At 43.1% G+C, this 230,686-nt stretch carries 209 protein-coding genes, 1 tRNA gene and 11 pseudogenes (2 of these 221 only partly in view); 129 read left to right on the top strand and 92 right to left on the bottom strand.

Annotated elements, in window-relative coordinates; translation table 11 throughout:
• Both ABEF84_RS10220 and ABEF84_RS10215 read right to left on the bottom strand, forming a co-directional pair.
• Positions 1-2,059, bottom strand: the 5' portion of a protein-coding gene (locus ABEF84_RS10220; protein WP_347455910.1) for a membrane-bound PQQ-dependent dehydrogenase, glucose/quinate/shikimate family. 356 nt of this gene lie to the left of the window's left edge; only the first 2,059 of its 2,415 coding nucleotides appear in the window; it begins with the start codon at positions 2,057-2,059; its stop codon lies beyond the left edge, outside the window.
• A gap of 372 nt (positions 2,060-2,431) precedes the next feature.
• Positions 2,432-3,211: a ferredoxin--NADP reductase gene (locus ABEF84_RS10215; protein WP_034583109.1), complete on the bottom strand. Its 780-nt coding sequence runs from the start codon at positions 3,209-3,211 to the stop codon at positions 2,432-2,434.
• A 105-nt stretch (positions 3,212-3,316) separates the two neighbouring features.
• Here ABEF84_RS10215 and tsaA point away from each other — a divergent pair, with 105 nt between their 5' ends.
• Positions 3,317-4,027, top strand: coding sequence for a tRNA (N6-threonylcarbamoyladenosine(37)-N6)-methyltransferase TrmO (gene tsaA / locus ABEF84_RS10210; RefSeq protein WP_034583107.1), 711 nt, complete (start codon positions 3,317-3,319; stop codon positions 4,025-4,027).
• A gap of 33 nt (positions 4,028-4,060) precedes the next feature.
• Here tsaA and ABEF84_RS10205 read toward each other — a convergent pair whose 3' ends face one another.
• The 3 genes from ABEF84_RS10205 to ABEF84_RS10195 form a co-directional block, all read right to left on the bottom strand.
• Positions 4,061-4,966 (bottom strand): hypothetical protein, encoded by a 906-nt coding sequence (locus ABEF84_RS10205; RefSeq protein ID WP_347473680.1) that lies wholly within the window; start codon positions 4,964-4,966, stop codon positions 4,061-4,063.
• A gap of 104 nt (positions 4,967-5,070) precedes the next feature.
• Positions 5,071-5,893, bottom strand: a protein-coding gene (locus tag ABEF84_RS10200) for an IS5 family transposase (RefSeq protein WP_141667073.1) whose coding sequence is annotated in 2 segments (ribosomal slippage) — positions 5,071-5,511 and positions 5,513-5,893 — 822 coding nt in all. Because the reading frame shifts where the segments join, the coding sequence is not laid out codon by codon here.
• A 114-nt stretch (positions 5,894-6,007) separates the two neighbouring features.
• Entirely contained in the window at positions 6,008-7,258 is a 1,251-nt protein-coding gene (locus ABEF84_RS10195; RefSeq protein WP_347455908.1) for an MgtC/SapB family protein, read from the bottom strand.
• A gap of 212 nt (positions 7,259-7,470) precedes the next feature.
• Between ABEF84_RS10195 and ABEF84_RS10190 the strand changes: the two genes are divergently transcribed.
• The 4 genes from ABEF84_RS10190 to ABEF84_RS10175 all read left to right on the top strand — a co-directional run bounded on the left by ABEF84_RS10190 (position 7,471) and on the right by ABEF84_RS10175 (position 11,816).
• Entirely contained in the window at positions 7,471-9,228 is a 1,758-nt protein-coding gene (locus ABEF84_RS10190; RefSeq protein ID WP_347455907.1) for a GspE/PulE family protein, read from the top strand.
• A 116-nt stretch (positions 9,229-9,344) separates the two neighbouring features.
• Positions 9,345-9,710, top strand: a complete 366-nt coding sequence (locus ABEF84_RS10185) for a NirD/YgiW/YdeI family stress tolerance protein (protein WP_347455219.1) — start codon at positions 9,345-9,347, stop codon at positions 9,708-9,710.
• A 120-nt stretch (positions 9,711-9,830) separates the two neighbouring features.
• Complete coding sequence (locus ABEF84_RS10180; protein ID WP_347455906.1) at positions 9,831-10,496, top strand: response regulator transcription factor; 666 nt, start codon at positions 9,831-9,833, stop codon at positions 10,494-10,496.
• Between the two features lie 6 nt (positions 10,497-10,502).
• Positions 10,503-11,816: an ATP-binding protein gene (locus tag ABEF84_RS10175; RefSeq protein WP_347455905.1), complete on the top strand. Its 1,314-nt coding sequence runs from the start codon at positions 10,503-10,505 to the stop codon at positions 11,814-11,816.
• 78 nt (positions 11,817-11,894) lie between these two features.
• Here the strand turns inward: ABEF84_RS10175 and hemP are convergent, their stop codons facing one another.
• Positions 11,895-12,065 carry a hemin uptake protein HemP gene (gene hemP, locus ABEF84_RS10170; protein WP_034583091.1) on the bottom strand — a complete coding sequence of 57 codons (171 nt, stop codon included), beginning with the start codon at positions 12,063-12,065 and terminating at the stop codon, positions 11,895-11,897.
• Between the two features lie 142 nt (positions 12,066-12,207).
• Between hemP and ABEF84_RS10165 the strand changes: the two genes are divergently transcribed.
• Positions 12,208-13,107 carry an NUDIX domain-containing protein gene (locus ABEF84_RS10165; protein ID WP_347455904.1) on the top strand — a complete coding sequence of 300 codons (900 nt, stop codon included), beginning with the start codon at positions 12,208-12,210 and terminating at the stop codon, positions 13,105-13,107.
• A 25-nt stretch (positions 13,108-13,132) separates the two neighbouring features.
• Here ABEF84_RS10165 and ABEF84_RS10160 read toward each other — a convergent pair whose 3' ends face one another.
• Together ABEF84_RS10160 and mrcB are read right to left on the bottom strand one after the other, a co-directional pair.
• Positions 13,133-13,675 carry a tetratricopeptide repeat protein gene (locus ABEF84_RS10160; protein ID WP_347455903.1) on the bottom strand — a complete coding sequence of 181 codons (543 nt, stop codon included), beginning with the start codon at positions 13,673-13,675 and terminating at the stop codon, positions 13,133-13,135.
• A 13-nt stretch (positions 13,676-13,688) separates the two neighbouring features.
• On the bottom strand, positions 13,689-16,079 hold the full coding sequence (gene mrcB, locus ABEF84_RS10155) for a penicillin-binding protein 1B (protein ID WP_347473679.1): 2,391 nt from the start codon (positions 16,077-16,079) through the stop codon (positions 13,689-13,691).
• A gap of 226 nt (positions 16,080-16,305) precedes the next feature.
• Between mrcB and ABEF84_RS10150 the strand changes: the two genes are divergently transcribed.
• Together ABEF84_RS10150 and ABEF84_RS10145 are read left to right on the top strand one after the other, a co-directional pair.
• Positions 16,306-17,208 carry an NAD(+) kinase gene (locus ABEF84_RS10150; RefSeq protein WP_034583081.1) on the top strand — a complete coding sequence of 301 codons (903 nt, stop codon included), beginning with the start codon at positions 16,306-16,308 and terminating at the stop codon, positions 17,206-17,208.
• A gap of 3 nt (positions 17,209-17,211) precedes the next feature.
• Positions 17,212-17,484, top strand: coding sequence for a YeaC family protein (locus ABEF84_RS10145; RefSeq protein ID WP_034583079.1), 273 nt, complete (start codon positions 17,212-17,214; stop codon positions 17,482-17,484).
• Positions 17,485-17,546: 62 nt separating this feature from the next.
• Here the strand turns inward: ABEF84_RS10145 and ABEF84_RS10140 are convergent, their stop codons facing one another.
• On the bottom strand, positions 17,547-18,548 hold the full coding sequence (locus ABEF84_RS10140) for a glycosyl transferase family protein (RefSeq protein ID WP_347454859.1): 1,002 nt from the start codon (positions 18,546-18,548) through the stop codon (positions 17,547-17,549).
• Between the two features lie 418 nt (positions 18,549-18,966).
• Between ABEF84_RS10140 and ABEF84_RS10135 the strand changes: the two genes are divergently transcribed.
• On the top strand, positions 18,967-20,310 hold the full coding sequence (locus ABEF84_RS10135; protein WP_034583076.1) for a dicarboxylate/amino acid:cation symporter: 1,344 nt from the start codon (positions 18,967-18,969) through the stop codon (positions 20,308-20,310).
• Between the two features lie 170 nt (positions 20,311-20,480).
• A complete protein-coding gene (locus tag ABEF84_RS10130) occupies positions 20,481-21,623 on the top strand; it encodes an acyl-CoA dehydrogenase family protein (RefSeq protein WP_034583074.1) in 1,143 nt (380 codons plus the stop codon).
• Between the two features lie 82 nt (positions 21,624-21,705).
• Here ABEF84_RS10130 and ABEF84_RS10125 read toward each other — a convergent pair whose 3' ends face one another.
• Entirely contained in the window at positions 21,706-22,224 is a 519-nt protein-coding gene (locus ABEF84_RS10125) for a DJ-1/PfpI family protein (protein ID WP_034583071.1), read from the bottom strand.
• 488 nt (positions 22,225-22,712) lie between these two features.
• On the opposite strand from ABEF84_RS10125, the gene pheA reads away from it, so the two are divergent.
• The 6 genes from pheA (at position 22,713) to ABEF84_RS10095 (ending at position 30,095) form a co-directional block, all read left to right on the top strand.
• Positions 22,713-23,822, top strand: a complete 1,110-nt coding sequence (gene pheA / locus ABEF84_RS10120; RefSeq protein WP_034583069.1) for a prephenate dehydratase — start codon at positions 22,713-22,715, stop codon at positions 23,820-23,822.
• A 65-nt stretch (positions 23,823-23,887) separates the two neighbouring features.
• The gene (gene hisC / locus ABEF84_RS10115) at positions 23,888-24,979 is read left to right on the top strand and encodes a histidinol-phosphate transaminase (protein ID WP_034583067.1); all 1,092 of its coding nucleotides are present in this window, start codon (positions 23,888-23,890) and stop codon (positions 24,977-24,979) included.
• A 3-nt stretch (positions 24,980-24,982) separates the two neighbouring features.
• Positions 24,983-27,229 carry a bifunctional prephenate dehydrogenase/3-phosphoshikimate 1-carboxyvinyltransferase gene (locus ABEF84_RS10110; protein ID WP_034583065.1) on the top strand — a complete coding sequence of 749 codons (2,247 nt, stop codon included), beginning with the start codon at positions 24,983-24,985 and terminating at the stop codon, positions 27,227-27,229.
• A 100-nt stretch (positions 27,230-27,329) separates the two neighbouring features.
• Positions 27,330-27,698 carry a hypothetical protein gene (locus ABEF84_RS10105; RefSeq protein ID WP_034583063.1) on the top strand — a complete coding sequence of 123 codons (369 nt, stop codon included), beginning with the start codon at positions 27,330-27,332 and terminating at the stop codon, positions 27,696-27,698.
• A gap of 258 nt (positions 27,699-27,956) precedes the next feature.
• The gene (locus ABEF84_RS10100; protein ID WP_075174500.1) at positions 27,957-28,919 is read left to right on the top strand and encodes an IS30-like element IS18 family transposase; all 963 of its coding nucleotides are present in this window, start codon (positions 27,957-27,959) and stop codon (positions 28,917-28,919) included.
• Positions 28,876-30,095 (top strand): IS3 family transposase gene (locus ABEF84_RS10095; protein WP_347473678.1). Its coding sequence is split into 2 segments (ribosomal slippage): positions 28,876-29,209 and positions 29,209-30,095, totalling 1,221 coding nucleotides; the frame shifts between segments, so codons are not numbered across the junction. The genes ABEF84_RS10100 and ABEF84_RS10095 overlap by 44 nt, the downstream gene beginning before the upstream one ends.
• 56 nt (positions 30,096-30,151) lie before the next feature.
• On the opposite strand, the pseudogene ABEF84_RS10090 reads toward ABEF84_RS10095, so the two are convergent.
• Positions 30,152-30,782 (bottom strand): annotated as a pseudogene (locus ABEF84_RS10090) (alpha/beta hydrolase).
• Between the two features lie 125 nt (positions 30,783-30,907).
• Here ABEF84_RS10090 and yaaA point away from each other — a divergent pair.
• The 6 genes from yaaA to rnhB all read left to right on the top strand — a co-directional run bounded on the left by yaaA (position 30,908) and on the right by rnhB (position 36,802).
• Entirely contained in the window at positions 30,908-31,696 is a 789-nt protein-coding gene (gene yaaA / locus ABEF84_RS10085; protein WP_034584321.1) for a peroxide stress protein YaaA, read from the top strand.
• Positions 31,697-32,824: 1,128 nt separating this feature from the next.
• A complete protein-coding gene (locus ABEF84_RS10080) occupies positions 32,825-34,147 on the top strand; it encodes an NCS2 family permease (protein WP_034584323.1) in 1,323 nt (440 codons plus the stop codon).
• A 77-nt stretch (positions 34,148-34,224) separates the two neighbouring features.
• A complete protein-coding gene (locus tag ABEF84_RS10075; protein ID WP_347473677.1) occupies positions 34,225-35,226 on the top strand; it encodes an adenosine deaminase in 1,002 nt (333 codons plus the stop codon).
• Positions 35,227-35,288: 62 nt separating this feature from the next.
• Positions 35,289-35,636 carry a hypothetical protein gene (locus ABEF84_RS10070; RefSeq protein WP_347454862.1) on the top strand — a complete coding sequence of 116 codons (348 nt, stop codon included), beginning with the start codon at positions 35,289-35,291 and terminating at the stop codon, positions 35,634-35,636.
• A 120-nt stretch (positions 35,637-35,756) separates the two neighbouring features.
• Positions 35,757-36,137: a hypothetical protein gene (locus tag ABEF84_RS10065; protein WP_034584328.1), complete on the top strand. Its 381-nt coding sequence runs from the start codon at positions 35,757-35,759 to the stop codon at positions 36,135-36,137.
• 71 nt (positions 36,138-36,208) lie between these two features.
• The gene (gene rnhB / locus ABEF84_RS10060; protein WP_034584330.1) at positions 36,209-36,802 is read left to right on the top strand and encodes a ribonuclease HII; all 594 of its coding nucleotides are present in this window, start codon (positions 36,209-36,211) and stop codon (positions 36,800-36,802) included.
• 109 nt (positions 36,803-36,911) lie between these two features.
• On the opposite strand, the gene csrA is transcribed toward rnhB, so the two are convergent.
• From csrA to alaS, 3 genes are all read right to left on the bottom strand, one after another.
• Complete coding sequence (gene csrA, locus ABEF84_RS10055) at positions 36,912-37,163, bottom strand: carbon storage regulator CsrA (RefSeq protein WP_034584332.1); 252 nt, start codon at positions 37,161-37,163, stop codon at positions 36,912-36,914.
• Positions 37,164-37,418: 255 nt separating this feature from the next.
• A complete protein-coding gene (locus tag ABEF84_RS10050) occupies positions 37,419-38,699 on the bottom strand; it encodes an aspartate kinase (RefSeq protein ID WP_034584333.1) in 1,281 nt (426 codons plus the stop codon).
• Positions 38,700-38,763: 64 nt separating this feature from the next.
• A complete protein-coding gene (gene alaS / locus ABEF84_RS10045) occupies positions 38,764-41,457 on the bottom strand; it encodes an alanine--tRNA ligase (RefSeq protein WP_171077666.1) in 2,694 nt (897 codons plus the stop codon).
• 408 nt (positions 41,458-41,865) lie between these two features.
• Between alaS and ABEF84_RS10040 the strand changes: the two genes are divergently transcribed.
• Positions 41,866-42,891 carry a type I glyceraldehyde-3-phosphate dehydrogenase gene (locus ABEF84_RS10040; protein WP_034584336.1) on the top strand — a complete coding sequence of 342 codons (1,026 nt, stop codon included), beginning with the start codon at positions 41,866-41,868 and terminating at the stop codon, positions 42,889-42,891.
• Positions 42,892-43,067: 176 nt separating this feature from the next.
• Positions 43,068-43,364: a hypothetical protein gene (locus ABEF84_RS10035; protein WP_034584338.1), complete on the top strand. Its 297-nt coding sequence runs from the start codon at positions 43,068-43,070 to the stop codon at positions 43,362-43,364.
• A gap of 43 nt (positions 43,365-43,407) precedes the next feature.
• Here the strand turns inward: ABEF84_RS10035 and ABEF84_RS10030 are convergent, their stop codons facing one another.
• The 5 genes and pseudogenes from ABEF84_RS10030 to ABEF84_RS10010 form a co-directional block, all read right to left on the bottom strand.
• Positions 43,408-43,707: an AzlD family protein gene (locus tag ABEF84_RS10030; protein WP_034584340.1), complete on the bottom strand. Its 300-nt coding sequence runs from the start codon at positions 43,705-43,707 to the stop codon at positions 43,408-43,410.
• A pseudogene (locus ABEF84_RS10025) lies at positions 43,704-44,447 on the bottom strand (AzlC family ABC transporter permease). The gene ABEF84_RS10030 and the pseudogene ABEF84_RS10025 overlap by 4 nt, the downstream one beginning before the upstream one ends.
• Before the next feature lie 63 nt (positions 44,448-44,510).
• Positions 44,511-44,933, bottom strand: a pseudogene (locus ABEF84_RS10020) (IS982-like element ISAba825 family transposase); the annotation flags it as partial.
• A gap of 21 nt (positions 44,934-44,954) precedes the next feature.
• Complete coding sequence (locus ABEF84_RS10015) at positions 44,955-45,818, bottom strand: IS982 family transposase (protein WP_347473881.1); 864 nt, start codon at positions 45,816-45,818, stop codon at positions 44,955-44,957.
• A gap of 80 nt (positions 45,819-45,898) precedes the next feature.
• Positions 45,899-46,372: pseudogene (locus tag ABEF84_RS10010) on the bottom strand (IS982-like element ISAba825 family transposase); the annotation flags it as partial.
• 522 nt (positions 46,373-46,894) lie between these two features.
• Between ABEF84_RS10010 and ABEF84_RS10005 the strand changes: the two are divergent.
• From ABEF84_RS10005 to ABEF84_RS09990, 4 genes are all read left to right on the top strand, one after another.
• Positions 46,895-48,061, top strand: a complete 1,167-nt coding sequence (locus tag ABEF84_RS10005) for an ATP phosphoribosyltransferase regulatory subunit (RefSeq protein WP_034582053.1) — start codon at positions 46,895-46,897, stop codon at positions 48,059-48,061.
• A 71-nt stretch (positions 48,062-48,132) separates the two neighbouring features.
• Positions 48,133-49,452: an adenylosuccinate synthase gene (locus ABEF84_RS10000; protein WP_034582050.1), complete on the top strand. Its 1,320-nt coding sequence runs from the start codon at positions 48,133-48,135 to the stop codon at positions 49,450-49,452.
• 164 nt (positions 49,453-49,616) lie between these two features.
• The gene (locus tag ABEF84_RS09995) at positions 49,617-49,925 is read left to right on the top strand and encodes a hypothetical protein (protein ID WP_034582048.1); all 309 of its coding nucleotides are present in this window, start codon (positions 49,617-49,619) and stop codon (positions 49,923-49,925) included.
• Between the two features lie 113 nt (positions 49,926-50,038).
• The gene (locus tag ABEF84_RS09990; RefSeq protein WP_034582046.1) at positions 50,039-50,809 is read left to right on the top strand and encodes a M48 family metallopeptidase; all 771 of its coding nucleotides are present in this window, start codon (positions 50,039-50,041) and stop codon (positions 50,807-50,809) included.
• A 116-nt stretch (positions 50,810-50,925) separates the two neighbouring features.
• Here the strand turns inward: ABEF84_RS09990 and slyD are convergent, their stop codons facing one another.
• The 3 genes from slyD to ABEF84_RS09975 form a co-directional block, all read right to left on the bottom strand.
• Positions 50,926-51,408, bottom strand: coding sequence for a peptidylprolyl isomerase (gene slyD / locus ABEF84_RS09985; RefSeq protein ID WP_034582044.1), 483 nt, complete (start codon positions 51,406-51,408; stop codon positions 50,926-50,928).
• Positions 51,409-51,544: 136 nt separating this feature from the next.
• Positions 51,545-52,831, bottom strand: a complete 1,287-nt coding sequence (locus tag ABEF84_RS09980) for an NAD(P)/FAD-dependent oxidoreductase (RefSeq protein ID WP_347454863.1) — start codon at positions 52,829-52,831, stop codon at positions 51,545-51,547.
• 215 nt (positions 52,832-53,046) lie between these two features.
• The gene (locus tag ABEF84_RS09975) at positions 53,047-54,351 is read right to left on the bottom strand and encodes a D-alanyl-D-alanine carboxypeptidase PBP6B (RefSeq protein WP_347454864.1); all 1,305 of its coding nucleotides are present in this window, start codon (positions 54,349-54,351) and stop codon (positions 53,047-53,049) included.
• A 175-nt stretch (positions 54,352-54,526) separates the two neighbouring features.
• Between ABEF84_RS09975 and ABEF84_RS09970 the strand changes: the two genes are divergently transcribed.
• From ABEF84_RS09970 to codA, 4 genes are all read left to right on the top strand, one after another.
• Positions 54,527-56,230, top strand: a complete 1,704-nt coding sequence (locus ABEF84_RS09970) for a M61 family peptidase (RefSeq protein WP_347455889.1) — start codon at positions 54,527-54,529, stop codon at positions 56,228-56,230.
• Positions 56,231-56,453: 223 nt separating this feature from the next.
• Positions 56,454-57,710, top strand: coding sequence for a cytosine permease (gene codB / locus ABEF84_RS09965; RefSeq protein WP_347455888.1), 1,257 nt, complete (start codon positions 56,454-56,456; stop codon positions 57,708-57,710).
• A gap of 4 nt (positions 57,711-57,714) precedes the next feature.
• Positions 57,715-58,950, top strand: coding sequence for a PucR family transcriptional regulator ligand-binding domain-containing protein (locus tag ABEF84_RS09960; RefSeq protein ID WP_347454867.1), 1,236 nt, complete (start codon positions 57,715-57,717; stop codon positions 58,948-58,950).
• A gap of 12 nt (positions 58,951-58,962) precedes the next feature.
• Entirely contained in the window at positions 58,963-60,207 is a 1,245-nt protein-coding gene (gene codA, locus ABEF84_RS09955; protein ID WP_034582029.1) for a cytosine deaminase, read from the top strand.
• Between the two features lie 68 nt (positions 60,208-60,275).
• On the opposite strand, the gene paaI is transcribed toward codA, so the two are convergent.
• Entirely contained in the window at positions 60,276-60,668 is a 393-nt protein-coding gene (gene paaI / locus ABEF84_RS09950; RefSeq protein ID WP_034582027.1) for a hydroxyphenylacetyl-CoA thioesterase PaaI, read from the bottom strand.
• Between the two features lie 168 nt (positions 60,669-60,836).
• On the opposite strand from paaI, the pseudogene ABEF84_RS09945 reads away from it, so the two are divergent.
• The 4 genes and pseudogenes from ABEF84_RS09945 to ABEF84_RS09930 all read left to right on the top strand — a co-directional run.
• Positions 60,837-61,125 (top strand): annotated as a pseudogene (locus ABEF84_RS09945) (hypothetical protein); the annotation flags it as partial.
• 550 nt (positions 61,126-61,675) lie between these two features.
• Positions 61,676-62,059 (top strand): transposase, encoded by a 384-nt coding sequence (locus ABEF84_RS09940; RefSeq protein WP_001055589.1) that lies wholly within the window; start codon positions 61,676-61,678, stop codon positions 62,057-62,059.
• The gene (tnpB, locus tag ABEF84_RS09935) at positions 62,056-62,391 is read left to right on the top strand and encodes an IS66 family insertion sequence element accessory protein TnpB (RefSeq protein ID WP_347473676.1); all 336 of its coding nucleotides are present in this window, start codon (positions 62,056-62,058) and stop codon (positions 62,389-62,391) included. Before ABEF84_RS09940 ends, tnpB (ABEF84_RS09935) begins: the two co-directional genes overlap by 4 nt.
• Positions 62,392-62,465: 74 nt before the next feature.
• The gene (locus tag ABEF84_RS09930) at positions 62,466-64,112 is read left to right on the top strand and encodes an IS66-like element ISAba16 family transposase (RefSeq protein WP_347473675.1); all 1,647 of its coding nucleotides are present in this window, start codon (positions 62,466-62,468) and stop codon (positions 64,110-64,112) included.
• Between the two features lie 142 nt (positions 64,113-64,254).
• Here the strand turns inward: ABEF84_RS09930 and ABEF84_RS09925 are convergent.
• The 5 genes from ABEF84_RS09925 to ABEF84_RS09905 all read right to left on the bottom strand — a co-directional run bounded on the left by ABEF84_RS09925 (position 64,255) and on the right by ABEF84_RS09905 (position 68,117).
• Positions 64,255-65,077 (bottom strand): IS5 family transposase gene (locus ABEF84_RS09925; RefSeq protein WP_141667073.1). Its coding sequence is split into 2 segments (ribosomal slippage): positions 64,255-64,695 and positions 64,697-65,077, totalling 822 coding nucleotides; the frame shifts between segments, so codons are not numbered across the junction.
• A 434-nt stretch (positions 65,078-65,511) separates the two neighbouring features.
• On the bottom strand, positions 65,512-65,907 hold the full coding sequence (locus tag ABEF84_RS09920) for a transposase family protein (RefSeq protein ID WP_081403466.1): 396 nt from the start codon (positions 65,905-65,907) through the stop codon (positions 65,512-65,514).
• A 149-nt stretch (positions 65,908-66,056) separates the two neighbouring features.
• Positions 66,057-66,452: a hydroxyisourate hydrolase gene (gene uraH, locus ABEF84_RS09915; RefSeq protein WP_034583683.1), complete on the bottom strand. Its 396-nt coding sequence runs from the start codon at positions 66,450-66,452 to the stop codon at positions 66,057-66,059.
• A 112-nt stretch (positions 66,453-66,564) separates the two neighbouring features.
• Positions 66,565-67,347: a pseudouridine synthase gene (locus tag ABEF84_RS09910; RefSeq protein ID WP_347454870.1), complete on the bottom strand. Its 783-nt coding sequence runs from the start codon at positions 67,345-67,347 to the stop codon at positions 66,565-66,567.
• 227 nt (positions 67,348-67,574) lie between these two features.
• A complete protein-coding gene (locus ABEF84_RS09905) occupies positions 67,575-68,117 on the bottom strand; it encodes an exonuclease domain-containing protein (protein ID WP_034583688.1) in 543 nt (180 codons plus the stop codon).
• A 161-nt stretch (positions 68,118-68,278) separates the two neighbouring features.
• Between ABEF84_RS09905 and ABEF84_RS09900 the strand changes: the two genes are divergently transcribed.
• From ABEF84_RS09900 to ABEF84_RS09885, 4 genes are all read left to right on the top strand, one after another.
• Positions 68,279-68,872: an outer membrane beta-barrel protein gene (locus ABEF84_RS09900; protein ID WP_034583691.1), complete on the top strand. Its 594-nt coding sequence runs from the start codon at positions 68,279-68,281 to the stop codon at positions 68,870-68,872.
• A gap of 264 nt (positions 68,873-69,136) precedes the next feature.
• The gene (locus tag ABEF84_RS09895) at positions 69,137-69,268 is read left to right on the top strand and encodes a hypothetical protein (RefSeq protein WP_264673516.1); all 132 of its coding nucleotides are present in this window, start codon (positions 69,137-69,139) and stop codon (positions 69,266-69,268) included.
• Between the two features lie 171 nt (positions 69,269-69,439).
• Entirely contained in the window at positions 69,440-69,991 is a 552-nt protein-coding gene (locus ABEF84_RS09890) for a M23 family metallopeptidase (RefSeq protein ID WP_347454871.1), read from the top strand.
• Positions 69,992-70,076: 85 nt separating this feature from the next.
• The gene (locus ABEF84_RS09885; protein ID WP_347473674.1) at positions 70,077-72,062 is read left to right on the top strand and encodes an acyltransferase family protein; all 1,986 of its coding nucleotides are present in this window, start codon (positions 70,077-70,079) and stop codon (positions 72,060-72,062) included.
• Positions 72,063-72,112: 50 nt separating this feature from the next.
• Here the strand turns inward: ABEF84_RS09885 and ABEF84_RS09880 are convergent, their stop codons facing one another.
• Positions 72,113-73,543, bottom strand: coding sequence for a pyridoxal phosphate-dependent aminotransferase (locus tag ABEF84_RS09880; RefSeq protein ID WP_034583700.1), 1,431 nt, complete (start codon positions 73,541-73,543; stop codon positions 72,113-72,115).
• Positions 73,544-73,770: 227 nt separating this feature from the next.
• Here ABEF84_RS09880 and msrB point away from each other — a divergent pair, with 227 nt between their 5' ends.
• From msrB to ABEF84_RS09865, 3 genes are read left to right on the top strand one after another with little or no spacing between them, the layout of a single operon-like run.
• Positions 73,771-74,190, top strand: coding sequence for a peptide-methionine (R)-S-oxide reductase MsrB (gene msrB / locus ABEF84_RS09875; RefSeq protein ID WP_034583702.1), 420 nt, complete (start codon positions 73,771-73,773; stop codon positions 74,188-74,190).
• Positions 74,187-74,663, top strand: a complete 477-nt coding sequence (locus tag ABEF84_RS09870; protein ID WP_347454872.1) for a glutathione peroxidase — start codon at positions 74,187-74,189, stop codon at positions 74,661-74,663. The genes msrB and ABEF84_RS09870 overlap by 4 nt, the downstream gene beginning before the upstream one ends.
• Positions 74,664-74,720: 57 nt before the next feature.
• Entirely contained in the window at positions 74,721-75,185 is a 465-nt protein-coding gene (locus tag ABEF84_RS09865; RefSeq protein ID WP_034583731.1) for an energy transducer TonB, read from the top strand.
• Between the two features lie 33 nt (positions 75,186-75,218).
• Here ABEF84_RS09865 and dapC read toward each other — a convergent pair whose 3' ends face one another.
• The 6 genes from dapC to ABEF84_RS09835 all read right to left on the bottom strand — a co-directional run bounded on the left by dapC (position 75,219) and on the right by ABEF84_RS09835 (position 82,191).
• A complete protein-coding gene (dapC, locus tag ABEF84_RS09860; protein ID WP_034583706.1) occupies positions 75,219-76,388 on the bottom strand; it encodes a succinyldiaminopimelate transaminase in 1,170 nt (389 codons plus the stop codon).
• A gap of 24 nt (positions 76,389-76,412) precedes the next feature.
• Entirely contained in the window at positions 76,413-79,079 is a 2,667-nt protein-coding gene (gene glnD, locus ABEF84_RS09855; protein WP_347454873.1) for a [protein-PII] uridylyltransferase, read from the bottom strand.
• Between the two features lie 29 nt (positions 79,080-79,108).
• Positions 79,109-80,323, bottom strand: coding sequence for a formate-dependent phosphoribosylglycinamide formyltransferase (gene purT, locus ABEF84_RS09850; protein WP_171077660.1), 1,215 nt, complete (start codon positions 80,321-80,323; stop codon positions 79,109-79,111).
• A gap of 126 nt (positions 80,324-80,449) precedes the next feature.
• Positions 80,450-80,896, bottom strand: a complete 447-nt coding sequence (locus tag ABEF84_RS09845; protein WP_171077659.1) for a hypothetical protein — start codon at positions 80,894-80,896, stop codon at positions 80,450-80,452.
• A gap of 198 nt (positions 80,897-81,094) precedes the next feature.
• Positions 81,095-81,442, bottom strand: a complete 348-nt coding sequence (ygaH, locus tag ABEF84_RS09840; RefSeq protein ID WP_034583714.1) for an L-valine transporter subunit YgaH — start codon at positions 81,440-81,442, stop codon at positions 81,095-81,097.
• Positions 81,439-82,191 carry an AzlC family ABC transporter permease gene (locus ABEF84_RS09835; RefSeq protein WP_347473673.1) on the bottom strand — a complete coding sequence of 251 codons (753 nt, stop codon included), beginning with the start codon at positions 82,189-82,191 and terminating at the stop codon, positions 81,439-81,441. Before ABEF84_RS09835 ends, ygaH begins: the two co-directional genes overlap by 4 nt.
• A 105-nt stretch (positions 82,192-82,296) precedes the next feature.
• On the opposite strand from ABEF84_RS09835, the gene ABEF84_RS09830 reads away from it, so the two are divergent.
• Positions 82,297-82,764, top strand: a complete 468-nt coding sequence (locus ABEF84_RS09830; RefSeq protein WP_347454874.1) for a hypothetical protein — start codon at positions 82,297-82,299, stop codon at positions 82,762-82,764.
• Between the two features lie 65 nt (positions 82,765-82,829).
• Here the strand turns inward: ABEF84_RS09830 and ABEF84_RS09825 are convergent, their stop codons facing one another.
• Positions 82,830-83,525, bottom strand: coding sequence for a Crp/Fnr family transcriptional regulator (locus tag ABEF84_RS09825; protein WP_347452882.1), 696 nt, complete (start codon positions 83,523-83,525; stop codon positions 82,830-82,832).
• A gap of 102 nt (positions 83,526-83,627) precedes the next feature.
• On the opposite strand from ABEF84_RS09825, the gene ABEF84_RS09820 reads away from it, so the two are divergent.
• Positions 83,628-84,173 carry a DUF962 domain-containing protein gene (locus ABEF84_RS09820; protein WP_034583724.1) on the top strand — a complete coding sequence of 182 codons (546 nt, stop codon included), beginning with the start codon at positions 83,628-83,630 and terminating at the stop codon, positions 84,171-84,173.
• 54 nt (positions 84,174-84,227) lie between these two features.
• On the opposite strand, the gene ychF is transcribed toward ABEF84_RS09820, so the two are convergent.
• On the bottom strand, positions 84,228-85,319 hold the full coding sequence (gene ychF, locus ABEF84_RS09815; RefSeq protein WP_034583727.1) for a redox-regulated ATPase YchF: 1,092 nt from the start codon (positions 85,317-85,319) through the stop codon (positions 84,228-84,230).
• Positions 85,320-85,622: 303 nt separating this feature from the next.
• Here ychF and ABEF84_RS09810 point away from each other — a divergent pair, with 303 nt between their 5' ends.
• From ABEF84_RS09810 to ABEF84_RS09800, 3 genes and pseudogenes are all read left to right on the top strand, one after another.
• Positions 85,623-86,387: a glutathione S-transferase family protein gene (locus ABEF84_RS09810; RefSeq protein WP_034583729.1), complete on the top strand. Its 765-nt coding sequence runs from the start codon at positions 85,623-85,625 to the stop codon at positions 86,385-86,387.
• A 142-nt stretch (positions 86,388-86,529) separates the two neighbouring features.
• Positions 86,530-87,736: pseudogene (locus tag ABEF84_RS09805) on the top strand (IS3 family transposase).
• Positions 87,737-88,005: 269 nt separating this feature from the next.
• Positions 88,006-88,476, top strand: coding sequence for an Lrp/AsnC family transcriptional regulator (locus ABEF84_RS09800; protein ID WP_034584618.1), 471 nt, complete (start codon positions 88,006-88,008; stop codon positions 88,474-88,476).
• Between the two features lie 86 nt (positions 88,477-88,562).
• On the opposite strand, the gene ABEF84_RS09795 is transcribed toward ABEF84_RS09800, so the two are convergent.
• The 3 genes and pseudogenes from ABEF84_RS09795 to ABEF84_RS09785 form a co-directional block, all read right to left on the bottom strand.
• Positions 88,563-89,312, bottom strand: coding sequence for a YebC/PmpR family DNA-binding transcriptional regulator (locus ABEF84_RS09795; protein WP_034584615.1), 750 nt, complete (start codon positions 89,310-89,312; stop codon positions 88,563-88,565).
• A gap of 231 nt (positions 89,313-89,543) precedes the next feature.
• Positions 89,544-90,104 (bottom strand): 1-acyl-sn-glycerol-3-phosphate acyltransferase, encoded by a 561-nt coding sequence (locus ABEF84_RS09790; RefSeq protein ID WP_347452881.1) that lies wholly within the window; start codon positions 90,102-90,104, stop codon positions 89,544-89,546.
• A 555-nt stretch (positions 90,105-90,659) separates the two neighbouring features.
• Positions 90,660-91,538, bottom strand: a pseudogene (locus ABEF84_RS09785) (IS982-like element ISAba825 family transposase).
• A gap of 326 nt (positions 91,539-91,864) precedes the next feature.
• On the opposite strand from ABEF84_RS09785, the gene ABEF84_RS09780 reads away from it, so the two are divergent.
• Both ABEF84_RS09780 and ABEF84_RS09775 read left to right on the top strand, forming a co-directional pair.
• Positions 91,865-91,941 (top strand) — tRNA-Ile (locus ABEF84_RS09780).
• A 567-nt stretch (positions 91,942-92,508) separates the two neighbouring features.
• Entirely contained in the window at positions 92,509-97,593 is a 5,085-nt protein-coding gene (locus ABEF84_RS09775) for a hypothetical protein (protein ID WP_347473672.1), read from the top strand.
• A 300-nt stretch (positions 97,594-97,893) separates the two neighbouring features.
• Here ABEF84_RS09775 and tnpC (ABEF84_RS09770) read toward each other — a convergent pair whose 3' ends face one another.
• The 4 genes and pseudogenes from tnpC (ABEF84_RS09770) to ABEF84_RS09755 form a co-directional block, all read right to left on the bottom strand.
• The gene (tnpC, locus tag ABEF84_RS09770) at positions 97,894-99,498 is read right to left on the bottom strand and encodes an IS66 family transposase (RefSeq protein WP_347473671.1); all 1,605 of its coding nucleotides are present in this window, start codon (positions 99,496-99,498) and stop codon (positions 97,894-97,896) included.
• A 74-nt stretch (positions 99,499-99,572) separates the two neighbouring features.
• Positions 99,573-99,908: an IS66 family insertion sequence element accessory protein TnpB gene (tnpB, locus tag ABEF84_RS09765; protein WP_000618091.1), complete on the bottom strand. Its 336-nt coding sequence runs from the start codon at positions 99,906-99,908 to the stop codon at positions 99,573-99,575.
• On the bottom strand, positions 99,905-100,288 hold the full coding sequence (locus tag ABEF84_RS09760; protein ID WP_001055585.1) for a transposase: 384 nt from the start codon (positions 100,286-100,288) through the stop codon (positions 99,905-99,907). The genes tnpB (ABEF84_RS09765) and ABEF84_RS09760 overlap by 4 nt, the downstream gene beginning before the upstream one ends.
• An 87-nt stretch (positions 100,289-100,375) precedes the next feature.
• Positions 100,376-100,516, bottom strand: a pseudogene (locus tag ABEF84_RS09755) (IS1595 family transposase); the annotation flags it as partial.
• Between the two features lie 38 nt (positions 100,517-100,554).
• Between ABEF84_RS09755 and ABEF84_RS09750 the strand changes: the two are divergent.
• The 5 genes and pseudogenes from ABEF84_RS09750 to tnpC (ABEF84_RS09730) form a co-directional block, all read left to right on the top strand.
• Positions 100,555-101,244 (top strand): annotated as a pseudogene (locus ABEF84_RS09750) (IS982-like element ISAba825 family transposase); the annotation flags it as partial.
• Between the two features lie 148 nt (positions 101,245-101,392).
• A complete protein-coding gene (locus tag ABEF84_RS09745) occupies positions 101,393-102,565 on the top strand; it encodes an iron-containing alcohol dehydrogenase (protein ID WP_034582942.1) in 1,173 nt (390 codons plus the stop codon).
• Between the two features lie 250 nt (positions 102,566-102,815).
• Positions 102,816-103,199, top strand: coding sequence for an IS66-like element accessory protein TnpA (gene tnpA / locus ABEF84_RS09740; RefSeq protein WP_005404026.1), 384 nt, complete (start codon positions 102,816-102,818; stop codon positions 103,197-103,199).
• On the top strand, positions 103,196-103,531 hold the full coding sequence (tnpB, locus tag ABEF84_RS09735; protein WP_176536922.1) for an IS66 family insertion sequence element accessory protein TnpB: 336 nt from the start codon (positions 103,196-103,198) through the stop codon (positions 103,529-103,531). Before tnpA (ABEF84_RS09740) ends, tnpB (ABEF84_RS09735) begins: the two co-directional genes overlap by 4 nt.
• Before the next feature lie 74 nt (positions 103,532-103,605).
• Positions 103,606-105,231 carry an IS66 family transposase gene (gene tnpC / locus ABEF84_RS09730; protein ID WP_347473660.1) on the top strand — a complete coding sequence of 542 codons (1,626 nt, stop codon included), beginning with the start codon at positions 103,606-103,608 and terminating at the stop codon, positions 105,229-105,231.
• A 324-nt stretch (positions 105,232-105,555) separates the two neighbouring features.
• On the opposite strand, the gene ABEF84_RS09725 is transcribed toward tnpC (ABEF84_RS09730), so the two are convergent.
• Positions 105,556-106,737 carry a transcriptional regulator gene (locus ABEF84_RS09725; protein ID WP_034582940.1) on the bottom strand — a complete coding sequence of 394 codons (1,182 nt, stop codon included), beginning with the start codon at positions 106,735-106,737 and terminating at the stop codon, positions 105,556-105,558.
• Positions 106,738-106,944: 207 nt separating this feature from the next.
• Here ABEF84_RS09725 and ABEF84_RS09720 point away from each other — a divergent pair, with 207 nt between their 5' ends.
• Positions 106,945-108,456: an aldehyde dehydrogenase family protein gene (locus ABEF84_RS09720; protein WP_034582938.1), complete on the top strand. Its 1,512-nt coding sequence runs from the start codon at positions 106,945-106,947 to the stop codon at positions 108,454-108,456.
• 489 nt (positions 108,457-108,945) lie between these two features.
• A complete protein-coding gene (locus ABEF84_RS09715) occupies positions 108,946-109,185 on the top strand; it encodes a hypothetical protein (protein ID WP_034582936.1) in 240 nt (79 codons plus the stop codon).
• A gap of 141 nt (positions 109,186-109,326) precedes the next feature.
• Here ABEF84_RS09715 and ABEF84_RS09710 read toward each other — a convergent pair whose 3' ends face one another.
• A complete protein-coding gene (locus ABEF84_RS09710; protein WP_034582931.1) occupies positions 109,327-109,542 on the bottom strand; it encodes a hypothetical protein in 216 nt (71 codons plus the stop codon).
• Between the two features lie 97 nt (positions 109,543-109,639).
• On the bottom strand, positions 109,640-110,734 hold the full coding sequence (gene queG / locus ABEF84_RS09705) for a tRNA epoxyqueuosine(34) reductase QueG (protein WP_034582925.1): 1,095 nt from the start codon (positions 110,732-110,734) through the stop codon (positions 109,640-109,642).
• A 23-nt stretch (positions 110,735-110,757) separates the two neighbouring features.
• Between queG and ABEF84_RS09700 the strand changes: the two genes are divergently transcribed.
• From ABEF84_RS09700 to ABEF84_RS09690, 3 genes are read left to right on the top strand one after another with little or no spacing between them, the layout of a single operon-like run.
• The gene (locus ABEF84_RS09700) at positions 110,758-112,215 is read left to right on the top strand and encodes a bifunctional ADP-dependent NAD(P)H-hydrate dehydratase/NAD(P)H-hydrate epimerase (protein ID WP_034582923.1); all 1,458 of its coding nucleotides are present in this window, start codon (positions 110,758-110,760) and stop codon (positions 112,213-112,215) included.
• 10 nt (positions 112,216-112,225) lie between these two features.
• A complete protein-coding gene (locus ABEF84_RS09695; RefSeq protein ID WP_375730986.1) occupies positions 112,226-112,501 on the top strand; it encodes an acylphosphatase in 276 nt (91 codons plus the stop codon).
• Positions 112,502-112,515: 14 nt separating this feature from the next.
• A complete protein-coding gene (locus tag ABEF84_RS09690; protein ID WP_227504115.1) occupies positions 112,516-112,869 on the top strand; it encodes a hypothetical protein in 354 nt (117 codons plus the stop codon).
• On the opposite strand, the gene ruvC is transcribed toward ABEF84_RS09690, so the two are convergent.
• Positions 112,870-113,412 (bottom strand): crossover junction endodeoxyribonuclease RuvC, encoded by a 543-nt coding sequence (gene ruvC, locus ABEF84_RS09685; RefSeq protein ID WP_034582920.1) that lies wholly within the window; start codon positions 113,410-113,412, stop codon positions 112,870-112,872.
• 123 nt (positions 113,413-113,535) lie between these two features.
• Here ruvC and ABEF84_RS09680 point away from each other — a divergent pair, with 123 nt between their 5' ends.
• Entirely contained in the window at positions 113,536-114,102 is a 567-nt protein-coding gene (locus ABEF84_RS09680) for an FxsA family protein (protein WP_034582917.1), read from the top strand.
• A gap of 128 nt (positions 114,103-114,230) precedes the next feature.
• Positions 114,231-114,869, top strand: a complete 639-nt coding sequence (locus ABEF84_RS09675) for a LysE family transporter (RefSeq protein WP_034582915.1) — start codon at positions 114,231-114,233, stop codon at positions 114,867-114,869.
• Here ABEF84_RS09675 and ABEF84_RS09670 read toward each other — a convergent pair.
• The 3 genes from ABEF84_RS09670 to ahpF all read right to left on the bottom strand — a co-directional run bounded on the left by ABEF84_RS09670 (position 114,866) and on the right by ahpF (position 117,397).
• On the bottom strand, positions 114,866-115,060 hold the full coding sequence (locus tag ABEF84_RS09670) for a hypothetical protein (protein ID WP_034582912.1): 195 nt from the start codon (positions 115,058-115,060) through the stop codon (positions 114,866-114,868). The two genes, ABEF84_RS09675 and ABEF84_RS09670, sit on opposite strands and share 4 nt — an antisense overlap.
• A 219-nt stretch (positions 115,061-115,279) precedes the next feature.
• Positions 115,280-115,531 (bottom strand): hypothetical protein, encoded by a 252-nt coding sequence (locus ABEF84_RS09665; protein WP_034582910.1) that lies wholly within the window; start codon positions 115,529-115,531, stop codon positions 115,280-115,282.
• Positions 115,532-115,831: 300 nt separating this feature from the next.
• Positions 115,832-117,397: an alkyl hydroperoxide reductase subunit F gene (gene ahpF, locus ABEF84_RS09660; protein WP_347473670.1), complete on the bottom strand. Its 1,566-nt coding sequence runs from the start codon at positions 117,395-117,397 to the stop codon at positions 115,832-115,834.
• Positions 117,398-117,630: 233 nt separating this feature from the next.
• On the opposite strand from ahpF, the gene ABEF84_RS09655 reads away from it, so the two are divergent.
• A complete protein-coding gene (locus ABEF84_RS09655; RefSeq protein WP_034586964.1) occupies positions 117,631-117,849 on the top strand; it encodes a DUF1653 domain-containing protein in 219 nt (72 codons plus the stop codon).
• Between the two features lie 309 nt (positions 117,850-118,158).
• On the opposite strand, the gene ABEF84_RS09650 is transcribed toward ABEF84_RS09655, so the two are convergent.
• The gene (locus tag ABEF84_RS09650) at positions 118,159-118,365 is read right to left on the bottom strand and encodes a KTSC domain-containing protein (protein ID WP_034586966.1); all 207 of its coding nucleotides are present in this window, start codon (positions 118,363-118,365) and stop codon (positions 118,159-118,161) included.
• Between the two features lie 309 nt (positions 118,366-118,674).
• On the opposite strand from ABEF84_RS09650, the gene ABEF84_RS09645 reads away from it, so the two are divergent.
• Positions 118,675-119,766 (top strand): putative zinc-binding peptidase, encoded by a 1,092-nt coding sequence (locus tag ABEF84_RS09645; protein ID WP_347452862.1) that lies wholly within the window; start codon positions 118,675-118,677, stop codon positions 119,764-119,766.
• 78 nt (positions 119,767-119,844) lie between these two features.
• On the opposite strand, the gene ahpC is transcribed toward ABEF84_RS09645, so the two are convergent.
• The gene (gene ahpC / locus ABEF84_RS09640; RefSeq protein ID WP_034586972.1) at positions 119,845-120,408 is read right to left on the bottom strand and encodes an alkyl hydroperoxide reductase subunit C; all 564 of its coding nucleotides are present in this window, start codon (positions 120,406-120,408) and stop codon (positions 119,845-119,847) included.
• Between the two features lie 638 nt (positions 120,409-121,046).
• Here ahpC and hrpA point away from each other — a divergent pair.
• The 5 genes from hrpA (at position 121,047) to ABEF84_RS09615 (ending at position 130,773) form a co-directional block, all read left to right on the top strand.
• On the top strand, positions 121,047-124,868 hold the full coding sequence (gene hrpA / locus ABEF84_RS09635) for an ATP-dependent RNA helicase HrpA (RefSeq protein ID WP_347454969.1): 3,822 nt from the start codon (positions 121,047-121,049) through the stop codon (positions 124,866-124,868).
• Positions 124,869-124,898: 30 nt separating this feature from the next.
• Positions 124,899-126,014, top strand: a complete 1,116-nt coding sequence (locus tag ABEF84_RS09630; protein ID WP_034586977.1) for a beta-ketoacyl-ACP synthase III — start codon at positions 124,899-124,901, stop codon at positions 126,012-126,014.
• Between the two features lie 15 nt (positions 126,015-126,029).
• Positions 126,030-126,800 (top strand): lysophospholipid acyltransferase family protein, encoded by a 771-nt coding sequence (locus ABEF84_RS09625; RefSeq protein WP_034586979.1) that lies wholly within the window; start codon positions 126,030-126,032, stop codon positions 126,798-126,800.
• 158 nt (positions 126,801-126,958) lie between these two features.
• Positions 126,959-129,004: a hypothetical protein gene (locus tag ABEF84_RS09620; RefSeq protein ID WP_034586980.1), complete on the top strand. Its 2,046-nt coding sequence runs from the start codon at positions 126,959-126,961 to the stop codon at positions 129,002-129,004.
• A gap of 53 nt (positions 129,005-129,057) precedes the next feature.
• Entirely contained in the window at positions 129,058-130,773 is a 1,716-nt protein-coding gene (locus tag ABEF84_RS09615; RefSeq protein ID WP_034586983.1) for an AAA family ATPase, read from the top strand.
• 312 nt (positions 130,774-131,085) lie between these two features.
• Here the strand turns inward: ABEF84_RS09615 and ABEF84_RS09610 are convergent, their stop codons facing one another.
• Positions 131,086-131,541, bottom strand: a complete 456-nt coding sequence (locus tag ABEF84_RS09610) for a DUF441 domain-containing protein (RefSeq protein ID WP_347452860.1) — start codon at positions 131,539-131,541, stop codon at positions 131,086-131,088.
• 137 nt (positions 131,542-131,678) lie between these two features.
• On the opposite strand from ABEF84_RS09610, the gene ABEF84_RS09605 reads away from it, so the two are divergent.
• A complete protein-coding gene (locus tag ABEF84_RS09605) occupies positions 131,679-132,386 on the top strand; it encodes a pseudouridine synthase (protein ID WP_347452859.1) in 708 nt (235 codons plus the stop codon).
• A gap of 10 nt (positions 132,387-132,396) precedes the next feature.
• Here ABEF84_RS09605 and ABEF84_RS09600 read toward each other — a convergent pair whose 3' ends face one another.
• From ABEF84_RS09600 to ABEF84_RS09590, 3 genes are all read right to left on the bottom strand, one after another.
• Entirely contained in the window at positions 132,397-132,840 is a 444-nt protein-coding gene (locus tag ABEF84_RS09600) for a GNAT family N-acetyltransferase (RefSeq protein WP_347452858.1), read from the bottom strand.
• A gap of 93 nt (positions 132,841-132,933) precedes the next feature.
• Complete coding sequence (locus ABEF84_RS09595; protein WP_034586993.1) at positions 132,934-133,284, bottom strand: type II toxin-antitoxin system RelB/DinJ family antitoxin; 351 nt, start codon at positions 133,282-133,284, stop codon at positions 132,934-132,936.
• Positions 133,285-133,396: 112 nt separating this feature from the next.
• Positions 133,397-134,299 (bottom strand): pseudouridine synthase, encoded by a 903-nt coding sequence (locus ABEF84_RS09590; RefSeq protein WP_347452857.1) that lies wholly within the window; start codon positions 134,297-134,299, stop codon positions 133,397-133,399.
• Between the two features lie 126 nt (positions 134,300-134,425).
• Between ABEF84_RS09590 and tsaE the strand changes: the two genes are divergently transcribed.
• From tsaE to hfq, 4 genes are all read left to right on the top strand, one after another.
• Entirely contained in the window at positions 134,426-134,905 is a 480-nt protein-coding gene (gene tsaE / locus ABEF84_RS09585; RefSeq protein WP_034586998.1) for a tRNA (adenosine(37)-N6)-threonylcarbamoyltransferase complex ATPase subunit type 1 TsaE, read from the top strand.
• Entirely contained in the window at positions 134,895-136,895 is a 2,001-nt protein-coding gene (mutL, locus tag ABEF84_RS09580) for a DNA mismatch repair endonuclease MutL (protein ID WP_034587000.1), read from the top strand. Before tsaE ends, mutL begins: the two co-directional genes overlap by 11 nt.
• 6 nt (positions 136,896-136,901) lie before the next feature.
• Positions 136,902-137,846, top strand: coding sequence for a tRNA (adenosine(37)-N6)-dimethylallyltransferase MiaA (miaA, locus tag ABEF84_RS09575; RefSeq protein ID WP_034587002.1), 945 nt, complete (start codon positions 136,902-136,904; stop codon positions 137,844-137,846).
• A 92-nt stretch (positions 137,847-137,938) separates the two neighbouring features.
• On the top strand, positions 137,939-138,442 hold the full coding sequence (gene hfq / locus ABEF84_RS09570; protein WP_347473669.1) for an RNA chaperone Hfq: 504 nt from the start codon (positions 137,939-137,941) through the stop codon (positions 138,440-138,442).
• A gap of 109 nt (positions 138,443-138,551) precedes the next feature.
• On the opposite strand, the gene ABEF84_RS09565 is transcribed toward hfq, so the two are convergent.
• Both ABEF84_RS09565 and lptD read right to left on the bottom strand, forming a co-directional pair.
• Positions 138,552-139,856, bottom strand: a complete 1,305-nt coding sequence (locus tag ABEF84_RS09565) for a peptidylprolyl isomerase (protein ID WP_034587622.1) — start codon at positions 139,854-139,856, stop codon at positions 138,552-138,554.
• Entirely contained in the window at positions 139,856-142,309 is a 2,454-nt protein-coding gene (gene lptD / locus ABEF84_RS09560; protein WP_347452854.1) for an LPS assembly protein LptD, read from the bottom strand. Before lptD ends, ABEF84_RS09565 begins: the two co-directional genes overlap by 1 nt.
• Positions 142,310-142,429: 120 nt before the next feature.
• Here lptD and ABEF84_RS09555 point away from each other — a divergent pair, with 120 nt between their 5' ends.
• The 28 genes from ABEF84_RS09555 to pyrF all read left to right on the top strand — a co-directional run bounded on the left by ABEF84_RS09555 (position 142,430) and on the right by pyrF (position 164,519).
• Entirely contained in the window at positions 142,430-143,443 is a 1,014-nt protein-coding gene (locus tag ABEF84_RS09555; protein WP_034587626.1) for an aminoglycoside phosphotransferase family protein, read from the top strand.
• Complete coding sequence (gene murU, locus ABEF84_RS09550; protein WP_034587627.1) at positions 143,444-144,133, top strand: N-acetylmuramate alpha-1-phosphate uridylyltransferase MurU; 690 nt, start codon at positions 143,444-143,446, stop codon at positions 144,131-144,133.
• Positions 144,134-144,218: 85 nt separating this feature from the next.
• Positions 144,219-144,851, top strand: coding sequence for a 16S rRNA (guanine(527)-N(7))-methyltransferase RsmG (rsmG, locus tag ABEF84_RS09545; protein WP_034587628.1), 633 nt, complete (start codon positions 144,219-144,221; stop codon positions 144,849-144,851).
• 25 nt (positions 144,852-144,876) lie between these two features.
• Positions 144,877-145,659: a ParA family protein gene (locus ABEF84_RS09540; RefSeq protein WP_034587631.1), complete on the top strand. Its 783-nt coding sequence runs from the start codon at positions 144,877-144,879 to the stop codon at positions 145,657-145,659.
• Positions 145,656-146,543, top strand: coding sequence for a ParB/RepB/Spo0J family partition protein (locus ABEF84_RS09535; protein WP_034587632.1), 888 nt, complete (start codon positions 145,656-145,658; stop codon positions 146,541-146,543). Before ABEF84_RS09540 ends, ABEF84_RS09535 begins: the two co-directional genes overlap by 4 nt.
• Positions 146,544-146,567: 24 nt before the next feature.
• Positions 146,568-147,200: a MotA/TolQ/ExbB proton channel family protein gene (locus ABEF84_RS09530; protein ID WP_347473668.1), complete on the top strand. Its 633-nt coding sequence runs from the start codon at positions 146,568-146,570 to the stop codon at positions 147,198-147,200.
• An 8-nt stretch (positions 147,201-147,208) separates the two neighbouring features.
• On the top strand, positions 147,209-147,631 hold the full coding sequence (locus ABEF84_RS09525; protein WP_034587636.1) for a biopolymer transporter ExbD: 423 nt from the start codon (positions 147,209-147,211) through the stop codon (positions 147,629-147,631).
• Positions 147,631-149,358, top strand: a complete 1,728-nt coding sequence (gene msbA / locus ABEF84_RS09520; protein ID WP_347455177.1) for a lipid A export permease/ATP-binding protein MsbA — start codon at positions 147,631-147,633, stop codon at positions 149,356-149,358. The genes ABEF84_RS09525 and msbA overlap by 1 nt, the downstream gene beginning before the upstream one ends.
• 2 nt (positions 149,359-149,360) lie before the next feature.
• A complete protein-coding gene (gene lpxK / locus ABEF84_RS09515) occupies positions 149,361-150,365 on the top strand; it encodes a tetraacyldisaccharide 4'-kinase (protein ID WP_347473880.1) in 1,005 nt (334 codons plus the stop codon).
• Positions 150,366-150,377: 12 nt separating this feature from the next.
• Positions 150,378-151,139 carry a 3-deoxy-manno-octulosonate cytidylyltransferase gene (gene kdsB, locus ABEF84_RS09510; RefSeq protein ID WP_347452851.1) on the top strand — a complete coding sequence of 254 codons (762 nt, stop codon included), beginning with the start codon at positions 150,378-150,380 and terminating at the stop codon, positions 151,137-151,139.
• Between the two features lie 14 nt (positions 151,140-151,153).
• Entirely contained in the window at positions 151,154-152,140 is a 987-nt protein-coding gene (locus ABEF84_RS09505; RefSeq protein ID WP_347473667.1) for a DNA polymerase III subunit delta', read from the top strand.
• A 15-nt stretch (positions 152,141-152,155) separates the two neighbouring features.
• Positions 152,156-152,497, top strand: a complete 342-nt coding sequence (locus tag ABEF84_RS09500) for a PilZ domain-containing protein (protein WP_034587646.1) — start codon at positions 152,156-152,158, stop codon at positions 152,495-152,497.
• A 28-nt stretch (positions 152,498-152,525) separates the two neighbouring features.
• On the top strand, positions 152,526-153,299 hold the full coding sequence (locus ABEF84_RS09495; protein ID WP_347452849.1) for a TatD family hydrolase: 774 nt from the start codon (positions 152,526-152,528) through the stop codon (positions 153,297-153,299).
• Between the two features lie 43 nt (positions 153,300-153,342).
• Positions 153,343-153,957 carry a TetR/AcrR family transcriptional regulator gene (locus ABEF84_RS09490; protein WP_034587650.1) on the top strand — a complete coding sequence of 205 codons (615 nt, stop codon included), beginning with the start codon at positions 153,343-153,345 and terminating at the stop codon, positions 153,955-153,957.
• 9 nt (positions 153,958-153,966) lie between these two features.
• Entirely contained in the window at positions 153,967-154,527 is a 561-nt protein-coding gene (locus tag ABEF84_RS09485) for a type II secretion system protein (RefSeq protein ID WP_347452848.1), read from the top strand.
• A 97-nt stretch (positions 154,528-154,624) separates the two neighbouring features.
• Complete coding sequence (gspI, locus tag ABEF84_RS09480) at positions 154,625-155,038, top strand: type II secretion system minor pseudopilin GspI (RefSeq protein WP_347473666.1); 414 nt, start codon at positions 154,625-154,627, stop codon at positions 155,036-155,038.
• A complete protein-coding gene (locus tag ABEF84_RS09475; protein WP_347473665.1) occupies positions 155,035-155,667 on the top strand; it encodes a type II secretion system protein GspJ in 633 nt (210 codons plus the stop codon). Before gspI ends, ABEF84_RS09475 begins: the two co-directional genes overlap by 4 nt.
• A gap of 9 nt (positions 155,668-155,676) precedes the next feature.
• On the top strand, positions 155,677-156,624 hold the full coding sequence (gene gspK / locus ABEF84_RS09470; RefSeq protein WP_034587656.1) for a type II secretion system minor pseudopilin GspK: 948 nt from the start codon (positions 155,677-155,679) through the stop codon (positions 156,622-156,624).
• A gap of 145 nt (positions 156,625-156,769) precedes the next feature.
• Complete coding sequence (locus ABEF84_RS09465) at positions 156,770-157,366, top strand: 6-carboxytetrahydropterin synthase (protein ID WP_034587657.1); 597 nt, start codon at positions 156,770-156,772, stop codon at positions 157,364-157,366.
• Between the two features lie 45 nt (positions 157,367-157,411).
• On the top strand, positions 157,412-158,128 hold the full coding sequence (ung, locus tag ABEF84_RS09460) for a uracil-DNA glycosylase (RefSeq protein WP_034587658.1): 717 nt from the start codon (positions 157,412-157,414) through the stop codon (positions 158,126-158,128).
• The gene (locus tag ABEF84_RS09455; protein WP_347473664.1) at positions 158,125-159,249 is read left to right on the top strand and encodes an enoyl-CoA hydratase/isomerase family protein; all 1,125 of its coding nucleotides are present in this window, start codon (positions 158,125-158,127) and stop codon (positions 159,247-159,249) included. The genes ung and ABEF84_RS09455 overlap by 4 nt, the downstream gene beginning before the upstream one ends.
• A gap of 3 nt (positions 159,250-159,252) precedes the next feature.
• Positions 159,253-159,774 (top strand): tRNA adenosine(34) deaminase TadA, encoded by a 522-nt coding sequence (tadA, locus tag ABEF84_RS09450; RefSeq protein ID WP_034587661.1) that lies wholly within the window; start codon positions 159,253-159,255, stop codon positions 159,772-159,774.
• 51 nt (positions 159,775-159,825) lie between these two features.
• The gene (locus ABEF84_RS09445; protein ID WP_034587663.1) at positions 159,826-160,257 is read left to right on the top strand and encodes an SRPBCC family protein; all 432 of its coding nucleotides are present in this window, start codon (positions 159,826-159,828) and stop codon (positions 160,255-160,257) included.
• Positions 160,258-160,274: 17 nt separating this feature from the next.
• Entirely contained in the window at positions 160,275-160,958 is a 684-nt protein-coding gene (cmk, locus tag ABEF84_RS09440) for a (d)CMP kinase (RefSeq protein ID WP_034587665.1), read from the top strand.
• 105 nt (positions 160,959-161,063) lie between these two features.
• On the top strand, positions 161,064-162,740 hold the full coding sequence (gene rpsA / locus ABEF84_RS09435; RefSeq protein ID WP_034587667.1) for a 30S ribosomal protein S1: 1,677 nt from the start codon (positions 161,064-161,066) through the stop codon (positions 162,738-162,740).
• 162 nt (positions 162,741-162,902) lie between these two features.
• The gene (locus ABEF84_RS09430) at positions 162,903-163,208 is read left to right on the top strand and encodes an integration host factor subunit beta (protein WP_034587669.1); all 306 of its coding nucleotides are present in this window, start codon (positions 162,903-162,905) and stop codon (positions 163,206-163,208) included.
• 16 nt (positions 163,209-163,224) lie between these two features.
• A complete protein-coding gene (locus ABEF84_RS09425) occupies positions 163,225-163,590 on the top strand; it encodes a lipopolysaccharide assembly protein LapA domain-containing protein (RefSeq protein WP_347473663.1) in 366 nt (121 codons plus the stop codon).
• 248 nt (positions 163,591-163,838) lie between these two features.
• Entirely contained in the window at positions 163,839-164,519 is a 681-nt protein-coding gene (pyrF, locus tag ABEF84_RS09420; RefSeq protein ID WP_404798969.1) for an orotidine-5'-phosphate decarboxylase, read from the top strand.
• A 55-nt stretch (positions 164,520-164,574) separates the two neighbouring features.
• Here the strand turns inward: pyrF and ABEF84_RS09415 are convergent.
• Positions 164,575-165,797 (bottom strand): IS3 family transposase gene (locus ABEF84_RS09415; RefSeq protein WP_347473661.1). Its coding sequence is split into 2 segments (ribosomal slippage): positions 164,575-165,461 and positions 165,461-165,797, totalling 1,224 coding nucleotides; the frame shifts between segments, so codons are not numbered across the junction.
• Positions 165,798-165,924: 127 nt separating this feature from the next.
• On the opposite strand from ABEF84_RS09415, the gene ABEF84_RS09410 reads away from it, so the two are divergent.
• Positions 165,925-166,146, top strand: a complete 222-nt coding sequence (locus ABEF84_RS09410) for a hypothetical protein (protein ID WP_034584812.1) — start codon at positions 165,925-165,927, stop codon at positions 166,144-166,146.
• Between the two features lie 101 nt (positions 166,147-166,247).
• Here the strand turns inward: ABEF84_RS09410 and ABEF84_RS09405 are convergent, their stop codons facing one another.
• Positions 166,248-167,156 (bottom strand): lysine exporter LysO family protein, encoded by a 909-nt coding sequence (locus ABEF84_RS09405; protein WP_347473879.1) that lies wholly within the window; start codon positions 167,154-167,156, stop codon positions 166,248-166,250.
• 354 nt (positions 167,157-167,510) lie between these two features.
• On the opposite strand from ABEF84_RS09405, the gene ABEF84_RS09400 reads away from it, so the two are divergent.
• From ABEF84_RS09400 to ABEF84_RS09390, 3 genes are all read left to right on the top strand, one after another.
• Positions 167,511-168,518, top strand: coding sequence for an AraC family transcriptional regulator (locus tag ABEF84_RS09400; RefSeq protein WP_034585211.1), 1,008 nt, complete (start codon positions 167,511-167,513; stop codon positions 168,516-168,518).
• Between the two features lie 85 nt (positions 168,519-168,603).
• Entirely contained in the window at positions 168,604-169,755 is a 1,152-nt protein-coding gene (gene zapE, locus ABEF84_RS09395) for a cell division protein ZapE (RefSeq protein WP_034585215.1), read from the top strand.
• Positions 169,756-170,117: 362 nt separating this feature from the next.
• A complete protein-coding gene (locus ABEF84_RS09390; RefSeq protein WP_034585218.1) occupies positions 170,118-172,283 on the top strand; it encodes a malate synthase G in 2,166 nt (721 codons plus the stop codon).
• Between the two features lie 202 nt (positions 172,284-172,485).
• Here ABEF84_RS09390 and tnpC (ABEF84_RS09385) read toward each other — a convergent pair whose 3' ends face one another.
• The 3 genes from tnpC (ABEF84_RS09385) to tnpA (ABEF84_RS09375) all read right to left on the bottom strand — a co-directional run bounded on the left by tnpC (ABEF84_RS09385) (position 172,486) and on the right by tnpA (ABEF84_RS09375) (position 174,901).
• Positions 172,486-174,111, bottom strand: a complete 1,626-nt coding sequence (gene tnpC / locus ABEF84_RS09385; protein WP_347473660.1) for an IS66 family transposase — start codon at positions 174,109-174,111, stop codon at positions 172,486-172,488.
• A 74-nt stretch (positions 174,112-174,185) separates the two neighbouring features.
• Positions 174,186-174,521, bottom strand: a complete 336-nt coding sequence (gene tnpB, locus ABEF84_RS09380; protein WP_176536922.1) for an IS66 family insertion sequence element accessory protein TnpB — start codon at positions 174,519-174,521, stop codon at positions 174,186-174,188.
• Positions 174,518-174,901 (bottom strand): IS66-like element accessory protein TnpA, encoded by a 384-nt coding sequence (gene tnpA, locus ABEF84_RS09375; protein WP_005404026.1) that lies wholly within the window; start codon positions 174,899-174,901, stop codon positions 174,518-174,520. The genes tnpB (ABEF84_RS09380) and tnpA (ABEF84_RS09375) overlap by 4 nt, the downstream gene beginning before the upstream one ends.
• A 143-nt stretch (positions 174,902-175,044) precedes the next feature.
• Here tnpA (ABEF84_RS09375) and ABEF84_RS09370 point away from each other — a divergent pair, with 143 nt between their 5' ends.
• Both ABEF84_RS09370 and ABEF84_RS09365 read left to right on the top strand, forming a co-directional pair.
• Positions 175,045-176,490 (top strand): aldehyde dehydrogenase family protein, encoded by a 1,446-nt coding sequence (locus ABEF84_RS09370; RefSeq protein WP_347473659.1) that lies wholly within the window; start codon positions 175,045-175,047, stop codon positions 176,488-176,490.
• 79 nt (positions 176,491-176,569) lie between these two features.
• Complete coding sequence (locus tag ABEF84_RS09365; protein WP_034584892.1) at positions 176,570-177,235, top strand: SOS response-associated peptidase family protein; 666 nt, start codon at positions 176,570-176,572, stop codon at positions 177,233-177,235.
• A gap of 83 nt (positions 177,236-177,318) precedes the next feature.
• Here ABEF84_RS09365 and ABEF84_RS09360 read toward each other — a convergent pair whose 3' ends face one another.
• The 4 genes from ABEF84_RS09360 to ABEF84_RS09345 form a co-directional block, all read right to left on the bottom strand.
• The gene (locus ABEF84_RS09360) at positions 177,319-177,783 is read right to left on the bottom strand and encodes a MarR family winged helix-turn-helix transcriptional regulator (RefSeq protein ID WP_034584890.1); all 465 of its coding nucleotides are present in this window, start codon (positions 177,781-177,783) and stop codon (positions 177,319-177,321) included.
• 1,659 nt (positions 177,784-179,442) lie between these two features.
• A complete protein-coding gene (gene thiM, locus ABEF84_RS09355; protein WP_034587115.1) occupies positions 179,443-180,270 on the bottom strand; it encodes a hydroxyethylthiazole kinase in 828 nt (275 codons plus the stop codon).
• Positions 180,271-180,299: 29 nt separating this feature from the next.
• A complete protein-coding gene (locus ABEF84_RS09350) occupies positions 180,300-181,460 on the bottom strand; it encodes a hypothetical protein (protein ID WP_034587112.1) in 1,161 nt (386 codons plus the stop codon).
• A 160-nt stretch (positions 181,461-181,620) separates the two neighbouring features.
• Positions 181,621-181,878: a hypothetical protein gene (locus tag ABEF84_RS09345; RefSeq protein ID WP_034587110.1), complete on the bottom strand. Its 258-nt coding sequence runs from the start codon at positions 181,876-181,878 to the stop codon at positions 181,621-181,623.
• Positions 181,879-182,273: 395 nt separating this feature from the next.
• Between ABEF84_RS09345 and pepN the strand changes: the two genes are divergently transcribed.
• Positions 182,274-184,883 carry an aminopeptidase N gene (pepN, locus tag ABEF84_RS09340; protein WP_034587108.1) on the top strand — a complete coding sequence of 870 codons (2,610 nt, stop codon included), beginning with the start codon at positions 182,274-182,276 and terminating at the stop codon, positions 184,881-184,883.
• 200 nt (positions 184,884-185,083) lie between these two features.
• Entirely contained in the window at positions 185,084-185,293 is a 210-nt protein-coding gene (locus ABEF84_RS09335; protein ID WP_034587119.1) for a hypothetical protein, read from the top strand.
• A gap of 44 nt (positions 185,294-185,337) precedes the next feature.
• On the opposite strand, the gene ABEF84_RS09330 is transcribed toward ABEF84_RS09335, so the two are convergent.
• On the bottom strand, positions 185,338-185,784 hold the full coding sequence (locus ABEF84_RS09330) for a universal stress protein (RefSeq protein WP_034587106.1): 447 nt from the start codon (positions 185,782-185,784) through the stop codon (positions 185,338-185,340).
• Between the two features lie 129 nt (positions 185,785-185,913).
• On the bottom strand, positions 185,914-186,357 hold the full coding sequence (locus tag ABEF84_RS09325; RefSeq protein WP_034587104.1) for a universal stress protein: 444 nt from the start codon (positions 186,355-186,357) through the stop codon (positions 185,914-185,916).
• Positions 186,358-186,620: 263 nt separating this feature from the next.
• Between ABEF84_RS09325 and ABEF84_RS09320 the strand changes: the two genes are divergently transcribed.
• Positions 186,621-187,628, top strand: a complete 1,008-nt coding sequence (locus ABEF84_RS09320) for an alpha/beta hydrolase (protein ID WP_052127907.1) — start codon at positions 186,621-186,623, stop codon at positions 187,626-187,628.
• A 134-nt stretch (positions 187,629-187,762) separates the two neighbouring features.
• On the opposite strand, the gene leuE is transcribed toward ABEF84_RS09320, so the two are convergent.
• From leuE to ABEF84_RS09305, 3 genes are all read right to left on the bottom strand, one after another.
• Positions 187,763-188,413, bottom strand: coding sequence for a leucine efflux protein LeuE (gene leuE / locus ABEF84_RS09315; protein ID WP_034587102.1), 651 nt, complete (start codon positions 188,411-188,413; stop codon positions 187,763-187,765).
• Positions 188,414-188,498: 85 nt separating this feature from the next.
• The gene (gene tal, locus ABEF84_RS09310; protein ID WP_034587100.1) at positions 188,499-189,476 is read right to left on the bottom strand and encodes a transaldolase; all 978 of its coding nucleotides are present in this window, start codon (positions 189,474-189,476) and stop codon (positions 188,499-188,501) included.
• Between the two features lie 68 nt (positions 189,477-189,544).
• Positions 189,545-190,456: a LysR family transcriptional regulator gene (locus tag ABEF84_RS09305; protein ID WP_347473658.1), complete on the bottom strand. Its 912-nt coding sequence runs from the start codon at positions 190,454-190,456 to the stop codon at positions 189,545-189,547.
• A gap of 97 nt (positions 190,457-190,553) precedes the next feature.
• On the opposite strand from ABEF84_RS09305, the gene aceI reads away from it, so the two are divergent.
• Positions 190,554-190,985, top strand: a complete 432-nt coding sequence (gene aceI / locus ABEF84_RS09300) for a chlorhexidine efflux PACE transporter AceI (protein ID WP_034587096.1) — start codon at positions 190,554-190,556, stop codon at positions 190,983-190,985.
• 121 nt (positions 190,986-191,106) lie between these two features.
• A complete protein-coding gene (locus tag ABEF84_RS09295; RefSeq protein WP_347453003.1) occupies positions 191,107-192,411 on the top strand; it encodes an IS4 family transposase in 1,305 nt (434 codons plus the stop codon).
• Positions 192,412-192,461: 50 nt separating this feature from the next.
• On the opposite strand, the gene ABEF84_RS09290 is transcribed toward ABEF84_RS09295, so the two are convergent.
• Positions 192,462-193,979: an acetyl-CoA C-acetyltransferase gene (locus ABEF84_RS09290; protein ID WP_034587094.1), complete on the bottom strand. Its 1,518-nt coding sequence runs from the start codon at positions 193,977-193,979 to the stop codon at positions 192,462-192,464.
• 242 nt (positions 193,980-194,221) lie between these two features.
• Between ABEF84_RS09290 and ABEF84_RS09285 the strand changes: the two genes are divergently transcribed.
• The 3 genes from ABEF84_RS09285 to ABEF84_RS09275 all read left to right on the top strand — a co-directional run bounded on the left by ABEF84_RS09285 (position 194,222) and on the right by ABEF84_RS09275 (position 198,041).
• Positions 194,222-195,613: a 3-oxoacyl-ACP reductase gene (locus ABEF84_RS09285; protein ID WP_034587092.1), complete on the top strand. Its 1,392-nt coding sequence runs from the start codon at positions 194,222-194,224 to the stop codon at positions 195,611-195,613.
• A gap of 224 nt (positions 195,614-195,837) precedes the next feature.
• Positions 195,838-196,692 (top strand): MaoC/PaaZ C-terminal domain-containing protein, encoded by an 855-nt coding sequence (locus ABEF84_RS09280; protein ID WP_034587090.1) that lies wholly within the window; start codon positions 195,838-195,840, stop codon positions 196,690-196,692.
• A gap of 95 nt (positions 196,693-196,787) precedes the next feature.
• Positions 196,788-198,041: a serine hydrolase gene (locus ABEF84_RS09275; RefSeq protein WP_034587089.1), complete on the top strand. Its 1,254-nt coding sequence runs from the start codon at positions 196,788-196,790 to the stop codon at positions 198,039-198,041.
• Between the two features lie 212 nt (positions 198,042-198,253).
• Here ABEF84_RS09275 and ABEF84_RS09265 read toward each other — a convergent pair whose 3' ends face one another.
• Positions 198,254-199,240: an IS5-like element ISAba12 family transposase gene (locus ABEF84_RS09265; protein ID WP_347473657.1), complete on the bottom strand. Its 987-nt coding sequence runs from the start codon at positions 199,238-199,240 to the stop codon at positions 198,254-198,256.
• A gap of 383 nt (positions 199,241-199,623) precedes the next feature.
• On the opposite strand from ABEF84_RS09265, the pseudogene ABEF84_RS09260 reads away from it, so the two are divergent.
• Positions 199,624-200,585, top strand: a pseudogene (locus tag ABEF84_RS09260) (IS30-like element IS18 family transposase).
• A 348-nt stretch (positions 200,586-200,933) separates the two neighbouring features.
• On the opposite strand, the pseudogene ABEF84_RS09255 reads toward ABEF84_RS09260, so the two are convergent.
• A pseudogene (locus tag ABEF84_RS09255) lies at positions 200,934-201,991 on the bottom strand (RNA-guided endonuclease InsQ/TnpB family protein).
• 20 nt (positions 201,992-202,011) lie between these two features.
• On the opposite strand from ABEF84_RS09255, the gene tnpA (ABEF84_RS09250) reads away from it, so the two are divergent.
• The 3 genes from tnpA (ABEF84_RS09250) to dnaX all read left to right on the top strand — a co-directional run bounded on the left by tnpA (ABEF84_RS09250) (position 202,012) and on the right by dnaX (position 204,931).
• Complete coding sequence (gene tnpA, locus ABEF84_RS09250) at positions 202,012-202,425, top strand: IS200/IS605 family transposase (RefSeq protein ID WP_075167884.1); 414 nt, start codon at positions 202,012-202,014, stop codon at positions 202,423-202,425.
• Positions 202,426-202,576: 151 nt separating this feature from the next.
• Positions 202,577-202,747: a hypothetical protein gene (locus ABEF84_RS09245; RefSeq protein ID WP_161788372.1), complete on the top strand. Its 171-nt coding sequence runs from the start codon at positions 202,577-202,579 to the stop codon at positions 202,745-202,747.
• Positions 202,748-202,822: 75 nt separating this feature from the next.
• On the top strand, positions 202,823-204,931 hold the full coding sequence (dnaX, locus tag ABEF84_RS09240) for a DNA polymerase III subunit gamma/tau (RefSeq protein ID WP_034583130.1): 2,109 nt from the start codon (positions 202,823-202,825) through the stop codon (positions 204,929-204,931).
• A 2-nt stretch (positions 204,932-204,933) separates the two neighbouring features.
• Here dnaX and ABEF84_RS09235 read toward each other — a convergent pair whose 3' ends face one another.
• Positions 204,934-205,383: a thioesterase family protein gene (locus tag ABEF84_RS09235; protein ID WP_034583128.1), complete on the bottom strand. Its 450-nt coding sequence runs from the start codon at positions 205,381-205,383 to the stop codon at positions 204,934-204,936.
• 44 nt (positions 205,384-205,427) lie between these two features.
• Complete coding sequence (locus tag ABEF84_RS09230; RefSeq protein ID WP_347452778.1) at positions 205,428-206,588, bottom strand: iron-containing alcohol dehydrogenase; 1,161 nt, start codon at positions 206,586-206,588, stop codon at positions 205,428-205,430.
• A gap of 116 nt (positions 206,589-206,704) precedes the next feature.
• Between ABEF84_RS09230 and ABEF84_RS09225 the strand changes: the two genes are divergently transcribed.
• Genes ABEF84_RS09225 through ABEF84_RS09210 form a run of 4 tightly spaced genes read left to right on the top strand, consistent with a single transcriptional unit; the run spans position 206,705 to position 210,441 of the window.
• Positions 206,705-207,211, top strand: a complete 507-nt coding sequence (locus ABEF84_RS09225) for a low molecular weight protein-tyrosine-phosphatase (protein WP_347452777.1) — start codon at positions 206,705-206,707, stop codon at positions 207,209-207,211.
• Between the two features lie 10 nt (positions 207,212-207,221).
• Positions 207,222-208,256, top strand: a complete 1,035-nt coding sequence (gene murB / locus ABEF84_RS09220; RefSeq protein WP_034589112.1) for a UDP-N-acetylmuramate dehydrogenase — start codon at positions 207,222-207,224, stop codon at positions 208,254-208,256.
• Between the two features lie 11 nt (positions 208,257-208,267).
• Complete coding sequence (locus tag ABEF84_RS09215) at positions 208,268-209,398, top strand: YdcF family protein (protein ID WP_347452776.1); 1,131 nt, start codon at positions 208,268-208,270, stop codon at positions 209,396-209,398.
• On the top strand, positions 209,398-210,441 hold the full coding sequence (locus ABEF84_RS09210) for an alpha/beta hydrolase (protein WP_034589109.1): 1,044 nt from the start codon (positions 209,398-209,400) through the stop codon (positions 210,439-210,441). Before ABEF84_RS09215 ends, ABEF84_RS09210 begins: the two co-directional genes overlap by 1 nt.
• Before the next feature lie 58 nt (positions 210,442-210,499).
• Here the strand turns inward: ABEF84_RS09210 and ABEF84_RS09205 are convergent, their stop codons facing one another.
• Positions 210,500-212,170: an FMN-binding glutamate synthase family protein gene (locus tag ABEF84_RS09205; protein ID WP_347454899.1), complete on the bottom strand. Its 1,671-nt coding sequence runs from the start codon at positions 212,168-212,170 to the stop codon at positions 210,500-210,502.
• A gap of 465 nt (positions 212,171-212,635) precedes the next feature.
• Positions 212,636-213,637, bottom strand: a complete 1,002-nt coding sequence (locus tag ABEF84_RS09200) for a YafY family protein (RefSeq protein ID WP_034589106.1) — start codon at positions 213,635-213,637, stop codon at positions 212,636-212,638.
• A gap of 232 nt (positions 213,638-213,869) precedes the next feature.
• Here ABEF84_RS09200 and ABEF84_RS09195 point away from each other — a divergent pair, with 232 nt between their 5' ends.
• From ABEF84_RS09195 to ABEF84_RS09175, 5 genes are all read left to right on the top strand, one after another.
• Entirely contained in the window at positions 213,870-215,429 is a 1,560-nt protein-coding gene (locus ABEF84_RS09195) for a circularly permuted type 2 ATP-grasp protein (protein ID WP_034589104.1), read from the top strand.
• A gap of 23 nt (positions 215,430-215,452) precedes the next feature.
• Complete coding sequence (locus tag ABEF84_RS09190) at positions 215,453-216,055, top strand: alpha-E domain-containing protein (RefSeq protein WP_034589101.1); 603 nt, start codon at positions 215,453-215,455, stop codon at positions 216,053-216,055.
• Positions 216,052-216,834 carry a transglutaminase family protein gene (locus ABEF84_RS09185; RefSeq protein ID WP_034589099.1) on the top strand — a complete coding sequence of 261 codons (783 nt, stop codon included), beginning with the start codon at positions 216,052-216,054 and terminating at the stop codon, positions 216,832-216,834. The genes ABEF84_RS09190 and ABEF84_RS09185 overlap by 4 nt, the downstream gene beginning before the upstream one ends.
• A 12-nt stretch (positions 216,835-216,846) precedes the next feature.
• The gene (locus ABEF84_RS09180) at positions 216,847-217,581 is read left to right on the top strand and encodes a proteasome-type protease (protein ID WP_034589097.1); all 735 of its coding nucleotides are present in this window, start codon (positions 216,847-216,849) and stop codon (positions 217,579-217,581) included.
• Between the two features lie 72 nt (positions 217,582-217,653).
• Positions 217,654-218,073, top strand: a complete 420-nt coding sequence (locus tag ABEF84_RS09175; protein WP_034589096.1) for a BLUF domain-containing protein — start codon at positions 217,654-217,656, stop codon at positions 218,071-218,073.
• 66 nt (positions 218,074-218,139) lie between these two features.
• On the opposite strand, the gene alr is transcribed toward ABEF84_RS09175, so the two are convergent.
• The 12 genes from alr to ppsA form a co-directional block, all read right to left on the bottom strand.
• On the bottom strand, positions 218,140-219,210 hold the full coding sequence (gene alr / locus ABEF84_RS09170; protein WP_034589091.1) for an alanine racemase: 1,071 nt from the start codon (positions 219,208-219,210) through the stop codon (positions 218,140-218,142).
• 230 nt (positions 219,211-219,440) lie between these two features.
• Positions 219,441-220,883 (bottom strand): replicative DNA helicase, encoded by a 1,443-nt coding sequence (gene dnaB / locus ABEF84_RS09165; RefSeq protein ID WP_347452773.1) that lies wholly within the window; start codon positions 220,881-220,883, stop codon positions 219,441-219,443.
• Between the two features lie 215 nt (positions 220,884-221,098).
• The gene (gene rplI, locus ABEF84_RS09160; RefSeq protein ID WP_034589086.1) at positions 221,099-221,545 is read right to left on the bottom strand and encodes a 50S ribosomal protein L9; all 447 of its coding nucleotides are present in this window, start codon (positions 221,543-221,545) and stop codon (positions 221,099-221,101) included.
• 9 nt (positions 221,546-221,554) lie between these two features.
• Positions 221,555-221,782, bottom strand: a complete 228-nt coding sequence (gene rpsR, locus ABEF84_RS09155; RefSeq protein WP_004719336.1) for a 30S ribosomal protein S18 — start codon at positions 221,780-221,782, stop codon at positions 221,555-221,557.
• A gap of 12 nt (positions 221,783-221,794) precedes the next feature.
• Positions 221,795-222,181, bottom strand: coding sequence for a 30S ribosomal protein S6 (gene rpsF / locus ABEF84_RS09150; protein WP_034589084.1), 387 nt, complete (start codon positions 222,179-222,181; stop codon positions 221,795-221,797).
• Positions 222,182-222,548: 367 nt separating this feature from the next.
• Complete coding sequence (gene cyoE, locus ABEF84_RS09145; RefSeq protein ID WP_347452770.1) at positions 222,549-223,427, bottom strand: heme o synthase; 879 nt, start codon at positions 223,425-223,427, stop codon at positions 222,549-222,551.
• 10 nt (positions 223,428-223,437) lie between these two features.
• The gene (locus ABEF84_RS09140; RefSeq protein WP_034589079.1) at positions 223,438-223,764 is read right to left on the bottom strand and encodes a cytochrome o ubiquinol oxidase subunit IV; all 327 of its coding nucleotides are present in this window, start codon (positions 223,762-223,764) and stop codon (positions 223,438-223,440) included.
• Positions 223,764-224,384: a cytochrome o ubiquinol oxidase subunit III gene (gene cyoC / locus ABEF84_RS09135; protein WP_347452769.1), complete on the bottom strand. Its 621-nt coding sequence runs from the start codon at positions 224,382-224,384 to the stop codon at positions 223,764-223,766. The genes ABEF84_RS09140 and cyoC overlap by 1 nt, the downstream gene beginning before the upstream one ends.
• A gap of 4 nt (positions 224,385-224,388) precedes the next feature.
• Positions 224,389-226,377: a cytochrome o ubiquinol oxidase subunit I gene (gene cyoB, locus ABEF84_RS09130; RefSeq protein WP_347452768.1), complete on the bottom strand. Its 1,989-nt coding sequence runs from the start codon at positions 226,375-226,377 to the stop codon at positions 224,389-224,391.
• Between the two features lie 3 nt (positions 226,378-226,380).
• Complete coding sequence (gene cyoA / locus ABEF84_RS09125; protein WP_347452767.1) at positions 226,381-227,466, bottom strand: ubiquinol oxidase subunit II; 1,086 nt, start codon at positions 227,464-227,466, stop codon at positions 226,381-226,383.
• 298 nt (positions 227,467-227,764) lie between these two features.
• Positions 227,765-228,556, bottom strand: coding sequence for an RDD family protein (locus ABEF84_RS09120; RefSeq protein WP_347452766.1), 792 nt, complete (start codon positions 228,554-228,556; stop codon positions 227,765-227,767).
• Between the two features lie 383 nt (positions 228,557-228,939).
• A protein-coding gene (ppsA, locus tag ABEF84_RS09115; RefSeq protein WP_034589068.1) for a phosphoenolpyruvate synthase crosses the window boundary here: on the bottom strand, positions 228,940-230,686 show its 3' portion. The gene runs 626 nt beyond the window's last position; only the last 1,747 of its 2,373 coding nucleotides appear in the window; its start codon lies beyond the right edge, outside the window — the gene reads right to left on this strand; its stop codon occupies positions 228,940-228,942.

The following is a 230,686-nucleotide window of genomic DNA, read 5'->3' as shown; positions in this document are numbered from 1 at the left end:
ATTTCAAGTCGATGGCAGTCATGGTACCAAACGGTGGTTTGTTACAAGGAACACCCAGTTTAGACTGCATGATGTCAATTTTCACACCCGCATAAGGACCAGCCAATTGTGGACGTACTGTACCCATGAATCCTGGTACTTCGTCAGTTGAGATATGGTATTTGCTCATATCTTCTTTACGAACCAATGACATACGAAGTGGCATACGCATATCGTTGACGTACATCATGCCAGTAGATTCATCAATGGAGATACCGCCCCAGTTGAAGCCACCAAGCAGGCTAGGCCATTCGATATATGGTTTTTCACCTGGTGCAGTGTATAGACCGTTATAGACAGAGTCTTTAAAGTCGATACGACAAGCCAATTGGTCAAAAGTTGAAATACCCCACATATCCTGTTCAGTCAATGTTGCATTACCAATTTGTGGCATGCCAACAGAGAATGGTTGGGTAGGAGAAAGTTTTTCACCTTCAGCACCATTGGTGTCAACTGGACGTTCTTCAACTTTAGTGACTGGTTTACCAGTACGGCGGTCAAGAACGAAGATTTGACCCATTTTGGTAGTTTGAATCAATGCTGGAACTTTTTTGCCATGATCATCAGTCATGTCATAAAGCACAGGTTGTGACGGCAAGTCATAATCCCAGACATCATGGTGAACAGTTTGATAAGTCCAAACAGTTTTACCAGTTAAGGCATTTACCGCAACAATTGCAGAACCAAATTTTTCTTTCGCTGCGTTACGGTCACCACCCCAGTAGTCAGGAGGACCATTACCTGTAGGCAAGTAAACCAGATTCAGGTCTTTGTCATAGGTTGGAATAGTCCACATGTTTGGTGTTTCTAAAGTAAAGCCTTTGCCATCTTTAGGTTCACCAACCAGTTCAGGATTACCAACATCCCAAGCCCATGCCAATTTACCTGTGCGAACGTCATAAGCACGCACGACACCAGAAGGTTCGCCATGTACGATATCACGTACCCAGCCACCTAATACAGCGACATGACCAGCGATCAGCGGAGTAGAAGTTGGGTGGTAGCGTTTACTACTTTCAGTTGGACCCATGTCATGCAGAACATCGACCTGACCGTTAGTACCAAATTCTGGACATAAAGCACCAGTTTTAGCATTCAAGGCAATTAAACGACCATCAACAGTAGAAGTCAGGATACGTTGTGGACAAGCTTTAATACCAGGTGCTTGTAGGTCTGCTGCAGTTAAAGATTTGTCTTTAGTTGCATCATAGTAACCAACACCACGGCAGGTAATATGCTCTGCAGTTTTTGCATGTGGATCGTATTTCCAAAGTGCTTTACCACTGTCACCATCAATTGCTGAAATGATGTTAGTCGGTGTACATGAATATAAAGTACTGCCAATCTGAATTGGTGTATTTTCATCGACACCGGCAGAAGTATCACGACCAGTGTGATAAGTCCAAGCTACTTTCAGATCTTTGACATTTTCAGGGGTAATGTCAGTGTACGGTGCAAAGCGGGTACCGTTACCATTACGACCGAAATATTCCCAGTTGTCAGGGTTTTCTGCATTCGGTTTAGCCAGTGCAGGGTCTTGTACGATATCAACAGGATTAAGGATTTTGCCGTGTGGGAAGAATGCAGCAATCAGGGCTGCGACACAGGCAAAGAAACCGGCAAAGCCAACAAGATTGGCAGCTTTGATTTTTACAGCATCGAGTGCTGGCAGGCTTTTGCTTGCCCACATGCTGAGGACAAACAGAATAGTTGGAACCACCAGACGTGGGATATATTGCCAGAAGCTTAAACCTTGAACTTCAGCAATTGCCCAGAGGAAGGTTGCAATAAAAGTAATAATAGAAAGCCAGAAACCAAGGGCTTTTTTCATCGCATAGAAAATGGCGATTGCAACATAGGCAATCCCTGCGATGAGATAATAACTTGTACCACCGAGGCTGAGTAATTTAGCGCCTTGAATGATCAAGTACAGCGCAACAAGTAAAGTCAGCACGACAACAAAATATCGATAGACTTTAGACCCTGTACGCTCGATAGAGGAGGGTTGTTCAGTGCTCATACCTTGCCTATAAAAAACGGCTTGGTTGCATAAACGGTGAAACAGGAGAATGGGATCTAAACAGATCGAATTAAAAGTTTACAGAGTTTATGTAACTAAGTCTTTAGCGAGGATAAATCCTCAGGAGAAATCAATTACAGTTACATATTCTAACATTTAAGAATGAATTTTTGACTAAAAAATATAATGTGAGTATTGATATTTATCATTTATTTTATAGTTTTAAACAATTGTAGCTCTATAAGTTCGCTAATTATAAGAAATTTTAAGTAGAGAATAGATCGAGGTAATTCTTTTAAATTAAGACTTTCTGGATATAAAAAACGCATGCTTTAAGCATGCGTTTTTAGATCGCAAAAGGTGTTTTGCAGATTATTTTTCTACGAATGCACGTTCAATTACGTAGTCACCCAGAACACCCATACGTGGGGATTCTTTCAGACCGTGTTGATCCAGTAGTGCAGCAACGTCGTCCAGGAATGCAGGAGAACCACACAACATTGCACGGTCAGTTTCAGGGTTGAAACGTGGCAGACCGATTTTCTCGAATAGTGCACCAGTTTCAATTGCAGTCGTTACACGACCTTGAGTGTGGAACTCTTCACGAGTTACTGTTGGGTAGTAAATCAGTTTTTCTTTTGCACCTAACTCACCGAAGAATTCATGATTTGGAATTTCGTTCAGGATCAGGTCTTGATACGCTAGTTCTGAGATGTAACGAGTACCGTGAACGACGATGATTTTCTCAAAGCGTTCATAAGTTTCTGGATCGCGGATCACAGAAAGGAAAGGAGCAAGACCAGTACCAGAAGAAAGCAGGTACAGGTTTTTACCTGGATTTAAGTCATCAAGAACCAGGGTACCTGTCGGTTTTTTAGATACCAGGATTTCGTCGCCGACTTTTACTTTTTGCAGGATAGAAGTAAGCGGACCATCTGGCACTTTAATTGAGAAAAACTCTAATTCTTCTTCGTAGTTTGCACTTGCGATTGAATATGCACGCATTAACGGCTTACCATTGACTTCAAGACCGATCATCACAAACTGACCGTTTTTAAAACGCAGAGCTTGGTCACGAGTCGTTTTAAAAGAGAATAAAGTGTCATTCCAATGGTGGACGTGAGTAATCTTTTCGACGTTAAAAGCAGCCATTAAAGGTCTCAATAAGTTATCAAATTAGAACAGGCTGCTATTCTAAACCAAATTCATTCTCGATAAACTGAATATATTTAATTGAGCTTATCAAAAAAAGTGATTATGCAAGAATTAACCATACCCATAATTGGTATAATGAAATCTCCCTATAAAGAAAAGTTCGGCATCCCACGTCAGCCGAATTTAGTGGATGTCGAGTCCTATATTGAAATGCAGTGGCCGTACAATGACCTGTTGGCTTTTGAAGGGATTGAGGCGTTCAGTCACTTATGGCTGCTGTGGCAGTTTCATGACAATAAGCATCAGGAAAACAGTAAGTTTCGCCCACAAGTCCGTCCACCACGTTTGGGTGGCAACAAGAAAATCGGTGTCTTTGCCACCCGTAGCATGTACCGGCCATCACCAATCGGGCTGTCTGTGGTGCAGCTGAAAGAAGTTAAAAAAGTCGGTAAATCAGTTCGAGTGTATGTGACGGGCAGTGACCTGCTAGACGGCACCCCGATTATCGATATTAAACCTTATATCCAGTATTCTGACTCAGTACCTGAAGCGCAAAGTGGCTACGCGCAAGATGAACCGGTACGCAAATATGTGGTCTGGTCTGAACAGGCAGAACTGGAAAGAAATCAGTTGATTCAAGAAAACAAGCTGTCGGAACATACCATTCGCGAACTTTTGGAAGTACTTGCGCTTGATCCACGTCCCGCGTATCAGGATGATCCGGAACGGGTTTATGGAATGCGTTTTGCCGATTTTAATATCAAATTTAGTGTCAATGACACGTCGGTGTTGATAGAAGAAATTGAGCTATAACAAAGGAGCCAGAAGGCTCCTTTATAATCTTGATTATTTAAATCCACTTAGTACTGCACTTAGTACTGTATCGATAGATTTCTGAGCTTGCTCATTAAAGAGATCGCATTCATGATCTAGAAGTGGATTGGCTTCATACCAATCAAAATTTTTACCAGCTTTATAATAGTCAGCATAGAAAAATTTACCGTCTGCTTCTACTAGAGCGGATTCATCATCTTCGACTAAGGTATCTCCATTTAAATAAACTTTGAATCCTGCAAAGTTCTTTTCTACTGTTGGTCTATCTCCGTAAAAATCTTTTACAGATGAGTAAGCATTCAGATGGTAAAAAGGCGTCATCACATATTCTTCAGAAGCATTTTCGGATTCGACCATTATGCATTCTGCACCTTTATCAAATTTAACGTCTTTAAATAAAGCCATATAATCACTTTGTTTGGCTTTAAAGTATTCGTTATCAATATATTCAGCTAATAGTTTGCCATCGAGCGGAATTGTCTTAACAGTTTGTGTAATAGTTAATAGATTGTGATTTTTAGATGAATAAGGCTTTTGAATCCACTCATTATTTAGACGTTGGAGAGTTCCAATTTCATAGCCATATTGTGTCTTGACATTGGAAATATCGTAATGATGATCTTTAGTTAAATAGTGATATGCGATTTGTGGAGCCCGTAATGTATTTGGTGTGCGATCTGAATACAGTTTTTCTCCAATAAGTGTAAACGTTTCTTTGGCTGCTTGGATTCCAATACCAGGATAGTAATAACTAGCAAATTTCGAAACAGTATTATTTTCATTATTTGGGTTAGTATTACCTGTATTACCTGTATTACCTGTATTACCTGTATTACCTGTATTATTTTCTGTTGTTTCAGTATTGGCTGAACCATTTTTGAGGATTTGTACTATTGGAAGAGTCACTGCTACTTCCACCACCTCCACAAGCAGTCAATAAAAAAGCAGAAAATAGCGATAAAGAAAGTGTTTTAAATTTCATTTTTTATAACTCTATTTGATTAGACCTCTTGCGAAAGTCGTTATTGCAAGTTCATCCGGTTTACCAGTGCAGCGATTAAGTTAATGCGTAAACCGAATCTTTTTCGTCTATTTCGATAGCGTTCACTTAGTATTCTAAATCTTTTCAATTGACTATTAATATGTTCGATTACAACTCGTATTTTTCCAATCATTTTATTGTAATTTTTCTCAGCATCAAATAAGGGGAAATTCTTCTTTTTCTTTATTGGCATCAATAACTTAAAGCCATCTTGCTCTAACCCATAGTACCCTAAATCGGTCATAACATAGTCACAATGTTTGAATTTCTTAACTGTTTTTCTTGCCAATTTAATATCATGCTGACTGCCAGACGATATATCTACTCCTATGATTTGTTTGCTCTTCGGATGATAGATCACTTGGGCTTTTAACGTATGTTTCTTCTTTTTACCACTGTAAAACTTACTCTGATTTTTTTTTCGGGCGTTCTATTGAACATTCTGTCGCATCAATAATTACCCAGTTAAATTGTTCGTCTGCTGTGGTAATGCTTCGTTTTGGCAGGGTAAAACGTCTTGATTTCATTAATGCATCTTCAACCTTTTTAATAGTTCGATTCACATTACTTTCAGCGATATGGTAATTTGCAGCCAATTCCAATTGAGTGCTGTAATTCCGTAAGTAATTGAGTGTTAATAATAATTGATCCTCTATAGCTAAAGTATGAGGACGCCCAGATTTCTTTTTAAGTGATTCTGCTTCTTTTAAAACTTCGACCATTTCACTAAAAACTGGTCGAGGTACACCAACCAAGCGCTTGAATTCAGAATCTGAAAAACGGTTTAATTTCTGATATTTCATGAAATCTATATTGAGGTAGTTTTTACTTTCGCAAGAGGTCTATTTATTTTTTATAAAGAAATTAGACAAAATTAAGATTTGTCGATGATTATTATATGAAAAATTATTTCTTTTCTAAAGCATCCACCATAAAATCCCGATCAAAACTGCCATATGCAGAATCTGGATCGGTGCAAAGTACAGGACATATTTCAAACCACCGGTCAGTCCTGCATTTACCGATTTTGCTATGGCATGTGCAGCTAAACCAATTAATAAAGCTTGAATGAGCCGGACATCGGATGGATCTCCCTGTATCACGACACTGGCCATGGCTGCATGGATCTCAAAAAGCGAAGCTAGCAATGTACCAGCGAGTAACCCTGCATCGCCAAGCCAGAGTTCCAGTCCATAAATCCCCGCCTGAATTAAAGTGAGAGCGGTCGCAATAATAATGGCTTCTTTCAAGCTAAACATCTGGCTATCTTCTTTATTATTATTTTCAGGCGGTTTGGCCTTACGGATCAGTAAAAAGGCACAACCCGCCAGAATTGCCATCGCAATAAAGGAAGGTAATAACAAAATTTTCAGCCAGGCCAAGGACACTCCACCGACCACAATAAATAATAGGACCAAGGTGGAAATACAGGACATCAATGCAGCACCGGCATTGGTGCGAGCATCCATTTCACCTTTACGTACTTGTAGCCCAAGCTGGGCAATGGTCGCGGTACTGGAAACAAAGCCGGAAGCTATCGAAGACAGCATCAGTGCATTTTTAGTGGAGAGTAGCCGTTTGGCGATATGCGCTAGTGCCTGTACCACCAGAATCAGGGTTAACAGCTTTAAAATCAGATAAGGATTGAGGACCTTGCCCCAGAGTGGAGTATCGGGCGTTAGGGGTAAGCCAATCAAAACTAATGCCAGTAACAATAAACCATCCCTGAATTCAGCTTCGGTAATCCATTGTCCGGCAATGCTATGCATGGAATGTTTGGCCCGCAGGATCACGGTAAGGAGAATGGCCAAACCTGCCGCTAAAGGAATATTCCACAGACAGATTGCGCCAATGAAGTAAGTCATAACAAAGGCCAGTTCGGTAGTAATCCCAGGATCATTGGACTGATGTTGAATCGAAAAAATCACCATACCGCCAATGATCAGCGCACCTGCCAGACCAATTGCGGAGCCAAACAGAAAGCATAAGGCACCGAGCAGGGCACAAATGGCAAAAGAACGTAAACCGGCAAAGCTGGCTTGCTGTTCCCGCTGTTCATGGCGTTCCCGCTCCAGACCAATGAGCAGGCCGCAACCTAATGCTGAGGTCAATATGGTCAGCAGCTCATGAAAAGAACTGTCTGTGGTGAGAAGCGAACTCAAATCCATACCTGATCTCGTATTATTCTTATGATTTCAACTATAAGCGACAAACAAAAAAAATGAACAAGAAAAAATAGATTACATCATTAAGGAAAGAGAATTACGCTCAAGGTCCAAGAAAGCTAGCCTGTTGCAGAATCAGGCAGATGACCTAACAGAGCATGCCTAAAGTCTCTAAAAACTTGGTATAGTGGAGGCAAGTTTGGGGACTTATAACAATGAAATTTGACTTCGAAATCGATACCGGCTGGTGTCTGGAACAATTATTTAAAGACGGGAAAATCAGTGAACGTGACCGTATGCTGGTCCAGACCACACATCGTCAGCGCGAACAGCTGAAATGGCATCCTTTGCAATGGATCGCCCATTTTAATCTGGTTGACCGATCTCATCCCCAAAGCACATTAACTTTAAACCGCTTATGCCAATGGCTAGCAGAAAAAACCGGTCTGCCATTTTATATTATTGATCCCTTAAAGGCCGATGTGCAGGCATTAACCTCGGTCATGTCACAGGAATATGCACAGCGTAACCGGATTCTGGCAGTAGAAATTCAGCCGGATAAAGTGCTGATTGCCACCGATCAACCTTATCAAACCGAATGGATGGCCAGCCTGCAGCAAAATATCAGCCCACGAAAAATTGAACGGGTATTGCTCAGTCCAGATCAATTACAACGTTATATTGTTGAATATTATCAGGTCAGCCGTGCCGTCAGTGGTTCGCAGCGTTCCTCAGCTTATGACCGGGAAAATAAAGGCGTGGAAGCCTTATTGCAGCTGGGTGATACCCAGAATCCGGATGCCAATGACCAGCATATTGTCAAGTTGGTGGACTGGGTGCTGCAGTTTGCCTTTGAGCAGGGTGCCAGTGATATTCACATGGAACCACGTAAGGATACTGGCAAGATCCGTTTCCGGATTGATGGCGTACTGCATACTATTTACAACATGCCGGCGAATACACTTACGGCTGTTATCTCACGTATTAAAATCCTCGGCCGGATGAATGTAGCGGAAAAACGAAAACCACAAGATGGTCGTCTGAAAACCCGTACACCTAAAGGGCAGGAAACAGAACTACGTTTATCGACTTTGCCCACAGCCTTTAGTGAAAAGCTGGTCATGCGTATCTTTGACCCAGAAGTTCTGGTCAGAAGTTTCCAACAGCTTGGTTTTGAAGGCCATTTGCTGAATGACTGGAACAAGCTGACCAGCCATAGTCATGGGATTATTCTGGTCACAGGTCCGACTGGTTCCGGTAAAACCACGACCTTATATTCAACTTTAAAGCAGTTGGCGACCGAAGAAGTCAATGTCTGTACCATTGAAGATCCGATTGAAATGCTCGAGCCGAGCTTTAACCAGATGCAGGTCAATACCGGCATTGATCTTGGTTTTGCTGATGGTGTACGTGCGTTAATGCGACAGGATCCGGACATTATCATGGTCGGGGAGATTCGTGATGAAGATACGGCCAATATGGCCATTCAGGCCGCGTTGACCGGTCACCTTGTGCTTTCAACCCTACATACTAACGATGCGCCGTCGAGTCTGACCCGTTTGCATGATCTTGGGGTACAGCCATTCCTGACCGCTGCCACAATTCTAGGTGTGCTGGCGCAGCGTCTGGTGCGTACGCTGTGTCCGCATTGCAAGGAAGAAGGCTTTATGGATGAGCAGGAATGGCAGCACCTGACCGCAGATTATCCATTGCCACGTCCTGAGTTTGTCTTTCATCCGGTCGGTTGTGATGAATGCCGTAATACCGGCTATAAAGGCCGTATCGGGATTTATGAGTTTATGCCGCTCAGCCTGAATACCAAGCAGCTGATTGGCGCGAATGCTAATTTAGACCAACTCCGTGCCCAGGCGAAAAAAGAAGGTATTGAGCCGCTCAGAATTGCGGGTGCACGCAAGATCTTGGAAGGGGTGACCACGCTGGAAGAAGTACTACGCGTTGTGCCGCTGAATTAATGTTGGGTGAATGAATTTTTATTTTTTTATGAAAATGAAGTTTTCTTAAGATTCAATTCATCTTCAGCTGTTTTAATGGCTTCATCGAAACAAGGCAGCGTAAAAAGGTACTGAAAATGAAAACTATGATCAAAGCAATGTTAGCCGTAGTCATGATGGGTTCAACTGCAACTGTCGCAATCGCGCAAGACCAAGTGGTCAATCAACATGCATTTGCTAAAACAGTCACTGTCAAACAGGCGCTGGGTATGAAAGATGACAGCAAAGTGCAGTTAAAAGGTCATGTGGTGAAATCGGTAGGTGATGAGAAATATCAGTTCCGTGATAGCACCGGTACCATCACTGTCGAAATCGATGATGAGTTATGGCAAGGAAAACCGGTGTCTGCCAAAACACCAATTACTATCATTGGTGAGGTAGACGTGGACTACAAACCAGCAAAACGTGTTGAAATCGATGTCGATGAAGTCCGTTTCAACTAAGTTAAGGAATTAGGCAGAAAAAGCCTGGACGAAAAAAGCCATATGCGATATTACAAAAAGCATGTGGCTTTTTTTATTGTCAATTCATCATGATAGCTTAAAACATCAGGACAAAAGTTTATGCGTATATTGCTGGCAGAAGATGATGCTTCACAGGCTGAAAGCATCCAGACCTGGCTGGAAATGGACGGTTATGTGATTGACTGGGTCGAGCGGGGTGATCATGCTATTCTGGCGCTGGAACAGCATCAGTATGACTGTGTGCTGCTGGATCGTGGGCTACCACAAGCCAGTGGCGATGAAATTCTAACGACGTTACGCAAACTGCAAAAAGATACACCGGTAATTTTTATTACTGCCAGAGACACGGTTCATGACCGGGTGGAAGGGCTGGATCTGGGCGCTAATGATTATCTGGTGAAACCGTTTAGCCTGGAAGAACTTTCTGCCCGGATTCGCGCACAGATTCGCCTGCAGCAGAAAAGCCAAGGTAATATCTTGAAATGGGAAGATTTGGAGCTGGATGTGCAAGCGAAAACGCTGACCAAGGCCGGCCAGCCGGTGAATATGACCACCAAGGAATTCCAGATTCTGCATAAACTGATGCAAAAGCCGGAGCATGTAGTGACCCGGGAACAGCTGGAAGAATCCCTGTATGCTTGGGGGGATGAGATAGAAAGCAATGCCATTGAAGTGTTTATCTATCAGCTGCGCAAGAAAATAGGCAGTCAGATGATCAAGACCATCCGTGGGTTGGGTTATCGTATGCATAAGGCTGAAGGATAAATTGAGATGGTTCAGGTGATTTCGCTGCAGCAAAAGCTGATCAAGAATGCCATGTACAGCTCGATTTTGGCCGGCTGTCTGGCTTGGTTGTTGCTGATAGGTGTTTCTGGTTATCAGGCCATGCATCTGCATGATGAACTGATGGAAGAAATTGCTGAATCGCTGTTAGGTGATGTCACTCAAGGCCAGCATGTCGATGAGATCAGTGAAGAATTCGATATCCAGTATCAGCTCTGGCTAGATCAGGAGGTATTAACCACTTCTGAAGCGCAAGATCTGTTGCCACAACAATTACTGATGCATTCGGGACAACATTTTGAATGGGTCGATGGTCAGTTGCTACGAACTCATGTTGAGGAAAATGAAGAACTCAAGGTTCTAGTGGTGCAACCAGTCTCTATTCGGACTGAGCGGATTTTGCATACCGCTTTAGGTTTTGGACTCGTTCTTATTCTCTTGTGGCTGCTGCAATGGCTGCTACTGAAAATATTGGTTAAACGCCAGTTACAGCCTTTAAACCGAATCTCTAAAGAAATTGCTTCCAAATCGGCTCAAGATTTAAGTGCAGTCGTTTCTCCTGAGCCAGAAATTCGTGAACTTCAACCGATCGTCAGTCAACTCAATCATATGTTATTCCGGGTTAAGCAGTCCTTGAGTGCAGAACAGCGCTTTACTGCGGATGCATCTCATGAGCTGCGTTCACCACTCTCCGCAATACAGATGCGTTTACAGGTGTTAAAGCGCAAGTATCAGGATCATGCAACCTTGCCACAGGATCTGGCACAGATTGAAAAGGATGTCAGCCGGGGTACTCAGGTACTGGAAAATCTGTTGCTGCTTGCCCGCCTGGATCCTGAGCAACAACAGAACTTGCCGCGACAACCGCTTCAACTGGTAGACCTTATTCAAGATGGTTTAAAAGCATTGGCGCCGTTTGTACAGGAAAAGCAGTTAAATCTGCAGCTGGATTTAAATCCGGTGGACATCCATGGCAATGCCGAACTGGTGTTTAGTTGTTTCAGAAATTTGATCGACAATGCGATTAAATATACACCGTCTGCGGGTACGGTCGTGATTCAGACGCAGCAGAAAAATGCTCAAGTGGTGGTGACCATTGAAAACTCGGGTGAGGGACTTCCGGAAGAAACCTTACGGCGACTCGGTGAGCGTTTCTATCGAGCTTTGGGAACGAAAACCCAGGGTTCAGGCTTGGGAATTTCTATCTGCCAGAAGATCATGCAATTGCATCAAGGTAAGATCGAGTTTCACCACTCTGATCTGGGCGGCCTGAAGGTGATTGTCACTTTTACCCAAGCTTAAAAAGCGGTTTTGATCAAACAGCAGTATGTAGAGATTCATACTGCCTATGACCACGTTTATTCTTGTCTATTGTAATTATTATTTGGTCAGAATGAGACGGTTGTTACGGGTCAGACGTAAGCGATATTCCTCTCCCGCGTGCATGATACGAATTTCACGGCCGAGCGCAAACAGGTTATTCGAGTGCAGCATCGGTAAAGCGTGCTGATTGTCATGATGACGCTTAAATAAGCTAAAAGGTGCGTTCATTCCTTGGACTCCGTGGTATGTGTTTGGAATGAGTTAAATGATAATCATTATCAAATAAAGCTGTCAACGTTTCATTTTTTCAATTTCTAAAAAAATGGCTTTGACTTACAATTTGTAATATTTCTAGCCATTTAAAATCCTTATGTCCAAGCCAAATATTCATGTCGCGATTGCCTTGTTATTCCATCAAAATCAGGTACTGGTGGGCTGGCGCGAGGCCAAACAGCATCAAGGTAACAAGTATGAGTTTCCTGGGGGCAAAGTCGAGGCTAATGAAACTCCGGTACAAGCCTGCCGTAGAGAAATTCAGGAAGAAGTCGGTATCGACATTGAGCTTTGGCATCCTTTCGACTTTATCCGGCATGAATATGAAGATGTGATTGTGCATCTGTATCTGTTCCATGCCAGTGTGAGCAAAGACCTGCTTGCACAGATTCAGCAGCCGTGGAACTGGTATAGCCGCCAACAGTTGCAAGCCCTGAATTTTCCGAAAGCCAATGATGTGATTCTGGAAAAACTGCTCTGGCCAGAGATGATCAAGATCAGTAGTGATCTGAGTGACCTGGAAAAACCTGAAGACAACCAGTTGCTATATTGGCGTGTGGATGCGACAGCAGAGCAGGCGACAAAACTGATAGATTTATCAGCAGAACAATTAAGCAAATTGATCATCAATCATGAGCTGTATGTGCTGCTGGATGAAAAATTACAGCAAGGCATCCAAACACTACATTTCAAGCAAAGTCAGTTAGAACAATTCCAAAGTACAGATCGTATTTTAGGCAAACGTTATATCGCGGCCTGCCATGATCTGATTTCAGCCCAAAAAGCTGAACAGATCGGCTGTGAAGCGATTTTTCTCAGTCCTGTGTTGCCAACAGCCACACATAGCGAGGTTGAACCGTTAGGTTGGGGTGCATTTGAACAGATCGCCAAACAGATTCAGATTCCAGCTTTTGCACTCGGCGGCATTAAAAAACAAGATTTAAAACTGGCACAGTCCTGTCATGCCTACGGCATCGCAGGCATTCGTGGTGTCTAAGTAAGTCAGTATCTAAGAGAAAGTATTAGCCCAGTGCTTTTAAGGCATTCTGGGCTTTTTTGATGGTCTGCGCATTCTGCTGCTGTTGACCGGCTTTCAGAATCACCTGCCAGAGCTGCTTTTTCATCGGCTTGCTTTGTGCATAAGTGAGACCACGCTGGGCAAAAGCCTGTGCATTAGACGGCTTGTTTTTGCGGTTAGCCAGCATACCCAGGTACAGGTAAGTTTCAGCAGATTGAGGCGCCAGACGTTGCGCCTGTAGCACACTGGCTTCTGTCTGATCAAATTTCTGAGCCTTATAGGCTGCTTTGGTCTGCTGCATCAGCTTCTGGAACGCAGGGAGCTGACGGCCATCATCAAATTTTTGTGCACGAGGCTTTTGATCCGGCACCACGATTTTCTGACGTTTAATCTCCGGATGATCATACGGAGTAATCACCACACCATCAGATTTTTGTACCTGTGGTTTCGGCGGTACAGGTTTTTTAGGTGCCGGGGTGGATTCCTGAACGGTCTGGCAACCCACTAGTGTGATCAAAACGGTACTGATCAGGATTTTCTGAAACATAAGCCTCACTCAATTAGTGTGTATAACTACCGCTCGAGATGATACGTGTATCTTCGTCAGAATCACGTTGGTTTTCCGTATCTGCTTCTTCAATCCAGCCGCCAATACTATCGTTCTGTTCAGCAGGTGCTGTTTCTTCAGAATCGATACTATAAGGCTCTGTTCTATAATGCGATGCACCACAAGCAGTGGCATGATTTGGCAGACTGTGACGAGTCAGCGGGATATACATGGCACCCGGACAGCCTTGTGCAGACAGATGACCGGTTGCGCGATCGACCCATTGCCACAGTACATCACCTGGCTGTGTCAGCATGACTGGTTTATGGCGCAGGTTTTTCATTACGTTAATCCATACCGGCAGGGCACCCGAAGAACCGGTCAGGCCTGTGACTTTGTTATCATCCAGACCGAGCCAGACCACAGTCAGGTAATTACCTGAATAACCGGCAAACCAGGAGTCACGGGTATCATTGGTTGTTCCTGATTTACCTGCCAGGCCGAGATTGCTGGGGAAAGTTGCATAAGCTGCGCGACCGGTACCGCTACTCATGACCTGTTGTAGACCATTATTTAGCAAGTAAGCATAAGATGGTTCAATGGTCGGCTGTACAGTCAGGCCATAACGTTCCAGCAGATGGCCATTGGCATCCACCACCGAACGGATGGCTTTGACTGGATATTTAAAGCCGCCAGTCGCGAAGTTGCCATAGATGCTCATCACTTCCATGGGTGACATATCCACCGCACCCAGATAAATCGATGGGTAATTTGGAATGTCGGAAGTCACACCAAATTTTTTCAGGTGATTGATAAAGGTCGACATGCCAAATTCCTGTGCCAGACGAACGGCCGACAGGTTATAGGAATTCGCTAATGCTTCAGACATTGGCACCACGCCATGCGGACGGCCACTATAGTTGCGAGGCGTCCAAGGCTTGCCATCACTCTGAATGCTGATTTCACTGTCTTCGATCGGGCTACCCCAATGGTAGCGATTGGATTCCAGTGCAGTCAGGTAAATCACTGGTTTCAGCAATGAACCGACCTGACGTTTGGCATCTAGAGCACGGTTAAAGCCGGTAAAGTCCTGAGTCGAGCCTACAGCAGCAACCAGTTCACCATTTTCTGGATGCGTCACAAGTACTGCACCTTGCAGGTCTTTCAGACGTCCCGGATTTGATTTGCTTAAACGTGCAACCGTCGATTTAAAGCTTTCCTGAATACGGGTTTGGGCCAGTGGATCAAGCGTCGTAAAAATACGCAGACCCTGGTTGGTAATGTCCGATTCCTGATATTCAGTCCGTAACTGACGACGCACGATATCCAGGAAATCCGGGAAGCGTGCTGGACCTAAGGTTGGTTTTGTAATGACATTGAGTGGACGAGCTTTCTCTGTTTCATACTGATCCTGAGTCAGATAACCCATCACCAGCATGTTATTCAGTACGATGTCACGGCGACGTTTCGCAGCTTCCGGATTACGCCAAGGATTATACAGGGTAGGACCCTGAACCAGACCGACCAGATAAGCCTGCTGGGCAATATTCAGTTCACGTAATGGCAGACCAAAATAGAACTGCGATGCCAGACCGTAACCATTAATGGAATAGTTGCCGTTTTGGCCCAGATTTACTTCATTTAAATAAGCTTCAAGGATTTCGTCCTTGTCATAGTGCAATTCAACCAAGAGTGCCATTAAGGCTTCATTGACCTTACGCTTGATGGTGCGTTCTGGCGACAGGTAGAAGTTTTTCACCAGCTGTTGGGTCAGGGTTGAGCCACCCTGACGGGTGCCACCAGTGACATTGCTGACCACTGCACGTGCCAGACCACGAATCGACACGCCATGGTGATGGTAGAAATTCCGGTCTTCAGTCGCAATCAGGGCATTAATCAGTGGTTTCGGTACATTACTGAGTTTGATCAGCACACGGTCTTCATTATGTTGTGGGTAAATCCCGCCAATCAGCAAAGGTTCTAAACGCGCAATACCGGAAGATGACGGTTTGGTTGCACTGACATCACCGATCTGATCACCATTGAAGCTGACTTTTAACACCTGTTCAGGTTCAACGCGGTCACCAAAGTCAAAGCCACGAGTATGTACATACATGGTATCGCCAGAGCTGACATAGCTGCCAGACTGAGCATAGTTTTGTGCATTTTTATAGCCAAGAAGTTTAAGCTCTTCTTGAAGGTCCTGCTGGCTGACCGGGGCATTGACATAAATTTCCATCGGTCGGGCAAAGACCTTGGCCGGAATGTCCCAGCGTTGTCCCTCAAACTTGTCACGCACAATATTATCTAAACGAATCAAATAGATACTAAAAGCAACAAAGGCTGAAATGACCAAAACGGAAAAGATTAAGGCAATAAACCCTAAACCACGTTGATACTTCATAAATGATGATAAGAATCTGTGAAATTCTGCTAATCATGCGAAGCTTTTATGGAATTTGCAATATTTAATACGGTCACGTCTGAAAAAATGCAGACAAACAGGTAACTTAGCTGAGCTAATATCTTGTTGATTTGTAATATTGGTGATTTAAAACGCACTGAAAATTGTCATCCAGAACCTGCTTAATGCTATTATAGAAGGGATTCGTAGTGGAGCGACGACACTGGTGCTAATTTCACATAAGACATTTCGAAATATCGGGTTAGTAGGACGTCCTGATAAATCTTCAGTCGTTGAAACTTTATGTCTTATACATGATCATTTGCTGAATTTGGGGCTGCATCCCGTATTTGATACAGATACGGCAGCATTGGTGCCCTATGAAAATACCCAAACCGTCAGCCGTTCCCTGTTGGGCGAAGTCGTTGATCTGGTGATTGTCGTCGGTGGTGATGGTTCACTGCTGCATGCAGCACGCGCGCTGGTTAAATACAATATTCCCGTGGTAGGTGTAAACCGTGGTCGTCTGGGCTTCTTGACTGATATCAAACCTACGGAAGTGATCTTTAAACTGGATCAGGTTTTAAAGGGCGAATTTCAGATTGAACGCCGTTTCCTGCTGGAACTGGAAATTCGCTCTAAAAATGAAATTATCCATGATGCGATTGCCCTGAATGATGTAGTACTGCATTCAGGTAAATCGGTGCACATGATCGATTTCGAATTGAATATTGATGGTCAGTATGTTTACCGCCAGCATAGTGACGGCCTGATTGTGGCAACGCCAACCGGTTCAACCGCGTATGCCTTGTCTGGTGGTGGTCCGATTGTGCATCCAACCATGGATGCGATTGTGCTGGTGCCGATGCATCCACATACCTTGTCTTCCCGTCCGATCGTGGTGGGAGGGCAGAGCGAAATCAAGCTGGTGATCCGGGAAAACCGGGTTCCACCGATGGTCAGTGCAGATGGGCAACACAGCATTGCCCTAAATATTGGTGATACCATCCATATTCGTAAGCACCCATTTAAGCTGCAACTTTTACACCCACCGGGTTATGATTTCTATAATGCCTGTCGTACCAAACTCGGCTGGAACCAAGATTTTGATTATATGAATCGGGATTAAATCATGAATATTGAACAAATGCTTGCCATGCTCAATCCTGAGATTGTAGACCGTCTGCGCACTGCAATTGAAATTGGTAAATGGCCGAATGGTGTGGCACTGACAGATGAACAGCGTCAAACTTGTATGCAGGCCGTTTATGCCTGGGAAATTAAACATCTGCCTGAAACTGAGCGCAGTGGTTATATCGACCGTGGGACCAAAGAAGAAGGCGAACAGTGTGATGATGATCATCACAAGAATGAGCCGGAATTTAAGCCGATCCGTTTCGTTTAATTGCGAAAAAAATAAAAAGACCACAGTTGTGGTCTTTTTTATGTCTGAGATAAATCGCTTACTTAAACTGAAAGTCTGCTGTTCCACAGTTCTTTGGCTTTTTGCATGGCTGCTTCATAGCTGTCACAAACCTGCATGGTATAGAGTGCGATGCCCATGGTTTCAGTCACGGCGATTTCGCCATATTCATGCGAACGTTTGCCTTCCCAGCCCTCTTTAAAGATTGCCAGATCCAGTTCTTCTTCAATCGGGCTACGGTTGTCGGTCAGTTTTGGTAGTTCATGTTCATATAGTTCGCCATCTTTAATCCCACAAATTAAAGTTTTGGCATCCGGATTACGTTCAAATTCGCCACCTTCACCTTTAATTACAGCACTGTTTTGATAGCCAAGTTTAAACGCCGAACGTTGGTGTGAACCACGGTAAGCTGGGTGGAAGATTGCCTGTAAAGTGGCTTTGGCATTAAATGGATTGATCAGACGCGCCAGGGTATGTACCGGGGAGCGCAGACCCATGACATTACGTAGGTTGATGAGATCCGCCAGAATTGGAGAAATAACATCTAATGGCAGGTAGGCAAAATGTTTTTCCTGTAATTGCTGTTCAACTTCAGTATCGCTCTGACAGATTGGATAGCCCAAGTATTCCAGCACCTGTTCCGTATAGACACGGTTAATGGTATGACCTGATGCTCCATGCATCACAATGTTATAGCCATGTTTGGCTAAGGTGAGGGCAGCCAGAATAAACCAAGGGTAGTGCTTGCGCTTGCCAGCATAAGAAGACCAGTCCAGATCAACATTCAAAGGCTTAAACTTAAGCTGGTCGCGAGTGGCCTGAACAAAGCCTGCCAGCTCATCTACCGATTCTTCTTTAACTCGTAACAGCATTAGGAAAGCGCCCAGCTGCACGTCCAGGACTTCCTGATTCAGAATCATGGTCCAGGCTTGATAGGCTTCATCATAAGTTAATGAACGTGCGCCGTTTTTTCCCTTACCGATGATACGGATAAACTGGGCAAAAGGATGTTCGGTATCTTTATAGATATTTCGTTTAGTGGTCATGACAGTCCATCAGTCATTTTCGTTCAATTTCCCTATATATTACGCTGATATTGGTATTTCACTGCCTTATTTTGCAGAAAAATTATAGTTTAATAAGACTATAGTCTTAGAAACATTGTTTACCTTTTGGTCAAAAATAACATTTCCAGTGAAACAAAAAGTAAAAAAGCGGGTAAAATTCGCTCTAGTTATTTGTGTTTGCTTCATCTCCTGATCGATGCAGCCGCTTTTTCATAAAGTGGAATGCTCACGTGATTTCTTGATCACAACATACACATTCGATATTTCCGTATCAGATTTCGATCTCGATACATCGGCGCTTTTTTGTCTCCCGCAAAGAAGCCTAGGGCGTTTATTTATTCTAATAAGCGAAAACTGAATATTACTTCCTTCTGGAAGTAGATCGTGAAGTAATGTCATGGCTAAAAAACCAATTTATAAGTCACTTTATTTTCAAGTGATTATCGCCATTATTGCCGGTATTCTGGTGGGTCACTTCTCGCCAAGCGGTACGCAAATTATCAATGGTGCTGAACAATATGTACCTGGTTTAGGTGAACAACTGAAACCACTTGGGGATGGCTTTATTCGCCTGATTAAAATGATCATTGCACCTGTGATCTTCTGTACAGTGGTCAGCGGTATTGCAGGTATGGAAAGCATGAAATCTGTTGGTAAGACCGGCGGTATTGCTTTGCTGTACTTCGAAATTGTATCGACCATTGCGCTGATTATTGGTCTGTTTGTGATCAATATTGTTAAGCCGGGTGCAGGCATGAACATTGATCCGGCATCGCTGGATACAGCCGGAATTTCTAAATATGTAGAATCCGGTGCATCACAGTCTACCGTTGATTTCTTTATGAATATCATTCCACATACGGTGGTGGGTGCATTCGCTGAAGGTGAAATCCTTCAAGTATTGCTGTTTGCGATCCTGTTTGGTTTTGCACTGCATCAGCTGGGTGATCAAGGTAAGCCAGTTTTGAAATTCATCGATCAGATTTCACACGTGTTCTTCAACATCGTGAATATGATCATGAAACTTGCACCGATTGGTGCGTTCGGTGCCATGGCATTCACCATTGGTAAATACGGTATTGGTACACTGGCGCAACTGGGTCAATTGATCTTGTGCTTCTACATTACCTGTATCTTGTTCATCTTTATTGTTCTGGGTGCAATCGCACGTTTCACGGGTTTCAGCATCGTGAAAATGATCCGTTTGATCCGCGAAGAACTATTGATCGTACTGGGTACTTCTTCTTCTGAATCGGTACTACCACGTATGCTGAAAAAGCTGGAATTGGCGGGTGCGGAAAAATCAGTAGTGGGTCTGGTGATTCCGACAGGTTACTCATTCAACTTGGATGGTACTTCAATCTATCTGACCATGGCTGCTGTATTTATTGCGCAGGCAACCAATACCCAGCTGGATATTTCCCATCAGATTACCTTGCTGCTTGTACTCTTGATTTCATCTAAAGGTGCTGCAGGAGTGACTGGTTCAGGCTTTATTGTAATGGCAGCTACCTTATCTGCAGTAGGTCATATCCCCGTTGCTGGTCTGGCGCTGATTCTTGGTATCGACCGTTTCATGTCTGAAGCACGTGCCTTAACCAATCTGGTAGGTAACTCATTAGCAACACTGGTTGTAGCGAATTGGGTGGGTCAGCTCGACAAAGAAAAACTGGATTATGCGTTGAATAATCCGGCTGAAATTGATGAACAGATGCAGCAAGAAGGCGTAAAAACCCACTAATTCGAATCAGCATCAAACTAAAAGGAAGCTTCGGCTTCCTTTTTTATTGCCTGTAAAAAAGTAATTGACCTTGCAGTTTGCAATAAACTGGGATCGGCCCATGACAGGAAATCTAAAACTCGCTAGTCTGTAGTGGCAACAACAATGATAAATACAACAAGGAAAGAACCATGCTGGCATATGATGCTGATCTAGAATTATTCCGCGATAACTTTAAACGCTTTATGAGCGAACAGATTGCTCCACATTATGAGCAATGGGAACAAGAGGGCAAGATTCCACGTTCGGTCTGGCATGCCTTGGGCGAAAATGGCTTTCTTTGTGTGGATATTCCAGAAGAATATGGCGGCTATGGCGTTCCAACCCATTATTCTTTAATGCTGCTGGAAGAATCAGCACGTGCCGGTTTTAGTGCTTTGTCTATTGGGTTGTCCTGCCACTCGGATATTGCGGCACCGTATATCCTGCATATCGGCACCGAAGAACAGAAAAAATACTGGCTGCCTAAAATGGTGTCGGGGGAAGTGGTCGGTGCTATTGGCATGACTGAGCCAGGTGCGGGTTCAGATTTACAAGCCATTCGTACCAGTGCGATTTTGCAGGATGATCATTACCTGTTGAATGGTTCGAAAACCTTTATTTCTAATGGTCAGCATGCCGATCTGGTGGTGCTAGCTGTAAAAACAGATCCACAGGCGCGTGCTAAAGGGGTGTCGCTGTTATTGGTAGATACTCATCTGGGAGGTTTCAAGAAGGGCACCAATCTGGACAAGATCGGCCTGCATTCACAGGATACCTCTGAACTGTTCTTTGATAATGTTAAAGTACCTAAAGATCAGTTACTCGGTCAGCCGGGACAAGGCTTTGCCTACCTGATGCAGGAGTTGCCACGTGAACGTACCGCGATTGCTGCAACCGCTTTGGGCGCGATTCGCGGTTCGATCGACATCACCACGGCTTATGTGAAAGAGCGTCAGGCTTTTGGTCAGCAAATTGGCCAGTTCCAGAATACCCGTTTTGTCCTGGCACAAGCCAAGATTGATGAGCTGGCAACCGCTGCCTTCTATAACCAGAATGTCGAACTGTATATGCAGGGCAAACTGAATGTAGAAACTGCTGCTGCGTTAAAGAGCTTCTCAACCGATATGCAGATGAAAGTCGCAGATAACCTACTGCAACTATTTGGGGGCTATGGCTATATGACAGAATACCCAATTTCCCGTTTCTTTGTCGATGCGCGTATTCAACGCATTTATGGCGGAACCAACGAGATTATGAAAGAGATTGTGGCGCGTAGCTTGCTGGGTCGCTAAGTCATTCCCGTCATAGATGCTGAAATCAAAAAAGAGCCGATTAAGGCTCTTTTTTGTTGGGGAAGCAGAATATAGCGTTACATCATGAGCGGAGTACTTCCAGACATTCAAAAATAAACACAGGTAAATCATCGGGTGCACGGGCCGAGATCAGCTGGTTATTGTCATTGGCGACCTCAGCATCATAATAACGACCACCAGCGTTTTGTAGCCATGGGGCATGGTCACGAATGCTGGTAATAATCCGGTCTTTCAGGATATCGGCTGCGCCTAACAATAGTGAGCCATCACAAATACTAAAAATGCTTTTCTTGGCGGCATTGAATTCCTGAATCAGCTGGATCACTTTCAAATCTGAACTAAAGGTTAGTGGCGATTCTCCACCCGGGATCAGCAAGGCATCAAAATCATTAACACTGATATGGTCGATGCTTTGATCTATAGTCACCGCTGCTTTGCATTGTTTTCCATAAATCACTTTGCCAGCTTCATGTTCAATATTGCAGACGCTGTGTCGTGCAGCCCGAAAGGCTTCCACGGGTTCAAAGTATTCTTCATCATCAAAGTTGTGTGTCACGAGGACAGCAATTCTTTTAGGCATGTGTATGTGCTCCCACCCAAGTTTTCAAACAGGCTAGCTGGAGTTGGTTGAAAAATCGTCTCTGCTTTGTAACAAATATGAGTTTTCTGTAAAAATCTCTGTTAAAACAAGTAAAAAGGTCTACGGCAATCAGATTTTAATCCACATGTTTATATGAATTTTGAATAAAGAATAACCAATACTTTATAAAATTTATTCATTCAGGTTAATGATTTTTCTTATGGTTAAAATCGTTATACAGATTAAGAAATAGTGATATTTCATCTATAGCAAAATCAGTTAAGATGGGGCAGCAAAGTTTACAATTTAGTAATGTAATTTTTGTGCAAAGTACCGAAGAAAATGTTACCAGACGTTGCAAAGACGATGAACGGTTCGGTAGTGCATAAATAACTGACTTTTAAAGCATCAAAGTCATATTGCGTAACATTTGAAAGCTTACTATTGTTATACTGAAACAGTTACGGTTTATGAAGAGCGACATAACAATGATCAACGACGATCAAAACACTACGACTTCTCTTGATTTAGCCAAAATTCGTGAAGAAATCGATTCGGTTGATCAGCAAATTCAGCAACTTATTAGTCGCCGAGCGCGTCTGGCAGAAGCGGTAGCCAAAGCCAAGTTTGCTTCAGAAGAGAATCCACTGTTTTACCGTCCTGAACGTGAAGCACAAGTGTTGCGTAATGTTATGGAACGAAATGAAGGTCCATTGTCTGATACGACGATGGCGCGTCTGTTCCGTGAAATTATGTCTGCGTGCCTGGCGCTTGAAGCACCACAAAGTATTGCTTTCCTTGGTCCTGTCGGCACTTATACTCATTCAGCAGTCCTGAAACATTTTGGTCATGACGCTGTGGTCCGTCCATTGCCAACCATTGATGAAGTGTTCCGTGAAGTGGAAGCAGGCAGTGCACATTATGGTCTAGTGCCAGTTGAGAACTCCTCTGAAGGTGTGGTGAACCATACCTTGGACTGTTTTAAGACTTCTCACCTGAATGTGATTGGTGAAGTGGAACTGCCAATTCACCATCAGTTCCTGGTATCTGAAAATACTCGTAAAGACAGCATTAAACAGATCTACGCCCATCAGCAAACACTGGCACAATGCCGTAAATGGCTAGATGCACATTATCCAGGTGTAGAACGTGTTGCACTCAGCTCCAATGCCGAAGCAGCGCGCCGTATTCAAAATGAATGGCACTCTGCTGCGATTGCTTCTGAAATTGCTGCAAATATCTATAATCTTGAGATTATGCACAGCAATATCGAAGACAATCCAGAGAACACGACACGCTTCCTGGTGATTGGTCGTGAGAAGGTTCCACCAAGTGGTAATGACAAGACTTCATTACTGGTGTCTGCACATGACCGTGCTGGTGCACTGTTGGAAATCCTGGCACCATTTGCGAAGCACAACATTAGTCTAACAAGTATTGAAACCCGTCCAGCACTTCCTGAAAAATGGGCTTATGTGTTCTTTATCGATCTGGAAGGTCATATCGATCAAGATCATGTGAAAGCTGCGATTGAAGAAATTCGCCCATTGGTGAAAGAAGTTCGCGTACTCGGTTCATATCCTCAAGCTGTACTCTAAAATCAGCTCCTGTGGTCGGTGCGAGGGTGCTGACCACTGTTTTACACGTAAATCGGAAGTATAAAATGTCGTTCGTGCCAGCCAATCAAGGCATCTCCAAATTAAAACCGTACCAACCAGGTAAGCCTATCAGTGAACTTGAACGTGAGTTAGGTATCACTGATATCGTGAAACTTGCATCAAATGAGAACCCGCTGGGCTGTTCAGAAAAAGTCAAAGCAGCGGTTGCTGCTGAGCTGAATGAAATTGGCCGTTATCCTGATGGTGGCGGTTTTATTCTGAAAGATCAGATCAAGGCACAATTCGGTTTTGATCATGATCAGATTACCTTGGGTAATGGTTCAAACGACCTGCTGGAAATTTTTGCACGCACTTTTGTCTCTGAAAAAGATTCTGTGATTTATAGCCAGCACGCTTTTGCAGTGTATGCACTGGTCACTCAGGCGATCAATGCTGAAGCGATTGAAGTGCCAGCCAAAGGTTTCTCACATGACCTTGAAGCGATGGCGGCTGCAGTAAAAGACAACACCAAGCTGATTTTCATTGCGAACCCGAACAACCCGACAGGCACTTGGTTCGAAGAAGCTGAATTTGAAGCTTTCATGCAGAAAGTGCCTGCAAACGTGATCGTGGTACTGGACGAAGCTTATGTGGAATATTTCCCAGAGAACTTCAACAGCTTGAAATTCCTGAAACAGTATCCAAACCTGATCGTCAGCCGTACGCTGTCTAAGTGCTATGGTTTGGCTGCACTGCGTGTTGGTTTTGCCTTGGCTTCTGTTGAAGTGACTGATTATCTGAACCGTATCCGTCAGCCATTTAACGTGAACCACTTGGCGATGGTGGCTGCTGTGGCTGCACTGAAAGATGAAGATTTCATCGAGAAATCTCGTGAAGTGAACAAGGCAGGTATGGCTCAGCTTGAAGTAGGCTTCAAAGCTTTAGGTCTGAACTATGTACCTTCACGCGCTAACTTCATCTTGGTGGATGTACAGGCTGATCCAGCTGAAACATTTAACCAGTTACTGAAAGAAGGTGTGATTGTACGCCCAGTGGGTATTCCAAACCACCTGCGCGTATCGATTGGTACTGAAGCTGAAAATGCCAAATTCCTGACTGCACTGGCAAAAGTGCTGGGCTTAGAGGCAAAAGCTTAAGTTATGTCGCAGCCACTGTTTGAAAAAGTTGCCTTTATCGGACTTGGACTGATTGGTTCAAGTCTGGCGCGTGTCATCAAGGCCGAGCATTTAGCCAATGACATCGTGGCATCGACCCGCTCACAAAAAACCTTGGAAGATGCCAAGGCACTTGGGCTGATTTCCCACGGCTATGCAGATCCTGTAGAAGCCGTCAAAGGGGCAGATCTGGTTGTGCTGGCGCTTCCTGTCCGTGCTACCCAGAAAGTGCTGGAAACGATCAAGCCCTATCTGTCTGAAAATGTCATCCTGACTGATGTCGGTAGTACCAAAGGCAATGTGGTAGATGCAGCCAAAGCGGTGTTTGGTGAAAAACTGCTGGCTGGCTTTGTTCCGGGGCATCCGATTGCGGGTGCTGAACATACTGGAGTGCATGCGGGTAAGGTTGATCTGTTTGCCAATCACAAGGTGATTTTGACGCCGTTACCTAGCAGCGCTCCGTGGGCGGTCGAGAAACTGATTCAACTGTGGCAGGCGGCTAAAGCGGAAGTAATTTGTATGGATGTGGAAAAGCACGATGAAGTGCTGGCTCATACTAGTCATCTTCCGCATTTGATGGCCTTCAACCTGGTCGAACAACTGGCCAATCGTGAAGACAATCTGGATATTTTTCGTTATGCTGCCGGTGGCTTTCGCGACTTCTCGCGTATTGCGGCCAGCGATCCACAAATGTGGCATGACATCTTTTTTGCCAATAAAAAGGCGATTCTCAATGCCGTGGACGGCTTTGAAGCTCAACTCGCGATTATCCGCAAGCTGATTGAAGATGAAGATTCACAAGCTTTAATGGGCTTATTGGGGCATGCGCAAGCCGCGCGTCAGCACTTCAATCATATGCTCGCCAAGAAACCTCTCATGGAGAAAAATAAAGTGACACAACAATTTACCATTCAACCAGGTGCCAAGACGTTCCAGGGTAAATTTACCGTGCCAGGTGACAAATCTGTGTCACATCGTTCCATCATGTTTGGTGCCATCGCTGAAGGCACAACGCATGTGACTGGTTTCCTTGAGGGTGAAGATGCGCTTGCGACGCTGCAAGCCTTCCGTGATATGGGGGTGAGCATTGAAGGGCCGAAAAATGGTGAAGTGACCATTCATGGCGTGGGTATGCACGGCTTGAAAGCTCCGAAGTCTGCACTGTATATGGGTAACTCAGGTACTTCGATGCGTCTGCTGTCTGGCATGCTGTCAGCACAGAAATTTGATTCTGTCATGACTGGTGATGCATCCCTGTCTAAGCGTCCAATGGAACGTATTGCCAAGCCATTACGCTTGATGGGTGCACAAATTCAAACTACTGGTGAACGTGGTACACCACCAGTATCCATTACTGGTAACCAGCAGCTCAAAGGCATTCACTATGACCTGCCAATGGCATCGGCTCAGGTGAAATCAGGCATTCTGCTGGCGGGTCTGTGGGCAGAGGGTGAAACTTCGGTGACCGAACCAGAACCAACCCGTGACCATACTGAACGTATGCTGCGTGCTTTTGCTTATGAGGTGAAAACTGAAGGCAACCGTATTTCACTACAAGGTGGTGGTAAGCTGGTTGGTACCAATATTCAGGTACCATCGGATATTTCATCTGCAGCCTTTTTTATGGTGGGTGCAGCCATTACTGAAAATGCCGATGTGACTTTAGAAGCTGTGGGTATTAACCCGACCCGTACCGGTGTGATCGAAATCCTGAAACAGATGGGTGCGGACATCACTGTTGAAAATGAACGTATTGCCGGCGGTGAACCGATTGCAGATATTCGTATTCGCGGTACACGTACCTTAAAAGGCATTCATATTCCTGAAGATCAGGTGCCACTGGCGATTGATGAATTCCCGGCACTGTTCATTGCTGCTGCTTGTGCGGAAGGTCAAACCGTATTGACTGGTGCTGCTGAACTGCGTGTCAAAGAATCTGACCGTATCCAGGTGATGGCCGATGGCTTGAAAATCATGGGTATCGACTGCACACCAACTGACGATGGCATCATCATTGAAGGTAAGGGTAAGGCAGGTGACTGGTCGCCAATCTTTACCGGTGGTGAAATCGAATCGCATCATGACCACCGTATTGCCATGAGTTTCTCGATTGCAGGTCTGCGTAATTCAGGCGTGATTAAGATTGTAGGTACAGAAACCGTTGCAACTAGCTTCCCGACATTCACTGAATTGAGTGCTCAAGCGGGTCTGGCGATTGAAGTGACAGAATAATTCTAAAATTTACATGAAACAGCCAAGCTTTTGCTTGGCTGTTTTGTTTATATTGGCTTATGCTAAAACCATATAAGAACTAAGCCATTTGGATGTAGCTATGCGTAAATTACAATTCAGAGCCAATACTCAAAAAAGCCAAGAACAGTTAAACAATAGTCGAGAGACTCAGGAGTATATTGCTCACTTTCTGGCAAACGAGCTAGGAAAATATGGCTTTCAAACCCTGCCACAAAGTGGTGGTACCGTTGCGATCAGTGTGGAAGAACATGAACTGCCACTGTCTGTAAGTTGTGCGACTCAGGATGAAGAAGGACATTGCCTCTGTGAAATTAGTTCCTACCCAGCCGAGGAACAGGACTGGCTGGAACGGATTACGGAAACCAGTTTATTAAACCAGTTGGCTCAGGCCGTAGAAGCTTCTTTAAAAGAGCAGGAAGCATTAAGTGAATTTGAGTGGAAGAAATAAACCAGATCCACAATAAAAAAGCGGCTAAATAGCCACTTTTTTATTGGATAGATTTGTCCCGTCCTGAAATAAGTTTACACCTTAAGAGACTTATTTTATGGAACATAAACGAGAACAACGAGTTAAACGTACACAACGTGACTATAGCTTTGCCCGCAGATTCAAATCCCAAGTGCGACACATTTGTAGTTAGTTGAAAAAGTTAGGTGTATTCATAGAATCATTAGACTTTTTCAACTCGCAATTGGAAAGCACACAATGAAGAAATACACCCAACTTTCTCAAGATGAAAGATACGAAATTTATGCTACTTTGAAAAGTAAAAGCTCAATCGCTAACCTTGCTCGGGAGTTAGGGCGTTCACGATCAACCATCTACCGTGAATTAAAAAGAAATACTGGGCAACGTGGATATAGGGCTCAACAGGCAGCGAAATTTGCAAGTCAAAGACGGTACCGTCCTTCCTCATCAATGACAGCATTTGCCTTCGCCTATATTGATTATTTAATTGGCTTGGACTGGTCACCAGAACAAATTTCAGGTGCTTTAACACAACGCGGTTGGCTGGATGTACCTTCACATGAGTGGATTTACCAGTACATTTATCAAGATAAATCAAAAGGCGGTAAACTCCATCTACACTTAAGGCATCAGAAGAAATATCGAAAACGAGGTTACAAAAACACGGATCGTAGGGGGCAAATCATTGATAAAACAAGTATTCACTGTCGAGACCAGGTCATTGATCAACGACAACGTTTAGGAGATTTCGAAGGTGACACGGTGATTGGTAAACATCATAAAGGTGCTTTATTAACCCTTGTTGATCGAAAGAGCCTGTATGTACATATTGTTCATTTAGGATCAACGAGAGCATCCTCTCAAACGATTACTTGTGCGTTAGATCGTTTACGAATGAGCCATGCTTATAGTGTGACATTTGATAATGGTAAAGAATTTTCCGAACACAAAAGAATTACTGATGCCGGGATAGAGACGTATTTTGCTGATCCTTACAAGTCTATTCAGCGAGCTAGAAATGAAAATACGAATGGTTTAATCCGTCAATATCTGCCAAAATCATCATCGTTTGATGACGTGTCAAACGAACAAATAGAGCAGATAGAATTTGCACTCAACCATCGTCCTAGAAAAACGCTAGGTTGGTATACACCGAGTGAAGTTATGGCTGGTTTTTATACTGTTGCACTTGCCGCTTGAATCCGCCGCCTTTAAAATGATGGTGGTACATGAAGTAGAAAAAGGGCAAATTACTTATAAGCAAGCTCAGGCAAAATATGGTATTCAAGGAAGATCAACTGTGCTGGTATGGTTACGCAAGCACGGACAACAGGACTGGACTTCGAATATGCCGACTTCTTCTAAACGCCAATTGACACCCCAACAACGAATCCGCCAATTAGAAAAGCAGTTAGCCGCAGAAAAGCTTAAAACTGAATTTATTCAGGATGTGATTTATCACATTGATAAAGAATGTGGGACTGATCTTGGAAAAAAGTATACCGAGCACGTTTCAAAGATTGGCAAAGCCAAAGAAGACTAAGCGTTTCACGTTATTGTCAGTGGTTGGGAATCACCCGACAAGCTTATTATCAAGCAGAAAAACGTGCTCAAATGACTGCACAAGCAACTGAACAAATACTTGAGTTGGTTATGGAATATCGCTGTCTCATGCCAAGTATCGGAACACGTAAGCTGTATTGGCTTATTAAAGGCAAATTGTTGCAACGTGGTTTAAAGTGTGGACGGGATCAGTTATTTAAAATATTGAAAGAAAATAACTTATTGATTCGCCCTAAGCGTCGCTATACAAAAACTACGGATAGCAAGCATTGGATGAAGAAGCATCCAAATTTATTAAAGGATTATGCAGCAGTGCAAGCCAATGAAGTCTTTGTTAGTGATATTACCTATGTTGAGAGTGCTGAAGGTGTGCATTATTTATCCTTGGTGACAGATGCTTATACCCGACAGATTAAAGGTTATAAGTTATCGAATGATATGCGTGCGGAGAATATTGTGCAGGCTCTACATATGGCGATGCAGCAAGCGACAGATCGAGCGACTAGGATGATTCATCATTCAGATAGAGGTGCTCAATATTGCTCTGAGCTATATCAATCGGCATTGCGCCATTATGGGATATGTCCTTCCATGACAGATGGCAAGGACTGTTATCAGAATGCATTAGCAGAGCGAATTAATGGAATATTAAAGCAGGAGTTTTTAACCACGCGATGTCAAACCATGAAGGAGTTAGATCACTTAATTGCGGAATCTATCATGATTTACAATTGTTATAGACCGCATTTAAGTTTAAATATGAACACCCCGAATCAGATGTATGAGCAAACAAAAACCGAGCTAATTGCTTAACTCGGTTTGAAGTGGAATACTGTCAATCTATTTCAGGACAAGACAATTTACTGTGCTTATAGAGTCAAAAATCGTGAAATCGCGATTCGCATCTGTTTAAGATAACCGGTAAAGAAGTGATTTGCACCGGGCAGGATGGTAAGCAAATGGTGCTGTGGTTTAGCCCATTCAATCAGATCTGACAATAAGGTAATGTCATCGGCTTCACCATGCAGGAACAGTATGTCACCTTTAATATGTGGGGTCACATAATGGCGTAAACCGGCAACCGTTGCAGTTGGCAGGCCACATAGAATCATCTGCTTTGGTTGTAATTCCAAAGGTAAAGCTGCATAGCATTTTGCAATAACATGCGCGCCAAAGCTGAACCCCCCCGGCAAAAAATGGTAGGCCGACATGCTGGGCACGCGCAAATTTGATCACCTCAAGGGTGTCATCCGTTTCGCCATAGCCTTCGTCGTGTACACCGGCACTTTGACCAGAACCACGGAAACTTGGACGATACACTACGCAGCCACGTTCCTGAAACATTTTTGCCAGTAACACGGGAACTTTGTGTTGGGGTGTACCACCCTGCAATGGATGAGGGTGGCAAACAATCGCGAATCCTTTCACTTCACCCTGTGGATAATCCACAAAAACTTCAATTTGTCCTGCAGGGCCCTGAAGAAAAATTTGTTCGGACATAGGGAAATCGATCAATAAGGGAGAGAAAGTTATATTTTACCGATTGTGTTCAGTAAAAACATGAATTGGAATTAAAATATCTGGACTGATATAGTTTGACTCATCATTTTTTAACCAGGTTGGCCATGCTTGCACTTATTTCACCCGCAAAAACACTCGATTACGAAACCGCTTTACCTATAGATCAGCATACCCAAGCCAGATTGTTGCAACATTCCCAGGAATTGATTGAAGTTGCCCGCAAGTTGTCTGCAACAGAAATTGCCAGTCTGATGTCGGTCAGTGAAAAAATTGCCAAGTTAAATGTCGAGCGTTTTCGTGACTGGCAGCCAGAATTTGATTTGTCCAATGCTCGTCAGGCGATTTTTGCCTTTAAAGGGGATGTCTATACCGGTCTGGATGCCTACAACCTCAAAGCACAGGATATTGACTATGCACAGCAGCATTTGCGTATGCTGTCGGGGTTGTATGGTCTGTTGCGTCCCCTGGACCTGATGATGCCATACCGTCTGGAAATGGGCACTAAGCTGGCGAACCCGCGTGGTCATAACCTGTATGACTTCTGGGGAACGATTATAACTGACTTGATCAATAAAGATCTGGCGGAAGTACAATCTGAGCTCTTAGTGAATATTGCCTCAGACGAATACTATAAATCAGTCAAAGAAAACAAAATCAAGGCAGAGATCATCAAGCCGGTGTTCCTGGATCAGAAAAATGGCAAATATAAAGTCATTAGTTTCTATGCCAAAAAAGCCCGTGGCTTGATGGCACGCTTTATCATTGAAAACAAGATTGAGCGTATAGAAGACCTGAAAGCATTTAATACAGATGGCTATTACTTTGATGCTGATAGCTCATTAAAAGGTGAACTGGTCTTTAAACGTGATGAACAAGAACAGGCTGCTGCTTAATTTTCATTAGTAGACTTAAAAGACCACCTCCGGGTGGTTTTTTATTGCTTTATAGATGTGTTAAATCAGTGCAAATATTAAGAACTAAATGTGTTCAGTAGAAACTGACTGCGATAAAAAGAGTCATTGGGCTAAAGCTTAACTAACTAGAGCGTTTGAAAAAAATCGGTTCAATAGGAGTAGGAAAGTGATGGCTAAGCAACTGTTTTTAAGTTGTTTATTTTATAACTTGTTGAAAATACATGAGACTGCAATTTTTCGCTATAGCAAAAAATCAAGACAATAAATACTTATACGTTGAAGAATTTTTAGGTTGATAAAATAAAATTTTAAATAAAAACAATAAATTAAATCTAATTTTTAAGTTTTCTACTATTTGCGCTTTATCTTGTAGTTTGTGAACATATTATGAAGAATGGCAAAAAGAATGAAAATGCACCAAAAGTATGCAAATATATTTACAAATAAATAAAATAATTAACAATTCACATAAATAATTGAATACCTCATCACATAAATCTTGATTTATGGTATTAGCACAATTTTAAAATGTATAAGAATGCATATATTTATGAAAAGTTATGTAATTCCAGTTTGTGCATTATTAGTGGGTGTTAGCGCTTTCTATATTTATAAACAAAGTGAACATAGACGCCAGCAGGAAATCATTCGGGTCATTGAAGAAGCCAATCATTCCTTACAGCGAATCGAAGCCAGACATGCGCAACATTAAGCCACTCGGTCAGTTGGCACTATTTCTAAATATATAAAACGCATCACTTTTATTTGTTGTTCCCAGCAGGTAAAAAGTGATCGGACGAATTAACGCTAATTTTTAGAAACAATAAAAAATCAATGTGTTATAATTCCAAAAACGAAATATTGGGTCAGCAGGATGTTCTTGTAACTTACTGATTCAATTCATGTGTTCATGGGCTGCATCTGGTTATGCAGCTTTTTTGTTGCTGCTTCCGGCTAAAGTTTTTACCGGTAAGTCAGAATATTTGACCCGTCGAATCGCTATGCTGGCATATTCGTTGCTAAGACATTCCGCAAATGATTTATGGTTAAGTCTGTGAATTTAGTGGAATGCATAAAGCATAAAGTTTACTCAATAGGGGCTAGGTCATGACGACTCCTAATCCGTCTTCCGAAAACGTGCTTGAACGTCTGTTCAAACTGAGTGAAAACAAAACCAGTTTCCGAACAGAGGTGCTTGCAGGTGTAACCACGTTCCTGACGATGTGTTACATCATTATTGTCAATCCGATGATTTTATCCGAAACAGGGATGGATCATGGGGCTGTCTTTGTTGCAACCTGTCTTGCCGCTGCAATTGGCTGTTTTGTAATGGGTCTTATTGCAAACTATCCAATTGCACTTGCACCAGGTATGGGGCTGAATGCCTTCTTTACATACTCGGTATGTTTGGGTATGGGAGTGCCTTGGCAAACCGCATTAGGCGCTGTGTTTGTCTCAGGCCTGATCTTTATTGCCATCAGCATGTTCAAGATCCGTGAAGCCATCGTGAACGCCATTCCAATGTCACTGAAGTTCTCGATTGGTGGTGGTATTGGTCTGTTCCTGGCATTAATTGCGCTGAAAAATGCCGGTATCATTGTCGATAATCCAGCGACATTGGTGGGCTTGGGTGACTTAAAACAGCCATCTGTATTACTGGCATTACTGGGCTTTCTGCTGGTTGTGGTAATGCATCACTTTAAAGTCCGTGGTGCCATTATTATCAGTATTCTGGTGATTACTGCGATTTCAACCGCATTAGGTTATAACCAGTTCCAAGGCGTTGTTGGTGAGATTCCTTCACTGGCTCCGACTTTCCTGCAAATGGACTTTGGCAATCTGTTTACAGCCAGCCTGATCGGTGTGATCTTTGTGTTCTTCCTGGTGGATCTGTTTGACTCAACCGGTACACTGGTCGGTGTTTCACACCGTGCCGGTCTATTAAAAGATGGCAAATTGCCACGCCTGAAAAAAGCACTATTTGCCGATTCTTCTGCAATTGTTGCCGGTGCAGCACTGGGTACATCTTCAACTACACCATACATCGAGTCTTCTGCCGGTGTTGCAGCAGGTGGCCGTACTGGTCTGACTGCAGTTGTTGTGGGTCTGCTTTTTATTGCCTGCCTGTTTCTGGCACCATTGGCACAATCAGTTCCAGGTTTTGCCACTGCACCCGCACTGCTGTTTGTGGGTGTGTTGATGATTCAAGGGATTGTGCACATTGACTGGGAAGATATTACTGAAGCGGTACCATCATTCCTGACCATCGTGTTCATGCCATTTACTTACTCAATTGCAGATGGTATTGCGATGGGCTTTATCAGCTATGCATTGATTAAGTTGCTGACAGGTAAAGCGAAATCTGTACCGTATATGGTCTGGATTGTAGCAGTACTGTGGGCATTAAAATTTGCGTTATTTGGTGGTTAAATCATCAAATTCAGCTAAGGGGGTGTAAACTTAGTTTACACCCTTTTTATTTCTCTCAGGTTTAATCAGGAGTAACAATGAACCGTCTTGAGTTGATTCAGGCTCTGCCAAAAGCCGAGCTGCATGTGCATATCGAAGGTACTTTTGAACCTGAGTTAATGTTTGCGATTGCACAGCGCAATGAAATTAGCATTCCATATAAATCGGTCGAAGAAGTCAAGCAGGCTTATAATTTCCATAATCTGCAATCTTTTCTGGACATCTATTATGCCGGTGCCAATGTCCTGATTCATGAACAGGATTTTTATGATCTGGCTTGGGCTTATTTTGAAAAATGTGCCGAAGATAATGTCGTGCACACCGAAATGTTCTTTGATCCGCAAACCCATACTGATCGTGGAATTGCCTTTGAAACCGTAATCAATGGCTTAAAACGTGCCTGTATTGATGCAGAAAACAAGCTGGGGATTACTTCACATCTGATCATGTGTTTCCTGCGCCATCTTAGTGAAGATGCCGCATTTGAAACTTTGGAACAAGCATTACTTTATAAAGACCAGATTATCGGGGTAGGGCTGGATTCCAGTGAAGTCGGCCATCCGCCATCCAAATTCGAACGCGTGTTTGCCAAAGCGCGTGAAGCAGGTTTCTTGATCGTGGCACATGCCGGTGAAGAAGGCCCAGCAGAATACGTCTGGGAAGCCCTGGATCTGCTCAAAGTAAACCGTATTGACCATGGTGTGCGTTCTGAAGAAGATCCTGCTTTAATGCAGCGCTTGATAGCCGAAAAAATGCCGTTGACCGTTTGCCCACTATCAAATTTGAAGCTGTGTGTGGTCGATGATATGAAGCAGCATAATATTCATCGTCTGTTGCAGCAGGGCGTGCACGTGACTGTTAATTCAGATGACCCGGCTTATTTTGGTGGCTATGTGAATGACAACTTTATTGCCATTGCTGAAGCACTGGATCTGAGCAATGAAGAGTTGAAACAGCTGGCAATCAATTCCTTTGAAGCGTCATTCATTAGTGAAGCGGATAAGGCCAACTGGATTAGCAAAATCAAAGCAATCGATTAATTTTTTTGTAGGATTGAAAAGGTAGGGTGCGCTCTGCCTTTTTCTGTTGAAAGAGTAGGTGAATGAAAAAATATATTATGGCGGTATCTGTGGCAGTTTTGTCTTTCTGGACCCATAGCCAGTCGGATATGAGCCTGACCCAGAAAGCTCTGAAACCGGTAATTGCCTATCAATGCGGGCAGGAACTGAAAGACTCTAAAATCTGGAAAGTTTCAACTTACCTGATGCAGGACGGTAACAAAGCCAAACTGGAGCATAATGTCTGTAATTGTGTTGGTGAAAAGGCGTTGAAAGATATTCCAGCGACGACTTTGCTGAAAGCCACCGTAAGTGAAGAAGCCAAGAATCAGGTGGCGCGTCAGGCGGTTGCGAACAGTTTAAAAGGTTGTGTACAGGAACTGGTGAAGTAAGCAGATTTCATTTGGCGTTGCTTAATTGTGCAACTGACCAGCCAGACCGAAATAGTGATTTATTAATGCTGTAAATTTCGGCAAAATAGCGCATCTTTAATTTATAACAAAGGATTTACAGTGAAAAAATTAGCAGCTGTTCTTGCCCCAATGGCTTTTATTTTAACTGCATGTGTTACCGCTGATGGTACAGGTACAACAGCTGGGAATACCGCAAACGGTCTGGCGATGACTGCAGTGAAAGTGGGTGTACAGGCGAAATGTGTCACTGAAATCAACAACAACACCTACTGGAAAACAGCTTCTAAAGTTTTAACGGAGACTCAGCAATCTGAGCTACAAACAGAAGTATGTTCATGTGTGGCAGATAAGGCGACTACCAGCGTAACCGTAGCGGATCTGGCCGTAGCAGCGATGGACAAAACGACTCAGGCTACTTTAGCGACTAAAATTGTAGCGAACTCACTGAATGCCTGTGTGGTTGAAGTTTTGAAAAACTAAGCAGAAGTTGCTTAAATTGGCGGCCACTTTGGCCGCTTTTCTATTTGCGCTGAACAATTGAAGGAAAGATGATGCGAATTGCAGGTGTGGATGAGGCAGGGCGCGGACCGCTGGTTGGATCAGTGGTGGCTGCGGCAGTGATTCTGGATCCGAATAATCCGATTGAAGGCCTAAATGACTCGAAAAAGCTCACCGAGAAAAAGCGTGAGAAGCTGTTTGTCGAGATCAAAGAAAAAGCCCTGGCCTGGGCGATTGCGGAAAGTTCTGCTGCGGAAATCGATGAGCATAATATTCTGCAAGCCTCTTTGCTGGCGATGCGCCGTGCAGTGGAAGCTTTAAGCATTCCACCGGATCATGTGCTGGTCGATGGCAACAAGATTCCGCAAGGTCTAGCGATGAGTTGTGATGCGATCGTCGGTGGGGATGCTTTACATGCCGAGATTTCAGCTGCGAGTATTCTGGCTAAAGTAACCCGTGACCATCAGATGATTGAAATGGATCAAAAATATCCGCAGTTTGGCTTTGCCAAGCATAAGGGGTATCCAACCAAGGCACATTTTGAAGCTATTGCCGTGCATGGGGTGATTTCCGAACATCGACGCAGTTTTGGGCCAGTACGTAAGGCGATTGCTGCGATGCAGGAGCAGGCTGAACTAGACCTATAAGGTATTTAGTCAAACATATTATAAATACATAGAATGTCTAAATGGACATATCTTAAACGTGCAGACAAAATTAAAGCGGCTACTAGGCCGCTTTTGATTTTTCTCAGAATTAACGATTGTAGTTATTCTGATGCGTATCTTCTTCGTATGAAGGTTGGTAATCCTGGTCGATATGTTGAAGATGTTCATGCATTGCACGTTCATGCTGAATGCGCTGGTAAATTTCTTCCCGGTGGACCGAAACTTCCTTTGGTGCATTCACCCCAATACGTACCTGGTTACCTTTGACACCAAGTACTGTTACGCTGACTTGGTCTCCAATCATTAAAGTTTCTCCGACACGGCGAGTCAGAATCAGCATGTTTATCTCCTTGCAAAACGCTAAACGTGCATTCAATTTAGAATGTTTGTTGAAACACAACCTGAAATCACAAGTGAAAATCAGAACAGATCACCACACACCAGCTGGCTTGGGATTATCATCTATTTAAATTTTCTATAAATCCTCGTCCTTAATATAGCAGAGCCACCATAGTAAAAACTATAGTGGCTCTGATTTTTTATCATCTTTTGTAAATTAATATCAGCTCAGGATATTAAGAGACAAAATTAGTGATTAAGCACGCGCGAATGATTCGCCTTGTTCACGGTCCAGACCGAAAGCAGTGTGCAGTGTGCGAACTGCCAGTTCCAGGTATTTCTCGTCAATAATCACAGAGATTTTGATTTCTGAAGTAGAGATCATCAGGATGTTGATGCCTTCATCTGCAAGGGCAGTAAACATTTTGCTTGCTACACCAGCGTGAGAACGCATACCTACACCGACGATCGACACTTTTACGATGTCATCACGAGTCGCAACTTCACGTGCATTGATGTTACGTGCAGTTTCTTCCAGGATCGCTTTCGCTTTTGCAAGCTCACCACGGTTTACAGTAAACGTGAAGTCAGTTGTACCGTCTTCTTCCACGTTCTGGATGATCATATCGACTTCGATATTGGCATCACCAATTGGTTTCAGGATTTTTGATGCAATACCTGGCTCGTCAGGCACGCCCAAAATAGTCAATTTTGCTTCGTCACGGTTAAACGCGATACCAGAGATAATTGGCTGTTCCATGTTGTCTTCCAATTCAGTAGTAATAAGAGTTCCGACGTTTTTCTTGAAGTCTTCGTCAAATGCACCATCGTTGTCATTATCGAAGCTTGAAAGAACGCGTAAAGGCACTTGGTATTTACCAGCAAATTCTACTGAACGAATTTGAAGGACTTTAGAACCGAGTGACGCCATTTCTAGCATTTCTTCAAAAGAAATACGGTCTACTTTTTTCGCTTTAGGAGCAACACGAGGGTCAGTCGTATATACGCCATCAACGTCTGTGTAAATCTGGCATTCATCTGCTTTCAGGGCAGCAGCAAGTGCAACACCTGAAGTATCCGAACCACCACGGCCCAGGGTGGTTGTGTTGCCATCAGCATCAAAGCCTTGGAAACCGGCAACCACAATCACGCGGCCTGCATCCAGGTTTTCATTCAATACGTCAGTATCGATAGATTCAATACGGGCTTTGGTGAATGCGCTGTCAGTTTTAATACCAACCTGGCGTCCAGTTAAAGATTTAGCTTCAACACCGAGTGACTTCAACGCCATTGCAAGCATGGAAATCGTTACCTGTTCACCTGTAGACACCATCTGGTCAAGTTCACGTGGATCAGGGGTTTCGGTAATGGCCTTCGCGAGAGCAAGCAGACGATTGGTTTCGCCACTCATTGCTGATACCACCACCACCACTTTGTGGCCATGGTCATGCCAGCGCTTCACACGACGAGCAACATTGAGAATGCGCTCGGGAGTACCCATTGAGGTACCGCCATATTTTTGAACGATTAATGCCATAGTTGTTCCATATAAACCATGACCCTGATTTTCCGATCAGGGTCAGTTACACAAAATGAAGTTTTTATTTTGCTTCAAGCCAAGCTGCTAAATCAGCCATTACTGGAGCAAACTTCTCGTTAAGTGGCGCGCCACCTTGTGCCAAGTCAGGTTTACCACCACCTTTACCGCCTAGCTCGGAAGCTAAGTGTTTGATGATGTCACCCGCTTTAATAGAAGCAGTAAATTCTTTTGCTACAGATGCGATCAAGCTCACCTTGTCACCCTCTACACCTGCAAGCACGATTACTGCATTTTCTAATTTTGATTTCACACCATCATGCAGGTTGCGCAGTGATTTTGCGTCCATGCCTTGAACAGTCGTGATCAGTGTTGCACGTCCTGCAATGGTCTGAACCTGATTTAACAGTTCAGCAGCTTGTAGGCTAGCAAGTTTCTGGTTCAATTGCTCGATCTGTTTTTGCAGACTTGATGCGGTATCAACAAGTGCTTCAACTTTATCCAGGGTTTGGTCTTTTTGTGCTTTCAGCAATGCATTGATCGCGTGAATGTCGCGATCGGCTTTTTGTGCAGCTTCAACCGCTTTATGGCCAGTCACCGCTTCAATACGACGTACACCTGCTGCTACACCGCCTTCAGAGATGATTTTGAACAGACCGATGTCACCAGTACGTTTTACGTGAATACCGCCACACAGCTCGATCGAGAAGTTTTTCTCATCGATGATTGAACCCATAGACAGGACACGTACTTCGTCACCGTATTTTTCACCGAACAGCATCATCGCACCTTTGGCTTTCGCTGATTCGATGTCGAGCAGTTCAGTGGTTACTGGTGTGTTAGCAATCACTTCAGCATTAACAAGACGTTCGATTTCTTGCAGCTGTTCAAATGAAACAGGTTGATCGTTGGCAAAGTCGAAACGCAGGATGTCAGAAGCAACCAGAGAACCTTTTTGCTGTACGTGTGAACCCAGGATTTGACGCAGGGCAGCGTGCAGCAAGTGAGTCGCAGAGTGGTTGCGTGAAGTTGCAGCACGGATTTCAGCTTTTACAGTGGCTTCCACATTTTGTGCAACTTTCAGGTTACCCATGGTCACGATACCTTGGTGTACGATCGCACCACCAGATTTCTTGGTATCCTGAACTTCGAAAATACCGGTATCGTTTTTGAATACACCAGTATCACCGATCTGACCGCCGCTTTCTGCATAGAAAGGAGTTTGGTTCAGTACGATCAGGGCTTCATCGCCTTCAACCACTTCTTCAACCTGTTCGCCATCTTTATAGATTGCAACGATTTGACCTTGACCTGCAGTTGCATCGTAACCTTCAAACTGAGTTTCGCCTTCAACTTTGACAATAGAGTTGTAGTCGATAGCAAATTTACCAGCATCACGAGCACGTTGACGTTGTGCTTCCATTTCTTTTTCGAAGCCAGCTTCGTCAATGGTTAGGTCACGTTCACGTGCAATGTCGGCAGTCAAGTCAGTTGGGAAGCCGTAAGTGTCATACAGTTTGAATACTGTTTCACCTGGAATCACCGAACCTTTCAGTTGAGCCAGTTCACCTTCAAGCAGTTTCAGACCTTGTTCAAGTGTCTTAGCAAACTGTTCTTCTTCTTTGATCAATGCAGCTTCGATGCGGTCTTTGTTTGCTTCAAGCTCTGGATACGCAGCGCCCATCACTTCGATCAAAGGTTGCAGCATTTTGTAGAAGAAAGTACCGGTTGCACCCAGTTTGTTACCGTGACGAACTGCACGACGGATGATACGACGCAGCACATAACCACGGCCTTCGTTAGAAGGATTCACGCCATCCGCAATCAGGAAGCAGCAAGAACGCGCATGGTCAGCCACAACTTTCAGTGAAGCAGGGTATTGTATAGGTTCATTTTTTAATTGAGCAGCAACTTCTAACTCGCGTGTATCAACACCAATGATTTCAGCAGCAGCTTTTAACAGGTGTTGGAACAGGTCAATTTCGTAGTTTGAATTCACGTGTTGCAGAACGGCAGAAATACGTTCCAGACCCATACCGGTATCTACAGAAGGTGCTGGAAGAGGGTGCAGTACGCCATCCGCAGTACGGTTGAACTGCATAAATACGTTGTTCCAGATTTCGATGAAACGGTCGCCATCTTCTTCAGGTGTGCCAGGCAGGCCACCCCAGATGTGTTCACCGTGGTCATAGAAGATTTCAGTACATGGACCACATGGGCCAGTGTCACCCATGGCCCAGAAGTTGTCAGAAGCGTATTTCGCGCCTTTGTTGTCACCGATACGGATAATACGGCTAGCGTCCAGGCCAACTTCTTTGTTCCAGATGTCAAAAGCTTCGTCATCGGTTTCGTATACAGTCACGTACAGGCGGTCTTTAGGCAGTGCCAGCCATTTGTCGCCAGTTAGGAATTCCCAGGCAAATTTGATTGCATCACGTTTGAAGTAATCACCGAATGAGAAGTTACCCAGCATTTCAAAGAATGTGTGGTGACGAGCTGTATAACCCACGTTATCTAAGTCGTTGTGCTTACCACCCGCACGGACACATTTTTGTGATGTTGTTGCGCGAACATAATCACGTTTTTCCAGACCCAGGAAGCAGTCTTTAAACTGGTTCATACCAGCGTTTGTAAACAATAAAGTTGGGTCGTTGGCAGGAACCAGAGAACTCGACGCGACACGTGTATGCCCTTGCGATTCAAAGTAGCTTAAAAAAGCTTCGCGAATTTCAGCTGATGTCATAAAACGAGTACTCACAACCAAGTCACTCCATAATTTTCGATTTGGCAAAAGCAAGGCAGTCTGACAAGAAGGTTGGTTCTCTGCTGCAATGCGGGGCTTAAATTTTTAAAAACGCCAAATTATAACGGAAAATGCCTGTTCAACCAATGATTTTCCTATTTATAGATCATAAAACTGTAAGGAATGAATGCTGCTAAATTCAGGAAAATGCGCTGTAAAATCAAAAGCTATTGTCATTACAGCAATTTATTTCAAATCTCGGGAACAGAAACTTCAGATTGCCTGCAATAAAGCATGAATTTTTCGGTGAAATATTGGGCATTCTGCGTAATTTTTAGTGGAATTAACCGAATAATTATCAGTCAGCTGGATAATTCCATTAATATAGGCGCATAAAGTTATATGCCGCAGTAGGGAAGGTCGATGCAACGTATCGCAATTAATGGTTTTGGACGAATCGGGCGCAATGTGTTGCGTGCATGGTTTGAAAATCCGAAAGATTTTAATTTTGACATTGTTGCGATTAATGACGTTGCCGATGTGGAAACCTTACTGCATCTCTTCAAATACGATACCACGCATGGCCGTTTTCCAGGGCAGGTGGATCTGACTTATGAAGATGAATGTGTTTTTCTGCATGTGACCTATCGTGATGCCTATCAGAAAGTCCAGGTGTTAAGACAGGCCAATCCAGCGGAAATGCCTTGGCATGAACTGAATATTGATGTCGTGCTGGAATGTACCGGCCTGTTCCGTTCCCGTACAGCTGCCACCCAGCATATCACCGCTGGGGCAAAACGGGTGATTATCGGTGCTGCACCGTTTGATACTGTTGATGCTGCAATTGTGTATGGCGTGAATCATACCGAAGTCAGAGAAAGCGACCAGATTATTTCCAGCGTGTCTTGTACCACACAGGCCTTGGTGCCATTAGTGAAAATCATTGATGATGCTTTTGGGATTGATACTGCACTGATGACCGAAATTCATGCGGTCACTGCAGATCAGTCGGTGTTGGATCATGCTCATCGAGATCTGCGCCGTGCCCGAGCTTCAGGACAGAATATTATTCCAACGACTTCCTCGGCTTTGGGTGCCTTAAAACGCGTGATGCCAAAAATGGAAAACCGGATTGATGGTTATTCAATTCGTGTCCCGACCATTAATGTCGCCGCGATTGACCTGACTTTTGTCACGCAGGCGGAGATTACCGATCATCAACTGAATGAAGCTCTGACTCAGGCAGCGCGGCAGGATTATGTCGAAATCATGTCGATTACTGATGAGCCGTTGGTCTCCTCGGATTTTAACCATTCACCTTATTCACTCATTGTGGATATGACCCAGACCATGGTGGTTGGCAAGCAGGCCAAAGTATTTGCCTGGTATGACAATGAATGGGGTTATGCCAACCGTTTACTGGATTTATGTCATTCCTTTAATGCTTAAATCTTTCTAATCTTTAAATTAAATAGCAGTATAATTTAAGTATATTGATATATAAAGAAAATTAATCCACTGTGCCAGTCGATATACGGGTCTGGCATTCCGATAAAATCGTTACAATCCCGCCGATTTTTTTGATTAAGATAAAACTCAGGCGACGAACTAGAAGAGCAAAAGCTATGTTATTAATGTGGGGCTTTATTACACTCCTGACTCTGGCGGTGATTTTTTTAATCTGGTTGCAGTTCAACCGGGTGGAGATTGGTCCTGAGTCTGACGGTGTGGCGGTTGAGCAGAAGGTTGCCAATCTGGAAGATAACCTGAAAAAGACCTTGGAAATCATGCAGGATCTGGCCAAGAAAATGCATGTACAGCAGGAAGTGCTGGATCAGACTTCAGCGAAACTGAAACAAGTGGAACTGCAAAATGCCGAGCTGGTGCAGCTACTGGCAAAAGTGGTGGAACCAAAGCAGTAATTCCTTGATCGAATTTGCTTACTGATCACAGTCCAGATGTTATTTAAATCAGTAGGCTGCGTAAAAATGCGGCCGAAACCATGCTGATCAGGATGGTGGGCAGCATGCTAAAGCGTGATGCAGCACATAAGGTCAGGACAATGGCAATCAGATCCACGGGATGCTCAGGTAAAAAATACGGAACCAGCATGGAAACCAGTACACAGCCCGGTATGATTTGTAGAATTTTTTGCTGACGTTTACTCAAAGTTTTATTTTTGAGTAGGACATAGCCAAGTATCCGGGTGCAGTAAGTCGTTAGTGCCACCAATAAAATTGCGATAAAAGTGCTCATCTGGATCATGCATCATCCTCCTGAATTAGCCAGAAGGCAGAAGCAATCCCGGACAGTGCACCAATCAGCACATACCAGTTGCCGGGTAGATATGCATAAGCCAGTGCGGCACAAACAAAGCTGGCCAACCAGGGCGGACTTCGGTAAATCCTTTCCACATGCCTCTCAGCAAAACCAGTACGATGGCTGGAAAAGCCATATCAAAGCCAAAATGGTGAATGTCTCCTAACACTGGCCCAACCCAAGCACCTAAAGTGGTAAAGCCGACCCAAGCCAGATACAGCACAAAACACAGCCCGGCATAATAAGTCATGCTAAAGGCATCGCGTAAACCGAACTGTGCTATTCGACGTTGTGCATCTGCCAGCCCGAAAGCCCAGCTTTCATCCACTATAAAAAATAAAGCAAGAAAAACTTTTCGATTGGGAAGATGTCTTAAATAAGGTGTTAGCGTTGCACTAAGCAGGATATAACGGCTGTTAATCAGAAAAGTAAAAAGATCAGAGTCAGTAAATGAGGTGGATTAGTCCATGCTTCTAAAACAGCAAATTCGGAACCACCAGCGAAGTTTAGCCTGGTCAATAATGGCACTTCAATCAGGCTAAAATCTTTCTGATTCGCAAGTGCACCAAGACTAGCGCAAGAGGAATTACACCTAACAGTACAGGAGTACAGTCTTTCACACCACGCTGGAATTCACTCATAGGTATTGCATCAAAATGAGTGGGTGGTGGTTGAATGGGAAACATAGATGGTCTGAGTTTACCGTCATAAAAAACTGTTATTTTATAAGAAGTACGCCAATCTCAACTTTAAATAAGCTTTTCAAATTGAATCGGTGAATAACCACATTTTTTATTCATAACGACGCAGACCGTATGTGACAAAATCTTTCTGATAAAACGATGCGATAAGTGCCATAAATCTCTTGCCCTTACTTTTTGAATATTAAAGCGATCAGTTAATTGACCAATGACCGTTTCAATTTTCCTTCGTGCTCTCATAAGCAACCTCATTGATTCTTGAGATCTAGAGTCCGGCATATTCTTTCTTAAAGGAGTTTGTAGATCAACGTACTGAAATTTATAGTATTCTTTCAAGCTGGGTCTTAAGTAACCTTTATCTGCACCTAGTAACCCATGAATATTTTCTGTGATTTCTGGTGCAACATCACGCTCATCTACATTTGCTGGAGCGAAAGTATAGCCAGTAATCATACCCTCCAAATTAATTAACCTGAGTTCGATGAAATCCACTTAACCTTTTAGCATATTTTGGAAAGCTGGCTTATTGGGGTTCAAACAATAAGCCACTACAGCAGCCATGATATTCACCATGAAGTTATTTACCGAACGATGACGTGAATGTTCAAGTTGATGTAAATTTTTTAATTGATCATTCACTGTTTCGATCAATCCTCTTCTGCAAAGTAATTGTTTTTCTTCTTCAGTTTGGATGGGTTTATTTTTCATATTCCGACGTGATGGGGTCAATATTTTCAGTCCTCTTGCTGCTAAAGCTTCGGCTTTTGCTTTGCTCAAATAGCCTTTGTCTCCGAGTAGGATCCCTTTTAATTCTTGAGTTAAAGATTCTAATATAGCAACATCATGAACATTTCCCGATGTCAGCTTGAGATTAATAATTTCACCTAAATTATTGATAACGAGATGTAATTTAAAACCATAAAACCAACCCGTACTACTTTTTCCACGACCGGCCAAGCCTTTAAATACACGATGCCTTTTAATCCGAAGATTATGGCAAACTACCAATTTAGTGGAGTCAATGATACTGATTCCCGTATCTTTTCCTTTCACCTGATGGAAGAAGCTACTCAGAGCTTGCAAACAACGGGGCATGATTTCAATAAATCGGTTGTAGCTAAGCAGTTTAGGAAAAGCAGATTTCCAGAATGGAACGATCATTTGGCAATAAAAATATTTGAAGAATCTAAAACCGGATTGATGAAATAAAATGACAATGGTCATTGCTTCAGACAAGCTTAAAGCTGACTTTTTCAACCTGGTTTTTTGATTAGAAATTAAAGCTTTCTCTAAAGATTCATTAAATTTTTTGCAGAAATCATCCAAAATACAAAATAATTCGGTAATATGATCCATTGAGAAGCCTTGTTTTATAACATTTTGTCTTGAGAACCAATATGTTACAAAAACAGGGCTTTTTTTCTACTCTTTTTTTATATCGAACTCAGGTTAATTACAAGATGCCCTTTAAAACCATAGTATTTCTCTTGTTGTGCAGCACAATAACTAAAACCTGCATGTTCTTTGAAATTCTTGTGTCTTTTTGCTCGACTATAACGACAAACAGGTATAGGAAATCCATCAATAAAATGAATATGATCCTGACCATAATGTGCAGTTAATTGGGCTGTGATTTTTTGATGAACTTGCCATAAGTTTGCACAATGCTTACAAAAGTTAGGATATGAACCTAAATGAGGGAACCAACTTAAGTAATTGTTTTTAAAAAACATCCATATGCTTTTATCCGTATCCATTTTGAGACACTCACCAACAATTTGCATTGTGATAATTTCAATATCGGTTAAAGCAGGTGGAAAACCACGTTTTCTTAATGGTTCAGAGACTATAGTTGGGTAAATTTCCTCTATGATTAAATAGACAATGATGATAAATTCTTCAGTGGACATAACTGTAATTTTATTTTCATAGACGGATTTAAAATGAGGTTATGTCCTTTTTATTTCAATGACTTAAAAAGTTGAGATTGGCGTGAGAAGTGCAGGAATGATGTTTGTTAATTTAAATCATCCACAACCACAACGTATGCTGCTTTCTTGGGCATTTGAATCAATCTCTCATACTTTTATGCTGGATTATTTTTGGGCATTTATCATTAAAAAATTGTGAAGCCTTTAGGACAGAATTGTAAAAGATCAGAATGCTACAAAAAACATAAGATGTTCTGAAGAGCTTAAATATATCGAAAAATCAGTTTGATAAAGGATAAATGGTGATTTTGGGTAAAATATCCATTTATCCTTTATATGGATGATTTGAATTATCAATGTTAGTCATTTGATCAGTCAGAGAAAATTATCAAAATTGCGATGCACAGTTTTGGCGATCGTGCTAGACTAGGAGAAATCGGGTGTGCTCCCGATTTTTTTATGCGGATTTGTTCCGCGCTGACAAGAATTTAGGTTTACAACATGCCCATTTCAGAGACATGGTTATTACCTGATGGTGTAGCTGATGTATTACCAGAACAAGCGCGAGTCATAGAAGATTTGCGCCGTAAGTCACTGGATTTCCTCGCATCTCGAGGTTATCAGCTGGTGTACACGCCATTCATTGAATACATTGAATCTTTATCTTCTCTCTCAGAATCGAATCAGGATTTAGACTTAGCCACTTTTAAAGTGATCGACCAGCTGTCTGGCCGTCTGCTTGGTGTGCGTGCCGATATGACACCACAAGTGGCTCGTATCGATGCGCATGTACATCCAGTTGAAGGTGTGGCTCGTTACTGCTATGCAGGCACAGTTCTGCATACCAAACCACAAGGATTTAACACCACGCGTGCGCCGTTGCAGCTGGGTGCTGAATTGTTCGGTTCAGACAGTATTGATGCCGATGTAGAAATGATTGACCTGATGGTCAGCCTGATTGAAGAAGCAGGTCTGGCAGAAGGGATTCACCTGGACTTGGGTCATGTCGGTCTGTTCCGTAGCCTGGTGGCACAAGCGGGCCTCAGCAAGGCGGCTGAGCGTCAGTTATCTGACCTGTATCAACGCAAAGCTTTACCTGAACTGAAAGAATTCACTGCAACACTGAACTTCGGTCAGGATTTCTATGTACTGGGCCGCTATGCAAGTGATCTGGACGCGCTGAAAAATCAACTGAGTGCCGAAGTACTGGCAAATCCAGCCTTTAAACAGGCACTGGATGCACTGATTACGACGCAAAGCGAGATTCAGGCACGCTGGCCTGAACTGGAAATTGGTGTAGACGTGGTTGAACTGCGCTCTTATCACTACCATACTGGTCTGATGTACGCCGTATATGCACCAAATCGTGCAGTGCCATTAGCTCAAGGCGGCCGTTACGATGGTATTGGTGAACACTTTGGTCGTGCCCGTCCGGCAACCGGTTTCTCTTGCGACTTATATATGTTAAGTGCCGGCAAGTTTGCAGCGGCACAAGTTGTAGTTGCGCCAAAAGGTACGGATGCAGCGTTGCTGAATGCGATTCAGGCAACCCGTGCACAAGGCTTAAGTGTAATTCAGTTATTAGGTAATGATGAGTTAAGCTCAGTACCGTATGCGACTCACCAGCTGGTGAATGTCGACGGTGAGTGGACAGTCAAAACAATTTAATGGTCCGGCTCAGTATTCATGTCGCTGAGCCAGGCTTTTCAACTTTAACAGCATGATGTAATGAGGCTATTATGGGCAAGAATGTTGTGGTACTTGGTACCCAATGGGGCGACGAAGGTAAAGGTAAAATCGTCGACCTGCTCACAGATCAAGCGGCTGCGGTAGTACGCTATCAAGGCGGACACAACGCAGGTCACACTCTCGTGGTTGGTGGTAAGAAAACTGTATTACACCTCATTCCATCAGGTATTTTACGTGAAAACGTACTGTGCTTAATTGGTAACGGTGTTGTTCTGTCACCAGAAGCGTTAATCCATGAAATGGAAGTGCTGGAAAAAGAAGGCGTGCCTGTACGTGAACGTCTGCGCATTTCTCCAAACTGTCCATTGATCCTGCCACACCACATCGCACTTGACCAAGCACGTGAGAAAAAACGTGGTAATGCGAAAATTGGTACAACAGGTCGTGGTATCGGTCCTGCTTACGAAGATAAAGTTGCTCGTCGTGCAATCCGTGTTGCTGACCTGGTACGTGGTGGTGAACATCTTAAAGCGCAACTTGAAGAGCTGCTTGAATACCACAACTTCCAATTGACTCAATTCTTTGGTGTTGAAGCAGTTAAAGTTGAAGACGTTCTGGCACTATGCGACGAATGGCGTAAAGTGATCGAACCTATGGTGATGGACGTGACTGGTGAGTTACACGCTTACCGTAAAGCGGGTAAGAACATCATGTTCGAAGGTGCACAAGGTTCACTGCTTGACGTTGACCATGGTACATACCCATACGTAACTTCTTCTAACACGACTGCTGGTGGCGTAAGCTCAGGTTCAGGTCTTGGTCCATTACACCTGGATTATGTCCTTGGTATTACTAAAGCGTATACCACTCGTGTAGGTTCAGGTCCATTCCCAACTGAATTGGTTTATGATGCTGCAACTGATACAGGTGATGCCATTGGTAAACACCTGGGTACTGTAGGTTCAGAATTCGGTGCGTCTACTGGCCGTCAACGTCGTTGTGGCTGGTTCGATGCTGAAATCCTGCGTCGTTCAGTAGAAGTAAACTCACTTTCTGGTATCTGCCTGACTAAACTTGACGTTCTGGATGGTTTAGACGAAGTGAAAATCTGTGTAGGTTATGAAGCTGCAGATTCTGGTTGTGTAGGTTCTTCTGATGCGCTTGCATTCGAAACTTTAAAACCAATCTACGAAACTATGCCGGGCTGGAAAGAATCTACTTTCGGTGCGAAATCACTAGATCAATTGCCACAAAATGCAATTAACTATGTGAAACGTCTTGAGCAATTGATTGAATGTCCAATCGACATCATCTCAACTGGTCCAGACCGTGAAGAAACTATTATTCTGCGCCACCCATTCTCTGCTTAATTCCTTAAGCAAGAAATGAGAAAAACCCTGTGATTTCACAGGGTTTTTTTTATTGCCTTTAGAAAAAACCGGATTTTCAAGACTAAAGTTGCATCAGTTCAAACTAGGCTTTTTTCAGCGACTTGCTAGAATGAATCTAAACAGTAAGATAAGAGTTTTGCAGGATGCAAAAAAATATTTCGGCAACCATGTTTTATTCGTTGCTGTTTGCCATGGGCGGGGCACCGACCATTGCTATGTTGATTATTCGTGCCCAGACGTCCAATCCTGAAATTATTTATGGCGCACTGGTTGGACTGAGCGTGATCATTGCCTGTATTCTGGTACCTGTCATTTTGATCCAGAATGCGATCCTGTATGTTAAACGTAAAAGTGAAACGCTGGAACAGAAAATCAAGCCATTGGCACAGTTTTATCTGGTCTTGAATGTATTGTGTTTGATTTACTGGCTGACTATACAATTCATCACCTGAAATATTACATAAATGCTAAAAAGATGAAGTAATTCCACATTTCAGGTATAACGATGTTTCAATTATAATTTTTACAAATTATTGTGCCTTGAAATTGGGGTGGAGACTCTCTAATGAAAAATAAATTTTTGTTTAGCATGTGCGCTGCAGCAGCGGTGACCTTAACCGGTTGTGCAACGGTTGCAGATATGGCGGGTGCAAATACCTCTACATTAAATGCAGTTGCGACAGAGGGTTTCAACAAGACCGTTCAGGAAGCACGTGCAGCAAACCAGCTAGATACTTCATCGGCGACTTATAAACGTATTTATGCTGTATTTAATAGATTGCGCCCTTATGCAGACCAGTTAAACCAGACCGGGGTGAAGTTTGACTGGCAACTGGCAGTGCTGAAATCTGATCAGGTCAATGCTTATGTGGCGCCGGGTGGTAAAGTGGTGTTTTATACCGGGATCGTGAACAAACTGAACCTGACTGATGCGGAAATTGCAGCGGTCATGGGCCACGAGATGGTGCATGCACTGGAAGAACACTCTAAACAGAAAATTGGTGCTCAGGCGTTAACTGATCTGGCTCTAGGTATTGGTTTAAGCGCAGCAGGTGCGGGCCAAGGTGCTACAGCTGCGGCTCAGCTAGGTAGTCAGATCGGTATCGGTTTGCCATATTCACGTAACCTAGAAAGCCGCGCTGACCAAGGTGGTTTAATGTTAATGGCACGCGCCGGTTATAATCCGAATGCGGCGATTACGCTGTGGGAAAAAATGAACAAGCAGACCAGCAGTGGCGTTGCGTTCTTATCAACTCACCCATCAAACAGTCAGCGTATTGCAGCAATGCGTCAGAACTTGCCAGCAGCAATGCAGATTTATAATCAGCGCAAATAAGTCTTATGGCTTAAGTCAAAGCAGGGCAGATGTCCTGCTTTTTTATGTTGAAAATCTGCAGGTAATAAAAAAGGCAAAGTAAAAACTTTGCCTTTTGCACGTCAGATCAGATGATCTTAGTGGTGGTGACCGCCTGCACCGTGTACGTGACCGTGGTCTAGTTCTTCTTGAGAAGCTTCACGGATCGCTACGATTTCAACTTCGAAAGTCAGGTCTTGACCAGCAAGTGGGAAGTTCGCATCAACCACAACTGTTTCGCCTTCAACTGCTTTAACAGTTACGATTTGAACGCCGTCATCAGTTTGTGCTTGGAATTGCATACCAGGTTGGATGTTGTCCACGCCTTGGAACATTTTTGCAGGAACTTCTTGTACAAGCTCTGGGTTGTATTCGCCGTAACCTTCAGCAGCTGGAACAGTTACAGTGAACTTGTCGCCAACAGTTTTGCCAAGCAGTGCATTTTCAAGGCCAGGAATGATGTTGCCTGCACCATGCAAATATGCAAGTGGTTCACCTTGAGATTTGTCGAGAGTTTCACCCTCTGCGTTAGTCAGTGTGTAGTGGAAAGAAACCACGAGGTCATTTGCAACTGCAGTCATGATATTGATCCAATCAAATTTTTAAAAGAGACATCATAAAGTGAAATTGAGTTTTTGTAGACTAAAATTAGCAAAAAAATGCAATTTCTCTATTCTAATGATGGTTTTTTCATTAATGGGGACAACTATGTAAATTTCAATGCAATTTTATCTTCGGCGAGATTTTTCTTGTAACGAAATCCTTAAGCGTTAAGGCCCCGGCATGAGTATAGCCCAAGATCGTGGCCTGATGCAGGCGATACAGGGAAATATACATTGATTTTGCGACGAAGCCATGCACATTCACCTGACCAAGTAATTCACCCACTGCTTTATTTTCACTTAGGGACACCAGCGAACCTTTGTCTGAGAAAGTGAAGATTGGCAGAGAAGTCTTGCCATTGACACGCAGCCTTAATGAGTTGGCAAGAAAGCTGGCCTGCTGACTAGCCACCTGGGCACGTGGACCGAGCACTGGCTCATCAGCACGCGGCTTACAATGGGCACAGTCTCCGAAAGCAAAAATATTGGGATCAGTTAGTGTCTGCAAAGTTGCATAGACTTTGAGGCGGTTGATATTGTCCTTTTCAAAGCCTTCTAGATTTTTAAGTACATCCGGTGCCTTAATGCCGGCGGCCCAGACTTTCACTTCTGCTTCCAGACTACTGCCATCGGCGAAGTGGATATGATCTTCATCCACCTTAGCTACGCGATGCTGGGTGAGCACATCAATGCCTAATTCTTTTAGCTGCTTCAGGGTATGCTCCGCCACTTTTTCAGACAGGGCAGGCAGGATACGGTCAGCGGCTTCAATCAGGGTGATTTTAACTTTGTTGGGATCAATTTTATTGAGTCCATATTTATGGAAATTATGTTTGGCTGAGACTAGTTCAGCTGCCAGTTCAACTCCTGTCGCACCCGCACCAATAATGGCGATTTTCAGTTCGCGGCTGGATGCTTCATGCTGGGCATTCAGGTATAGATGCAACAAGTCCTGCTGGAAAATATCTGCCTGTTCGCGGCTGTCCAGAAAATGACAAAATTCCTGCACACCAGGGGTATTAAAATCGTTGGAAGTAGAGCCTAAGGCCAGTACCAGCGTGTCATAGTTAATCTTTATGTCCTTTTTTGGCTGGGCTTTTTTAGAGAAATAATCGTTTTCGATCAGAATCTGTTTGGTTGCACGGTCGATATTTTTAAAATTTCCCAACACAAATTCATAATGGTTCTCTGCAGCATGGGCAAAGTAATTGATTTCTTCCTGATATGGATTCAGTGTTCCTGCAGCTATCTCATGTAAAAGTGGTTTCCAGATATGGGTCAGTTTCTGATCCACCAACGTGATCTGTGCCTTGCCATTTTTGCCTAAAGTCTGTCCTAACTGGGTCGCCAGTTCCAGTCCACCTGCGCCACCACCTACAATTACAATCTTATGTGCTGTCATAGAATCATTAACCTATTTATTTTTCTAATAAAATGCAATAAAACATACTATGACAGGTGAAAATTCAGGTCTTGTATAGGATTGTTAAACAATTACAAAACGTAGCAATTCAATGAAATAAAGCAAGATGAGGTCAAAGGAAGCAAAAGGTAGGAGTAGGAAGAGAGTAGAAGGATGGCAAATTATTCTTATCTCCATCCTTCATGATTCATATTTTATTTTCCGATCGGATAAAGCTTCACATCAGTTGTATTGTCAGAAAACAGACCAAATAACCATTCAAAGAATCTCTGGAAAATACCCGCTTCTTCAAGGTCGACCTGATCTTCAATCAGAATGGTACGGATCAGCTGGTCATTCTGGTAGACATTTACGGTTGCCAGTTGCATAACTTTAGCCAATGGTGCTGTTAGCTTGGTTTCTTTGACTTCGACATTTACGTGAGTTTGAGTTTCACGCAGTGGCTCAATGCTTTGCATGACACCATTACCGGTATCCAGCATGATACGTTGAGTCGACTGGTCAAATTGATTCAGGTCAATGGTATAGCTCTGGTCATACAGGGATGTGGTGATTAGTTCGGGCTGCTTGGTTTCGACCTTGAACATTTTCAGGGTAGATTTCACCACCGGCAGTTCTGCTAGCAGCTGATGACTAGGTACAGCGACTTCATTACGTGTATAGATATAAGCCAGGTTCATTAGCTTATGTGCGACTTCGGCACGTTTTACACCGCTTTTAGTTCCTAATACCACCACGATCAGGCGACGGTTCGGCATATTCATTTCGATGCTTGGACGGATCGCAGTTGCTGCAAGGTTATAACCTGCTGCGCGGGTAAAACCAGTTTTTAGGCCATCGACGGTTGGGTCCATTTTGAGCAACAGGTTGGTGGCACGGTGGAAACGCTGGTTGTAAGTAAAACTTGGCTGTTTGGAATAGCCCAAATAATCCGGGGTTTGAATCACCAAGGCTTGTGAAAGCTTAGCCAAGTCCGCAGCAGTCGAGTAGTGCTCAGGCATGGTCACACCAGCCGGATTCTGGAAATGGGTATGTGTCATTCCCAGGGCTTGAGCTTCCTTGTTCATGCGTTCAACAAACTTCGGTACGCTGCCAGAGATTTTTTCTGCCAAGGTGACGGCTGCATCATTGGCTGACATCACAATCAAGCCTGCCAACAGCTGATCTACAGAAATCTGATCACCTTCTTTCAGGTACATCTGGGATTCATCCCACATCACCATTTGCACCACTGGCGTGGCAGTAATTATTTCACTTTTACTTAATTTCCCTGCCTGAATTTCCTTCAAGGTGATATAGGCCACCATCATTTTGGTCAGGGATGCTGGAGCACGTTGCAGGTCTTCATTATGGGATGCAATGGTCTGGCCGGTTTCACTATCCAGAATGGTCCAGGCTTCGGCTTCAACACTTTCGGGATTGATATTCAGTAGGGCAGCATGCGAAATTGCGGACACAAGCAGGCACAATGTCGCAATCAGTGAGGTGATAAATTTCAAGGGTGTTCCTTATTCGACCAGTCCGTGGGCGAGCAAAAAAATTTTAGGCATGCTAAGCCTTTTTTTTTGTCATGGCTAGTGTCCATTGTAGACATTTAAGACACTTCCGCAATGTATTGGAAAAAAATGTTAAGCTAAGACTTAACACATTCTAATTTATTTTGAATCGCCCATTATGTTGCATTATCAAATCGAATTTGACGATTATCGTCAGCATCTTGTTCACGTGACTGTTCGCTTTTTAGCTGACCCTACACAGGTGTTGTCTTTGCCAACATGGATTCCGGGCAGTTATTTGATTCGCGAATTTTCCAAACATATTGAAGGTGTCAAAGCCTATGATGAAGAGGGTCGTCAGCTTAAGATACAGAAATTTGAAAAGAACAAATGGCGTCTGTTTAATACTGACCATGAACTGATCACGGTTGAATATGATGTTTATGCTTATGACCTGTCAGTGCGTGGTGCTTATGTCGATGAAACCCGCCTGTATGTCAATCCGGCCTGTGCATGTCTAGGTCTGGAAGGTCAGGAACATAAAGCTGTTGAAGTAGAAGTCTTCCTGCCGGATGAGTTGAAACACTTCCAGCTAGCAACCGGTATGGCTTCCAAGAGTCTGGTCAAAGGCCGTTATACCTTAAAAGCAGAAAACTATGCTGAGCTGATTGATTCACCATTTGAACTAGCGGAGCAGACCCGCTTCAGCTTTGAAGCCAATGGCATTCCACATGAGTTTGTGGTGTCTGGCAAACATGCCATGAATGCTGAACGTATGCAGCAAGACCTGGAAAAAATCTGTAGTACAGAAATTGCCATGTTTGGTTCAGCACCGTTTAGCAACTATACCTTTATGACGATGGCAACGGGTAATAGCTATGGTGGTCTGGAGCATCCAAACTCAACCAGCCTGATTACCCCACGTGATGACTTGCCTAAAGCCAATGAGTCGGAAGAGCCATCCAAGGATTACCAGCGTTTCTTAGGCCTGTGCAGCCACGAATATTTTCATTCATGGTTGGTGAAATTTATCCGTCCGGAAAACTTCGTGAATTATGATCTAAATAAAGAAGGCTATACCTCTTTACTCTGGATCTTCGAAGGTTTCACTTCTTATTATGATGATCTGATCCTGCTGCGTAGTGGTGTGATTAATCAAGAATCTTACCTGGCTTTGCTGAAAGCGCAGATTGACCGTTACCTGCAAAATCCGGGACGTTTTGTTCAAACGGTTGCTGAGTCCAGCTTTGATGCCTGGGTGAAATTTTACCGTCAGGATGAAAACTCGAATAATGCTGGCACCAGCTATTACAACAAAGGTTGTCTGGTCGCGCTGTGTCTGGACTTAGGTCTGCGTTTGCGTGGTTCAAGTCTGGATGCCTTGATGCGCAAGCTGTATGACAATGCGCAAAATGGGATTCAGGTCAATGAACGTACTATCTTTGACCTATGTCAGGAATTGACTGGAGACAATTGGTTAGAACAGATCAACCATCTGATCAATACGACTGAAGAACTACCGCTGGATCAGTTGCTGCCAGAGTTCGGTTTGAAATACACCCTGAAAAATGACAAGTCACTGCCATTTGGCCTGAAACTGGCGGATAAGCCTGAAGGTGTGCAAATTCAGTCTGCACGTCGAGATGGTAACGGTGCGAAAGCTGGCTTGTCTGCCAATGATGTGATCATTGCCATTGATGGTTTGAAAGCAACCACCAAGCTGCTGGAAAAATATGCCAGAGAGCAGGGTGCATATACCGTACATGCTTTCCGTCGCGACGAGTTAATGACTTTCGAAGTCCAAGCTGCGGGTTCTGAGCTGACCGAGGTTGAATTAACCGTAGAAAATCAGGATAGTATAAATAAGTGGTTGAAAGCCTAATCTAAAAAATCAAAAAGGATGCTTCGGCATCCTTTTTTTTGTGCCCTAATTTAGGTATCATTCATCGTCTCGCACACTTATTTATCTCCAAATCTGCATAAATAATCATATTTATATGCAACTTGCACATAAATAGTGGGCAGGGTGTGTCAATTATTTAAAGGGTATAAGTGGCATCGCTCTTGCAGACAGGCAATATATGTAAAAATGCAGAGAGAAAACGATGAATACACATGATGAAAGTCCACTAACAGAAACACCGGACTCTCAACGAAAAGGGTTTTTTCCTATTGCTTTGGTGTTATTCAGCTTTACCTTTTTTACAGCAACCATGTTTGCTGGTGGAAAAATAGGTGTTGCATTCGACTTTATTAACATTCTCTGGATTACCGTAATTGGGAATGTATTATTAGGTTTATATGCAGCATCCCTTGGATTGATCTCGGCCCGCAGCGGTTTAAATACCGTTTTGATGGGCCGTTTTTGTTTTGGCAACCTGGGCAGTAAATTATCCGATTTTCTGCTGGGATTTGCCGAATTAGGGTGGTACGCGTGGGGAACTGCGACATTGGCCATTTCCCTCACCAAGATTGTCGGGATTCCAGAAGGCTGGAATATCCCTCTGATGGTGCTGTTCGGCTTTGGCTTCTCGATTACTGCCATTGTTGGCTTTAAAGGTCTGGAATGGCTGTCGCGTATTTCCATTCCCTTAATGTTCCTATTATTGGTGGTGTCGATTTATCTGGCAACCAGACATATTGGTGGATGGACAGGCCTAACCAGTGCAGTACCAACCGAAAAAATGACTTTTGCCACCGCGATTACCATGGTTTTTGGTACCTTTGCCAGTGGTGCAACCCAAATTACCAACTGGACCCGCATGGCAAAAAGCAGCCGTGTCGCGATTTGGGCCTGCCTAGTAAGCTTTGTAATCGGCAATGGCTTGATGGTGCTGGCAGGTGCGTGGATGGCAATCGTGTATCAACAAGCAGATATTGTAGAAGTGCTGATTCTGCAAGGTCTATCTCTCGCAGCGATTATCATGTTGTGTCTGAACCTGTGGACGATTCAGGGTCCAACCATTTACAACGTATCTGCAGCAGCTTGCCACTTGGTGCGTACGGAGCACCGTAAAACCATGGTGCTGGCATCAGCTTCAATCGGGATCGTGCTGGCGGTACTCGGTATGTATGAACTGCTGATTCCATTCCTGCTGTTGCTCGGTGCCATCATTCCACCTGTGGGCGGCGTGATCATGGCGGATTACTGGGTACGTTATAAAGGCAAATATCCACTGTTGTCTCAAGCTCACTTGCCGAACTTTAACTGGATTGGTTTGACTGCATATGCAGTCGGTGCGATCTGTGCCTATGTATCACCTTGGATTGCGCCAATTGTCGGGATCGCCGTAGCGTTTGTGGTGTATAGCGTTTTGCTGGCAGTTTTCCCGGTAAAACAGTCACAGTTGAAAGAGGCTTAACAGCATGAGTATGACTGTTCAGGATATTCTGGATTTACCGCAATTACAGCAAATGCAGTTGCGGGCGGGCAACGACCATGTGCAACGGTTGGTGCGCTGGTTCTATGTTGCCGAAAATGAAGGGATTGCTGAATGGATCACCGGTGGTGAGCTGATCTTTGTCGGCGTGAATTACATCCGGGGTGAAACCAACTTGTTGGCGTTGCTGGATCAGGCGAAACAGCGTGATGCGGCAGCCATGGTGATTCTGACCGGCCCGGATTTTATCCAGCATATTCCTGACAGTGTCATCGCCAAAGCTGATGCGCTGGGATTGCCACTGATTGAACAGCCGTATAGCCTGAGAATGGTCGAGGTGACGCATGTTATTGGTACGCGTCTGGTGGAATCAGCCCAAACCCAAAAATCAGCCGAAGATGTATTGATGCAATTGTTGATGGGCGATTATCCATCTCTGGATATCATCAATATGCGGGCCAAACAGCTGAATTTACCTGTGCTTGGGCGACATGTAGTTGTAGTGTTGAAGCTGCATCACCTTCAGCAGATTTTCCATCCTGAAGTAAATGGTGCTGAGAGTTTTCATCTGCCAGAAGCACAGTATTTTCAGATCAAGCAGGATTGTTATAACCAGCTGGAACAATGGCGTAAACAGCACCAACAAGTTTTTCCGGTGATCCGGCAGGGTGACCAGTTTAATATGGTGCTGTCCGTTGCTGAACATGATCTGGAATACTGGCAGGCATTATTGTCCGAGCTGATCCAGCAACTAAACTGTCATAGCATGAATGACGAATACAAGATTTTTGCTGGTTTATCCAATGAAGTGAATTCTGCATCTGCATTTCAGCGCGGGTTCTGGGAAGCCTGTCATGCGCAGGAAATCGCAGCAGATCTCAATACGGAAACAGGTTTAAGCTTGTACCGTGATCTGGGCCTGCTAAAACTGCTCAAGGCCATTCCCAACAAAATCTTGTTGCAGCAATTCATGCAGGACAACATCGGTATGCTGGTCGATACCGATCGCAAACATCCTTATGTATTGCTAGAAACGCTGGATGCCTGGCTGAAAGAAAATGGCAACCTGATGGCGACAGCACAGCGCCTGGGAATTCACCGCAATACCCTGAATCAACGTATTCAAAAAATTGAAAGCCTGACCGGGCAATCTTTAACTTCTGCCAACTTTAGATTAAATGCCGCTGTGGCATTGCTGATCTGGCAAATGACTCATAAATAACGAGACTCTCCTATGAAAGTAATTAATGCCATTTTGCGTGGTAAAGAAGGTCTATTTTCCCTGACCTATAACAATGGTGTATTTGAAGCAATTGAAAAACAGGCAGGTGTGATCCAAGCTGAAGCCTCTGCCGAGATCATTGATGCTGCACAGCAAATGGTGATGGCCCCCCTGATCGAGCCACATATTCATTTAGATGCGGTACTAACAGCTGGCGAACCTGAATGGAATATGTCAGGTACCTTATTTGAAGGTATTGAACGTTGGGGCCAACGTAAAGAAACTATTACTCAAGAAGATACCAAACAGCGTGCGAAAAAGACCGTAGATATGTTAGTGGCACATGGTATTCAGCATGTGCGTACCCATGTCGATGTGACTGATCCTGAACTGACCGCATTACATGCCATGCTGGAAGTCAAAGAAGAGATTAAGGACAAGGTGAATCTGCAGATCGTGGCATTTCCGCAAGAGGGGATTGAATCCTATAACAATGGTCGTGGCCTGATGGAAGAAGCGATCAAGCTGGGTGCTGACGTAGTGGGTGGTATTCCACACTTTGAATATACTCGTGAAAAAGGTGTCAGCTCTGTTCATTTCCTGATGGATCTGGCAGAAAAATATGACCGCCTGGTGGATGTGCACTGTGATGAGATTGATGACCCTGCATCGCGCTTCCTGGAGGTATTAGCAGATGAAGCACGTGTACGTGGCATGGGCGAGCGCGTAACAGCCAGCCATACCACTGCAATGGGTTCTTATGACAATGCCTACTGTTACAAGCTGTTCCGTTTGCTGAAACGTTCTAAGATCAATTTTATTTCTTGCCCAACTGAAAGCATCCATTTACAAGGCCGTTTCGATACCTATCCAAAACGCCGTGGTGTGACCCGTGCTGCTGAAATTGATCGTGCTGGCATGAATATCAGTTTTGCACAGGATTCCATTCGTGATCCATGGTATCCAATTGGCAATGGCAACATCATTCGTGTCTTAGATGCTGCACTGCACATCTGTCATATGCTCGGTTATGAAGACCTGCAACGTTGTCTGGACTTTGTATCTGATAACTCAGCGAAAACCCTGTGTCTGGGTGATCAATACGGTATTGAAGTTGGACGTCCCGCAAGCTTTATTATTATGCCTGCACAGAAGGATTATGACGTGGTTGCCAACCAAGCTAAAGCAATCTTAAGCGTGAAAAATGGTAAGGTGATTATGCGCCGTCAAACTGAACAGGTTGAGCTATTTACTTAATTTATGTTTTCAAGACATAAAAACCGGTGTTGAGACACCGGTTTTTATTGCAGATCATGATGAAAATTCTATTTCACTATTGTCCGGGAAGTCCCACGGAACTCAGCCACGATCTGGTCTTTTTGGTTAATGATCTGAATGTCATAGATGCCACTGCGACCGCTGCTGGCTTTGTGTTCTGCAATGGCAATCAGTGTATCACCGAGTAATGCAGGTTTAAGGTAATGAATACCACAATGTTGACCCACAGCCGGATGTTCACCAGTATTGCAGGCAATCGCAAAGGCTGCATCAGCCAGTGCAAAAATTACTGCGCCGTTACAGGTTTGATGACCTTGTAAATGCTGTTCGGTCACTTTTAGTTCAATCTTGGCGTGATTATGGCTATAGGAAACCAGATGTGCACCAAGGTACTGAATCAAACGATCTTGATTAAACATGTGATTGACTTGCTGATCCATTGCAATACTCCTTTTTAGATACGTTTTTATTTTTGAATATTAATTATGTGAATCATAAATAACATTATGAAAGGGGAAAGACAAGTGAAAGTTCTATATGGTGAATTTGCATGTAGAAGGAAAAGAATGTAAAACCAATATATAATTAACTGCTTTTTATTAGAAAAAATGAATCAAAGAAGTTTAGTATGGGGAATCGGAATTACAGTTGCATGGCTGGTTGTAATTTTTCTATTTTGGTTTTTTGGCGATTTAAAAAGTCCAACATCTTTAAATGAATTAGGTGATTTTCTTGCTGGGATCATTGCACCTATCGCTTTCTTTGGGCTAATTTTAGGCTATGTACAGCAGGGTAGGCAGTTAGAGCAAAATACAAAAGCATTGGAACAACAAGAAAAAGCATTACAACTTCAGATTGATGAGATGAGGGAGAGCGTTAAGCAACAAAAGACGTTAATTGCAGAGCAAAAGAAATATTATCGAGCTCTTGAAGAAGCCGTAAGACCTATTTTAGTAGTCCGTAATCCTAAAATTAGACTAAAAACACACCTGATAGATGCATCTGACGCACATATAGAATATAAAGATGCGCCCTTAATGCAATTTAGTTTATTTAATGATGGGAAGGATAAAGCAATTTTTATAGAAATTTATGGAGGTATTATTAATAAACAATTCATTCAAAGGTTAAATAGAATCAATGATTTCACAAGTTAATGGATAGCTACCTATTTAACAGATGAAGAAATTTCATATCTATATGAAATAAAATTTGCGGATTATCAAATTTTAATTAAATTTGAGGATATATACGGTAATGTATTTAAAAACGAACATATTAGACCTCTTTCATAAGTCATTTTTCACTCAGTTCCAAATTATAGATTCCCGCAATTAAATTGAATCTTAAGCCCAGTCTTTGTAAGCATCCGGCTAACACAGCCTTACCAAGCGATCCTATAAGCCTTAATTTAGTTCCCACCTAAAAACAAGTGGGGACTTAATCCATGAACATGGATATATATTCAGCAACACCTCCTGTTGCTAAAAAACGCAGAACATACAGCAAAGAATTCAAACTCAGTATTGTCAATGCCTGTAAAAATCCTAATACCTCGATCGCTTCGGTCGCACTGCAACATAGTATTAATGCCAACCTTGTCAGTCGTTGGATCAGGATCTTCAGCCATCATGAGGGTGCCGTACAGGATCCTACTCATGTGAATCCAGCATTTATTGCTTTGCCTTACACTGCTGCAATCAGCCAACCTATTGATGAGAGGATCACGTTGTGTATCACCGTGCCTCATACGAATAATGATATTCAGCTAAAATGGCAGACATCAGAAATACCTGCCTTGGCAGAATTACTCAAGGCACTTGCAACATGATCCGCATTGATGAAATCTGGTTGTCTACTCAGCCCATGGACATGCGTGCAGGTATGGATACGACCATGGCTCAGGTGGTGAGAGCCTTTGGCTACATCAAACCGCATTGTGCTTACCTGTTCTGTAATAAACGTGGCCATCGCATGAAAGTACTGGTACATGATGGACTGGGCATCTGGCTGTGTGCCCGGCGGCTGGAACAGGGCAAATTTCACTGGGCTCAAGTTCACCAAGGTGAAACCGTGGCCCTCAGCCCGGAACAGTTACAGGCACTGATCCAAAGTTTGCCCTGGCAGCGCATTGGACGACAGCAGGTGGTGACGATGCTCTAAACTAGGTTGGTCCACTCTGCTATTCTCCAAACGTTCTATTTCATTCTTCTCATGACCTCAGGCATACTGCGGTCATGAATACGCTGCCTGACTTAAGCCAACTGACCCATGAACAACTGCTGGAATTCACCAGGCAGTTGGCGATGCAGCATCAGTCTCTGGCACAATCAAATCAAGAATTAGAAAAATCAAACCAGCAATTAGATGCCAGAGTTCAACATCTTGAAGTCACCAATCAGCAATTAGATTCTAAAGTTCAACATCTTTCTATTCTCAATCAAAAATACGAGCATGAACTCGCACTATTTAAACAGCACAAATTCGGCAGTAAAAACGAACATCTCACTGCAAAACAAATCCACCTGTGGGATGAAGCGGTTGAAGAAGATATTGCCGCGGTTGATCTAGAACTGGAACGGCTAAATGCAGATAAAACCAATGCAGCGACACAGAAAGCCAAAACCAATAAACCTAAACGTCGACCACTGCCAGATCATCTACACACCATCCGTATTGAGCATGAACCTGCATCAACCCAATGTGCTTGTGGCTGCCAACTCCGTCGTATCGGCGAAGATATCAGTGAAAAACTGCATTTCAGACCGGCACAGTTCTATAAGGAACAGCATGTGCGTGGTAAATGGGTCTGTGATCAGTGTGACACTCTGACTCAGCAAGCGATGCCCGCCTATGTGATTGATAAAGGCATTGCTTCACCTGAATTGCTCAGCCATGTGCTGGTATCGAAGTATGCCGATCATTTGCCGCTGTACCGTCAACGTCTGATCTATCAGCGGGCGGGAATCGAACTTTCTAGATCAACTTTATCTGACTGGATAGGTCGCTGCGGTGTAGAACTGGAACCTCTGGCCAATGCCTTAAAAGAGGTGGTGCTGCAACAGCAGGTGCTGCATGCAGATGAAACACCGGTCACCATCATGCGGATGGGTGAGAATAATAAAAAACCGAAGAAAGGTTATGTCTGGGCCTATGCCACTACACAGTACAATCCAGTTCAGGCGGTGATCTATGACTTTCAGGATAGTCGTTCAGGCCAGCATGCTGAAGAGTTCTTGAAAGGCTGGCAGGGCTATCTAGTCTGTGATGATTACAGTGGTTATAAAGCACGTTTTAAATCAGGCCAAGTGATTGAGGTGGGCTGCATGGCCCATGCACGTCGTAAATTCCATGAACTGCATGTAACTGGGAAAAGTCAGGTTGCTGAACAGGCATTAGTGCTGATTCAGAAACTGTATGCCATAGAAGCAGAACTCAGGAAAAAGACCGATGGTACAGCGGAAGACCGCCGCGAATACCGACAACAGCATAGTCAACCAGTGATGCAACAACTATATGAATGGCTCAACCAACATCATCTGACAGTGCCATCGAGTTCTCCCACCGCCAAGGCCATCAATTACACTCTGAAGCGTTGGCCAGCTTTAAGCCGCTATCTGGATGATGGCAATCTACCTATTTGCAATAATTGGGTCGAGAATCAAATGCGTCCCTGGGCGTTGGGGCGCAAGAACTGGCTGTTTGCAGGTTCGCTGCGCAGCGGCCAGCGAGCGGCGAATATCATGACTTTAATCCAGTCAGCAAAGCTGAATGGCTTGGATCCGTATGCCTATTTAAGTGATGTGCTGAAAAGGCTGCCGACACATAAAGTGACCCAGATTGAAGAGTTACTGCCACACTGCTGGAAACCTAAATCGAATTAAAAATTGGTATGGGATTCAGCGGACGCTTACCAGTCTTTTGCCACGGTTACGATATCGCTCAGCGAGAATTTTGAAGGTTTTCAAACTGCCAAATACATGCTCAATACCAATTCTTCTTTTATTAGACCTCTTGCGAAAGTCGTTATTGCAAGTTCATCCGGTTTACCAGTGCAGCGATTAAGTTAATGCGTAAACCGAATCTTTTTCGTCTATTTCGATAGCGTTCACTTAGTATTCTAAATCTTTTCAATTGACTATTAATATGTTCGATTACAACTCGTATTTTTCCAATCATTTTATTGTAATTTTTCTCAGCATCAAATAAGGGGAAATTCTTCTTTTTCTTTATTGGCATCAATAACTTAAAGCCATCTTGCTCTAACCCATAGTACCCTAAATCGGTCATAACATAGTCACAATGTTTGAATTTCTTAACTGTTTTTCTTGCCAATTTAATATCATGCTGACTGCCAGACGATATATCTACTCCTATGATTTGTTTGCTCTTCGGATGATAGATCACTTGGGCTTTTAACGTATGTTTCTTCTTTTTACCACTGTAAAACTTACTCTGATTTTTTTTTCGGGCGTTCTATTGAACATTCTGTCGCATCAATAATTACCCAGTTAAATTGTTCGTCTGCTGTGGTAATGCTTCGTTTTGGCAGGGTAAAACGTCTTGATTTCATTAATGCATCTTCAACCTTTTTAATAGTTCGATTCACATTACTTTCAGCGATATGGTAATTTGCAGCCAATTCCAATTGAGTGCTGTAATTCCGTAAGTAATTGAGTGTTAATAATAATTGATCCTCTATAGCTAAAGTATGAGGACGCCCAGATTTCTTTTTAAGTGATTCTGCTTCTTTTAAAACTTCGACCATTTCACTAAAAACTGGTCGAGGTACACCAACCAAGCGCTTGAATTCAGAATCTGAAAAACGGTTTAATTTCTGATATTTCATGAAATCTATATTGAGGTAGTTTTTACTTTCGCAAGAGGTCTATTGATTTCCTGATTATAAATTTTGAGTTCAGGATCTAGTTTGCTGCGCTTCTTTGCTTTTAATGGCAACAAGCTATTTGGATACACTGTATAAATTCCCTGATAACCCTTATCTGCAAGGATAAAGGCACCTTCAGGAATCTGATTCAAGTTACGTTTGAAGAGCTCGAAATCATGTACGGCACCGTGGCTGGTACATAAACTCAGGATTTTTTAAGTTTGATAATGAATGATGGCCTGTACTTTGAATGGGCTTTGTTGCATAAATATGTAAGCATCTGATTTAAATAAATTTAATTTTGGATCAAAAAATAATCAAAACTTCTAAAATCATATAGTTATGAAATCTTTGTGTAACAAAGCCCTTTGAATGTATGAGCCTTCTTCTTACCACTATAGCTTTTCTTCTGTTTTTTTAGGCCTTTGGATTGGAATTTCTGTGGCATCTACAATAACCACATTCCAGTCAATGCCTTCGCCTTCAGGCAAATGCTTTGGTAGATTGAATAAATTGGACTTGATCAGGCAGTCCTCTACATGACGGACAATTCTTGAAGCAGTGGGTTCTGACACGCCATAACTTGTTGCGACATGGAATAATGTTCGATATTCGCGCCAATAACTTAAGCATAGAAGAATCTGATCCTCTATGCTCAATTTAGGTGGTCTACCTTTCGCAGGAATATGCTTTTGCAACTCCTCAACCATTAAATCAAAGGTTGACCATGAGATGCCGGTGTACCGCTTGAACTGTGTTTCAGAAAGCTTCTTTGAATCGATGTATTTCATCCGCAAATTATGCATGAATATTTAAAATTCTTTGGTACAAATAATCAACAATAGATTGTTCGTTTTTTGATTTATGAAAGAGGCCTATTCTTAATATTCAACTTCAAGATAATACAAGCGCTCCTATCGCAAAGATAGAATCCTTATAACTAACTTCCTCGATATGTCGAGTAACCATAAGAACTCAACAACAGCGGAATATGATAATGGTCCAAAGTGCCATCAATTACAAAGACTACCGGAATTTCTGGGAAGAACGTCCGTTGATTATTTGCCTTAAACCAATCCCCAGTTTTAAACGTTATCTTGTAAACACCTTTCTGTAATGCAGTCTCTTTAGGATAAAGCTCCTTTACACGGCCATCCTTATCTGTTTTGGCTTCATTCAGTTTGACCCATTTCTCACCTTGTTGAGCTTCTAAAATCACAGCCACATTGGCAGAAGGTAAGCCAGTTTCCTGATTCAATACATGAACACTTAAAGGATTAGCAAAGCTAAAAGTAGGAAGCATAGTTGCAGCTAAAGTTAAAATTATTTTTTTCATGAGACTCATCGCAAAATGAATACTTGGTATTATTCTAATCAATTGAAAAATAAAAACGATTTAATTTATGTAATAAAAAGGGCGCTGTAGCACCCTTTAAGGAATCATCGAATTAGCGAGGACGACGGCCCCGGCTCTTGGTATTTGGACGGGTGGTACCATTGGTTTTGCGACGTGGTTTTTCACCTTCTTCCATTTGCCAGATCCGTGGAGTACCTGATTTTTTCTTGGTACCGTCTTTATTCACCTTCTTGTTGATTGGTTTGCCTCCAGTGCCGCCTGGCTTTTTCACATAAGAACGTGAGCGATATGGCTGTTCTTCAGGCACATCTTTAAAGTCTGGATACAGTAAAGGTTCAATCTCTTTGGTTTCACCTGGTTGCAGACCAAGTTGAACCAGATCAATCGAACCGATTTTGGTACGGATCAGACGCAAAGTTGGAAAACCCACTGCTGCTGTCATACGACGTACCTGACGGTTACGGCCTTCACAGATCGAGATTTCTACCCAAGATGTCGGCACGGATGCACGGTAACGTACCGGAGGATCACGATCCCATAGCCATTCTGGTTGCTGAACTTTGATGGCTTTCGCTGGCAAGGTGATGCCATCTTTCAGCTCAACACCTTTACGCAGTTGTTCCAGTGCTTCTTCAGTGACATCTCCATCGACCTGAACCAGATAGGTTTTGAATTTTTTATTGGCAGGATTGGTGATGAACTGGTTTAAGCCACCATGATCAGTCAGGAATACCAAACCTTCTGAGTCCATATCGAGACGACCCGCCAGACGTAAGGTAGGATCATCAACGAAATCAGACATCGTCATGTGGGCTTCGTCTTTACGAAACTGGGAGAGGACGCCATATGGTTTATTTAGAATGACGATTTTCATAGGAAAAAACTTCTATAAATACAAAATAAAATGAGCAGATTTCTTCTGGCGGGGAAAGGTCGTGATCTCCCAGTGAAATCTAAAAGGGTGAATTTATAGGTTGCTATTATGCGGGAAGATGACCTGAAAATGTTGTGAATCTCAAATTATTTTTAATAGCCTAAACAGATATAACCATAAAATTATCACACTATTGATCATTTATCTGCTTTTTCAAAGTAAGTGAATCAATGTTTTATCTTGTCCATAATTAAACGAAATAGCTCCGCCTGAAAGATCGCATCTTGTAGCGCATTATGATTGCCACGCGATTCAGGGTTTAAAACCTCAATCATATTTTTTGCTCGGGTTTCCAGCCAGGTACTTCCAAAAGCACCCAAGTACATGGACTTAAGGTCCAGAGCCGCTACACCGAATGGATTATTACCGGTATATTTATGAAAATAATAATTCATAAATGACCAGTCAAAACTGGCATTTAATCCCACAAAGATCGGTGTTTCGGATTTTAAAAGATTTTCTTTTAGCCATTGGGTGCAATTCTGCATGGCTGTTGCTGGCTCAAGACCGGTCTTTGCCAATTCCTCTAGATCAAATCCTGCAACTTCTAAGGCTTTAGGATTGAACTTAAACGAGACAGGTTGTAATTCACAATAAAACTGAACTTCAGGTTGATCAATCCGGCACATGCCAAACGAGAGCATGTCATATTCGCCCGGAATTGGACCAGAGGCTTCAATATCAACAGAGATAAAAACTTCTTTTTTCATACGTGTTCTTTTCAAGCGGAATCAAGACGGGATTGACTTTATTATGGGGGAGAGGAACTCCGCCATCCATCTAAGAATTTTTACCCGATTTGATTATTTCTTGATTTATTTTTGATCAATAAATTAGTATCTTAAACGCTTAATAATAAAGAAGAGATCTTATGAAAAAATTAATTTTAGCCGGGGTAATTGGGGTCATTTCTGTAACTTCACAGGCAAATTCACCTGCTTATGGGTATCAAAGCAAACCATATAATATTGGTGTGGCAGTGGGCTATTCAGGCTTTAATATGAAGTCACATGACTGGTTCGAAGACGAGAGCTTTAATGGTGCATTTGTAAACCTGGAATATCATAGTCATCCGAGAGCCAGTATCTGGGCTGAATATAGCTACATGAAAGATGAATTCTGGGCGAGTGAAGGTACAGTCGGATATAAATACAAATTTTATGAGAACAATGACCTTTATACTGCCGGCTCTTTAGGTGTGGGTTATGCCTATATGGAAGATAAGGATACTGATCCAGATCTAGGCAAAACCAAGGTCGAACTAAAATATATCACGGTACCTGTTAATGCCGAGTTGGGTTTTAAGCCATCTGCACAAGTCGATCTATTTGGCACATTAGGCTATAAGTGGCTATATAACCGCAAAACCCGTATCTGTATTGATGGAGACTGTGCAGCAGGAAAACTGCATGCAGTTGATCTGGATGGTTTAATTTATAAGCTGGGTGTTCGCTATAATTTTTAGAGTTTTGAATCCCTGAGACATTCTTGAAGTATTGCGATATCTAATTTTCAACAACAGGAAGATTTTTCTTCCTGTTTTTTCATGTAAAAACATGTAGTTTTCGTAACCGAGTAAATGAATTATTCATATTAAAGTCATTCCTTTAAGATTTCATTTTTTACATTCACGTATTTTGATACAGCTCTTAGATTGGAATATTTAAAAGACCAGCTAGAGTAAGTCATACGATCTTGTGTAATAGAGAAAAGTCTCTCAGGAGTTGGTATGGCTAGATCTCAGTCAAAACATAAGCAAGTTCAGCAAAAGGACAAGAAGGAGTCTATGCAGGACGAAGAACAACAGCAACAGCAACAACCGCAAAAATCTAAACCATCACGGGCAAAAAAACGTAAATAGTCCCTAATAGGAATACCAGGTATTTAGACAAAGCCCTCGATCGAGGGTTTTGTTGTTTATACGGAATCTGAATGTTCAAATAATCGCGAAGAAAAATTACAAGAACAGGACGTGAGTCTAAACCGAATTGCATAAGATCATTTAAAGCAGAAAAGCAAATGAGAATAAGTAGTGCAGCATCTGACGGTTTCCTTATTATTAATCTCTATCTTGGTTAGTCTGACTGGCTGTGAACCACCACCATCGGGGCAGGCTGCGGGTTGGAAAAGCCCTTATTTATACTGGCAGTTGAGGAAAGATCCATTATCCCAACCCTTAACTATTCCAGTAGAAGGTGTGAAGCAAAGACAGCTCAACGACACTTGGGGTGCTGCACGGAGTGAAGGGCGGCAACATGAGGGAATTGATATTTTTGCCAAACACGGTACGCCTGTACTGAGTGCCACTAACGGCATCGTCAGGAAGATTGGCACCAATAATTTAGGTGGTAAAGTGATCTGGATTACCGGGCCTGAACTTACTAATCATTACTATGCCCATCTGGAGGATTATGCCGAGCATATTCAGGAAGGTGACTGGGTCGAAGCGGGTGAAGTGATTGCCTATGTTGGAAATACCGGGAATGCTAAAACCACGCCACCGCATCTGCACTATGGTATTTATTTGAGCGGGAAAGGTGCAGCCAATCCCTATCCTTATCTAAAAGCTGAAGAATTAAAATAAAGCGGCTATGTAAGATAAATGTAAAAGAACACAATTCAAGCAATGAAAAGCATAAAATAAAGCATCTCCCGCTTTTACGAACTTTATGAGCATTGCTTATCGGCCAGATATTGATGGGCTGCGTGCCATTGCAGTATCACTGGTCATTTTCAACCATTTAGGCTGGTCACTGTTTTCCGGCGGCTATATTGGTGTTGATATCTTCTTTGTTATTTCCGGCTATTTGATTACCACGATTCTGACGCGTGATATGCAATCACAACAGTTTTCCGTGGCACGATTTTATAAAAAGCGTGTTGTGCGTTTGGCTCCCGCTTATTTCACTGTCCTGACTATGGTTAGCTTGATCGCCTGGCAGGTGATGTTCCCAGGCGAACTGACCGAATATTTTAAAAGCATCATGTATGCCACAGTTCTGATGGCCAACCTGTATATGCGTAATGAGGTAGGGGATTACTTTAGCCCGAATGTGGAAAATGTACCGCTGCTGCATTTATGGTCTTTGGGGGTAGAGGAACAGTTTTATATTTTCTGGCCCTTAATCTTATGGCTGTTTTTAAGCAAAGCCTCACGCAAATATCTTTGGCTATTAATCAGTACGCTTATTATTGCTTTACTGTTCTATGCCCAGTATCGACTGGCTGAAAATTCAGCCAAAGCCTATTACAGTATGCCGGTACGGGCATTTGAACTATTGATCGGGACATTAATCACCTGTCTGCCACAGCTGAAATTACCGAAAAGATTATTACAGGTTTTGATCTGGCTTGGGGTCATAGTTCTTTTCACAGTAGCTATATATTTTGATGAGCAAACGCCATTTCCCGGACTGATGGCACTGATTCCATGCCTAGCCACAGCAGTGATTATTTATCTGGGACAATCGCTTCCTGCAACCAATATCCTGTTGAGCAATCAATTGAGTACCTGGATCGGGAAGATTTCATATCCGCTCTATCTGTGGCACTGGCCGATCATTGTATTGTTCGGCATTTACATGTTGCCTTTAAATATGGAAAACCAGATCATCATTATCTTATTGTCAGTACTATTAGCATTTCTGACTTACCGGCTGGCAGAAAAACCGCTAAAACGGTTTGTGATGGCAGCCAATTACAAAGTGATAATTCTGGGCTTTCTGCTACCAGCAATTGGCTTTGTCAGTTTTGCCCAGATGGTGAAGCAGCATGAAGGTTTTCCAGAACGTTTTTCGCCGTCAGTGTATTCCCAACAAAAAGCTCTACATGCCTATGCGCATGTAATCCGTAGTAATTGTATGGACACAGCTCCTGAAACCTTACCGAAGGCACAAGATTGCGTATTGGGAGCACATAAAGAAGAGATTGATTTCCTGTTAATTGGTGACTCGCATGCCAATGCTTATACCGCCATGTTGGATGAATGGGCCAAAGATGCCAATTTACGTGGCTATGACATCGCGCAAAGCTCAACTTTCTATCTGCCTGGTGTGCAGCGTTTTGACCTAAAACAGAATCACTGGGATGAACTGAGCAAGTTCCAGCAGCGCAATGAAGCATTGACTAAGTATTTAGCAGAAAATCATTACCCGATGATCATTTTAGCTGGGTCTTATGCACCGTATTTTAGTGATGAAGTACGCTTAAAAGATGGTATACACCAAGACCAAAAAGAAATTTTTAAAGCAGGATTGATGAAGGCTTTGGAAATCACACATCAAGCTGCTGATCAGGTCGTTTTATTGAATGATGTGCCACGACTGGACTGGGAGGATGTTCCATCGGATTGTAATATCCGCAGTGAAATCTTGCATCGTCATGCTCAATGTACGGTTTCTCGAAAGAGTTATGAAATGCATCTCAAAGCTTTTAACCAGATTCTGATTGAAGCAAAACAGCAGTATCCAAATCTAAAAGTGATTGATCCGAACAAAGTAATCTGTGATGAAAAAGTCTGCCAGATCATGGTCAATCATGTACCTTTATACCGGTTGAAGGACGACAATCACATCAATGACCAAGGTTCACGCCAGCTCGGGATTGAATATCTGAAACGCTTTGGCAATCCATTAAAAGATATACAAGCTAAATAGAAGGCATAAAAAAACCGCGTTTAAAACGCGGTTTTTTTACATCGTATAAATTAACGCATTTTCGCCAGAAAACGGCCTAAACGGGTCAGTGCTTCACGCAGTTCATTTTCAGCTGGCAGGAATACCACGCGGAAGTGATCCGGGGTTGGCCAGTTAAAGCCGGTACCTTGAACCAATAACACTTTCTCGGCACGCAGCAGATCAAGCATCAGTTTCTCATCATCCTCAATCGGGTAGATTTCCGGATCAAGACGAGGGAAGCAGTACATCGCACCTTCTGGTTTGACACAGGTCACACCTGGAATGTCATTCAGCATTTCCCAGGCAATATTACGCTGTTCGTATAGACGACCACCTGGACGGATCAGGTCATTAATCGACTGGTAACCACCCAAGGCTGTTTGGATCGCGTATTGAGCCTGATGGTTGGCACACAGACGCATTGATGCCAGCATGTCCAGACCTTCGATGTAGTCGGTTGCGCGGGATTTATCACCGGTAATTGCCATCCAGCCAGAACGGTAACCGGCAATACGGTAGGCTTTCGAAAGACCGTTGAAAGACACACACAGATGATCACCTGCCAGTGAAGCCACAGACACATGCTCAATGCCGTCATAGATAATCTTGTCGTAGATTTCGTCCGCAAACAGGATCAGGTCATGTTTTTTCGCCAGATCCACGATTTGTTGCAATACATGACGTGGATAAACTGCACCCGTTGGGTTGTTCGGGTTGATGATCACGATCCCGCGGGTATTCGGGGTGATCTTGCTTTCCATATCCGCGATATCTGGATACCAGAAGTTTTCTTCATCACATTTATAGTGAATCGCAGTACCGCCTGACAGGTTTACAGCTGCTGTCCACAGTGGATAGTCCGGCATTGGAATCAGCATTTCATCGCCGTCATCGAGCAGACCCTGCATTGCCATCACGATTAGTTCAGATACGCCATTACCCACATACACATCATTGACATGCATATTGAGAATGCCTTTCTGCTGATAATACTGACAGATCGCCTTACGCGCCGGGAAAATACCTTTAGAGTCGGTATAACCAATTGCATTTGGCAGGTTCAGTGCCACATCATTAATGATTTCTTGCGGTGCTTCAAAGCCGAATGGAGCAGGGTTACCAATATTTAGTTTGATAATCTTATGTCCGGCTTCCTCCATCTCGTTGGCCGCTCGTAACACAGGTCCGCGAATGTCGTAGCATACATGCTCAAGCTTAGACGATTTCTTGATTTCGCGACGGTTTTGGAGAGTGTTCGGCATTTTGATGTTCCCAGTAGGCGTGGAGGTCACTTTTGCATAACGATATAAATAGCTTTTAAATGTCTCAGTGGTGACTAGATCGAGATTATGTTCCTCTCGGAGTAATGCAACAATTTTTTCATGCGTAAATCCAAGCTGCTGATATTTTCTGATCACAGGCAACAGATTTTTAAAAATTACGCTTTTTTTTTGCGACATTTTTTAATCCTGAGAAAATTTAGTCCTAAGCCTACCACTAAAACAATCTTCAAAAAAGCATTTATTGGATAATTTGCTTACTTTTGTATTTTATTTTGCTTACTTTTTGCTTTTTAGTGGATTATATATCTTTTGTAAATTGTGAAATAAACACTAGAAAATTTAAAGTGAATCACGTAAATATAGGATTATCCTATTTTAAATAGAAAGATAGAAAGGGACGTATCATGGGAAAACTCAGTAAAACAGACAGAGAATGGCAAAGAGAGTTATCGCCGGAAGAGTTCCGTATCACTCGTCAAAAAGGGACTGAACCCGCATTCACCGGTAAGTACTGGAATACCAAGCAGGCAGGCACTTATGTCTGTCGCTGTTGTGGTACCCCTTTATTTTCGTCGGAAACCAAATATGACAGCGGCAGCGGCTGGCCAAGTTTTTACAAGGCAATTAATAGCGCTGCAATCGAAGAGCATACCGATACCTCGCATGGTATGGTGAGAACTGAAATTGTTTGTCATTATTGTGACGCACATTTGGGGCATGTGTTTCCGGATGGGCCACAGCCAACTGGACTACGCTACTGTGTGAACTCCGCTTCATTAGAATTAAAAACAGAAGAAAAAACCGATGAGGAAAATTATCCATGACCAACATATATCAGTTTGAAGCTGAATTGTTAGATGGAAAAATAAAACAATTTTCAGATTATGAGGGGAAGGTCTTATTGATCGTGAATACAGCCAGCAAGTGCGGTTTTACCCCGCAGTTTGCCGGACTGGAAAAACTATATGAGAAATATAAAGACCAGGGATTTGAGGTGCTCGGCTTTCCATGCAACCAGTTTGGGGGGCAGGATCCAGGCTCAAATGAGCAGATTGGAGCCTTCTGTCAGAAGAACTATGGGGTAACGTTCCCGATGTTCTCCAAGATTGATGTCAAAGGTCCGGAAGCGCATGCGATTTTCCGTTACCTGACCAATAATTCCAAAGGTGTTCTCGGCAATGGCATCAAATGGAACTTTACCAAGTTTCTGATTGGCCGTGATGGTAAAATTTTGAATCGTTTTGCCCCGACCACCAAGCCGGAACAGCTAGAAGCCGAGATCGAAAAAGCCCTATAATGACTTATATTTATGGCGGTCTTAAGGCCGCCTGATCTCATCTACCCACATATGGTCATGTCATTTCTACCAATATTCAAAAAATTGCTGTGTAGCTTAGCTATTGGACTATTAATTCCTTCTGTCTATGCACAAAGTGAAGCTGATCAAAAAGTCCAGCAGTTGCTGAATACACTCAAGCAGCCCGTGCCGACCTATACACCACCTAAGGTGGATAATGCGGTGCCTGCACATTTGCTCGCAAAGAAACAGCATTATGAAGTGACCTGGCTGAAAGAACCCTATCTAAAATTTACTGATGCTGAACTGCAGCGTGCCAAAACAGCCACCATCAAAATGACCGTGATTGCGCATAGTGGTCTGATTACGCAGGTGGAGATCATCAAAAGTTCAGGTCTGAAGGTGGTGGATGCCAAGATTAAGGATGCCGTGATGGCAGCTAAGCTGGAACCGATCCGCGGCGTGGACCAGAATCTGACCTATACCTTGCAGCATGACATTCCAATAAAAAATCCACTGTAGCAACAGTGGATTTTTTATATTAGTGTGATGTGATTAGAGAATCGATTTGAGTCGTTTAATCACTTCTTTACATTGTGCCAGATCAGCAACCAAGGCCAGGCGTACATGGTTTTCACCAGGATTGCCTTGTTCGGTATCGCGAGACAGGTAACGGCCAGGAAGTACCTTGATATGAGCCTGTTCCATCAAGCGTTTAGCAAACGCTTCGTCATTATCAACTTTCAGCCAGTAGTAGAAACCAGCATCCGGCTTTTTCAGTGGTAGCAGGTGACCAAGTTCTTTTTGAAACAGGTCAAACTTGGCACGGTATTGTACGCGGTTTTCTTCGACATGCGCTTCATCGTCCCAAGCGGCAATAGATGCCAGCTGATGTTGTACCGGCATTGCTGCACCGTGGTAAGTACGGTATTGCAGATACGGTTTTAACAGGCTTGCATCACCAGCGACGAAGCCTGAGCGCATACCTGGCAGGTTGGAACGTTTAGACAGTGAGTGGAAAACGATACAGTTTTTATAGTCATCACGGCCGATTTCAGCACAAACCTCTAGCAGGCCAGTTGGTGCTTCATCAAACCACAGTTCTGAATAACATTCGTCTGATGCAATCACAAAACCGTATTGGTCCGACAGCGCAATAAGTTTTTTAAACTGTTCTTTAGACAGCACTGCACCCGTTGGGTTACCCGGTGTGCAGACAAACAGTAATGCAGTTTTTTCCCAGACTTCTGCAGGAACCGCATCGAAGTCACCGAGATAGTTATTTTCTTCAGTACAGTTAATGAAGTATGGCTTCGCACCTGCAAGCAGGGTTGCACCTTCATAGATTTGATAGAACGGATTCGGCATCACCACATAAGGGGCATCTTCACGTTTAATCAGCGCTTGTACAAAAGAGAAAATCGCTTCACGGGTACCGGATACTGGCAACACGTTGCTATCTGCACTGATGCTGTTCAGCTTAAAGCGGCGAGTCAGCCAGTTGGCAATACTGCTACGTAACTCAGGCAGACCTTTCGAGTTTGGATAGGTCGACAGATGCTGAAAATTGTCGATAATCGCCTGTTTCACGAACTCAGGAGCCGGATGCTTTGGTTCCCCAATCGACAGGGGAATTAAAGGCAGATCCGCAGGCTTAATATCCGAAAAAAGTTTATTTAACTTTTCAAATGGATAAGGATGCAATAAAGACAAGCTAGAGTTCATGAATGAGTTACCGCGTTTTAATGTTTAGTGTTGACTACTGACCTGATGAGAGGCTTCATCCAGTGCAGCTTTCAGGGCTGCTGCAAATTCAGCGGATTCTTCAGGTGTCATAGGGTGACCATCTTTCTTGGTGACGAAGAAAATGTCCTCGGCACGTTCGCCCAGTGTGGCAATTTTAGCAGAATGGATATCCAGACCACGCATCATAAACAGACCACCGACTTTGGCAAGCAGGCCGGGCTGATCCAGCGTAGCGATTTCGACCATATTCTGGTTCAGCACTGGATTCAGGTTGATATCCACTGTATTTTCAATGTCAAAGTGACGCAGCAAGCGCGGAATACGGCGCTGCATCAGGCCAGGATATTTGTCAGATTGACTCAGGGCTGTTTTTAGCGATTCAATGACTTTACTTTCGCGCTCCGGATCGGTCAGCAAAGTACCGAAACGATCCAGCACCACATAAGTATCCAGGCTAAAGGCTTTGGCTGCCGTAATAATCCGTGCATCCTGTACGTCCAGATCCATACGGTCCAGAATCGCCACCGTGGTTGCAAACAGGTTTGGTTTGTCCTGAGTATAGATAAAGATCTGTACCGCATCCTGAGCGAATTTATGGTGGGCACGCATCAGCACCAGTGGTTCAGGGTTGTCCCCATGTTCCAGAATGGCACGGGTATGCCAGGCGATTTCATCTGCTGACTCTTTGACGAAGTAATCATCACCAAGTTCCTGCCAGACTTTCTCCACTTCCGCCAGTGAGAAATCTTGTACCAGCAATTCACTAGCAGCAAATTTGGTATCTTCGATCAGCATCTGATAATCCACTGGACGCCCCAGACCAGAACGAATCACGTCACGCGCGCTGGTGTATAGCTGACGCATGAGGGATGCACGCCAAGTATTCCAGAGTTTTGGATTGGTTGCATTGATATCGGCAACAGTCAGGGTATAGAGATAGTCCAGATGCTCCATGTCACCCATAAGTTCGGCGAATTCTTTCACTACATCCGGATCGGAAATGTCTTTCTTCTGCGAGGTCATCGACATCAGCAAGTGGTTCTGGATCAGCCAGGCGACCAGATTGCATTCACGTTCGGTAAAGCCATGCGCGCGGCAGAAATTAATCGCATCTTCAGCACCGAGTTCGCTGTGATCCCCACCACGACCTTTGGCAATGTCATGGAATAGCGCAGCCAGGAACACGATGTCACGACGGCCAAGACGCTGGAATACGGAACTTACGACCGGGAAATCACGGGCAAATTCAGGCTCTTTAAAGCGGTTCAGGTTGCGCAGTAACAGCAGGGTATGTGCATCAACGGTGTAGATATGGAACAGGTCATACTGCATCAGACCGATGATCTGACCAAAGGCCGGAATATAATTACCCAGCACGCCATAGCGTTTCATCGCCACTAGCGTTTCATACAGGCGGTAAGGCGAACGGATAATTGCCATAAACAGCGCCTGATGGGCTGGATTGTTACGATAATTGTGATCAATACGTTTAGCGGCCAGAATGAGCAGACGCAAGGTGCGGGCACGAATGCCTTCAATTTCCGGACGGTTTGCCAGTAGATAGAAGAGTTCTAGAATGGCAGCTGGGTTTTCCGAAAAGATTTTATGGTGCTGAACCGCCAGCTTGCCATCCACCAGCTTGAAGTTCTCGTTAATTTCTTCAATCTTGCGCTCATAGTTCGGCAAGCGTGGGGTAATCACCGATTCATTAAAATAGGCCAGCAGCATTTCATTCAGCGTTGATACCTGCTGGGCATTGCGGTAATAACGCTTCATGAACTGTTCGATTGGGTAGTTCGGTGATTGGCCTTCTTCACGCTCATAGCCAAATTTTGCTGCAATATCACGCTGATAGTCGAACAGCAGGCGGTTTTCATCGCGTTTGGTCATGCGATGTAAGTGATGGCGAATTTCCCAGAGGAAACTCTCAGCTTCTTCTAAGACTGTGAGTTCAAATTCGGAAATAAAACCGAGATGGACCAGATCGTAAATCCGGTTGACGCGGAAATGGCGTTTGGCAATCCAGCCGATCTGATTAATGTCACGCAGACCGCCCGGTGCATTTTTAATATCCGGTTCGAGATTGCTCTCGGTATTGTTGTGCTGAGCATAGCGTTTTTGCTGCTCTTCCATCTTGGCATCAAAGAAAGTCTTATCGGTCCAAGACTGTGACACGATACGGCGTGGCCATTTTGCCAGACCTTCATTGCCGGTAATCAGGCGAGCTTCAATTAGGGTAGTGGCAACCGTCAGGTCACTGCTGGCCTGATTCACACATTCACTGATGGTACGTACGCTGATACCCGGCTTGAAATTACCCACATCCCAAAGCGATGAAATGAAAGTGGAAATCAGCTGCTCCTGTTCTGAGGTAATCTCATCCTCAGACAGGATCATGATGTCAACATCGGAATAAGGCAGCATTTCACGGCGGCCGTAGCCACCGACCGCAAACAGGCCTAAATCAGTCTGATCAAGTCCGGCATGCTGCCACAGGAATTCAAGCGCTTCGTCAATCAGACTGGATCGGGTGCGAATAATGTTACGGATCGGTTCGCCATTTTCAAAATACTCCTGCAGCTGGTGTTCCACATCACTACGCCATTCATTGATGGCTTTAATGTCATGGATGCTTTTGGTGTAATTCAGCAATGGCAGGGTATTGATCATGAACAGTCGTCCGTTTTATTTCAGCTTACTTAGTTTTGGTTCACACTGACTTGTTGAGCCACCTGTTGTGCAAGTTCACGTGCCTGATCTGTGGTTTCAGCACGTGCAGTGGCCACACCCATCCGACGGCGTTTGAAACCTTCCGGTTTACCAAACAGGCGCAAGTCAGTGTTGCCGTCAGCTAAAGCAAGATTCAGGCCAGAATAAGACAGGTTCTTGTCATCTACACCAGCATAAATCACTGCGCTGGCTGCAACGCTATGACGAGCTGTATTGACTGGCAGACCCAGAATCGCACGCGCATGCAGTTCAAATTCGCTCTGGAATTGAGATGCCAAAGTCACCAGACCTGTGTCGTGTGGACGAGGTGATACTTCACTAAACCACACTTTGTCACCTTTGACAAAGAGTTCTACCCCAAAAATACCGCAACCGCCAAGCGCAGTGGTGACTTTATTGGCAATTCGTTTCGCTTCTTCCAATGCAGCCGGTGTCATTGGCTGTGGTTGCCAGCTTTCAACATAGTCACCGGAGTCCTGACGGTGGCCAATTGGGTCGCAGTAAGAGGTTTCGATTTCATCAGTTTTTGGATTTTTGGCACGAACCGTCAGCAGGGTAATTTCAAAATCAAAATCGATTTGTGATTCGACAATCACTTTACCCTGATTTACACGACCACCGGTTTGCGCATATTCCCAGGCAGCATCGACTTCTGCAAAGCTTTTTACGCGGGACTGGCCTTTACCAGAAGACGACATTACCGGTTTTACAAAGTTTGGATAACCAATGTCATCACAGGCTGCGCGGAAAGATTCGAGAGAATCGGCAAAACGGTAAGCTGAAGTTGGCAGGCCAAGTTCTTCCGCTGCCAGACGACGGATGCCTTCACGGTTCATGGTCAGGTTCACCGCTTTTGCAGAAGGAATCACACTGGCAATATTCTGCTCTTCAATTTCCACCAGTACCTGAGTCGCAATCGCCTCGATTTCCGGCACGATCAGGTTTGGCTGGACCTGATCAATCAGTTTACGCAGTTCTTCAGGATCCGCCATGTTCAAGGTATGCGACTGATGAGCAACCTGCATGGCTGGTGCATGGTCATAACGGTCAGCAGCATGGACTTCTACACCCAGACGTTGCAGGGAAATGACCACTTCCTTGCCCAGTTCGCCTGAACCCAGTAATAAAACCTTAAAGGCTGAAGCCTGTAATGGGGTACCAATCGTCACGCTCATGTAAATCATCCATGCTTGATTTTATAGGCTTTTAGCATAGCAGAACTCAATGCTTAGATAAGCCAAGTTTCATACAAAATTGTGATATTGGCCAACAGTTTTATTTATAAAGTTAATAGAAATTTAATACTTAAATCAGGCTGATTGCTGGATGACATCAGCTACAGGATTTAAATGATAAATCCGATTTTGCGGGTTTTGTGTTTCCATTTTAAGAATCTGCTCTGGACTTAAATCCAGCAAGCGTAGGAGTTTCATGGTTTGATAACGTTGCCAGCAGAGATATGGAAGGGCAAAAGGAAGGACAAAGCCAATGGTGAATAATCCAAGTCCTATAAGACAGAGTACTAAGGCATCTAGCATTACCTTACCTAACTGGAAATGACCAACAGAAAATGCTGCAAGGGAAAAGAAGAACATTAGCAGGGCAAATACAAAGCCAAATAGTTGTAGCGCATTCGGTAATATGCGCTGTTTTAAACTCCAATAACCAAAGAGCACATTCTGAGGATGTAAATGGACGATCTGCTGGGTTTGATTCAGCATGTACTTCGAGGAAATGACCCACAAAGTTCTGAGCATGGATAAAACATTCAAAATAACAGGCAGGCAAACTGCTACGTGAATATTGTAATGGTTCATCCCAGCGTTGATGAATAAAGATTTTCCCCTCAACAACCTGTTTTGGCTCGAACATATGAATGTCTCTATTTATTATTTTTCATTAAAAAAGGCCTATGTCTGAATGTAGCATAAGCCTTTTATATATTTATTTAATTTTTAAAAATGAATTGGTACATAAGTATAAATCAAACCATAAGTCAGTGCGGCAGTTAAGGTCGCCATGACAATGCGCTTGAACTTGAAATATAGAGCGGTAAGGACAATAAAGCCGGCCAGCATCGCCACGCTTTTATCTGGCGTTTCCAGTAAAGGTGGCAGGGTAGCGACCACCAGCATGGCACTAATGGCAGAAATCCCGATCGCACCCAAGGCAATTTTCAGCCATAGCGCACCACGTTTTTGTGTGCCTTGCTGCAATTTCTGAATCACAAAAAAAGGACCAAAACGGGAGGAGAAATTGGCAATCCCGACAATAATCCCGACCAGAATAATTTCTAAACTCATAGCTCTTCTCCCAGATACTCAGGATCGGGACGTTTCAACACATAATGCTTGAACAGCCCAGCCAGAATACCGGAACTGATACCAATAAAGATCGCCGCAGATAGGTCAACCATGTAGCAGGCTATTGCGGAAACGATAATGGTTACAGCCACGACAAAAGTATGTTTCTTTTCAAAGGCTGCCAGCAGGAAGCTCAGGAACAGGGCCGGCAACAGGAAGTCTAGTGCTGCCTGTAAAAATTGCGGTAAGTGACTGACTTGATCGGCAAATAATCCACCTAAGAATGAACCAGTGGCCCAAGATAGCCAGCTAAATAAACTCAGGCCCAGCATCCAGGATTCCGACCATTCCTGACGCCGTTGAGACAATTTGATCATACCAGAAGCAAATACTTCATCGGTCAGTCCCCAGGCCCAGATTGCAGTTTTTTTCAGATTGAGACGATCCTGAATCAGGTTTTGTAAGGCTGGGCCATAAAGCAGATGACGGATATCGAGTGCAATCACGGTGAGTGCGGTCATCCAGATAGACGTACCGCTACCAAGCAAAGCCACGACCAGAAACTGGCTGGCACCAGCATACATGGAACAGGAGAGAAATAAAGCTTCCCAGGCACTAAAGCCAAACTGGGTTGCAGAAACCCCAAAAGCAAAAGATACGGGCAAGTAAGTAAAAATAATCGCTTGGCTGTCTTTGGCGCCTTGCCAAAAACTGGCTGGTTTTACAGCGTGTTGGTTAAATTCGGACACAGCACACCTTGATGGGAGAGTTGAACAAGGGGTCAAATGGTAATTGAGTATTGTACGTGAATTTACTAGCATAGTGCCGAATTGTTTAAGATGGCGAGCCTGATAATGTTAATGTTCAAGACCCGTTCCTTGTTAAATGTTGCTTTAGTCAGCACAGCATTGCTGCTACAGGCCTGCGGAAGTGAAGAGGGCAAGCCAGCACCAGAAATCAAGCCAGCGCCGAAGCTCAGCAATGATGCCACCAGCTATGCCAATGAAGCTTGGAAATTCATCAATGAAGTTGATCCGCTGGTGTATAATAAGCAGATCGATCAGCTGGATACCAAAGTTCGCCAGCCAGCGCGTAAGCTGAGCACGGACTGGCGCATCAATGTGAAAATGACCGATTCGGTGACAGAAGGCAAATATGCACTATGCCGTAAAGCTTTAACCAGTCTGGAAATCTGGGCACGAACCACAGCTGAAAATAGTAATAGCCTAGCACAGAAACAGGCCGATTATGAACGTGATAAAAAGCAGTGTGGAGACGCGATTGCCAATCCTGCTCTAGGCAATACCGATCCGAAGAAATAATTAGATAGATCGAGATTAATAAGGCTGGGTTAAATACTCAGCCTGATTTTTTGTAAGATAAAAAATTAATAAATCTGGGTGCTGGCAAGTTGCTTGAGTTTGGCAAGATCCAGAATCTCGATTTGTTTAAATGCAAGTTTTAAAATCTGCATTTTTTCCAGTTGTTGCAGTTCCTGATTGATGGTCTGGCGTGAACACATCAACATTTGTGACAGCTGTTCCTGGGATAGTTGAATGGTCTGGGTTTCAATCACTTGATGATTGCCATAACCGTGAAGAATAAATAGCAGACGTTGTGCCAGGCGTTGCTGCAAGGTCTGGGTCTGGATGGAAAACAGTTCGAGCAGGGCATAACGCAGTTTCTGGCTCATGAGCTGACTCAGGTGGAACCAGAAAACAGGATGTTCTTCCAGTAATTGATGAATAAATGTCGCTGGAATATGCAGTAATAATGATTTTTTACTGGCAATGGCATGATGCGAGCGTGGCTGCTGATCGACCAGTGAAATTTCACCAAACCAGATGATGGGTTCAGCAATCACGGAAACAGCTTCTTTGCCATGAATATCGGTGACACCTAAGCCGATAGCTCCCTCCAATACGGCATAAATCCCGTCAAAGAGATCACCTGCATAGAATAGGGCTTGTCCTTTTTCAATGGAAACGATTCCCGCTTGTTCTAACAGACGACTTTGAAATAATTCGGGTAATTTTGAGAACCAGTTATTCTTTTTTAATTCAATCAGATATTTTTCTTCCACTGATTTTTATGCTCCGAGCGCTAAAGAGTTGTCATCCAGCTGACAACTTACAAATTTGACTTAGATTATAGTGCAATGGATGACCAGACAAGGAAGAATAATATGACCAGATTGGAACGATTATTAAGTCAGTATGCAGCTTATCATCTTGATCGGAAAAATGTCACCACGCATTTTATTGGGATTCCACTCATTGTTTTTTCAGTCATATGCTTGACCGTACGGGCTTCCGTTTTTCTGTCAGGCTATGAACTGACATTGGCATTAGTAGTATTAACAGTATCCATTCTTTACTATCTGACAATTGATGTATTTTTTGCATTATTGATGTCTTTTATTTTTATGTTTGCTTATCCCTATGCCTATGGGATCGCACAGTGGGAGACTAATCTGTGGTTAAGCAGTAGTGTATTTATCTTTATTGTGGGCTGGGCATTTCAGTTCGTCGGTCACGTTTATGAAAAGAAAAAGCCGGCCTTTATGGATGATCTGATTGGTCTGGCAATTGGCCCTTTATTTGTACTGGCGGAACTGGTGTTTTTACTTGGCTTTCGCAAGGAACTGGAAGAGAAAGTACTTCTTGAAGCACGTAAACAGCGCCTGCTGATGGAGCAGGATGAGACATTTTCCGAAATGATCAGCAAATAATTTTCATTCATACATAAAAAAGCCCCAGATTTGGGGCTTTTTCTTGGCTTCAATTTAGACGTTGAAACGGAAGTGCAGCACGTCACCGTCCTGAACGATATAGGTTTTACCTTCCAGACGCCATTTACCAGCTTCTTTAGCACCTGCTTCGCCGTTGTACTGAACGAAGTCTTCATAAGAAATACATTCAGCGCGGATAAAGCCTTTTTCGAAATCCGTATGGATCACACCAGCCGCTTGAGGGGCAGTTGCACCGACTTTCACAGTCCATGCACGAACTTCCTGTACACCGGCAGTAAAGTAAGTTTGCAGACCCAACAGACCATAACCTGCACGGATTACTACGTTCAGACCTGGTTCTTCCATACCCATGGCTTCCAGGAATTCAGCACGTTCATCATCTTCCAGCAGGGAAATTTCTGCTTCGATTTGGTTGCAGAGCGGAACCACGATTGCATTTTCAGCAGCAGCCAGTTCACGTACTGCATCTAGGTGTGGGTTATTTTCAAAACCGTCTTCAGCCACGTTAGCAATGTACATGGTTGGTTTTAGAGTTAACAGACCAAAACCACGAACCAGTTTACGTTCATCCTCATCAAGATTCGCTGCACGGGCAGGTTTGCCTTCGTCCAGAAGAGGAAGAATTTTGTCGAGAACTGCTTTAGTTGCGATTGCTTCTTTGTCGCCCCCTTTTGCAGACTTCGCTAAGCGAGTCACGGCTTTAGTCACAGTTTCCAGGTCAGCCAGTGCTAGCTCAGTATTGATGGTCGCGATGTCATCTAACGGATCAATTTTGCCATTCACGTGAATCACATTTTCGTCTTCGAAACAACGTACTACGTGAGCAATGGCATCCGTTTCACGGATGTTGGCCAGGAACTGGTTACCCAGACCTTCACCTTTGGAAGCACCAGCCACCAGACCTGCGATATCTACGAATTCCATGGTGGTTGGTACCACACGTTGAGGTTTTACGATTTCTGCAAGTTTGTCCAGGCGTGGATCTGGTACAGGCACGATACCGGTGTTTGGTTCAATCGTACAGAATGGGAAGTTTTCTGCAGCAATTGCAGCTTTAGTTAATGCATTGAAAAGCGTAGATTTACCAACGTTTGGCAGGCCTACAATACCACAATTAAAACCCATGAAATAACTCACAAAGCGTTATATAAAAATTGCCAGTGATTTTACATGAAAGTACCGATAAAGTCAGTTGATATGAGGATGCTTTATGACAATCCCCTGGTTCATCATTTGGTATTTCCTAAATTTGTATTTATCCAACTTAAAATTCAGATGGTCCAATGCAAACAGGATTTCTTTATCCGATGATGAGTAGCGTGAAAATGATAGAAAAGCCGATTGTTTTTGTCAGATTGAATCACTAAAGTATTCAATATTATAAAGTCTGATATAAACAGACATCAGTTCCGTCCACAGGGAGAATACATGCGCACTTTATACCAGTTTCCACTTTCTCATTTTTGTGAAAAGGCACGCTGGATGCTGGATTACAAAGAGCTGGAATATGTTGCGCAAAATCTGATGCCGGGTGCCCATCGTGCCTTTGCCCGCCTGAAAACCGGACAAAACCGTTTACCGATTCTGCGCGATCGGGAACAGTGGATTGCGGACACGACCAAGATTGCCTTATATCTGGATAAGCAATATCCCGAACATCGTTTATTACCTGCAGAAGGGAACTTACGTCAGCAGGCATTGGATATTGATGAAATGACTCAGGAACTGGGACGTCATGTGCGTCGCTGGATGCTGGCTCAGGCTTTATCTTATGATCATGAATCGATGGATATTCTGATTGGAGAAAAGGGTTATTTGCGTCAGTTTGAAAAATTCTCCAAGCCCTTGCTCAAAACCATTCTGACCAAGGGTTATGCTTTGACTGCGGAAACCTTGGAACAATCAAAACAATATATTAAGAATTCGGTCGAGCAACTGAATCAGATCCGTATAGAAAAAGACGGGCCTTATCTGGTCGGTTCACGTTTCTCTCTGGCCGATATTGCGGTTTGTTCGATTCTGGCCCCTTTATTGGCCATTCCGGGAACGCCGTGGGAACGGGAAAGCTTTGAATCAATGTCGGATGAATATCGAGAATATCAAAGTCATCTGGCCGATTTGCCATTGGGACAATATATTCAAAAGATGTATCGCAATGAGCGTAATGCGCGAGTAGATTGGCGTGGGGTATAAAATTTTAAAAGTAAAAAAACGCGCATAAAGCGCGTTTTTTATAAGATCAGAATTAACCCCAAGGGCTGGTTTGATCAATATCGTTCTGTGATCCTAGACAAAATAATGGACAGCACGTCCCTCTAAAGATAACGTAACTTTAATCTTTGGAGATTCAAGAAATGGCTATCTTGCGCAGCAATGCTGCTCAAGTCCTGAATTTAAACAGCAAGCAATTGATTATGCACTTTCAAACTCGCACGAATCTTTAGCTGCAATCGCCCAGAAATTAGGTGTTGGTTATTCAACATTGGATAAATGGATTCGTGAAATCAATCCGGCGGGTTCAAGCAAACGCCAACTTTCACCAGAACAACAGCGGATTTTAGAATTAGAGAAAGAAGTCAAACAGCTCAGGGAAGCCAATGACATCTTAAAAAAAGCGCATGTGTACTTTCTGACAGATCATGCCAAGAAAAGTACACGGTAATTCAAGATCTGGATGTGAATGAAGTCACTGTATCTTCTGCCTGTAAATGCCTGGGTGTCAGCACTTCAGGCTATTATGCCTGGCGAAAACGCCAGGCCAATCCAGCGCAGAAATATAATGATTTAAAAGCCGTATATTGGCAGCATCATGCACGATTGGGTGCACCTTCATTAGTACATGACATGCATGATTTAGGGTACACCATGAGCGAACGAACCGTTGGAAGAATGCTAAAAAAACTTGGTCTACGGAGCAAGATTGCACGTAAATACAAGCATACGACTGATTCAAAGCATCGTTTGCCTACAGCACCAAACTTGTTAGATCGCCAATTTACAGTCATGCAGCCTAACAAGGTTTGGACAACGGATATTACCTATATCCGTACCAAGCAAGGTTGGCTGTATTTATGTGTGATGCTGGATCTATTTAGTCGTCGTATCGTGGGATGGCAAACCAGCCATCGAATAGACCGCCAATTGGTGTGTGATGCGTTTCATTATTCAATGGCTCGTCAGGGCTATCCAACAGGTGTTATGGTTCATTCGGACCAAGGCAGTCAGTACTGTAGTCGTGATTTTAGAGCACTCTTGCTGACAAATGATTGTATTCAAAGTATGTCTAGACGCAGCCTTGCGCAGTATACTGCTCATGGGATAATGCCGTGACTGAAAGCTTCTTTCATACATTGAAAGGCCATGTGGTGCATGGCAGTGTGTTTGTCACTCGAAAAGAGGCGAATGCGGTCTTGTTTGACTATATTGAGATTTATTACAATCGGGTCAGAAGGCATTCTGCAAACGGTTGGTTAAGTCCAGAAGCCTTTGAACAGAAATATATTAAAAGTTTAGAGGGATCGATTGTCCACGATACTGTCTAGGATCAAGAGAATAGTCACGTTTTGAAAAGCGCACTATTTTTAAGATTTTTATCCATAACGAATTTATTCCTTATAATAAATAGGGCTTTATTGGGTATTTACGCTTATCTGAAAGGCATTTTATACGATGAATGGTAAGGAAGATTACATCAAGCAACTTAAGCGACGGGTTTGGTATATTTTTTCAAAGAACTGGTAATTTATGAAAAAATTATCAATACTATCAGCAAAACAATGATGTATTTGAATAAAGCAACAAGAGATTAGAGATGGAATTAGACCGGTTTGATAAGCACATTCTCGAAATTTTAACTCATGAGGATGTCAACCTGAATGAACTTTCCGAGCGGGTAAATCTGTCGGTCAGCTCTGTCCATCGTCGTATCAAGCATTTGATTGACCAGAATATTATCAGTGGCTTAAAGCGGGAAATTAACTATCAAAAACTCGGCTTTAACCTGCATGTGTTATTACAGGTCTCCTTGAGCAAGCACGATAGTGATACCTTTGCCAAATTCCTCGGTGAGCTGGAAAGTATTCCGGAAGTGATCAATGCCTTCCTGGTGACAGGGCAGTCTGCGGATTTTATTGTCGAAGTGGTGGCGCGGGACATGGAGAACTACAGTGAGATCCTGCTCAACAAGATTGGCAAGATTGAACATGTGGTGGCATTGCATTCCAGCTTTGTGATCAAGGAATACAATGTCTTTAACTGCAGTGGCTTATTGAATAAAGTTTAAAAATCGAGAATAACATTTTTATTTTAATACTATTTTAATGCACATAAAAAACGCACCCCAAGGTGCGTTTTTTGATTCTGAGAAGATTAAGCATCAAGTTGCGCTAAAACTTCTTCAGAGAATTCAACGTTGGTGTAAACGTTTTGAACATCGTCCAGATCTTCAAGCATGTCAATCATACGCATGATTTTCTTGGCTTGATCGATGTCGGTGATTTCAGCTTTGGTTGCAGCGCTCATTACAACTTCTGCATTATCAGATTTTAAACCTGCAGCAGTCAATGCATCCTGAACAGTACCGAAAGTTTCAGGAGTGGTGATGACTAGAATTTCATCTTCATCCACTTCGATGTCTTCTGCACCAGCTTCTAAAGCCACTTCCATGATTTGATCTTCTAAAGCCACATCTTCAAAAGTGATCTCACCACGTTTGGTGAACATGAAGGATACGGAACCATTAGTGCCCAGGTTACCGTCATTTTTAGTAAAGCAGTGACGTACGTCTGGAACGGTACGGTTCAGGTTATCAGTCATGGTTTCCACAATCACTGCTACGCCACCAACGCCGTAACCTTCATAAGTCACTTCTTTCAGGTTGTCATTGTCATCGCCACCAGCACCACGTTGAATCGCGCGGTTAATGGTGTCACGAGTCATGTTTACAGATAATGCTTTTTCGACAACAGCACGTAGACGTGGGTTACTGCCTGCATCAGGACCGCCAAGTCTTGCTGCAGTGGTTAATTCACGAATGTATTTGGTAAATAACTTACCACGACTAGCATCTTGTTTTGCTTTACGATGCTTAATATTGGCCCACTTGGAATGACCCGCCATGCGAAATATGCTCCTTGTAGATTGGCTGTATGCCTATCGAATTGCGCAAATTCTACCATAAGCGCTTTTTTCAAAAAAAGAGCCTGCTTTTTAGAATTAACGATAATGACAAAAAAATAGACGAGACGGGCTGCTTTTAAACAAATTATGTAAATGAAGAGAGAGGGGAAATGTTTTTATAAAGTAAGAAAATGAGATGCTATAGCAAGATAACATCTCATTTGCAGTGAATTATTTCTTTTCTGGAATGATGATGTCCAAGCCTACTTTCTCTTTATAGAGCTGTTTTAACAGGGCAAGGTCATGATTGATTTCGCTTGGATAAATCTTGCCAAAAATACCACCTTGTTTGGTTTTGGCATTGGCATACATTAATACAATCGGTACATTCGCAGCTTTAGCAATATGCCAGAAACCAGTACGGATCGGTTTGCGCGCTTCACCATTTTTGGCACGGGTCGCTTCAGGGGCAATCACCAGATTAAATTTTTCATGACTTTGAAAAGCCTCTACCATCTGGCTGACGATATCCTGATTGGACTTACGATCAACCGCAATACCGCCAATCGATTCTAGTAATGGTTTGAAGGGACCTTTAAATAGCTCTTTTTTGATCAGGGTATGAATTTTCATGTCATAAATCTGAAAGAGTGCCAGAGAGAGCACAGCATCCATCATTGAAGTATGTTCAAAACCAACAATCACTTGCTTGTCTTCAAGTACATTTGGTTCAACGTGATACTGCCAGCCTGCAAGTTTAAACGCAGATTCGCCAATGAATTTCTTAAACATAGGGAAGGGATTGTGTGAAAAAACTCATAATTTGTTCTTCTTCGCTGTATCCGTCAAGCTCCTTTCTTTTAAAAGTTTTAAATGCGTACAAATCTTTTAATTGTTGATTCAAATTTTGGATTTTATTAAGACTTAAAACTAATAAATGTGATTAAATTAATCGTGTATTAGTCTTAATTTAGATAAAAAAAATCTTAAAAAGTTAAAAAAATGACTATTCAGCACAAAAAATAGTTATTAGACTTTTGTCGAAGCCTAAGGGATTTGGATAGGCTTCAGTATCTTCCCATCATGTTTGCTAGAGATGATTCAACATGACTTACTTAACTGCTTTAGTACTTTCATTGTTCATTTTTGCACTCATTGTTGTATGGTCTTTGATCGAAATTTATATGGATATACGTAAAGACGAAAAAATTGAACGCAAAGCCTAAGTTTCTAGAAAGTTGAAGGTGGGTCATATTCAACTTTGTTCTATTTCTAGGTGGATAAAACTTTCTTAAATTTATAGCTGTAAAGTATAAAAATATAGTTGAAATTACGCCAATCTCAACTTTAAATAAGCTTTTCAAATTGAATCGGCGAATAACCACATTTTTTATTCATAACGACGCAGACCGTATGTGACAAAATCTTTCTGATAAAACGATGCGATAAGTGCCATAAATCTCTTGTGCCCTTACTTTTTGAATATTAAAGCGATCAGTTAATTGACCAATGACCGTTTCAATTTTCCTTCGTGCTCTCATAAGCAACCTCATTGATTCTTGAGATCTAGAGTCCGGCATATTCTTTCTTAAAGGAGTTTGTAGATCAACATACTGAAATTTATAGTATTCTTTCAAGCTGGGTCTTAAGTAACCTTTATCTGCACCTAGTAACCCATGAATATTTTCTGTGATTTCTGGTGCAACATCACGCTCATCTACATTTGCTGGAGCGAAAGTATAGCCAGTAATCATACCCTCCAAATTAATTACAAGATGCCCTTTAAAACCATAGTATTTCTCTTGTTGTGCAGCACAATAACTAAAACCTGCATGTTCTTTGAAATTCTTGTGTCTTTTTGCTCGACTATAACGACAAACAGGTATAGGAAATCCATCAATAAAATGAATATGATCCTGACCATAATGTGCAGTTAATTGGGCTGTGATTTTTTGATGAACTTGCCATAAGTTTGCACAATGCTTACAAAAGTTAGGATATGAACCTAAATGAGGGAACCAACTTAAGTAATTGTTTTTAAAAAAACATCCATATGCTTTTATCCGTATCCATTTTGAGACACTCACCAACAATTTGCATTGTGATAATTTCAATATCGGTTAAAGCAGGTGGAAAACCACGTTTTCTTAATGGTTCAGAGACTATAGTTGGGTAAATTTCCTCTATGATTAAATAGACAATGATGATAAATTCTTCAGTGGACATAACTGTAATTTTATTTTCATAGACGGATTTAAAATGAGGTTATGTCCTTTTTATTTCAATGACTTAAAAAGTTGAGATTGGCGTTTGAAATTTTATTTCTAAAAGTAATGAGAAAGCCCATATTTTTTTGATGGAATTGTGATATTGAAAATTTATGATCTTCAGGTTGCTGCTAAAGTCTAAGATAATTAGTCAGAAAATTTTTAGCTGATTTTTTACTGTTGATGAAGTATACAAGCAGTTAGAAAAAAGCTTGTCTTTTAAAAAAATCTTAGCTAGTATTCATCTCGCTTAAACCTATTGATAAATAAGGTTTTCGCTATATAGGGCCTATAGCTCAGTCGGTTAGAGCAGCGGACTCATAATCCGTTGGTCCACAGTTCGAGTCTGTGTGGGCCCACCAGTTATTAAACCCCATAAACCAATGGTTTATGGGGTTTTTCTATGCCTGAAATTAACTTCACTTTCAAATTTTCATAGACCGCATGTGGTCCATTAGTCCAATAATCCGATGGTCTTAATAAAATATCAGCCCCTTACTTTCACTGCATTCTCACTTTTTCTGTGAATAGAGAAATTGATGACGCTGATCATCATAGAAGTTCAAGTTTCAATTTTCGCTATGAGCAGAGAAATGAGACTCTGTGGGGAATTTTTTAGAATACGCGGTATAGGGCATATCGCCTAAAAATCCTGGAGAAAACGGTGAAAGGTTTGGGGAGTTTATATAAAGAAATGACTTTGTCTTAATACTTGATAATTAGTTTGAAGATATTTATATAAAAGCAAAAATATGGATCAGGCCTAAAAGAAATCATTATATTAAGATACAAGTAAAAAATTGAGCTGATTTTATGAGTGTACAGGCAATTCTTTTTGAATTTAACTTGGATCGTATATATTAAATATTTGAATTAGCTATAATAATTAAAAAATTATAGTGTTAAATATTTATTGAGGGAGCAGCAAAATGAGCGTGGACTCAAAAAAACAAAGCAATCCATTTTCTACAGGTGGAGGTGGTGTTAATTTTGAAACTAGAGTTCAAGCCTCATTTGCTATAGCATTACTTACTCAATCTTGTGTTCCATGTTTACCTCAAACTATGAGGCCTAAAGAACTAAAGTTTCAAAACAAATATGATGGTTCGAATACTGATGATTTTGTTTTAGTCGCATCAGATAAATTTGGTAATAGAAGTAAATTATACGCTCAGATTAAGCATGAAATAACAATAAGTGATTCCATTGGAAGTGATGAAAAGAGTTCTATTTTTTCAGATGTCATAAGGAGTGCATGGGAAGACTTTCAGAGTGATTCTTTTAATAGGAATAATGATGCAATTGCTTTGATTACAGGTCCGCTTCCTAAGTTAGATATAGCTAATACGCTTCCACTCTTAGAATGGGCTAGGTATTCATCAAGCGCCTCAGACTTTATTAAAAAATCAAAGACTCAAGGATTTACTAGTGTAGCAAAGCTGAATAAGTTAGAGGCTCTAAGAAAGCAGTTAGGTCATGCTAATGGTGGTCAGGCAATAACTGACGATGAATTGTGGGAGTTTCTGCGAGTTTTTTATCTAGTTTCTTTTGATTTAGATGCTAAACATTCGGTAGTTGCTCACTTATTATGTTCACTTATTCAATGTCATTCGGATGAATCACCGGAACTCATATTCTCTAAAGTTATTACGTGTGTTCAGGACTATAACCAAAATGCAGGAACACTAACGCTTGAAAATACTCCTCATGAGGTTAGAGATTTATTTCATGTTAATAGTAAAGTTAATTTTGAAATGGATTTTCTTAAACTCCAAGAGCGTGGACTTCTCATCTATGAGGGTATTTCAAACAAAATACAAGGCTTTCATGTTAGTAGAGATGATTATTTACTAAAAATTTCAGAAGCTTATGATACAAGCGATTTTGTATTTGTAACAGGATCTAGGGGTTCTGGAAAATCAAGTATAGTAAAAGATTTTATTTCGAGTAAAAATAAGGGTGTTCCAGTTTTTTACCTTAGAGCTGAAGATTTAAACCGCACTCATCTTAATGATGTGTTCTCAACTATAGGAATGGGTTCAACCTTAGGTCAGATTGAAGGTTTTTTTGCTCTAATTCCTGAGAAAATTTTAGTCATTGAGTCTATTGAAAAAATATTAGAACTTGATCATCAAGAAGCATTTATTGATTTACTTCAGTTTATCCGACAACAGGAAGGATGGACCATTATTGCAACAGGGCGTGATTACGCATTTCAACAGCTTTCATTTCACTTTTTGCAACAGAATCAGATCAATTTTACTAGTGTAAATATCGAAGGTTTCTCTGAAGAACAGATAAAACAAGTTTGTGAACATGTCCCTGAGCTTAAGACATTAATATCAAATGATGCATTAGTGGGTATTCTTCGGATACCATTTTTTATTGATATTGCTGTTCGTGCGATAGCTAATGGAGCACAATTTGGAACAGGTGATACTGAAATTGACTTTAGAAAGAATGTTTGGTCTTCAGTTATTGCTAAAGATCAAGACCGAAAATCTGGTATGCCGTTAAGACGTAGAAAAGCATTTATTGAAATTGCTACACAGCGAGCAAAAAAAATGGTGTTTGGTATTTCCGCAGACCCATTTGATTTAGAGGTAATATCCAAACTTGAAGAAGATAACTTAATTTATAGAGATCCCAATAACTCAACTATCAGCTTACCCCATGATGTGCTAGAGGATTGGGCATTAGAGGAGTTTATTGAAGAAAAATATCAATATAACATAGATAATATAGATGAATTTCTATCTGCTATAGGTAATGAGCCTGCTATAAATAGAGCTTTTAGATTGTGGTTATACCGCCGATTGCAATTTGATGAATCTGCTTATGATTTTGTTGAAGAGATATTAACAGCTGAAAATATAGAAAATTTTTGGAAAGATGAAACGATGGCTGCAATTTTACAGCATGATTCTCCAAATATATTCTTACAGTCAATGAAAGATAATCTTCTTAAAAACGATTGCGCATTATTGATTCGTTTTTGTTTCATTTTAAGAATTACTTGTCAAAAACCAAATTCACATTTTGTTGACTCACTCACATTAGATAAGAACTCAGGCATACTCCGGACTCTATTTCTAGTACCTTATGGAAAAGGGTGGGAAGCCCTATTTAATTTTATTTACGAATATAGAAATGAATTAAGCAAATCTATCCATAATCATATTATTGAGCTAATTAATGAATGGCATAGTGTTATAAACATTAACGAGGATCTTCCGTCCGAATCAAGAATTGTTGGTTTATTAGCTCTTTGGTTATTAGAGCCTTTAAAGAAAGATTACCAAAATAAAGTTGGCAGGAAAAAAATCATCAGTGTTTTACTTAAAGTATCTCCCTCAATAGAAACTGAATTTGACCAGTTAATGGTACAAGATGTTTTTGTATCTAAAGTTAATCCTAGAAGATTGAGTTATGTAGATAAATTAACCAGTTTAGCTTTGGTTGGAATACATGTACCAATGTTATGTAAGAACCTGCCTGATTTTATAATAAGATTAGCACTACATGAGTGGGTGCTAGAACCAAGAAGAAAAGATAGTTGGTCGAGATATGAAAGCATTCGGGGTGATGAACGATACGGATTGGATGACAATCGCGATTTTTTTGCGCCTAGTGGGGCAAAAGGACCTTTTCAGTATTTATTGCAGTACCACCCTAAAAAAGCATTAGATTTCATACTTAAACTTTGTAATTTTGCAACGGAAAAATATATTGAACATCTTAAAAGGGAAGGTTGTGAAATACATTTAGAACGATTAATTTTAGAAGATGGAACATCTATAGATCAATTTGTTACTACAGAGTTCTGGTCGGGATATAGAGGTCACTCCAATATACCATATGTGTTGCAATGTGCTCTGATGGCTTTAGAAAATTGGTTAATAAGCTATATAGAAAGTAGTGGTGAAAATAATCAAATAGACTGGATCTATAATTATTTATTAAAAAATAGCAACTCAGTCCTGATAACTTCAGTACTTGCCTCTGCTGCAATAGGATTTCCAAATAAAGTAAGGAAGGCTGTATTTCCTATATTGAATATTGCAGAGTTCTATTTAATTGATATGAGCAGATTTGTGCACGAAGCTGGAAAAGACCAACTTCATTGGTTTAATGCTTATGATAATGATGTAATGACAGGTATTTACATTGAGGAAAGGAAAAAATCTGCTCTTAGACCATGGAGAAAAGAAACACTGGAGACATTATTAACAAAGCTTCAGTTTTCTGATCTTAGAGAAGACGTACTTCCAATTGTGGACAGTTTGAAAAAGCAGGCATCTACAAGTGATGATACCTACGTTAGGTATCTAGCAAATCGAATAGATACAAGAGAATGGCAAATTATTGAGGATAAAGAAAATAATCGGATTTTATTTCAGAATGCTTCGGAACTCCCAGAGGACTTAAAACAAGATCAACAAACATTCATTGAACAGCATGATTTTGATAACGCTATAATTGGATTAAATTTATGGGCGAGAGAGTTATTTGAAAAGAAAGAATTCAAAAAAGAATATTTTTCTTCATATGAAGCTGGATTAGAATCTGCAAAACAATTGCTGATTGATTTACAAAATAATCGAGTATCAAATCATCTGCATTTAGCAGTCGAAGCCATAAAAACTGTAGCAGTTGTTTGTATTCGAGATAAGATTCAAGATCTATCTTCGGTTGATATCGAATGGTGCTTGGAGATTATTGTAAGTTCAGTTATAGAATCCCCCGATAATCTAGAAGTGGAATTTCGATATAATCAAACTCATTTCGGCAATGGTGCATGCGCATACATTCTACCTAAGTTATTTGAATTAAAGTTAGAGCCCGAAATCTTAAATCATCTGAAATTTTCTTTAGCTACTGCATTAACACATGGCAACCATAATATTGGTGCTTTAGCTGCTAAAGGAGTAAGAGATTACCTATGGTCAATAGATGAAAAATTAGCAGGACATTGTTTAAATGGGGTAATTGAGTATGCGAAATTTCGAATTCAAGAGCAAGAAAACAGCAGGTTTTATTATTTAAAAGATAAGGAGCTAGAAGTAGCTCAGAAACAATGGGATGCAAAATTAAGAAAATTTCGCCAACAATTACTCGAGGGAACATTTAGTTTTCATGTAGATGATATTAGTTTAGAAAGTCATGCATCTTGGTTATTACATATACCCATGTTAATGATTCCTATGAATCCAAAAGATTCAAAGCTAATTGATTTAATCTTAAAATTAGTAAATTTTATTTTTGATTCTGACTACAGGAAATACCATTCTCGTAATGAAGATAAAATGAATCATGAAATAAAATGGCAAATACAATCTTGTTTTACTGAACAGCTAATACATTCGAAAATAAACGGTTTTGTACCATTCAAAGATTTAATTATTTCTGGATGTTTGAAGGCCCCAAGTATTATTTATTCAGTGAAATTATCATTTGACGTTGCTGCAGAGAAAGAAAATGATTTTGATGCTATATGGTCATTATGGAAAATAATAGAGCCAGAACTACATAAGATTGCCATAAATGATGTTAATGATCCTTATCAAGGTCTTCAGAATGACTTGAATAAATTACTACGGGGGGAGTTGTATGCTGATACTCCGTGGCAAGGGCATGAAAGTGAAAGAAAATGTATGGAAAAAGGTGTTAAGCATTTACTAGATTTTGCTAAGCAATCTGCAAATAACAGTCATGTTTTTATGGCTTTATCTTCGCTGATATATCATTTTTATGATTTGTTTTTTGATAAAGGTATTCAAATTCTAGCTGAAAAATTTACCAATGACTCTGATCTAATAGCAAAGCAGGTTAACACTGCATTCTATTTAGAAATGTCCATTGCAAGATATTTACAAGTTGAAAATCGAGGAATACTTAGTCGTAAGATGTATCAGATCTGTCTTGTTCTCTTGACTGGGCTCGTAGAAACAGGTTCTGCACGAGCCTACTACCTTCGAGAACATTTGGTCCGTTCTAGGAAAATTGCTGCTTAAAGGGTAAGGCAGCCATTCAGAGTAATAAAACTCTTCTCATGTAATATAATTTACAATATGACTTTTTTGGGGTGTAGATATTTCGGTTTTTTACTAAAAATAGCGCTAAACAACGCTATTTTTAGTTATTGATTTAAAATTAATCAAATATCACCTTTCTAAATCTCCCATATTTAATCAAGGTAATGATCAGTCTTTTGTATGTTTCAACCTTCTTTCCTCATCTCTTTTAAAGAACTCTTGACTCAACATTATTTGCTCTTCAGAGGTAAGCGTCCGCTGAACCCCATGCCTATTTTTTTAATTTGAGTTGGATTTCCAGCGATGTGGTAGTAATTCTTCTATTTGGGTCGCTTTATGCGTCGGCAGCCTTTTCAGCACATCACTTAAATAGGCATACGGATCCAAGCCATTCAGCTTTGCTGACTGGATTAAAGTCATGATATTTGCCGCTCGCTGTCCACTGCGCAGCGAACCTGCAAACAACCAGTTCTTACGGCCCAATGCCCAGGGGCGCATTGAGTTCTCTGCCCAGTTATTGTCAATGGGTAGATTGCCATCATCCAGATAGCGGCTTAAGGCTGGCCAACGCTTCAGACTGTAATTGATGGCCTTGGCGGTTGGAGAACTCGATGGCACCGTCAGATAATGTTGGTTGAGCCATTCATACAGTTGTTGCATCACCGGTTGGCTGTGCTGTTGTCGGTATTCGCGGCGGTGTTCTGCTGTACTATCGGTCTTTTTCCTGAGTTCTGCTTCTATCGCATACAGTTTCTGAATCATCAGTAATGCCTGTTCAGCGATCTGACTTTTCCCAGTCACATGTAGCTCATGGAATTTACGACGTGCATGCGCCATGCAGCCCACCTCAATGACATCGCTTGATTTAAAGCGTGCTTTATAACCACTGTAATCATCACAGACCAGATGGCCCTGCCAGCCATTCAGGAACTCTTCTGCATGCTGACCTGAACGGCTATCCTGAAAGTCATAGATCACCGCTTGAACTGGATTGTACTGTGTAGTGGCATAGGCCCAGACATAACCTTTCTTCGGTTTTTTCTCATCATCACCCATCCGCATGATGGTGACCGGCGTTTCATCGGCATGGATCACCCGCTGTTGCAGCACCACCTCTTTTAAGGCATTGGCCAGAGGCTCCAGTTCTACACCGCAGCGACCTATCCAGTCAGATAAAGTAGATCTGGACAGATCAATGCCCGCCCGCTGATAGATCAGGCGCTGACGGTACAGCGGCAAATGATCGGCATACTTCGATACCAGCACATGGCTGAGCAGTTCAGGTGAAGCAATGCCTTTATCAATCACATAGGCGGGCATCGCTTGCTGAGTCAGGGTGTCACACTGATCACAGACCCATTTGCCACGCACATGCTGTTCCTTATAGAACTGTGCCGGTCTGAAATGCAGTTTTTCACTGATATCTTCGCCGATACGACGTAACTGGCAGCCACAACTGCATTGGGTTGATGCAGGTTCATGCTCAATACGGATGGTGTGTAGATGATCCGGCAGCAGTCGACGTTTAGGTTTGTTGACTGTGGCTTTCTCTGTCGCTGCATCGGTTTTATCTGCATTCAGCCGCTCCAGTTCCAAATCAACTGCTGCGATATCCTCTTCAACCGCTTCGTCCCACAGATGGATTTGTTTTGCGGTGAGATGTTCGTTTTTACTGCCAAATTTGTGCTGTTTAAATAGTGCGAGCTCATGCTCGTATTTTTGATTGAGAATAGAAAGATGTTGAACTTTGGCATCCAATTGCTGGTTTGATTTTTCTAATTCTTGATTTGATTGTGCTAGAGACTGATGCTGCATTGCCAACTGTCTGGTAAATTCCAGCAGTTGTTCATGGGTCAGTTGGCTTAAGTCAGGCAGCGTATTCATGACCGCAGTATGCCTGAGGTCATGAGAAGAATGAAATAGAACGTTTGGAGAATAGCAGAATGGAACAGCCTGGTTTAAAGCATCGTCACCACCTGCTGTCGTCCAATGCGCTGCCAGGGCAAACCTTGGATCAGTGCCTGTAACTGTTCCGGGCTGAGGGCCACGGTTTCACCTTGGTGAACTTGAGCCCAGTGAAATTTGCCCTGTTCCAGCCGCCGGGCACACAGCCAGATGCCCAGTCCATCATGTACCAGTACTTTCATGCGATGGCCACGTTTATTACAGAACAGGTAAGCACAATGCGGTTTGATGTAGCCAAAGGCTCTCACCACCTGAGCCATGGTCGTATCCATACCTGCACGCATGTCCATGGGCTGAGTAGACAACCAGATTTCATCAATGCGGATCATGTTGCAAGTGCCTTGAGTAATTCTGCCAAGGCAGGTATTTCTGATGTCTGCCATTTTAGCTGAATATCATTATTCGTATGAGGCACGGTGATACACAACGTGATCCTCTCATCAATAGGTTGGCTGATTGCAGCAGTGTAAGGCAAAGCAATAAATGCTGGATTCACATGAGTAGGATCCTGTACGGCACCCTCATGATGGCTGAAGATCCTGATCCAACGACTGACAAGGTTGGCATTAATACTATGTTGCAGTGCGACCGAAGCGATCGAGGTATTAGGATTTTTACAGGCATTGACAATACTGAGTTTGAATTCTTTGCTGTATTTTCTGCGTTTTTTAGCAACAGGAGGTGTTGCTGAATATATATCCATGTTCATGGATTAAGTCCCCACTTGTTTTTAGGTGGGAACTAAATTAAGGCTTATAGGATCGCTTGGTAAGGCTGTGTTAGCCGGATGCTTACCTCTAAAAAGCATGTACCAATAGTTAATCGTATTACGATTTAAATTGAGTAATAAGGCTGTTTTGGAAGCAGGAATATCAACACAAAAGCATTGAATAATTTTTTTAATCTTGTAGTGACTTAATTTACTGTTTTCTATCATGATTCTAGACTAACATAATCATTTTGCTAGTCTAGAGCCAAAACAATTACTTAAGTTGGTTCCCTCATTTAGGTTCATATCCTAACTTTTGTAAGCATTGTGCAAACTTATGGCAAGTTCATCAAAAAATCACAGCCCAATTAACTGCACATTATGGTCAGGATCATATTCATTTTATTGATGGATTTCCTATACCTGTTTGTCGTTATAGTCGAGCAAAAAGACACAAGAATTTCAAAGAACATGCAGGTTTTAGTTATTGTGCTGCACAACAAGAGAAATACTATGGTTTTAAAGGGCATCTTGTAATTAATTTGGAGGGTATGATTACTGGCTATACTTTCGCTCCAGCAAATGTAGATGAGCGTGATGTTGCACCAGAAATCACAGAAAATATTCATGGGTTACTAGGTGCAGATAAAGGTTACTTAAGACCCAGCTTGAAAGAATACTATAAATTTCAGTATGTTGATCTACAAACTCCTTTAAGAAAGAATATGCCGGACTCTAGATCTCAAGAATCAATGAGGTTGCTTATGAGAGCACGAAGGAAAATTGAAACGGTCATTGGTCAATTAACTGATCGCTTTAATATTCAAAAAGTAAGGGCAAGAGATTTATGGCGCTTATCGCATCGTTTTATCAGAAAGATTTTGTCACATACGGTCTGCGTCGTTATGAATAAAAAATGTGGTTATTCGCCGATTCAATTTGAAAAGCTTATTTAAAGTTGAGATTGGCGTTTAAATAATTAAAAAAATAAACTCTTTATAAAAGGTAGGTCTCAGGTAGGTGGGTTTCTTTTTCTCTTCATTCAATACTTAAATCACGGTGAGGGTCACCGATAATAAGATGAATGGTAGAAGGAATCGAACCATGGCTTTTAAGAATATCGCAGATCAAACAAACGGTTTTTATATCCCTTGTGTTTCACTTTTCGGTCCAGGCTGTGCCAAAGAAATTGGCGTTAAAGCACAAAATTTAGGTGCCAAGAAAGCCCTGATTGTGACCGATGAAGGCTTATACAAATTTGGTGTCGCAGATACCATCGCAAATTATTTAAAAGAGGCTGGTGTTGACAGCCATATCTTCCCAGGTGCAGAACCAAACCCAACCGATATTAACGTCCATAATGGCGTGCAAGCCTACAATGACAACGGCTGCGATTTTATTGTATCGCTCGGTGGCGGTTCATCACATGACTGTGCCAAGGGTATTGGTCTAGTCACTGCTGGTGGTGGTCATATCCGTGACTATGAAGGTATTGATAAAAGTACTGTGCCTATGACACCGCTTATTGCAGTGAATACTACAGCGGGTACTGCGTCGGAAATGACACGCTTCTGTATCATTACCAATACCGATACCCATGTCAAAATGGCAATTGTGGATTGGCGTTGTACCCCACTGATTGCGATCGATGATCCAAAACTGATGATTGCCAAGCCAGCAGGCTTAACTGCGGCAACAGGTATGGATGCACTGACTCATGCGGTAGAAGCCTATGTCTCTATAGCAGCCAATCCGATCACAGATGCCTGTGCAGAGAAAGCCATTACCATGATCAGTGAATGGCTGAGTCAGGCAGTGGCAAATGGTGAAAATATTGAAGCGCGTGATGCAATGAGCTATGCACAGTATCTGGCAGGCATGGCATTCAACAATGCATCACTCGGATATGTGCATGCGATGGCACACCAGCTGGGTGGTTTCTATAACCTGCCACATGGTGTATGTAATGCGATTTTGCTACCGCACGTATGCGAATTTAACCTGATTGCCTGTCCGGATCGCTATGCAAAAATTGCCCAGCTGATGGGTGTAAATACTGAAGGATTAACTGTGACTGAAGCAGCTTATGCAGCGATTGACGCGATTCGCCAGCTTTCAGCTTCAATTGGAATTCCATCTGGTCTGAAAGGCTTAGGGGTTAAAGAGGAAGACCTTGCCATTATGGCAGAAAATGCGCAAAAGGATGCCTGTATGCTGACCAACCCGCGTAAGGCTAGCCATGCACAAGTCGTAGAGATTTTTAAAGCGGCGCTGTAAGCCTCTATGTAAGTCGATTCTCTCCACTCGGCAGACTTACATTTTATGCAACCCTGTTCGCGCTTCTTAGGAAGTGCGCCAAGATAAACGTATCCCCATGCGATGATCTTGGCTGATCCTTACCACCCTTGATAAGGATATGGAGCAGGCGTTGCTCTTTTTTTGTAAGCGTCCGCTGAACACACCTTATGAATTCATCCTATAAGCCTTAATTTAGTCCCCACTTAAAAACAAGTGGGGACTAAAATTTATGACTACAAATCACCAGACATCCATCGCATCTCTTGCGAAAAAACGAAGAACATACAGTGCTGAATTTAAACAGCAGATCGTTCAGGCTTGTAAAGCACCGGACGTTTCAATTGCTTCGGTCGCTTTGCAACATGGATTGAATACAAATCTTGTATCCAAATGGATTCGCTTAATTGATGGTAAGCCAGGGAATGATCGCTCACCACTACCGAATAAACCTGCATTTATTGCCTTATCTTGCTCTGCACCATTAGATCCTACTCCTACTGACATGTTAACGGTTCAAATTACTTTACCCCACTCAAAAGTAGAAATTGGCTTGAAATGGCAAGTATCAGAAATATCTGCTTTAGCAGAATTACTCAAGGCACTTGCAACATGATCCGCATTGATGAAATCTGGCTTTCTAGCCAACCTCTGGATATGCGAGCAGGGATGGATACTATCATGGCTCAGGTGGTGAGAGCCTTTGGCTACATTAAACCGCATTGTGCTTACCTGTTCTGTAATAAACGTGGCCATCGCATGAAAGTGCTGGTACATGATGGACTGGGCATCTGGCTGTGTGCCCGGCGGCTGGAACAGGGAAAATTCCACTGGGCGCAGGTTCACCAGGGTGAAAGCATGGCGATCAGTCCGGAACAGTTACAGGCACTGATCCAAGGTTTGCCCTGGCAGCGCATTGGACGACAGCAGGTGGTGACGATGCTTTAAACCAGGCTGTTCCATTCTGCTATTCTCCAAACGTTCTATTTCATTCTTCTCATGACCTCAGGCATACTGCGGTCATGAATACGCTGCCTGACTTAAGCCAACTGACCCATGAACAACTGCTGGAATTCACCAGGCAGTTGGCGCTGCAGCATCAGTCTCTAGCACAATCAAACCAGCAATTAGATGCCAGAGTTCAACATCTTGAAGTCACCAATCAGCAATTAGATTCTAAAGTTCAACATCTTTCTATTCTCACTCAAAAATACGAGCATGAACTGGCGCTGTTTAAACGGCATAAGTTCGCCCAGAAGAATGAACACTTAACGACCAAACAAATCCACCTGTGGGACGAAGCGGTTGAAGAAGATATTGCCGCGGTTGATCTAGAACTGGAACGGCTAAATGCAGACAAAACCGATGCAGCGACACAGAAAGCCAAAACCAATAAACCTAAACGTCGACCACTGCCAGCTCATCTACACACCATCCGTATTGAGCATGAACCTGCATCAACCCAATGCGCTTGTGGCTGCCAACTCCGTCGTATCGGCGAAGATGTCAGTGAAAAACTGCATTTCAGACCGGCACAGTTCTATAAGGAACAGCATGTCCGTGGCAAATGGGTCTGTGATCAGTGTGACACCCTGACTCAGCAAGCGATGCCCGCCTATGTGATTGATAAAGGCATTGCTTCACCTGAACTGCTCAGCCATGTGTTGGTATCGAAATATGCCGATCATTTGCCGCTGTACCGTCAACGTCTGATCTATCAGCGGGCGGGAATCGAACTTTCTAGATCAACTTTATCTGACTGGATAGGTCGCTGCGGTGTAGAACTGGAACCTCTGGCCAATGCCTTAAAAGAGGTGGTACTACAACAGCAGGTGCTGCATGCAGATGAAACACCGGTCACCATCATGCGGATGGGTGAGAATGATAAAAAACCGAAGAAAGGTTATGTCTGGGCCTATGCCACTACACAGTACAATCCAGTTCAGGCAGTGATCTATGACTTTCAGGATAGTCGTTCAGGCCAGCATGCTGCAGAGTTCTTGAAAGGCTGGCAGGGCTATCTAGTCTGTGATGATTACAGTGGTTATAAAGCACGCTTTAAATCAGGCCAGGTCATAGAGGTGGGCTGCATGGCCCATGCACGTCGTAAATTCCATGAACTGCATGTGACCGGGAAAAGTCAGGTCGCTGAACAGGCATTAGTGCTGATTCAGAAACTGTATGCGATAGAAGCAGAACTCAGGAAAAAGACCGATGGTACAGCGGAAGACCGCCGCGAATACCGACAACAGCATAGTCAACCAGTGATGCAACAACTATATGAATGGCTCAACCAATATCATCTGACAGTGCCATCGAGTTCTCCCACCGCCAAGGCGATCAATTACACTCTGAAGCGTTGGCCAGCTTTAAGCCGCTATCTGGATGATGGCAATCTACCTATTTGCAATAATTGGGTCGAGAATCAGATGCGTCCCTGGGCGTTGGGGCGCAAGAACTGGCTGTTTGCAGGTTCGCTGCGCAGTGGTCAGCGAGCGGCAAACATCATGACGTTAATCCAGTCAGCAAAGCTAAATGGGCTGGATCCGTATGCCTATTTAAGTGATGTGCTGAAAAGGCTGCCGACGCATAAAGCGACCCAAATAGAAGAATTACTACCACATCGCTGGAAATCCAACTCAAATTAAAAAAATAGGCATGGGGTTCAGCGGACGCTTACCTTTTTTTGCCTAAATTTTTGCTTTCAAAAAATATATTTGGGCAGTTAATTCATCAGGGTATAGCTTATTAAAATTAACTGAATGAATTCGATAATAATAAAATACTGGAATGAGCAGAGTATTGCTAAAAGCTTATTCGTAGCATGAGCTAAATCAATAAAATGTTATAAAAAAATTATAATTCTAAAGTAGTTAAATGCTTTTTATATTTTTATAAGTTGAAATCTTCTTAATGGAAGATAGCCGTAATTATCTTGCTAACGAGAAGCCAAACAAGAAATGATCTGATTTTTAAATATCCTGAAATTTAAGCAGGGTTTGATGTACTGGATGACCTTTTGGCATCAGTTCAATCAGACGTTCAACCGCATCAATTGCTTCAGGAAAGCGAGCAACATGCTTAAGTAATACATCAGTTTCATTGGCTTTAAAAATGGCATCACTGAGACGTGATTCCAGACAATCCCGCCAAGCACATAAAAATGGGCTTTCAGTTTTTGCCAGAAAGACTCCGGTATACAGTTTTAAGGCTGAATCAATATAACCAGCATCAAGCGACTGTTCAGTCTGTAAGAAATCCGCTTCAACATGCGCCAGTAAACGGTAAGGACGCGAACCAAGCATACCGCCCAGAATATCGCGTAACTGTGACATTTCAGCTTTTAGCGTACCCATGCTGACTTTACGCTCGCCATAAAGTGCTTGATGTAGGCGATCCAGACTTAAACCTTGTGGGCATAAAGCCAAAATAGCGAGAATTTCAGTCTGGCGTGGGGTTATGGTCAGGGTCTTACCATTAAAAATCACCTGAGGTACAGAAAAGGCACGAATATATAAACGCTGTTTTTGCGATTCCAGTAAAGCAGATTGAATGATGGATGCACAACGTTCGGCTGCTAATAGCCCTAAGCTATTATGTTTTTGCCAGTGGGTGGACAGGTCAATGACCCCTAGAATCTGTTTGGAATAAGGATCAATAATGGGGGAGGCATAACAGACCAGATCTTGTACTGATGGCATGTAATGTTCGCTGGAAAACACGCAGCTCGATTGTTGGGTTTTAATGGATAGGGCAAGGGCATTGGTTCCGACCAGTTCCTCACGCCACTGACCTCCTTCAACTAAATGAATATTATCAGCAATTGTGCGCAATTCAGGGCAGGAGGCTCTCCATAGTACCGTACTGCCAATATCTCCAACGGCCAAAACCATAGAGGACTGTTCAGCAATATGCTTTAAATTTTCCGCACAATGTTCCAAGGCATGACTTAAAGCCGAAGAAGTGCTGATTTGTTTTATATCTGTTAATGGGGCAGCCAGACGATTTTTGGGAATCTCGGCTAAAGAAGAGCGCTGCCAGGAGCTAACAATGCTCTGTTCGAGTTGTGCTGCATGTGAAGGCGATAAACTGCTGCTTTGACGAAGCTGATCAATTTTTTGCCTTTGTTGTATTAAGCTCTGTTCTGTCATCATTCCTTATTCTCACAATAATTCATGATTTACATCCAAATGTAATTATTATTGTTTTTATGAGGAATCAAAAGAAATGTAAATCGGTTGAGTGCCAACCTTTCTCCAACCTTATAACGCGTATGTTAACTAAATAGAGTACGGATGTACCTTATACCAAAGCTGTAGATGCAGCATTTTTAAAGATTAAAATAAGCAAAGGAAATACATATGCGTTATATCGATCCGAACCAGCCTGGCTCAAAAGTTCATTTCAAAGCCCAGTATGACAACTTTATTGGTGGGCAATGGGTGCCACCCGTCAAAGGCGAATACTTTGACAATATTTCTCCTGTAGATGGCAAGCCATTTACCAAAGTGCCGCGTTCTAGCGTGGAAGATATCGAACTGGCGCTGGATGCTGCGCATAAAGCTAAAGTGCAATGGAATAAATCTTCGCCAACCACACGCTCTAATCTTCTGTTAAAAATTGCCGACCGTCTCGAAGCCAATCTGGAACTGCTGGCAGTGGCTGAAACCTGGGACAATGGCAAGCCAATCCGTGAAACCCTGGCCGCTGACATTCCTTTAGCGATTGATCATTTCCGCTATTTCGCTGGCTGTATCCGTGCGCAAGAAGGCGGTATTTCTGAGATTGATGAAGATACCATTGCCTACCATTTCCATGAGCCTTTAGGTGTGGTTGGTCAGATCATTCCATGGAACTTCCCGATCTTGATGGCAGCATGGAAATTGGCACCGGCTTTGGCTGCAGGCAATTGTATCGTTCTGAAACCGGCAGAGCAAACCCCGGTCAGCATTCTGGTGCTGGTGGAACTGATTCAGGACCTGTTACCTGAAGGTGTGCTAAATATTGTGAATGGCTATGGCATTGAAGTGGGACGTCCACTGGCTGTGAATCCGCGTATTGCCAAAATTGCCTTCACCGGTTCGACTGCTGTAGGTCAGCAAATCATGCAATATGCCACTGAAAATATTATTCCGGTAACACTGGAACTTGGTGGTAAATCACCGAATATTTTCTTTGAAGATGTCATGACACAGCAAGATGATTATCTGGAAAAAGCACTGGAAGGTTTCACCATGTTTGCCCTGAATCAGGGCGAAATCTGTACCTGTCCATCACGTGCTTTGGTACAGGAAAGTATTGCAGATCAGTTCCTGGAACTGGCAATTGATCGAGTCAAACGAATCAAAACTGGTCATCCACTCGATACTGAAACCATGATTGGTGCGCAGGCATCGCAGGAACAGCAGGACAAGATTCTGGGTTGTATTGCAACAGGTCGCGGCGAAGGTGCAGAAGTGCTTGTTGGTGGCGGTGCACGTCAGGAAGTCGGGCAAGGCTTCTACATTGAACCAACCATCTTTAAGGGTACCAATAACATGCGTACTTTCCAGGAAGAAATTTTTGGGCCAGTGCTGGCAGTAACCACCTTTAAAGACTTTAATGATGCGATCAGGATTGCTAACGATACGATTTATGGCCTAGGTGCTGGTGTCTGGTCACGTTCGGCACATACCTCGTATCGCGCTGGCCGTGCGATTGAAGCGGGTCGTGTCTGGACCAACTGCTATCATATCTATCCTGCTCATGCAGCCTTTGGTGGTTACAAGAAATCCGGGATCGGTCGTGAAAACCACAAGATGATGTTGGATCATTACCAGCAGACCAAAAACCTGTTGGTGAGTTATTCAACCAAGCCAGCTGGTTTCTTCTAAATAAAAGCAAAAAAGCGAACTTCGGTTCGCTTTTTTATAGTAGAGAATCTTTAATAAGTGGTATTTGAGATATAGATCACAGATGCTAATTAAAAACATGAATCAATTGAAATTTAACTTTATCGGAAAGTTGAAAAAATGAATGAAATAGGTTTTACATTTTGAAAAATTCTGGTTATAAGTAAGAGGTGGTTTTTATCCAGAACAACAAATCAACACTCAGGAAGGGTGCCTAAAGAAGCGTATTTTAAAAATGATGAAACGGGAGTTTTATAATGCTTCAACTACTGAAAAAACTATTCTGCTTGCACATTTATGAATATCAACATATGGAAGAGATTGGAACCCATTGGGAATGTCGCAAGTGTGGGGTCAATAAAGATTGATACTGAACAGAAAAAAGTGAGCATCTGCTCACTTTTTTTGTGCCTGAAATTTGGAAGATTCCGCTAAAATACCACCTGAATAAAGAGTTTCCACTGGTGCAACATGAGCAAAGACTTTCAGGCTGATACCTATATTGTTGATGATAATCTGGCAGATACCTTGCATTGGCTAAGCCTGCATCAGGACTGCTATGATTCTTTTCATTATGATGCTTTAAGTCAGACACTCACGGTCGAACATGCCAATGGTGCAGATGTGATCCGGGGCGGTGATTATCTGAATGCTAAATATGGGATTTTGATTACCGCACATAATTTTGCAGGTGCTAGGAGCAAAGAATAATTTTTTTCAAGAGAAATATGTTTGATTTAATTTTAGATCGGGCTTTTTTAATTTCAGTTTTTATCAATCTTTCCTTAGTTTTCTAACCATCATAACGAACAAAGCCCACTTAACGTGAGCTTTGTATTTCCAGCAATCAGATTATTTACTGTGATTACCATGGGTATCCTGTCCATGGAGATCTTTGCGGTGCTGTTTGTTAAATACCCGCTGATCCTGTTCATGCTGGTTATTTTTTGGAGAATTGACCGGCCCATGTTGAGGCTGTTGCTGTTGTTGCTGCAAGTGTTTCTTTTGGTACTCCTCTTGCAACTGTTCCAATAGCTCTTGGTTTGGATTTTTTGATGACATCATCATTCCTCCATTTCCTATGCCTGTCCCTTTTATGTCATAGTCTGAAACTCAGGTGTGTAAGGCTTTTAAGGGAATCTGTGACATCAGGTAAAGATGAAAATTAGCGGGATTTTGCCAGTTGTTCTTGAATCGCCCAATCGATATGCACCTGTACAATCTCATCATGTTGTACACGGCTATCCTGCAAGGCTTGGACAATAGCCGGGTTAAATGGCGCATTACCCAGGCCAATAGCGATATTGCGCATAAAGCTCTGATAACCAGTACGCCGTAGCGGACTGCCTTCTGTAGAGGCCAGAAAAGTGGCTTCATCCCATTGCCATAACTCCAGCAAACTGACCTGATCCAGGCCATGTCGTGGATGGAAATCGGCAATGGTGGTGGTCTTGGCAAAACTGTTCCATGGGCAGATCAGCTGACAGTCATCACAACCAAAGACACGGTTGCCGATACCTCTGCGTAATTCTTCAGGAATGATGCCTTTGTATTCGATAGTCAAATAAGCAATACAGCGCCGCGCATCCAGTAGATAGGGTTCAACAATCGCCTGGGTCGGGCAGATATCAATACAGGCTGTACAGGAACCACAGTGTTTCGATGCTGGTTCATCAAAAGGTAGGTCTAGTGAAGTAAACAGCTCCCCCAGAACAAAGAAGGAACCAGATTTTTTATGAATCAGTAGGGTGTGCTTACCGGTCCAGCCCATACCAGCATTTTCCGCCAGCGATTTTTCAAAAACTGGCGCAGAATCAGCAAAAGGACGCGATTCAAATTCTCCGACTTTTTCCCTGATTTTAGCTGCCAGTATTTTCAATCGGCCACGCATGGTTTTGTGATAGTCGCGTCCACGGGCATAGCGGGCAATAATCGCGGAGTTTGGTGTATCAGGCACCATTCTCGGCTCAGGTCTCTCGACCAGATAATCCATACGTACACAGATTACTGATTTGGTAGCTGGAATCAATAAAGTAGGATCAGCACGTTTTTCCAGATTCTCTTCCAAAAACTTCATCTCGCCGTGATAACCGCGCTCCAGATATTTCTGTAGACGGGGCAATTCTACTTGAGCATCCGGCCGGGCAATGACACAATCAGAAAAACCCAATTCTAGCGCCTGTACCTTGATCCATGCTTTTAGAGCTTCTGGATCTTCTTGAAAAACCTGAATTTGTGCGGGAGAATCGGGTGTAGTCATAAACCGGGAACAGGGAATAAAAAATGCAGCGACAAGTTTACCATAGCAGAGATATTCAAGCATGGGAGCAGCGCTGGTTTGCCCGGCAAAATAGTTCCTATGGCTTGATGCAGCAGGTGGCCTGGGGCATTGCACAACGCCTGATTCCTTTATTTGTTCAAGAGAACGTTCAAAAGGTCGCAGTCTGTTGTGGACAGGGCAATAATGCCGGAGATGGGTATCTGGTTGGAAAATATCTGCGACAGGCTGGATTTCAGGTGGAGATTTATGCCGCAGAAAAAGGCACTTCTCAGGATCTGGCTTTAGCCAGTCAGGAAGCCATGGATGCTGGTATAAAAGTCTATCCGCATTTTGATTTTCAGTCTGAATATGATGTTTATATTGATGCACTGTTTGGTATAGGCTTGAACCGTGAGCTGAATGAAGAATGGCAACAGATTATTCAACGCATCAATATTCAAACAGGTCTGAAAATCGCAATCGATATTCCAAGCGGTTTAAATGCCAATACTGGACAACCGCTGCCGGTCGCTGTGCAAGCCGACTGTACCTATACCGCACTTGGCCTGAAGGCGGGATTATTTACTGGACAGGGCCAGGAGTTTGCAGGGCAGGTGGAATGTATCACTGCTATTCCAACCGATGCAGAGCTAAAATCGGTTGCTCAATTATCCAATACCGATATCCATTTACCGAAACGTCTGGCTTTTGGGCATAAAGGAAGTTACGGGCATGTGCTAGTGATTGGCGGGCATGCCGATATGGGCGGTGCGGTGATTATGGCGGCGGAAGCAGCTTTTGCTGCGGGAGCTGGTAAGGTGACCGTTGCTTGTGATGCCAAACACCATATGTCGATTCTATCCCGTGCGCCGAATATCATGCTGCGGGATATTAATGCTTTAGATGAAGGTCAGCGAGACGACTTGCTGCAACAGGTCGATGCAGTTTGTTTCGGAATGGGTTTGGGCCGTGATTTGTGGGCAGAGCAGCATTATCAGTTCTGGTTTAGCGCTATTCAACAGTCTGATCTAGAAATTGTTTTAGATGCCGATGCACTCTGGTTCCTGGCTAAACAACCACAATCTTTAAATGACCAAACTTATTGCACCCCGCATCCGGGCGAAGCAGCGACTTTACTCGAAAGTAGAGCTAAAGAGGTTGAAGTGGATCGCATTGCAGCAATTCATGCCTTGCAGCAGAAGTATCAGGGGCAGTGGGTACTTAAAGGTTCAGGTAGCCTGATTCTGGAAGATCAGCTCTATATCTGTACCGCTGGAAATCCGGGGATGGGCACGGGTGGTATGGGGGACGTACTTGCTGGAATGATTGCCAGTCTGAAAGCCCAATTTCATGAAAATCTTCATTTACATGAAATCGTGACCTTGCATGCCCTGGCTGGAGATGAGCTGGCGAAATCGGGTCAGCGTGGTTTACAGGCGCAAGATATGAAACAGGCAATATATAAAGTAGTGAATCTTTAAGGGTCGAATAATGATGCAGGCAGTAAAACTGACGATTTCTGGAAAAGTACAAAAAGTCGGTTATCGAAACTGGTTTGAAGCTCAAGCACTAGAATTAGGCCTAAATGGCTATGTACGGAATTTGCCCACTGGACAAGTCGAAGCTGTGGTTGTCGGGGAAAAAGATAAAATTCAAATGATAATTCAGCGTAGCTGGAAAGAACCTTCACTTGCAAATGTAGAAAATATAGAATCTGTTGAAATAGCTACGCCTCAAATAATTGATGATTTTAAAATCGTAAAATAAAAAAGGATCAATGTATGTCTGAGCAAGTAATGTTTGTTTTATTACTGATAGTTTTGATATTACTTTATGTTTTATTTAAGGGAAAAAGAAATAATATTAATTCAAATAAAGCCCATAGACAGAATCCTTCCAGAAATTTTTTACAGAAAGTTCAGAAAGCTTTCCCAGCATATAAAGTTATCCATAAAAATGAAGCTTTTATGATTTGTGAAATCAATCATCGAAATGAACCGGAAGAAATAGTATTTATTCGGATATATCCTCAGCAATCTAAACAAATAAAAAAATCCGGTCGTATGCTAATTGCAAATTATCCAACATTTCCTACTATATCTGAAATGAAACGAGATTTCGGTAAGTATCTATAATTAACGTCTTCTGCTGGCACGACTACGTCCACGAGCCATACCGCCTAGGGCATTTAACACGGCCATTTTGTTCATGCTGCCAGAAGCATGGGCATGGCAGATGGCTGCAGCCAGTGCATCGGCAGCATCCTGTTGCGGTTTGATGGTCAGGTTTAGAATTCGCATCACCATCATCTGCACCTGTTCTTTTTCTGCTGCACCGTAGCCCACTACAGACTGCTTGATTTGCCGTGCCGTATATTCCGCTACTTGCAGATCTAAATTAACTAGTGCTGCAATGGCAGCACCACGAGCTTGACCCAGTTTTAGTGCTGAGTCCGGGTTTTGTGCCATAAATACTTGTTCTACCGCCGCTTCCGTTGGGCCATAGAACTTTACAATTCGTTCAACCCCAGCAAATATTCGTTTTAATCGTTCGGGCATTTCCGCAGTTTCCGTCCGGATCGTACCTGCATCGACGAAAGTCAGTTTTGAACCTTCTTTTTGAATGATACCGTACCCCGTAAGACGTGAACCTGGGTCAATCCCAATAATTAATGACATGCCTGCACTTTAAAAATAAAATAATGCCCTTATTGTTACATAAGCGTATCAAAAAAGCTTGATCCTGATGAAGCGGTTGATTACAGCGCCCTTAATTTTTTAATAGAGATTAGATTAATTTTCATGAAATTATTTCTTTTTATCCTGGTTGGCTTGATCCTGGAAGTATTTGTGTGGATCGGCGTGGGTGACCTCGTCGGGAGCATGTGGTACGTATTTTTCTGGTTTGTGGCTGCCTTCTTTATCGGGATGAACCTGATCCGTAAATACTCGGCGGGTATGATGCCGCAAATGCAACAGATGCAAATGGGGCAGATGAGTGCTGATCCAGCCATGACCAACAATCTGCCTAAAATCCTGGCGGGTTTCTTCCTGCTGATTCCAGGTCTGATCACAGATGTGCTGGCTGTACTCATGCTGATTCCACCGGTACAGCAGGCATTTAAAGCGGCAATGATGAAAGTCATGATGAAACGCCAGCAAGCCATGATGGAAAAAATGATGGGTGGCATGATGGGCGATATGGGCGGAGCACAAGGTCAAAACCCATTTGCAGAAATGATGCGCCAGATGCAAGACATGCAGAACCAGCAGGGCGGTCGTGGCGATTCAACCATTATTGATGGTGAGGCACGTGAAGTAACCCCAGATGCGAAAAAAATTGAAATGAAAGACGTGAATCAAAAATAAAATTTGATCATATTAAGCCGGATTAACTGATCCGGCTTTTTTATGTGCCTAAATCAAGATAAAACTACTACGAAAAATTAAACAAAAGTTATAATGCTGCAGTCTCAGTGATCACTGAAAGGAGAAAGATGTCTTTGCTTTTAACCATTTGCGGTCTGCATTTTATTGCCCAACTCAGTCCGGGACCGGACGTTCTCCTGATTGCTCGTAGTGCAGCATCAACTTCACGTGCCAATGCACTAAAAATCATTGCCGGGATATCGGTCGGGATTGTGGTCTGGGTCGTCCTGACGCTGGCTGGTTTTACCGTATTGATTGACCAGTTTGCATGGATACAACAGGTGCTCATGCTGGTGGGGGGAGCTTTCCTGGCAAAAATGGGCTGGGGAATGCTAAAAGGTGGATTGCAGGCATTCAAGCAGCGCAATGTGACGACTGATGATTCTTTGGTGGTGAATGAGCCAAAAAGCTATTTTATGTTGGGTTTGTTCACCAATCTGTCTAATCCCAAGACCTTGATTTATTTCAGTAGCGTATTCTCATTAGCCCTAAGTTCTTCTGCTTCGGATTATTTGAAATCCCAATTAGCAGTGATTATTCCACTACAGACTTTTATCACTTTCGCATTGCTGATGTTGTTGATTTCCCAGCCTAAAATTAAAGTGCTGTATCAGCGTGCCGGTAGCTATATTGATCTGATTTCAGGGGTACTGTTTCTGATCTTTGCGATCTGGCTTTGGTATGATGCCTTAATCCTCATGAATTAAGAATTTTGATCAGACTGAGCCTGATCATTAGCAAGAGGGGAAACAGCAGTTTCCTCTTTTTTTTCGGCCAGTTTTTGACTGGAACTATAGCGGTTCGGTTTAAGCGTAGTTTCAGTATTTTCTGAACCTTGATAGCTACGACTGCGGTTAGCACGCTCTCTTAAACCACCTTTACGAATCAGTTGAACCATATCAATCTTTTCTATGCTTCTATTCTATACAACACTGGTTTTATTGTAATGCAATTGGGATGATTGCTGTTGAATGATATAGAAGCACAGTTTAAAAAAATATCTCAGACAACATGCGAACAGTTTTTCAGGCCTGATCTAGAAAGATCAGGCCGCCGAGAAGAATTAACCGTTAGAAGAATAATTGTCGTTATACGTGATTGTTAGGATGAATTATGATCAGGATGATTTTTGTTTTGTTTCAAGTTGCAGAGCACTGAAAATCGTATCTTTAGCTGGTACTTCTTGGGTATGTGTCTGTACATAGACTGGCACAACCTTAACTACAATTGCCGCTGCCAGACAGGTGATCAGGCAGAACATCCAGAAGCCATACGGACTGCGAATGCTATGCGAACCACAATCTGGGCAAGAAGTTTCAGTGGATGAAACGGTTCGATTGCAACATGCACAATGATATTGGTAATGCACTGTATCTTCTCCTTATTATCTTTTTCTTATCGTTTTTATTTTTAAACATCATGTCCTTGATGTTTGTTTATATTATGTGAGGGATTGTTTGTATTCGATAGTCTTGATTGAGGCGGGCGGTGTAAGAGATTGCCGACAACGCAATTAGAAAAGAAAAATGATCTTTAGCTTAGTTTGAATTAAAGATTTGAGAGTTGATGTCTATGAATTGGATGACTTAAGGGGAGATGATCTATTGATATATCACCTGATTAAAAAGCAAAAAGCCTGCAGAAGCAGGCTTTTTGTGTCAATCTGGACTTATTGACCAGAGCGGATGATGTAATCGAATGCAGACAGTGATGCTTTGGCACCTTCACCAGTCGCGATGATGATCTGTTTGTATGGAACAGTGGTACAGTCACCTGCAGCAAATACACCTTTCACATTGGTTTCGTTGCGTTCGTTAATCACGATCTCACCACGGTTGGTTAACTCAACTTTAGTTTCTTTTAAGAAATCAGTGTTAGGTAACAAACCGATTTGTACAAAGATACCCGCCAATTCAATGGTGTGCTCTTCATCAGTTGCGCGGTCTTTGTATTTCAAGCCAGTTACTTGTGAACCATCACCAATCACTTCTGTAGACAGGGCATTTTTGATCACGGTGGTGTTCGGCAAGCTGTTCAATTTGTCTTGCAGTACTTGGTCCGCACGCAGTTTGGTATCAAACTCAACCAGAGTCACATGCTCAACAATACCAGCAAGGTCAATCGCAGCTTCAACACCAGAGTTACCCCCACCGATGACTGCAACACGTTTACCTTTGAACAATGGACCATCACAGTGTGGACAATACGCAACACCACGGGTACGGTATTCTGCTTCACCCGGAACGTTCATCTCTCTCCAGCGGGCACCAGTTGAAAGAATTACAGTTTTAGATTCCAGTTTTGCACCATTTTCCAGAGTGACTTCAACCAGACCATTGGCAGTTTCATCTGCACCTTTGATGTCAGAGACACGTTGCAGGTTCATGATATCCACACCGTATGAACGGACATGTGACTCCATTTCAGCGGCAAACTTTGGACCTTGAGTTTTTTGAACTGAAGTGAAGTTCTCAATGTCCATGGTATCCATCACCTGACCGCCCATGCGTTCAGCTACGATGCCAGTGTTAATACCTTTACGTGCTGCGTAGATCGCTGCAGTGTTACCTGCAGGGCCACCACCGATGACAAGCACATCAAATGCATCTTTAGCATTGAGTTTTTCAGCTTCTTTGGCTGCAGAGTTAGTGTCCAGTTTGGCAATGATTTCTTCTAAAGTCATACGACCTTGGCCGATGTGTTCACCGTCCTGGAATACCATTGGTACTGCCATAATTTTGCGTTCTTCCACTTCTTCCTGGAAGAAAGCACCATCGATCATGGTCGTAGTTGTGCCAGGGTTGTAAATCGCAATCAGATTCAAAGCCTGAACCACATCTGGACAGTTATGGCAGCTTAAAGAAACAAACACATCAAAATCTGATTTGATATTCAGGTCTTTAATAGACTGTAAAACTTCATCAGAAACTTTCGGTGCATAACCAGAAGTTTGTAGCAATGCCAGAATCAAAGATGTGAACTCGTGACCCATTGGCAAGCCTGCAAAGAACACACGAGGCTGTTCACCAGCTTTTGCCACACCGAAGCTTGGTGCACGTTTGTTTTGACCGTCGAAACGTGCAGTCACTTGTGGTGAAAGCACAGCGATTTCTTCTACCAGTTCTTTAATTTTGGCTGATTTGTCAGAAGCGTCCAGAGTGGCAACCAGTTCGATTGGACCTTCAAGGCGTTCCAAAAGGGTTTTAAGTTGAGCTGTTGTATTTTGATCTAACATTGCTAACGTCTCCAAAGGAGTAATTATTCATTCGATGAAGTCATATTAAGCGAAATGGTTGAATAGGTAAAACAGGTAGTTTTTATTTATTCAATCGAATTTTCAGATAAAATGAAAATTTCATCATTAATTTCAGTGTTATATCGGGGTAATAATGGAAATTTCAAGTGTTGTTCTGGTTTAAAGCCAATTTTTAGTTAAGATGATCATTTCCAAAATGAAAGAGTATAACGATGCAACTTCAGCGCGGTATTTATCAACATTACAAGGGTAAACTTTATCAAGTTTTACATGTCGCGACCCACAGTGAAACTGAAGAAAAACTGGTGGTTTATCAATGCCTATATGGTGATTATTCGATTTGGGTGCGTCCACTCAGTATGTTTACTGAAACCATTACTTTAGATGATGACCGCGAGCTGGAGCGTTTTAAACTGGTCATTCCAGAATAAACATCCAAAGGTAGAAAGAAGATCATCATCGATCAAGCTTGAGATCTTTATATACATTGTATGAACTTTATGCACGTTTGATGAGTGAGCATTTATTGCATTATCGTAATAGTGAACCAGAATCTATTGGAAAGACCTGCTGCAATTGCTCAAGCAGCAGGGCAGTTTGCTGGTGGTAGGAAATGTATAGTCGCATGCCGATCAAGTCATCGGATTTAAGGCGCTAGTCGATGCTGATTGACGGTTTATTGCTTCAACCGTGAATATGGGTGCCGGGCTGTTATTGCTGAGTTATCAATAAGGTTACAATTAAGCACTGTAAATTCGGGTGAAATTTAAATCATATTCCAGGTATTTTTTGATAAACGCGGCCTTGTCATCGCGCCTGAGCAGATTGTCATAAATATATTCAGGTACAGGGTGATAAAGCTCGGCCAATCCGTTGTTATAAAAAATTTTCAGGTGTCGGCTAGAAGCATTATATTTCCAGGAAATTACCGTTAAAAGTAGAGCCATACTACACCTCCAATAAAATTGAGGATTTAGGTTTAATTCTTATCGGTCTATGTCTTGAACTTAAATCGCGAATACTAATTTCTATAGCGTTGTTTTGTAATTTCTCCTTATATTTTTCTACTAATTTCAGACAGAAAATGGCGAAAGTGTTTTCTTTCTATCATCTACCTACTAGCATCAATTACACAAGCAAAAAATATGCTCATTCCGGATACGGAATGAAAGAAAACACTACAAAAACTTTAAGGTTGTTGAAAAAATCTGCTCTAAGATGAAGGCAAAATAAAAACCAAATCGAGTTTTAGCATCATGCAATTATTTAAATGCTCCCACTGTCGTCAACCTGTTTATTTTGATAATAATTTATGTATGGCCTGCAATCATGTCCTGGGGTTTGACAGTTCGAACATGCAGATGGTGGCATTGGAACCCAATCAGGAAGGTACTCTTTATATTGAATCAGATACTCAAGCCAACTATCGACTTTGTTCTAATGCGCAATATGGAGTTTGTAACTGGGTCATCCCAGAAGAAGATCCGCACGATTTTTGTCTGGCCTGTCGCTTAAACCGTATTATTCCAAATCTAAACGAACCACAGTATCGCCAGCGCTGGCACAAAATTGAACTGGCTAAGCATCGTTTAGTGTATTCATTACTGCGCTGGAAATTACCGATTCAGTCGCGTCTGGACAATCCAGAATCTGGTTTGGCTTTTGACTTTAAAGCCAATCCCAACAGTCCGGATGAACCCAAGGTAATGACAGGGCATGACAATGGTGTGATTACCCTAAACATTGCTGAAGCAGATGACGTAGAATGCGCAATGGAACGCAAAAATATGGAGGAAGTTTACCGGACTTTATTAGGACATTTTCGTCATGAAATCGGGCATTATTACTGGGATGTGCTGGTGGATAACACAGAGTTTCTGGAACCGTGCCGGGAGCTGTTTGGCGATGAGCGCATGGATTATCAAGAAGCCTTAGATCGGCACTATCATCAAGGTCCACCGTTTGACTGGACAGAGCGCTATATCAGTACTTATGCCACTATGCATCCATGGGAAGACTGGGCGGAAACCTGGGCGCATTACCTGCATATTGTGGATGTGTTAGAGACTGCTGATTCTTTCGGGATTCAAATTCGCCCGCATGTGGTAGATGAGCAGAATGACCAGTTGATGGTCTTGTCTCAACCGATTAACCCGTATTACAGCTACGATTTTGATGAAATCTATCAGGCCTGGTTACCGGTAGCCTTTGCTATGAATAGCCTGAATCGGAGCATGGGGCAGGAGGACTTTTATCCTTTCCTGATTAATCCGGTGGTACAGCAGAAACTGAAATTCATTCATGATGTCATTCAGAAAACTGCCAGTGCACAGCGAAAGGTTGCTTAAATATTCCCTTTAAAAATTCGTGCAATAAAAAAACCACGCCAAGGCGTGGTTTTTTTAATCAGTTCAATCTAATACAGATTAGATTTTACCAACTAGGTCGATTGAAGGAGCAAGAGTTGCGTCGCCTTCTTTCCATTTAGCTGGGCAAACTTCGCCTGGGTGAGCGTGTACGTATTGAGCTGCTTTAACTTTGCGAAGCAGTTCTTGAGCGTCACGGCCAATACCGCCAGCGTTGATTTCGATGATTTGGATTTTACCTTCTGGATCGATAACGAAAGTACCACGATCTGCAAGGCCGTCAGCTTCGATTAGCACTTCGAAGTTTTTAGCAAGAGTCCAAGTAGGATCGCCAACCATTACGTATTGGATTTTTTTGATTTCTTCAGAAGAATCGTGCCAAGCTTTGTGAGTGAAGTGAGTGTCAGTAGAAACTGAGTAAATTTCAACACCAAGTTTTTTGAATTCTTCGTAGTTGTCAGCAAGGTCACCTAGTTCAGTTGGGCAAACGAAAGTGAAGTCAGCTGGATAGAAGAATACTACAGACCATTTGCCTTTAAGGTCAGCTTCAGTAACTTCGATGAATTTGCCGTTTTGGAATGCTTGTGCTTTGAAAGGTTTAACTTCAGTATTAATCAAGCTCATCATTGTCTCCATGATTGAGGTTAGTCTTTAATTTTCAGTAAGAGTATCGAACTTTGGGCCTTAGCTAAAATGGTATTTTTACATTACAAAAATCGGAAAAACCGAATTATGTAATAAAACCGCCAATTTACCCATGTCATCGTTATGTTCATTCGCACAGCAACACGCTGTCTGGATGACAAAAATGTCCAGTCATCAACCCGCTTAAGAACATGCAGCTTTAAAGGATAAAATTCAAGGGCAAAACTTAAAAAAATCAAAAAAAATTTAAATAAATTTATTGAAATGAATGGTTTGGATTTTTTGAATTAAAGGATGTGATGCTTATTTTTAGAGCAAACTGTTTCTAAAGGTAAATATTAAAAATAGCCTAAGCATTTTATATGATCGTGCATAAAACTAAGAAAAGATGCTTATCAACGTTTAATTCGGAAAATGGGAAAGATATGGAAAAACTTGTGATCTGTATAAATAGCCCCATTAACTGAGTTCACTTCATTTATGCTGACTGAAATACCGCAGAACTACTGAGATAAGTTCGTTGGGAAAATGCATGAAAGTGAGTAGAATATTGTGTTTTGGAATTGGGATAGGACGCTGACTTGGCTGCGAGAGATTTAAATGTCGAAAATCTGGTGATGGCACGAGACCTTCACCGTTTAAATCGTTTACGAAAAGGTAAAGATGCCAACGAAAAGCAGTATCAGGAATTATTTGAAAAATCCCATCTTAAAGTGCTGGAACGTGTCGAGCGCATTCCCAATATCAAGCTAAACCAGGACTTGCCGGTTACCCAGTATGCCGATAAGCTGATTGAAGCGATCCAGAAACATCAGGTCATTATTGTTGCGGGTGAAACCGGTTCTGGTAAAACGACTCAGCTCCCTCAAATTGCCATGCTGGCAGGTCGTGGATTAACCGGTCTGATTGGTCATACCCAGCCGCGTCGTTTGGCAGCGCGGAGCGTATCGCAGCGTATTGCCGAAGAAGTGGGTGAAAAACTCGGTGAATCAATTTCCTTTAAAGTCCGTTTTAATGAACAGGGCTCACAGGATTCGATTGTCCGTTTGATGACGGATGGTATTCTGTTGGCAGAACTGGCCAATGACCGATTCCTAACCAAATACGACACCATCATTATCGATGAGGCACATGAACGTTCGCTGAACATCGACTTCATCATGGGCTATCTGAAGCAGTTACTGCCACGCCGTAAAGATCTGAAAGTCATCATCACCTCAGCAACGCTGGATGTAAACCGTTTTAGTAACTACTTTAATGGTGCCCCAATTTTCGAAGTGGAAGGGCGTAGCTATCCTGTGGAAGTGCGTTACCGTCCAATTTCCGAAATGACCATTGGTGGCAGTGATGACGACGAGTTTGATGATTTCGAAGAAAACCTGCCACGTGCTGTTGTTGCAGCTGTAGAAGAATGTCTTCAGGATGCACAAGAGAAAGGTCATCTGGAACATGCCGATATCCTGATTTTCGCCAGTACCGAACAGGAAATTCGTGAACTACAGGAAACCCTGATCAAGCATGGCCCACGACACACTGAAGTCTTGCCACTGTATGCACGTCTGGCATTGGCAGAACAGCAGAAAATTTTCAATCCATCGGGTGGTGGGCGACGTATCATTATTGCCACCAACGTGGCAGAAACCGCCCTGACTGTACCGAATATCCGTTATGTGATTGATAGTGGTTTTGCCCGTATTTCACGTTATAGCTACCGTTCCCGCGTACAGCGTTTGCCAATCGAAGCCATTTCCCAGGCAGCAGCGAACCAGCGTAAAGGACGTTGTGGCCGTATTGCACCGGGTGTGTGTATTCGACTCTATTCAGAAGAAGATTTTTTAAGCCGTCCAGAGTTTACCGAACCGGAAATCAAGCGGACCAACCTGGCATCCGTGATTCTGCAGATGCAGAGCCTGAAATTGGGTTCATTAGAAGAGTTCGATTTTATTGAGCCACCAGATCACCGACTGGTGAATGATGGTCGTAAGCTGCTGATTGAACTAGGTGCTTTATCCGAGAAGAAAAATGAACTAACCAAGATTGGTTATCAGATGGCAAAAATGCCGATCGATCCGCGTCTGGCACGGATGATTCTTGGGGGTGCGCATTTTGGTGCCTTAAATGAAGCGCTAGTCATTGTCGCAGCGTTGGCGGTACAGGACCCGCGTGAACGCCCAGCTGACAAACAGATGCAGGCAGATCAGAAACATGCCTTGTTCCGTGAAGCAGATTCAGACTTCCTGTTCTATATCAAGTTGTGGGAAACGCTGCACGACAATCGCGAAAACATGAGTGAGAACAAGCGCCGTACTTTTGCGCGTAATCACTTCCTCAGCTGGTTGCGTTTGCGTGAGTGGAAGAAAACCCATGAACAGCTGGTTGATTTAGCTAAAGGCTTAAAGCTGTCCTTTAATGAAAAGAAAGCTAGCTATGAAAACTTGCACCGTGCCTTATTGACCGGACTATTATCGTTTATTGCTAACAAGACTGATGAGCGTAACGTGTTTATGGCGGTGCGTCAGCAGAAAGCACGTGTATTCCCAGCATCTACTTTGCACAAAACCAATACCCCGTGGGTAATGGCTTTCGAGATGGTGGAAACCTCACAAGTTTATCTGCGGACTTTGGCAAAGATCGAACCGGAATGGATTTTGCTGGCGGCGCGTGATCTGGTCAAACATCATTATTTTGAACCGCACTGGTCGAAAAAAGCAGGTGTGGTAAATGCCTATGACCAGATTTCCTTGTTTGGCCTGATCATTGAGCCAAAACGTCAGGTGAATTATGAAAAAGTGGATCAGGTTGCAGCGCATGAAATCTTCCTGCGCGATGCACTGACCACCGGTAACCTAGGCATCATGCCGCCATTTCTAAAGCATAACTTGTTAAAGCTTGAGGAAGTAGAACGGGTCGAAGACAAACTGCGCCGTCGGGATCTGGTCGTGGATGAAGAAACCATTTATCAGTTCTATGCCTCTAAAGTGCCGCCAGAGGTAGCGAGTCGCCGTAGCTTTGAAGACTGGCGCGCGACGGTTGAACCGCAAAATCCACGTTATCTGTTTGTGGATGATGATGCACTGTGGATGAATGACCGTCCGACAACGCAGCAGTTCCCGGACTATCTGCGGAATGGCGAGTTACGTCTGGCAGTGAGCTATCGTTTTGATCCAAGCCATGATGAAGATGGTGCAACGGTTCGCATTCCGGTGCAAGCTTTGCCACAGGTGGATGAAAATATCTGGTCTTGGGGCATTCCGGGCTGGCGTGAAGAGCTAATCGAAGCCTTGTTAAAAGCCTTGCCGAAAGATAAACGCCGTAATCTGGTACCGATTCCGGATACTGTGCATAAGTTGCTGTCACGCATTGATGCAACACATCTGCAACAACATATTTTTAGTTTCCTGGCATTCCAGTTGCGTGGTGAACAGATCACAGAAAAAGACTTCTCTTTTGAGCGGGTCGAGCAGTATTTGTTGCCTTTAATTAAGGTAATTGACGAGAAAGGTCGTGTGATCGAACAGGGTCGTGATCTGGATGAACAGAAGGCCCGTTGCCGTACGGAAACCCATAGTCCGGTAAAACAACTTAAAGGTGAACATACGACTTTTCCTGAAAACTTTGTCTTTGAAGCTTCGCAAAAAGTGACAGGCGTTGTCGTGAAGCAGTATCAGGCACTGGTACCGACCAAAGACTTCGCTGCATTAGAGCAAAAAGATGAATCCGGTGTGGTGATCCAGACCTTTAACGATCAGGTTGAAGCGATTCGTCAGCACCGTGCCGGGGTGATCCGACTGGTGCATATGCAGCTCGGTGATCTGGTGCGTCAACTGAAAAAACAGATTTCCAAACCGTTGGCTTTGGCTTATTCACCACTTGGCGACAAAGCGAAGTTGGAACAAATGTTAGTTTATGCCACACTACAGTTGTCCATAAATGAGCTGCCTGTCAATGCGCAAGAGTTCCAAAAGTTAGTTGAAGATGTAAAAAAATCTTTCTTAACTCATGGTCAGACTGCGCTGAAAGATATCACTGATATTTATACCCAGTGGCAGGAAATTCGCCGGAAACTCTTGGTTTTAGACGATTCTGTCTTTGGTAAGAATATTGATGATATTGAGGATCAGCTCGATTTGATGAATTTGGCCGACTTTGTTTATAGCAAGCCGACGGACGTCTGGATCGAATTTCCGCGCTACCTAAAAGCGCTGCTTTTGCGACTTGACCGTTTGCCAAATAATCTGCAAAGGGATGATTCTGCCATTGATCAAATCGACCCTTGGATGGAAAAATTGTTCAAATTTAAAAATGACGCTCGCCTGAAAGAACTGTATTTCATGGTCGAGGAATTACGGATCTCTTTATTTTCACAACCGATGAAAACTAAAGCGCCTGTTTCTCCGAATCGCCTACAAAAAGTATGGGATCGTCTTGGAATCAGTTAAGATATGAGTAATTTCTAAAAGGAGTTTTACATGGGCATCCGCATTACAGGTACTGGTCTGTTCCATCCTGAACATTCTATTACCAATGAAGAGTTAGTTGAAAGTTTAAATGCTTATGTGGAACAGTTTAACCAGGTCAATGCGGAAAAGATCGCTGCGGGCGAAATTGAAGCATTGCGTGGTTCTAGTGCAGAATTTATTGAAAAAGCTTCAGGCATCAAACGCCGTTATGTAGCTGAAAAAAGCGGTATTCTGGATCCAAAACGTCTTCGTCCTTTATTGCATGAACGTTCTAACGACGAACTGTCTATTCAGGCAGAGTGGGGCGTGGCTGCAGCTAAACAGGCGATGGAGAATGCAGGCGTAACTGCAGAAGACATCGATGTGGTGATTCTGTCATGTTCGAACATCCAACGTGCTTATCCGGCAGTTGCGATTGAAATCCAGACTGCTTTGGGTATTCAAGGTTATGCTTATGACATGAACGTAGCATGTTCTGCAGCAACTTTCGGGATCAAACAAGCTGCTGATGCGATCAAATCAGGCGCGCGTCGTGTCTTGCTGGTTAACGTAGAGATTACTTCTGGTCATACTGATTTCCGTTCACGCGATTGTCACTTTATCTTTGGTGATGTTGCGACTGCATCAATCATTGAAGATACTGAAACTAAAACTGGTTTCGAAGTTGAAGATATTGAGCTGTTCACCCAGTTCTCCAACAATATCCGTAATAACTTCGGTTACCTGAACATGAGCGAAGTGGATGCAGACATCGACAACAACCGTTTCCGTCAGGACGGTCGTAAAGTGTTCAAAGAAGTTTGTCCTCTTGTTGCCAAGATGATCACTAAGCAACTGGAAAAGAACAATATTGATCCAACCAATGTCAAACGTTTCTGGTTGCACCAAGCCAACGTGAACATGAATGAGCTGATCCTAAAACTGATCGTGGGCAAAGAACACGCGAAGTCAGAACTGGTTCCGTTGATTCTGGACGAATTCGCAAATACTTCATCTGCAGGTGTGATCATTGCATTGCACCGCACTGCACATGAAGTGAATGATGGCGAATATGGCGTATTGTGTTCATTCGGTGCGGGCTACTCTGTAGGCTCAATCCTTGTGAAAAAGCACGTTGTGGCCTAAGTAGGAATTTATATCTTGCAGGTCAAGCATGATGCAGCTTGGATTAAACGCTTAAGCAGTTTAGCCAAGCTGTATTTCACACCGACTTTTCTCGGTGCTGAGCATATCGATGCTTCGCGACCTGCAATGTATGTGGGTAATCATTCGATCTATGGAGTATTCGATTCTCCACTGGTTATTGATTACCTCTACAACGAACACAAAGTGGCTGTGGTCAGTATTGCCGATCACAGCCATTTTTATATTCCGCTGTGGCGAGAGATTTTTAAAAAGTTTGGCGCAATTGATGGCATACGTGAATATGTACGTGAAGTCATGCGACAAGGGTATTCGATTTTAGTCTTTCCCGGTGGTGGTCGCGAAGTGCTGAAACGCGAAGGCGAGCAATACCAGCTGATCTGGAAAGAACGCTATGGCTTTTTAAAACTGGCACAAGAATTTGGTTACGATATCGTGCCTTTTGCCGCGCTTGGCGGTGACGAAATTTTTGAGATCGGTTTTGATGCGCGTCATATTGTAGAAAACAAATACTTCCAGAAAATTCTTAAAGTCCCTGCATTGAACAAGCTACTACGTAAAGGGGATGTCATTCCATCCTTACCTAAAAATCCGTTTCCTAAACGGGTTCCTTTCTATTTTCAGTTTCAGCCTCGTCAGGTGATTCCTGAAATTCAAAACCAGCAGGATTTGGTACTTTTTCGCGAGCAGATTCAGCAACAGATCTATCATGCACTCGATAACTTAAAAGAGATTCGGGCAGCTGATCTGAATCAGCATAAGTCTTAGAACTGACTTAAATAAAAAATAAAGTCATATTAATTGTGAACTGTTTTACTGCTTGCTGGAGTTTTGTGATTTGCAGTGAGTTCCAATTTTCTTAATTGGTCTGTGTTGCGTAGTACGAATATGATTAAATGATGTCATCCATTCTTTTAGGTACGTGTATGGAACAGGACCGTTTAGTACCGCAGTATCAACAGCTGGCTACACAGCTGCTTCGTATTTCTCCGTTGCTGTATGAGTTTTACCAAGACCAGTTGGCTCTGGTGAAGCATGTCAATGCTCAAAACATGTTTAAGCTGGATCGTGAGCAGCATCGAATTGTACTGGCGAATGCTCTGTTTCATATTCAATTCAATACACCACAACAGATTCAGGAGGGCAGCGCAAAATTACTGGCTGAACCGCATTTTCATAATCAGCAGGTCAAATCTGAAAATCTGGAAGAATTTTTCCTGCAAGATATCTATTTCCTGACCGGTGATCAAAAACCGCAACATTCCCCTTTTTTAAGAGATAAAGCTCAAAAGTTGCGTAAATTGTTTATTGAACAGGTCTATAGCTGGGTCAATGGCCCAGAACGAGTTGCTGAGTTTCTTAAGCAGATTTCACTTGCCGAAGCTGAACTGATTGATCAGGTGATGATAGAGACAAGTACTTATACCACACCCTATCTGCAGCAATACGTGTTGTCTGGCCGGGAATTACCACAGCAACTTTTACAACTGATCCAGAAAATCTTTACGTTGGAATATCTAGTGCCATCGGATTTCTTACCAATCCAGAGTTTGATGCATAGCCTGGATGAATTCTGCTTTAGTGCACCGCAATTTCTGCATCCAGCAATTTACTGTATCATCAGCCTATCTTTTGAAGAACGTTTTAATCTGCATGAGCTGAATGAGCATGTGCATGATATTGAGTTACTGTTTCGACATGCGCAGGAGCATCCTCATCTGTTAGGTTTCGCACGTCTGATGAACCGGGAAATGTGGAGGCGAGATGACCTGCTCAGCAAAAAACATTTTCTGGAACGCAACAACCAGCTATGGCAGAAAAAAGTTGCTAAATTACCGCTATTTGATTGCAGCCGTGTGGTGAACTGGTTATTCCGTCAATCAGCCGAAGTGCTGGACTGGATCAGCATGAATATCCAGCATAGTAGTGTGCGGGTTGCTGTGACCGCGATCAGTTTTTTGGATACCCATCAAGTGCACCCACAGGTGATTCTGGCGACTCTACAATACTTTCAGTATGTTTCGGCACGACTGTTTATTCATAGTGTTTATCAATATGCGATTGAACACAAATGGTTTCAGCATCCGCAGAACCAGTCCGTGGTGTTAAAAGGTACACGTCAGTCGGTTAATGATCACCGCATTGCGATTAGTCCCTCAATTTTGTATCTGGATGAATGGATGGGCTTGATGCGGGATGTAGTGAATATGGATGATCAGAGCATCAAGAAAGTTTATCTAGGCTTAAGTCGGGTAATGCAGGCGTATCTGCAGCATCTACATAAAATCACCATACATTTACCAGAAACTGTACAGCAATATATTCATCCTTCAAACCAGCAGGATCGTGATTTCTATGCAGAATTACAACGTCACCGGATTAAGTTAAGCGAGTTTCGGCAGCTGTTCTATTTACAGGATGGTAATATCCGTGAATCAGTTTTTGACAGCTATGTGCGAGATTATCTGGCGGAATATCTTATTCAGCACACTCATATTTCAAAGAACCTGACTTGGAAAGGATTATTTAATCAGGCAGTGGCTTGGCATACCCAGATTCAGAAGCAGGAAATCATTGAGCGATTAAAAAAAGATTTTGCTTTGCGTGACTGGAAAAGTTTAACGACTGAGCCTTGTATTTATTATCGGGACTGGACATTCCAGGAGCTTAAGACCATCGACCAGATCATTGAGCAGACTAGGAGTTTTCGAAACTGTTTGGCTGCTAGCTATGCGAAGCGTATTATCGAAGGGGAATATGTGGCTTTTTATGTTAGTTATGGGAGCCTGTCTGTTCCATTATTGCTCGGCTGTAATGTGCAGGATAGGCAACTCATTTTTGATCAGCTGGAATACCCAAATAACCAAAAAGCTGAACCGCAATATATCCACATCGCTAAAGAATTTACTGACTGGTTGAATCAACGACTGGCTACGTCGTGTCGGGAAACAGATTTGGATGTGAATGCTTAACTTTTGCTGGAAAAGTCGTTAGGCTATAGCCGTTCTTTCACGGTATAGGTCATATGAAACAGGAAACTGCACTCAAGTTACTTAAAGCGGGCGAAAATGTATTTCTGACAGGCTCGGCTGGTGCAGGGAAAACCTATACCCTGAATCAATATATTAATTACCTCAAAGCGCGTAAGGTATCGGTGGCGATTACGGCTTCCACCGGTATTGCAGCGACACATATGAATGGCATGACCATTCACACCTGGGCTGGCATTGGCATCAAGGATTTTCTTTCTGAAGAAGACTTAAAGCGCATGAAAGAGCGCAAGTATTTGAAGGAACATCTGGAAAATGCACAGGTTCTGATTATTGACGAGATTTCAATGCTGCATGCCAAGCAGCTGAATCTAGTCAATCAGGTCCTCAAATATTTTAAAGAATCTGAAGAAGCCTTTGGCGGGATTCAAGTGATTGTGGCAGGAGATTTCTTTCAGTTGCCACCAGTCGGTAAAAATGAGGAGCGTAACCGCGACAAGTTCTGTTTTATGTCCGAAGCCTGGGTCGAAGCGAAATTTCGCGTCTGTTATCTAACTGAACAGCACCGTCAGGGTAATGACTATCTCAACGATATTCTGAATGCGATTCGTGCACAGGCGATTGGCCCGGAACATCGTGCAGCCTTACAGTCAACCCGCAACCAGAATATTGGCGAGACTTATACACGTCTATATACTCACAATATGGATGTGGACAGCATTAACTTCCGTCATTTGAATGAAATTGACAATGAGCCACGTCAGTTTGATGCGCGCTGTGATGGAAATGAAAAACTGATTGAAACCCTGAAATCTTCCGTACGAGCACCAGAAACCCTGAGTCTGAAAAAACATGCCAAAGTCATGTTTGTAAAAAACAACTTTGACTTGGGCTATATCAATGGCAGTCTCGGCGAGGTAGTGGGTTTTGAAGATGATGATGAGTTTGGAGTGCTGCCTAAGGTCAAGCTGACTGATGGTACAACGCTACTGGTCGAGCCAGAAACCTGGTCTGTAGAAAATGAAGCCGGTAAAGTGATTGCCAGCTTCCAGCAGATTCCACTACGTCTGGCCTGGGCAATTACTATCCATAAATCTCAGGGCATGACTCTGGAAGCTGCAGAAATTGACCTGAGCCATACCTTTGAAAAAGGCCAGGGTTATGTCGCACTATCCCGTCTAAAATCTTTAGACGGTTTAAGACTAAAAGGCTTTAATGAACAGGCCCTAGAACTGGATAGTCTGGCGATCAAAGCAGACCGACGTTTTCAGGAACTATCAGAAGAAGCTGAAATTCACTTCGAAAATATTGATCTGACTGTACAGCATAAAGCTTTTATCCGTCATTGTGGTGGTACATTGAATGAAACTGAAATTCAGCGTAACGAGAAAAAGCTGGCAAAAAATGGTGGTAAACAGAATTATGCGGCTGCAACACTAGATGAAACCCGAGCTTTATTTGAGGAAGGTTATGACATTCAGGATATCGCGACTGAACGTGGCCTGACCCCAGCGACGATTATCAATCACCTTGGTCGTCTGCAAAAAGAGCAGGGGCTGGATATTTCTGTCGCCCACCCGGGTGAAGAAGTGGTGGAGCAGGTGCGCAAGATTTATAAACGTCTGACTAAGCGTCAGGATGTTGATCATTTTAATGAGGATGGTTCTATCAAGTTGCGTCCAATTGTGGAATTGACCAGTCCGCGGATGGGCTATGATCAGGTGCGTCTGGCTTTATTATTTGTTGAGTAAGAATAGGAATTTGATGTAAAAAAACTTCTGCGAACACGATGTATTCATTCATAGCTTAAAGGGTGATTACAATTATCTACTCATAAGTAAGTAATGATTCGAATATGTGATGAGTTATAACCACCTTACTTTTGACGGGCCAAAAGTAACAAAAGCCCTTTATTGATCTGACGGCACATCCCTGTGCCGCAGATCAATGTGCGACCTCCTTGTCGCATGTCGTGTGATTTAATGATTATTTGAATCGTATAAGCTTTTTAAGTTCTATGAGGTTTAATTATAAAGGGATTGAATCTATGAGGTTGGAGGAATCTATTGCGTACTAATCAATAACGATAAAATCCCCGCCGCAATTAATGGTCCAACCGGCACTCCACGCACGAAAGCTACGCCAGCCACCGTTCCAATCAGCAAGCCAGCCACCACATTCGGTTGATTGGTCATCAATTTGACACCGCGTCCACCAAGCCAAGCGACAAAAATACCTACAGCGATGGCGAGTAAAGATTTCCAGCTTAAAAATGATTTCAGGATACCGTCACCAGAAATTTTGCCACTGGCAATCGGTGCCAAAACGCCAATGGTCAGAATGATTACCCCGATATTTAAACCATGCGCCTGTACATAAGGCAGTAGCGTTTCATGCAACGGCGTGATTTTTAAAACCAGTAAAACCGCTGCTGCAATCGTGACCGCGGTGTTATGACTAAAAATACCACAGGCCAGCAAAATCAGAAGAACGACTAAATTCAGATCAAATTGAGACATAAGAAGAAATAAGGAGGAAGAATCACACTATTGTAGACTTTTTTAGCAAGCGAGACGAATGCGGGATAAACTTGAATCAGCAAAGCTGCATTTCAGTATAGAATAACGGCTGAATATACAGGTAGAGATTAAGATTTATGCTTCTGGAAAAAATGTTGCAGTCACAGGGTTTTGGTTCGCGTAAGCATTGTCAGCAACTGATCAAGAACGGTGCTGTCAGTATCCAGGACGAAATCATTGATCATCCAAAGCATAAGCTGGATCTGAATCAGCTGGAATTTAGTGTATATGGGGAAACTTACCAATATCGTGAAAAAGTGTATATTGCACTGAACAAACCAAAAGGCTATGAGTGCTCCCATCAAGCGACACACCACTTTAGTGTCTTTGATCTGTTTGATGATCTGTTGATGAATCGTGGAATTCAGTGTGTTGGACGGTTAGATCAGGATACAACTGGGCTGCTTCTACTTACTGATGATGGTCAGTTCCTGCAGGCTTTAACGCATCCTAAAAAGCATGTGGCGAAGGTTTACCAAATGGAAACGGCTGATCCAATATCCGATGAGCAGATTCAGCAGCTTGAACGAGGGGTTGAACTACGCAATGAAAAGGGGATTTATGCTGCAACAGATGTAAAACGTCTGGATGAGAAACGCTTGCAAATGACCATTCATCAGGGGGTCTATCATCAGGTGAAACGGATGCTAGCTGCAGTAGGAAATAAAGTTGAAAAACTGCACCGTGCCCAGATTGGTCAGTTATCGTTAAACGATCTGCCAGAAGGTGAATGGATCTATCTCACCGAAGAGCAGGTGGCGCAGGCAAAATACCATGAAGAATAAAACCTGATTTTTATTTCAGGAAACAATGGAAAGTGACAAATTCTTCATCCCGCATGAATCCCATCGATTCATACAGTTTATGCGATTGAAAGTTATTTTTCTGAGTTTCCAAACTGATCCTCAAGGCATTTTCCTGTTTAGCAAATAAAATTGCGGTATCAATCAACTGTTTTGCTGCGCCATGCCGGCGATAAGGTGGACTGATATAAACATCATCTAGTACATAATAGGTTGAACAGGCGACTGAAGAAAATCTTAAATAGAGCAGAATAAAGCCGGTAAATATATCATCCTTGGTATTGATGAAAATCACGGTCTGCTGGTCTTCAAAACGCTGTTTCAGGAACTGATAGGAAAGTTCCTGATTGGAAGATGCCCCATAAAACTGGCGATATTCATCAAATAATACTGAAAGTTGTTGCAGGTCTTCTACCTGAGCGCGTCGAACAAGCATTCAAAACTCCATGTCTGATTATTATTATGTACATGAAGCATAGCGAAGTTTGGGGAGCTGTAACGTATTAAATTGTTTGAAAATGCGACAGTGTTAAATTTTGTCACTCTCGCCGAGGATGGCATTCAGTTCTTCAAATAGGTCCAGATGATCATCATCGTTGTGAAGCGCTAGGCTTTCCTGTTCAGCACTATCAGCGACCAATGCAGGTGAGGCTAATGGCTTGTTTTCTGCCTGTTTGATTTTGCTGCGTAGCTTAATCAGCTGTTCCAGATTGATATTCTGGTTTTCAATCGAGAAGGGGATGGATTTAGTCAGGACGACCTGTTTGAAAAATAGTCGTACAGCTTGTGCTGGCGTAATCCCTAATTGTTTAAACACAGCAAAAGCTTGTTTCTTTTCTTGAGAATCCAAGCGTATTTGGTAGACTTCTGTTTTTCTCATAATATATTCAAGCGTTTAAATACTTAACTTTTCGCATTCATTTTAATCCATTACATTTGAAATACAATCCTTATACACTTAATTCTGAAAATAAATCGTAATGACAGACACATTACAATGTCAGTTCTTGCCTAGAAGAAAATTGCATCAGTTCTTTGCTCATCGGATCTATAAATTCAATATGTTTGGCGAGTAGTTGCAGTGGCGCAGAGAAGTCATCATCAGCTTTATGCTTAATGATAGGATAAAATGGATCATTCAGAATCGGGATGCCCAAAAAGTTTAAATGCACCCGCAGCTGGTGCTGTTTGCCGGTATGTGGTTTTAATTCATATTTAGCTAGGTGATCTTTATGCGTTAATAACGTGATTTCGGTTTCACTATTTGGTTCGCCGTCGAGAACCTGCATGGTATAGAAGGGCTCGCCCTTATCCATACGCAGGCGAACAGTATGTGGAAATTTTAAATCATCTCTATAGCCCGCAATGGCATGATAGGTTTTTTGCACCTGACGGGTCGCAAACAGCTGTTGATACAGGCCGCGTGAAGCGATATTTTTTGAGATGAGGACTACACCAGCCGTTTCCCGATCCAGACGGTGGATTGGTGTCAGATGTTCAATTCCAGTCTGTTTCTTGAGGCGCACCAGCAAGGTTTCCTGTACATATTGCCCGGTTGGACTCATGGTCAGGAAATGCGGCTTGTCGATCACCATAAAGTGATCATTTTGAAAAAGGATTTGGTGCTCAAAAGGTACATGAGTTTCATGCGCCAGAAATCGATAATAGAAACAGTGGCTATTCGCCTGAAATGGACTGTCTAGGGTTAAAGTATTGCCTTGTACATCATAGACCAGCCCATCCTGAAAACGCGACAGCCATTCGCTGGCTGTAATATGCGGAAACTGCTTGCAGAGATATTCATATACTGTTGCCGCATTGGACGGTTGCAGAAATACTTTGCTGGCACTGACGCCATTGAGCATGGGTGGAGTAAATTCAGCAGAAGTATTCATGGTGTCCGGTAAATCTGATCTGGAAACAAATGCTATGAAAAAATACAGTTTCTTCGGCCATGGAATAGGCTTTTAAACTGCGGCGATGCTATCATATTTGTTCCTTTGAATCATGTCGTGAGTCATATGCCTTATTCATTTAGCGTTTCCTTAAATCAAGAAGAAGATACCCAGCAGCTGGCCAAGGTACTGGCAGCCAATTTTACGACGGGTGTGATCTATCTGATTGGTGATCTGGGCGCAGGCAAGACCACATTGACACGTTATTATTTGCAACAGCTTGGTCATCAGGGTTCGGTAAAAAGCCCGACTTATACCCTCGTTGAACCTTATAACGTTCGGGGCAAAGATATCTTCCACTTTGATTTATACCGCCTGAATGATCCATATGAACTGGAATTAATGGGAATCCGTGATTATCTGGAAACCCCGAATGCATTATTTCTGTTTGAATGGCCATCCAAAGGTGGTGATGAAATTCCTGAAGCTGATCTGGTTATCGAAATTTTGAAATCTGAAGATGAGCTGACGCGTACTGCTACGCTGACCTCATCCAGTGCAGCACTACAACAGGCTTTGGAGCAGCAATTCCCACATGTCGAATGATTTAAGCGTACGCCGTATCCATACCCTTGATCCTGCGCTGGCCAACCAGATTGCGGCCGGTGAAGTTATTGAACGTCCTGCCTCCGTGGTCAAGGAGCTACTTGAAAATTCCATCGATGCCGGGGCAACCGAGCTGATTATCCGTGTGGAGCAGGGTGGCAGTACGCTGATTGAAATTATCGACAACGGTCGTGGTATTCATCCGGAAGACTTACCTTTAGCAGTGATGCGTCACGCCACCAGTAAAATCCAGACCTCTGAAGATTTACACGCGATTACTAGTCTAGGTTTTCGTGGTGAAGCACTAGCATCTATTGCAGCGGTATCGCGACTAACCTTGACCAGCAGTCAAGCAGAAGATGGAATTGGCTATCAGGTTGAAGTCAATGGCACCGCCTTTGATCATCAGGAAGTGCAACCGGTCGCGGCGTCTAAAGGTGCGCATATCCGGGTGCAGGATTTATTCTTTAATGTCCCAGCACGCCGTAAATTTCTGAAAAAGCCTGGGACTGAATTTGGACATATCGAAGAAATTGTACGCCGTCTGGCTTTGACCCATTTCGATATTCGCTTTGTGCTGGAACATAACCAAAGCCTCAAACTGAATCTGCCGATTGCGGATAGCGGTGAGCTGCGATTCCAGCGTGTACAACAGTTACTGGGTCGGCAGTTTACTGAAAATGCGTACTGGATCGATGCGGACAGTATCAATATGCGGCTGTCTGGCTGGTTAGGGCATCCATCCGATGCACGTGCACAGGCTGATCTGCAATATGTCTATGTGAATGGCCGTATCGTCCGAGACAAGACCATTTCGCATGCATTACGCATGGCCTATGATGGGATTCTGCATGGACACCAGCATGCAGCTTATCTACTCTTTCTGGAAGTGGATCCGGAAAATATTGATGTCAATGTACATCCAACCAAACATGAAATTCGGTTTCTGAATCAACGTGAAGTGCATGAATTTGTGCGTCACTATGCCAAGGAAACCTTAGCGCAGTTTCAGACCGCAAGTGCAGATCTGGCGCAAGCGATGAAGGTTGAAACTGAGTCACAACCGATTGCGCCACAGCCACGTTATCAGGAACAGTTTAGTCTGCATCAGGCAATGACAGCCTATCAGCCGGCAGCTGAACCTTATGCCATGCGTTCGCATACAAATGCACAAGCAAATGCAAGTTATGTAGAAGCAGAAGCTTCGGACGTATTAACTGATTTTGAATCATCACGTCCACAGACGGTGAATTACGCGCAGGATTACAACAAGTCTTATGCTGGTTCACAGCAACTGAATAATGCACTTAAAAGTTATCTGGCACCCCTTAGAGAAATGCCAGAAACAGAATTAAAAACAGCTAAACAGTCATTTAATGAACATCTGCAGCGAAAGGTGGATGAGCATCCGCTTGGAATGGCGATTGCCCAGCTGCACGGGATTTATATCTTGGCGCAAAACTCTGAAGGCCTGATCATTGTCGACATGCATGCAGCACATGAACGCATTGTGCTGCAACAGATGAAAGCGGCTTGGGATAAACCGGAATTCTGGTCTTCTCAGCAACTGCTCATTCCAAAAGTGGTGAATATCAGCCGCATGCAGGCCATGCGAGTGGAAGAGCTGAAAGAACAGCTAGCCCGCTTTGGTCTGGAGATTGATCAGTATGGCGATGAGCAGGTGATTGTGCGTGGTGTACCTGCGATTCTACTTAAAGCGGATTTTGATGCGTTGATACCTGAATTATTGAATGATCTAGATCCCAGTGATCAGGTACAGAGCTTGCAGCAGAAACGTGACCAGATTCTGGCGGGTATGGCCTGTCATGGTGCGGTACGTGCACACCGTATTTTAAGCCTGTCTGAAATGAATGCCTTGTTGCGTCAGATGGAACAAACCGAATTTGCCAGCCAGTGTAATCATGGTCGTCCAACTTGGCGTGCCTTCCCGCTATCACAGCTGGATAAACTTTTTGCTCGAGGAGAGTAGTTGTACATGTCAAATCAATTGCCGGTCATCAACCTGATGGGACCTACTGCAAGTGGTAAAACCGCTTTGGCATGTGAACTGTATGAGCAGGGTAATTTTGAATTAATTTCTGTAGATTCTGCGCTAGTGTATCGTGAGATGGACATTGGTACAGCTAAACCAACCAAAGCAGAACTGGAGCAATACCCGCATCATCTGATTGATATTATTAGTCCTCTGGAAGTGTACTCTGCAGCCAATTTTGTTGCAGATGCCTGTCGTCTGATTGATGATATGCATGCGCGTGGTAAAACTCCAATTCTGGTTGGTGGCACTATGCTGTATTTTAAAGCCTTGCTTGAAGGGCTCTCAGATAACTTGCCAAGTGCAGATTATGCAGTGCGAGCAGAAATCGAAGCGAAAGCAGCACAGGATGGCTGGGAAGCAGTGTATGCTGAGCTTTGCGAGGTAGATCCAATCGCGGGCCAGAAATTTAAAGTGAGTGATAAACAGCGTATTATCCGTGCTTTAGAAGTGTTTAAGCTCACCGGTCAGCCGATTACAAAACTACAAGCAGAGCAGCCAAAAAATCAACCTTATCGATACAATTTTTATAATTATGCGCTGATGCCAGATCGTCTAGAATTGCACAAGCGCATTGAAAAACGATTAGAAATAATGTGGAAAATCGGATTTTTAAATGAAGTCAAAGGATTGATGAAAAAATACGATTTTGATGAAAATCTCCCTTCTATGCGTTCTGTTGGCTATCGTCAAGCGATCGAATTTTTAAAAAACAGTGATCGAAGTCGTGAAAAACAGCGGGAAATGGAAGATAAAGCATTGTTTGCAACACGACAACTTGCAAAACGTCAATACACATGGTTAAGATCTTTGCAAGAAAAGCATAAATTTACAACATATTTTACAGCGCAGCAGGCGCAAGAAGACTTGCGAAACTGTTACGGATAAAGCAAAATTTACAGACTATCTTTTTTATAATTTTTATTTGAAAAATAGAGATAGTTTTTTGCGCTGATTTTAAAATTTTTTGGAGTTATAAAATGTCTAAAGGTCAAACTTTACAAGATCCGTTCTTGAATTCCCTTCGTAAAGAACGCATTCCAGTTTCTATCTTCCTCGTTAACGGTATCAAACTACAAGGTCATATCGAATCATTTGACCAATACGTTGTATTATTAAAAAATACTGTAAGCCAAATGGTTTACAAACACGCGATTTCTACAGTAGTTCCTGCACGTAACCCACGTCCTGCTGGTGCGCCTGCTGGTGCTCAAGGTGCTGGCTTCGGTGGTCAAGCTGGTGGCTTCGGCGGTCAACCTGGTTTTGGTGGTCAAGGTGGCTTCGGTGGTCAAGGTGGCTTCGGTGGTCAAGGTGGCTTCGGTGGTCAAGGTGGCTTTGGTGGTCAAGGCGCTGGCTTTGGTGGTCAAGGTGGCTTCGGTGGTCAAGGTGGCTTCGGTGGTCAAGGTGGTTTCGGTGGTCAAGGCGCTGGCTTTGCTGATGATGCAAAATTCGAAGATACTCCAGATGACGAAAACAATCGTTAATTTATCTTGAGAATTTTAAAACCGCTCTTTTGAGCGGTTTTTTTATAGTTGTTTCTTATTTTGATGCAATAAAAAACCGGCCTAAGCCGGTTTTTGTAGATGTATAAGATTAGTTCTTCTTGCGATCCAGTGAAGGGTCTTTAATCTCGACAAAGGCATTGTTACGGATTTCACGTAACCAGCTGTCTAGTTCGGTATCAAACTGACGTTCTCCAAGTAACTGGCGAGCCATACGTTCCTGATATTCCTGAGTCATGTCCTGCTGACGTGTATCAGTGACTTGCAGGATATGCCACCCAAACTGACTTTGGAAGGGTTCACTGATCTGACCTACAGGTGTATTTTTCATACGCTCTTCAAACTCTGGCACCATGACACCTGGACTGACCCAACCAAGGCTGCCACCATCACGTGCTGAACCTGGATCATTCGAGAAAGTGGATGCCAATACGGCAAAGTCTTCACCATTTTTTAAACGGCTATGAAGACTATCAATCATCTGTTTCGCATTTTCAGGGGTCACGACTTCAGATGGCTGAATCAAGATATGACGGGTCTGGTATTGCGAAACGATTGCTTTTTGATCACCTGCTTTACGGTCGATCAGTTTCAGGATATGAATACCATCACGTGCTTCAATCGGTTCAGAAGTTTGACCAGGTTGCAGGGTGGTCACACGTGAAGCAAGTTCATCAGGAATAGCTGAGATATTGCGATAGCCCATATCAGCGGCTTCAACTTTAATACCATCTTTTGAATGTTTCTTTTCTAGTGCTTTTAGATCTGTAGTATTTACTAGATCAGCTTTTACTTTACTCGCAACTTGAGCTGCATTTTCACCTGACACACGAACATGTTGTACATGTACCTGGCTGCCTAATAAGGCTTGACCTTGTGGGGTTTTCAGGAAGTTTTCTACGTCCTGATCGCTTACTTTGATCCGTGAAGTTACGACTTGTTGACGTAAACGGTTAATCGCCAAATCTTCGGCAATACGATTACGAAGTGATGCATAGGTATTTGGTGCAATGGCATCCAGTTTTTGCTGGAATGCTTCCAGGCTTGAAGAGCCTGAGTCACGAGCAACTTTTAATACAGCATCATTCAGGGCTTTTTCATCTGGACGGATGTTATAGCGCTTAACTTGTTCCAATTGAGCCTGACGCAAGATAAGTTGTTCTAAAGCCTGTTGCTGCAAAATCTGTTGTGGTGGTACAGTTTTATTTTGCTTTTCTAGTTGATGGGAAATTTCAGCAATCCCTTGTTCGAGATCACTACGTAGAATGACGCTATTGTCGACAACAGCTACAACTTCATCCTTGGTCTGTGCGACAGCAAAGCTTGGAATTGCTGCAGATAGGCATAGCGCAAGTGTTGTTGCTTTAAAAAATTGTTTTAACTGTTTTGTCTTCATTAACGTTCTGTCCAAGTCTGATTGATATTATTAAAGCCCAGAATACGGTTTTCTAGCAATGATGCCAGTTTATTATTAAAACCACCTAATCCGCGTAAGCTGACTTCTGCCATAATCATACGTTTTGGTTTGACGCCTGCTTCATTGACATCATCCAAGTCATTGTAATATGAGCGGCCATATACCGAAACACCCCAACAGCATGACTCATAGTTCACGCCAAGTAAATATTCGCGGGCAACATGATTATCCATATCATATTGAGCATGTCCGATCAGGCGCCAGTTGTTGGATACTGGTTGAATAAATGAACCCACCACCTGATCATAGCTCTTCTGGCGATCAGCAATATCTTGGCGATAGAAATAACCAATGTTATACAGATTGCCTTTTTCACCTGTGTAATAAGCCTGAACATCACGTTGGGCATTATCACCATTTGACATCCATGCCGAATTAAAGCCTAAGCGCAGGTTTTCTGAAAGTTGACTGGTTAATTGAACCACTGGGCCGGTATGAGATTCACGGTCATATTCATCCAGATCACGTTCTAAGTTGACACGGCGATCTTCAAAGAAAAAACTTTGACCGACACTGGCACGTAATCGTTCCAGACCAATATCATCAAACAGGCTGTAACTCAGCCCGACTGAGGCAAAGTTGTTGTCTTCTAATCGGTCATGACCATAGAAGCGTCGTGGACTAAAGAGCTGATCATAGCTGATGGATGCATTCACGGAATCAAAGTTGGGTTGGCCTTCCTGATTCTCGTAAGGGGCATAAGCATAGAACAGGCGTGGTGTTAAAGTTTGTAGGTAACGACCTTCTTTTTCAAAAATTAAACCTGCATCAAGCGTGAATTCCGGTACTACGATCGATGTACTTTCACTTGAACTATTGATACTGTCTAGATTGTCACGAGTATCCTGATCATAAAAAGTATTCACATTACGCAATGATGCTTGTGGAATCAGGAAGGCTCCAGGAGTACGATAATTGTAACGTACTGCTAAATCATTATAGATACGGGTACCGCTTGGTTCATAACTATCAAGAGATGGATGTAGATTGCCAATATCTTTTTTAAAGTAAGCAGTATCGTGATTGGCTTCAAATTGCCAGCCTAATGGATTACCGGTTTTATAGTTCACCAGAAACTGTGGAAGGCGAGCATAAGGACGATCTTCATCTGCCACATCAGGGTCAAGCGTTTGGAAATCTTCAACTTTAAGCTGTGCTTTTAAGCCAGGAAGTCCATTTTTGTAATTTAGTTCCCATGCACGACGTAAATTCAGATCAGTTTTAGAATCTGGGCTATTATTCAGATCAGAGAAAAAGTCTTTGTCTGAAGCATAGTTGTATTCCAGATTGGTCGAGAACTGCTCGTTAATCTGCCAGTCATGGCGAAAATGCAAGTCTTTACGATCTTCGTCATTATAGCTTTTATCTGAAGGTAGAATGCTACCCCAGATCTGACCATAACCGAAATTCTCGGTTAGATAGCGGAATTCACCATTCAGCATGGCACCACGATCTGCAATAAAGCGTGGGGTAATGGTGGCATCATAGTTCGGTGCAAGGTTCAGATAAACTGGAACACCAAGCTCCAAGCCACCGTCATTGGTAAAACCAAAACTTGGCGTCAGAATGCCGGTAGTACGACGGTCATCGATTGGGAAATTGAAATAGGGTAGGGCTAAAACAGGCACTTCTTTAACATAAAGTTTGGTGTTACGAGTTTCACCGCGGCCTGTTTCCTGATTTAGCTTAATTCGATCGGCCTGAATTTTCCAGGTTGGTTTTTCATCCGGTGGACAAGTGGTATAAGTTGCATTTTCCAATTCGACTGTGTCAGTCGAGGTCTTGGCGATCTTGTCAGCACGACCATGTGCATGCTGCTGTTCTGCAATATAGAAGCTGTTATTCAGGTCACCTTGCTGAGTTTTGAGATTGTAATTAATGTCATCACTCTGTGAGAGCAAACCAGCTTGTGCTAGCTGGACACGACCCTGAGCTTTAGCATAAGTTTGGGTTTGATCAATGGTCACTTTATCCGCACGAATCTGACGACCTTGCTGGTCAATGACCACATTACCTTCCAAATAGGAATCACCATTGGGGTTGTAATGACCATAATCAGCAGTCACGGTCGACGTTGCTTGTTCTGGATCTACTGCTTCAACTTCAGGAGAAACTGGCGTAATCCAAGTGCCTTTACAATAGGCTGAGCTTAAATATTGTCCCTGACGTTGCTGCGCTTCCGGGCTGGATTTGTCTACATAATATTGGGAATAAAAGGCTTCACCCGGATAACTTTCCTGCAGGCTATTATTCTGTTGCGGCGTAGTATTGGTTGATGAGTCATTTTCTGCAGCATAGCCGGTGATTGAGCTACCACATAACAAAGTTAAAATCGCAGTCGCTAAAGGATTATATTTAAACTGATGCTTCATTTGTCTCATTAACCAATCATGCTTAATCGCAATTAATTATTGTCGCATCATAGAGAAAAAGTTGATAAGTAGCTACACTTAGCACTTTAAAAACTCAGCCTGTATTAGAATTTATTGCAAATGAATACTCAACGCGAACAATTGATTCAATCTTGGATTGCATCTGTACTCGGTTCAGATCAATTTGAAACTCATTTTTTAGCAGGCGATGCCAGTTTTCGTCGTTATGCACGAATCAAACTGAATAATAAAACATTTATGTTGATGGATGCACCACCAGAAAAAGAAGATTGTGTGCCTTTTGTGACGATTGATGAATTTTTTGATGCAAATGAGGTTCGTGTGCCACATATTGTGGCCAAAGACCTGGAAAATGGCCTGTTGCTGCTAGAAGACTTCGGTAACGTGATGTTGTCAGATCTGTTAAATGACGACACTGTTGATGCTTATTATGAACAAAGTTTTAAACAGTTAATTCAGATGCAGTCCATTCCGGGTGAAGGACATTTCCCGGAATATGCTTATGAAAAGCTGATTTCGGAAATGGAGTTACTCACCGACTGGATGTTGCCAGCATTAAACGTGGTTCCTAACGAAGCGGAAGCTGCACTGATCAAACGTACTTTTGCCATTCTAGCCAATGCGGCATTGGCTCAGCCACAAGTGATTGTGCATCGTGATTTCCATAGCCGTAACCTGATGAAAATTGAAGGTGAAACCGAGCTAGGTGTGATTGATTTTCAGGATGCGGTGATTGGTGCAGATACTTATGACCTGATCTCGATTACCCGTGATGCCTATGTGCAGTGGAATGCGGACCGTGTCTATCGCTGGTTTGAAACTTTCTATCACTTGTTGCCAGCTTCATCCAAAGAAGGTCGTGATCTGGAACAATTTAAGAAAGATGCGGATATGGTGGCCATTCAACGCCATATCAAGATATTGGGTATTTTTGTGCGTTTGTTTGTACGTGATGGCAAGTCGGGCTACTTGAAAGACCTGCCACGTGTGATGTGGTATTTATTGGAAGAAACCAAACCTTATGCCGAGCTGCAGCCATTTATGCAGTTTATTCGTGAGCGTGTATTGCCAGCCTTTGAAGATAAATATGGTATTTATGAGGTGGCTGCATAAATGAAAGCGATGATTCTGGCAGCCGGTCTGGGGAATCGCATGCGTCCCTTGACCCTGCATACCCCAAAGCCTCTCTTGGAAGTTGGTGATAAACCTTTAATTGTCTGGCATATTGAAAAGCTAGCTGGTTTGGGGGTAACTGAAATTGTCATCAATACTGCCTGGCTGGGTGAAAAGCTGGCACAGGCTTTAGGTGATGGTTCGCAGTTCGGTGTCAAAATTTTATGGTCACATGAAGGGGAAGGGCTGGAAACCGCAGGCGGGATTATTAATGCTTTACCTTTGCTGGGTACGGAGTCATTTATTCTGGTCAATGGCGATGTTTGGACCACCATGGATTTTGCTCCACTCTTAAAGGTAGAACTGGGTGAAAATTTGGCACATCTAGTACTGGTAGATAACCCGCCTCAGCATCCGCAAGGGGATTTTAGCTTGGCTGAAGGAAAGGCTTATACCTTCGAACAGAATGTTCAGGGTGAAAACCTAACCTTTAGTGGTGTATCTGTGATTCATCCAAAAATGTTTGATGGTCTGGAGCAGGGTAAACGTCCATTAGCCCCTCTTTTAAAAGAAGCGATGCTGGAAAATAAAGTCTCTGCTTCCAAACTGATCGGTGACTGGGTGGATGTTGGAACGCCAGAGCGTTTAGTTGCACTGGATGCTGCAATTCGTGAAGGGAAGTATGCTTAAGTGAATATTCACTAAGCACTCCCTGCTGTGCCAATATGGAGAAAGCGTTATACTTTCTCCCAATTTTTTCGAGCGTTTATTGTTTATGCATACGTTTTTTCAGGAATTAAAGCAGGGTAGCCAGGCTTTAGGTTTAGCATTGAGTGATGAAGCTTTAAATTTATTACTCAAGTACCAGGACGCTTTGGTGCTGTGGAATAAGGCATACAATCTGACTGCGATCCGTGATCCGAAAGAAATGCTGATCAAGCATTTGCTGGACAGCCTCAGCATTTTAAAAGACTTACCACCGGGTCGTCTGCTCGATATTGGTACAGGTGGTGGTATGCCGGGCATGATTATTGCGCTATGTCAGCCGGAACGTGACTGTGTGTTGCTTGATTCCAATGGTAAAAAAATCCGTTTCCTGAAACAGTTTATCGCTGACCTAAAATTAAAAAATGTCATTGCGGTGCAAACCCGAGTTGAAAATGAAGATAGCATCAATGAACTGGGCAAGTTTGATGTGATTACCAGCCGTGCATTTGCGTCGTTAACTGATTTTGTAGATGCATCGAAACCGTATATGCATGAAAAAAGTACTATTGCTTCTATGAAGGGGCTGATTCCTCATGATGAAGTGGATACTTTAAAAAATGAATTCAGTTGTGAGATTATTGAACTCAAAGTTCCGCGCTTAGACGAACAACGTCATTTACTTCTATTAAAACGAATTTAAGATTTTCAAAGGAATTGGGATCAACATGGCACAAATTATTGCGATTGCAAACCAGAAGGGTGGCGTTGGCAAAACCACAACCGCAGTAAATTTGGCGGCATCTCTGGCAATATTAAAAAAACGTGTGCTGCTGGTGGATATGGATTCGCAAGGGAATGCCACGATGGGGTCGGGCATTCAGAAAAATGACCTGCTGTATTCCGTGACAGATGTATTGCTGGGTGAAGTGCCGATTGAAACAGCAATTACTAAAGCCGAAGTAGGATATAAGGTCTTAGGTGCGAATCGTGATCTAGCAGGGGTTGAACTAGCGATTGCAGAACAGGATGGTCGTGAATTTATCTTACGTGATGCACTGCAGGAAATAGAATCTTTATTTGACTATATCCTCGTTGACTGTGCACCTAGTCTGAGCCTGATTACCGTCAATGCGCTGGCAGCTGTTGATGGTGTGATCATTCCTATGCAATGTGAATACTATGCACTCGAAGGCCTTGCAGATTTAACTCAAACGATTGACCGTATTCAACAGGCATTGAATCCTGATCTGCAAATTGTGGGTGTATTACGGACCATGTTCGATCCGCGTAATGCCTTAACCCGTGATGTCTCTGAAGAATTACAACAATATTTTGGCAAGAAACTCTACGATACTGTGATTCCACGTAATATTCGTCTGGCTGAAGCACCAGCGCATGGTTTACCGGTGATCTATTTTGAGAAAAGTTCCAAGGGTGCAGTTGCTTACCTTAATCTGGCGGCTGAAGTGTTAAAGAAAAGTAAAGTGAAAAAAGGAAGTAAAGCATGACCGTGAAGAAACGTGGACTCGCCAAAGGTCGTGGTTTGGATGCATTACTGGGGTCAATTCAAAAAGAAAAACTACAGTTAGAAGCACAAGGTCTGGATCATGGTCAGCTCAAGCAGATTGATGTGCATCTGCTGAAGCGTGGTGAATATCAGCCACGTCGCTATATTAATGAGCAGGATCTGCAGGAACTGGCCGCTTCGATTGAAAAGCATGGCATCATGCAGCCGATCGTGATTCGTCCGGTAGATGATGAACGTCATCCATATGAAATTATTGCCGGTGAGCGTCGCTGGCGTGCAGCACAGTTAGCTGGTCTGACTGAAGTTCCAGCAATTGTACGCGAACTGAATGATCAGGTCGCGATTGCACTGGCCCTGATTGAAAATATTCAGCGTCAGGACCTGAACCCGATTGATCAGGCTTTGGCATTACAACGCTTCCATGATGAATTTGGTTTAAGTCATCAGGAAATTGCGGATACCGTTGGGAAAGCACGTACTACAGTCAGTAACTTACTGCGCCTTCTAACTCTGGCTGAACCAGTGAAAGACTTTATGCAGCAAGGTTTGTTGGATATGGGGCATGCACGTGCGATTTTGACTTTAAAAGCTAAAGATCAATTGAAAGTTGCTGAAATGGTGATTGAAAAAAGCCTTTCGGTACGTCAGACTGAACAATTAGTTCGTGATTTAAATGCACCAAAACAAGATAAACCAAAGCAAGTTGTTGCGCCGGATATTCAGCAACTGACTCAGCGTTTATCTGAACGTTTTAGTGCAGATGTAAAAATTGATTATAACAAGCAGGGTAAAGGGAAACTTGTCATTAGCTATCATTCATTGGAAGAGCTGGACGGTATCCTATCGATCCTGGATGTAGAATAATTTTCTTGATTGGGGATAAATCAGATGTGGGAGTTGGTAAAAGCGGGCGGGTGGTTGATGCTGCCTTTGGTATTGTGTTCGATTTTTATGGTGGCAATCGCACTGGAACGAATCATTCGTTTGAAAAAGAGTGTGGTGTTGCCCCAAACTCTTCTGATTGGTCCTCAGCAAAATGCTGCACAGGTGATCCAGAAACTTAATTCCGATGTTGCCTTACAGCGTACAACACTAGGACGCGTTTTTGCTGCTGGTGCAGCAAGTGGTCATCAGACGGAACAATATGCTCGTGCTCAAATGGAAGTGGTGGCATCACAGGAAGTTGGGTATCTGGAAAAGAATATCAATTTCTTGGGAACCTTAAGTGCAGTTGCACCTTTGCTAGGTCTTTTAGGAACTGTGCTTGGGATTATTGAATCTTTCCTGATGATTGATGTGGGTACGACCAGTGATCCAGTGTTGATGATGCCAGGGATTTCGAAAGCACTGATTACCACAGCTGCAGGGATGTTGATTGCCATTCCAGCACTATTTGCTTATCGTTATTTCCAACGTCTGGTGCAGGAATATGTGGCAGAGCTGGAGCAACAGGCAACTTTATTTCATGCAGATCTTTTCTACCACTCTGATGTCGGTGTAAACCTTCAGAAGGCAAGCTGAGGTAGGGCATGAAATTTAAACGTAATCAGGTAGAAGAGATTCATATTAATCTCACGCCAATGATTGACTGTCTGCTGTTTATTTTGGTCTTTCTATTGTTGTCTACGACTTTTAGTCAGCTGAGTCGGATGAATTTGACTTTGCCAGATGCACAGGGTGTGCCGCCGAAAAATTTTGACCAGAAAATCGAAGTCACTGTGGATGCTAATGGTCATTATGCGGTAAATGGGCAATCTTTGGCGAGTAAAGAAGTCGCTGATTTAAATACCGCAATTAAACAGATTTCTAATGAACGCCGTGATTTAATGTTTGTGATTGCTGCTGATGCAAAAGCAGCACATCAAGATGTGATTCGCGTTATGGATGTAGCAGGTCAGCTTGGCTTTGTAAACATCAATATCAGTACCAAAGTCCCCACTCGAGGTTATTAGTGAAGCAGGATTTAAAAGTCTATTTTCGCCTTCTAAGTTATTTAAAACAGTTTTGGGGAGTGGCATTACTGGTCGTTCTCGGCTTTGGTTTGAATGCTGCAACTGAGGTTTCTGTTGCAAAACTGTTAGAACGTATTATTGAGGCAATCCAGACTCGAGATCGTGGATTTACCACACTCTTTCCATTCCTAGTAGTCTTGCTGATGTTTTTTCGGGGGACTGGCTTATTTCTCGGTGGTTATTTTACCGCGGTTATTTCCCGTAATTTGGTCTTTAATATCCGTCAGGAAGTATTTGCAAAATTGATGCGTCTCCCAGCGCAATATTTTCTGGACAATACCAGTGGTCATATTACTGCTAAGATTATGTACAACGTTGAGCAGCTGACTGCTGCGACAACGGAAGCATTAAGAACCATTATTCAACAAGGTTTAATTACCATTGCGCTGTTGGGCTATCTGCTTTATACCAACTGGCGCTTGACCATGTGTATCCTGATTTTTGCACCAGTCATTGGCTGGATTATTAGTCAGGCTTCACGGCGTATGCGTAAGCTGTCTAAACAGGTTCAGGATACGATGGGTGATGTCAACCATGTAGTACAGGAATCTGTATATGCCAATATGGTAGTGAAAGCTTTTGGTGGGCAGATATATGAGCAGGAGCGTTTCAAAAAACATTCTTTGGAAAATCTGAAACGTGGTCTGAAGATGGTAGTAGTTCAGCAGCTGAATAGTCCTGTGGTACAGCTGATTATGTCCATTGCGCTGAGTATTGTGATGTTTATTGCCTTGCGTCCGGAAATTCTGCGTGATACTTCAGCAGGTGAATTTGTTTCTTATATTACTGCCGCAGGTATGTTGGCCAAGCCGATTAAAGCCTTAACTGATGTGAATGAAAAAATTCAGCGTGGTATGGCGGCTGCTTATTCCGTATTTGAATTGTTAGATATGCCTGAAGAACAGAATACTGGAACACTGACCGATCTATTAAAAGGTAATATCCAGCTGGAACATGTCAGCTTGACTTATTCTGATGGTCATCAGGCACTGAATGATATTAGTCTGGATGTCAAAGCGGGTGAAACTATCGCGCTGGTCGGTCGTTCCGGTGCAGGTAAAACCTCACTTGTCAATCTGCTGATGCGTTATCAGGAAGCCACTTCTGGTCGAATTCTGTTTGATGGTAAAGACATCAAGGATTTTGAACTGAATGCGCTGCGTACTCAGATTGCGATGGTGAATCAGCAGGTGGTGCTGTTTAACCGTACAGTACGTGAAAATATTGCCTATGGTCAGCTTGAGGGCGCTGCTGAAGAAGACATTATCGCAGCGGCCAAAGCTGCTTATGCACATGACTTCATTATGGCCTTGCCACATGGTTATGATACCGAGCTTGGTGCGCAAGGCCTGAATCTTTCCGGTGGTCAGCGTCAGCGTATCGCCATTGCTCGTGCTATTCTGAAAAATGCACCAATCTTGATTTTGGATGAAGCGACCAGTGCATTGGATAATGAGTCCGAATACTTTATCCAACGTGCTTTCGATGCCGCCATGCAGGATCGTACGACCATTGTGATTGCTCACCGATTATCTACCATTGAAAATGCAGACCGGATTGTGGTGATGGATCAGGGTCGTATTTTAGAGCAGGGCACCCATCAGCAATTAATGGATAAGAAAGGTGCGTATTATCAGTTACATCAACGCAACTTTGAGGAGCATTGATGATGTCGCTGGCACAGGTCATTCAGGATGCCTGGAATACGCAGGCGAAATGGCTGGTTGTGCTGCGGCCATTTTCTTGTCTGTACAAGTTTGGTTTTAGTTTGAACAAAACGCTTTATCAAAAAGGTTTTAAAAAAAGTTATACCGCACCTGTGCCAGTCATGGTGATTGGGAATATTACGGTGGGTGGTAGTGGGAAAACTCCGCTGTTAATCCATTTAGTAGAGTATCTAACTCAAAAACATGTCCGTGTTGGTGTGATCAGCCGTGGTTATGGTGGTAAAGGTCCATTTCCATGTTATGTAGATACTCAGGCGACAGCGGAAACAGTCGGAGATGAACCCGCACTGATTGTGCAGTCGACAGGCGTTCCAATGGCAGTGGGTCCAAATCGTCAGCAGAGTATTGAGCTGCTACTGTCCAAACATGATCTGGATCTGATTATTTGTGATGATGGTTTGCAGCATTGGGCTTTAAATCGACAGATTGAATGGATTGTGCTGGATAATAATCGTGGGCTGGGTAATCAAAAATTACTGCCTGAAGGTTATCTGCGTGAACCAGTTGATCGTCTGAAAACTGGAACCGTGATTGAACATGCGGCTCATCCACAATCTGAATTGCATATGCATCTTGCACCTGCACAGCCATATTTGCTCAATCGTACAGAATATCAAACTTTTGATCCAAACCTGCCTTACTATGCCGTGGTTGGTATAGGCTTTCCACAGCGTTTTTATCGCACCTTGGAGAGTCTAGGGATTCAACAGTTTCAATGTCATGAATTTCCGGATCATCATGATTATGAAATCGAAGATCTGGACTTTGAAGATCATTATCCGATTATTACTACAGAAAAAGATGCAGTAAAAATCATGGCATTGCTGAAACAGAATCCAGAGTACAATCGTGATATCTGGGTGGTACCAGTAGAAGCTGTATTATCACCAGCATGCTATCAAGTTTTGAAGCAGCAGCTGCTTGAACAGGGTATTTCTATTTCTTAAGGCCTATTTATTATGAAACACATTGTCATTCCAGCCCGTTATGCCAGTTCACGTCTGCCGGGTAAACCGCTGCTTGAGATTCATGGTCGTCCGATGATTTTGCGTGTTGTGGATCAGGCCCGTAAAGTTGAAGGCTTTGATGACCTGTGTGTCGCTACGGATGATGAACGTATTGCTGAAGTTTGTCGTGCTGAAGGCATTGATGTGGTGATTACGTCTAAAGATCATCCATCAGGTACCGATCGTCTCAGTGAAGTGGCACGAATTAAAGGTTGGAATAGCGACGACATTATTGTCAATGTGCAGGGTGATGAACCTTTATTGCCAGCACAACTGGTGCAGCAGGTAGCTCAGCTATTAGTCGATCAGCCAGAGTCCTCTATGTCGACTTTGTGTGAACCAATTCATGCACTGGAAGAATTTCAGCGTGACAGCATCGTGAAAGTGGTGATGTCCAAGCACAATCAGGCACTGTATTTTAGCCGTGCGACCATTCCTTATGATCGTGATTGTGCTAAACAGGCTGAACAGAAATTACATGATCAGGCTTATCGTCATTTAGGACTGTATGCATACCGAGTGAAGTTGCTACAGGAATATGTGACTTGGGAAATGGGTGTATTAGAAAAACTGGAATCACTGGAGCAGCTGCGTGTACTGGAAAATGGTCACCGTATTGCCATTGCAGTGGCTGAAGTGAGTCTGCCACCAGGCGTGGATACCCAACAGGATCTGGATCGTCTGAACCAGCTTGATCCATCTGCTTTTGCTTAACTTGAGAGTTTGCCATGCCACTTGATGCTACTGCACATATCTATTCTTGGCAGCAACAGGTTTGGGATACCTTGACTGGGCGTTTTCCTAAACTTGGGCATGGCTTGCTGTTTTATGGTAAAAAAGGCTGCGGTAAAGAAGCCTTTACCCAGCAATTTCTGGCATGGGTGCTTTGTCAGAACCGGCATGTGCGCAATCTGCCTTGTGGTGAATGTGGTAGTTGTCAGTGGCTAAAAGCAGATACCCATCCGAACTATGTCTATGTCAGTACGGATGAGGAAAATAAAAAGCAGAATGCCAAGATCAAGATTGAAAAGATTCGTGAGCTGTTGCCCTTTGTGCAGCAGACCGTTGATGGCTGGCGGGTGATTGTGATTGAACCGGCTGAAGCATTAAATATCGCCTCAGCCAATGCTTTGCTGAAAACGCTAGAAGAGCCGGGCGAAAATATCGTGATTATTCTGCTGGCAGATCATTACCTGAAACTGCCAGCGACCATCCGTAGTCGTTTGCAACATTTCGCTTTAGACCGTATTAGTCCAGAACAGGCCAGCCAGTTTTTGGCTGAGCATCTGCCAGATGCGGGTAATTCACAGCAGCAGTTACTGATGAATCTGGCCAATCAAATGCCATTGCAAGCCATTGAAGTGGCACAAAGTGCCTGGTTGTCGATGCGTCAGGATTTTCTGCTGGATTGGCAAAAATTGGTCATGGACAAGAATATGCCGATAGCGATTGCGACCAAATGGAATAAAAACCTGAATTTCAGTGAATTCAGTCAAATGTTTGAATACTTGTTGTCGGATTTGATTTGTGTCAAGCTAAATCAGGCCATCAAAAATATTGACTTAAAATTTGAGCTGTTGGCTGAACAATATTCATTAGAGCAACTTTTTAATATTTATGGGGAGTTTCAGCAGTCCAAACAATATCTGGAGCAGAATGTGCAAAGCAATCTGGTACTGGATCAATTGTGTATCCGACTGATGAATCTTGAATAAAAGAAGGAGAACAATATGCAATCACGTATGGGCGGTATTATTCAGGCCAATATTCCTGATATCGAGACCCTGTTTGCCAGTTATATGCCATTTGTCGCCGGTGGTGGCCTGTTTATTCCTTCTAATCAAAGTGTGCGTCTGGGTGATGAAGTCTTTGTGCTGGCGACCTTGCCTGAACAATCTCAAAAAATTCCTTTAACTGGAAAAGTGGTCTGGGTATCGCAAAAGCAGAATGGCATTAAACCGCAAGGCTTTGGCATTCAGTTAAGCGGTGAAAAAGGTGTTTTCTTCAAAAATGAAGCAGAACGTCTGGTGGCAGGGCTTAAATCTACAGGGCGTAGAAGTTACACTATGTAGATATTCTCCCTGTACATAGGAAAGCGCCGTGTTTGTAGATACCCATTGTCATTTAACCTTACTTGACTTAACTCCCTATGATGGTGATCTGGATCTGGCGCTGGCACAGGCGCGTGAAGCCGGGGTCTCAAAATTTATGAGTATCTCGGTGGATCTGGATGATCATATCGAGCTGGAAAAAATTGCTGCACGTCATGCTGATGTCGGTTATAGCGTCGGCGTGCATCCGTGTGAAGATCCGGCTACTATGGCACGTGCTACTACTGAGTATTTAGTCGAGCTGGCTCAACCGGAAAAAGCTTGGGCAATTGGTGAAACCGGTCTGGATTATTTCCATAGCACCGATTTTATTAAAGAACAAAAAGAATGTTTTGCTCGTCATATTCATGCTTCTCAGATTGTGAAAAAACCGGTGGTGGTGCATACCCGTTCTGCTAAATATGACACCGTCGATATTATTCGTGCGGAAAAATCAACGCATGGTATTCTGCACTGTTTTACTGAAGACTGGGAAACAGCCAAAGCGGTTTTAGACTGCGGTTATTATGTGTCTTTTTCCGGTATTGTTTCATTTAAAAATGCCCAGGATTTGCGTGATGTGGCGAAACAGGTACCACTAGATCGCGTCCTGATTGAAACCGATAGTCCTTATCTGGCACCAGTGCCATATCGTGGTAAATCAAATGAACCAAAATACGTTCCATTTGTAGCCAAAGCCTTATCTGACGTATATGATAAGACTTTGGAAGAGATGGCTGCAATTACCATGCAGAACTTTGAAAATCTTCTAAATTTAAAGTAAAAAATTGAATTGAATAAGAGCAGAAGAGAGTTATAGGGTGAAGATGGATCGTCAGGCTCAGTTTCGAGCAAGAGAAACCTTAATTTTTCAGGTTGCTGAGCAATTGCTACTGGAAAATGGCGAAGCCGGCATGACGCTAGATGCGTTGGCTGCGGAACTGGATTTAGCCAAGGGAACACTCTATAAACATTTCCAGAGTAAGGATGAGCTGTACATGCTGCTCATCATCCGCAATGAACGCATGCTGCTGGAAATGATTCAGGATACGGATAAGGCCTTTCCAGAGCACCTGGCTTTCTTCATGCTGCATCACCTGCATCATCCTGAACGTACCGTGCTGTTCCACCAGATTGAAGAACGTTTATCTACAACTGGTGTCGGTATTCAGCAACTGTTTAACGAGCTGTACCAGATTCGCAAGCAGCGTTTGCGTCTAATCATTCGTATGACTGAAAGCTATCTGGCATCCATTCAAAGCAGCATGCCAGTTCGTGATTATTTGGCTTCAATCTGGTCACTGACCCATGGTGCTGCAGCAATCCTGAACTCGAGCTTCTACCAGCGTTATCTTGGTTCTCGTGATACGTTACGCGTGGCTTATATTGATCAGGCGCTAGCTTTGCCAAAAAAGTTTAGCTCGGTCGAGCAGTGTGCTTAAAGGCATTCCATGAACAGGCAATCGCTACCATCACAGCGTGGTTTTACTCTCATCGAGTTGATGGTGGTGATTGTGATTATGGGCATCATGGCATCGCTAGTGCTGCTGAATATTGGTGGTGTCGATCAGCGTAAAGCTATGCAAGCACGTGAAGTATTATTGCTGGATTTGCAACGTATTTTACGTGAAGCTAATGATCAAGCGCGGGTACTGGCTTTAGAAACTAAATCTGCTACAGATGTCAGTCCATTTCAATACAGTGTGGTGGAATATCAGAAAAATCCGGTAAATACCGATTTCAGACTGAACAGCACACCACAAAAATGGATTCCCTATACTGAATTTAAAACTCAAACCTTGCCAGATCATGTGTCTTTTCAGATTCAACCCTTAGATCAGCGTTATGAGAATGCACAAAACCGTGATCTGACTGCACAGGATGCGCCGAAGCTGATCTGGTTGGGTAATGGGGAAGTCAAACCGGTACGGATTCAATTCTATCTTGATAATAATGAAGTCGGTTCTGCGATTGAAATCGACCACCTGGGTAAGATCGTTGATGAAGAATAAATCCCTTTCAGCTAATGCATCCTCTTTTCAGGCTAAGAAACGAAATGGGCTTGTTTTATGCTCCTCAAGCACAGCTTTTGGACTTTCTTGCACGACAATGCCGCTCAGGTCGAGTATTACTCGACTTAATCGTGCCTCAGGTTTTACTTTGCTTGAAGTGATGGTCGCACTTGCCATCTTTGCGACTGCAGCCATGGCGCTGACCAAGGTCGCGATGCAGTATACCCAGTCGACTGCGCATGCCATTTTGCGTACCAAAGCCCAGTTTGTAGCTTTAAATGAAGCTGCACAAATGGAAATTAATCAGGAATGGCTTACGGGAACTTCATCTCGACAAACTACACATCAGGGTGAAACCTGGCAGATTGATAAAAAATCTGAACCGACGATTAGCCCCAATGTGCAACGTGTGGAGATTCAGGTCAGCATCGTCAATGCAGATACCGGGCAGGTGGAATCAGGCGTCAGCAGTCTGGTGTTCTTTAATCATCGGGTGAATCAGACACAATGAAAAAGAACGGTTTTACTCTGGTTGAACTTCTTGTTGCGATTGCAATCTTTGCCATTCTGACGGCATTGGGCTGGCGGGTCTTTGATCATGTAAGGGTGACACGGGATCAGAATACCGTTCATGAGCAAAAACTGAACCAGTTGCAGCAAGGCTATCAGCAGATTCTGCGAGATATGGTGCAAACCGTACCATTAACCGCAAATTTTAATGGTGATATTCAGCCAGCCTTGGTATTGCAGAATGGCCAATTTAATTTCAGTAAAACTGGTGTGACTGATCCACTGGAGCAGGGTATTGCCCCTGATGAGCGGGTAGAATATCAGTACCGTGCCGATGAGCAGAAAGTCTATCGATTAAAATATAGGAATTTGAACCAGACTGGACGTGATCAGCCAGAATCCAGTGTGCTCATTAGTGATGTCGAGCAGTTCCAGATTATCGCACTCAATCCAAATGAATTAAGCCAATGGCCTGAAAGCGGATTAGATTTAAATAAAATTGAAAACAAGCAACTGTTACCTAAAGGCATCAAGATTAATCTGATGGTGCAGGGGGGGCAGTATGAGTGGCTGTTTAGCCTGCTGAATACTGATTATCTTAATAATAACAATAACACCAGCAGTTCTTAGGGTGAGAGCATGAAGCAGCAATACGGCATCGCATTAATTACCATTCTGGTGATGATTGCTCTGGCAACTATCTTGGCAGCGACGATTGCCAAACGTCAGGCTGCAACAGCTGAAAGTACAGCTTATCTGATGCGCCAAAACCAGTCACTGATGTATGCCAAAAGTGCTGAAGCTTTTTTTTCTGAACTACTAGTTGATGATGCTGAAAATGCGGCTGATGTTGATCATCTGAATGAAACCTGGGCACAATCGATGCCACCTTTTCCGGTTGAAGATGGTTATGTCATGGGAAGGCTAGAAGATGAATCTGGAAAATTCAATCTGAACAGTCTGGTAACAGCTGATGGTGCGGTGAATGAACCGGCAAAAAAATGGTTTGAACTGATCTTAAAGCGAGTTGGACTATCGGAACAACTCAGCGAAGCAGTGATCGACTGGCAGGATTCAGATGAACTTCCAATTGGCCCAATGGGCGCAGAGTCCAATTATTATCAAGGCCTGCCGAATGCGGCCTTGCCACCGAATGCCAAGTTTCATAGCGTCGAACAGCTGAAATTGGTACGCGGCTTTGAAGATAATCGCTATAAACTTTTGATGCCTTATGTGACGACAGCTCCACTGAGTGACAGTCAGGTCAATATCAATACGGCACCGGCAGCTGTGCTGGCCAGTTTGGATGAAAAGCTGGATGTGAATGCTGTACAACAGGCATTGGATCAGAAATTTGGTCAGCAGGAACATTTTGCGAATGTCTCTGATCTGTGGCAGACACCACCATTTGATCAGGTCGCTGTAGAAAACAGAAACCAATTTGCTAGTCTACTCGGTGTAAAGTCAAACTTCTTTAAAGCACGTATTGAAGTGCTGTTAAGTGAACGTAAACGCCAATTCACGAGCGATCTGGTACGTGAAGACAATAAAGTCTATGTGGCTTATCGTAGTATGGCACCATTTTAAATTTTTAAGCTTAAGCAAAGAGTAGGGAATGTTACGGTTTAATCCGTTTTGTCTATTAACGTGAACTGCAAAATTAATCCTCCTGTCTATACTTTTGCTTTATAATTGCAGGGAATTCACCTATTTTTTGACGACATTACGGCACATGTTAATTCGTAAGTTATTTAAGTTTGAAAATGCTCATATCGTGCGGAATTGCACATCGGATCGCTGCAAGCGTTCGATTCATGGTCATAGTTATAAAGTAGAATTATTATTGAAAGCATCTAAGCTCGACCATGGCCAGATGGTATATGACTTCGGCTTATTAAAAGGTGTAATTAAAGACTTTTTTGATTCTTTCGATCATGCGATCTGCTTCTGGCAGAACGATAATCCTGAGTATATTCAGGCATGCAAGAATTTTAGTGCACGTTGGGTGTCGTTGCCAGTGTCACCATCTGCAGAACAGTTCTCCCGTATTTTCTTCTTCTTGGCGCAGCAGGTGCTAGCTTCCACCATTACCCAGAATGGTGAAGGGGATGTCGAGGTGTATTCGGTGATTGTTCACGAAACCGATACAGGCTATGCACAAAGTTTCCTAGAAGATATTGAAAATGAGCAGATGGGTACTCTGAGTCTGGATCAGATCGAATTCTCTGAACAGGTACAGGCTGAATGGACTGATCCTGATATGTTCAACAAACTGAAACAGGGTGTGCCATTCCATAATCCGACCGTAGATCTACAGGTAAAAGTTTAAGCTGTCCCGGTTTTAAACTAGATGACATCAATTTAGGATGAAAGCATGTCTTTATTAGCTGAACAGCAGATTGCCAAACTCAATAAAGTCCAGTTGGATGATAGCTGGAAATATGAGCTGAGCGACTTCCTGCTTGGCTCAAAAATGGAATCATTACGCACCTTTCTGATTGAAGAAAAACGCGCAGATAAAGTGATTTATCCGCCAAATCATCTAATTTTTAATGCGCTAAACACAACACCACTGGATAAGGTCAAAGTCGTGATCTTGGGGCAGGATCCCTATCATGGACCAAATCAGGCACATGGCTTGAGTTTTTCTGTACAAAAAGGTGTTGCATTACCGCCTTCTTTACGTAATATTTTTCATGAGTTACACTCTGATTTAGGTGTCCCTATTCCTAAACATGGTGACCTGACCCACTGGGCGCAGCAAGGGGTATTACTTCTGAATGCTGTTCTGACAGTAGAAGCGGGTCAGCCGACTTCGCATCAAAAACGTGGCTGGGAAGAATTTACCGACCATGTGATTGATGTCATTAATGAGCAGCGTGAAAATGTGGTTTTTATTCTTTGGGGTGCATACGCGCAGCGTAAAGGACAACGCATCGACCAGAATAAGCACCTAGTATTGAAAGCCGCCCACCCATCGCCGTTATCGGCAAACCGGGGTGGTTTTTTTGGCTGTAAAGTATTTTCGAAAGCAAACAATTATCTTAAACAACATGGCATTGAGCCCATAGACTGGCAGCTGGACGCATGACATATTCTCCCGTATCAAAACAATACCACTCGGACCTGATTGTCGAAGAAGCCCAAAATGGATGGCGAATCGTACGTTTAAATCGTCCGAAATCTTTACACGCACTGGATGAAACCATTGCAACGGCTTTACTTGAGGCCTTCGAGGACTTTCATCACGATAACAGTGTAAAAGCGATCTGGCTAGATTCGACCACACCAAAAGCATTTTGTGCGGGTGGAGATGTACGCAAATTGCGTCAGCTGGTCATTAATGATGAAGTGGCAACAGCCAACAAATTTTTTGAACAGGAATATGCTTTAGACCTGTTATTACATAACTATGCTAAACCCGTACTGGTCTGGGGTGAAGGTTATGTTATGGGTGGTGGTCTGGGTCTGTTTATGGCCGCACCATTCCGTCTAGTAACGCCATATTCACGCTTGGCGATGCCAGAAATTAATATCGGGCTGTATCCGGATGTTGGTGCAACTCGCTTCCTGGCAGACCGTGGCGCGATTGGTTTGTTTACCGGTTTAACCGGTTCGATCATGACCGCAGCGGGTGCTTATGGGATCGGCTGGGCTACCCATATCTGTGATATGCAGCGTGATGCAGTGCTGGACAAGATGGTCAATATTGATTGGGATCATTATCCAGCAGGCGATTTCCGTGCGATTGATGACACACTCAACAGCATGCACCGTCCGGTTGGTCCTGGACCGCTGCAAAACTCGCTGGATGTCATCCAAAGTGTTTGCCGTGGTGTGAACTTTGAACATGACTATGAAGCTATTGTAGGTTTAAGCGATGCACGTAGTGACTGGCTGCGTCAAGCGAGTGAAAACCTGCAAAAAGGTTCTCCTGCAACAGCAGCCTTGACTTGGTTACTCTGGCAGTGGGGTAAAGGGCTACCGTCATGGAATGAAGTATTTGCACTGGAAACCCAGATTTCAGACTGGAAAATCCGTCATCCAGACTTTGTAGAAGGTGTGCGTGCACGTCTGGTCGATAAAGACCTATCTCCAGAATGGAAAAAAGGCACTGATCTCAGTTTAAAAGGCATTTTGGGTAACAATCCACCAGTGACTAATATTGACAGCTGGAATGCTTTGTTAAGACAGTATAGCGTGATCAGCTGATTCATGACCGACCACATTCAAACCGATGAAGAATGGATGCAGTTTGCCTATGAGCAGGCTGCATTGGCCGCCGAGCAGGGTGAAATCCCTGTCGGTGCCATAATTGTCAGCAATAATCAGATTATTGGGCGCGGCTTTAATGCCCCAATTTCATCTAATGATCCGACAGCACATGCTGAAATTGTGGCGATTCGTGAAGCCTGCCAGAACATTGAAAATTACCGCCTGCCTGAAGATGCTGCCCTGTATGTGACTTTAGAACCATGCACCATGTGTGTTGGGGCACTGGTACATGCGCGTATTTCCAAAGTGGTATTTGGTGCCATGGAGCCCAAAGCAGGTTCGCTAGTTAGCGTTCGTCAGCTGTTTGAAACCGGCTACTATAATCACGTATTTGAATTTGAAGGCGGCTGCCTGCATGAAAAATGTTCGCAGCAGTTGAGTGCTTTCTTTAAAATGCGCCGCGAGCAGAAACGACAACAAAAGTTACAAGAAAGACAAAACGGTGATCAGAATCAATCCTGATTTCTGTTTAGTATGAGCTTTGAAAATAACAACCTAAAAACAGGACGCCTTATGGACACCATACAAGTAAAAAAAGAATTTCCTGCACCTTTGACTCAGGTATTCGATCTGCTTTCTAAACACTCGACTTATAACGTAGCTTTTGCACCTATTCAGGTGGAACGCATTCAGGATTCTGCTGATCCAGAACGTCCAGATGGAATAGGTTCAGTCCGCAGCCTGGGTTTTGGTCCTATTAAGCCGCTGAAAGAGCAGATTACGCTGCTGGAACCAAATTCCCGTATCGAATACAAAATTATTCAAAATCCTTTGGTGAAACATCACCTTGGAATTATTGAGTTTGAAGCGCTTGGCGATGACAAGACGCTGGTGACCTATACCATCGAATTGCAGGTACGAGCGCCATTTGTCAGCAAATTAATCCTTGCACAGTTAAAAGCAGGCATTAAACTAGGCTTCGCGAAACTCGCAAAATCTGTTTAAACAACAATGGAAAAGCAATGACAGTTCAAATTATTACCATTGATGGGCCAAGTGGTTCAGGCAAGGGAACACTGGCAGCAAAAATTGCCAAACATTATGGTTTTCACCTGCTGGATTCTGGCGCGCTATACCGTTTGCTCGGATTGTCATTGCACCAACAAGACCTGATTGATTCACTGGATACAGAACTGGAAAAATGCGTACACATTGCTACAAATTTAGACATCCGATTTACAGGAACTGAGAGTGGTGTACAGGTATGGCTGAATGGAGAAGATGTGACCCAGACCATCCGTACCGAACGGGTTGGTGAATATGCCTCAAAAGTGGCGGCAATTCCTGAACTTAGAGCTGCTTTGGTGGGTCGTCAGCATGCTTTTGCCCAGACCCCGGGTCTGGTGGCAGATGGTCGTGACATGGCGACCAGTATCTTCCCGAATGCAAAGGCAAAAATTTATTTGACTGCATCGGCTGAATCGCGTGCGAACAGACGTGTAAAGCAGTTGCAGGGTATGGGGCTGGATGCTAAAATAAACGACATTTTAGCTAATATACAAGCTCGAGATAAACGAGACATGGAACGCACTGTCGCTCCGCTCAAGCCGGCAGCAGATGCCTACATTATCGACAGCTCAGAATTGAGCATCGATGAAGTATTCAATCTGATGACCGCTTATATCGACAGCAAATTAGCTAATTAACGAATACAGCAGACGCATAGCTTGATCAGTTTTATATGGACTATGTAGACGCTTAACTAAACCGGCCTTGTCTGATCCAAGACCGCTGACTTTATCGGAAATATCATGACCGAATCTTTTGCAGCCCTCTTTGAAGAAAGCGAATTAAACCTCAACGTTGAAAAGGGTGCAGTCATCCAAGGCGTTGTAGTTAGCATCGACTCTGACTGGGTAACTGTTGACACTGGCCTTAAATCTGAAGGTATTGTTGACCGTGCTGAGTTCTTAAATGAACAACGCGAACTTGAAGTTCAAGTTGGCGATACTGTAGACGTAGTTGTTGAAGCTCTTGACAACGGTATGGGTCAAACAGTTTTATCACGTGAAAAAGCGAAACGTGCTGAAACTTGGACTAAACTTGAAAAAATCTTTGAAGACGGCGAAATCGTTACTGGTGTTATCTCTGGTAAAGTTAAAGGCGGTTTCACTGTTGACATCGGTCCAGTTCGTGCGTTCCTTCCTGGTTCACTGGTAGACACTCGTCCTATCCGTGACACTACTCACCTTGAAGGTAAAGAGCTTGAATTTAAAGTAATCAAGCTTGATGCTAAACGTAACAACGTTGTTGTTTCACGTCGTGCTGTTATGGAAGCTGAATCTTCAGCTGACCGTGAAGCTCTTCTTGCTCAGCTTGAAGAAGGTCAAACAGTTACTGGTACTATCAAAAATCTTACTGACTATGGTGCATTCGTTGACCTTGGCGGTATTGATGGTCTTCTTCACATCACTGACATGGCTTGGAAACGTATCAAGCACCCTTCAGAAGTTGTTGAAGTTGGTCAAGAAGTTACTGTTAAAGTACTTAAATTCGACCGCGAACGTAACCGCGTATCTTTAGGCCTGAAACAACTTGGCGAAGATCCATGGTTAGCGATCATGAGCCGTTACCCTAAAGGTTCTATCGTTAAAGCTCGTGTAACTAACCTGACTGACTACGGTTGCTTCGCTGAAATCGCTGAAGGCGTTGAAGGCTTAGTACACGTTTCAGAAATGGACCACACTAACAAAAACATCCACCCATCTAAAGTTGTTCAGATCGGTGACGAAGTTGACGTTATGGTTCTGGAAGTGGATGAAGAGCGTCGTCGTATCTCTCTTGGTATCAAACAAACTCGTGCTAACCCATGGGAAGAGTTTGCTAAAAACCACGAGAAAGGCGAAAAAGTATCAGGTACTATCAAGTCAATCACTGACTTCGGTATCTTCATCGGTTTGCCAGGCGGTATCGATGGTCTAGTTCACCTGTCTGACATCTCTTGGAACGAACAAGGCGAAGAAGCGATTCGTCGTTACAAGAAAGGTGACACTGTTGAAGCGGTTATCCTGTCTGTAGACGCTGAAGGCAACCGTATCAGCCTTGGTATCAAACAGCTGAACAGCGACCCATTCAACGACTTCCTTGCTGCTAACGAACGCGGTGCGCTTGTTAAAGGTACTGTAACTGCTGTTGACGCTAAAGGCGCTACAGTTAAGTTAGCTGATGAAGTTGAAGCAACTCTGAAAGCATCTGAAATCAACCGCGACCGCGTTGAAGATGCAACTAAGTTCCTTGAAGTTGGTCAAGAAGTTGAAGCTAAGATCATCAATGTAGATCGTAAATCTCGCTCTATCAACTTGTCTATCAAAGCGAAAGACGAAGCTGAAGAGAAAGAAGCAGTAGCTAACCTGAAATCAGCTGCAGCTAGCCAAGACAACGGTCCTAAAACTATTGGTGACCTGATCAAGGCTCAAATGAGCAACTAAGTAAGGGTCGGAATGTATTGTTAATGTAATTTAACTAATATTTTCTGCACGATTACTGTAAACGGTAGCGTAGTATTTAATTATTGCGCTACCGTTTTGTATTTAAACAGGTTATTATCGGAATAGAGAGTCCAAGTAGCTTGATAATTAAAGAGGTCGCAGATGACTACTGAAGCACTTAATAAGTCTGATTTAATAGAGCGTATTGCGCTGAAGAACCCGCATTTGGCTGAGCCTTTGGTCGAAGAAGCGGTGAAGATCATGATTGACCAAATGATTGAAGCGCTATCTGCTGATAACCGTATCGAGATTCGTGGGTTTGGTAGTTTCGCGTTACATCATCGTGAACCACGTATTGGCCGTAACCCCAAGACTGGAAAGTCTGTTGAAGTTGCAGCGAAAGCAGTACCACATTTCAAGCCGGGTAAAGCATTACGTGATGCTGTAAACGAATCAGCCCAGAAATAATTTCCCGGAGTGTTCTATGCGTTACGTGTTGATCGTTTTACTACTGGTTTTATTTGGTTATTCACTGGCACTGGTATTGCAGAATGGTACTGAGCTTTCTGTAGACCTGTTATTTACTCAAGTGCCTGCAATGCGCCTAGGCCTGCTATTGCTACTGACTCTGGCATTAGGTGTTGTGTTAGGCTTGTTATTGGGTGTGCAGGTATTCAAAGTGTTCCAGACCAACTGGGAAATAAAACGACTGCGTAAAGATATTGACCACTTGCGTAAAGAGCAGCTGAATACAGCGAAGCTCATGGCAGCCGAAGCAGCTGCACATACCCGTCATGAAAAGACGATTGTAGATATCCATCCACAGGATCGTCCTTCCAGCCCTTTATAAGGATGTGATGTCAGACTTATGAATATTTGAAGTTCTCCTGATTTTTTAAAGCACTCTGGGTTTTGCTCAGGGTGTTTTTTTATGCCAGTATATTGATAAGTCTATTATAAATATAATTATTTAAAATTTTCGCTTTAGGAATAAGGCACTTAAATTAAATCAGTAGAGGATTTTTATACTTTAAATCTTTGTACAGGCAGCTGAAATCCGTATAATGCGTTAATTTTGTCAATTTGAAGGGTCTTGTTATGAGTATTATCGTTGCCTTGGATGCCAAAAGCCAATATGACGCTTTAACGATTGTCGAGCAGTTAGACCCTCAGCTTTGCCGTGTTAAAGTGGGTAAAGAGCTGTTTACTCATGAAGGTCCATCTGTGGTTAAGGCGCTGCAAGACAAGGGCTTTGAAGTATTTCTGGACCTGAAATTCCATGACATCCCGAATACTACTGCACAGGCAGTGTGCGCAGCTGCAGACCTGGGTGTATGGATGGTAAACGTACATGCTTCAGGTGGCCGTAAAATGATGGAAACCTGTGTCGAACGCCTTAAAGCTGGTAACTACAATACTCAGTTGGTCGCGGTAACTGTATTGACTTCAATGGGTCGTGAAGACCTGAAAGACATCGGTTTGGATATCGAGCCATTTGAGCATGTAAAACGTCTGGCGACCTTGACCAAAGAAAGCGGTCTGGATGGTGTAGTCTGTTCAGCGCAAGAAGCAAAAATGCTGCGTGAAACACTAGGTCAGGACTTTGCTCTTGTAACCCCGGGTATCCGTCCTGAAGGTTCAAATGCGGATGACCAAAAACGTATCGTGACCCCTAAACAGGCAATGTTGGATGGCTCAACCCACCTAGTCATTGGCCGCCCAATTACTAAGTCTGAGAACCCGCGTCAAACCTTAAAAGATATTCTGGCTACTTTGTAATTTAGTAAGCTGTCTTGTCCTGAAATAGATTGACAGTATTCCACTTCAAACCGAGTTAAGCAATTAGCTCGGTTTTTGTTTGCTCATACATCTGATTCGGGGTGTTCATATTTAAACTTAAATGCGGTCTATAACAATTGTAAATCATGATAGATTCCGCAATTAAGTGATCTAACTCCTTCATGGTTTGACATCGCGTGGTTAAAAACTCCTGCTTTAATATTCCATTAATTCGCTCTGCTAATGCATTCTGATAACAGTCCTTGCCATCTGTCATGGAAGGACATATCCCATAATGGCGCAATGCCGATTGATATAGCTCAGAGCAATATTGAGCACCTCTATCTGAATGATGAATCATCCTAGTCGCTCGATCTGTCGCTTGCTGCATCGCCATATGTAGAGCCTGCACAATATTCTCCGCACGCATATCATTCGATAACTTATAACCTTTAATCTGTCGGGTATAAGCATCTGTCACCAAGGATAAATAATGCACACCTTCAGCACTCTCAACATAGGTAATATCACTAACAAAGACTTCATTGGCTTGCACTGCTGCATAATCCTTTAATAAATTTGGATGCTTCTTCATCCAATGCTTGCTATCCGTAGTTTTTGTATAGCGACGCTTAGGGCGAATCAATAAGTTATTTTCTTTCAATATTTTAAATAACTGATCCCGTCCACACTTTAAACCACGTTGCAACAATTTGCCTTTAATAAGCCAATACAGCTTACGTGTTCCGATACTTGGCATGAGACAGCGATATTCCATAACCAACTCAAGTATTTGTTCAGTTGCTTGTGCAGTCATTTGAGCACGTTTTTCTGCTTGATAATAAGCTTGTCGGGTGATTCCCAACCACTGACAATAACGTGAAACGCTTAGTCTTCTTTGGCTTTGCCAATCTTTGAAACGTGCTCGGTATACTTTTTTCCAAGATCAGTCCCACATTCTTTATCAATGTGATAAATCACATCCTGAATAAATTCAGTTTTAAGCTTTTCTGCGGCTAACTGCTTTTCTAATTGGCGGATTCGTTGTTGGGGTGTCAATTGGCGTTTAGAAGAAGTCGGCATATTCGAAGTCCAGTCCTGTTGTCCGTGCTTGCGTAACCATACCAGCACAGTTGATCTTCCTTGAATACCATATTTTGCCTGAGCTTGCTTATAAGTAATTTGCCCTTTTTCTACTTCATGTACCACCATCATTTTAAAGGCAAAGCTATAGTCACGTTGTGTACGTTTAACTCGTTGTTCTCGTTTATGTTCCATAAAATAAGTCTCTTAAGGTGTAAACTTATTTCAGGACGGGACAAGCCAATACGACAAAAAGCCTTTCACTTGAAAGGCTTTTTTTATACATTGTGTTCTACAGGATAAAAATAAAAAAGGGATGAAGATGAGAATAATCAAGACGCCAGAACAAAAGTTACTCGAGCAAAGTCTGGAAATGGATAGAATCGCAGATCAATTAGAACAGCAGGAAAAGCAGCAACAGCAGAGCCAATCAAGTTCTTGGGACTGGATGTCAGGCTTGGATGGTACTGATATTGTAGAGCTTGCTTCGGAGATGATGGAGACCGTAGGGGATGTTTTGAGTGGGGTAGATTTAAATTTTTAGTAATCCCTCCTGACCTCCCTTTCACAAAGGGAAGAGATCCTTCTTCTAAAAGACACGAGAAGTCCCCTCTTTAAAAAAAGGGAAGATTTAGGGTATTAAAACTAAATTACCGCCAGCACACTCACTGCCACGGGTGCCAACAGTGACAAAATAAATCCGCTCAACATGGCATGTGGAATAAAATCATTGCCACAAGCCTGTTTGACCATTGGTAATGTAGCATCCATGGAGGTTGCACCTGCGGCTGCAATGGCAGCGCGTGGATGTCGCCAGCCGATACAGTACATCAGTAAGATGGCAATGATTTCCCGAAACAGGTCATTCATCAAGGCGATGCTACCCAGTTCAGCATTTTTCAGTTCTGTGACCACAATGCCGCTCATGGAATAGAACCCATAGCCTTGAGAAAGCATGATCAGGTCTTGCAGCTTGATATCGGATTGCCAGGTCGCATATAGCAGCACACCAAGTACAGATCCAACAACACACCCCAATGGTACCAACAGGATTTTCCAGTTCAGCCAAGATCGATCCAAAGGTGAATAGGCGAGGTCTAGCCCGATTAAAAACATGAATACTAGCAGTAAATACCAGGTACTAATGTGAAGTTGAAGATCAAAATGATGCAAACTGAGCTGTAATAGATAACCTACAGCCAGCGCAATAAAGGCATAGCTGATATTGATTAGTGATTTGATCACCAGTTCAGCAGAGACTCGTCCAGTAGATTTCTGATAACCAATCCATTTAAACAGCAGGTAACAGCAGCTAAAGGCACCTAATGAGGTCAAGCTCGCAATCGTAAGAGAGGTACTAAGAATCTGGTAGGGATGCTGTAACTCATCCACAATTTGAGAAAATTCAAAAGCGATGCCGATCAGTAATACATAACTGAAATAGGGGAGTAAAGTAAAGGAAAGTTTAACTACGACTTTAGGCAGCTTTTTGGCAAACAGGAAGCCAATCGCAAGACAGAACAATAGTTGGAAGATAAGCCAGAAGGATTGCATAATCATGAAAAATTAAAATTTTGTTTATTATGCCATTTCCTTAAGTCTGATGCTGTTGTCTTATTCGGGGAGCTGAACAGCTTGCAGTCAGCTGGCGTAGCCCATTTGAACGTGAGCCAATTTTTTTAAATATAAGTCGGCTGTTAAAATAGATTTGGCAAAATACTTGATACAGATTGAATATTTTGCATTACCTACTGGGCTGCTGGTTATGAAAATATTGTAAATTTTTAAATAGTCATAGTTTTAAATAGTCATAGGATGAATAAGACGCTAATATTGATCAAAACGGCAATAGAGAATTTGTAAGATTTGTAGTAAAACAAAAACAACCCTATTTAAGTTTAATAGCCCATGAAGAGATCCATACTCAGTCTGATGTACCTGATTCAGGGGATGCGTAAGGCCGGTATCGCGCTGGAGCAGAAACTTGATACGATCGGATTGCGTATTGATGATCTGGATCCGACCTCAATTATTCATCCGAGTCTGGAATATGATGTGTTGAAAGTTGTGGGGGATGGGATTGTACCAGAACAGGGGATTTTAATTGGACAGCATTATGCACTGGCTGGTTATGGGCCATTGCTGATGTTACTGGTGACAAGTCCTACAGTTCGAGATGCCCTGAACCATGTGATACGCTTTCAGCAGTTGACTCATCTTACGGGCGAAATTAGCACGAAACAGAATGAGTATCATGTGGCACTTTGCTACCGTCCTAAAGATTTACAGGGTCCTTTAGGTCAACTGGTGGCACAGGCTGAAATTGCTGGAACGTTCAAGTTTATTCAGGATTTATACAAGATGATGGGGTTATCTGTACCGGAAGTACGGATCGAATTGCCATTTCCAGAGCCTGACGTGCCAGAACAGTTACAGCTTTATTATGATTATTACGGTTCACAAGTGATTCTTAATGCTGAGCAGGCGGCATTCTGGTTTGATGAAGCGGTACTAGATGTCAAGATTTCTGCTGCAGATGAACAAACATCCAAGCTTTATGAACAGAAATGTATCGCAGAACTGGAACGTTTACATGAAGATGAGCAGATTCCAGAGCTGATTCAGCGGGTACAGGATTATCTGGAATTGCAAACTGGCGGAATGCCGACCATGGCAGAAACCGCGCAGGCATTGAAAATTCCGGAACGTACCTTACGTCATCAGTTACAGCAGTTGAATACCAGCTATAAACAGATCCGTGAAGAGATTATCAAAGATAAAGCATTAAGAATGATTGAATATAAACAATATTCAATTGAAATGATTGCAGAATTATTGGGATACTCTGAACCGGCTGCATTTAATCATGCTTTTAAACGTTGGTTTGGGCAAAGTCCACGTCAATATATGAAATAGCCTAAGTTAGCTAATGCCAAAGTGTTATGGCTAGGAATTGATTTCTCGCTATAATTTTTAATGAATCGCAACAGTAATGAACCTTATGTCCGACTTAAATTCACATCAGCACAATGCCTTTAGTCCTTTATCTCCTGCGGAACGCTATGCGCAGGCGCTGTCTTCGGGTCAGTTCATGCCTGATGATGCACAGGCAGTGGCAGTCCATGAGTTAGACCGTGTCTGGGTGGAGTTAATTCAGCGCTTTAAGGCTTCTAAAAAGGCATTCCGCCGTTTCCGCCGTCAGACTGCACCAAAGGGTGTGTATATGTGGGGCGGTGTAGGACGCGGTAAAACCTGGCTGATGGACCAGTTTTTCGATTCGATTCCGTTTCGCCGTAAAACCCGCATGCACTTTCACCATTTTATGCAGCATGTGCATCGTGAGCTAAATAAGCTGTCTGGTCAGCGTAACCCGCTGGATATGGTGGCGGATCAGATCTATAAAGATGCGGTTGTCATCTGTTTTGACGAATTCTTCGTGTCGAATGTGACGGATGCTATGATCCTGAGTGATCTGTTCCAGAAACTGTTTGAGCGCGGCATTACATTGGTAGCCACTTCAAACATTGCGCCTGATGGTTTATATAAAAATGGGATTCACCGTGACCGTTTTATTCCTACCATTGAATTAGTGAAAAAGAACTGTGTGATTCTGAATGTCGATGCCGGTGTGGATTATCGTCTGCGTGTACTGAAACAGGCACAACTATTTAAGTTCCCGCTGACTCATGACAATAAAAACTGGATGGCGCAGCGTTTCAGTGCGCTGACTCAGGGCCAGCAACAGTCTCAGGAACCGATCATTATCAATAACCGTATTGTGGAAACTGTGGCACATACCGAAGATGTGTTGTGGTGTGAATTTTCTGATCTGTGTCTGAAACCACGTAGCCCGGCCGACTTTATTGAAATTGCGAATATCTACAATACAGTGCTGGTCAGCAACGTACCGCATCTGACTGATTTCCTGAATGATGCTACACGCCGTTTCATCTATTTGGTTGATGAATTTTATGATCGTGGGGTGAAATTGTTACTCACCTCAGAAGACAATATCATCGACATTTACCAGGGTGAAAAACTGGCTTTTGAAATTGAACGGACCCGTTCACGTCTGCTGGAAATGCAGTCGGATGAGTATCTGCATTCTGAACATCGGCAGATTCAGAAAACAGCCTCAACCCAGGCAGAATAATTGCTTACAAAGCGTCGGATTTTCCGGCGCTTTTTTCATCTAAAATTACTGACCAGTTTATCGACAAGAACCTGATTTCGTGGCTTAATCAGGCAACAAACATGACACTGTATATCGAAGTGCATAGTTTTTGCACGAAAATCTGAACTTAAGTCTAATTTCTACATTTCGAAAACTTTATACACTGTCATTAGGGTATTTACTGAATTGATGACTAAACATTCTGATCATCTATTTTGCGTGCATGAGGGTGACGCTGAATAAAATGATCATTATTTAGGAATGTGATAGTACTATTCAGCTAAATTTTAATCGTTATACTAGAATCTCTTGTATAAAAAGTAGCAATATCAGGAAAGACAATGACTGCACGTATTCAAAAAGGCAAGTTAGCGATTGCTAAGGAACTTTACGATTTTATCGAAAATGAAGCACTACCAGGTTCTGGTTTGAACAGTGACACATACTGGAAAAACTTTGAACAAGTCGTTGTTGATCTTAGCCCTAAAAACAAAGCACTTTTGGCTAAGCGTGATGACATTCAAGCCAAAATCGACGAATGGCACCGCAATAACAAATTTGAATTACAAGCTTACAAAGCTTTCTTGACTGAAATTGGCTACTTGCTACCAGAAGTAGAAGATTTTCAAATTACTACTGAAAACGTAGACGACGAAATTGCACAAATTGCAGGTCCACAGCTGGTGGTACCTGTACGTAATGCACGTTACAGCCTGAACGCTGCCAACGCACGTTGGGGTTCACTGTACGATGCACTTTACGGCTTTGACGTAATCTCTGAAGAAGATGGTGCGGAAAAAGGCAAGGGTTACAACCCGAAACGTGGTGAGAAAGTTATCGCATTCGCGAAGAACTTCCTGGACGAAACTTTCCCATTGGCTCAAGGCTCACATGCTGATGCGACCAAATATGCAGTGGAAGGTAACAAACTGATTGTAACCTTAAAAGACGGTTCTACAACGACTGTTGCCGATGCATCTAAATTTGTAGGTTATAACGGTGATGCTGCAGCACCCTCTGAAATCGTACTGAAAAACAACGGTCTGCATGCGCTGATTCAAATTGATGCAACCAGCCCGATTGGTCAAACTGATGCTGCCGGTGTTAAAGACGTGATTCTTGAAGCTGCAGTAACTACGATTCAGGATTTGGAAGACTCTGTAGCAGCCGTAGATGCTGAAGAGAAAGTTGAAGGCTACCGTAACTGGTTAGGCTTGATGCGCGGTACGCTGGAAGAAAGCATCGAGAAAAATGGTAAAATCATTACTCGTAAGCTGAATGCTGACCGTACTTTCAAAAATGTAGAAGGCGGCGAGACTACACTTCACGGCCGTTCATTGATGCTACTGCGTAACGTAGGTCATCTGATGACCAACCCAGCGATCTTGGTAGATGGCGAAGAAATCTATGAAGGTATCATGGATGCGCTGATCACGCCGCTGCTGTCCGTTGCTGACATTCGTGGTGAAAACACAGTACGTAACTCACGCAAAGGCTCAATGTACATCGTTAAGCCAAAAATGCATGGTCCTGAAGAAGTGGCATTTGCAGTTGAACTGTTCGAGCGTGCTGAACAGGCGCTAGGTTTACCTGCTAAATCACTGAAAATCGGTATCATGGATGAAGAACGCCGTACCTCTGTAAACCTGAAAAACTGTATTGCTCAGGCGAAAGACCGTACCATTTTCATTAACACTGGCTTCATGGACCGTACTGGTGACGAAATCCATACCTTCATGGAAGCAGGTCCATTCGTTCGTAAGGGTGAAATCAAAGGCCAAAAATGGTTCCCGGCTTATGAAAACCGTAACGTGATGATCGGTCTGCAAACCGGTTTACGTGGTAAAGCGCAAATCGGTAAAGGCATGTGGCCAAAACCAGACATGCTGCTAGACATGTACAAGACTAAGACTGAACATCCAGAAGCGGGTGCTAGCTGTGCATGGGTTCCATCTCCAACAGGTGCGGTAATCCATGCGATTCACTATCATCAAATTAACGTGGCTCAGCGTCAGCAAGAGCTGCTTGCAACTGAAGCATTGCCATTAGATGATCTGTTGACTCCGCCATTAGCGACAGATACCGACTGGACTGAAGAAGAGAAAACCAAAGAACTGGAAAATAACTGTCAGGGTATCCTGGGTTATGTAGTTCGTTGGGTTGATCTGGGTGTTGGTTGTTCGAAAGTACCAGACATTAATGATGTTGGTCTGATGGAAGACCGCGCAACACTGCGTATTTCATCTCAGCACGTAGCGAACTGGTTACGTCATGGTATCGTGACTCGTGAACAGGTTGAAGATGTACTGAAACGTATGGCGAAAATTGTGGATCAGCAAAATGCAAATGACCCGCTGTACAAGCCAATGTCAGCTGACTTTGACAACAGCATCGCGTTCCAGGCTGCTTCTGACCTGATTTTCAAGGGTGGTGAGCAACCTGCAGGTTATACAGAGCCACTTCTGCACGCTGCACGTTTAAAATTGAAAGGTTATACAGGTGACTAATCCTTCTAAATAAAAAAAGCCTCTTCGGAGGCTTTTTTATTTTCTGATTTTATTGCCTCATATATCTAAAATTTTTTCAGCTATTCATAGATTTACTAAAATAATAGTACTCAGAACATATAACTTTATTTTGCTAAACGTAACAAAACGTCGCTGAGCTGCGTTCTAACGTAAGCGTCCGCTGAACCCCATGCCTATTTTTTTAATTTGAGTTGGATTTCCAGCGATGTGGTAGTAATTCTTCTATTTGGGTCGCTTTATGCGTCGGCAGCCTTTTCAGCACATCACTTAAATAGGCATACGGATCCAGCCCATTTAGCTTTGCTGACTGGATTAACGTCATGATGTTTGCCGCTCGCTGACCACTGCGCAGCGAACCTGCAAACAGCCAGTTCTTGCGCCCCAACGCCCAGGGACGCATCTGATTCTCGACCCAATTATTGCAAATAGGTAGATTGCCATCATCCAGATAGCGGCTTAAAGCTGGCCAACGCTTCAGAGTGTAATTGATCGCCTTGGCGGTGGGAGAACTCGATGGCACTGTCAGATGATATTGGTTGAGCCATTCATATAGTTGTTGCATCACTGGTTGACTATGCTGTTGTCGGTATTCGCGGCGGTCTTCCGCTGTACCATCGGTCTTTTTCCTGAGTTCTGCTTCTATCGCATACAGTTTCTGAATCAGCACTAATGCCTGTTCAGCGACCTGACTTTTCCCGGTCACATGCAGTTCATGGAATTTACGACGTGCATGGGCCATGCAGCCCACCTCTATGACCTGGCCTGATTTAAAGCGTGCTTTATAACCACTGTAATCATCACAGACTAGATAGCCCTGCCAGCCTTTCAAGAACTCTGCAGCATGCTGGCCTGAACGACTATCCTGAAAGTCATAGATCACTGCCTGAACTGGATTGTACTGTGTAGTGGCATAGGCCCAGACATAACCTTTCTTCGGTTTTTTATCATTCTCACCCATCCGCATGATGGTGACCGGTGTTTCATCTGCATGCAGCACCTGCTGTTGTAGTACCACCTCTTTTAAGGCATTGGCCAGAGGTTCCAGTTCTACACCGCAGCGACCTATCCAGTCAGATAAAGTTGATCTAGAAAGTTCGATTCCCGCCCGCTGATAGATCAGACGTTGACGGTACAGCGGCAAATGATCGGCATATTTCGATACCAACACATGGCTGAGCAGTTCAGGTGAAGCAATGCCTTTATCAATCACATAGGCGGGCATCGCTTGCTGAGTCAGGGTGTCACACTGATCACAGACCCATTTGCCACGGACATGCTGTTCCTTATAGAACTGTGCCGGTCTGAAATGCAGTTTTTCACTGACATCTTCGCCGATACGACGGAGTTGGCAGCCACAAGCGCATTGGGTTGATGCAGGTTCATGCTCAATACGGATGGTGTGTAGATGAGCTGGCAGTGGTCGACGTTTAGGTTTATTGGTTTTGGCTTTCTGTGTCGCTGCATCGGTTTTGTCTGCATTTAGCCGTTCCAGTTCTAGATCAACCGCGGCAATATCTTCTTCAACCGCTTCGTCCCACAGGTGGATTTGTTTGGTCGTTAAGTGTTCATTCTTCTGGGCGAACTTATGCCGTTTAAACAGCGCCAGTTCATGCTCGTATTTTTGAGTGAGAATAGAAAGATGTTGAACTTTAGAATCTAATTGCTGATTGGTGACTTCAAGATGTTGAACTCTGGCATCTAATTGCTGGTTTGATTGTGCTAGAGACTGATGCTGCAGCGCCAACTGCCTGGTGAATTCCAGCAGTTGTTCATGGGTCAGTTGGCTTAAGTCAGGCAGCGTATTCATGACCGCAGTATGCCTGAGGTCATGAGAAGAATGAAATAGAACGTTTGGAGAATAGCAGAATGGAACAGCCTGGTTTAAAGCATCGTCACCACCTGCTGTCGTCCAATGCGCTGCCAGGGCAAACCTTGGATCAGTGCCTGTAACTGTTCCGGACTGATCGCCATGCTTTCACCCTGGTGAACCTGCGCCCAGTGGAATTTTCCCTGTTCCAGCCGCCGGGCACACAGCCAGATGCCCAGTCCATCATGTACCAGCACTTTCATGCGATGGCCACGTTTATTACAGAACAGGTAAGCACAATGCGGTTTAATGTAGCCAAAGGCTCTCACCACCTGAGCCATGATAGTATCCATCCCTGCTCGCATATCCAGAGGTTGGCTAGAAAGCCAGATTTCATCAATGCGGATCATGTTGCAAGTGCCTTGAGTAATTCTGCTAAAGCAGATATTTCTGATACTTGCCATTTCAAGCCAATTTCTACTTTTGAGTGGGGTAAAGTAATTTGAACCGTTAACATGTCAGTAGGAGTAGGATCTAATGGTGCAGAGCAAGATAAGGCAATAAATGCAGGTTTATTCGGTAGTGGTGAGCGATCATTCCCTGGCTTACCATCAATTAAGCGAATCCATTTGGATACAAGATTTGTATTCAATCCATGTTGCAAAGCGACCGAAGCAATTGAAACGTCCGGTGCTTTACAAGCCTGAACGATCTGCTGTTTAAATTCAGCACTGTATGTTCTTCGTTTTTTCGCAAGAGATGCGATGGATGTCTGGTGATTTGTAGTCATAAATTTTAGTCCCCACTTGTTTTTAAGTGGGGACTAAATTAAGGCTTATAGGATGAATTCATAAGGTGTGTTCAGCGGACGCTTACGTTCTAACGCAATGTTCTGATAAAGTAGAGAAAAATCGGCAAGTTGCAGGGATGAAAATGACAACCTATCAAAACCTAGATCAACAATTTATTGCTGGGCAATGGCGGCAGGGTGGCTCAACTCATACCCTTCAAAATATTAATCCCTATACCCAGCAGGAAATCTTTAGTTTAAAAGCAGCCAGCACTGAGGATGTGGATGATGCTTACGAAGCTGCATTGTTAACTTTTGAACAGGAAGCCTTAGCTTCAATTCCAGTACGTATAAAACTGATTCAGAATCTGACCAGCATTATTCAGCGTCGACGTGAGGAAATTGTGAACTGGCTGATTATGGAATCAGGCAGTACTCGTTTTAAGGCCAATATTGAAGTGGATGCTGCACTCGGGATCATTCAAGAAAGTTCTAAATTTCCAGACCTTATCAAAAAAGAAGAATTAGAAAGTCTTGATCCAGCACGTCGCAGTTTTGTGGTAAGAAAACCTCTTGGTGTGATTGCGGTGATTAGTCCGTGGAATTTTCCGTTTCATTTGTCTATGCGCTCGGTAGTGACTGCACTCGCTTGCAGAAATACAGTAGTGCTCAAACCTGCGAGTGATACGCCTGTAACGGGTGGAACTTTATTGGGTAAACTGTTTGAAGAAGCAGGAGCCCCACATGGGGCTTTAAATGTCGTTGTGGGTACAGGTAAGGAAATCGGAGACTATTTTGTGGAACATCCGATCCCAAAATTGATTTCATTTACTGGTTCTACAGAAGTAGGTCAAAGTGTCGGTAGTAAAGCTTTGGCAAGTTCCCGTATTAAGCGACTGGCATTGGAGCTCGGTGGAAATGCTCCATTAGTTATTCTGGATGATGCCGATCTGGATTTGGCGGTAGAATTGACGGTAATGGGACGTTTTATGCACCAAGGTCAGATCTGTATGAGTACTAACCGGGTCATTGTCGACGAAAGCTTGCATGATGCATATATCGAAAAATTGGTGGAACGTGTGAAAACCATTCCAGTCGGTGATCCAAACTTACCGGATACTATTATTGGTCCGGTCATCAACCAGAGCCAGGTTGAAAAACATCGTAAGATAATTGAGCATGCCAAACAGATTGGTGCAGAACTCGTCTATGAAGCTGGTATTGAAGGTAATCTGGTTTCACCGCATATCTTTACTCATGTTGATCCATATTTTGAGATTGCGCAGGAAGAAAGTTTTGGCCCGATATTGCCAATTATCAAAGCAGATGATGAAGAGCATGCCTTGATCCTGGCGAATAACTCACGTTTTGGTTTGTCGAGTGCTGTATGTACATCAAATCTTGAGCGTGGAGAACGTTTTGCTATGCAGATCGATGCGGGTATGACCCATATCAATGGGATTACTGTCGCTGATCAGCCAAATGCACCTTTTGGTGGGGAGAAAAATTCGGGATTGGGCCGTTTTAACGGTCGTTGGATTTTTGAAGAATTTACCCGTACACACTGGATGACAGTACCAAAGGTTTAATCTGGTTAGCAAAAACATACAGGGCAGAGATCACCGGAGCATTATAATGTTTCGGTGATTTTTTGTTTTTAAAGACTCTATGTGTGCCAACTTTAAACCACTCACTGTGCAGCAATTGCATGATCTGAATCTTCCGGACATTCCATTTGAATATCCTGAAGAAGTCTATCCCCATTACCAGTTGCCGTTATTATTCAAATCTGATCAGGGCCTGGAATGGCGCTTGGTTAATTTTGGTCTGATTCCGAAATGGGCAGAAGATAAAACAATTGGTACACGTACCTATAATGCGCGTAATGAAACCTTGTTGCAAAAACCAACCTTTGCTGAGGCGACCGCAAAATGCAAATTTGGCGTAATTCCAGTATCAGAATTTTATGAGTCTAAATATTTTGATAATAAGCCACAGCGCTGGGGTGTCCGGCGTAAAGATGGCAAAGCCTTTTATATTGCAGCCTTATATGAGATTGCACGAGTACAGGATGAAATTGTCCGTTCCAGTACCATGATTACTATGGACGCGATTGACCATCCCATGATGAAGGAATTTCATGAACCGGGAAATATCAAACGATCAGTGATTGTGATTCCACATCATCGTTTGGATGAGTGGTTAAGTATGACAACACCGAATATTCAGTCTTTTGTGGAGGGATTTCCTGTTGAGGAATTTGAATGTTCTCATGTTCCAAAAGAGAAGGTGAATAAAGAAACACCCCAACTGAACTTTTTTGATGAGGATTGAAAAAACAGAAAGATGAACCTAGCCTAAAATTCATCTTTCTGTCTTAAATCTTTACGACATGGCCTGATTGTTATAGCAGGAGATCAGCGCGCAAGATTTTTGAAGATATGACGAAGACTTTCCATGGTCTTTTCAATTTGAAGCGGTGTTAAGCCTTCAAATGATTGTTCCAGAACAATATTGGTCAGATCGTTGATTTTGTGAGTCATTTCTTGTCCTTTCTCAGTGAGGACAACACGGGTAATACGTGCATCATCTTCACAAGAATAGGTATCCACTAGACCCTCATCTTTTAAGCGGTAAACAATTTTAGTCGTCGTTGACATTTTAGAGACCACCATTTCTGAGAGCTCAGAAACACTTGCATGTGGTTTTGCTTTCAGTGCCAATAGAATACGACGACGTGAATTATCTACACCGTATTTTTTTAAGGCATGGTCAACATTGAGAACATATTGTGCGTGGACTTGAGTAACCCAGTAGTATGGGAAATTTTCTAAAGAGAATTCTTCAGTAGATGGTAAAAACTTAGCATACTTTTTAGTCATAGCAGTTTCCTTGTATTTATTTTTCTCAGGCGGTTTTATTTTATGCAATTGTTTATATAAAATTCAACCATTATTTCTTATAAAATCGACAGAATGTGCTGCATTGTTTTTAATATCGCTAACAATTCCCACAAACTGCATAATGGCTGGGAAAGTCGATAGTTTACAGTCTTTTTAGTGCAATGTTATCAGTGAAATATGGTCATACGTCGGGAAATTTGATGATTTAAATACTTAAGAAGAAAATAATATGAATGGAAATAAGGGCTTAGAATTATCATGTGAGTATCAAAGATTTCTCATAGTGGACACAGGCTCGCTATAAATTTGTATCAATTCATAAATAAGCCTAAAAATGTGATGAATTTTGCATGAAATGAGGTTTTTGGTGCTTGTTCAGTAAAGATTAATGATGCCTCTGGATATTTTGAATGCATTAGCAAATCAATAAATGGTGGGATTACATAGCTTATCTAAACAATTCTGAGCTGGACTAAAGTGGATGAATTAAGTCGAAGAGATCATCTAATCGGTTATATTTTCAATCTTGATAAGCCTAAATATTGAGAGGTGATTAAAATCCTTAGAATTAGCCTTGCTATATTTCATAGATTAAAACATTTACAGATATATGATCTTTCAAAGATAGTCTCTCATATTCTGCATTGATTCTATTCGAGTTCTACTCGAGCTTAGCTTATACCTTCTTTACAAAGTACTGTCAGGGTTGCATATAAATTGTCCGAGAAAATCAAGACATAATTTTACTATGCACGTTGCTTATACTCGTTTAACTTCTAACATTGTTTAGCCTGTAGCCCTAGGATCTATATTTTCTATAAAGGTTATCATCACAAAATTGCTGATGGTTTTAGGCCAATGATTAAGCTTTAAGTGGAAGTGTTCGAAGTGGATATAGAGAGCAATCTGATCCAAAGGGGGAATATTCATTATCCAGTCTCATTATTAGGTTCGAATGATATTCATAATATGGTATAGGTAGGATCAGCAAAGACATATTTGCCAGCTTTTTTATTTCTAAATAATGTGACCTCGATAGTAGAAAGATCTAAACACTTTAAGAAAGGTTAATAGCCTCTATTGCATTATATCTGTCTTAAAACCATTTATCGGATTTATCTGACATAATTTTCATAAAACTTGATGAGATCGACATTATTTGCTATTGGTTATATTAAATATCAACAACTTAAAAAGAATAAAATTACATTAGATAAATTAAAGTTTATTATTTTTTATCAAGACTAAAGAATAGGAAAAATTTAGAGATTTGGCTAAGTTTATTAGTCATGTGTTTTGTATCTAAAATTTTCTGAAAAGTATTAGAAAATTCACGGAATTTAATAAACTATCGAGTGATATCAATGAATGTTGTCGAGCTTCGAAGACTACAATGAACCAAGTATATGAACGCAGTATGAAGTTGGAGTTAGTGAAAATTCCTCTTTACAGTCTCAACTGAGAAATCGATTTACTTACTGAAACTCATTCCCGTGAGTTTCTAGTATCTTATCAAGCATGCGCTAAATCATTCTAAAAAGGGAAGGTATAGGTAGATCTTAAAATCTTTTGGAAATAAGCCTCATTTGACCTGTGATAAATTTGTCTATGACCATCAGGTTGCCTAAGTTAATGAATTTATAACAACTGAAAATCAGCATGCTCACGTAGCACTTCAAGATTCAGCTGATGTATCTGGTCAATAAAGGTCACATTAAAACTGCCAAGTGACTGTGTTGTTGCAGCAGCCAGTTTTCCGGCAATAGCAAAATGCAGATGTGCAGCCGTAGCCGCAATTACAGGTGTAGTCACCGCACTATAAGCAGCAATCAAGGCGCCTAAGGCACAACCGGTCGCAGTCACTCGGGGTTGTAGTTCAGAACCGCCATTGACCTGAATTACTGGATAATCATTAGAAACAATAAAGTCAGATACACCTGAAATCGCCACACATTGACAGTGGTTTAATAATGATTGCGCCTGTTGATAGACTTCGGAACTATCTAATGTAGTTCCGACACCTTTACCTGTGACTTGCTTACCTGCCAGGGTGCCAATTTCAGAAGCATTACCACGGACAATGGTTGGTTGAAAGGCCATGAGCTGATCAGTGACTTCAGAACGCCAATGTAAAATCGCACCATAACCAACCGGATCAAGCACCCATGGCTTTTGAATAGTATTTGCTGTTTCCGCAGCGATCAGCATGGCCTGAACCTGTTCAGAAGTCGGTGTACCCAGATTTAGACTCACGGCACCGGCAATACGGGTAAAACTTTCAGCTTCAAACGGATTATCAATCATCGCAGGTGATGCGTTGGCTGCCAGCAAGATATTCGCTACATAATTACTGGCTACGGCATTGGTCATGATATGGACTAGCGGTTGCTGCTGTTGCAGGGCAGTCCAGGCATCATATACTGCATCTAAGATTTCGTTGTGCAGTTCGGTATTGGTTTTATTCATAGTGTTATTCATTAAAAGGCAAGATGTTTTTAACGGGTAAAGTAATGATCCTGATGTTTGCAGTTGCGGCAGAACAGGCTGACATAGTCACTGGCATCATAATCTACAGTCAGTTCTTCTGAACCACAGTGCATACAGCGCTTATTGGAGTAGAACTTCAGACGTGGTTCAATTTTCTGCCATGATCGCCAGATCGGCTGGAAGAAAATATTTTCATCATAACCGAGGAAATGGTAGAACAGAATTGCACTCATTTTGCTTAAGGGTAATTGCTGCGGACGTGGCAGGGTAAAGGTTTCCCATTTTTCGGTTACTGCACGTTCCCGGTACTGTTGCAAGGTCTTTTTTAGCAGATTGGTATTGATAAAATTTTCATTGCGTGGCTGTAGCGCTTTTTGAGTATGCAGGTATTCCAGGGCGGTTTGCACCAGATAATAAATCTGGCCGACAGCCAATACATCCAGCATACGGTAGCAGAACGCCTGAAAGCTTTTATTTCCAGCAATCTGGATACCCCAGCTACGGCAATAGAACTGGGCGAACTGAATCACTTCCTGATACAGCATATAGTACAGTGCATCTTTGACTTCATCTGCACTTTTAAAAGGCACACCCATGCTCAGGTTTTCATAGAACCAATGTCGTAGCTGCTGGGTAATACTAAACAGACTTGGCTCAGAATAGCCATCTAGACGCACATTAATATAATAATGATGTTGTTCGGTATTAAAATCTTTCAGCGTCAGGATATTTTCCTTACACATGCGTTTGACCAGCGCATTTTGCATCAGATAATTTGGGCTGATCGGATGATATTTGATACTGTCCCAATCGATATATTCTGCATGCTGGCTATGTTCATGCACATGATCATCCAGAATTGCTAGCAAAAAGAGTTTGTTTAGAAAACTCAGCTGACTGAGTTCATATTCAAACACGTCTTTTTTCTGCTGAAATTGGCGGTTTTCCTGTAACCGGGTTTCTTTCATCTGCCGTCTGCGGTTGGCCAGACAGCTTTCACAATGGCAGTTATGTACCTGATCCGTATAAACGCGGTGCTGACAATGACTGCATTCATGATAAGTCAGTTCCTGATCATATTGCTCTGCCTCGACCCAATACATCGATGCCTGACACAGGGGGCATGCTGTACTTTCATCAAGCTGTTTCTGCAAAACATTTATGGTCATCGGAACAAATAATCTGAGCAGGGAAAAGGGATTTCATTATACACATCTGCTACTAATGAGGATGTATTCAGGCAGGCTGTTTTATGGATAAATGACAACTCAAATATTACTAAAAATGAAAAGAGCCACACATGTGGCTCTTGATCGATTAAAAGAAATCTTAAACCGGGCAAGGCAGAGTTTCGTCTTCTTCGCCCATCTGTTTGGCACTAATAAGTGCCTGCACTTTTTTGGTCGGAATCTTTTTCAAACCGAGGGCGTCATAGGTATTGAGAATTGCGCTGACTTCATAGGGCTGCATGGTGATGCCTTCAGAGCTCATAAATAGGGCAATCACTTTATGGTCGATATTGGCGTGGTCCAGAGCTTGTAGCGTTTTGATGTTTTCAATACGTACGATATGGTCTTTTAGATACATGGTTCACCTCATTGTTCTTGTTGTCTTGGTTTAAACAGGTAATGTCATTTACCGTTTAACATCTGTTTTAGAATAGTGTTTGTTCACGAAATTAATGAAGCAAGAAGTGTGCACATTTTCGATTATAAAGATCTATAAAACGGTTGGATAGATATTAAATATTGAATAAACAATAGTTTAAGAAAATGTAAATAAATATAAATTTGTTGTAGGAGCTGGGCATAGTTATCGCCTAACCGAAATAACTGTTGTTGAATTAAGCAGAATGAATTGAAAGTAGTGCAGAGAATGCCCATATTAATGACATACAGTGAATGACACAGACAGTGTCTCTAACTTGGCGTATGATGAAACGACGATAAATGTCGACGTAGACAATAACATCAGGACATGACATGAATATTGCGGCAAATCCGGCGATCGAAGCAGATCAAACCATTTATTTAAAAGACTATCAAAAGCCTTCCTATATTGTAGATTCGATTGAACTCAATATTCAGGTTTATGTGGATCACACCTTGGTCAGCTCAACGCTGGTGATACAGCGCCAGTCTGAAGGTGACCTGGTATTGTTAGGACGTGATCTGGAATTGCAGTCGATTTCTGTCAATGGTCAGCAGCTTTCTGAAAGCGAGTACAAGCTAGATTCAGAGCAGCTGGTGATTGCCAATGCACCGGATCATGCCACTATTCAAACTGTGGTACGTATTCATCCTGAATCGAATACTCAGCTGGAAGGTTTATACCAAGCTAGTTCGGATCTGTTTGTGACCCAAAATGAGCCGGAAGGTTTCCGTAAAATTACTTTTTATCCAGATCGTCCAGATATCTTGTCAGTATTTACCACCCGTGTGGAAGCCGACAAAAAATTTCCAGTACTGTTGGCCAATGGTAACCTGATTGAAACTGGTGAAGCGGGTGAAGGCCGTCATTATGCCATCTGGCAGGATCCAACCAAAAAACCAAGCTATCTGTTTGCTTGTGTGATTGGTGATTTGGCGGTGATGAAAGACCGTTACACTACATCCGAAGGTCGTGATGTAGCGCTGGAAATCTATGCCGAAGAAAAAGACATTCCAAAATGCAAAATTGCTATGGAAGCGTTAAAGCATTCCATGCGTTGGGATGAAGAGCATTATGGCCGTGCCTACGATCTAGATAATTATATGATTGTGGCAACCAGCGCCTTCAATATGGGCGCGATGGAAAACAAAGGCCTGAATATTTTCAACACTTCTTGTGTGTTGGCTGATGAAGAATACACCACTGATGCTGCCATCATGCGTGTTCAGTCCGTGATTGCACACGAATATTTCCATAACTGGACCGGTAACCGGATCACTTGTCGTGACTGGTTCCAGCTGTGTCTAAAAGAAGGTCTAACAGTTTTCCGTGATCAGTCTTTCTCGGAAGATTTACAGTCTTCTGCGGTACAGCGTATTGATGACGTTGCTGTTCTGAAAGCACATCAGTTCCCTGAAGATTCTGGTCCATTATCACATCCGCCACGTCCAGACCATTTTGTGGAAATTAATAACTTCTATACCGCAACTGTTTATGAAAAAGGTGCAGAAATTAACCGTATGATGGCAACCTTGCTGGGTAAGGAAAAATTCCGTCAGGGTACGGATGAATATTTCCGCCGTCATGATGGGGAGGCGGTAACAGTTGAGGATTGGGTGGATGCTCTCAGTGCCGGTTCAGGTGTAGATCTGTCTAATTTCCTGACCTGGTACAACCAGCCGGGTACACCAAAACTGGAAGTGAAATCTGAATATGATGTAGAAAGCCAGACTTATTGCCTGACCTTCAAACAAAGCCTGAAACCACATCCAAAATATCCGAACCTGAAAGCTGTACCAATTCCGGTGGCGCTGGCCCTGTTTGATGCAGAAACCGGTGAACAGCTCACACTGAAATCAACTGCACTGGTTGCAAATGGGGTGAAAGATGGCGTATATCTGTTTGATCAGGATGAAGCGACCATTGAATTTTCTGGTGTAACTTCTAAACCAGTCGTTTCGTTGCTGCGTAATTTCTCGGCGCCAGTCAATCTGGAATTTGACTATACCGATAAAGAATTAGCATTCCTGTTGCAATATGAAACCAATGGCTTTAACCAGTGGCAGGCAACGCAAACCCTGCTGGAACGTATCCTGCTGAATGACCAGCCAGCCGAAATCTATATCAATGCAATGCTGAATACCTTGCCTGATCTGATCCAGAAAGATCCACTGCTGGCTTCACGTCTGTTTGATGTGCCAACCGAAGGCTATCTGGGCAGTCGTATTGATGAGAATTACCAGCCAAGCAAGATCAAAGAAAAACGTAATGCCTTGCTGAACAAGCTGGCATACGCTTTTGGCAACACAGTGAAAGAAATTTATCTGTCACTGGATCCAGAGCTACAATCTGATTTCTCTCAAGCGATGGGTGTGCGTGCGCTGAAAAATATCATGTTGATGATGCTGGCACGTCAGGGCGATGAAACTGCCTTTGAGCTGGCACAGGAACAGTATTCAAGCACAGGCAATATGTCTGAACGTCTGGGTGCCTTACGTGTACTGGTATGGAATGATGCGCTACAAGCTCAAGCGGTACTGGAAGATTTCTATACCCGTTTCAAAAATGAAGCCTTGTCCCTAGATCAGTGGTTTATGGTGCAGGCGGCTCATCCGGAAGCAACTGCTGCGACCATCAAGGCGCTAACCGAGCATCCAGACTACGACCTGAAAGTACCAAACCGTATCCGTGCAGTCAGCGGCGGTTTAAGCAACAATCCGGTGAATACCTGGAGCTTTGGTGTTCAGCATTACATTAGCTTGGCGAAATACCTAGATGAGAAAAACCCAATCGTGGGTTCTCGTCTGCTGCAGGTATTGTCACGTTGGTATACCTTGGCAGAACCACAACGTGGTGAAGTGAAGGCGCAGCTAGAAGCACTGAAACCGCTGGTGAAATCGAAAAATGTCTGTGAAACATTGAATAGCATGTTGAGCGTGTAATTTAAAAAAAAGAGAAAGCCGGATTAAATATCCGGCTTTTTTATTTAGAACATCAGTAATATTTATTAAATATGTAATGAAAGAAAGGATGTATTGGATTTTGCTTTAAGATAGTTCTTATATATGGAGTTAATGTGACGCCGTTCTCGGATTTTCACAAAGAAGATCATGGTGATCAGAACAGATTGAGTGAATTAAAAATGTTATTGAAAGTTGACGACGGGTTTTATTTAAATACACAACATATTATTGCGGTGCATGTGAGTAAGGACAGCAGTCGTGGTGTATTCGAGGTTCAGCTAGAATATACGCCAAACTCAGTGCAGAAATCGGGTGAATATACCAAGGTCTTCAGTTCGCAAATTGAAGCAGAAATGTTCCTGAATCAGCTTAATCAAAAGATTCACTAAAAGAAAAAGCCTGTTCAATACAGGCTTTTTTAATGGAAATAATTTTATTCTTTCACAATCAGCACCGGGATTTCAGAAGCGCCAAGAACCTTTTGCGCTACGCTACCGAGCACCAGTTTCTGGAAGCCCTTACGGCCATGAGAACCCATCACAATCAGGTCAATCGGCAGTTCTTTGCTGGTCTGCAGGATACCTTCAGAAGGGGATAAGCCATGCATGATGCGGATATCCAGATCAATGCCTTCACGGGTAAAAGTTTGTTTCAGGTCATTCAGGCGATCCAGTGCATTCTGTTCAGCCTGCATAAAGTAATCCGTCACTGCTGGCGCAACCTTGTAAAAATCCACACCAGAGAATGGATCTACCGCAATGACGCTGATCAGGGTGACTTTGCCGCCAAATAATTTTGCAATATCCAATGCATGTTCCGCAGCAGCATAAGAGATCGGGGATTCATCGATTGCGACCAGGATGTGTTTATAGTGAGCCATAGTAATTCCTGAAAATGATGCTTGCATGGAAACAGAACGCAGCCAAGCATAAATCCACTTCAATGCAGTAGTCTGAATTCTAATAAAATGAATATGCGCACCACAGTTTAGCGATGCGCATAGGTCGTATTATTTTTTAATGATCAGTACTGGAATTTCAGATGAACTCAGTACATCCTGTGCAAAGCTGCCCAGAATCAGTTTCTGGAAGCCTTTACGACCATGTGAACCCATCACAATCAGGTCGGCACCAATTTCCTCCGCTTTTTCGACCACATGCTCGGCATTCACCAGGCCAGTCACAATATGCGATTCAGCAGTGATGCCTTCTTCTGCTGCAATGTTGGTCGCCTGTTTCAGTGCTTTTTTCGCATTGGTATGCGCTTCGACAAAGTATTCTTTCATGATGGCAGAACTGTAATAGAAGTCCGCTTCAGTAAAAGGATTCTCTGCAATGAGACTAATGATGGTCAATTTGCTGCCAAAACTTTTGGCGATTTGAGCCGCATGGCGTACTGCAGAAAAGGAAATATCAGAACCGTCCACAGGGACTAAAAGGTGTTGGTAAGCCATCTTATTTATACTCCAATCTCATTGTTGTCTTGCTTTCAACTATTGATAGCACAGTGCGGATAGTGGTTCAATTGAAAAATACTAAAAAATTAGAAAATTCATTTAATTACGCTGAATTTTTTACAAAAAACTGCAAAATGATAGGCATAAAAATCAGACTGAAATGCCTGGTTTTTAAACATTTTTATGCTTTTAGGCTAAAATAAAAAATACAGATTTCTGGCGTAATGTCAGGGCTAAAATTGTGGTGGGGACATAATGATATGAACAGATTGCAGCAGGTTGGATTCGGAAGTGCTTTGCTTAGCCTAATGCTGCTTACGGGCTGTCAGAATACCTCACAGAACAGCAAGATCATTGCTGCGGCCTTTAACATGACTACCACGGTGCAGCAGAAATTGCTGGATCGTCATGCGCCGGACAATGTGCTGGTGCATAACAATATTATTTATCAGCCAGAACGGAAGTTGGGTCTGGACCTATACCAACCACAAAACATTGCCGAACTGGGCGTACGTTCAACAGTGGTCTGGATTCATGGCGGTGGCTGGATTTCCGGTTCACGCGAACATGCCCGTGGCTATTTCAAGCTGTTGGCAGCACAAGGCTACAATGTAGTATCAGTGCAATATCAGTTGGCACCACAGTCGCAATATCCCAGCCAGCTACAGCAGATTAATGCCGCTTTAGCTTTTTTACAGAACCATGCGGCGAAATACTTGATTGATGCAAACAAGCTTTATTTAGCCGGAGATTCTGCCGGAGCAAATCTGGCCAGTCATTATGCAGCTTTACTCACGAATCCGGATTTTGCCCAAACGTCAGAATTTATACCTTCAATTCAACCTGCACAGCTGAAAGGCCTGATTCTGCATTGCGGGATTTACGACCTCAATGCTTTTGTAGACATGGCACCTGACGAAATCAAATTGGTGGAATGGGGCATTTATAATATGGTGCAAGCCTATACCGGTGAGCGCCGTAATGATGCTGCCTTTCTCAAGCAGATTTCTCCCATCCAGCATATTACCCCGAACTATCCACCAGTACTGATCAGCGGTGGCAATAAAGATTTTCTCACCGATAGCCAGTCTTTGCCTTTTGTGCAGATACTTAAAGCCAATCAGGTGCCGGTCAAAGAAATTTTCTATCCTGAGTCCAAAACCTGGCTGATTCATGAATACCAGTTTTATATGGGGAAAAAAGAAAGCCAGCAGACCTTTCAACAGACCTTGGAATTTCTGCAAATGCATTCAAACACAGCGGATTAAAATAGTCTGAATGTCTCAGGTGAAGCTACGCCAGCGCAAAATCTGCAAAAGCAGATAAAAAATTAAGTCCCAGAAACTGAAGGCATTTCAAAATTGCAGACAGATCATGCTCAGATGCCAATAAATTTGCGGGCTTACATGGTAGAGGTGGCGAGCTTGATGCCAAAACCACAGAACAGCAAGGCTACCGTTGCCACACAGATCGAGGTTAAGCGGTAGCGATGACCAAAGAATTGCGCTAGACGGGCACCCGAGAAAATCAGGATGCTTAAGTAAGACATGCTGATGATCTGTAGCACAATCGCCAGTAAGGTAAAGGTCAGTGCTGGATACGGATAGCGTGGATCAACGAACTGGACAAAGAAAGACAGATAAAACAGGATTGCTTTGGGATTCAGAATGCTGATTGTCATTGCAGTACGGAACGGATGCAGCTGTTCAATATTCTGTTCCGCCTGTTTAATTTCGGCATTGGTATGGATGGTATTCCATGTGTGATAAGCCGCAATGAACAGTTTGATACCGAGATAACTGAGGTAAATGGCCCCGATAATTTTTAAAATAGTAAACAGGACCGGGAAAGCATGGAGTAGGGAAGCCGCACCAAGTGCAGTCAGAAAAATCAGCACCATATCGCCCGCATAGACACCAAATGCAGCCTTATAACCGGTTTTGATGCCATAGCGCGACGCGGTGGACATCACATACAGCGAGTTCGGTCCAGGCAGCATCACAATTAACGTTGTACCAATAATAAAAGTCGTTAAATCCGTGATCCCAAACACTGAAACCTACTCTTAAAAAACAAATAAAAAAACAAAACAGCCGATGCGTATTATAACGACATCGACTGTCAGATGCTGTAAAGCGTTAGGCGGCTACGGCAAAACGTTCACGTAATAGAGCAGATAACTGTTCACGTGCCTTGATAAAGCCCTGGATTCCGCCTTCAAGTAGTTCGGAAGCCATACGATCCTGTTCCAGTTCAGCTTGGAAGCTTGCTTGGTTAAGTGGGGTATGCGCATGTTCGGTATGTGCATGGGCATGGTTTGAAGATAACTGACGAACGACTTCACGTTGATCTTGATCCAACTGTGCCAGCAGGTTGGGTGCTACAGTTAACAGGTCACAGCCGGCCAGGCCCAGAACCTGATCGATACTGCGGAAGCTGGCACCCATGATTTCAGTTTGAATGTCATGCTGTTTGTAGAAGAAATAAATCTGCTTCACCGACAGTACACCTGGGTCCTTATCAATTGGATAAGCTTCGACATTTTCTGCTTTTTTAAACCAGTCCAGAATTCGGCCGACAAAAGGAGAAATCAGGGTCACTTTGGCATCAGCACAGGCTTTGGCCTGATGCAGACCAAACAGCAGAGTCAGGTTAGTATGAATGCCTTCCTGTTCCAGCGCACGTGCAGCCTGAATGCCTTCCCAAGTCGAAGCAATCTTGATCAAGATACGGTCTGAAGAAATACCGTCTTGCTTATACAGTTCCAGTAGTTCTTTGGCTTTGGTAATGGTTGCTGCAGTGTCATAAGACAAAGATGCATCCACTTCCGTCGAAACGCGACCTTCAATCAGTTTGAGAATCTCGACACCGAATTTGACGGTCAGAATATCAATGGTGCGTTCAATCAGTTCATTGCCGGTCAAACCTTCGCCTTTTGCCTGATTAAAGGCTGCTTCAATCAGAGCATTATTTTCAACTTGGCTTGCTGCAGCGGTAATCAGCGAAGGGTTAGTGGTCGCATCGAGTGGACGAAATTTTTCAATCGCAGCTAAATCACTGCTGTCCGCAACAATGGTGGTGAATTGTTTTAGTTGGTTTAACGCACTTTGAGTCATTTGGATCTAGTTCTTAGGTTATTGCTTATGCATTCTGTTATATCACAAAGTGTTTATTTCCCAAGCATTCACACACTATCTTTTGGTAGCGAATTGCTGTTTTTACGTTGATTTCTGATGTGATTAATCAAAAAATGTGCAGCTTTACCGAGTTTGGTTTCCCGGCTCCAGACCAGATCGACGAAATAGTCAAACTTTGGCGTGAAATCATACAGATTCAGGATATATAGCTGTTCCTGAATATGCGGATGCTCATGCAGCATCTCTATCGGTAGAATTCCCCAGCCCAATCCCTGCTTAATCAGACGATAGGCAGAGTGGTGATTATCGGTACGCCAGTAAAACTTGGAAAATAAAAGTTCGGGTTTGATCTTGCTATCCCGGCTCGCCACCACAATCTGCCGGCTATTAATGATCTCTTCATAGCTGACTTGAGCATGCTGACTCAAGGGATGAGATTTGGCAGCTACCGCGACCAGACTTTCCTTTTTTAACTCAACAAACTGTTCCCGGGTTTCCAGTTGTTCACGTTCAAACATCAGGGCCAGCTGTGCCGAACCTTCAAACAACATCCGATGTGCATCTTCCTGCGGGGCAGAGAAGATATTGATTTGTAGATCTGGGAACTGCTGTTCGAGCAGCACAATATAATCCACCCAGCGGGTATGCAGTAGTTCCGACACCACCACGATATTCAGCTCGGATTCAAGTCCGGAACTCAGCGCCTGTGCGTGCTGTTTCCACTGGTTTATTTCTACCAGTAGCTGTTCGGTTTTTTCATACAGTGCTTGTGCGGCCGCCGTCGGCTGAGGCTCACGACCAATGCGTTCAAACAGTTGCAAGTCCAAATCAATTTCCATATTGGCAATTGCCATGCTTACGGTGGAGGGGACTTTACCGAGTTTACGTGCAGCTGCAGAGAATGATCCGGTTTCCATCACGGCTTTAAACAGTAGCAATTGTTCCTGATTGATATTCATGTTTTATCTTTCAATATTTTTGAAAGATTCTAACTCGAATAATCAAATTATTGAAAATAAACTAGCGGGCATGATTAAGTGATTTGAGTCAGAAAAGATGTTTATTTCAACCAGAAGGATAGTACATGCGCTGAGCTATGAGATCATTCTGTTGATCATCATTGCGATTACCTTGAGTTTTATTTTCCATGTGCCAATAGAAGTGACGGGTACTTTGGGTATTGCCATGGCCCTTACTTCTGTACTTTGGAATATGTTATTTAACCATTATTTTGAAAAGTTTGAAGCCAGGTATCAGCTGAAACGAACGATAAAAGTCCGGATTGTGCATGCGATTGTCTTTGAAGGTGGTCTTATGCTGGCAACCATTCCGATGGTGGCTTATGCTCTGGAAATGAGTTTGTGGCAGGCGATCCTGACTGATCTGAGTATGACGCTGTGTATTTTGGTTTATACCTTTATCTTTCAGTGGTGTTATGACCAGATTGAAATGAAAATGGGCATTCGGCCGGAATTTTCTAAAGGTTAGTGGGCTTAACGCGATATTCAGAAAATAAAAAAGCACCTATCAGAGGTAATGCCAGTCAGTTAAGCAAATATTAGTAAAATGTAGTAAAAATGAGTGTATGTAAATACGCTCATTTTTTTTTATGACTTTATCTGAAAATTTAGATTGCACCCTTCAACATTCTTTACCTTCACTTAGCCATTTTAGTGAATTTATTGATTTCAACTGGATTGAGGAAAGTCTGAATCAAACAGGTAAGGCATCAATTAGAAGAAGGAAGTTACCCGCTGAACATGTGGTATGGCTTGTCATTGGACTCGCTTTATTTCGAAATCAACCTATCGGATATGTCGTAGAACAACTAAAACTTGTATTTGGTACAACAGAATATTGTGTTCCTAGCGCAGTAGTACAAGCACGACAACGTTTAGGATCAGAACCTTTAAATGCGCTATTTTCTTTACTTAGCCAAGCCTGGTTTGAAGAATCTCAGCAGCAATACTCAAACTTTCACGGTCTGAGTGTGTGCGCTGTTGATGGTGTTGTTTGGTCTATGCCTTATACAGATGAGAATTTTGCACACTTTGGTTCATCTAAAGGAAAAACTGCTGATGCTCCTTATCCACAAGTGAGAGCAACCTGCTTAGTAAATACCGCGACCCATGAAATTATAGATGCTCAAATAGGCAGTATGGATCAAGGTGAACTCACACTGGCAAGCCAATTATCTCCTTGTTCACACAGTATTACCCTATTTGATCGAGCCTATTTCTCTGCAGATTTTCTCATCGGGTGGCAAAAACGTGCAGAAGAAAGTCATTGGCTTATGCGTGCAAAAGATAATTTACGGTATGAGATTGTGGAGCGTAATTCGCAACATGACTTTCATATTAGAATGCCGATATCAACAAGAGCTAAAAAACTTAATCCAGCCTTAGGAGATTATTGGGAAGCACGTCTCATTGAGGTTGAGCAGGCAGGTAAGATTAGACGTTATATCACTTCACTAATAGATTCAAAGAGATATCCATTATTAGCTTTAGCAAAACTCTATGCCCAGCGTTGGGAAATAGAAATGTGTTACCGAGAAATCAAGAGTAACTTACAGGAAGGGAAGCATTTAAGGAGTAAACAACCTACCTTGATTTATCAAGAGTTATGGGGAGTCTTTATTGCCTATAATATTCTAAGAAGACAAATGAAATATATGGCTCAACGTGCAAAAGTCAGTCCTTTGAGAATGAGCTTTCATATTACCTCTATTGCTATCCTTAACCTATTGAAGTTTGATTCTTTGGCTTCCGCAGGCAATTTGCCTAAACATCTAGAAAGTTTAATGGAAAAATCTAAAAGGTATGTTTTACCGAAAAAAAGAAGTAGAAACTACCCACGAGTTGTGAAAGGGAAACCACAGAAATACCCAAAAAAATGCCAGTCAATCTCTTAACTGACTGGCATTACCTATCAGAGGTGCTTTTTTATAGGCTTTATCAACAATTATTTTTCGATAATTGCAGTTACACCTTGACCACCAGCAGCACAGATTGAAATCAGCGCACGACCTGAACCTTTCTGATTAATCAGTTTTGCAGCTGTCGCGATGATACGACCTCCGGTTGCCGCAAACGGGTGACCTGCAGCCAGTGAAGAACCTTTTACGTTCAGTTTGGCGCGGTCAATAGAACCCAGTGGTGCATCCAGACCTAAACGTTCTTTACAGAATTTTGGATCTTCCCAAGCTTTCAGGGTAGACAGTACCTGAGAAGCAAATGCTTCATGAATTTCATAGAAGTCGAAGTCCTGAAGTTTGAGACCCGCACGTTCCAGCATACGAGGTACTGCATAAGCTGGCGCCATCAACAGACCTTCTTTTTTCTCTACGAAGTCAACTGCTGCGGTTTCCTGGAATGTCAGGTAAGCCAACACTTCATGACCATTGGCTTTTGCCCATTCTTCAGAAGCTAACAGCACACAAGATGCACCATCAGTCAGAGGAGTTGAGTTACCCGCAGTCATGGTACGCGCATCGCCTTTACCAAACACTGGTTTCAGTTTGGCCAGTTTTTCAACTGAAGAATCTGGACGCAGATTGTTGTCACGATCCAAGCCTAGGAATGGGGTGATCAGGTCATCAAAGAAGCCTTCTTCATAAGCCGCTGCCATTTTCTGGTGTGAAGATGCTGCCAGTTCGTCCTGTGCTTCACGGGAAATACCCCATTCCAGAGCAGTGATCGCCTGGTGGTCACCCATAGACAGGCCAGTACGTGGCTCACCATTTTTCGGTGCATCCATCAGGTCTTTGACATTGATTTTGGTCAGTGCTTTCAGGCGGTCTTTCGCTGTTTTTGCGATGTTCAGTTCTAGCAGGGCTTTACGTAAGCCATCACCGAAAGCGATTGGTGCGTCAGAAGTCGTATCTACACCGCCCGCGATCCCCACTTCAATTTGACCTAAAGCGATTTTATTCGCGACCTGGAAAGCTGCTTGCAGACCAGTACCACATGCTTGCTGAATGTCATAAGCAGGAGTTTCAGGTGCAAGAGCAGTATTCAATACGCACTCACGGGTCATATTGAAGTCACGGCTGTGTTTTAGTACCGCGCCAGCAACCACTTCACCCAAGCGTTGACCTTGCAGGTTAAAGCGTTCAATCAGGCCATTCAGGGCTGCGGTGAACATATCAGTATTGGATGCCGTAAAGTAAACACCGTTAGAACGTGCAAATGGAATGCGGTTACCACCGATAATAGCAACGCGGCGAACTGTATTTTGGCTCATGTTTTGATCCTGTTGAACAGAAGTTTGTGTTTTTAAAGTTGAGGTTTTATTTGTTGAAGTCGTTTTGTCCGTACGAGTAGACGCGGCACGGGTGCGCGTGCTTTTCGCCGGTGTTTTTTCTGCAGAAGTTGCTGCACTTGCAGTTTTGCTGGTGCGCTTGCGTGTAGTTGATGCTTTTGACACGCTGTCTGCTGCAGGATTCTCGACCGCTGGATTTTCTTGAGTTGTTTTGCTCATAAGGCTTTACCAGGCAAATAGATCATCTTCTTGGCAGCTACATTAGCATAGAAGGCTATAGGCTGTATTGACTAGAATGACATTACAGACTGCGCTTAGGTCAAGTCATCTCCCTATTATCTCAAGTATTATTGACCCGAAATCTGATGGATCTATTGAAATATAAGTATCTGACATCATGTTGAAGTTAAAGGATAACTTAAATTGATCCAAAAACTAATTTGTATTGAGAGATAATAATCATGACTGACCAGTACCAAGCATTTGCAAAGTCTCCTATTGGTAAATTTGTCATTAAAAACCTGGGTCTTCCATCCCCAACTTTTCTTGAGCGCTATGAGTCTGCAACTCCTGTTGTAAAAGGCGCAGTTTTATTCGGTGCTGCACCTGGCAGTACCTTGACCGGTTCAATTGCAAAAGTTTTGGCAAACATCCATGCTAACAGCTATGCGGGGAATAATGCTGAGCTGCAACAGGCAGCAGCGAAAGTCGGCCTGAATCTGGGTGCATTCAATGAGGGCGACAAAGAGTCTAAGTTCAAGGTTGCGCTTTTCGATGCGTCTGGTATCCAAAACTCAGATGACCTGAAAGCCGTTTATGACTTCTTCCATCCAATCGCACGTCAAATTCAGGCATCTGGCCGTGTGGTAATTGTGGGCATTAACCCGGATTCAGCAACTTCCGTGAAACAGGCGATCGCACAACGCGCACTGGAAGGCTTTATCAAATCTGTTGGTAAAGAATTTAAGAAAGGTATCGCAGCCAACCTGATCTATGTGGACAATGGTGCTGAAGCAAATCTTGAATCTGCACTACGTTTTGCAATTTCTCCACGTTCTGCTTATGTGTCTGGTCAGGTGATCCGTGTTTCTAAAGCAGAATTATTCAATGTGGACTGGACAAAACCGCTTGCTGGAAAAACTGCGGTAGTGACTGGTGCAAGCCGTGGTATTGGTGAAGCGATTGCTCATGTACTGGCACGTGATGGTGCACATGTGATCTGTCTGGACGTTCCACAACAGCAATCTGATCTGGATCGTGTAGCGGGTGAGATTGGTGGTTCAACACTGGCAATCGACATTACTGCCGCTGATGCAGGCGAGAAAATCAAAGCGGCTGCGGTTGAACAGGGCGGTCTGGATATTATCGTACACAACGCAGGTATTACTCGTGACAAGACTTTGGCGAACATGAAGCCTGAGTTGTGGGATCTGGTGATCAACATCAACCTGTCAGCAATTGAGCGCGTCAATGATTATCTGCTGAATAACGATGGTCTGAATACTAATGGCCGTATTGTCTGCGTATCTTCAATCTCAGGTATTGCCGGTAACCTGGGTCAAACCAACTATGCAGCGTCTAAAGCGGGTGTGATTGGTATTGTGAAATATACAGCACCTACACTGACTAATGGTATCACCATCAATGCTGTGGCTCCTGGTTTCATCGAAACCCAAATGACCGCAGCAATTCCGTTCACCATTCGTGAAGCAGGTCGCCGTATGAACTCTATGAGTCAAGGTGGCTTGCCAGTGGATGTGGCTGAAACGATAGCCATGTTTGCAGCAACTGCTTCTTCAGGCTTGAATGGCAACGTGGTTCGTGTTTGTGGTCAGAGTCTGTTAGGGGCTTAATAGAATCTCTCCCCAACTTTCCTTTCTTGCGCTTCGTTTTAAAGCAGTGCTTTAAAACTTGCTCAGAGAGGAGAAGTCCCCCTTTCATAAAGGGGGATTTAGGGGGATTAAAAAAGAGAAAAATCAAAATTCTCAAATCCTCATCGGCACTTCACATGGCTAGGATGATTGAAGTATGCTCAGGTGAGGAAACTTTATAAAGATAATGTTTTCAAAGGTTCAGTATGAATACTCGCCATTTTAGTCAACTTCCAAAGCCGTATCTTGCTTATCCAAAAATCATTCAAGGCTTGATTGCGAAAAAGCCAAAGGGTGAAAAAGTTCTGCCGCAAGTTGAATATGTGGTGGATTCATTCAAGGTCGACCAAAAGCATTTAAAGTCTTATAACGCTGTTTGTGGCTTCAAGAATAATGGCTATATCCCGGCGATCTATCTGGCGGTGCTATCACAAAGCCTGCAGATGCACATGATGACCTCTGAAGCTTTTCCATTTCCGATTTTAGGTCTGGTGCATATCCGTAACCAGATCAAGCAATACCGTAAGGTTGGGGTAAATGAACAGCTGATCTTGTCTTGCAAGTTTGGTGAATTGCAGCCACATGATAAAGGTGTTCAGTTTGATTTTATTACTACGGTTAAAGTGGGTGATGAGGTTGTGGTTGAGGCATTGACCACTTACCTGTCACGTCAGAAAACCGATGGCAAGGCTGCACCTAAAGCTGCAGAGACAAAAACACCAAATTATGAAGTCAATGCAGAATGGGATGTGTCTGAAAATACTGGCCGTCGCTATGCCATGTCTTCAGGTGACTTTAACTTGATCCATATTCATGCGATTACGGCAAAAGCCTTTGGTTTCAAACAGGCGATTGCACACGGCATGTGGAGTAAGGCAAGAGCTTTGGCAAGCCTGACTTTACCAGATGCTTATGAAGCAGATGTCTGGTTCAAGTTACCGATGTATCTGCCATCTAAAGTACAATTCCTGACCGAAGAATCAGGCAATGATACTGAGTTTCTAATCCGTAACTCGAAAAGCCAGAAACCGCATGTTTCGGGAAGCATCAAGGCACTTTAAATATTTAAAAAAAGCCTAAACTTGATTTAGGCTTTTTTATTTGGATTTCTGCTAAATATTCGATTTCAGTTACAACATGGGCCAAGGAAGGACATATGAAACCGATTAAAGAATTTCTGACAGCCAAAGCTAATAATTATCAAGGCTATGTGCATCCGCGTTTTCATGATCTGGCGGTGCACTTTAGCCGTTTTCAGGATGCCCGTGCCGGACAGGGTGGTGCAGCATTAGTGGTCTACCATCAGGGTAAAAAGGTGCTGGATATCTATACCGGCAAGAAGTCAGAATTGGAAGCCTGGCAGCCGGATACGCTGTCGGTATGTTATTCCACCGGGAAAGGTGTACTCGCGACGTTGGTACATATTCTGGTGAGTCGTGGATTAATCAGCTATGACACGCCTGTAGCCGAATACTGGCCAGAGTTTGCTCAGCAGGGTAAAGATAAAATCACGCTGGCCCATATGCTCAGCCATCAAAGTGGTCTTTATGATATTCGTAACATTATTGATAATGCCCGGGAAATGCTGGACTGGTCGCATATGCTGGAACGGATTGCTGCAGCCAAACCACGTTTTGAACTGGGTACAGCTGCGGCTTATCAGCCCTTGACCTTTGGTTGGCAGGTGGGCGGTGCATTGGAAAAAGCCACAGGCAATACGCTAGCTGAATTGATGAACGAATATCTGGTACAGCCATTACAGCTGGATGGCGCTTATTTTGGTGTGCCTGAACATAAGCTTTCACGTGTAGCGCGACCAATTCATCGTAAGAAAACAGATACCCAACCACGAGCAGAAAAGACTCAGCCGAGAGCAAGAAAACCGAATCTGATGGAACGAGCTTTACAGTGGAGTGGGCAGAATCCACAGGATTTTCAGGATGCCATGATTCCCAAAGGCATGAAGCATCTGAATTTCTTTAGTGATGAAGGGCTGAAAGCCATTATACCTGCTGCAACGGGTGTATTTACGGCGAACAGTCTGGCAAAAGTCTATGCCATGCTGGTACAGCAAGGCCAATGGCAAGGACAGCAACTGATTTCACAAGATATTTTTCAACGTTTAAGCACAGTGCAATATACCCATCGTGACCGGATCATGCCTTTACCGATGCACTGGCGATTAGGCTATCATCGTATTCTGACTCTGGGGAAATCCAGCAAAGGTTTTGGCCATATCGGTTTTAATGGTTCAGGTGCCTGGTGTGATCCAGAACGAAATCTAAGTTTTGCCTATACCCATAATTTCCCGACTGCTTCGATTACGGGCGATTACCGATTGTGGGGGCTGACTCAGGAAGCTTTACGTTGTGCTGATCAGATCCGAAAAGGCCGCAAAGGTTGGTTTTAAAATCGTAACAGCAGATCAGCGCATCTTATCAAGCCGTCAGGGCTATGTTATGTTGCCGCACATCAAACTGCTGAATCTCGAGTCATGAAACAGGTTATTTTGATTCCGCTGGTGGCAACGGCTGTATTGGTAGGTTGTCAGGATCACTCCAAAGCTAAAACGCAAACTGCTGCAGAAGTTAAGGCTATGCAAACAGCCTGGGCAGGTGAATATCAGGGCACGACGCCTTGTATGGGGGGCCTGTCACGTTGTGATGACTGTCCGGGAATGGCAGTGAAACGGGTAAGTGGTCGACCTAATTCCGTAAATCTGTTAAGGACTGCTACACGTGCATGGATCTCATTCACTTGGCTATCAAAACTCCTTGCACTGAGTTTATCTCCTAATAATTTGATGCAATGCATCTTAGTTTCAACCAAACTTCGCCGATGATAGCCTGACCATTTTTTCCATAGTGTCCTGCCTAAACGTTTAATTGTTCGAAGTAATTCATTTCGCTCTAGCGAGCTACTCTTTGTATCTTTCCATGGTTTCGCATTTTTTCTAGGTGGAATCACCGCATGCGCTTGCCGATCTGCAATGACCTGACGGCATTGCTTGGTGTCATAAGCTCCATCGGTATAAACAGAGTTAATCTGCTCATCTTGTGGAATCTGATTAAGTAAATCACCAAGCACCTGTGAATCACTGACATTATTGGTTGTAAGCTGAACTGCTCGTATTTGTAGGGTTTTAGCATCTATACCAATATGAAGTTTACGCCATTGGCGACGATATTCAGGTCCATGTTTCTTGCGTTTCCATTCGCCCTCACCTAGAAACTTCATGCCTGTAGAGTCCATGAGTAGATGCAGCCCATCGCTACTTTTTTGGTAGCTGATTACAATATCAATATGCTTTTGTCTTCTACAAAGCGTGGTGTAATCTGGAGCTATCCAATTTAATCCGCAAAGTTTAATCAGACTTTGCACAAAGCCAGTAACCATACGTAAAGACAGACGGAATAAGGATTTAATCATTAAGCAGCACTGGATGGCTGCGTCGGAGTAGGTTTGATTTCGCCCTTGTTTGCCTTTTGATGGCGCATACCATTGCGTAGCAGGATCAAACCAAATGGCAATATTTCCGCGACTCATGAGTGCTCGGTTATATGCGGGCCAATTGGTTGTGCGGTAGATTTTGTGTGTAGGCTTCTTCATTTGAAAATTATATCGCTGAAAAAGCCTTTACAGATAGGTTTGTGCAACAAAGCCGTTAATATTTAATAATTTAATTTTGTTTATGATGATCTTATCTTTATAGTAATAATATATGTCAAAAGAAGTATGAAATTTAAAGAGTTAACGCTTACAGAATTCATGACTTTAATAACATTTTTGGCGGTATAATTTGTGTAATTACTAAATCTTATTTTTACTTTCGCTTAGATGCTATATGGATCATGTCATTAATCCCTCCTTCAATTTATTTTTTTGATACGCAGATTCAAATCCCAAGTGCGACACATTTGTAGTTAGTTGAAAAAGTTAGGTGTATTCATAGAATCATTAGACTTTTTCAACTCGCAATTGGAAAGCACACAATGAAGAAATACACCCAACTTTCTCAAGATGAAAGATACGAAATTTATGCTACTTTGAAAAGTAAAAGCTCAATCGCTAACCTTGCTCGGGAGTTAGGGCGTTCACGATCAACCATCTACCGTGAATTAAAAAGAAATACTGGGCAACGTGGATATAGGGCTCAACAGGCAGCTAAATTTGCAAGTCAAAGACGGTACCGTCCTTCCTCATCAATGACAGCATTTGCCTTCGCCTATATTGATTATTTAATTGGCTTGGACTGGTCACCAGAACAAATTTCAGGTGCTTTAACACAACGCGGTTGGCTGGATGTACCTTCACATGAGTGGATTTACCAGTACATTTATCAAGATAAATCAAAAGGCGGTAAACTCCATCTACACTTAAGGCATCAGAAGAAATATCGAAAACGAGGTTACAAAAACACGGATCGTAGGGGCAAATCATTGATAAAACAAGTATTCACTGTCGAGACCAGGTCATTGATCAACGACAACGTTTAGGAGATTTCGAAGGTGACACGGTGATTGGTAAACATCATAAAGGTGCTTTATTAACCCTTGTTGATCGAAAGAGCCTGTATGTACATATTGTTCATTTAGGATCAACGAGAGCATCCTCTCAAACGATTACTTGTGCGTTAGATCGTTTACGAATGAGCCATGCTTATAGTGTGACATTTGATAATGGTAAAGAATTTTCCGAACACAAAAGAATTACTGATGCCGGGATAGAGACGTATTTTGCTGATCCTTACAAGTCTATTCAGCGAGCTAGAAATGAAAATACGAATGGTTTAATCCGTCAATATCTGCCAAAATCATCATCGTTTGATGACGTGTCAAACGAACAAATAGAGCAGATAGAATTTGCACTCAACCATCGTCCTAGAAAAACGCTAGGTTGGTATACACCGAGTGAAGTTATGGCTGGTTTTTATACTGTTGCACTTGCCGCTTGAATCCGCCATATTTTAAAAGTAGTAATCTTTATTTTAGTTATTTTTGCTTTAGTAAAATTTGCTGAGTTAATTTATCGAACAGTGACTAAGAAAATAAGATTGAAGAATAAAATTAGATATAAAAATACAGAGGAAATTCATAACTTACTTATAAATAATCGGAAAAAATATGAAAGATATTTATTGGTTTTTATTTGTATTATTTTCAGTTCATTTGGAAGCACTTTATTCAAGTTGAATTTGAAAATTTCACTTGTAGCCGCTTTTATATTTGGGGCAATAGTAGGGACAATTTTATCTTTAACAACAGATAAAACATTAGATAAGAATTTTGACATCCTCTCCGACCTAAAGGACGGAGATTCCTCCTGCGAGACGCCCATGTCCGAGCGCAAGAATATTCAGTGCTGAGTTTATATCTCTATCGTGGAATGTACCGCACTCCACACACTGCCATTCTCTTATTCCAAGTCCTGCTCTACCTTTCAGACTACTGGAGCGTGAGCCGCAGCACGAGCAAGTTTGGGTGGTATAGGCTTCATTGACTTCTTCATACCATACCCCTGCGTTCTCGCATTTATACTTGAGCATGGTTCTTAAGGTCGTCCAACCTGCATCGAGTACAGACTTAGCTAATTTTGTCTGTGCCAATGCTTTGGCATTCACATTACCAACGAAGATGGCTGCATGTTCATTCACCAGTTTATGACTGAATTGATGCAGCATATTTTGACGTAGATTTTTGATCTTGGCATGAATCGCTTTGACACGTTTTTTATTTCTTGCTCTTTGAGCAATACCAAGTTTTTGTTCATATTGACGATAGATTTTAGGCGCTTTGAACTTTACACCATCTGAGCAAGTCGCAAGGTCTTTGAGTCCTAGATCAATGCCAATTGAAGTTTTAGCGGTGGTTTTCTCTGTTTTAATTGAATCAACCACAAGACATACATACCAACGCCCTCGGCTATCCTCGACAAACGAGCCTGTTTTAACATTGTATTTACTTAGTCCGTAACTGTCCCATAGCTTGAATTGATGCTTGCCGTATTGGACATACCCATCGGCATATTTCACCGCCACTTTTTTAAATGGAATCCAACCGAGAGAACGTCTAGCATTTTTTTGTTACTGACACGCCATTTTAGCTTGGCTTTTTTAAATTGCTTTCTTCGAGTAACTAATTCTTCCGCAACTGCCTGTATGGTTTGGCTGTGCAAATTGCACTCTTTTGATGTACCTTTCGTGTATTTAGCAATATCGTAAGCTGAAAAGAATTGTTGTTTTCTTTGCAAGTGTTTAAAACACAAATCATTGACATAGTTCCAGACAAAATTAACTTCAGATGCCAATTGGTCTAGCACCTTGCAATGTTTGTCTTTTATGCGTAATTTAAGTGTCTTCATCACTAAAATATATTTGGTCTATGGATAATAGTCAAGAGATTAGAACAGGTCGTCACTGTGTTTTTAATATGCACGTTCATTTAGTCTTTGTGGCTAAATATCGTAGAGATGTTTTTACCAAAGCTATGCTCGAAACTATGAATGAAGTATTCAAGCGCATTTGCTTAGACTTTGAAGCTAAGTTGGTAGAATTTGATGGTGAGCATGATCATGTTCATTTACTTGTGAACTATCCACCAAAAGTAGCTATTTCTAGCTTGGTTAACAGCCTAAAAGGTGCATCTAGTCGTATTTTAAGAACTAAACACCCTGAAATTAAAAACAAATTATGGGGGAATGCTTTGTGGTCGCCTAGTTATTTCGCTGCATCGTGTGGAGGTGCTCCCATTGGGATTATTAAACAATATATCCAACAACAGCAAACACCGCATTAGCAATCCTAGCTAATCCCCACAAGGGGGACTAGCGGATTGCAGCCTTATATCCCCGCCCTGAAGGGCGAGGTTTTACGGCTAAAGGGATAAAATTGGTGTTCTACTGGTTGCTCTATTTACAGGAGCTCTCATTGTGGGGGAGCTAAAATATATGGAGATTGATAAATTACCAAAAGTGAGTTTTTCAGTAGCTAATAAACAAAATGCGAACTATCAACTTTTAGAATTAGGAAAAACAAATGCTATTCTCATTGAAAGGCATAAAAATGGAACGAATAGCTTTAAGATAGTTGAATTAAATCAAATTGATAAGATTGAATAAAATCTTCTAAACTAACTATTTCATTCACTATTTATCAAAAAAACAGTATGCTTAGACCTGTAAAAAGGAGCATACATGTATCAGGTACTTGCGCGAAAATATCGTCCTCGTAATTTTAATGAATTGGTGGGTCAAAACCATGTTTCTCGTGCCTTAACCAGCGCATTGGAACGTGGCCGTCTGCACCACGCCTATCTGTTTACGGGCACGCGCGGTGTGGGTAAAACGACCATTGCACGTATTCTTGCCAAATGTCTGAACTGTGAAACCGGTGTCACTTCGACCCCATGTGAAGTCTGTGCAACCTGTACTGCGGTGAATGAAGGCCGTTTTATTGACCTGATTGAGATCGATGCGGCATCACGTACCAAGGTGGAAGATACACGTGAACTTTTAGATAATGTTCCGTATGCACCCACCCAAGGACGCTTCAAGGTTTACCTGATTGACGAAGTGCATATGCTTTCTACGCACTCTTTCAATGCCTTGCTCAAGACACTGGAAGAACCGCCTGAACATGTGAAGTTCCTGTTTGCCACGACCGATCCGCAAAAGCTGCCAATTACCGTGATTTCTCGCTGTCTGCAATTTACCTTGCGTCCGCTGGCGGTTGATGAAATTACCGAACATCTGACCAATATCCTGCAAAAAGAAAGTATTCAGGCTGATCAAGATGCTATCTGGCAAATTGCCGAATCTGCTCAAGGTTCTTTGCGTGATGCCTTGTCTCTGACTGATCAGGCGATTGCCTATGGTCAGGGTGCAATCCAGCATCAAGATGTCAAGGATATGCTCGGTCTGATTGACCGGACCATTATCTATGACCTGATTCTGGCTATTCACCAGAACCAGAAAGCCCGTGTCAGTGAACTGTTGCTGCAGTTCCGTCAGCAAGCACTGGATGTTTCACTAGTACTGGATCAGCTGATCTCGACTTTGCATGAGCTGGCACTGTTACAGTACCTGCCAGATTTAAGCTTGAAATATAGTGCTGAGATTAACCAGAAAATCATGCAGTTGTCTGGATTAATTTCACCACAAGATCTGCAGCTGTATTACCAGATTGCCTGTAAGGGGCGTGCTGATCTGCAAATGGCAGTTACGCAGGAGCAGGGCTTTGAAATGACTGTGCTGCGTCTGCTGGCATTCCGTCCATTGCAGCCGAATGAGATCCCAGTTAGTACGGTGCAGGTTCAGCAAGCAGCACCGCAAGTCATTCCGCAGCAAAATACAGCGCCACAATCCAATGTTGTGCCACAGCAGAAACCTACGCCAACACCACAATCAGCTGTTGTAGAAGAATTTCCGCTAGATGATGGCTATGAAGATGAATCGGATTACAGTCCGGCATCTGCACCGTCCGAACCCTCTTCTGATGATTTTCTGGATGAAGAACAACCAGATTCAACTGCAGCACCAGTAGCACAGTCTGAATCGGCACCTGTAGAACAGCCTGTCTCAGATCAGATCGTGTTTGATCCAAGTGTAGAAGATGGCTTGTTTGGTTTTGATGATGTGCCGGTAGAGCCTGCGGCAACTACTGAAGCTAGCAGTGATGATTTCCTGTTAGAAGAATATCTGCCTGAAGAGCAGAATTCAGTACCTGCAGTAGCACAGCCTGAACCCGAGTTTAGCTTGTCTGAATCAGCGACTGAGCAAGAATCTGTTGAAAATACAACAGTTGAAACCCAGCCAGGAGCTGTGGTTCAGGCTGCCACTGTGCAATCTCAAACAGCAAATATTGATCAATCCACAGATCGTAACCTGATGCCGCAGGATATTTTGCAGATTCCAGTACAGGACATGCAGGGTGAGTGGACAGTAGAGAAATGGGAATTCTGGTTCCGTAACAGCCAGCTATCACCAGCAGTACAGGAACTGGCTCAGTACGGCATCATGACCGGCCAAATTGATGGCGAATCGGTCTTCCATATTCCGGAACAGTATCAGCCACTACTGACTCAGTTGCAGCATGTACTTGAACAGGCGATTCAGCAGCAATGGCCGAATACCCATTTCAAAGTCAAATTTGAAGACGTGAATGAACTGACGCCGTATACCTTGCAGCATGAACGCAAAGCACGTGCTTTTAAACGTGCTGAAGAATTATTGCATGCTGAGCCTGCTGTTCAGGACTTGCTTAAAAACTTTGATGGTGAGCTAAAAAATATCCAGCTGAAATAAGTTTAGGCTTGGCAAGCTATACTAAGGAACGGACATAAAGCATCCCGCATTTCATCTGGAATCGGGGTGCTTTTTCGTGTCTGGCGATCGACAAAGACATGTACAAAACTGCCCTGAGCAGCAGCCTGATTCTGACCTTGCCTAAAAATCGCTAAGTCATAGGTCAAGGAGGAAGTCCCCATTCTGGCAATACTGACACCAACTTCAATCACTTCAGGATAAGAAAGCTCCTGATTAAACTGGCAGTTTGAGTTGACGACCAGACCAATCTGTTGTGCCGTATGCGGATTAAAGCCAGCATGTTGAATCAGTAGGGCATTCGCTGCGGTATCAAAATAGCTGTAATAAGTGACATTATTGACATGTCCATATAAGTCATTGTCCGCCCAGCGGGTCTGAATGCTCAGGAAAAATGGATATTGGTCACGGGTTTTAATGGCAGTTTTTGTCATAAAATTTCTTATAAAAAATAATTCTGGTTTCTTAGCTACATAAATTAGGCATAAATCGCCTGATAGATTTGTAGAGCATCTTCTACATTCATTTCCCGCGGATTGTTTTGTAGCAGGCGGGTCTGTTTCATGGCATCTTCCGCCAGCAATAACAGCATGTGTTCTGGAATATTCAGTTGGTTCAGTTTCATTGGAAGGCCACTGCGTTCCAGATGGTTATTAAAGTGGTCAATAAACAGATCGGTGAGTCCGTCATGGCAGCCTTTGCTATGCGGATCGAGCCAGGTCATCAGTTCCGCATATTTCTGTTTGGCGGCAGGAGCATTAAATTTCAGTACTTCGGTCAACACGATGGCATTGCTATGCCCATGTGACAGGTGGAAATGTCCACCCAACGGATATGCAAGAGCGTGTACGGCACCCACTGGCGCATTGGCAAAAGCCTGACCAGCCAGCATGGAGCCGACCAGCATATTCTGGCGGGCTTCCAAATCATCGCCATTCTCCAGTACTTTTTGCAGGTTAGCATTGAGCAAACGCAAGGCTTGTTTCGCCAGCATATCCGAATAGGGATTCTTCTTGATCTTGGAAGTATAGGCTTCGATGGCATGTACCATGGCATCAATGCCGGTCGCTGCGGTGATATGTCGCGGCAAATTTTGGGTAAAGGTGGCATCCAGAATTGCGGTATCTGCAAATAGATAAGGAGAGACAATGCCGGTTTTGGTGGTTTCACCCGTGGTGACAATGGAAATAGGTGTCACTTCTGAACCGGTACCCGCCGTCGTTGGAATCAAAATTAAGGGCAGGCGTGGGCCTTGCACTTGATCTATCCCATAGATTTCATTTAAACACTGATGTTGATGAGGGTGACTTAAAACAGCAATCAGTTTGGCCACATCCAATGAACTGCCGCCACCAAAACCAATCACCACATCAATCTGTTCCTGACGGGCAAAAGCGACTGCATCCGCGACAATATGTTCAGGGGGATCAGCCTGCACATCGGCATAGATGGCATAATCCAGTCCGGCAGTCTCAATAATATTTAAGATTTCCTGATGCAGATTCTGCTGAATCATGCCTTGATCAGTCACCAGTAAGGCACGCAGGTATTTGCCACGCTGTAGAATTTGGTGCAGCTCTTGAATGGTTCCGAGACCAGCTATGATGTTCGAAACAGTCTGAAATTGAAATCTTTGCATGGCTGCTTCCTTAATTTTTATCCAAATTCATATTATTGTGCGGTTGTGATATAGGATTCACTATACAAATAACTTAACATAAGAATCCTGAAAAGAAAGTATCGCTGAGGTTGTTTATGTCATCCAGAACGCCATATAAGGTGTTATGTGTTTGTTTGGGAAATATTTGCCGTTCTCCCACGGCCGAAGTGGTCCTCAGACACTATTGTGATGTACATAACTTGAATATTGTGGTGGATTCAGCAGGAACCAGTAATTATCATCCGAGTAAAGCGCCGGATTTACGCAGTCAGGAACATGCGCTTAAGCGTGGTTATGACCTGTCTGGATTACGTGCTCGCCAATTAAAGTTACGAGATTTCATTGAATTTGATCTTATTCTAGCCATGGATCATGACAATTTGAGTGATATTCTCGCTCTTCAGGCACGTGCCAGATACGAGCTGGGACAGTTACGTGCTGAAGTGGCTTTAATGAGTGAATATGATCCGGAATATCCAAAACAGGCTGTGCCTGACCCATACTATGGCGGTGCGCATGGTTTCGAACGCGTACTGGATCAATGTGAATCCAGCAGTCTGGCCTGGATTAATGTCTTTAAAATGCAACAAAAACGAGCTTAAGGTTTAAGACATGCAAATCCAAACACAGGTTCAACTTAAACCTTTTAATACTTTGAGCCTGGATGCAGTCGCATCCCATTATTGCAAGGTTCAATCGACGGATGACCTGATTCATGCACTGGATTTTGCTAAGCAGCAACAGCTGAATATCCTGATCTTGTCGGGTGGCAGCAATATGCTTTTGCCAGAAAAAATTCATGCATTAGTGCTGCATATGGATATTCAGGGTATTGAGCTACTGGATAGTGATGATCAGATGCAACGCCTGCGTGTGGGCGGTGGTCAGGTCTGGCATGATTTCGTGTTATGGACGACTCAGCAAGGTTTTTATGGCCTACAAAATCTGGCCTTGATTCCGGGGTTGGTGGGCGCATCTCCGGTACAGAACATCGGTGCCTATGGCGTCGAAGTGGGTGAGTTTATTGAATCGGTTGAAGTCTATGACCGAGAAACCCAACGCTTTGACTCGATCAACGCTCAAGACTGTGATTTTGCTTATCGTCACAGTATTTTCAAGGATCAGCCGGGACGCTATATCATTACCCATGTGGTCTTTCATCTATTAAAACAACCGGATTTAAAATTGAACTACGGTGATCTTAAAGCTGCCGTTGGGGAGGAGCAGACGCCGGAAAATCTGGAACGCCAGGTGATTCGAATTCGTCAGAGCAAATTGCCGGATCCAAAAGAATATCCAAATGTCGGCAGTTTCTTTAAAAACCCGATTGTGGACCAGGCTGACTTTGACCAAATTGCAGAAAAATTCCCGAATTTGCCACATTATTCACAGCCGAATCATCAAGTTAAAATGGCCGCAGGCTGGTTGATTGACCAGAGTGGCTGGAAGGGCAAACAGCTTGGTCCGGTTGGCATGTTCCACAAACAGGCGTTGGTATTAGTCAATTATGCCAATGCTTCATTGAAGGATGTCCGTGCCACTTATCAAGCGGTGCAAGCCGATGTATACGCCAAATTTAATGTCGCACTGGAGCCGGAACCGGTGTTGTTTGGTGAAGATGGCTTGATTCGTTCACATCAGGATTAAAGGTTAAATAGATGAAGAAAGGGTATGGGATGTTACGATTGGTTCAGGCAGTCGCTGTACTGTTTGTACTGTTCGGACTGTATCTGATCTTCCTCTATTCTCCATTTTATTCCACATTGGTGGTCAAAGGCCTGAATTATTTTGTTCCGGTAGAAGTGAATCAGGTCGCAGCACAAAGCCAGAAACAGGCGGCTTTAAGTGTCAACGAAAACCTGGAACCGGGTTCAGAACAGTGGATTGCCCGTCAGGCTTATCTGCGGGTGATGGAAGAAGATATTTCCAAGAATCAGTCACAGAACCTGTCCCTGATTCAGGCACGTTATAAAGCCTTGCAGCAGTTGCTGGAAGATGAACGCGAAGCTGAAGCAGAGAAGTCTGAACAGCAAAAAATTCAGGTGCCTTTGCTGGCAAATGAAGCTGCTGTATCAGAAGCGCAAGCAGATGATCTGACAGATTTGCTCAATTTGAAGGATGGCGCCAATACGGCTCAGATGGAAGAGTATGTCGATTTTCTGAAAAATTATGACATCGAAGCACATCAGGAAAAGCTGGCCCAAATCAATAATATTGAATTTGCTGAAGATCTGGAATCGATCAATCATAAAGAACAGCCGGTTTCTGAATCTGAGATTTCGAAACCTTATGCGATTGTGGTACTCGGTGGTGGTCTGACTCTGGACAAAAATGGCAAAGACATTGTGGTGAATGACTACACCCGTCTGCGTCTGGAAAAAACCCTGGAAGTGGAAAAAGCGTATGACCTGCCAATCGTTCTGAGTGGGGTGGAAGCGCCGTATATGCAGCGCTGGTTGCAGAACTATGCTGTGGATGCCAAACTTCTGGAGGACCGCAGTATGAATACCTGTGAAAATTCGCGCTTTAGTTCGCTGCTATTACAGAAAAAAGGTGGCGCACCAACGGTGATTTTGATCACGGACCGCTATCATATGCCACGGACACGCCGTCTGTTTGCCTTAAATGGCATTCAGACCATTCCAGTTGAAGCGCCAATGCCACAGCAGTTGACCCGATGGCGGCCAAGTGTGCAAAACTATGACCATAGCCGACGGGCGAATTATGAACTGCTGGCCACTTTGCGTGACGTGTGGTTCGGATCCAGTGACTGTCGAGAGGTACCTTAATGTCTGATATCCCATTCTTAAATCCGACGATACTCAAGCAGCTTGAGTTACCGGTGCCGAGCCGTGACATCACGCCGACTTTGCTTGAGCCGTTGAATCTGAATCGGGAGATGCAGCCATCCCTTGAGTTGCAGGCCTATCGCAAGTTATATGGCTTTGATTCACTGGATTGCAAACACTGGCAAGGTTATGTCGAGATGCCGCTGTTCAAGCTGCATGTACAGGTATTTGAGCCAGACTTAAGCAAAACTCAGTTTGACAAAATTCAAGGCACAGTCTTCCTGCTACATGGTTATCTGGAACATAGCGGGATTTACCAGCCGATCGTGAAAGAACTGCTGGAAGAAGGCTTCAGTGTCCTGACTTTCGATTTGCCAGGGCATGGTTTGAGTAATGGTTCATCAGCCAATATCAAGAATTTTGACCATTACCAGCAAGTGTTACATTCGGTACACCGTTATGTTCGTCAAGCAGCACAATTGCCACAACCATGGTTAGGGATCGGACAAAGTACTGGTGGTGCGATTTGGATGCATCACCTGCTGGAATTTGCAGAACGTCGTGAAAATCCGTTTGTCGATCGCGTATTGCTACTTTCACCATTGATTCGCCCAGCCAAAACTGCCTGGTGGCATAATCCATTAGGACTTGGCATTATTCGCCGGATCAAGCGCGAAGTGCCACGCCATTTCCGTCGCAATAACCATAACCCGGAATTCCTACGTTTTGTTCGTCTGAAAGATCCGCTACAGCCCCGCATGATGGGCATGGACTGGATTCTGGCCATGTCACGTTGGATGCAGGAGATGGAAGAACGTCCAGCTTGCCGTATTCCGGTCTGGTTGGCGCAGGGGGCACAGGATCAAACCGTGGACTGGCGCTATAATATCGAGTTTATTCGCCGGAAATTCCGCTTGCAGACTTTGTTGATGCTGGAAGAAGGTTCACACCAGCTGATTAATGAACGTGCGGATATACGGGCGGCTTTGACGGGTCTGATACCAGCTTTTCTGCACGCCAAGGCGAGTCGTACTTATTATTAAGTTATTGAATGTGTTAAGTATGGCTTAAAAAGGCGATCCTATGAGATCGCCTTTTTCATTAGAATTTTTCAACGGTTGCCCGGTTCCACATACGGTAATAGAAGTTTTCTTCATCGCGATCGGAACAATGCAGCAGTTCATTTTCTTTCATCCAGAAGTGCAGCTGGGCATAGTTTTTAATCTCATGACTATTGATGCGCTGTGCTAGTTGATGTGGTTTAATCCCGGAAGGATGACAAACACCTGCCGATGCAATCATTTCCGATAACGCTTTTAAGGTATTGCGGTGGAAGTTATAGACACGTTCAGCTTTGCTTGGCACGTGTAAAGCCTTCTGACGATGTTTATCTTGAGTAGTTACACCGACAGGGCATTGATTAGTATGGCAACTTTGTGCCTGAATACAGCCCACTGCAAACATGAAACCACGCGCCGAATTGACCCAATCTGCACCAATTGCGATCGTACTGGCAATATCGAACGCGCTAATGATTTTTCCACTTGCACCAATTTTAATCTGTTTACGTAAGCCTGCGCCCACTAATGTATTATGAACAAACAAAAGTCCTTCGCGCAGCGGTGTACCAATATTATCAATCAGTTCAATCGGTGCTGCACCTGTGCCCCCTTCTGAACCATCGACCACAATAAAGTCTGGAATAATTTTGGTATGCAGCATGGCTTTGACGATACTCATAAATTGCCAGGGTTGACCTAGGCACAATTTAAAGCCGACCGGTTTGTCACCCGATAAATCACGTAATTGCTGGATAAATTCCATCATCTCAATTGGCGTACTAAAAGCTGGATGAGCGGAAGGGGAAACACAGTCATGTTCCCGGCTGATGCCACGAATCTGAGCAATTTCTTCAGAAATTTTGGCTTTGGGGAGAATACCGCCGTGTCCAGGCTTGGCCCCTTGTGAGAGTTTGATCTCAATCATTTTCACCTGTGGCAGTTTGGCTTTTTCAGCAAACTGGACTGGATCAAACTGTCCATCTAAGGTACGGCAACCGAAATAGCCACTACCAATTTCCCAGACAATGTCACCGCCATATTCAAGATGGTAGGGACTGATACTACCTTCACCGGTGTCATGGTAGAAATTTCCTTTTTTGGCACCGAGATTCAGGGCACGAATGGCATTGGCACTCATACTGCCAAAACTCATCGCCGAGATATTCAGGATCGAAGCACTATAAGGCTGTTTACACTGTTCATTGCCAATGGTAATCCGGAAAGTTTCCGGATCAGCCGGTGGGCATGGCATGATGGAATGCGTGACAAATCTATAGTCATGCTGGTAAACATCAATGATCGAGCCAAAGGGCTTATCAGAATTTTCATTCTTGGCACGTTGATAGACCAGACTGCGTTGCATACGGGAAAATGGCAGGGCATCACGATCCGCTTCAATAAAATACTGACGGATTTCCGGACGGAATTCCTCAAACAGGAAACGGAAATGTCCCATGATCGGGTAATTTCGGAGGATGGAATGCCGGTGTTGCAGTACATCATACAGCCCCACCAGACTCAGCACCGCAGTGACAATCCACAGGGTATTGACCAGGGTTTCAGGCAGAAAATAATAAATATAACGAGGATGATAACCGATATGAAATCCGGTAATAATCAAGGCAATCAGGATACAGGTGAGCCAGACCGAATAACGAGAAAAGAACGTATTTAGCAATTTATGCCGAACGAGTTGTGCTGGATTGGCCATAAAATGATTGATTCCCTATTGTTCTTATCCATGCAATTGATTTTCAAGGATGAAGGCATTTATACAAGAACAAAATTGTTATTCCGGTTGAAGTGATAGATTGTGCTTTAAAAGTTTAGATTATTTTTTAGACAAAATAGATATGTTTAGAAGAATAAATTTTATGCAGAAAATCAGAAAAAGGCTTCGATTCTTATTATTTCACAGTCAGTACAGACAAGGTTAAAGTACGGTTACACCAACACAGCGGAGAAGAGCGTATGACGAAAAAAACCATTCGGTTCAATACTGCAGAGCTGGCTTGCTCATGTATGTGATGACCTTAATTATGAGACTTCCAAACTGCATATATCTGGGGTGTTTAGATGGATATATGCAGCATCATCAGCCGATTAACCAGAATAATGACAAAAAGATTATAAGAAATTATGAGTCCCGGGAATGGGACTTTTTTATTGCCTGTAATTAATCCTCATCTTCCTGATGCACTGCACGAGCCACTTCTGCAGGTTCAATCTGTTTGATCTTATTGCCAAAGCTGCGCAGCCACCAAGTCAGCTGTGAGGTAAAAGGCACAGTCGCACTAATCAGCACCATGCCATCTTCCATTTTCTCGATCTGCTGGTCGCGACTCAGCTGGCTTTCTTCAAAGAAAATTGCATCAGCTTCGGTCATTTTTAGCTTAAGTAGGATATTTTCAGTTGGTTTATTGAAGTCAACCCGGAAGCCTAAAGCTCCAGATTCAATATATTCATCAATATCAAAATTCACCGGATGCAGGGCACGGGTATTCAAGACATTCGCCGATTTAAAGCGATGTAGAGCAAAGGTCTGAATGTCAGATTTATCATGACGGGTACAGACCAGATAGATGATCGAGCCTTTTTGTACTAGTGCCAGGGGATTCAGAATATAAGTCTTTTCTTCGCTATTTTGGAAGCGGCCCTGATAAACACATTCCAGTTGTTTGTCCTGCAATAGACCTTCATAAATGGCCTGCTGTGCCTGGCGATCAACCAGTGGCGGAATCAGAGGTTGGGTCGCTGGAACGATACGTACCCGGTTAATCCATTGCCGTACATTATTCTGGGTAGACAGACTGCGACGTGCCAGATCAAACCAGGGATTCATTTCCTCGACCAGACTGGGCGGTAGCAGGTGCTTCAGGTGTTCCTCAACCATCATAAAGGTCACCGCCTGAGAACTGGTCATATGTGGCAGACTCTGGATTGGCGCATCGGCACGCCAGCGCCAGCCTTGGGGAATGGTCTTGCTGCTTTCGATCGGAAAACGCTGTGCCAGCTGGTTCAAATCACGCTGAATGGTGCGCAGACTGATCTCGACACCTTCGCGTTCCAAGATCTCTTGCAATTCGCGCGTACCCATCCATTTGCCAGTACTGAGACGGGACAATATCTGCCATTGGCGATAAAGGCTATTGGAAGTTTCTTTTTCTTGTCCGGTCATAAGCTGAATTCAGTGGCAATAAAATGGAAAAGGAACATTAACACAATAAAAAAACTCCATTTTTTTCGCAAGTTTTTTAGGTAAACAAGCATAGCAGAATGGATACACAATGGTGCGAAAATGCCATTGAGTTGCAGAAGAATAAAGGGGTTAATGGTAGGGCATTACACCGTATGGCATGGATATTGCTTTGTTTAACATACAATTTGATTACAATTATTAGAGGGTTTGTATGCTAAAAGAAAATCAGGATACAAATGTTACTCCGACTCTTGAGAGCTTTAATACTACGGCGACAATAGGTTCCAGTTTTGCAGATAAGGACACGGTGGGAACTTCTACATCCAAACCTCTACAGATCCTGCAGCAAATGGCTTCTAAATTCTATAATGAGATGCGTGATGACCCAAACATCACGGGTCAGGCTGGCTTAAGAATTGAAGAGTGGCTTTCACAGCATACTTTAGATGAACTTAATGCGCTTAACCAACTGGCAAAAGAGCATTTCCTTTACGAAGGGATTACCTTTACGGTTTATGGTGATGCGGAAGGCACTGAACGGACCATTCCATTTGACATCATTCCACGTGTGATTGCACGCAAGCAATGGAATACGGTGGCTTTAGGTTGTGAACAACGGGTTAAGGCGCTGAACCTGTTCTTGCATGACATCTATCATCAGCAGGATATTTTAAAAGTCGGTATTGTGCCGGAAAAGCAGGTACTCACTCATGAGGCGTACCAGCCACATATGTACCAGCATAGCCTGAAAGGGGGAATATACAGCCAGATTAGTGGCGTAGATATTATCCGTGATTCCAAGGGAGAGTTCTATGTGCTGGAAGATAACCTGAGAACACCGTCTGGTGTGTCTTATATGTTGGAAAGTCGCAAGATTAGCGAAAAGCTAATGCCGAAGCTGTTCGAGCAGACCAATATTGCCGGCGTTGAGCAGTATCCACAATTACTCAAAGAAATTCTGCGCGAAAACTCACAGAAAGATAATCCGTTTATCGTGGTGCTGACACCAGGTCGCTTTAATAGTGCTTACTATGAGCATGCTTTCTTGGCAAGGGAAATGGATGTGCCATTGGTGACATCACGTGACCTTTTTGTAGAGAACGCGAAAGTATATGTAAAAACTATTCGTGGCCGTCAGCAGGTCGATGTTATTTATAGACGTGTCGATGATGCCTATCTCGATCCACTTTGTTTCAAACCGGATAGTACCCTGGGTGTGCCTGGTTTGATGTCTGCTTATCTGCAGCATAATGTGGTCATTGCCAATGCACCGGGTACGGGTGTCGCAGATGACAAATCGATCTATCCATATGTGGACAAGATGATTAATTTCTATCTAGGTGAACAACCAATCCTGAAAAACGTACCAACCTATCAATGCCGTGAGGCAGAAGATCTTAGTTACGTGTTAGATCACCTGGAAGAACTTGTGGTGAAAGAAGCCCAAGGTTCTGGCGGTTATGGCATGCTGATTGGGCCGCAAGCGTCCAGACAGCAGATTGAAAGCTTTAGAGCAAAAATCAAGGCAACGCCGCATTTATATATTGCGCAGCCGACCCTGGACCTTTCCGTCAGCCCAACCTTGACCAGCTATGGCATTGCAGAACGTCATATTGACTTGCGTCCATTCGTGCTGAGCTCGCCATACCGTACCGAAATTGTACCGGGTGGCTTAACCCGTGTCGCAATGCAGGCGGGTTCTCTGGTGGTGAACTCCTCGCAAGGGGGCGGAATCAAAGACACTTGGATTGTCGACAACCTCCACTCATAACAATGCCAAAGAAGGATTTCGTCATGATCTTACTGAGTTCCAATGCAGAACATATTTTTTGGCTGGGTCGCTATCTGGCACGTACCCAGTTTTTATGTGCCCATTTCCCATTTTTGGAGGATGAGGCTGCCGTAGCTTATGCACATGCCTTCTGTCTGCCAGCATTTGATGCCAGTTCCCTAAATGAACTGGTACTGGACCCAGCGCAGCCCTATTCATTTCACCAGCAATTTAAAATTGCTAAAGACAATATTCAGGAATTGCGTGGCATTTTGTCTGCCAAAGCCTATGCAGAACTGAACCGTCTGATTAAAACGGCTGACCAAAATGCCGGTTATATCTGTGATGTGGTGCCTGATTGTCAGGATATTCTGGAAGGCGAATCTCCAGGTATCTTCCTGTTCTTTAGCCTGGGCCAGTGTCTGGAACAGCTGGATCAGCAGATGCGTCTTGGTGAAAGTACCGCAGTTACCATTTCCAAGGTCGACTATGTCATTGAAACCCTGGTGCAGATGGGCTGGAATGATCTGGAAGAGTACTGGGACCAGTTGCGTAAAAATACCGATCTGAACAATTTCTACCAGTTCAGCGACTATATCCATCACATGTTTGAGAACAATGTATGAAGTTGATGGTGAATCACCAGACCCATTATAGCTATACCGCACCAGTTGCCAGCAGTATCCAGTATATCAAGATGATGCCAGCTACGAATGCACATCAGCAAGTGCATTACTGGGATATCAGTGTTCCAGGACAACGTGAAATGAGCAAAGATGCTTTTCATAATGTCTGGATGGTCAGTACACAGCGCACACCATATCAGTCGATGACCATCATGGCACAAGGTATGGTAGAGCTGAATCCATTACGTTCAGAACAGAGTATGAGTGATTCCATTAATCCCAACCTGTTTCTGCAGCCTACAGAATGTACGCTGTGCAACGAAGCCATGAAGGATTTTGCCAAGTCGCATATACCGATTATTAGCCGTCAAAACCTGATGGCCTTGGCGCAGGCTGTGCTGGAACATGTGCCGTATATCAGCAATAGCACCTCGGTACATGGTTCAGCGATAGATGCGTTTGAGGCACGCCAAGGGGTATGCCAGGATCATACTCATATCTTTATTGCGATGTGCAAATACTTAGGTTTGCCAGCGCGTTATGTCTCCGGCTATTTATTTGCACAAAATACTTCGCATCTGGCTAGTCATGCCTGGGCCGAAGTCTTTATTGACCAGGCTTGGTATTGCTTTGATGTGAGTAATCAGTTATTTGTACCGAGTGCGCATATTTATGTCGCTATAGGACGTGACTACTGGGATGTTGCCCCAGTACGTGGAGTAAGAGAAAAGGGCGGAGTGGAATCCATGCATTCCATCGTCCAGGTTTTAAGTTGTTAATAAGGACATAGGATGACTTATTGTTGTGCGCTTCGTTTAGAAGAGGGGATGGTCTTCATCAGTGATACACGGACCAATGCAGGTGTAGACCATATATCAGTGTTCCGGAAGCTGTATACCTTTGGGATTGATGGCGAACGGGTCATTGTGATTCAGACTTCGGGGAATCTAGCAACGACGCAAGCCGTGGTTGGCAATATTAAAAATCAGCTGGAGTTGGGCGAAGCACCAAATATTCTGAGTGTGCGCACGATGTTTGAAGTGGCGGAACTTGTTGGCCGTACCCTGAAAGAGGTGATTGCCAGTGTCACCACTGATCCGGAAGAGCAGAGCAATTATTATTGCACTTTACTGGTGGGTGGGCAGATTGCAGGTCAAGATATGCAGCTCTATCACATTTACCCGCAAGGTAATTTTATCTGTGCTACCAGTGATACACCATATTTCCAGATCGGGGAAAGCAAATATGGCAAGCCAATTCTGGATCGAGCGCTCAGTTATGACATGCCGCTAGATGAAGCCTTGCGCTGTTCACTGATTTCTTTTGCATCGACACTGCGTTCTAATGTTTCAGTGGGGATGCCGCTGGATGTACTCGTTTATCCAAAAGATAGCCTGAAAATTCCAGAAGGTAAGCGCATTCAGGAAGAGGATGAGTATTTCACCACGATTTCCAAGCAATGGTCAGATACCTTGAAGAAGGGTTTACAGGCCCTGCCGAAACCGACGTCAGATTATTTCCAGTAATCCTGTCTATTCAGGCCTGAGTGCGTTACAGTGTGCATGCAAAACTAAAATATTCAACAGTTTGAGGTAAGCATGCACCAATTTTGTTATGCCAGTCAGAGTACCTCTGAGAAGGCTGTTTTACTGGAAGATTTAGCCAATATTCTGGCTGAAGCACGTGACTTTAACTACCGTCATGGGCTAACTGGGGTTTTATATTTCGCAGATGGATATTTTTTTCAGTGTCTGGAAGGCACTTTAGAGCATCTGGAATTACTCTATGAAAAGCTATGTAAAGATCCACGTCATGACAATATCAAACGTTTTGCCTTACGACCGGTAGACGAGATTTATTTTGCTGGCTGGTCGATGAAATATATTTCCCGTCGTGATGTCATTCGGGACTTTTGTATCAGTATGGGCTTTAACAGCTTTACCCCTCATGCTTTTGAACAGCAGCATGTTGATGCGTTGTTAGAGCAGTTACGTTCGCAGGATGAAGAGGCGGCTTAAAGCAAATTAAGATTCCATAAAAAAGCCCATTTCTAGATGGGCTTTTTTGATTTTGAAATGGGTGACTTAAACCAGTTTACGCACTGGACGGCCAGACATACGGCAGAGTAATTCATAGCCGATGGTGCCATTAGCTTCAGCCACGTCATCGACCAAACGATTTTTACCCCATAGTTCGACTACAGTACCAAGTTCCAGATTTAAACCAGTTGCATCAATCGCGATCATATCCATCGCGACACGACCAATCACACGGGTCTGCTGACCATTGACTGCGACATAGTTCTGTTTCGGGAAAGCACGTGGATAGCCGTCACCATAGCCAATCGAAACAATTGCTAGGGACATATCCTGGTCTGCCGTGAAAGTTGAGCCATAACCGACATGTTCACCGGCTTTAATGTTATTCAGCGCAATTACTTCGGCGGTAAAGGTCATCACTGGTTTGATGTCTAAGTCATGCACAGTTTTATCAGCAAATGGGGTTGCACCGTACAGCATGATTCCCGGACGGACATAGTCAAAATGCAGTTCAGGGTATTTATAGATTGCTGCCGAGTTACAGCAAGACCCCATCAATGGTGCACAGTCATTCTTCACTTCCAGGAACTGCTGGATTTGTTGTGCATTTAATGGATGTTCTGCATCGGCATTGGCAAAGTGCATGGCTAATACGCAGGTAAAGCCTTCAGCTTTCAGTTGATTGATCACATCTTTAATCACATCAATTTTAAAACCAAGACGGTTCATACCACTGTTGAGTTTCACCCAGACTTTTAAGCCTTTAGCGATATAAGCTTCTTTATTGGCCAGTAACCAGTCTAATTGTGGCTGGTGATGTACGATCACTTCAACATTCTGGTCAATCACCACCTGCATTTCATCAGCAGAGAATACGCCTTCAATCAAAGTAATCGGTTGCTGGTAACCCTGTTCACGAATTTCCAGGGCTTCTTCCAGACAGGCGACCCCAAAGGCATCACTGTCTTTTAAGGCTGCTAAGCAGTCTTTAACTCCATGTCCGTAGGCATTGGCCTTGACCATGCTGACGATTTTAGCGGTTGGGGCAAGTTGTTTGACACGGTTTAAATTATATTGCAGTGCTTCACTGTCAATATAAACTGTAGCTTGGCGCACCCTAGATACTCCTTCGGGATGACATAAACAATAGCGTGTGAGATACACGGAAAGCGGGAGAGAAATAACGGAATTGATAAAACAAAAGCGTTCATTTCAAAACTGCCAATATTGTAGACCTATCCAGCAAAAATGCACATGCTAATTCATGGCTTTTCCTGAATAGCAGACTACTTCAATAAAAAAGAGACGATCAACGTCTCTTTTAGAATTGGATATAAACTGGAAACTTATTCTTCATCATCATACTGCGCATAGAACTCAGGTGACAGGTTGCTAAAGCGCGTATATTGACCTTCAAAGGCCAGACGTACCGTACCAATTGGGCCGTTACGCTGTTTACCAATAATGATTTCCGCGGTACCAGCTTCCTTGGATTCCTTGTTATAAACCTCGTCACGGTAAATAAACATGATTAAATCGGCATCCTGCTCGATCGCGCCGGATTCACGAAGGTCGGACATCACTGGGCGTTTGTTTGGACGGTTTTCCAGAGATCGGTTCAACTGTGACAGGGCAATCACAGGGCAGTTCATTTCTTTGGCTAAGGCTTTTAAGCTTCGGGAAATTTCCGAAATCTCACCCACACGGTTATCGCCCATACCTGGCACTTTCATTAATTGCAGGTAATCGACCATGATACAGCCGAGCTTGCCGCCGTGCATTTTGGCAATACGGCGTGCACGGGCACGTACCTCGGTAGGTGGTAGTGCAGAGGAGTCATCGATATACAGGTTCTTTTCCTGCAAATGCACGATAGTACTGGTCACTTTAGACCATTCATCGCTGTCCATTTTACCGGAACGTAAATGCCCCTGATGCACGCGACCGAAAGAAGAGATCAGACGCATCGCGATCGAATCTGCTGGCATTTCCATCGAGTAAACCAGTGCAGGCAGATTGTTATTAAATAGCACACTTTCGACCAGGTTCATGGCGAAAGTGGTTTTACCCATAGAGGGGCGTGCTGCAACAATGATCAGATCGCCAGGTTGCATGCCGGAAGTCTTATTATCCAGTTCTACGAACCCTGTTGTTAAACCGGTAATTGAACCTTCCAGTTGTGACAGTTCATTCAACTTATCAAACACGTCTGCCACAACGGTATTAATCGCTTTCGGGCCGGCATTTTTCTTGTTGTTATTGTGCTGTTCGGCCAGCTGGAAAATATTGGTTTCAGCCAGGTCCAGAATTTCTGAGACCGGACGGCCTTTGGTGTCATAGGCCTGTTGCAGGATCTCAGTGCTGACCTTGATCATGTTGCGCAGGGTAGAGAATTCCTTGATCTTGTTGGCATAGGTTTCAATGTTATAGAAACTTGAAGGCGAGTCTGCCATCAGCTGCATCAGGTATTCTTCACCACCTGCTGCATCCAGCAGGTTCTGTTTGATCAGCCAGTCATGTACCAGTACTGCATCATAGGGTGAATTTTCTTTAGACAGCTGTTCAATCGCACGGAAGATATATTTATGACGGGTTGCATAAAAATCACTTTCAGTCAGTACGTCACCTACCTGTTCAAAGGATTCGGCAACCGTCATTAAGGCAGCAAGTACGGCTTGTTCAATCGCTAAATTGTGAGGAGGGGTACGGAATTCCTTGAGCTGGGTAGGTTCAGCAACAAGTTCTGGTTTAGCGTTGGATTGCTTTGTGCTGGCATTCGCCTGTGACATATAAAGCCCTGATTTTTAATACAATGGTTTAAATAATCTCGGAGATGGATAGCAACTATCAACTACGAAATGAAATGATACGCGCTCTTCAGAAAAATGCGAATAGTATTTTTTCTTTCCTGCTTAAAAATAATAGACTGAACAGTGACCATTTGAGGAAATTTACAGATAAAAAAAGAGCATGCGAAATGCATGCTCTTTTTTGTGGTTAGAAATTACTCAGCTACGATAGTAACCAGAACTTCTGCAACAACATCATGGTGCAATTGGATTGCGATGTTGAATTCACCAGTGTTGCGAAGTGCGCCGTTAGGCAGGCGAACTTCTGAACGGTCTACAGTCAGACCAGCATTTGTCAACGCGTCAGCGATGTCACGAGTACCGATAGAACCGAACAGTTTACCTTCATCACCAGCTTTCGCAGTGATTACGATGTTCACTTCGTTCAATTGGTCAGCACGTGCTTGAGCAGCAGCCAATACTTCAGCTTCTTGTTTCTCAAGTTCAGCACGACGAGCTTCGAAAGCAGCAGTATTAGCTTCAGTTGCAGCAACTGCCTTACCTTGAGGGATCAGGTAGTTACGGCCGTAACCAGCTTTTACAGATACTTTATCACCCAGTTTACCTAGGTTTTTAATGCGTTGTAGTAAGATAATATCCACAGCTCAACCTCACTTGTGATTGTCAGTGTAAGGGATCAATGCCAAGTAGCGAGCTTGTTTGATAGCAAGAGCCAATTGACGTTGGTAACGAGCTTTAGTACCTGTAATACGGCTAGGAACGATCTTGCCGTTTTCAGTGATGTACTGTTTTAAAGTGTCGATATCTTTGTAGTCGATGTACGTAACGTTCTCAGCTGTAAAGCGGCAGAACTTGCGACGACGGTAAAAACGTGCCATGTTAGGTTCTCCTTATGCTTCAGCAGAGTCTTGAGCTTGTTGTGCTTCTTCACGTTGAGCTTTACGCGCACGTTTTTCTTCAGCACTCTTAGCCAGTAGTGACTCTTCAGTGATAGCGTTTTCACGACGGATGATAAGACTACGAATGATTGCGTCGTTATAACGGAATAATTCTTCTAGCTCATCAAGAGTAGTTTGACCACACTCAACATTCATCAGGATGTAGTGAGCTTTGTGGATCTTGTTGATTGGGTAAGCCAATTGACGACGACCCCAGTCTTCAAGACGGTGGATTTGACCATTAGCTTCTTTGATGTGAGTCAGGTAACGTTCTACCATACCCACAACTTGATCGCTTTGGTCTGGATGTACCAATAGTACGATTTCGTAGTGACGCATTGTCAGCTCCTTACGGTTTAAACAGCCCCTGACAAAAACTGCCAGAAGCAAGGAGTCACAACCGAGGTTGTGTCGCATAAGATGCGAAGCGTGAAGTTTAGTGGTTTTCCTTAAGAATTACAACAGAAATGACGGGAATCGCCTATTAAATGTGCGTTTTAGCTCTGTATGAGAATTTAAGAATATGAACAGGAAAACGAGATTTTTATTAGTTAGAACTATATAAACTTACTAAAAGAAAGTTGTATGTCAAAATGTAAGTGAAGAAATTAGAGTTGGGGTCGATTTAAAGCACAATTTAAAAAGATGATAAGAAGGCGGGGGGAGAAGAGGCAAACAAAAAAAAGATAGAGTAAAACTCTATCTTTTAGAAAATGCTGACAGGCGTATGCGGCGCTGTCGAAGTAAAGCAGAACAATATGCTGATCACGGTGATCAATTTGACGGAGTACATAAAGTACTGTTTTGCCCAGAGTTGATCATCTTCAGCTTTAAAGCCCTGAATACTTAAATAAATCCAGTATAGGGTCAGTGCATTCAATACCACCAGATACAGCCAGTTGGCATAGCCAAATATAAACAGGCCATTCATGACAAGGCCAAACAGGATCACATAGATCAGTGATTCAATCTTGGTGCGGTGAATTGAACGTGCTACAGGCAGAATTGGAATGCCTGCATTTTTGTAATCTTCAAAACGGTAGATTGCAATTCCCCAAGAGTGAGGCATTTGCCAGAAAGCGTACCCGATAAAAATGATCAGGGCGCCGAGGTCAAACTGGTTTGCAACTGCGGTATAACCAATCACAGGCGGTGCTGCGCCAGAAATACTGCCTACCAATGTCTGGTGAATAGTTGTTCGTTTTGTCCATAAGCTGTAGAAACCAACGTATACGACAAAACCAATAACTGCGAATAGGAAAGCGTACGCATTTACCCAAAACCAGAGAACACTAAAACCGATCAGGCCTAATACCAAAGCAAAGACAAGCGCGACAGGTTCAGAGATGGTTTTTTTGACCAGTGCACGGTTTTGCGTGCGCTGCATTTTTTGGTCGATGTCCTGATCAATCACATTGTTGACCACACATCCAGAGGCTACAACGAAGGTAGTACCAAAAAGGGTAATGAGCAGAAGAAGGAAATCTACAGAACCTTGGGCAGCTACAAAGTAGCCACCCAAAGTGGTAACGAAGTTACCAAAGAGAATTCCTGGCTTAGTCAGGAATAAATACTTTTTCAGCATGACAACCAGTTTAGATCATCATGTTGTAGTGCAGGTAATTCATGATCCATACAGAACCCACTAACAGAATAGCGATGGTTAGTACGGTATACACGAATGCGATGACGTTCCAGCGTTGCTCTGAAGAAGAGTTCATGTGCAGGAAGTAAACTAACTGCACAAGAACCTGAGCAACTGCAGTAATCGCGATCACAGCAACCAATAGACCACGGCTAAAACCACCAGCCATCACCATACCAAAAGGAATAATGGTCAGGATGATAGACAGGATAAAACCGATAGTATATTGCTTAGTGTTGCCGTGAGCTGCACCAGAAGCGTTATGATCGTGACTCATTAGATAACTCCCATCAAGTAAACAACGCTGAATACGCAGATCCATACGATGTCAAGGAAGTGCCAGAACAAGCTTAGGCACGCAAGACGACGAGTGTTTGGAAGAGTCAAACCATATTTCTTGATTTGAATCATCAACACGATCATCCATACCAAACCTGAAGTCACGTGGATACCGTGCGTACCAACCAGTGTAAAGAACGCTGAAAGGAACGCAGAAGTGCTAGGACCGTGACCAGCGTGAACTAAATGATTGAACTCATAAAGTTCCATGCCGATGAAGGCAGCACCGAATACCCAAGTGATCGCCAACCAGGTAATAACCTGGCCAACGTTCTTCTTGTGTGCAGCAAGTACAGCAAAACCAAATGTTACAGAAGAGATCAGCAGGGCAAACGTTTCAGTTAAAACGAAGCCTAATGATTCACCAAACAGCTCTTTCGCGCTTGGAGTGCCCACTGGAACGTGGCTGCTTAAAACAGCGAATGCAATGAAGAGTGTACCGAAAAGGATAAGGTCACTCATCAAGTAAGTCCAGAAACCAAAGACAGTGATGTCAGTATCATCGTGATGATGATGCTCATCGTGTCCGTGGTTGTCGTGATGAAGTACTTCAGCCATGGTCTTAGTCCTTCTTCAAGTGTTTTTCAAGGATCGCATAGCGTTCGTTTTCAATGCGTTCAACTTCAGCAGCTGGAACATAGTAGTCCACTTTCTTCGTAAATGAAGATTTGATGAAGCTGATGATTGCACCAACGAAAGTAACCGCTACTAACCACCAGATGTGCCAGATTAACGCGAAGCCCATCACTGTGATAAACATAGCGATAACGAAACCAGCAGCACGGTTAGTAGGCATGTGAATGTCTTCGTACTTAGTCGGTTTCGCGTATGCAATACCGTTCTCTTTGTCAGTCCAGAAAGTATCGATACCGTTTACTTTTGGAAGGTATGCAAAGTTATAGAACGGAGCTGGAGAAGAGGTAGACCATTCAAGCGTACGGCCATCCCAGATATCGCCTGTAAGGTCCATGTTTTTCTCGCGTTGTAAGAAACCAACCACGATTTGCATGATGAAGCAGGCAATACCCAGTGCAACAAGCACTGCACCAAACATTGCGATGTTTACATACGGGTCCCAATCTGGGTTATCAAATGTATTCAGACGACGAGTCATACCCATGAAACCAAGGATATACAGTGGCATGAATGCAAAGTAGAAACCGAAGAACCAGAACCAGAACGCTGCTTTACCCCAAGTTTCATTCAGCTTCCAGCCAAACATTTTTGGCCAGTAGTAAATGATACCTGCGAACATCGCGAATACTACACCACCAATAATTACGTTATGGAAGTGAGCGATCAGGAATAAAGAGTTGTGTACCAGGAAGTCCGCTGGTGGAACTGCCATTAATACACCAGTTAAACCACCGATACCGAAAGTCACAAGGAAACCAAGTGTCCACAGCATTGGGGTAGTGTAAGTGATGCGGCCCTTGTACATGGTGAACAACCAAGAGAAGATTTTCACACCAGTAGGGATCGCAATAATCATGGTCATGATACCGAAGAACGCGTTAACGTTGGCACCAGCACCCATTGTAAAGAAGTGGTGAACCCAAACAACCAGTGATAGAACACCAATTGCTACAGTTGCGTACACCATAGATTTGTAGCCGAACAGCGCTTTACGAGCAAATACGGCAGTCACTTCTGAGTAAATACCAAATGCAGGTAGTACCAGGATGTAAACTTCTGGGTGACCCCATGTCCAAATCAAGTTCACGTACAACATTGGGCTACCACCCAAGTCATTTGTGAAGAAGTGGAAACCGAAGTAACGGTCAAGTGACAGCATTGCAATAGTTGCAGTCAACACTGGGAATGTTGCTACGATTAACACTACAGTAACTAAAGAAGTCCAAGTGAAAATCGGCATATCCATCAGTTTCATGCCAGGCGCACGCATTTTGATGATGGTAACGAAGAAGTTAACACCAGTAAGAAGCGTACCCAGACCAGAAACCTGAAGTGCCCAGATATAGTAGTCAACACCAACACCAGGAGAATATTCGATACCAGACAGAGGAGGGTATGCCATCCAACCTGTTGCAGCGAACTCACCAAGCGCCAGGGAAACCATCATCAGACCCGCAGCACCAGCGAACAGCCAGAAGCTCAGAGAGTTCAATAATGGGAATGCAACGTCACGTGCACCGATTTGTAGCGGTACAGAGATGTTCATCAGACCTACAACAAGACCCATCGCCACGAAGAAGATCATGATCACGCCGTGCGCAGTAAAGATCTGGTCATAGTGTTCAGGGTGTAGGTAACCTTCACCACCACCTTTTGCAAGGAACTGTTGAAGACGCATCATGATCGCATCGGCGAAACCACGCACCAGCATGACAATCGACACGATGATATACATGATACCGATTTTTTTATGGTCTACAGATGTGAACCATTCGTTCCACAAGTAGCCCCATTTTTTGAAATAGGTGATACCCGCAACAAGTGCAAGACCACCCAAGATCATCATAGCAACTGTCACCAATACGATCGGATCGTATGGGATTGCATCTGGACCTAACTTACCTAATAAGTTCATGTCTTATTCCCCTTGAGAAGCAGTCGCATGTGAACCAGCTACATGTGCTTCAGAAGCAGCAGCTTCCTCGTGTGCAACACCGTGCTCAGCAGCAGCTGAGTGGTCAGCACCGTGGTAGTTGCTCATGTAGTGATTGATCACAGATTCAAACAAGCCTTTCTCTACAGAAGAGTAATAAGTCACTGGGTGTGGCTTAGTTGGGTAAGGCTTCGTAGCTTCAGCAGCAGCCTTCTCTTCAGGAGTTTTTGCTTTCGCGATCAGTGCTTCGATCTGATGTTTACCACGGTTGCCATCACGAAGTGATTTGAATTCAGCCTGGTCTAAAACAGTTTTCTGGATTGCTTCAGGATTAATAGAAGTACCATTACCTGCTTGAACAGCAGAAATCCATTCAGCAAACTGAGCATCAGTCACAGAGTGAGCGCGGAAGCGCATTTGTGAGAAGCCATAACCAGAATAGTTAGAAGAGAAACCACGGTAACCTTCAGCCGGGCTTGTTTCATCTGCCATCAGGTTCAGGTGAGTTTGCATACCTGCCATTGCATAGATCTGACCACTTAACGCTGGGATGAAGAAAGAGTTCATCGTAAAGTTAGAGGTGAGACGAAGGCTAACCGGAGTTTTCTCTGGGAAGCGGATTTCGTTGACCGTAGCAATATTCTGCTCAGGATAGATAAAGATCCATTTGAACTGTTCAGCAATAACCTGAACTGTCAAAGGTGCTTTATCAGATTCAAGCGGACGGTAAGGATCATACTTGTGGGAACCCCACCATGTTAAGTACGCAAGAATACCAATAATAATGACAGGAATACCCCAAACCACGATTTCAATCGCAGTAGAGTGTGCCCATGTAGGTTTATAGTCTGCGTCTTTATTCGATGCACGATATTTCCAACCGAACCATAATGCCATCAGCGCTGATGGAATCACCACCAATAGCATTAAGTAAATCGCAGTTACCATCAGGTTACTTTGGCCTTCAGCAACTGGACCTTTAGAGTTCAGAAGTACTAAATCACCACCACACCCGGTTAGGAGTGCGGACATCGCAGATAAAGACAATACAGCTAAAATTGTTTGTCTCATTTTACAACCTCGGTGAAGAGTCCCATTCCCTATATTAAATATGGGATAGCGATTAAAGTGTCGCATGATTAAAAAGATAATTTTCTAAAAAATCTTCTTAATCATGAGACACCGCTACGTTGTAGGGCATTATGCCTGAATAAGACAAACTAAGCTATATATAAAGGTGCTTTAAATGACTGTAATAAAAACCGATTTTGCCAGTCGGGATTAGAGAAAAATTATAAGAATTTTATTTTAATTTCAAAGTTATGCGGTAAAAGGGATGAGGTACATCCCTTTTTTTATATTTAATATTTTATTGCTTGATGACTTTGGTTTTTGCCAGTTTATCGTGCAAAGTTTGACGTTTTTTGCCCAATCCAAAGATTCCATCGATAACAGTGAATAACGGAAAGAAATAAACTGTGGGTAAAATGAACACGATGCTACGTAAGGTGAAGGCACGTATTAAGCTTGCTTTTTCGCCAGTTTCTGCATCTACGATCTTAATTTTAGTCAGTTTTTTGCCAATACTTTGACCAGATTTGGCAATCAAGAAACCTTGAATCACCAGCATGATCAGCAGGTATAAACCTGCGGCTGTCCAAGCGGTTGCAGAAAACATGGCAAACATTTGCGACTGTATTTCCATGACCAGATTCTGGTTCGGGTTGCCACTCATGGCTTCAGTCATGATCTGCTCATTCAGGGCAGCAAAACGTTCCTGTTCTTTAGGGTTGAAGAAAGCGGTCAGAATGAAAGTCGATGGAATCCACAGCAGTACATCAATAATTTTTGCCAGGAAACGAGCAGGGATACTTGCCAGTTCAGAAGTATCTGCTTTTGCAGCAGGTTGAGCATAGGCTTGCGACTGTGCTGTTGGCTGTTGAGAGATATTCTGTTCAGGTACTGGTGTAGGTGGAACATAGCCTGCAGGCTCATACACGAATTTACCTTGCGTGAGCTCACCCAAAGCTTTCCATTCCGTCATGCCCTGATGCCATGCCAAATCAGTCAATAAAACCTGCTGGTTCGCCAGCATCTGATTCAGCTGTTCAAGGGTGTATGGACCTGCTTGTTGATTGTTTCGTGCCAGGTAAATCTGCATATTCGACCGAATCTCAAAATGTAATAGGTTAAAAATAAGTTTAGCTATGATTTTATTGAATTATCGCGATAACACAAACAAAATCTTAAGCTAAACACAGAGGTAAACTGAATATTACTGGGTGAACTACAATAAGATTCACGCAAATTAAACGCTATTCAGTTGATCTTTTAAGAGATAAAAGTCTTGCGTTTTCATTGTAATTTGAACTATGAAATATATGGCTGAAATACTGTAATTTTAATGTAATTGCATATTGGATTTTTGTAGTTATAGTGCTGTTTGGACAGACATTTTAGTCATCGTAAAGCTGGAGCTTATCTAATTGCTCAAACAAAAAAGACCCTCAAAATGAGGGTCTTTTTGATTACTGAAGATTCAGCTTATTTTGCTTCTTGATCAGCAAGGAAGAACCAAGTATCTAGTACTGAGTCTGGGTTCAGAGACACAGATTCGATACCTTGTTCCATTAACCATTTTGCAAGATCTGGGTGGTCAGAAGGACCTTGGCCACAGATACCTACGTATTTACCTGCTTTACGACAAGCTTGGATTGCCATAGAAAGAAGTACTTTCACAGCAGCATCACGTTCGTCGAACAGGTGAGAAACGATACCAGAGTCACGGTCAAGACCAAGAGTCAACTGAGTCAAGTCGTTAGAACCGATAGAGAAGCCGTCGAAGTGTTCAAGGAATTGGTCAGCTAACAGCGCGTTAGTTGGCAATTCGCACATCATGATCACTTTAAGGCCGTTTTCGCCACGTTTCAGACCGTTTGCAGCAAGCAATTCGATTACGCGTTTTGCTTCAGAAACTGTACGTACGAATGGAATCATGATCTGGATGTTAGTCAGACCCATTTCGTCACGAACTTTTTTCAGTGCACGGCATTCAAGTTCGAAGCAGTCACGGAAGTTGTCAGATACGTAACGGCTCGCACCACGGAAGCCCAGCATTGGGTTTTCTTCTTCTGGTTCGTACAGTTTACCGCCGATCAGGTTCGCATATTCGTTTGACTTGAAGTCAGACATACGCACGATCACTGGTTTGTCAGCGAACGCAGCTGCAAGAGTAGAGATACCTTCAACCAGTTTTTCTACGTAAAAGTCGATAGGCGTTGCATAACCCGCAGTACGTGCAAGTACAGCAGCACGAGTTTCACGTGGCAGGCTGTCAATGTTCAGCAACGCTTTAGGGTGAACACCGATCATACGGTTAATAATGAACTCAAGACGAGCCAGACCAATACCTGCGTTAGGGATTTGCGCGAATGAGAATGCGCGGTCTGGGTTACCTACGTTCATCATTACTTTGAACGGAAGTTCAGGCATAGATTCGATAGAGTTAGTTTGAACTTCGAAATCTAAAGCACCTTCGTAGATGAAACCAGTATCACCTTCAGCACAAGAAACAGTTACGTCTTGACCATCTGTCAGAACTTCAGTTGCGTTACCACAACCTACGATTGCTGGAACACCAAGTTCACGTGCAATGATCGCAGCGTGACAAGTACGACCACCACGGTTAGTAACGATCGCAGCAGCACGTTTCATCACTGGCTCCCAGTCTGGGTCAGTCATGTCAGATACAAGTACGTCACCGTCTTGTACTTTGTCCATTTCTTTGATCGAAGTTACGATACGGACTTTACCAGAACCGATACGTTGACCGATTGAACGACCTTCACAGATCACATTACCTTTTTGTTTCAACAGGTAACGTTCCATTGTGCCCACGTTTTCACGGCTTTTCACAGTCTCAGGACGTGCCTGAACGATGTACAGTTTGCCGTCGTCACCGTCTTTAGCCCACTCGATGTCCATTGGCGCACCGTAGTGTTTTTCGATGATCAGTGCTTGTTTAGCCAGTTCGTGCAGTTCAGCATCAGTCAGAGCGAACTGTTGACGATCTGCTTTTTCAACGTCAACAACAACAACTGATTTACCAGCAGCAGCTTCTTCACCATAAATCATTTTTTGGTGTTTAGAACCCAGGTTACGACGAAGAATCGCATGTTTACCTGCGTTTAGAAGTGGTTTAGAGATATAGAATTCGTCAGGGTTTACTGCACCTTGTACAACCATTTCACCCAGACCGTAAGAAGCAGTGATGAAAACTGCATCACGGAAA

It is taken from the genome of Acinetobacter sp. ANC 7912 (assembly GCF_039862785.1).
GTDB lineage: Bacteria > Pseudomonadota > Gammaproteobacteria > Pseudomonadales > Moraxellaceae > Acinetobacter > Acinetobacter thermotolerans.
The sequence above is the reverse complement of the archived record's forward strand: the minus strand, read 5'-3'. Positions and strand labels throughout refer to the sequence as shown.

Coding starts and splice junctions, on each gene's coding strand:
- ABEF84_RS10215 (WP_034583109.1), bottom strand. CDS start 3,211: ATGGCTGCTTTTAACGTCGAAAAGATTACTCACGTCCACCATTGGAAT.
- tsaA (WP_034583107.1), top strand. CDS start 3,317: ATGCAAGAATTAACCATACCCATAATTGGTATAATGAAATCTCCCTAT.
- ABEF84_RS10195 (WP_347455908.1), bottom strand. CDS start 7,258: ATGGATTTGAGTTCGCTTCTCACCACAGACAGTTCTTTTCATGAGCTG.
- ABEF84_RS10190 (WP_347455907.1), top strand. CDS start 7,471: ATGAAATTTGACTTCGAAATCGATACCGGCTGGTGTCTGGAACAATTA.
- ABEF84_RS10185 (WP_347455219.1), top strand. CDS start 9,345: ATGAAAACTATGATCAAAGCAATGTTAGCCGTAGTCATGATGGGTTCA.
- ABEF84_RS10180 (WP_347455906.1), top strand. CDS start 9,831: ATGCGTATATTGCTGGCAGAAGATGATGCTTCACAGGCTGAAAGCATC.
- ABEF84_RS10175 (WP_347455905.1), top strand. CDS start 10,503: ATGGTTCAGGTGATTTCGCTGCAGCAAAAGCTGATCAAGAATGCCATG.
- hemP (WP_034583091.1), bottom strand. CDS start 12,065: ATGAACGCACCTTTTAGCTTATTTAAGCGTCATCATGACAATCAGCAC.
- ABEF84_RS10165 (WP_347455904.1), top strand. CDS start 12,208: ATGTCCAAGCCAAATATTCATGTCGCGATTGCCTTGTTATTCCATCAA.
- ABEF84_RS10160 (WP_347455903.1), bottom strand. CDS start 13,675: ATGTTTCAGAAAATCCTGATCAGTACCGTTTTGATCACACTAGTGGGT.
- mrcB (WP_347473679.1), bottom strand. CDS start 16,079: ATGAAGTATCAACGTGGTTTAGGGTTTATTGCCTTAATCTTTTCCGTT.
- ABEF84_RS10145 (WP_034583079.1), top strand. CDS start 17,212: ATGAATATTGAACAAATGCTTGCCATGCTCAATCCTGAGATTGTAGAC.
- ABEF84_RS10140 (WP_347454859.1), bottom strand. CDS start 18,548: ATGACCACTAAACGAAATATCTATAAAGATACCGAACATCCTTTTGCC.
- ABEF84_RS10135 (WP_034583076.1), top strand. CDS start 18,967: ATGGCTAAAAAACCAATTTATAAGTCACTTTATTTTCAAGTGATTATC.
- ABEF84_RS10130 (WP_034583074.1), top strand. CDS start 20,481: ATGCTGGCATATGATGCTGATCTAGAATTATTCCGCGATAACTTTAAA.
- ABEF84_RS10125 (WP_034583071.1), bottom strand. CDS start 22,224: ATGCCTAAAAGAATTGCTGTCCTCGTGACACACAACTTTGATGATGAA.
- pheA (WP_034583069.1), top strand. CDS start 22,713: ATGATCAACGACGATCAAAACACTACGACTTCTCTTGATTTAGCCAAA.
- hisC (WP_034583067.1), top strand. CDS start 23,888: ATGTCGTTCGTGCCAGCCAATCAAGGCATCTCCAAATTAAAACCGTAC.
- ABEF84_RS10110 (WP_034583065.1), top strand. CDS start 24,983: ATGTCGCAGCCACTGTTTGAAAAAGTTGCCTTTATCGGACTTGGACTG.
- ABEF84_RS10105 (WP_034583063.1), top strand. CDS start 27,330: ATGCGTAAATTACAATTCAGAGCCAATACTCAAAAAAGCCAAGAACAG.
- ABEF84_RS10100 (WP_075174500.1), top strand. CDS start 27,957: ATGAAGAAATACACCCAACTTTCTCAAGATGAAAGATACGAAATTTAT.
- yaaA (WP_034584321.1), top strand. CDS start 30,908: ATGCTTGCACTTATTTCACCCGCAAAAACACTCGATTACGAAACCGCT.
- ABEF84_RS10080 (WP_034584323.1), top strand. CDS start 32,825: ATGACGACTCCTAATCCGTCTTCCGAAAACGTGCTTGAACGTCTGTTC.
- ABEF84_RS10075 (WP_347473677.1), top strand. CDS start 34,225: ATGAACCGTCTTGAGTTGATTCAGGCTCTGCCAAAAGCCGAGCTGCAT.
- ABEF84_RS10070 (WP_347454862.1), top strand. CDS start 35,289: ATGAAAAAATATATTATGGCGGTATCTGTGGCAGTTTTGTCTTTCTGG.
- rnhB (WP_034584330.1), top strand. CDS start 36,209: ATGCGAATTGCAGGTGTGGATGAGGCAGGGCGCGGACCGCTGGTTGGA.
- csrA (WP_034584332.1), bottom strand. CDS start 37,163: ATGCTGATTCTGACTCGCCGTGTCGGAGAAACTTTAATGATTGGAGAC.
- ABEF84_RS10050 (WP_034584333.1), bottom strand. CDS start 38,699: ATGGCATTAATCGTTCAAAAATATGGCGGTACCTCAATGGGTACTCCC.
- ABEF84_RS10040 (WP_034584336.1), top strand. CDS start 41,866: ATGCAACGTATCGCAATTAATGGTTTTGGACGAATCGGGCGCAATGTG.
- ABEF84_RS10035 (WP_034584338.1), top strand. CDS start 43,068: ATGTTATTAATGTGGGGCTTTATTACACTCCTGACTCTGGCGGTGATT.
- ABEF84_RS10030 (WP_034584340.1), bottom strand. CDS start 43,707: ATGATCCAGATGAGCACTTTTATCGCAATTTTATTGGTGGCACTAACG.
- ABEF84_RS10015 (WP_347473881.1), bottom strand. CDS start 45,818: ATGGATCATATTACCGAATTATTTTGTATTTTGGATGATTTCTGCAAA.
- ABEF84_RS10005 (WP_034582053.1), top strand. CDS start 46,895: ATGCCCATTTCAGAGACATGGTTATTACCTGATGGTGTAGCTGATGTA.
- ABEF84_RS10000 (WP_034582050.1), top strand. CDS start 48,133: ATGGGCAAGAATGTTGTGGTACTTGGTACCCAATGGGGCGACGAAGGT.
- ABEF84_RS09995 (WP_034582048.1), top strand. CDS start 49,617: ATGCAAAAAAATATTTCGGCAACCATGTTTTATTCGTTGCTGTTTGCC.
- ABEF84_RS09990 (WP_034582046.1), top strand. CDS start 50,039: ATGAAAAATAAATTTTTGTTTAGCATGTGCGCTGCAGCAGCGGTGACC.
- slyD (WP_034582044.1), bottom strand. CDS start 51,408: ATGACTGCAGTTGCAAATGACCTCGTGGTTTCTTTCCACTACACACTG.
- ABEF84_RS09980 (WP_347454863.1), bottom strand. CDS start 52,831: ATGACAGCACATAAGATTGTAATTGTAGGTGGTGGCGCAGGTGGACTG.
- ABEF84_RS09970 (WP_347455889.1), top strand. CDS start 54,527: ATGTTGCATTATCAAATCGAATTTGACGATTATCGTCAGCATCTTGTT.
- codB (WP_347455888.1), top strand. CDS start 56,454: ATGAATACACATGATGAAAGTCCACTAACAGAAACACCGGACTCTCAA.
- ABEF84_RS09960 (WP_347454867.1), top strand. CDS start 57,715: ATGAGTATGACTGTTCAGGATATTCTGGATTTACCGCAATTACAGCAA.
- codA (WP_034582029.1), top strand. CDS start 58,963: ATGAAAGTAATTAATGCCATTTTGCGTGGTAAAGAAGGTCTATTTTCC.
- paaI (WP_034582027.1), bottom strand. CDS start 60,668: ATGGATCAGCAAGTCAATCACATGTTTAATCAAGATCGTTTGATTCAG.
- ABEF84_RS09940 (WP_001055589.1), top strand. CDS start 61,676: ATGAACATGGATATATATTCAGCAACACCTCCTGTTGCTAAAAAACGC.
- tnpB (WP_347473676.1), top strand. CDS start 62,056: ATGATCCGCATTGATGAAATCTGGTTGTCTACTCAGCCCATGGACATG.
- ABEF84_RS09930 (WP_347473675.1), top strand. CDS start 62,466: ATGAATACGCTGCCTGACTTAAGCCAACTGACCCATGAACAACTGCTG.
- ABEF84_RS09920 (WP_081403466.1), bottom strand. CDS start 65,907: ATGAAATACATCGATTCAAAGAAGCTTTCTGAAACACAGTTCAAGCGG.
- uraH (WP_034583683.1), bottom strand. CDS start 66,452: ATGAAAAAAATAATTTTAACTTTAGCTGCAACTATGCTTCCTACTTTT.
- ABEF84_RS09910 (WP_347454870.1), bottom strand. CDS start 67,347: ATGAAAATCGTCATTCTAAATAAACCATATGGCGTCCTCTCCCAGTTT.
- ABEF84_RS09905 (WP_034583688.1), bottom strand. CDS start 68,117: ATGAAAAAAGAAGTTTTTATCTCTGTTGATATTGAAGCCTCTGGTCCA.
- ABEF84_RS09900 (WP_034583691.1), top strand. CDS start 68,279: ATGAAAAAATTAATTTTAGCCGGGGTAATTGGGGTCATTTCTGTAACT.
- ABEF84_RS09895 (WP_264673516.1), top strand. CDS start 69,137: ATGGCTAGATCTCAGTCAAAACATAAGCAAGTTCAGCAAAAGGACAAG.
- ABEF84_RS09885 (WP_347473674.1), top strand. CDS start 70,077: ATGAGCATTGCTTATCGGCCAGATATTGATGGGCTGCGTGCCATTGCA.
- ABEF84_RS09880 (WP_034583700.1), bottom strand. CDS start 73,543: ATGTCGCAAAAAAAAAGCGTAATTTTTAAAAATCTGTTGCCTGTGATC.
- msrB (WP_034583702.1), top strand. CDS start 73,771: ATGGGAAAACTCAGTAAAACAGACAGAGAATGGCAAAGAGAGTTATCG.
- ABEF84_RS09870 (WP_347454872.1), top strand. CDS start 74,187: ATGACCAACATATATCAGTTTGAAGCTGAATTGTTAGATGGAAAAATA.
- ABEF84_RS09865 (WP_034583731.1), top strand. CDS start 74,721: ATGTCATTTCTACCAATATTCAAAAAATTGCTGTGTAGCTTAGCTATT.
- dapC (WP_034583706.1), bottom strand. CDS start 76,388: ATGAACTCTAGCTTGTCTTTATTGCATCCTTATCCATTTGAAAAGTTA.
- glnD (WP_347454873.1), bottom strand. CDS start 79,079: ATGATCAATACCCTGCCATTGCTGAATTACACCAAAAGCATCCATGAC.
- purT (WP_171077660.1), bottom strand. CDS start 80,323: ATGATTTACATGAGCGTGACGATTGGTACCCCATTACAGGCTTCAGCC.
- ABEF84_RS09845 (WP_171077659.1), bottom strand. CDS start 80,896: ATGCTCAGAACTTTGTGGGTCATTTCCTCGAAGTACATGCTGAATCAA.
- ygaH (WP_034583714.1), bottom strand. CDS start 81,442: ATGAGTTTAGAAATTATTCTGGTCGGGATTATTGTCGGGATTGCCAAT.
- ABEF84_RS09830 (WP_347454874.1), top strand. CDS start 82,297: ATGTTAATGTTCAAGACCCGTTCCTTGTTAAATGTTGCTTTAGTCAGC.
- ABEF84_RS09820 (WP_034583724.1), top strand. CDS start 83,628: ATGACCAGATTGGAACGATTATTAAGTCAGTATGCAGCTTATCATCTT.
- ychF (WP_034583727.1), bottom strand. CDS start 85,319: ATGGGTTTTAATTGTGGTATTGTAGGCCTGCCAAACGTTGGTAAATCT.
- ABEF84_RS09810 (WP_034583729.1), top strand. CDS start 85,623: ATGCGCACTTTATACCAGTTTCCACTTTCTCATTTTTGTGAAAAGGCA.
- ABEF84_RS09800 (WP_034584618.1), top strand. CDS start 88,006: ATGGAATTAGACCGGTTTGATAAGCACATTCTCGAAATTTTAACTCAT.
- ABEF84_RS09795 (WP_034584615.1), bottom strand. CDS start 89,312: ATGGCGGGTCATTCCAAGTGGGCCAATATTAAGCATCGTAAAGCAAAA.
- ABEF84_RS09790 (WP_347452881.1), bottom strand. CDS start 90,104: ATGTTTAAGAAATTCATTGGCGAATCTGCGTTTAAACTTGCAGGCTGG.
- ABEF84_RS09775 (WP_347473672.1), top strand. CDS start 92,509: ATGAGCGTGGACTCAAAAAAACAAAGCAATCCATTTTCTACAGGTGGA.
- tnpC (WP_347473671.1), bottom strand. CDS start 99,498: ATGAATACGCTGCCTGACTTAAGCCAACTGACCCATGAACAACTGCTG.
- tnpB (WP_000618091.1), bottom strand. CDS start 99,908: ATGATCCGCATTGATGAAATCTGGTTGTCTACTCAGCCCATGGACATG.
- ABEF84_RS09760 (WP_001055585.1), bottom strand. CDS start 100,288: ATGAACATGGATATATATTCAGCAACACCTCCTGTTGCTAAAAAACGC.
- ABEF84_RS09745 (WP_034582942.1), top strand. CDS start 101,393: ATGGCTTTTAAGAATATCGCAGATCAAACAAACGGTTTTTATATCCCT.
- tnpA (WP_005404026.1), top strand. CDS start 102,816: ATGACTACAAATCACCAGACATCCATCGCATCTCTTGCGAAAAAACGA.
- tnpB (WP_176536922.1), top strand. CDS start 103,196: ATGATCCGCATTGATGAAATCTGGCTTTCTAGCCAACCTCTGGATATG.
- tnpC (WP_347473660.1), top strand. CDS start 103,606: ATGAATACGCTGCCTGACTTAAGCCAACTGACCCATGAACAACTGCTG.
- ABEF84_RS09725 (WP_034582940.1), bottom strand. CDS start 106,737: ATGATGACAGAACAGAGCTTAATACAACAAAGGCAAAAAATTGATCAG.
- ABEF84_RS09720 (WP_034582938.1), top strand. CDS start 106,945: ATGCGTTATATCGATCCGAACCAGCCTGGCTCAAAAGTTCATTTCAAA.
- ABEF84_RS09715 (WP_034582936.1), top strand. CDS start 108,946: ATGAGCAAAGACTTTCAGGCTGATACCTATATTGTTGATGATAATCTG.
- ABEF84_RS09710 (WP_034582931.1), bottom strand. CDS start 109,542: ATGATGATGTCATCAAAAAATCCAAACCAAGAGCTATTGGAACAGTTG.
- queG (WP_034582925.1), bottom strand. CDS start 110,734: ATGACTACACCCGATTCTCCCGCACAAATTCAGGTTTTTCAAGAAGAT.
- ABEF84_RS09700 (WP_034582923.1), top strand. CDS start 110,758: ATGCAGCGACAAGTTTACCATAGCAGAGATATTCAAGCATGGGAGCAG.
- ABEF84_RS09695 (WP_375730986.1), top strand. CDS start 112,226: ATGATGCAGGCAGTAAAACTGACGATTTCTGGAAAAGTACAAAAAGTC.
- ABEF84_RS09690 (WP_227504115.1), top strand. CDS start 112,516: ATGTCTGAGCAAGTAATGTTTGTTTTATTACTGATAGTTTTGATATTA.
- ruvC (WP_034582920.1), bottom strand. CDS start 113,412: ATGTCATTAATTATTGGGATTGACCCAGGTTCACGTCTTACGGGGTAC.
- ABEF84_RS09680 (WP_034582917.1), top strand. CDS start 113,536: ATGAAATTATTTCTTTTTATCCTGGTTGGCTTGATCCTGGAAGTATTT.
- ABEF84_RS09675 (WP_034582915.1), top strand. CDS start 114,231: ATGTCTTTGCTTTTAACCATTTGCGGTCTGCATTTTATTGCCCAACTC.
- ABEF84_RS09670 (WP_034582912.1), bottom strand. CDS start 115,060: ATGGTTCAACTGATTCGTAAAGGTGGTTTAAGAGAGCGTGCTAACCGC.
- ahpF (WP_347473670.1), bottom strand. CDS start 117,397: ATGTTAGATCAAAATACAACAGCTCAACTTAAAACCCTTTTGGAACGC.
- ABEF84_RS09655 (WP_034586964.1), top strand. CDS start 117,631: ATGCAACTTCAGCGCGGTATTTATCAACATTACAAGGGTAAACTTTAT.
- ABEF84_RS09650 (WP_034586966.1), bottom strand. CDS start 118,365: ATGGCTCTACTTTTAACGGTAATTTCCTGGAAATATAATGCTTCTAGC.
- ABEF84_RS09645 (WP_347452862.1), top strand. CDS start 118,675: ATGCAATTATTTAAATGCTCCCACTGTCGTCAACCTGTTTATTTTGAT.
- ahpC (WP_034586972.1), bottom strand. CDS start 120,408: ATGAGCTTGATTAATACTGAAGTTAAACCTTTCAAAGCACAAGCATTC.
- hrpA (WP_347454969.1), top strand. CDS start 121,047: ATGGCACGAGACCTTCACCGTTTAAATCGTTTACGAAAAGGTAAAGAT.
- ABEF84_RS09630 (WP_034586977.1), top strand. CDS start 124,899: ATGGGCATCCGCATTACAGGTACTGGTCTGTTCCATCCTGAACATTCT.
- ABEF84_RS09620 (WP_034586980.1), top strand. CDS start 126,959: ATGGAACAGGACCGTTTAGTACCGCAGTATCAACAGCTGGCTACACAG.
- ABEF84_RS09615 (WP_034586983.1), top strand. CDS start 129,058: ATGAAACAGGAAACTGCACTCAAGTTACTTAAAGCGGGCGAAAATGTA.
- ABEF84_RS09610 (WP_347452860.1), bottom strand. CDS start 131,541: ATGTCTCAATTTGATCTGAATTTAGTCGTTCTTCTGATTTTGCTGGCC.
- ABEF84_RS09605 (WP_347452859.1), top strand. CDS start 131,679: ATGCTTCTGGAAAAAATGTTGCAGTCACAGGGTTTTGGTTCGCGTAAG.
- ABEF84_RS09600 (WP_347452858.1), bottom strand. CDS start 132,840: ATGCTTGTTCGACGCGCTCAGGTAGAAGACCTGCAACAACTTTCAGTA.
- ABEF84_RS09595 (WP_034586993.1), bottom strand. CDS start 133,284: ATGAGAAAAACAGAAGTCTACCAAATACGCTTGGATTCTCAAGAAAAG.
- ABEF84_RS09590 (WP_347452857.1), bottom strand. CDS start 134,299: ATGAATACTTCTGCTGAATTTACTCCACCCATGCTCAATGGCGTCAGT.
- tsaE (WP_034586998.1), top strand. CDS start 134,426: ATGCCTTATTCATTTAGCGTTTCCTTAAATCAAGAAGAAGATACCCAG.
- mutL (WP_034587000.1), top strand. CDS start 134,895: ATGTCGAATGATTTAAGCGTACGCCGTATCCATACCCTTGATCCTGCG.
- miaA (WP_034587002.1), top strand. CDS start 136,902: ATGTCAAATCAATTGCCGGTCATCAACCTGATGGGACCTACTGCAAGT.
- hfq (WP_347473669.1), top strand. CDS start 137,939: ATGTCTAAAGGTCAAACTTTACAAGATCCGTTCTTGAATTCCCTTCGT.
- ABEF84_RS09565 (WP_034587622.1), bottom strand. CDS start 139,856: ATGAAGACAAAACAGTTAAAACAATTTTTTAAAGCAACAACACTTGCG.
- lptD (WP_347452854.1), bottom strand. CDS start 142,309: ATGAAGCATCAGTTTAAATATAATCCTTTAGCGACTGCGATTTTAACT.
- ABEF84_RS09555 (WP_034587626.1), top strand. CDS start 142,430: ATGAATACTCAACGCGAACAATTGATTCAATCTTGGATTGCATCTGTA.
- murU (WP_034587627.1), top strand. CDS start 143,444: ATGAAAGCGATGATTCTGGCAGCCGGTCTGGGGAATCGCATGCGTCCC.
- rsmG (WP_034587628.1), top strand. CDS start 144,219: ATGCATACGTTTTTTCAGGAATTAAAGCAGGGTAGCCAGGCTTTAGGT.
- ABEF84_RS09540 (WP_034587631.1), top strand. CDS start 144,877: ATGGCACAAATTATTGCGATTGCAAACCAGAAGGGTGGCGTTGGCAAA.
- ABEF84_RS09535 (WP_034587632.1), top strand. CDS start 145,656: ATGACCGTGAAGAAACGTGGACTCGCCAAAGGTCGTGGTTTGGATGCA.
- ABEF84_RS09530 (WP_347473668.1), top strand. CDS start 146,568: ATGTGGGAGTTGGTAAAAGCGGGCGGGTGGTTGATGCTGCCTTTGGTA.
- ABEF84_RS09525 (WP_034587636.1), top strand. CDS start 147,209: ATGAAATTTAAACGTAATCAGGTAGAAGAGATTCATATTAATCTCACG.
- lpxK (WP_347473880.1), top strand. CDS start 149,361: ATGTCGCTGGCACAGGTCATTCAGGATGCCTGGAATACGCAGGCGAAA.
- kdsB (WP_347452851.1), top strand. CDS start 150,378: ATGAAACACATTGTCATTCCAGCCCGTTATGCCAGTTCACGTCTGCCG.
- ABEF84_RS09505 (WP_347473667.1), top strand. CDS start 151,154: ATGCCACTTGATGCTACTGCACATATCTATTCTTGGCAGCAACAGGTT.
- ABEF84_RS09500 (WP_034587646.1), top strand. CDS start 152,156: ATGCAATCACGTATGGGCGGTATTATTCAGGCCAATATTCCTGATATC.
- ABEF84_RS09490 (WP_034587650.1), top strand. CDS start 153,343: ATGGATCGTCAGGCTCAGTTTCGAGCAAGAGAAACCTTAATTTTTCAG.
- ABEF84_RS09485 (WP_347452848.1), top strand. CDS start 153,967: ATGAACAGGCAATCGCTACCATCACAGCGTGGTTTTACTCTCATCGAG.
- gspI (WP_347473666.1), top strand. CDS start 154,625: ATGCCGCTCAGGTCGAGTATTACTCGACTTAATCGTGCCTCAGGTTTT.
- ABEF84_RS09475 (WP_347473665.1), top strand. CDS start 155,035: ATGAAAAAGAACGGTTTTACTCTGGTTGAACTTCTTGTTGCGATTGCA.
- gspK (WP_034587656.1), top strand. CDS start 155,677: ATGAAGCAGCAATACGGCATCGCATTAATTACCATTCTGGTGATGATT.
- ABEF84_RS09465 (WP_034587657.1), top strand. CDS start 156,770: ATGTTAATTCGTAAGTTATTTAAGTTTGAAAATGCTCATATCGTGCGG.
- ung (WP_034587658.1), top strand. CDS start 157,412: ATGTCTTTATTAGCTGAACAGCAGATTGCCAAACTCAATAAAGTCCAG.
- ABEF84_RS09455 (WP_347473664.1), top strand. CDS start 158,125: ATGACATATTCTCCCGTATCAAAACAATACCACTCGGACCTGATTGTC.
- tadA (WP_034587661.1), top strand. CDS start 159,253: ATGACCGACCACATTCAAACCGATGAAGAATGGATGCAGTTTGCCTAT.
- ABEF84_RS09445 (WP_034587663.1), top strand. CDS start 159,826: ATGGACACCATACAAGTAAAAAAAGAATTTCCTGCACCTTTGACTCAG.
- cmk (WP_034587665.1), top strand. CDS start 160,275: ATGACAGTTCAAATTATTACCATTGATGGGCCAAGTGGTTCAGGCAAG.
- rpsA (WP_034587667.1), top strand. CDS start 161,064: ATGACCGAATCTTTTGCAGCCCTCTTTGAAGAAAGCGAATTAAACCTC.
- ABEF84_RS09430 (WP_034587669.1), top strand. CDS start 162,903: ATGACTACTGAAGCACTTAATAAGTCTGATTTAATAGAGCGTATTGCG.
- ABEF84_RS09425 (WP_347473663.1), top strand. CDS start 163,225: ATGCGTTACGTGTTGATCGTTTTACTACTGGTTTTATTTGGTTATTCA.
- pyrF (WP_404798969.1), top strand. CDS start 163,839: ATGAGTATTATCGTTGCCTTGGATGCCAAAAGCCAATATGACGCTTTA.
- ABEF84_RS09410 (WP_034584812.1), top strand. CDS start 165,925: ATGAGAATAATCAAGACGCCAGAACAAAAGTTACTCGAGCAAAGTCTG.
- ABEF84_RS09405 (WP_347473879.1), bottom strand. CDS start 167,156: ATGCAATCCTTCTGGCTTATCTTCCAACTATTGTTCTGTCTTGCGATT.
- ABEF84_RS09400 (WP_034585211.1), top strand. CDS start 167,511: ATGAAGAGATCCATACTCAGTCTGATGTACCTGATTCAGGGGATGCGT.
- zapE (WP_034585215.1), top strand. CDS start 168,604: ATGTCCGACTTAAATTCACATCAGCACAATGCCTTTAGTCCTTTATCT.
- ABEF84_RS09390 (WP_034585218.1), top strand. CDS start 170,118: ATGACTGCACGTATTCAAAAAGGCAAGTTAGCGATTGCTAAGGAACTT.
- tnpC (WP_347473660.1), bottom strand. CDS start 174,111: ATGAATACGCTGCCTGACTTAAGCCAACTGACCCATGAACAACTGCTG.
- tnpB (WP_176536922.1), bottom strand. CDS start 174,521: ATGATCCGCATTGATGAAATCTGGCTTTCTAGCCAACCTCTGGATATG.
- tnpA (WP_005404026.1), bottom strand. CDS start 174,901: ATGACTACAAATCACCAGACATCCATCGCATCTCTTGCGAAAAAACGA.
- ABEF84_RS09370 (WP_347473659.1), top strand. CDS start 175,045: ATGACAACCTATCAAAACCTAGATCAACAATTTATTGCTGGGCAATGG.
- ABEF84_RS09365 (WP_034584892.1), top strand. CDS start 176,570: ATGTGTGCCAACTTTAAACCACTCACTGTGCAGCAATTGCATGATCTG.
- ABEF84_RS09360 (WP_034584890.1), bottom strand. CDS start 177,783: ATGACTAAAAAGTATGCTAAGTTTTTACCATCTACTGAAGAATTCTCT.
- thiM (WP_034587115.1), bottom strand. CDS start 180,270: ATGAATAAAACCAATACCGAACTGCACAACGAAATCTTAGATGCAGTA.
- ABEF84_RS09350 (WP_034587112.1), bottom strand. CDS start 181,460: ATGACCATAAATGTTTTGCAGAAACAGCTTGATGAAAGTACAGCATGC.
- ABEF84_RS09345 (WP_034587110.1), bottom strand. CDS start 181,878: ATGTATCTAAAAGACCATATCGTACGTATTGAAAACATCAAAACGCTA.
- pepN (WP_034587108.1), top strand. CDS start 182,274: ATGAATATTGCGGCAAATCCGGCGATCGAAGCAGATCAAACCATTTAT.
- ABEF84_RS09335 (WP_034587119.1), top strand. CDS start 185,084: ATGTTATTGAAAGTTGACGACGGGTTTTATTTAAATACACAACATATT.
- ABEF84_RS09330 (WP_034587106.1), bottom strand. CDS start 185,784: ATGGCTCACTATAAACACATCCTGGTCGCAATCGATGAATCCCCGATC.
- ABEF84_RS09325 (WP_034587104.1), bottom strand. CDS start 186,357: ATGGCTTACCAACACCTTTTAGTCCCTGTGGACGGTTCTGATATTTCC.
- ABEF84_RS09320 (WP_052127907.1), top strand. CDS start 186,621: ATGAACAGATTGCAGCAGGTTGGATTCGGAAGTGCTTTGCTTAGCCTA.
- tal (WP_034587100.1), bottom strand. CDS start 189,476: ATGACTCAAAGTGCGTTAAACCAACTAAAACAATTCACCACCATTGTT.
- ABEF84_RS09305 (WP_347473658.1), bottom strand. CDS start 190,456: ATGAATATCAATCAGGAACAATTGCTACTGTTTAAAGCCGTGATGGAA.
- aceI (WP_034587096.1), top strand. CDS start 190,554: ATGTTTATTTCAACCAGAAGGATAGTACATGCGCTGAGCTATGAGATC.
- ABEF84_RS09295 (WP_347453003.1), top strand. CDS start 191,107: ATGACTTTATCTGAAAATTTAGATTGCACCCTTCAACATTCTTTACCT.
- ABEF84_RS09290 (WP_034587094.1), bottom strand. CDS start 193,979: ATGAGCAAAACAACTCAAGAAAATCCAGCGGTCGAGAATCCTGCAGCA.
- ABEF84_RS09285 (WP_034587092.1), top strand. CDS start 194,222: ATGACTGACCAGTACCAAGCATTTGCAAAGTCTCCTATTGGTAAATTT.
- ABEF84_RS09280 (WP_034587090.1), top strand. CDS start 195,838: ATGAATACTCGCCATTTTAGTCAACTTCCAAAGCCGTATCTTGCTTAT.
- ABEF84_RS09275 (WP_034587089.1), top strand. CDS start 196,788: ATGAAACCGATTAAAGAATTTCTGACAGCCAAAGCTAATAATTATCAA.
- ABEF84_RS09265 (WP_347473657.1), bottom strand. CDS start 199,240: ATGAAGAAGCCTACACACAAAATCTACCGCACAACCAATTGGCCCGCA.
- tnpA (WP_075167884.1), top strand. CDS start 202,012: ATGGATAATAGTCAAGAGATTAGAACAGGTCGTCACTGTGTTTTTAAT.
- ABEF84_RS09245 (WP_161788372.1), top strand. CDS start 202,577: ATGGAGATTGATAAATTACCAAAAGTGAGTTTTTCAGTAGCTAATAAA.
- dnaX (WP_034583130.1), top strand. CDS start 202,823: ATGTATCAGGTACTTGCGCGAAAATATCGTCCTCGTAATTTTAATGAA.
- ABEF84_RS09235 (WP_034583128.1), bottom strand. CDS start 205,383: ATGACAAAAACTGCCATTAAAACCCGTGACCAATATCCATTTTTCCTG.
- ABEF84_RS09230 (WP_347452778.1), bottom strand. CDS start 206,588: ATGCAAAGATTTCAATTTCAGACTGTTTCGAACATCATAGCTGGTCTC.
- ABEF84_RS09225 (WP_347452777.1), top strand. CDS start 206,705: ATGTCATCCAGAACGCCATATAAGGTGTTATGTGTTTGTTTGGGAAAT.
- murB (WP_034589112.1), top strand. CDS start 207,222: ATGCAAATCCAAACACAGGTTCAACTTAAACCTTTTAATACTTTGAGC.
- ABEF84_RS09215 (WP_347452776.1), top strand. CDS start 208,268: ATGAAGAAAGGGTATGGGATGTTACGATTGGTTCAGGCAGTCGCTGTA.
- ABEF84_RS09210 (WP_034589109.1), top strand. CDS start 209,398: ATGTCTGATATCCCATTCTTAAATCCGACGATACTCAAGCAGCTTGAG.
- ABEF84_RS09205 (WP_347454899.1), bottom strand. CDS start 212,170: ATGGCCAATCCAGCACAACTCGTTCGGCATAAATTGCTAAATACGTTC.
- ABEF84_RS09200 (WP_034589106.1), bottom strand. CDS start 213,637: ATGACCGGACAAGAAAAAGAAACTTCCAATAGCCTTTATCGCCAATGG.
- ABEF84_RS09195 (WP_034589104.1), top strand. CDS start 213,870: ATGCTAAAAGAAAATCAGGATACAAATGTTACTCCGACTCTTGAGAGC.
- ABEF84_RS09190 (WP_034589101.1), top strand. CDS start 215,453: ATGATCTTACTGAGTTCCAATGCAGAACATATTTTTTGGCTGGGTCGC.
- ABEF84_RS09185 (WP_034589099.1), top strand. CDS start 216,052: ATGAAGTTGATGGTGAATCACCAGACCCATTATAGCTATACCGCACCA.
- ABEF84_RS09180 (WP_034589097.1), top strand. CDS start 216,847: ATGACTTATTGTTGTGCGCTTCGTTTAGAAGAGGGGATGGTCTTCATC.
- ABEF84_RS09175 (WP_034589096.1), top strand. CDS start 217,654: ATGCACCAATTTTGTTATGCCAGTCAGAGTACCTCTGAGAAGGCTGTT.
- dnaB (WP_347452773.1), bottom strand. CDS start 220,883: ATGTCACAGGCGAATGCCAGCACAAAGCAATCCAACGCTAAACCAGAA.
- rpsR (WP_004719336.1), bottom strand. CDS start 221,782: ATGGCACGTTTTTACCGTCGTCGCAAGTTCTGCCGCTTTACAGCTGAG.
- rpsF (WP_034589084.1), bottom strand. CDS start 222,181: ATGCGTCACTACGAAATCGTACTATTGGTACATCCAGACCAAAGCGAT.
- cyoE (WP_347452770.1), bottom strand. CDS start 223,427: ATGCTGAAAAAGTATTTATTCCTGACTAAGCCAGGAATTCTCTTTGGT.
- ABEF84_RS09140 (WP_034589079.1), bottom strand. CDS start 223,764: ATGAGTCACGATCATAACGCTTCTGGTGCAGCTCACGGCAACACTAAG.
- cyoC (WP_347452769.1), bottom strand. CDS start 224,384: ATGGCTGAAGTACTTCATCACGACAACCACGGACACGATGAGCATCAT.
- cyoB (WP_347452768.1), bottom strand. CDS start 226,377: ATGAACTTATTAGGTAAGTTAGGTCCAGATGCAATCCCATACGATCCG.
- cyoA (WP_347452767.1), bottom strand. CDS start 227,466: ATGAGACAAACAATTTTAGCTGTATTGTCTTTATCTGCGATGTCCGCA.
- ABEF84_RS09120 (WP_347452766.1), bottom strand. CDS start 228,556: ATGCAGATTTACCTGGCACGAAACAATCAACAAGCAGGTCCATACACC.